Annotated in this window: 209 protein-coding genes, 1 tRNA gene, 1 pseudogene and 1 riboswitch (2 of these 212 only partly in view); of the genes and pseudogenes, 97 read left to right on the top strand and 114 right to left on the bottom strand. The window is 71.4% G+C overall.

Going from position 1 to position 228,066, the window contains the following annotated elements; all coding sequences use genetic code 11:
* On the bottom strand, positions 1-200 hold the beginning of the coding sequence (locus FHU34_RS30970) for a S1C family serine protease (RefSeq protein WP_208745240.1). 1,180 nt of this gene lie to the left of the window's left edge; the window shows 200 of its 1,380 coding nt (coding positions 1-200); the start codon lies at positions 198-200; its stop codon lies beyond the left edge, outside the window.
* Between the two features lie 299 nt (positions 201-499).
* On the opposite strand from FHU34_RS30970, the gene FHU34_RS30965 reads away from it, so the two are divergent.
* On the top strand, positions 500-1,069 hold the full coding sequence (locus FHU34_RS30965) for an O-methyltransferase (protein WP_145786483.1): 570 nt from the start codon (positions 500-502) through the stop codon (positions 1,067-1,069).
* Positions 1,070-1,081: 12 nt separating this feature from the next.
* On the opposite strand, the gene FHU34_RS30960 is transcribed toward FHU34_RS30965, so the two are convergent.
* Both FHU34_RS30960 and FHU34_RS30955 read right to left on the bottom strand, forming a co-directional pair.
* Positions 1,082-2,536 carry a leucyl aminopeptidase family protein gene (locus tag FHU34_RS30960; protein WP_145786163.1) on the bottom strand — a complete coding sequence of 485 codons (1,455 nt, stop codon included), beginning with the start codon at positions 2,534-2,536 and terminating at the stop codon, positions 1,082-1,084.
* A 148-nt stretch (positions 2,537-2,684) separates the two neighbouring features.
* Positions 2,685-2,852 (bottom strand): DUF3117 domain-containing protein, encoded by a 168-nt coding sequence (locus tag FHU34_RS30955; RefSeq protein WP_007455245.1) that lies wholly within the window; start codon positions 2,850-2,852, stop codon positions 2,685-2,687.
* 190 nt (positions 2,853-3,042) lie between these two features.
* Between FHU34_RS30955 and FHU34_RS30950 the strand changes: the two genes are divergently transcribed.
* Genes FHU34_RS30950 through FHU34_RS30935 form a run of 4 tightly spaced genes read left to right on the top strand, consistent with a single transcriptional unit; the run spans position 3,043 to position 7,271 of the window.
* A complete protein-coding gene (locus FHU34_RS30950; RefSeq protein ID WP_145786162.1) occupies positions 3,043-3,861 on the top strand; it encodes a PaaX family transcriptional regulator in 819 nt (272 codons plus the stop codon).
* 4 nt (positions 3,862-3,865) lie between these two features.
* Complete coding sequence (locus FHU34_RS30945; RefSeq protein WP_145786161.1) at positions 3,866-4,657, top strand: enoyl-CoA hydratase-related protein; 792 nt, start codon at positions 3,866-3,868, stop codon at positions 4,655-4,657.
* Positions 4,658-4,716: 59 nt separating this feature from the next.
* Positions 4,717-6,015: a DUF1800 domain-containing protein gene (locus FHU34_RS30940; protein ID WP_145786160.1), complete on the top strand. Its 1,299-nt coding sequence runs from the start codon at positions 4,717-4,719 to the stop codon at positions 6,013-6,015.
* Positions 6,016-6,029: 14 nt separating this feature from the next.
* Complete coding sequence (locus tag FHU34_RS30935; protein ID WP_145786159.1) at positions 6,030-7,271, top strand: DUF1501 domain-containing protein; 1,242 nt, start codon at positions 6,030-6,032, stop codon at positions 7,269-7,271.
* Between the two features lie 3 nt (positions 7,272-7,274).
* Here the strand turns inward: FHU34_RS30935 and FHU34_RS30930 are convergent, their stop codons facing one another.
* Together FHU34_RS30930 and FHU34_RS30925 are read right to left on the bottom strand one after the other, a co-directional pair.
* Positions 7,275-7,898, bottom strand: a complete 624-nt coding sequence (locus FHU34_RS30930) for a hypothetical protein (RefSeq protein WP_145786158.1) — start codon at positions 7,896-7,898, stop codon at positions 7,275-7,277.
* A gap of 13 nt (positions 7,899-7,911) precedes the next feature.
* Positions 7,912-8,493, bottom strand: coding sequence for a DNA-3-methyladenine glycosylase I (locus FHU34_RS30925; RefSeq protein WP_145786157.1), 582 nt, complete (start codon positions 8,491-8,493; stop codon positions 7,912-7,914).
* A 137-nt stretch (positions 8,494-8,630) separates the two neighbouring features.
* Between FHU34_RS30925 and FHU34_RS30920 the strand changes: the two genes are divergently transcribed.
* Positions 8,631-9,524 carry a sterol desaturase family protein gene (locus FHU34_RS30920; RefSeq protein ID WP_145786156.1) on the top strand — a complete coding sequence of 298 codons (894 nt, stop codon included), beginning with the start codon at positions 8,631-8,633 and terminating at the stop codon, positions 9,522-9,524.
* Here the strand turns inward: FHU34_RS30920 and FHU34_RS30915 are convergent.
* Positions 9,469-9,966 (bottom strand): SRPBCC family protein, encoded by a 498-nt coding sequence (locus FHU34_RS30915; protein ID WP_145786155.1) that lies wholly within the window; start codon positions 9,964-9,966, stop codon positions 9,469-9,471. The two genes, FHU34_RS30920 and FHU34_RS30915, sit on opposite strands and share 56 nt — an antisense overlap.
* Positions 9,963-10,580 (bottom strand): DivIVA domain-containing protein, encoded by a 618-nt coding sequence (locus FHU34_RS30910; RefSeq protein WP_145786154.1) that lies wholly within the window; start codon positions 10,578-10,580, stop codon positions 9,963-9,965. The genes FHU34_RS30915 and FHU34_RS30910 overlap by 4 nt, the downstream gene beginning before the upstream one ends.
* A 153-nt stretch (positions 10,581-10,733) precedes the next feature.
* Between FHU34_RS30910 and folP the strand changes: the two genes are divergently transcribed.
* Positions 10,734-11,603 (top strand): dihydropteroate synthase, encoded by an 870-nt coding sequence (folP, locus tag FHU34_RS30905; protein WP_145786153.1) that lies wholly within the window; start codon positions 10,734-10,736, stop codon positions 11,601-11,603.
* Between the two features lie 67 nt (positions 11,604-11,670).
* Here the strand turns inward: folP and ndhC are convergent, their stop codons facing one another.
* Positions 11,671-12,048 (bottom strand): NADH-quinone oxidoreductase subunit A, encoded by a 378-nt coding sequence (gene ndhC, locus FHU34_RS30900; protein WP_088986508.1) that lies wholly within the window; start codon positions 12,046-12,048, stop codon positions 11,671-11,673.
* Positions 12,049-12,178: 130 nt separating this feature from the next.
* On the opposite strand from ndhC, the gene FHU34_RS30895 reads away from it, so the two are divergent.
* The 3 genes from FHU34_RS30895 (at position 12,179) to FHU34_RS30885 (ending at position 16,750) form a co-directional block, all read left to right on the top strand.
* Positions 12,179-13,588 (top strand): hypothetical protein, encoded by a 1,410-nt coding sequence (locus tag FHU34_RS30895; protein WP_145786152.1) that lies wholly within the window; start codon positions 12,179-12,181, stop codon positions 13,586-13,588.
* A gap of 287 nt (positions 13,589-13,875) precedes the next feature.
* Positions 13,876-15,723 carry a 2-oxoacid:acceptor oxidoreductase subunit alpha gene (locus tag FHU34_RS30890; protein ID WP_145786151.1) on the top strand — a complete coding sequence of 616 codons (1,848 nt, stop codon included), beginning with the start codon at positions 13,876-13,878 and terminating at the stop codon, positions 15,721-15,723.
* Positions 15,716-16,750: a 2-oxoacid:ferredoxin oxidoreductase subunit beta gene (locus FHU34_RS30885; RefSeq protein ID WP_145786150.1), complete on the top strand. Its 1,035-nt coding sequence runs from the start codon at positions 15,716-15,718 to the stop codon at positions 16,748-16,750. Before FHU34_RS30890 ends, FHU34_RS30885 begins: the two co-directional genes overlap by 8 nt.
* Positions 16,751-16,819: 69 nt before the next feature.
* On the opposite strand, the gene FHU34_RS30880 is transcribed toward FHU34_RS30885, so the two are convergent.
* Positions 16,820-17,464, bottom strand: coding sequence for an FMN-dependent NADH-azoreductase (locus FHU34_RS30880; protein WP_244312062.1), 645 nt, complete (start codon positions 17,462-17,464; stop codon positions 16,820-16,822).
* Between the two features lie 82 nt (positions 17,465-17,546).
* Between FHU34_RS30880 and FHU34_RS30875 the strand changes: the two genes are divergently transcribed.
* Positions 17,547-18,026, top strand: a complete 480-nt coding sequence (locus FHU34_RS30875; RefSeq protein WP_145786148.1) for a MarR family winged helix-turn-helix transcriptional regulator — start codon at positions 17,547-17,549, stop codon at positions 18,024-18,026.
* Positions 18,027-18,072: 46 nt separating this feature from the next.
* On the opposite strand, the gene FHU34_RS30870 is transcribed toward FHU34_RS30875, so the two are convergent.
* Positions 18,073-19,086: a potassium channel family protein gene (locus FHU34_RS30870; protein WP_145786147.1), complete on the bottom strand. Its 1,014-nt coding sequence runs from the start codon at positions 19,084-19,086 to the stop codon at positions 18,073-18,075.
* Between the two features lie 176 nt (positions 19,087-19,262).
* Here FHU34_RS30870 and FHU34_RS30865 point away from each other — a divergent pair, with 176 nt between their 5' ends.
* Together FHU34_RS30865 and FHU34_RS30860 are read left to right on the top strand one after the other, a co-directional pair.
* Positions 19,263-19,850: a helix-turn-helix domain-containing protein gene (locus tag FHU34_RS30865; protein WP_145786146.1), complete on the top strand. Its 588-nt coding sequence runs from the start codon at positions 19,263-19,265 to the stop codon at positions 19,848-19,850.
* 136 nt (positions 19,851-19,986) lie between these two features.
* Positions 19,987-20,586 carry a ClpP family protease gene (locus tag FHU34_RS30860; RefSeq protein WP_167524988.1) on the top strand — a complete coding sequence of 200 codons (600 nt, stop codon included), beginning with the start codon at positions 19,987-19,989 and terminating at the stop codon, positions 20,584-20,586.
* 10 nt (positions 20,587-20,596) lie between these two features.
* Here the strand turns inward: FHU34_RS30860 and FHU34_RS30855 are convergent, their stop codons facing one another.
* The 3 genes from FHU34_RS30855 to FHU34_RS30845 are packed head-to-tail and all read right to left on the bottom strand — an operon-like array spanning position 20,597 to position 23,243.
* The gene (locus FHU34_RS30855; protein WP_145786145.1) at positions 20,597-21,256 is read right to left on the bottom strand and encodes a response regulator; all 660 of its coding nucleotides are present in this window, start codon (positions 21,254-21,256) and stop codon (positions 20,597-20,599) included.
* Positions 21,253-22,407 carry a sensor histidine kinase gene (locus FHU34_RS30850; protein ID WP_145786144.1) on the bottom strand — a complete coding sequence of 385 codons (1,155 nt, stop codon included), beginning with the start codon at positions 22,405-22,407 and terminating at the stop codon, positions 21,253-21,255. Before FHU34_RS30850 ends, FHU34_RS30855 begins: the two co-directional genes overlap by 4 nt.
* A complete protein-coding gene (locus FHU34_RS30845) occupies positions 22,407-23,243 on the bottom strand; it encodes a CPBP family intramembrane glutamic endopeptidase (RefSeq protein ID WP_145786143.1) in 837 nt (278 codons plus the stop codon). Before FHU34_RS30845 ends, FHU34_RS30850 begins: the two co-directional genes overlap by 1 nt.
* A 189-nt stretch (positions 23,244-23,432) precedes the next feature.
* On the opposite strand from FHU34_RS30845, the gene FHU34_RS30840 reads away from it, so the two are divergent.
* Both FHU34_RS30840 and FHU34_RS30835 read left to right on the top strand, forming a co-directional pair.
* A complete protein-coding gene (locus FHU34_RS30840) occupies positions 23,433-24,200 on the top strand; it encodes a hypothetical protein (RefSeq protein ID WP_145786142.1) in 768 nt (255 codons plus the stop codon).
* A 144-nt stretch (positions 24,201-24,344) separates the two neighbouring features.
* Positions 24,345-24,695: a DoxX family protein gene (locus FHU34_RS30835; protein ID WP_145786141.1), complete on the top strand. Its 351-nt coding sequence runs from the start codon at positions 24,345-24,347 to the stop codon at positions 24,693-24,695.
* Positions 24,696-24,733: 38 nt separating this feature from the next.
* Here FHU34_RS30835 and FHU34_RS30830 read toward each other — a convergent pair whose 3' ends face one another.
* From FHU34_RS30830 to FHU34_RS34325, 4 genes are all read right to left on the bottom strand, one after another.
* Positions 24,734-24,949, bottom strand: coding sequence for a hypothetical protein (locus FHU34_RS30830; protein ID WP_145786140.1), 216 nt, complete (start codon positions 24,947-24,949; stop codon positions 24,734-24,736).
* A gap of 21 nt (positions 24,950-24,970) precedes the next feature.
* Positions 24,971-25,043 (bottom strand) — tRNA-Arg (locus FHU34_RS30825).
* 472 nt (positions 25,044-25,515) lie between these two features.
* A complete protein-coding gene (locus FHU34_RS30815; protein ID WP_145786139.1) occupies positions 25,516-26,937 on the bottom strand; it encodes an FAD-dependent oxidoreductase in 1,422 nt (473 codons plus the stop codon).
* Positions 26,938-27,015: 78 nt separating this feature from the next.
* Entirely contained in the window at positions 27,016-27,228 is a 213-nt protein-coding gene (locus FHU34_RS34325) for a hypothetical protein (RefSeq protein ID WP_208745226.1), read from the bottom strand.
* An 87-nt stretch (positions 27,229-27,315) separates the two neighbouring features.
* Between FHU34_RS34325 and FHU34_RS30805 the strand changes: the two genes are divergently transcribed.
* From FHU34_RS30805 to FHU34_RS30760, 10 genes and pseudogenes are all read left to right on the top strand, one after another.
* Positions 27,316-27,690 carry an ArsR/SmtB family transcription factor gene (locus tag FHU34_RS30805; protein WP_145786138.1) on the top strand — a complete coding sequence of 125 codons (375 nt, stop codon included), beginning with the start codon at positions 27,316-27,318 and terminating at the stop codon, positions 27,688-27,690.
* A 144-nt stretch (positions 27,691-27,834) separates the two neighbouring features.
* Positions 27,835-28,530, top strand: coding sequence for an arsenate reductase/protein-tyrosine-phosphatase family protein (locus FHU34_RS30800; protein WP_145786137.1), 696 nt, complete (start codon positions 27,835-27,837; stop codon positions 28,528-28,530).
* Positions 28,523-29,185 (top strand): arsenate reductase ArsC, encoded by a 663-nt coding sequence (locus FHU34_RS33955; RefSeq protein WP_145786136.1) that lies wholly within the window; start codon positions 28,523-28,525, stop codon positions 29,183-29,185. The genes FHU34_RS30800 and FHU34_RS33955 overlap by 8 nt, the downstream gene beginning before the upstream one ends.
* Positions 29,186-29,237: 52 nt before the next feature.
* The gene (locus FHU34_RS30790) at positions 29,238-29,981 is read left to right on the top strand and encodes an aquaporin (protein ID WP_145786135.1); all 744 of its coding nucleotides are present in this window, start codon (positions 29,238-29,240) and stop codon (positions 29,979-29,981) included.
* Positions 29,978-30,166, top strand: a complete 189-nt coding sequence (locus FHU34_RS30785; RefSeq protein WP_145786134.1) for a hypothetical protein — start codon at positions 29,978-29,980, stop codon at positions 30,164-30,166. Before FHU34_RS30790 ends, FHU34_RS30785 begins: the two co-directional genes overlap by 4 nt.
* Positions 30,163-30,570, top strand: coding sequence for an arsenate reductase ArsC (locus FHU34_RS30780; protein ID WP_145786133.1), 408 nt, complete (start codon positions 30,163-30,165; stop codon positions 30,568-30,570). The genes FHU34_RS30785 and FHU34_RS30780 overlap by 4 nt, the downstream gene beginning before the upstream one ends.
* Positions 30,571-30,640: 70 nt before the next feature.
* Positions 30,641-30,904, top strand: a pseudogene (locus tag FHU34_RS30775) (NAD(P)/FAD-dependent oxidoreductase); the annotation flags it as partial.
* A 227-nt stretch (positions 30,905-31,131) separates the two neighbouring features.
* Positions 31,132-32,394: an ATP-binding protein gene (locus tag FHU34_RS30770; RefSeq protein WP_145786132.1), complete on the top strand. Its 1,263-nt coding sequence runs from the start codon at positions 31,132-31,134 to the stop codon at positions 32,392-32,394.
* 265 nt (positions 32,395-32,659) lie between these two features.
* Positions 32,660-33,490: a M23 family metallopeptidase gene (locus tag FHU34_RS30765; protein ID WP_145786131.1), complete on the top strand. Its 831-nt coding sequence runs from the start codon at positions 32,660-32,662 to the stop codon at positions 33,488-33,490.
* Between the two features lie 168 nt (positions 33,491-33,658).
* Entirely contained in the window at positions 33,659-35,278 is a 1,620-nt protein-coding gene (locus tag FHU34_RS30760) for a serine/threonine protein kinase (RefSeq protein ID WP_145786130.1), read from the top strand.
* Between the two features lie 32 nt (positions 35,279-35,310).
* Here FHU34_RS30760 and FHU34_RS30755 read toward each other — a convergent pair whose 3' ends face one another.
* Entirely contained in the window at positions 35,311-35,928 is a 618-nt protein-coding gene (locus FHU34_RS30755) for a TetR/AcrR family transcriptional regulator (RefSeq protein WP_244312061.1), read from the bottom strand.
* Between the two features lie 79 nt (positions 35,929-36,007).
* On the opposite strand from FHU34_RS30755, the gene FHU34_RS30750 reads away from it, so the two are divergent.
* Positions 36,008-36,436, top strand: coding sequence for a hypothetical protein (locus tag FHU34_RS30750; RefSeq protein ID WP_145786129.1), 429 nt, complete (start codon positions 36,008-36,010; stop codon positions 36,434-36,436).
* A 111-nt stretch (positions 36,437-36,547) separates the two neighbouring features.
* On the opposite strand, the gene FHU34_RS30745 is transcribed toward FHU34_RS30750, so the two are convergent.
* The 8 genes from FHU34_RS30745 to FHU34_RS30710 form a co-directional block, all read right to left on the bottom strand.
* Entirely contained in the window at positions 36,548-37,921 is a 1,374-nt protein-coding gene (locus FHU34_RS30745; RefSeq protein ID WP_145786128.1) for a glycoside hydrolase family 6 protein, read from the bottom strand.
* A 208-nt stretch (positions 37,922-38,129) separates the two neighbouring features.
* Complete coding sequence (locus FHU34_RS30740; protein WP_145786127.1) at positions 38,130-39,434, bottom strand: CE1 family esterase; 1,305 nt, start codon at positions 39,432-39,434, stop codon at positions 38,130-38,132.
* Between the two features lie 360 nt (positions 39,435-39,794).
* Positions 39,795-40,940 carry an alanine racemase gene (locus tag FHU34_RS30735; protein ID WP_145786126.1) on the bottom strand — a complete coding sequence of 382 codons (1,146 nt, stop codon included), beginning with the start codon at positions 40,938-40,940 and terminating at the stop codon, positions 39,795-39,797.
* Positions 40,937-42,535, bottom strand: coding sequence for an IucA/IucC family protein (locus FHU34_RS30730; protein ID WP_145786125.1), 1,599 nt, complete (start codon positions 42,533-42,535; stop codon positions 40,937-40,939). The genes FHU34_RS30735 and FHU34_RS30730 overlap by 4 nt, the downstream gene beginning before the upstream one ends.
* Positions 42,532-44,160: an IucA/IucC family protein gene (locus FHU34_RS30725; RefSeq protein ID WP_145786124.1), complete on the bottom strand. Its 1,629-nt coding sequence runs from the start codon at positions 44,158-44,160 to the stop codon at positions 42,532-42,534. The genes FHU34_RS30730 and FHU34_RS30725 overlap by 4 nt, the downstream gene beginning before the upstream one ends.
* The gene (locus FHU34_RS30720; RefSeq protein WP_145786123.1) at positions 44,157-45,326 is read right to left on the bottom strand and encodes an ATP-grasp domain-containing protein; all 1,170 of its coding nucleotides are present in this window, start codon (positions 45,324-45,326) and stop codon (positions 44,157-44,159) included. Before FHU34_RS30720 ends, FHU34_RS30725 begins: the two co-directional genes overlap by 4 nt.
* Before the next feature lie 28 nt (positions 45,327-45,354).
* A complete protein-coding gene (locus tag FHU34_RS30715) occupies positions 45,355-46,611 on the bottom strand; it encodes an MFS transporter (protein WP_145786122.1) in 1,257 nt (418 codons plus the stop codon).
* Positions 46,608-47,318, bottom strand: coding sequence for a siderophore-interacting protein (locus tag FHU34_RS30710; protein ID WP_145786121.1), 711 nt, complete (start codon positions 47,316-47,318; stop codon positions 46,608-46,610). Before FHU34_RS30710 ends, FHU34_RS30715 begins: the two co-directional genes overlap by 4 nt.
* A gap of 81 nt (positions 47,319-47,399) precedes the next feature.
* Between FHU34_RS30710 and FHU34_RS30705 the strand changes: the two genes are divergently transcribed.
* Positions 47,400-47,960, top strand: a complete 561-nt coding sequence (locus FHU34_RS30705) for a GNAT family N-acetyltransferase (RefSeq protein WP_145786120.1) — start codon at positions 47,400-47,402, stop codon at positions 47,958-47,960.
* Positions 47,961-47,978: 18 nt separating this feature from the next.
* On the opposite strand, the gene FHU34_RS30700 is transcribed toward FHU34_RS30705, so the two are convergent.
* The 3 genes from FHU34_RS30700 to FHU34_RS30690 are packed head-to-tail and all read right to left on the bottom strand — an operon-like array spanning position 47,979 to position 51,154.
* Positions 47,979-48,596: a hypothetical protein gene (locus FHU34_RS30700; protein WP_145786119.1), complete on the bottom strand. Its 618-nt coding sequence runs from the start codon at positions 48,594-48,596 to the stop codon at positions 47,979-47,981.
* On the bottom strand, positions 48,597-49,286 hold the full coding sequence (locus tag FHU34_RS30695; protein ID WP_244312060.1) for a DUF305 domain-containing protein: 690 nt from the start codon (positions 49,284-49,286) through the stop codon (positions 48,597-48,599). It lies immediately after the preceding gene.
* Complete coding sequence (locus FHU34_RS30690; RefSeq protein WP_145786118.1) at positions 49,283-51,154, bottom strand: sigma-70 family RNA polymerase sigma factor; 1,872 nt, start codon at positions 51,152-51,154, stop codon at positions 49,283-49,285. Before FHU34_RS30690 ends, FHU34_RS30695 begins: the two co-directional genes overlap by 4 nt.
* Before the next feature lie 373 nt (positions 51,155-51,527).
* Between FHU34_RS30690 and FHU34_RS30685 the strand changes: the two genes are divergently transcribed.
* A complete protein-coding gene (locus tag FHU34_RS30685) occupies positions 51,528-52,334 on the top strand; it encodes a SigB/SigF/SigG family RNA polymerase sigma factor (RefSeq protein ID WP_145786117.1) in 807 nt (268 codons plus the stop codon).
* A gap of 6 nt (positions 52,335-52,340) precedes the next feature.
* On the opposite strand, the gene FHU34_RS30680 is transcribed toward FHU34_RS30685, so the two are convergent.
* Together FHU34_RS30680 and FHU34_RS30675 are read right to left on the bottom strand one after the other, a co-directional pair.
* Complete coding sequence (locus FHU34_RS30680; protein WP_145786116.1) at positions 52,341-53,408, bottom strand: DUF2855 family protein; 1,068 nt, start codon at positions 53,406-53,408, stop codon at positions 52,341-52,343.
* Between the two features lie 68 nt (positions 53,409-53,476).
* A complete protein-coding gene (locus FHU34_RS30675) occupies positions 53,477-54,691 on the bottom strand; it encodes a PP2C family protein-serine/threonine phosphatase (protein ID WP_145786115.1) in 1,215 nt (404 codons plus the stop codon).
* A gap of 260 nt (positions 54,692-54,951) precedes the next feature.
* On the opposite strand from FHU34_RS30675, the gene FHU34_RS30670 reads away from it, so the two are divergent.
* A complete protein-coding gene (locus tag FHU34_RS30670; protein ID WP_244312059.1) occupies positions 54,952-55,959 on the top strand; it encodes an ice-binding family protein in 1,008 nt (335 codons plus the stop codon).
* Positions 55,960-56,015: 56 nt separating this feature from the next.
* On the opposite strand, the gene FHU34_RS30665 is transcribed toward FHU34_RS30670, so the two are convergent.
* The 5 genes from FHU34_RS30665 to FHU34_RS33170 form a co-directional block, all read right to left on the bottom strand.
* A complete protein-coding gene (locus FHU34_RS30665) occupies positions 56,016-57,506 on the bottom strand; it encodes a glycoside hydrolase family 130 protein (RefSeq protein WP_145786114.1) in 1,491 nt (496 codons plus the stop codon).
* Complete coding sequence (locus tag FHU34_RS30660; RefSeq protein ID WP_145786113.1) at positions 57,503-58,555, bottom strand: glycosyltransferase; 1,053 nt, start codon at positions 58,553-58,555, stop codon at positions 57,503-57,505. Before FHU34_RS30660 ends, FHU34_RS30665 begins: the two co-directional genes overlap by 4 nt.
* On the bottom strand, positions 58,552-59,688 hold the full coding sequence (locus tag FHU34_RS30655; RefSeq protein ID WP_145786112.1) for a glycosyltransferase: 1,137 nt from the start codon (positions 59,686-59,688) through the stop codon (positions 58,552-58,554). Before FHU34_RS30655 ends, FHU34_RS30660 begins: the two co-directional genes overlap by 4 nt.
* A gap of 104 nt (positions 59,689-59,792) precedes the next feature.
* The gene (locus tag FHU34_RS30650) at positions 59,793-60,797 is read right to left on the bottom strand and encodes a glycosyltransferase family 4 protein (protein ID WP_145786111.1); all 1,005 of its coding nucleotides are present in this window, start codon (positions 60,795-60,797) and stop codon (positions 59,793-59,795) included.
* Positions 60,794-60,967, bottom strand: coding sequence for a hypothetical protein (locus FHU34_RS33170; RefSeq protein WP_167524987.1), 174 nt, complete (start codon positions 60,965-60,967; stop codon positions 60,794-60,796). The genes FHU34_RS30650 and FHU34_RS33170 overlap by 4 nt, the downstream gene beginning before the upstream one ends.
* 453 nt (positions 60,968-61,420) lie before the next feature.
* Between FHU34_RS33170 and FHU34_RS30645 the strand changes: the two genes are divergently transcribed.
* Positions 61,421-62,602 (top strand): low temperature requirement protein A, encoded by a 1,182-nt coding sequence (locus tag FHU34_RS30645; RefSeq protein WP_145786110.1) that lies wholly within the window; start codon positions 61,421-61,423, stop codon positions 62,600-62,602.
* Between the two features lie 7 nt (positions 62,603-62,609).
* On the opposite strand, the gene FHU34_RS30640 is transcribed toward FHU34_RS30645, so the two are convergent.
* The 3 genes from FHU34_RS30640 to FHU34_RS30630 all read right to left on the bottom strand — a co-directional run bounded on the left by FHU34_RS30640 (position 62,610) and on the right by FHU34_RS30630 (position 65,239).
* The gene (locus tag FHU34_RS30640; RefSeq protein ID WP_145786109.1) at positions 62,610-63,641 is read right to left on the bottom strand and encodes a medium chain dehydrogenase/reductase family protein; all 1,032 of its coding nucleotides are present in this window, start codon (positions 63,639-63,641) and stop codon (positions 62,610-62,612) included.
* A 91-nt stretch (positions 63,642-63,732) separates the two neighbouring features.
* Positions 63,733-64,275, bottom strand: a complete 543-nt coding sequence (locus FHU34_RS30635) for a TetR/AcrR family transcriptional regulator (protein WP_145786108.1) — start codon at positions 64,273-64,275, stop codon at positions 63,733-63,735.
* 82 nt (positions 64,276-64,357) lie between these two features.
* Positions 64,358-65,239 (bottom strand): helix-turn-helix domain-containing protein, encoded by an 882-nt coding sequence (locus tag FHU34_RS30630; protein WP_145786107.1) that lies wholly within the window; start codon positions 65,237-65,239, stop codon positions 64,358-64,360.
* Between the two features lie 131 nt (positions 65,240-65,370).
* Here FHU34_RS30630 and FHU34_RS30625 point away from each other — a divergent pair, with 131 nt between their 5' ends.
* The gene (locus FHU34_RS30625) at positions 65,371-66,237 is read left to right on the top strand and encodes an oxidoreductase (protein ID WP_145786106.1); all 867 of its coding nucleotides are present in this window, start codon (positions 65,371-65,373) and stop codon (positions 66,235-66,237) included.
* A 6-nt stretch (positions 66,238-66,243) separates the two neighbouring features.
* Here FHU34_RS30625 and FHU34_RS30620 read toward each other — a convergent pair whose 3' ends face one another.
* Complete coding sequence (locus FHU34_RS30620) at positions 66,244-67,788, bottom strand: MFS transporter (RefSeq protein ID WP_244312058.1); 1,545 nt, start codon at positions 67,786-67,788, stop codon at positions 66,244-66,246.
* Positions 67,789-67,892: 104 nt separating this feature from the next.
* Between FHU34_RS30620 and FHU34_RS30615 the strand changes: the two genes are divergently transcribed.
* Both FHU34_RS30615 and FHU34_RS30610 read left to right on the top strand, forming a co-directional pair.
* Positions 67,893-68,372 (top strand): winged helix-turn-helix transcriptional regulator, encoded by a 480-nt coding sequence (locus tag FHU34_RS30615; RefSeq protein ID WP_145786105.1) that lies wholly within the window; start codon positions 67,893-67,895, stop codon positions 68,370-68,372.
* A 280-nt stretch (positions 68,373-68,652) separates the two neighbouring features.
* Positions 68,653-69,903: an HNH endonuclease signature motif containing protein gene (locus FHU34_RS30610; RefSeq protein ID WP_145786104.1), complete on the top strand. Its 1,251-nt coding sequence runs from the start codon at positions 68,653-68,655 to the stop codon at positions 69,901-69,903.
* A gap of 237 nt (positions 69,904-70,140) precedes the next feature.
* Here the strand turns inward: FHU34_RS30610 and FHU34_RS30605 are convergent, their stop codons facing one another.
* Positions 70,141-70,890, bottom strand: a complete 750-nt coding sequence (locus tag FHU34_RS30605) for a protein kinase family protein (RefSeq protein ID WP_145786477.1) — start codon at positions 70,888-70,890, stop codon at positions 70,141-70,143.
* 233 nt (positions 70,891-71,123) lie between these two features.
* Here FHU34_RS30605 and FHU34_RS30600 point away from each other — a divergent pair, with 233 nt between their 5' ends.
* The gene (locus FHU34_RS30600; protein ID WP_167524986.1) at positions 71,124-74,138 is read left to right on the top strand and encodes a S8 family serine peptidase; all 3,015 of its coding nucleotides are present in this window, start codon (positions 71,124-71,126) and stop codon (positions 74,136-74,138) included.
* Between the two features lie 100 nt (positions 74,139-74,238).
* Positions 74,239-76,665 carry an ATP-binding protein gene (locus FHU34_RS30595; RefSeq protein ID WP_145786102.1) on the top strand — a complete coding sequence of 809 codons (2,427 nt, stop codon included), beginning with the start codon at positions 74,239-74,241 and terminating at the stop codon, positions 76,663-76,665.
* Between the two features lie 118 nt (positions 76,666-76,783).
* Here the strand turns inward: FHU34_RS30595 and FHU34_RS30590 are convergent, their stop codons facing one another.
* Genes FHU34_RS30590 through FHU34_RS30570 form a run of 5 tightly spaced genes read right to left on the bottom strand, consistent with a single transcriptional unit; the run spans position 76,784 to position 84,214 of the window.
* Positions 76,784-79,057 carry a DUF8189 domain-containing protein gene (locus FHU34_RS30590; RefSeq protein ID WP_145786101.1) on the bottom strand — a complete coding sequence of 758 codons (2,274 nt, stop codon included), beginning with the start codon at positions 79,055-79,057 and terminating at the stop codon, positions 76,784-76,786.
* A gap of 46 nt (positions 79,058-79,103) precedes the next feature.
* Entirely contained in the window at positions 79,104-81,182 is a 2,079-nt protein-coding gene (locus FHU34_RS30585; RefSeq protein WP_145786100.1) for an alpha-galactosidase, read from the bottom strand.
* Complete coding sequence (locus FHU34_RS30580; RefSeq protein WP_145786099.1) at positions 81,179-82,000, bottom strand: carbohydrate ABC transporter permease; 822 nt, start codon at positions 81,998-82,000, stop codon at positions 81,179-81,181. Before FHU34_RS30580 ends, FHU34_RS30585 begins: the two co-directional genes overlap by 4 nt.
* The gene (locus FHU34_RS30575) at positions 82,000-82,917 is read right to left on the bottom strand and encodes a carbohydrate ABC transporter permease (RefSeq protein ID WP_145786098.1); all 918 of its coding nucleotides are present in this window, start codon (positions 82,915-82,917) and stop codon (positions 82,000-82,002) included. The genes FHU34_RS30580 and FHU34_RS30575 overlap by 1 nt, the downstream gene beginning before the upstream one ends.
* A 1-nt stretch (position 82,918) precedes the next feature.
* A complete protein-coding gene (locus FHU34_RS30570) occupies positions 82,919-84,214 on the bottom strand; it encodes an ABC transporter substrate-binding protein (protein ID WP_145786097.1) in 1,296 nt (431 codons plus the stop codon).
* A gap of 159 nt (positions 84,215-84,373) precedes the next feature.
* On the opposite strand from FHU34_RS30570, the gene FHU34_RS30565 reads away from it, so the two are divergent.
* From FHU34_RS30565 to FHU34_RS30530, 8 genes are all read left to right on the top strand, one after another.
* The gene (locus tag FHU34_RS30565) at positions 84,374-85,120 is read left to right on the top strand and encodes an SDR family NAD(P)-dependent oxidoreductase (RefSeq protein WP_145786096.1); all 747 of its coding nucleotides are present in this window, start codon (positions 84,374-84,376) and stop codon (positions 85,118-85,120) included.
* Positions 85,121-85,155: 35 nt separating this feature from the next.
* A complete protein-coding gene (locus tag FHU34_RS30560) occupies positions 85,156-85,866 on the top strand; it encodes a FadR/GntR family transcriptional regulator (protein WP_145786095.1) in 711 nt (236 codons plus the stop codon).
* Entirely contained in the window at positions 85,863-87,008 is a 1,146-nt protein-coding gene (gene dgoD / locus FHU34_RS30555) for a galactonate dehydratase (RefSeq protein WP_145786094.1), read from the top strand. Before FHU34_RS30560 ends, dgoD begins: the two co-directional genes overlap by 4 nt.
* Positions 87,005-87,841, top strand: coding sequence for a hypothetical protein (locus FHU34_RS30550; protein ID WP_425280594.1), 837 nt, complete (start codon positions 87,005-87,007; stop codon positions 87,839-87,841). Before dgoD ends, FHU34_RS30550 begins: the two co-directional genes overlap by 4 nt.
* An 11-nt stretch (positions 87,842-87,852) precedes the next feature.
* Positions 87,853-88,473: a bifunctional 4-hydroxy-2-oxoglutarate aldolase/2-dehydro-3-deoxy-phosphogluconate aldolase gene (locus FHU34_RS30545; protein WP_145786092.1), complete on the top strand. Its 621-nt coding sequence runs from the start codon at positions 87,853-87,855 to the stop codon at positions 88,471-88,473.
* Positions 88,470-89,411 carry a sugar kinase gene (locus FHU34_RS30540; RefSeq protein ID WP_145786091.1) on the top strand — a complete coding sequence of 314 codons (942 nt, stop codon included), beginning with the start codon at positions 88,470-88,472 and terminating at the stop codon, positions 89,409-89,411. The genes FHU34_RS30545 and FHU34_RS30540 overlap by 4 nt, the downstream gene beginning before the upstream one ends.
* Positions 89,412-89,472: 61 nt before the next feature.
* Entirely contained in the window at positions 89,473-90,354 is an 882-nt protein-coding gene (locus FHU34_RS30535; protein ID WP_145786090.1) for an SMP-30/gluconolactonase/LRE family protein, read from the top strand.
* Positions 90,355-90,495: 141 nt separating this feature from the next.
* Positions 90,496-91,599, top strand: a complete 1,104-nt coding sequence (locus tag FHU34_RS30530) for an L-dopachrome tautomerase-related protein (protein WP_145786089.1) — start codon at positions 90,496-90,498, stop codon at positions 91,597-91,599.
* 32 nt (positions 91,600-91,631) lie between these two features.
* Here FHU34_RS30530 and FHU34_RS30525 read toward each other — a convergent pair whose 3' ends face one another.
* Positions 91,632-92,387, bottom strand: coding sequence for a dienelactone hydrolase family protein (locus FHU34_RS30525; protein ID WP_145786088.1), 756 nt, complete (start codon positions 92,385-92,387; stop codon positions 91,632-91,634).
* A 163-nt stretch (positions 92,388-92,550) separates the two neighbouring features.
* Between FHU34_RS30525 and FHU34_RS30520 the strand changes: the two genes are divergently transcribed.
* The 3 genes from FHU34_RS30520 (at position 92,551) to FHU34_RS33465 (ending at position 93,904) form a co-directional block, all read left to right on the top strand.
* Positions 92,551-92,943, top strand: coding sequence for a hypothetical protein (locus FHU34_RS30520; RefSeq protein WP_145786087.1), 393 nt, complete (start codon positions 92,551-92,553; stop codon positions 92,941-92,943).
* Positions 92,940-93,443 (top strand): universal stress protein, encoded by a 504-nt coding sequence (locus FHU34_RS30515; RefSeq protein WP_145786086.1) that lies wholly within the window; start codon positions 92,940-92,942, stop codon positions 93,441-93,443. The genes FHU34_RS30520 and FHU34_RS30515 overlap by 4 nt, the downstream gene beginning before the upstream one ends.
* Before the next feature lie 74 nt (positions 93,444-93,517).
* A complete protein-coding gene (locus FHU34_RS33465; protein WP_208745225.1) occupies positions 93,518-93,904 on the top strand; it encodes an SAV_915 family protein in 387 nt (128 codons plus the stop codon).
* On the opposite strand, the gene FHU34_RS30505 is transcribed toward FHU34_RS33465, so the two are convergent.
* The 8 genes from FHU34_RS30505 to FHU34_RS30465 all read right to left on the bottom strand — a co-directional run bounded on the left by FHU34_RS30505 (position 93,805) and on the right by FHU34_RS30465 (position 105,528).
* A complete protein-coding gene (locus FHU34_RS30505; RefSeq protein WP_208745224.1) occupies positions 93,805-95,814 on the bottom strand; it encodes an FAD-dependent oxidoreductase in 2,010 nt (669 codons plus the stop codon). The genes FHU34_RS33465 and FHU34_RS30505 overlap by 100 nt on opposite strands.
* Positions 95,815-95,914: 100 nt before the next feature.
* Complete coding sequence (locus FHU34_RS30500) at positions 95,915-96,595, bottom strand: response regulator (protein ID WP_145786085.1); 681 nt, start codon at positions 96,593-96,595, stop codon at positions 95,915-95,917.
* Complete coding sequence (locus tag FHU34_RS30495; protein ID WP_145786084.1) at positions 96,592-99,141, bottom strand: sensor histidine kinase; 2,550 nt, start codon at positions 99,139-99,141, stop codon at positions 96,592-96,594. Before FHU34_RS30495 ends, FHU34_RS30500 begins: the two co-directional genes overlap by 4 nt.
* A gap of 72 nt (positions 99,142-99,213) precedes the next feature.
* Positions 99,214-100,095, bottom strand: coding sequence for a potassium-transporting ATPase subunit C (locus FHU34_RS30490; RefSeq protein ID WP_145786083.1), 882 nt, complete (start codon positions 100,093-100,095; stop codon positions 99,214-99,216).
* Positions 100,095-102,290, bottom strand: coding sequence for a potassium-transporting ATPase subunit KdpB (kdpB, locus tag FHU34_RS30485; protein WP_145786082.1), 2,196 nt, complete (start codon positions 102,288-102,290; stop codon positions 100,095-100,097). The genes FHU34_RS30490 and kdpB overlap by 1 nt, the downstream gene beginning before the upstream one ends.
* Positions 102,291-102,310: 20 nt before the next feature.
* Positions 102,311-103,966 carry a potassium-transporting ATPase subunit KdpA gene (kdpA, locus tag FHU34_RS30480; RefSeq protein WP_145786081.1) on the bottom strand — a complete coding sequence of 552 codons (1,656 nt, stop codon included), beginning with the start codon at positions 103,964-103,966 and terminating at the stop codon, positions 102,311-102,313.
* Positions 103,966-104,055 (bottom strand): K(+)-transporting ATPase subunit F, encoded by a 90-nt coding sequence (gene kdpF, locus FHU34_RS30475; protein WP_036390805.1) that lies wholly within the window; start codon positions 104,053-104,055, stop codon positions 103,966-103,968. The genes kdpA and kdpF overlap by 1 nt, the downstream gene beginning before the upstream one ends.
* A 432-nt stretch (positions 104,056-104,487) precedes the next feature.
* Entirely contained in the window at positions 104,488-105,528 is a 1,041-nt protein-coding gene (locus tag FHU34_RS30465) for a TRM11 family SAM-dependent methyltransferase (RefSeq protein WP_145786080.1), read from the bottom strand.
* Between the two features lie 72 nt (positions 105,529-105,600).
* Between FHU34_RS30465 and FHU34_RS30460 the strand changes: the two genes are divergently transcribed.
* Positions 105,601-106,506 (top strand): zf-HC2 domain-containing protein, encoded by a 906-nt coding sequence (locus FHU34_RS30460; RefSeq protein ID WP_145786079.1) that lies wholly within the window; start codon positions 105,601-105,603, stop codon positions 106,504-106,506.
* A 16-nt stretch (positions 106,507-106,522) separates the two neighbouring features.
* On the opposite strand, the gene FHU34_RS30455 is transcribed toward FHU34_RS30460, so the two are convergent.
* A complete protein-coding gene (locus FHU34_RS30455) occupies positions 106,523-107,161 on the bottom strand; it encodes a TetR/AcrR family transcriptional regulator (protein WP_145786078.1) in 639 nt (212 codons plus the stop codon).
* Positions 107,162-107,579: 418 nt separating this feature from the next.
* On the opposite strand from FHU34_RS30455, the gene FHU34_RS30450 reads away from it, so the two are divergent.
* The 7 genes from FHU34_RS30450 (at position 107,580) to FHU34_RS30420 (ending at position 116,521) form a co-directional block, all read left to right on the top strand.
* Positions 107,580-108,746, top strand: coding sequence for an acyl-CoA dehydrogenase family protein (locus FHU34_RS30450; RefSeq protein WP_145786077.1), 1,167 nt, complete (start codon positions 107,580-107,582; stop codon positions 108,744-108,746).
* Positions 108,736-109,950 (top strand): acetyl-CoA C-acetyltransferase, encoded by a 1,215-nt coding sequence (locus FHU34_RS30445; RefSeq protein WP_145786076.1) that lies wholly within the window; start codon positions 108,736-108,738, stop codon positions 109,948-109,950. Before FHU34_RS30450 ends, FHU34_RS30445 begins: the two co-directional genes overlap by 11 nt.
* Positions 109,951-109,964: 14 nt before the next feature.
* Complete coding sequence (locus FHU34_RS30440; protein WP_145786075.1) at positions 109,965-112,118, top strand: 3-hydroxyacyl-CoA dehydrogenase NAD-binding domain-containing protein; 2,154 nt, start codon at positions 109,965-109,967, stop codon at positions 112,116-112,118.
* Entirely contained in the window at positions 112,118-113,245 is a 1,128-nt protein-coding gene (locus FHU34_RS30435; protein WP_145786074.1) for a CaiB/BaiF CoA transferase family protein, read from the top strand. The genes FHU34_RS30440 and FHU34_RS30435 overlap by 1 nt, the downstream gene beginning before the upstream one ends.
* Before the next feature lie 220 nt (positions 113,246-113,465).
* The gene (locus FHU34_RS30430; RefSeq protein WP_145786073.1) at positions 113,466-114,743 is read left to right on the top strand and encodes a DUF2786 domain-containing protein; all 1,278 of its coding nucleotides are present in this window, start codon (positions 113,466-113,468) and stop codon (positions 114,741-114,743) included.
* 165 nt (positions 114,744-114,908) lie between these two features.
* Positions 114,909-115,265 (top strand): YciI family protein, encoded by a 357-nt coding sequence (locus FHU34_RS30425; RefSeq protein ID WP_244312079.1) that lies wholly within the window; start codon positions 114,909-114,911, stop codon positions 115,263-115,265.
* Positions 115,262-116,521, top strand: coding sequence for an RNA polymerase sigma factor (locus tag FHU34_RS30420; RefSeq protein ID WP_145786071.1), 1,260 nt, complete (start codon positions 115,262-115,264; stop codon positions 116,519-116,521). The genes FHU34_RS30425 and FHU34_RS30420 overlap by 4 nt, the downstream gene beginning before the upstream one ends.
* A 46-nt stretch (positions 116,522-116,567) precedes the next feature.
* Here the strand turns inward: FHU34_RS30420 and FHU34_RS30415 are convergent, their stop codons facing one another.
* The 7 genes from FHU34_RS30415 to FHU34_RS30385 all read right to left on the bottom strand — a co-directional run bounded on the left by FHU34_RS30415 (position 116,568) and on the right by FHU34_RS30385 (position 122,600).
* Positions 116,568-118,025: an alpha/beta hydrolase gene (locus tag FHU34_RS30415; RefSeq protein ID WP_145786070.1), complete on the bottom strand. Its 1,458-nt coding sequence runs from the start codon at positions 118,023-118,025 to the stop codon at positions 116,568-116,570.
* A 111-nt stretch (positions 118,026-118,136) separates the two neighbouring features.
* The gene (locus FHU34_RS30410) at positions 118,137-118,406 is read right to left on the bottom strand and encodes a hypothetical protein (RefSeq protein WP_145786069.1); all 270 of its coding nucleotides are present in this window, start codon (positions 118,404-118,406) and stop codon (positions 118,137-118,139) included.
* Entirely contained in the window at positions 118,403-118,750 is a 348-nt protein-coding gene (locus tag FHU34_RS30405; RefSeq protein ID WP_145786068.1) for an ArsR/SmtB family transcription factor, read from the bottom strand. The genes FHU34_RS30410 and FHU34_RS30405 overlap by 4 nt, the downstream gene beginning before the upstream one ends.
* A gap of 166 nt (positions 118,751-118,916) precedes the next feature.
* Positions 118,917-119,090, bottom strand: a complete 174-nt coding sequence (locus FHU34_RS30400) for a CsbD family protein (RefSeq protein WP_088986618.1) — start codon at positions 119,088-119,090, stop codon at positions 118,917-118,919.
* 74 nt (positions 119,091-119,164) lie between these two features.
* Complete coding sequence (locus FHU34_RS30395) at positions 119,165-121,420, bottom strand: heavy metal translocating P-type ATPase (RefSeq protein WP_145786067.1); 2,256 nt, start codon at positions 121,418-121,420, stop codon at positions 119,165-119,167.
* A 12-nt stretch (positions 121,421-121,432) separates the two neighbouring features.
* On the bottom strand, positions 121,433-122,377 hold the full coding sequence (locus FHU34_RS30390; protein WP_145786066.1) for a hypothetical protein: 945 nt from the start codon (positions 122,375-122,377) through the stop codon (positions 121,433-121,435).
* A gap of 13 nt (positions 122,378-122,390) precedes the next feature.
* The gene (locus FHU34_RS30385; RefSeq protein ID WP_145786065.1) at positions 122,391-122,600 is read right to left on the bottom strand and encodes a heavy-metal-associated domain-containing protein; all 210 of its coding nucleotides are present in this window, start codon (positions 122,598-122,600) and stop codon (positions 122,391-122,393) included.
* 89 nt (positions 122,601-122,689) lie between these two features.
* Between FHU34_RS30385 and FHU34_RS30380 the strand changes: the two genes are divergently transcribed.
* Entirely contained in the window at positions 122,690-122,986 is a 297-nt protein-coding gene (locus tag FHU34_RS30380) for a metal-sensitive transcriptional regulator (protein ID WP_088986622.1), read from the top strand.
* A gap of 5 nt (positions 122,987-122,991) precedes the next feature.
* Here the strand turns inward: FHU34_RS30380 and FHU34_RS30375 are convergent, their stop codons facing one another.
* Complete coding sequence (locus FHU34_RS30375) at positions 122,992-125,052, bottom strand: heavy metal translocating P-type ATPase (protein WP_145786064.1); 2,061 nt, start codon at positions 125,050-125,052, stop codon at positions 122,992-122,994.
* A gap of 310 nt (positions 125,053-125,362) precedes the next feature.
* On the opposite strand from FHU34_RS30375, the gene FHU34_RS30370 reads away from it, so the two are divergent.
* Positions 125,363-126,763 carry a YibE/F family protein gene (locus tag FHU34_RS30370; protein ID WP_145786063.1) on the top strand — a complete coding sequence of 467 codons (1,401 nt, stop codon included), beginning with the start codon at positions 125,363-125,365 and terminating at the stop codon, positions 126,761-126,763.
* A 166-nt stretch (positions 126,764-126,929) separates the two neighbouring features.
* A riboswitch (cyclic di-AMP (ydaO/yuaA leader) is annotated at positions 126,930-127,060 on the top strand.
* 4 nt (positions 127,061-127,064) lie between these two features.
* Positions 127,065-128,084 carry a coiled-coil domain-containing protein gene (locus tag FHU34_RS30365; RefSeq protein WP_145786062.1) on the top strand — a complete coding sequence of 340 codons (1,020 nt, stop codon included), beginning with the start codon at positions 127,065-127,067 and terminating at the stop codon, positions 128,082-128,084.
* Positions 128,085-128,173: 89 nt separating this feature from the next.
* Here FHU34_RS30365 and FHU34_RS30360 read toward each other — a convergent pair whose 3' ends face one another.
* Positions 128,174-128,887 carry a carbonic anhydrase gene (locus FHU34_RS30360; protein ID WP_145786061.1) on the bottom strand — a complete coding sequence of 238 codons (714 nt, stop codon included), beginning with the start codon at positions 128,885-128,887 and terminating at the stop codon, positions 128,174-128,176.
* Positions 128,888-129,083: 196 nt separating this feature from the next.
* Here FHU34_RS30360 and FHU34_RS30355 point away from each other — a divergent pair, with 196 nt between their 5' ends.
* Together FHU34_RS30355 and mycP are read left to right on the top strand one after the other, a co-directional pair.
* Positions 129,084-129,410 carry a helix-turn-helix transcriptional regulator gene (locus FHU34_RS30355; protein WP_145786060.1) on the top strand — a complete coding sequence of 109 codons (327 nt, stop codon included), beginning with the start codon at positions 129,084-129,086 and terminating at the stop codon, positions 129,408-129,410.
* A 50-nt stretch (positions 129,411-129,460) separates the two neighbouring features.
* Positions 129,461-130,693, top strand: coding sequence for a type VII secretion-associated serine protease mycosin (gene mycP, locus FHU34_RS30350; protein WP_244312057.1), 1,233 nt, complete (start codon positions 129,461-129,463; stop codon positions 130,691-130,693).
* An 87-nt stretch (positions 130,694-130,780) separates the two neighbouring features.
* On the opposite strand, the gene FHU34_RS30345 is transcribed toward mycP, so the two are convergent.
* The 3 genes from FHU34_RS30345 to eccCa form a co-directional block, all read right to left on the bottom strand.
* Complete coding sequence (locus tag FHU34_RS30345) at positions 130,781-131,059, bottom strand: WXG100 family type VII secretion target (protein ID WP_139583997.1); 279 nt, start codon at positions 131,057-131,059, stop codon at positions 130,781-130,783.
* Positions 131,060-131,084: 25 nt separating this feature from the next.
* Positions 131,085-131,393, bottom strand: coding sequence for a WXG100 family type VII secretion target (locus FHU34_RS30340; RefSeq protein ID WP_139583998.1), 309 nt, complete (start codon positions 131,391-131,393; stop codon positions 131,085-131,087).
* A gap of 172 nt (positions 131,394-131,565) precedes the next feature.
* Complete coding sequence (eccCa, locus tag FHU34_RS30335) at positions 131,566-135,531, bottom strand: type VII secretion protein EccCa (RefSeq protein WP_145786059.1); 3,966 nt, start codon at positions 135,529-135,531, stop codon at positions 131,566-131,568.
* Positions 135,532-135,697: 166 nt separating this feature from the next.
* On the opposite strand from eccCa, the gene eccD reads away from it, so the two are divergent.
* The gene (gene eccD, locus FHU34_RS30330; protein ID WP_145786058.1) at positions 135,698-137,095 is read left to right on the top strand and encodes a type VII secretion integral membrane protein EccD; all 1,398 of its coding nucleotides are present in this window, start codon (positions 135,698-135,700) and stop codon (positions 137,093-137,095) included.
* A 23-nt stretch (positions 137,096-137,118) separates the two neighbouring features.
* Here the strand turns inward: eccD and FHU34_RS30325 are convergent, their stop codons facing one another.
* A complete protein-coding gene (locus FHU34_RS30325; protein ID WP_145786057.1) occupies positions 137,119-138,300 on the bottom strand; it encodes a type VII secretion protein EccE in 1,182 nt (393 codons plus the stop codon).
* A gap of 160 nt (positions 138,301-138,460) precedes the next feature.
* On the opposite strand from FHU34_RS30325, the gene eccB reads away from it, so the two are divergent.
* The 8 genes from eccB to FHU34_RS30285 all read left to right on the top strand — a co-directional run bounded on the left by eccB (position 138,461) and on the right by FHU34_RS30285 (position 144,842).
* Positions 138,461-139,876 carry a type VII secretion protein EccB gene (gene eccB / locus FHU34_RS30320; RefSeq protein WP_145786056.1) on the top strand — a complete coding sequence of 472 codons (1,416 nt, stop codon included), beginning with the start codon at positions 138,461-138,463 and terminating at the stop codon, positions 139,874-139,876.
* A 105-nt stretch (positions 139,877-139,981) separates the two neighbouring features.
* Positions 139,982-140,350: a hypothetical protein gene (locus FHU34_RS30315; protein ID WP_145786055.1), complete on the top strand. Its 369-nt coding sequence runs from the start codon at positions 139,982-139,984 to the stop codon at positions 140,348-140,350.
* On the top strand, positions 140,343-141,626 hold the full coding sequence (locus FHU34_RS30310; protein ID WP_145786054.1) for a WXG100 family type VII secretion target: 1,284 nt from the start codon (positions 140,343-140,345) through the stop codon (positions 141,624-141,626). Before FHU34_RS30315 ends, FHU34_RS30310 begins: the two co-directional genes overlap by 8 nt.
* Positions 141,627-141,832: 206 nt before the next feature.
* Positions 141,833-142,189 (top strand): hypothetical protein, encoded by a 357-nt coding sequence (locus FHU34_RS30305; RefSeq protein ID WP_145786053.1) that lies wholly within the window; start codon positions 141,833-141,835, stop codon positions 142,187-142,189.
* 154 nt (positions 142,190-142,343) lie between these two features.
* A complete protein-coding gene (locus FHU34_RS30300) occupies positions 142,344-143,159 on the top strand; it encodes a hypothetical protein (protein ID WP_145786052.1) in 816 nt (271 codons plus the stop codon).
* Between the two features lie 33 nt (positions 143,160-143,192).
* Entirely contained in the window at positions 143,193-143,531 is a 339-nt protein-coding gene (locus tag FHU34_RS30295) for a YkvA family protein (protein WP_145786051.1), read from the top strand.
* A gap of 31 nt (positions 143,532-143,562) precedes the next feature.
* Positions 143,563-143,970, top strand: coding sequence for a pyridoxamine 5'-phosphate oxidase family protein (locus FHU34_RS30290; protein ID WP_145786050.1), 408 nt, complete (start codon positions 143,563-143,565; stop codon positions 143,968-143,970).
* Positions 143,971-144,197: 227 nt separating this feature from the next.
* Positions 144,198-144,842 (top strand): C39 family peptidase, encoded by a 645-nt coding sequence (locus FHU34_RS30285; protein ID WP_145786049.1) that lies wholly within the window; start codon positions 144,198-144,200, stop codon positions 144,840-144,842.
* A 12-nt stretch (positions 144,843-144,854) separates the two neighbouring features.
* On the opposite strand, the gene FHU34_RS30280 is transcribed toward FHU34_RS30285, so the two are convergent.
* The gene (locus FHU34_RS30280; protein ID WP_244312056.1) at positions 144,855-146,246 is read right to left on the bottom strand and encodes an FUSC family protein; all 1,392 of its coding nucleotides are present in this window, start codon (positions 146,244-146,246) and stop codon (positions 144,855-144,857) included.
* Between the two features lie 105 nt (positions 146,247-146,351).
* Here FHU34_RS30280 and FHU34_RS30275 point away from each other — a divergent pair, with 105 nt between their 5' ends.
* A complete protein-coding gene (locus FHU34_RS30275; protein ID WP_145786048.1) occupies positions 146,352-146,957 on the top strand; it encodes a hemerythrin domain-containing protein in 606 nt (201 codons plus the stop codon).
* A gap of 59 nt (positions 146,958-147,016) precedes the next feature.
* Here FHU34_RS30275 and FHU34_RS30270 read toward each other — a convergent pair whose 3' ends face one another.
* On the bottom strand, positions 147,017-147,187 hold the full coding sequence (locus FHU34_RS30270; protein ID WP_423436586.1) for an antitoxin: 171 nt from the start codon (positions 147,185-147,187) through the stop codon (positions 147,017-147,019).
* A 226-nt stretch (positions 147,188-147,413) separates the two neighbouring features.
* Here FHU34_RS30270 and FHU34_RS30265 point away from each other — a divergent pair, with 226 nt between their 5' ends.
* On the top strand, positions 147,414-148,517 hold the full coding sequence (locus FHU34_RS30265) for an AI-2E family transporter (protein ID WP_145786046.1): 1,104 nt from the start codon (positions 147,414-147,416) through the stop codon (positions 148,515-148,517).
* Here FHU34_RS30265 and FHU34_RS30260 read toward each other — a convergent pair whose 3' ends face one another.
* The gene (locus FHU34_RS30260) at positions 148,518-149,168 is read right to left on the bottom strand and encodes a dienelactone hydrolase family protein (RefSeq protein WP_145786045.1); all 651 of its coding nucleotides are present in this window, start codon (positions 149,166-149,168) and stop codon (positions 148,518-148,520) included.
* Positions 149,169-149,314: 146 nt separating this feature from the next.
* Between FHU34_RS30260 and FHU34_RS30255 the strand changes: the two genes are divergently transcribed.
* A complete protein-coding gene (locus FHU34_RS30255) occupies positions 149,315-149,494 on the top strand; it encodes a hypothetical protein (RefSeq protein WP_145786044.1) in 180 nt (59 codons plus the stop codon).
* A gap of 44 nt (positions 149,495-149,538) precedes the next feature.
* Here FHU34_RS30255 and FHU34_RS30250 read toward each other — a convergent pair whose 3' ends face one another.
* The 10 genes from FHU34_RS30250 to FHU34_RS30205 form a co-directional block, all read right to left on the bottom strand.
* Positions 149,539-151,911 carry a glycoside hydrolase family 65 protein gene (locus FHU34_RS30250; protein WP_145786043.1) on the bottom strand — a complete coding sequence of 791 codons (2,373 nt, stop codon included), beginning with the start codon at positions 151,909-151,911 and terminating at the stop codon, positions 149,539-149,541.
* Positions 151,908-152,711, bottom strand: a complete 804-nt coding sequence (locus FHU34_RS30245) for an HAD family hydrolase (RefSeq protein WP_145786042.1) — start codon at positions 152,709-152,711, stop codon at positions 151,908-151,910. The genes FHU34_RS30250 and FHU34_RS30245 overlap by 4 nt, the downstream gene beginning before the upstream one ends.
* 59 nt (positions 152,712-152,770) lie before the next feature.
* Complete coding sequence (locus tag FHU34_RS30240; protein WP_145786041.1) at positions 152,771-153,235, bottom strand: DUF4442 domain-containing protein; 465 nt, start codon at positions 153,233-153,235, stop codon at positions 152,771-152,773.
* Positions 153,236-153,299: 64 nt separating this feature from the next.
* Entirely contained in the window at positions 153,300-154,316 is a 1,017-nt protein-coding gene (locus FHU34_RS30235) for a hypothetical protein (RefSeq protein ID WP_145786040.1), read from the bottom strand.
* A 94-nt stretch (positions 154,317-154,410) separates the two neighbouring features.
* Positions 154,411-155,712, bottom strand: coding sequence for an ABC transporter ATP-binding protein (locus FHU34_RS30230; protein ID WP_145786039.1), 1,302 nt, complete (start codon positions 155,710-155,712; stop codon positions 154,411-154,413).
* Between the two features lie 120 nt (positions 155,713-155,832).
* Positions 155,833-158,043, bottom strand: a complete 2,211-nt coding sequence (locus tag FHU34_RS30225) for a bifunctional glycosyltransferase/CDP-glycerol:glycerophosphate glycerophosphotransferase (RefSeq protein ID WP_145786038.1) — start codon at positions 158,041-158,043, stop codon at positions 155,833-155,835.
* Between the two features lie 15 nt (positions 158,044-158,058).
* On the bottom strand, positions 158,059-160,020 hold the full coding sequence (locus FHU34_RS30220) for a DUF5941 domain-containing protein (protein ID WP_145786037.1): 1,962 nt from the start codon (positions 160,018-160,020) through the stop codon (positions 158,059-158,061).
* On the bottom strand, positions 160,017-160,763 hold the full coding sequence (locus FHU34_RS30215) for an ABC transporter ATP-binding protein (protein ID WP_145786036.1): 747 nt from the start codon (positions 160,761-160,763) through the stop codon (positions 160,017-160,019). Before FHU34_RS30215 ends, FHU34_RS30220 begins: the two co-directional genes overlap by 4 nt.
* A gap of 1 nt (position 160,764) precedes the next feature.
* Complete coding sequence (locus FHU34_RS30210; protein ID WP_145786035.1) at positions 160,765-161,592, bottom strand: ABC transporter permease; 828 nt, start codon at positions 161,590-161,592, stop codon at positions 160,765-160,767.
* Between the two features lie 71 nt (positions 161,593-161,663).
* Positions 161,664-163,034, bottom strand: a complete 1,371-nt coding sequence (locus tag FHU34_RS30205) for an L-serine ammonia-lyase (protein WP_145786034.1) — start codon at positions 163,032-163,034, stop codon at positions 161,664-161,666.
* 346 nt (positions 163,035-163,380) lie between these two features.
* On the opposite strand from FHU34_RS30205, the gene FHU34_RS30200 reads away from it, so the two are divergent.
* Positions 163,381-163,590, top strand: a complete 210-nt coding sequence (locus FHU34_RS30200) for a PspC domain-containing protein (protein ID WP_030329606.1) — start codon at positions 163,381-163,383, stop codon at positions 163,588-163,590.
* Between the two features lie 210 nt (positions 163,591-163,800).
* On the opposite strand, the gene FHU34_RS30195 is transcribed toward FHU34_RS30200, so the two are convergent.
* The 7 genes from FHU34_RS30195 to pdxH all read right to left on the bottom strand — a co-directional run bounded on the left by FHU34_RS30195 (position 163,801) and on the right by pdxH (position 169,885).
* Positions 163,801-164,613 carry a DUF4230 domain-containing protein gene (locus FHU34_RS30195; RefSeq protein ID WP_423436201.1) on the bottom strand — a complete coding sequence of 271 codons (813 nt, stop codon included), beginning with the start codon at positions 164,611-164,613 and terminating at the stop codon, positions 163,801-163,803.
* 96 nt (positions 164,614-164,709) lie between these two features.
* A complete protein-coding gene (locus FHU34_RS30190) occupies positions 164,710-165,873 on the bottom strand; it encodes an acyl-CoA dehydrogenase family protein (RefSeq protein WP_145786032.1) in 1,164 nt (387 codons plus the stop codon).
* 44 nt (positions 165,874-165,917) lie between these two features.
* The gene (locus FHU34_RS30185) at positions 165,918-166,223 is read right to left on the bottom strand and encodes a type II toxin-antitoxin system VapB family antitoxin (protein ID WP_145786031.1); all 306 of its coding nucleotides are present in this window, start codon (positions 166,221-166,223) and stop codon (positions 165,918-165,920) included.
* Positions 166,224-166,410: 187 nt separating this feature from the next.
* Positions 166,411-167,013, bottom strand: coding sequence for a nitroreductase family protein (locus tag FHU34_RS30180; RefSeq protein WP_145786030.1), 603 nt, complete (start codon positions 167,011-167,013; stop codon positions 166,411-166,413).
* Positions 167,013-167,942: an aldose 1-epimerase family protein gene (locus FHU34_RS30175; RefSeq protein WP_145786029.1), complete on the bottom strand. Its 930-nt coding sequence runs from the start codon at positions 167,940-167,942 to the stop codon at positions 167,013-167,015. Before FHU34_RS30175 ends, FHU34_RS30180 begins: the two co-directional genes overlap by 1 nt.
* Before the next feature lie 18 nt (positions 167,943-167,960).
* On the bottom strand, positions 167,961-169,259 hold the full coding sequence (locus FHU34_RS30170; RefSeq protein ID WP_145786028.1) for an MFS transporter: 1,299 nt from the start codon (positions 169,257-169,259) through the stop codon (positions 167,961-167,963).
* Complete coding sequence (gene pdxH / locus FHU34_RS30165) at positions 169,256-169,885, bottom strand: pyridoxamine 5'-phosphate oxidase (protein WP_145786473.1); 630 nt, start codon at positions 169,883-169,885, stop codon at positions 169,256-169,258. Before pdxH ends, FHU34_RS30170 begins: the two co-directional genes overlap by 4 nt.
* 279 nt (positions 169,886-170,164) lie before the next feature.
* Between pdxH and FHU34_RS30160 the strand changes: the two genes are divergently transcribed.
* The 3 genes from FHU34_RS30160 to sepH all read left to right on the top strand — a co-directional run bounded on the left by FHU34_RS30160 (position 170,165) and on the right by sepH (position 173,869).
* Positions 170,165-171,271: a citrate synthase 2 gene (locus FHU34_RS30160; protein WP_145786027.1), complete on the top strand. Its 1,107-nt coding sequence runs from the start codon at positions 170,165-170,167 to the stop codon at positions 171,269-171,271.
* A 202-nt stretch (positions 171,272-171,473) separates the two neighbouring features.
* Positions 171,474-172,601, top strand: a complete 1,128-nt coding sequence (gene serC / locus FHU34_RS30155) for a phosphoserine transaminase (protein WP_145786026.1) — start codon at positions 171,474-171,476, stop codon at positions 172,599-172,601.
* A gap of 185 nt (positions 172,602-172,786) precedes the next feature.
* Positions 172,787-173,869 carry a septation protein SepH gene (gene sepH / locus FHU34_RS30150; protein ID WP_145786025.1) on the top strand — a complete coding sequence of 361 codons (1,083 nt, stop codon included), beginning with the start codon at positions 172,787-172,789 and terminating at the stop codon, positions 173,867-173,869.
* 179 nt (positions 173,870-174,048) lie between these two features.
* Here sepH and thpR read toward each other — a convergent pair whose 3' ends face one another.
* The 5 genes from thpR to FHU34_RS30125 form a co-directional block, all read right to left on the bottom strand.
* A complete protein-coding gene (gene thpR / locus FHU34_RS30145) occupies positions 174,049-174,630 on the bottom strand; it encodes an RNA 2',3'-cyclic phosphodiesterase (RefSeq protein WP_145786024.1) in 582 nt (193 codons plus the stop codon).
* Positions 174,631-174,632: 2 nt separating this feature from the next.
* Positions 174,633-175,142 carry a hypothetical protein gene (locus tag FHU34_RS30140; protein WP_145786023.1) on the bottom strand — a complete coding sequence of 170 codons (510 nt, stop codon included), beginning with the start codon at positions 175,140-175,142 and terminating at the stop codon, positions 174,633-174,635.
* A gap of 102 nt (positions 175,143-175,244) precedes the next feature.
* Positions 175,245-176,528, bottom strand: coding sequence for an MFS transporter (locus tag FHU34_RS30135; protein ID WP_145786022.1), 1,284 nt, complete (start codon positions 176,526-176,528; stop codon positions 175,245-175,247).
* A 72-nt stretch (positions 176,529-176,600) separates the two neighbouring features.
* Positions 176,601-177,050, bottom strand: a complete 450-nt coding sequence (locus FHU34_RS30130) for a MarR family winged helix-turn-helix transcriptional regulator (RefSeq protein ID WP_197699303.1) — start codon at positions 177,048-177,050, stop codon at positions 176,601-176,603.
* Positions 177,051-177,165: 115 nt separating this feature from the next.
* Positions 177,166-178,644: an NCS2 family permease gene (locus FHU34_RS30125; RefSeq protein ID WP_145786021.1), complete on the bottom strand. Its 1,479-nt coding sequence runs from the start codon at positions 178,642-178,644 to the stop codon at positions 177,166-177,168.
* A gap of 88 nt (positions 178,645-178,732) precedes the next feature.
* Between FHU34_RS30125 and FHU34_RS30120 the strand changes: the two genes are divergently transcribed.
* Entirely contained in the window at positions 178,733-178,978 is a 246-nt protein-coding gene (locus FHU34_RS30120; RefSeq protein WP_145786020.1) for a DUF2530 domain-containing protein, read from the top strand.
* Positions 178,979-178,997: 19 nt separating this feature from the next.
* Here FHU34_RS30120 and FHU34_RS30115 read toward each other — a convergent pair whose 3' ends face one another.
* Positions 178,998-179,927 carry a DUF3027 domain-containing protein gene (locus FHU34_RS30115; RefSeq protein WP_208745223.1) on the bottom strand — a complete coding sequence of 310 codons (930 nt, stop codon included), beginning with the start codon at positions 179,925-179,927 and terminating at the stop codon, positions 178,998-179,000.
* On the opposite strand from FHU34_RS30115, the gene FHU34_RS30110 reads away from it, so the two are divergent.
* A complete protein-coding gene (locus FHU34_RS30110; protein ID WP_145786018.1) occupies positions 179,926-181,527 on the top strand; it encodes an MFS transporter in 1,602 nt (533 codons plus the stop codon). The two genes, FHU34_RS30115 and FHU34_RS30110, sit on opposite strands and share 2 nt — an antisense overlap.
* Positions 181,524-182,174, top strand: a complete 651-nt coding sequence (locus FHU34_RS30105; protein WP_145786017.1) for a futalosine hydrolase — start codon at positions 181,524-181,526, stop codon at positions 182,172-182,174. The genes FHU34_RS30110 and FHU34_RS30105 overlap by 4 nt, the downstream gene beginning before the upstream one ends.
* Positions 182,175-182,187: 13 nt before the next feature.
* On the opposite strand, the gene FHU34_RS30100 is transcribed toward FHU34_RS30105, so the two are convergent.
* Positions 182,188-183,051 (bottom strand): helix-turn-helix domain-containing protein, encoded by an 864-nt coding sequence (locus tag FHU34_RS30100; RefSeq protein ID WP_244312055.1) that lies wholly within the window; start codon positions 183,049-183,051, stop codon positions 182,188-182,190.
* A gap of 550 nt (positions 183,052-183,601) precedes the next feature.
* Between FHU34_RS30100 and FHU34_RS30095 the strand changes: the two genes are divergently transcribed.
* Entirely contained in the window at positions 183,602-184,432 is an 831-nt protein-coding gene (locus FHU34_RS30095) for a 1,4-dihydroxy-6-naphtoate synthase (RefSeq protein ID WP_145786015.1), read from the top strand.
* Here FHU34_RS30095 and FHU34_RS30090 read toward each other — a convergent pair.
* Both FHU34_RS30090 and FHU34_RS30085 read right to left on the bottom strand, forming a co-directional pair.
* Positions 184,393-184,779: a cold-shock protein gene (locus FHU34_RS30090; RefSeq protein ID WP_088986676.1), complete on the bottom strand. Its 387-nt coding sequence runs from the start codon at positions 184,777-184,779 to the stop codon at positions 184,393-184,395. The two genes, FHU34_RS30095 and FHU34_RS30090, sit on opposite strands and share 40 nt — an antisense overlap.
* Positions 184,780-184,806: 27 nt before the next feature.
* Positions 184,807-185,430 carry an HAD family hydrolase gene (locus FHU34_RS30085; RefSeq protein ID WP_145786014.1) on the bottom strand — a complete coding sequence of 208 codons (624 nt, stop codon included), beginning with the start codon at positions 185,428-185,430 and terminating at the stop codon, positions 184,807-184,809.
* A gap of 84 nt (positions 185,431-185,514) precedes the next feature.
* Between FHU34_RS30085 and FHU34_RS30080 the strand changes: the two genes are divergently transcribed.
* Positions 185,515-188,001, top strand: coding sequence for a helicase-associated domain-containing protein (locus tag FHU34_RS30080; RefSeq protein ID WP_145786013.1), 2,487 nt, complete (start codon positions 185,515-185,517; stop codon positions 187,999-188,001).
* 45 nt (positions 188,002-188,046) lie between these two features.
* On the opposite strand, the gene FHU34_RS30075 is transcribed toward FHU34_RS30080, so the two are convergent.
* The gene (locus FHU34_RS30075; RefSeq protein WP_145786012.1) at positions 188,047-188,283 is read right to left on the bottom strand and encodes a hypothetical protein; all 237 of its coding nucleotides are present in this window, start codon (positions 188,281-188,283) and stop codon (positions 188,047-188,049) included.
* Between the two features lie 97 nt (positions 188,284-188,380).
* Positions 188,381-189,259 (bottom strand): L,D-transpeptidase family protein, encoded by an 879-nt coding sequence (locus FHU34_RS30070; protein ID WP_145786011.1) that lies wholly within the window; start codon positions 189,257-189,259, stop codon positions 188,381-188,383.
* A 171-nt stretch (positions 189,260-189,430) separates the two neighbouring features.
* Between FHU34_RS30070 and FHU34_RS30065 the strand changes: the two genes are divergently transcribed.
* Positions 189,431-191,110, top strand: coding sequence for a DNA repair helicase XPB (locus tag FHU34_RS30065; protein WP_145786010.1), 1,680 nt, complete (start codon positions 189,431-189,433; stop codon positions 191,108-191,110).
* 220 nt (positions 191,111-191,330) lie between these two features.
* Entirely contained in the window at positions 191,331-191,978 is a 648-nt protein-coding gene (locus FHU34_RS30060) for a hypothetical protein (RefSeq protein ID WP_244312054.1), read from the top strand.
* A gap of 82 nt (positions 191,979-192,060) precedes the next feature.
* Here FHU34_RS30060 and FHU34_RS30055 read toward each other — a convergent pair whose 3' ends face one another.
* The gene (locus FHU34_RS30055; protein WP_145786009.1) at positions 192,061-192,633 is read right to left on the bottom strand and encodes a TetR/AcrR family transcriptional regulator; all 573 of its coding nucleotides are present in this window, start codon (positions 192,631-192,633) and stop codon (positions 192,061-192,063) included.
* A 76-nt stretch (positions 192,634-192,709) separates the two neighbouring features.
* Between FHU34_RS30055 and FHU34_RS30050 the strand changes: the two genes are divergently transcribed.
* Positions 192,710-193,093, top strand: coding sequence for a DUF4267 domain-containing protein (locus FHU34_RS30050; RefSeq protein ID WP_244312053.1), 384 nt, complete (start codon positions 192,710-192,712; stop codon positions 193,091-193,093).
* 83 nt (positions 193,094-193,176) lie between these two features.
* On the opposite strand, the gene FHU34_RS30045 is transcribed toward FHU34_RS30050, so the two are convergent.
* From FHU34_RS30045 to FHU34_RS30030, 4 genes are all read right to left on the bottom strand, one after another.
* The gene (locus FHU34_RS30045) at positions 193,177-195,774 is read right to left on the bottom strand and encodes a right-handed parallel beta-helix repeat-containing protein (protein WP_145786008.1); all 2,598 of its coding nucleotides are present in this window, start codon (positions 195,772-195,774) and stop codon (positions 193,177-193,179) included.
* Between the two features lie 108 nt (positions 195,775-195,882).
* Positions 195,883-196,479, bottom strand: a complete 597-nt coding sequence (locus FHU34_RS30040; RefSeq protein ID WP_145786007.1) for a hypothetical protein — start codon at positions 196,477-196,479, stop codon at positions 195,883-195,885.
* A gap of 406 nt (positions 196,480-196,885) precedes the next feature.
* Positions 196,886-201,817 (bottom strand): carbohydrate-binding protein, encoded by a 4,932-nt coding sequence (locus tag FHU34_RS34110; protein WP_145786006.1) that lies wholly within the window; start codon positions 201,815-201,817, stop codon positions 196,886-196,888.
* A 300-nt stretch (positions 201,818-202,117) separates the two neighbouring features.
* Entirely contained in the window at positions 202,118-202,870 is a 753-nt protein-coding gene (locus FHU34_RS30030; RefSeq protein WP_145786005.1) for a TIGR03089 family protein, read from the bottom strand.
* 145 nt (positions 202,871-203,015) lie between these two features.
* On the opposite strand from FHU34_RS30030, the gene FHU34_RS30025 reads away from it, so the two are divergent.
* Together FHU34_RS30025 and FHU34_RS30020 are read left to right on the top strand one after the other, a co-directional pair.
* Positions 203,016-204,119 carry a hypothetical protein gene (locus FHU34_RS30025; protein WP_208745222.1) on the top strand — a complete coding sequence of 368 codons (1,104 nt, stop codon included), beginning with the start codon at positions 203,016-203,018 and terminating at the stop codon, positions 204,117-204,119.
* Positions 204,112-204,843 (top strand): hypothetical protein, encoded by a 732-nt coding sequence (locus tag FHU34_RS30020; protein WP_145786004.1) that lies wholly within the window; start codon positions 204,112-204,114, stop codon positions 204,841-204,843. Before FHU34_RS30025 ends, FHU34_RS30020 begins: the two co-directional genes overlap by 8 nt.
* A 10-nt stretch (positions 204,844-204,853) precedes the next feature.
* Here FHU34_RS30020 and FHU34_RS30015 read toward each other — a convergent pair whose 3' ends face one another.
* The gene (locus FHU34_RS30015; protein ID WP_145786003.1) at positions 204,854-205,909 is read right to left on the bottom strand and encodes a hypothetical protein; all 1,056 of its coding nucleotides are present in this window, start codon (positions 205,907-205,909) and stop codon (positions 204,854-204,856) included.
* Positions 205,910-206,032: 123 nt separating this feature from the next.
* Here FHU34_RS30015 and FHU34_RS30010 point away from each other — a divergent pair, with 123 nt between their 5' ends.
* Positions 206,033-208,339 (top strand): esterase-like activity of phytase family protein, encoded by a 2,307-nt coding sequence (locus tag FHU34_RS30010; RefSeq protein ID WP_145786002.1) that lies wholly within the window; start codon positions 206,033-206,035, stop codon positions 208,337-208,339.
* Positions 208,340-208,650: 311 nt separating this feature from the next.
* On the opposite strand, the gene ligD (FHU34_RS30005) is transcribed toward FHU34_RS30010, so the two are convergent.
* Both ligD (FHU34_RS30005) and ligD (FHU34_RS30000) read right to left on the bottom strand, forming a co-directional pair.
* Positions 208,651-209,568, bottom strand: a complete 918-nt coding sequence (ligD, locus tag FHU34_RS30005) for a non-homologous end-joining DNA ligase (RefSeq protein WP_145786001.1) — start codon at positions 209,566-209,568, stop codon at positions 208,651-208,653.
* Positions 209,558-210,499: a non-homologous end-joining DNA ligase gene (gene ligD, locus FHU34_RS30000; RefSeq protein ID WP_145786000.1), complete on the bottom strand. Its 942-nt coding sequence runs from the start codon at positions 210,497-210,499 to the stop codon at positions 209,558-209,560. Before ligD (FHU34_RS30000) ends, ligD (FHU34_RS30005) begins: the two co-directional genes overlap by 11 nt.
* An 85-nt stretch (positions 210,500-210,584) precedes the next feature.
* On the opposite strand from ligD (FHU34_RS30000), the gene ku reads away from it, so the two are divergent.
* The 6 genes from ku to FHU34_RS29970 all read left to right on the top strand — a co-directional run bounded on the left by ku (position 210,585) and on the right by FHU34_RS29970 (position 215,888).
* The gene (ku, locus tag FHU34_RS29995) at positions 210,585-211,610 is read left to right on the top strand and encodes a non-homologous end joining protein Ku (protein WP_145785999.1); all 1,026 of its coding nucleotides are present in this window, start codon (positions 210,585-210,587) and stop codon (positions 211,608-211,610) included.
* A gap of 74 nt (positions 211,611-211,684) precedes the next feature.
* Positions 211,685-212,323 (top strand): DUF4241 domain-containing protein, encoded by a 639-nt coding sequence (locus tag FHU34_RS29990; protein WP_145785998.1) that lies wholly within the window; start codon positions 211,685-211,687, stop codon positions 212,321-212,323.
* Positions 212,324-212,468: 145 nt separating this feature from the next.
* Positions 212,469-213,146: an FKBP-type peptidyl-prolyl cis-trans isomerase gene (locus tag FHU34_RS29985; RefSeq protein ID WP_145785997.1), complete on the top strand. Its 678-nt coding sequence runs from the start codon at positions 212,469-212,471 to the stop codon at positions 213,144-213,146.
* A 189-nt stretch (positions 213,147-213,335) separates the two neighbouring features.
* The gene (locus tag FHU34_RS29980) at positions 213,336-214,163 is read left to right on the top strand and encodes an SCO6745 family protein (protein ID WP_145786470.1); all 828 of its coding nucleotides are present in this window, start codon (positions 213,336-213,338) and stop codon (positions 214,161-214,163) included.
* Positions 214,160-214,849 carry an HAD family hydrolase gene (locus FHU34_RS29975; RefSeq protein ID WP_425280600.1) on the top strand — a complete coding sequence of 230 codons (690 nt, stop codon included), beginning with the start codon at positions 214,160-214,162 and terminating at the stop codon, positions 214,847-214,849. The genes FHU34_RS29980 and FHU34_RS29975 overlap by 4 nt, the downstream gene beginning before the upstream one ends.
* Before the next feature lie 28 nt (positions 214,850-214,877).
* On the top strand, positions 214,878-215,888 hold the full coding sequence (locus FHU34_RS29970) for an NADPH:quinone reductase (protein ID WP_145785995.1): 1,011 nt from the start codon (positions 214,878-214,880) through the stop codon (positions 215,886-215,888).
* 187 nt (positions 215,889-216,075) lie between these two features.
* Here FHU34_RS29970 and FHU34_RS29965 read toward each other — a convergent pair whose 3' ends face one another.
* Positions 216,076-217,710, bottom strand: a complete 1,635-nt coding sequence (locus tag FHU34_RS29965) for a fatty acid--CoA ligase (RefSeq protein ID WP_208745238.1) — start codon at positions 217,708-217,710, stop codon at positions 216,076-216,078.
* A 71-nt stretch (positions 217,711-217,781) separates the two neighbouring features.
* Between FHU34_RS29965 and FHU34_RS29960 the strand changes: the two genes are divergently transcribed.
* Entirely contained in the window at positions 217,782-218,273 is a 492-nt protein-coding gene (locus FHU34_RS29960) for an NUDIX domain-containing protein (protein ID WP_145785993.1), read from the top strand.
* Positions 218,274-218,292: 19 nt separating this feature from the next.
* Here the strand turns inward: FHU34_RS29960 and FHU34_RS29955 are convergent, their stop codons facing one another.
* Entirely contained in the window at positions 218,293-219,327 is a 1,035-nt protein-coding gene (locus tag FHU34_RS29955) for an aldo/keto reductase (RefSeq protein WP_145785992.1), read from the bottom strand.
* Between the two features lie 125 nt (positions 219,328-219,452).
* Here FHU34_RS29955 and FHU34_RS29950 point away from each other — a divergent pair, with 125 nt between their 5' ends.
* On the top strand, positions 219,453-220,085 hold the full coding sequence (locus FHU34_RS29950) for a TetR/AcrR family transcriptional regulator (RefSeq protein ID WP_145785991.1): 633 nt from the start codon (positions 219,453-219,455) through the stop codon (positions 220,083-220,085).
* Between the two features lie 24 nt (positions 220,086-220,109).
* Here the strand turns inward: FHU34_RS29950 and FHU34_RS29945 are convergent, their stop codons facing one another.
* A complete protein-coding gene (locus FHU34_RS29945) occupies positions 220,110-221,219 on the bottom strand; it encodes an NAD(P)/FAD-dependent oxidoreductase (protein ID WP_145785990.1) in 1,110 nt (369 codons plus the stop codon).
* A 151-nt stretch (positions 221,220-221,370) separates the two neighbouring features.
* Here FHU34_RS29945 and FHU34_RS29940 point away from each other — a divergent pair, with 151 nt between their 5' ends.
* A complete protein-coding gene (locus FHU34_RS29940; protein ID WP_145785989.1) occupies positions 221,371-222,225 on the top strand; it encodes a helix-turn-helix transcriptional regulator in 855 nt (284 codons plus the stop codon).
* Positions 222,226-222,268: 43 nt separating this feature from the next.
* Here the strand turns inward: FHU34_RS29940 and FHU34_RS29935 are convergent, their stop codons facing one another.
* Together FHU34_RS29935 and FHU34_RS29930 are read right to left on the bottom strand one after the other, a co-directional pair.
* Positions 222,269-223,945, bottom strand: coding sequence for an MDR family MFS transporter (locus tag FHU34_RS29935; protein ID WP_145785988.1), 1,677 nt, complete (start codon positions 223,943-223,945; stop codon positions 222,269-222,271).
* A gap of 149 nt (positions 223,946-224,094) precedes the next feature.
* The gene (locus tag FHU34_RS29930) at positions 224,095-224,634 is read right to left on the bottom strand and encodes a type 1 glutamine amidotransferase domain-containing protein (RefSeq protein WP_145785987.1); all 540 of its coding nucleotides are present in this window, start codon (positions 224,632-224,634) and stop codon (positions 224,095-224,097) included.
* Between the two features lie 160 nt (positions 224,635-224,794).
* On the opposite strand from FHU34_RS29930, the gene rfaE2 reads away from it, so the two are divergent.
* Both rfaE2 and FHU34_RS29920 read left to right on the top strand, forming a co-directional pair.
* Positions 224,795-226,624 (top strand): D-glycero-beta-D-manno-heptose 1-phosphate adenylyltransferase, encoded by a 1,830-nt coding sequence (rfaE2, locus tag FHU34_RS29925; protein ID WP_145785986.1) that lies wholly within the window; start codon positions 224,795-224,797, stop codon positions 226,622-226,624.
* Positions 226,621-227,499 (top strand): glycosyltransferase family 2 protein, encoded by an 879-nt coding sequence (locus FHU34_RS29920; protein WP_145785985.1) that lies wholly within the window; start codon positions 226,621-226,623, stop codon positions 227,497-227,499. The genes rfaE2 and FHU34_RS29920 overlap by 4 nt, the downstream gene beginning before the upstream one ends.
* Positions 227,500-227,505: 6 nt before the next feature.
* Here the strand turns inward: FHU34_RS29920 and FHU34_RS29915 are convergent, their stop codons facing one another.
* Positions 227,506-228,066: the 3' portion of a glycosyltransferase family 9 protein gene (locus FHU34_RS29915; RefSeq protein WP_145785984.1), read on the bottom strand. It continues 549 nt past the right edge of the window; the window shows 561 of its 1,110 coding nt (coding positions 550-1,110); the start codon falls outside the window, past its right edge; its stop codon occupies positions 227,506-227,508.

Below are 228,066 nucleotides of genomic sequence, written 5' to 3'. Positions count from 1 at the left end.
TCCGACCACCAGGGCGACGCCCCGGCACCGGCCACCGGCGGATGCCCTGGCGCCGGCCCGCCTGGCGGCACGGTGGACGCGTTGCCCGCCTCAGGCGTGGTCGGCGGCCCGGCCGGAGGGTTCCCCGCCCCGGGCGGTCGCGCCGGAGTCTCACCGCCCCGGCGCCAGTCCCAGCCGTCGGTCACGTCGGTGCCTCCCAGTCCGTCCCCGGATCCCGCGCCGCGTCGCCCGGCCACGGGCCGGTTCGGTCGCGGCTGACGGGATACCGCCTCCAGGATTGCACGGATGTACGCGGTGGAGTCACCGGTTGCCCCGGTGATCGCGACAGGCGGAGGCGCGGCTGCGCTCCACGACGGTCGCCTCTACGCTCACAGTGCCAACCCGCCCCCGCACCACGCACCGCCCCCGGAGGTGCCCCATCGCCACGGTCGCCGGTTCCGGCAGTTCGACGGCCCAGGTTCAGCAGTTCGCCGAGTCGTACGTCACCGAGGATCTCGTTCTGCGCACCGCCCGCAGCCTGGCTCGGGAGGTGGGCCTCGACGCGGTCACCCCCGGTGCGGGTGCGGCACTGCGGCTGCTGGCCGCCGCCGGCAACGCGCGCGCCGTGGTCGAGATCGGCACCGGCACGGGGGTGAGCGGGGTCTGGTTGCTGCGCGGCATGCGCGCGGACGGGGTGCTCACCACCATCGACGTGGAGGTGGAGCACCAGCGGATCGCCCGACGGATCTTCGCCGAGGCGGGCTTCGCTGCGGGCCGCACGCGCATCATCACCGGGCGCGCGCTCGACGTGCTGCCCCGGCTCGCCGACGGTGCGTACGACCTGGTGTTCGTGGACGCGGAGGCGACCGGCTTCCACGCCTGTGTGGAGGCGGCGTTGCGGCTGCTGCGGCCTGGTGGCGTGCTAGCGCTCAACGGTGTGCTCGCCAGCGGCCGGATCGGTGACCCGGCCGCTCGGGACGCGGAGACGGTGACGGTCCGCGAGACCATCAAGGCGGTCCGGGAGTCGGAGCACTGGATTCCCGCGCTGCTCCCGGTCGGGCACGGGCTGCTCGCCGCTGTGAAGTGCTGAGCGCTGGCCTGGTCAGTCGACGCTGGCCAGCCAGCGCAGCAGCCACCGGACGCCCCAGCCGGTCGCGCCTCGGCTGACCTCGGCGTGGTCGCCGTCGGCCCAGGACGGGGCCGACATGTCCAGGTGCAGCCATCGGTCCCGTAGTTCGCCGGTGAACTCGCGCAGGTAGAGCGCGGCCAGCACCGAACCGGCACCCTGCGTCGGGGCGCTGTAGAGGTCGGCGATCTCGCTGCCCAGGTATTCCACGTAGTCGTTGTGCAGGGGCATCCGCCACGCCGACTCGCCGGCCGCCTCGGCTGCGGCCAGCACGTCCGCGGCCAGTTGGTCGTTCTCGCTGTACAGGGCGCCGGTGCGCTTGCCCAGGGCCACGGCGTTGGCGCCGGTGAGCGTGGCGAGGTCGAGCAGCAGGTCCGGCTTGAGCTGCTGCACCGCGTACGCCAACGCGTCGGCGAGGACCAGGCGGCCCTCGGCGTCGGAGTTGGTCGTCTCGCTCGTCGTGCCGCCGTAGTGCCGGATGACGTCGCCGGGCCGGAACGCCGCGCCGCTGACCATGTTCTCGGCGAGCGGGGCCAGCGTGGTGATCCGGACCGGCAGCCGCATCTCGGCGGCTCCCAGGGTGGCGGCGACGACCGCGGCCGCGCCCGCCATGTCCTTGCGCATCAGTTTCATCGCCGGCACCGGCTTGATCGAGATTCCGCCGGTGTCGAAGGTGATGCCCTTGCCGACCAGCACCACGTGGGTGCGTGCGTTGGCCGGGTGCCAGTCCAGCTCGACGAGCCGGGGGCCGGTGGCCGAGCCTCCGCCGACGGCGAGGATGCCACCGAAGCCCTCGGCGGCGAGTTCGGCCGGCCCACGGACCCGCAGTCGCAGGTCCGGAAGGTCGGCTGCTGCGGCGGCCACCTGGTCGGCGAACCACTGCGGGTTCTTCACCGAGGAGGGGGTGTTGGTCAGGTCACGGGCGAGATGGGTCATCGCCGCGGTGGTCCGGGCGGTCGCGATGGTGGTCTCGAACGTCGTCGGGTCGGCGAGCAGGAGGTCGACGCTGTCGAGCGTCGGTGCGGTGCCGGCCTCGGTCAAACGGAACCGGTACGGGGCGAGCAGCAGCCCCTCGGTGAACCCGCGGACTGCGGCCGGAGTCACTCCGACCGGGAGCGCGATGGTGATATGCGTCTCATCCGTGGCGGCGCGAGCCAGTGCGGCGCCGGCCGTGCGCCAGGCCGCCTCGCCACCGTCGCCGATGCCGAGCAGGAGCATCCGGCCGGGGGTACGACCAGGGCGCACCTGCGTGTGGATCTCGCCGGCCCGGCCGGTCAGTCGGGCCGCCGGCACCAGTGCGGCGGCCTCGTCGGCCGTGCCGTCCGGAGGCGTCGCCGCGGTCGGAACAAGTTCGGCCGAATCGGCGGCACCGACAGGCAGGACGAGGACGTCGAGCCGGTCGGGCTCGGCGATCAGACGGATGGCGAGCACGCGGGACCGTACCTCCAGGAGAGTTTCGCGGAGCGGGGCCGAACCCGCCTGCCCACGCCGATGAAGACCCTGAGCCACCGGTGGTACCGGTGGCTCAGGGTCAGAAAGAACGCTCCGGGCGGCCTGCGCCGCCCGGACCACTCCTTACTCAGCCGGCCGCTGCCTTCAACGCGTCACCAAGCGCGTTGGCCTCGTCGGGAGTCATCTCGACGACGAGCCGGCCACCGCCCTCCAGCGGGACCCGCATGACGATGCCCCGACCCTCCTTGGTGACTTCCAGCGGACCGTCGCCCGTCCGCGGCTTCATCGCCGCCATGTTGTCTCCCCTCAGACCTACACCAGGGTCGGTGGGTTGCCCCACAGCCACTTCGTCACGACCACCCGCAACGGTCACGGGGGCGTCGACCAACGATTTTCCCTGATGAACACCGCCGGACCCAAACCGGAGCAGCATTGATGTAACAGCATCTAGCTTATCTTGAGAAGGCCTGTCACAATGTGCGGTCATGCAGGCACGGTCGGCACTCTTCGACCTGTACGGCGACCACCTCCGTCCGAGGGGTGGCCGGGCACCGGTCGCTGCCCTGGTCAAGCTACTGGCACCGCTGGGAATCGCGCCGCCCGCCGTTCGCACCGCCGTGTCGCGGATGGTGCGCCAGGGCTGGCTCGAGCCTCTCCGGTTGGTCTCCGGACCGGGATATTCGATCACACCGAAAGCAGCCCGACGACTCGACGAGGCGGCCGCCCGGATCTACCGGACCGGCCGGGTCACCTGGGACGGCCGGTTCGATCTGCTGGTGTTGGAGGCCCCCGGCTCCCGACGGGACCGGCAGCGGCTCGCCTCCAATCTGAGCTTCCTCGGCTACGGCACGCTCGACGAGCAGACCTGGGTCGCCACCCGCCCCGCCGACGACGTGGACCTGCTCCTCGCCGAGGCCGGTATCCGGTTCGAGCGGTTCACCGCCGCGCACCACTCGGGCACCCCCGGCGCGATGGGCGTGGTCCGGCGCGCGTGGGACCTGACCGAGATCGGTCGCGCCTACGAGCAGTTCGTCGCGGACCAGCGCCCACTGCTCGCGGCGGTCACCGTGCGCAGCAGCGACGAGGAGGCGTACGCGACGCGGTTCCGACTCGTGCACGCGTGGCGTACGTTCCTCTTCCGGGACCCGCAACTGCCCCCGGCGCTGCTGCCCGAGCGCTGGCCCGGCACCGCCGCGGCCAGCTTCTTCGACCGGCACGCGGCACGTCTGCGTCCGGCCGCCGACCGGTACGTCGAACAGTGCCTCGACGCCGGCAACCGCCTCGTTCGACAGAAGGGTCGTTAGACACGTGACCGAGCCGCTGCTGGTCGACCGGACCGACGCCGTCGTCACCCTCACGCTGAACCGGCCGAAGGCGATGAACGCGCTCGACGTGCCGCTCAAGGAGGCGCTGCGCGACACCCTGGCGCAGTTGGAGACCGACCGGTCCTGCCGCGCGGTCGTGCTGGCCGGGGCGGGCGGGTCGTTCAGCGCCGGTCAGGACCTGCGCGAACACGTATCCACCCTGGAAAACTCCGCCAGCGACCCCCTGGCCACCGTGCGGGCGCACTACAACCCGATCGCCGCCCGGCTGGCCAACCTGCCCAAACCGGTGATCGCCGCGGTCCGTGGGATGGCCGCCGGGGCCGGCGCGTCGCTGGCGTTCCTGGCCGACATCCGCATCGGCGGTCCGACCACCAGTTTCCTGATGGCCTTCGCCAAGGTCGGCCTCGCCGCCGACACCGGCGCCTCCTGGACGCTGCCCCGACTGGTCGGCCACGCCAAGGCCGTGGAACTGCTGATGCTGGCCGAGCCGGTCCGCGCCGAGGAGGCCTGCCGGCTCGGGCTGCTCAACCGGCTGACGGACGACGACGAGCAGGTGTTGCCGGCAGCTCAGGAGTTGGCCGCCCGCCTCGCCGCCGGCCCCACCGTCGCATACGGGGCGATCAAGCGGCAGCTCTCCATCGCCGACGCCGGCACCCTCGCCGACGCCCTCGCGGCCGAGGCGCAGGCCCAGTCGATCTGCGGTGCCACCGCCGACCACCGGGCCTCCACGCTCGCCTTCGTCGGCAAGCAGAAACCGGTCTTCGAGGGACGCTGAACGCGATCCGGACGCCGCCCTTACCGTCCTCGAACACGAGCCGCCTAGCGTCGGCTGTCATGAGCGATCGTGAAGCGGTGGCGCACCTGCTGCGCCGGGCCACCTTCGGGCCGACCGCCGACGAGGTGGACGCGGCCGAGCGGGCCGGGCCGGCAGCGACGTTGGACCGCCTGCTCGACCCGGTACGGGCCGACCGGGGAGCGGCGGCCACACCACCGCCGACGCTGGCCCCGGACCCGTACGCCGCGCTGACCAAGGAATCCACCCGGGAGCAGCGGCAGAAGGCCAACGCGGAGCGCCGCGAGCAGCTCCAGCAGGTCACCGGATGGTGGCTGGACCGGATGGTGGCCGCCGAGGACGGGCTGACCGAGAAGCTGCTCTTCTTCTGGCACGGGCACTGGGCGACCAGCGCCCAGAAGGTCAAGTCCGCGCGGACGATGCTGGGCCAGTTGGACACACTGCGCCGCCACGGGCGAGGGCCGCTCGGCCCACTGGTCGCCGCGATGGTGCGCGACCCCGCCCTGATCATCTGGTTGGACGGGCAGAAGAACACCCGCAAGGCACCGAACGAGAACCTCGCCCGCGAGCTGATGGAGTTGTTCACCCTCGGCATCGGCAACTACACCGAGGCGGACGTGAAGGCCGGGGCGCGCGCCCTGACCGGCTGGGTGGTCGACCGGCGGACCGGAGTGGCCCGCTTCGAGGCCAAGCGACACGACCCCGGCGAGAAGACCATCCTCGGACAGAGCGGCCGGTTCGACGCCCCGGCGTACGCCGGGCTGCTCGCCACCCAACCCGCGGCGGCGACGTTCGTGGCCGGGCGGCTCTGGTTCCGCTATGCCGGCGCCGAGATCCCGGCGCCGGACGGTCTGGCCGGCGCGGACACCGTGGCGACGATGCGCGCGATCTTCTCCTCGCCGGCCTTCGCGCAGACCCGGGGCACGTTGGTCAAGCAGCCGGTGGAGTGGCTGGTGGGCGCGCTACGGCAGCTCGGCGTACGGCCCTCCGCCCTCCCGGAGCAGCAACGCCGACAACTGCTGGCCGGTCTGAACGCGCTGGACCAAGTGCCGCTGCGACCGCCCAGCGTGGGCGGCTGGCCGGCCGGCGCGGCCTGGTTGACCACCTCGTCGTTGCAGGCCCGGCTGCGGGCGGCCGGGATGCTCGCCGCCGCCACGGCGCCGACGGTGCTGGCCCGGCTGACCGCCGCACCGACCGCCGGCCGGCCGGACGCGTTGGCCCGACTGCTGGTGGTCGACGGCTGGGGCCCGCGTACCCGGGCCGCCCTCACGCCGCTGGCCGGCGAGCCCCGCAAGCTGCTGGCCGCCGGCCTGGTCAGCCCCGAATACACAGTCAGCTGAGCGGAGGAGTCGACATGGACACGGTGACCCGACGCAGGTTCCTGCTGACCAGTGGTGTGGTCGGCGCGGGTGCGCTGGCCGCCGGGGCCGGCGCGTACACGATGCGGGACCTGTTGGACACCAGCGGGGACCGCGATCCGCAGGCCCGCACGCTGGTGCTGGTGACCCTGTACGGCGGCAACGACGGGCTCAACACGGTCATCCCGTACGGAGACCCGGCCTACCGGGCGGCCCGCCCCGAGCTGGCGTACCCGGACGGGGAGGTGCGGCGACTGGACGACGACTTCGGCCTCAACCCGGCCCTGGAGGGTCTGCACCAGCGCTGGTCGAAGGGTGGGCTGGCGATCGTGCGCGGGGTCGGCTACCCGAAGCCGGACCGCAGCCACTTCCGGTCGATGGACATCTGGCACACCGCGCAGCCGGACCGGCCGGGCAACACTGGCTGGCTGGGGCGTTGGCTGGACCGGGCCGGCGGCGACCCCCGGCTGGCGGTCTCCTTCGAACCGGCGCTGCCACCGCTGCTGGCCGGGGCGCAGAGCGCCGGCGCCGCGGTGCCGGTGACCGACCGGAAGGCCGCCAAGGGGCTGCCAGCGCAGACGCTGACCGCGTTCGAAGCCGCCGAGCCGGGTGAGTCCGCCGCGCGAGCACGGGCCGCCGCCTGCTTCGCCGACCTGCGATCGGTGGACGAGATGATCCGTCAGGTCCGCGACTCCGACGACCCGGACCTGGCGGACCCGGACGGCGAGCAGGCCCCGGCGACCGCCACCGGCGGGGCGAAGACCCCGCTGGACGCGCAACTGGACCTGGTCGCGCAGTGCGTCGAGGCGGGGGTGTCCACCCGGGTCTTCTCGGTGTCGCTCGGCGGCTTCGACACTCACGCCGACGAGAAACAGTTGCAGGCTGTCCTGCTGGGTCAGCTGGACCGGGCGTTGACCGGCTTCGCCGACCGGATGAGTCGCACCGAGGCGGGGCGGAAGGTGGTGGTGGCGGTCTACTCCGAGTTCGGCCGCCGCGTCCGGGCCAACGCCTCCGACGGCACCGACCACGGCACCGCCTCCGACGTGCTCCTGCTCGGCGCGGGCGTACGCGGCGGCTGGCACGGGGCACCGCCGAGTCTCACCGACCTCGACGACGGCGATCTGAAGTTCACCACCGACTTCCGGGACGTCTACGCCACGTTGCTCGAACGCGTGCTGGACACCGACCCGGGCCCGGTCCTCGCCGACTGGAAGGGACGGCTGGACAAGCTCTTCTAGGGCCTAGTCGTCCTCTTCCGGGTCCTGGTTGGCCTCGGCACCCAGCACGAACGCCTGCATGGCCAGCTCGTCGCCGGCCGGCGACACGAAGGCGGGCAACTCACGCGGGCCCAGCTCCTGCACGTAGGACCAGAACAGGCGGACCGCTTCGGCCGGCGAACCGGCCTCGATCGGCAGGTCGAGGCTGACCAGCCAGGTGCGGCGTGCCGGTGGCGGCCCGAGCTGGTCGGCCAACGCCCGGAAGGCCGCCGGCTCCAGTGGGCTGACCGGCCCGTCGAGGGTCAGCAGGTCGGCCGGCACCGGCTCGTCGAAGGCCCGACGGGTGTACGCCACGACGAGCTCCGCCGGCTCGACTCCGGACTGCGGGTCGTCCGGGTCTTCCCGGTGACGGTGGGCCGTAGCGGCGACCCGGCCGAGCGCCACCAGCCGGGGCGGAGCGTCGACCAGCACCGCCACCTGGTCCCCCGGGCCCGGCCCGGCGACGTCGGCGAGACCGGTCAGCTCCAACGTGTCGTGGTGCACGAGCCGCTCGGCTTCGTACCGCTCGGCGGGCAGCAGCACGGCCCAGGTGCCCACCCCGTCGGCTCGGCCGGATCCGTCGGCCCGGTACGCGGTCTCGGTCGTCATGCCTGCCATCCCATCATGTCGCCGGTGGGAGGGTGACGTGACAGCCGACGATGTGATCGTCGACCATGCCGGTCGCCTGCATCAGGGCGTACGCCGTGGTCGGCCCGACGAACCGGAAACCGCGCTTCTTGAGGGCCTTGGCCATCGCCGTCGATTCGGCGGTGATCGGTGCGAGCTCGGCGAACGAGGCGGGGCGGGCCGGCCGGCGCTCCGGCGCGAAGGACCAGAGCAGCGCTGACAACCCCTCCGGCAGTTCCAGGGCGGCGCGGGCGTTGGCGATCGCCGCCTCGATCTTGGCCCGGTTGCGGACGATGCCGGCGTCGGCGAGCAGCCGGGTCACGTCGGCATCGTCGTATGCGGCCACGGTCGGGATGTGGAACTCGTCGAAGGCCAGCCGGAACGCCGGGCGTTTGCGCAGGATGGTCAACCAGGACAACCCGGACTGGAACGCCTCCAGCGTCATCCGCTCGTAGAGCGCGTCGTCGCCGTGCAGCGGCCGGCCCCACTCGGTGTCGTGGTAGACGGCGTAGTCGGGGGTGCTCGACCCCCACGCGCAGCGAGCCAGCCCGTCGGCGCCGATCACCAGGTCAGTCACCTCGTACACGCTAGGGCATCGCACCGACACCCCATTGCCACCTGCCGCTCGGCTGCCTATGGTGCTTGTTACCGACCGGTAAGTCGGGGTCGCCCAGCGGCGCGTCCCGACCGGCGACGGCGAGCGGAGGCCGCGCGATGAAGGAGTTCCCGGACGTCATCGCCTGGTCGATCCCGGCCTTCGTGCTGCTCATCGTGCTGGAGCGGGTCTCCTACCTGCTGCACCGCGACGACGACGAGGTCGGCTACGGCGGGGCCGACACCGCGACCAGCCTGGCGATGGGTCTGGGCAGCATCTTCACCGACCTGCTGTGGAAGGTGCCGATCGCCGCCGCGTACGCGCTGCTCTACGCGCTCACCCCGCTGCGGGTGGCCGAGATCTGGTGGACCTGGCCACTGATCCTGCTCGCGCAGGACTTCTTCTACTACTGGTCGCATCGCGGCCACCACGTGATCCGGATCCTCTGGGCCTCGCACGTGGTGCACCACTCGTCGGAGCGGTTCAACCTCTCCACCGCACTGCGCCAGCCGTGGACCGGGCTGACCAGTTGGGTCTTCTACATCCCGCTGATCCTGGCCGGCGTACACCCGGCGGTGGTCGCGTTCTGCGGCTCGGTCAACCTGCTCTACCAGTTCTGGATCCACACCGAGCGCATCGACCGGATGCCGCGCTGGTACGAGGCGGTGTTCAACACCCCGTCGCACCACCGGGTGCACCACGCCTCGCAGGGCGGCTACCTGGACCGCAACTTCGGCGGCATCCTGATCGTCTGGGACCGGCTCTTCGGCTCGTTCGCGCCGGAGCGGGAGCGCTGCGTGTACGGCCTCACCAAGAACGTGGGCAGCTACAACCCGGTCCGGGTGGCCTTCCACGAGTACGCCTCAATCGCCCGGGACCTCCGCGCCGCAGTGACGTGGCGGCATCGGGCGGGGTATCTCTTCCGAGCGCCGGGCTGGCAGCCGGCACCGGGTGTGGTCAGGGCAACCGGCCCTGCTCGACCAGACGGGCGAACCTCTTCAGCGCCTGGGTGAGGCCGATCTTGGAGCCGGGCCAGAGCAGCGGCCAGGCCACCCGACCGGCCCGGCCACCCGGCAGATGGAACCACTCGTGCCAGACCACCTGGGTGCGGGCCCGACCCAGCTGGGTGCAGCGCAGCACACCGGGGCCGCGCAGCAACTGACCGTGGTGCACCACGCCGATCTCGTACGGTTCGTCGACGCGTACCACTAGCATCTCGTCGCGCAGCGTCGCCCGGCCGAGCGCGGTCACCGCCTCGATCCGGCTGCCCTCGCGACCGTCGCCCTCGACCACCCGCACACGGGTGAACGGAATCCAGTCGGACTGGCGTTCCCAGGCGAGCAGCGCGGCGAAGACCTGCTCCGCCGGGGCGTCGACGATCACCGTGGCGGTCACCTCACCGGCACCGGGTTGGGCCGCCTCCCGAAGATCATCAACGCCTCCGGGCTCGGTCACGCCGTCTCCGACCGGACCACCGCGTCTCGCTGCCCGGCACCGTCGGCGGGCGCGCCGTCGGTCTGCTCACGATCTGCCGGCTCGCCGTCGGCCGATGCCACTGCCGGCGCCACGCCGTCGGAGTCCGCCGGCGACGAGGTGGCGGCGGGAAGCTCTGCCGCGCCGGCCGAGCCGACGGGCGCCGAGCCGGAGCCGGCGTCCCCGTCCAGCGGCACATCCTCGTCCGGCTTCGCCGCGTCCGCGTCCGTCACCTTGCTGGCGGACTGCTCGCGGGCCTGACGCAGCGCGTCGGCGTCGTCGGTGCGACCTTCACGCAATGCGGTGACCTCCGCCTCCAGCACGCCGATCAGCTCCGACTTGTAGCCGATGTCGTAGGCGGCGCGGCGCATCGCCTGATCGACCTGCGCCATCCGGTACCCGCGCAACCCGGTGTCGAAACGGACCGCCCCCACGTCGGATTCGCGTAGCGGTCGCGTGCCGGGCAACGCCACGGCCTGCGAATCCGGTTCGACGGCCACCAGGCCGGGATCACCGCCGCTGACCAGCACCGTCACGCCGAAGACGACCGCCGCGACAGTCAATGCCACGACCAGGAGGAGCAGAAGCTGACCCATGCACTGATCGTGGCATGGCAGCGGGCCGGGAGCGACCCCGCCACCCGTCCCGATCATGATCTGTGCCGACGCCCGCCCACAGTTCCCCTCCGACGACCGACTAGCGTCGGGTTCGGCCGCCGCGGCGACGGCGCGGACTCTCAGGAGGCGGGCATGGCGGGGGCGCTTCGGCTGGGTGGGCGCACATTCGCCCCTGGCGAGCTGATCGTGATGGCGATCATCAACCGGACGCCTGACTCGTTCTTCGACCGAGGCGCCACCTTCGCCGCCGACAACGCGCTGCGCGCGGTCGAGCGGGCTGTGGACGAGGGCGCGGCCATCATCGACATCGGCGGCGTCAAGGCCGGCCCGGGCGCGGACGTCGACGTCGCCGAGGAGATCCGCCGCACGGTGGACACCATCGCCGCCGTCCGGGCCGCGTTTCCGGACGTGGTGATCTCCATCGACACCTGGCGCGCCGAGGTGGCGACGGAGGCCGTGGCCGCCGGGGCCGACCTGCTCAACGACACCTGGTCGGGCGCCGACCCAGCGCTGGCCCGGGTGGCCGCGCAGACCGGCGCGGGGCTGGTCTGCTCGCACGCCGGCGGCCTGGTCCCGCGGACCAGACCGCACCGGGCGGCCTTCGACGACGTGGTCGCCGACGTGGTCGCGACGGTGACCGGGCTCGCCGAGCGCGCTGTCGCGGAGGGGGTACGCCCCGACGGGATCCTCGTCGACCCGGCACACGACTTCGGCAAGAACACCCGGCACTCCCTGGAGATCACCCGGCGGCTGGACGAGTTGACCACGACCGGCTGGCCGGTGCTGGTGGCGCTCTCCAACAAGGACTTCGTCGGTGAGACGTTGGACCTGCCGGTGGCCGAACGCCTGGAGGGGACGCTCGCCGCGACGGCGGTGTCGGCCTGGCTGGGCGCTCGGGTCTTCCGGGCTCACCAGGTCGGCCCGACACGTCGGGTGCTGGACATGGTGGCCTCGATCCGGGGTGACCGCCCGCCGGCGACGACTCGCCGGGGCCTGGCCTGACCGGTCGTCGCCGTAACCGACCGCGAACGGCCGGGCCGACCGGCACGATCGCCGGAGGTCGCGACGCTCAGGTCCAGCGGAGGATGTTCCTGCGCCAAGCGTAGAGGATGCCGAGCGCGAGCACCGCCACGAACACCGCCATCTCCACCACCGTCACCAGACCGAAGCCCGGCCGGTCGAAGACCACCGCCCAGGGGAAGAGGAACACCGCCTCGACCGCGAACAGCACGTACAGGTACGCGTAGACGTAGTAGCGGATCTGCATCTGCGCCCAGTCCGCGCCGACCGGGTCGAGCCCGCACTCGTAGCTGGCCCGCTTGCCGGGCGGATCGGCCGGACGAGCCGGACGTAACACCCGGTTGGCCGAGAACGCCGTAACGAAGAACAGGACGCTGGCGAGCAGTAAGAGCCCGAGCGTCGCGTACGAGCCCAGGTATCCGGTCACAGTTCGGGAGCCTACCGCCCGGCCGGAAGTGCCGTCCCAAACACGTTACGGATTTGTTTCCAGATGGGACTAGTGCACCAAGGCAACTGTTACCGAATACTGGACCCCCACCCATGGCACCGGAGGACAGATGGCCCGCCTGAAGGCATCGCCCGGTCTCCGGGCCGAGGGGCGGCGTACCGCACCCTGGCTGGCGACCGCGCTCGCGCTCGGCCTGCTCACGGCGCTCGCCGTGGGACCGGCCTGGGCCAACGCGGCGACGCCGGACCCGGTGGTGGCCACCGATCCGGTCAGCGAACCCGAGGCCACCACGTCCGAGGAGCCGCCCCCGACCGAGGGGCCGACCGATCCGGTGCCGACCGAACCGGCGCCGGAGACCACCGCTCCCGCTCCGGAGACGACCCCACCGGCACCGGCGACCACCGCCCCTGACCTGCCGCCGGCGCCGACCACCGCCGCGCCCGCTCCGGGCGGACCCACCACGGGAGCGCCTCCCGTGCCGCCGGTGCCTCCGGTCCGCCCGCCCGCCTCCGGTCCGGTGCCGCCGCCGAGTCCACTGGGAGTCCAGGTCACCACCCAGGACGTCACCCTCCGCGAGGCGTACTGGAACACGGCCAGCACGGCCACCACGTTGCAGGTCACCATCCACAACACCGGCACGACGGCGGAGCGGATCCGCCTCTCGTACCGGCTGCCGACCGGGCTGTCCGACGCCGGGACGAAGGGCTGCACCGACGCCGGTGCCGGCACGTACCACTGCGGGGCCTGGACAGCCGAGGCGGGCGCGCGCTTCAGCGCGCTGATCCGCCTGCGGGTCGACGGCGACGCGTGGAGGCAGATGCCGCTCGCCGGCTCCGTCCAGGTCGTCGCCGATGCGCCGGGGCTGCCCGGGGAGGCCTCCGACGACCAGGGCTTCGCCGTGCTCTTCCCGCCCGGTCCGCCGGTGCCCGGGATCGCTCTCGCGGCCGACGAGGTGACGTTCGACATCAGCGGCGCCGCCAGCACCCTCGCGCTCCGGTTGGGCAACACCGGGTCGGTGGACGCCGCCGGACGGGTGGAGGTCGTCCTGCCGGCCGGGGTGACAGTTCCGACTCCACCGGACGGCTGCGTGGTGGTCGACCCGACCCGGACCCGCTGCGACGCGGGCGTGGTGGCGGCGGGCAGGACCGCCGAGTTGCGGTTGCCGGTGGAGGCGACGCCGGAGGCCCAGCGGGAAGCGCCGTTGTCCGGCGCGGTGATCGGTCACCTCGACCCACGCAGTGGATCGACCCGCCAGGTGCAGATGAGCTTCCGGATCACCGCGGCGGCCGCTCTGGCCACACCGGTGGTCTCGCCGCCCGCGGCGACCGGCTCCCAGGGCGTACTCCCCGGGGGTGCTGCCGGCGACGGTGGCGGGGCATCCTCGGTGCAGCGCACCGCGATCATCCTGATCGTGGTCTCGGCGCTGCTGGTGGTGCTTGCCCTCGCGCTGGCCACCACCTCGCTGCGCCGCCGGCTCAACGGCCCGGCACCCGGGCCGGCGCCAGAACCGGTCGACTGATCGACGGGGTGGCCCCGGCCGGGCGGGACGGGGCCACCGAATCGATCCGGTGGTGATCTGAATTACGGCGGCCAGGGCGTAAGCCCGCAAACTCGGGCAATACTCCATCGAGTCTGGTCCCAGTCGGCGGACCTCCGGGGATTGTTAGGGCTCCCTTAGAAGTAGGCTCTGAGGTGAGGTACGACAACGGCCGGACCAGCCTGGGGCGGTGCGGTGAGACGTTGCGTCGAGGAGGTTCCGTGGCCGGGCAAGGCGAGAGCCCCGCAGTCGCGAACGAAGGTGGCACAGTGACCAAGCAGATCCGTCAACTCGACCGGGTGGTCATCCGGTTCGCCGGTGACTCCGGCGACGGCATGCAGTTGACCGGCGACCGGTTCACCTCGGAGACGGCGCAGCTCGGCAACGACATCTCCACGCTGCCAAACTTCCCCGCCGAGATCCGAGCCCCCGCCGGCACCCTGCCCGGCGTGTCGAGCTTCCAGGTGCACTTCGCCGACTACGACATCCTCACTCCGGGCGACGCGCCCAACGTGCTGGTGGCGATGAACCCGGCGGCCCTCAAGGCCAACCTGGCCGACCTGCCGCGCGGCGCGGACATCATCGTCAACACCGACGAGTTCACCAAGCGCAACCTCGCCAAGGTCGGCTACCAGACCAGCCCTCTGGACGACGAGTCGCTGGCCGGTTACGTCGTGCACCCGGTGGCGCTGACCTCGATGACTGTCGGTGCGCTCGCCTCGTTCGCGGTGTCCAAGAAGGACGCCGAGCGGTCGAAGAACATGTTCGCCCTCGGGTTGCTCTCCTGGATGTACTCCCGGCCCTACGAGTCGACGCTGCGCTTCCTGGAGCGCAAGTTCGCGTCCCGTCCGGAGCTGGTCGCGGCGAACGTCGCCGCCTTCAAGGCCGGTTGGAACTTCGGCGAGACCACCGAGGACTTCGCGGTCCGCTACGAGGTCAAGCCGGCCAAGATGAAGCCGGGCACGTACCGGAACATCACCGGCAACGCGGCGCTGTCGTTGGGGCTGGTCGCCGCCGGCGTCCGGTCCGGGCTGCCGGTCTTCCTCGGCGCGTACCCGATCACGCCCGCGTCGGACATCCTGCACGAGCTGAGCAAGCACAAGCGTTTCGGCGTCCTCACCGTGCAGGCCGAGGACGAGATCGCGGCGGTCGGCGCGGCGCTGGGCGCGTCGTACGGCGGTTCGCTCGGCGTGACCACCACCAGCGGCCCCGGCGTGGCCCTCAAGAGCGAGACGATCTCGCTGGCGGTGGCGCTGGAGCTGCCGCTGGTGATCGTGGACGTGCAGCGCGCCGGCCCGTCGACAGGCATGCCGACCAAGACCGAGCAGGCCGACCTCAACATGGCGCTGTTCGGTCGGCACGGCGAGGCGCCGGTAGCGGTCATTGCCCCCCGCTCACCGTCGGACTGCTTCTTCGCGGCGCTCGAGGCGGCCCGGATCGCTCTGACCTACCGCACGCCGGTGATCCTGCTGTCCGACAACTACGTCGCCAACGGCTCGGAGCCGTGGCTGCTGCCGGACGTGGAGTCGCTGCCCGACCTGCGGGTCGAGTTCGCCACCAAGCCCAACGGCGAGGACGGCACGACATTCCTGCCCTACCTGCGCGATCCGGAGACCCTGGCCCGTCCGTGGGCCATCCCCGGCACCCCGGGGCTGGAGCACCGGATCGGCGGTCTGGAGAAGGCCGACAAGACCGGGGACATCTCCTACGACCCGGCCAACCACGACTTCATGGTGCGCACCCGGGCCGCCCGGATCGAGACGATCCCGGTACCGGACATCGAGGTGGAGGACCCGGACGGCGACGCCCGGGTGCTGGTCCTCGGATGGGGCTCCACGTACGGGCCGATCGGCGCCGCCTGCCGCGGAGTACGCCAGCGCGGGCTGTCCATCGCCCAGGCGCACCTGCGGCACCTGGCCCCGATGCCGGCCAACCTCGGTGAGGTGCTGCGCTCGTACGACAAGGTGGTCATCCCGGAGATGAACCTGGGCCAGCTCGCCCACGTCATCCGGGCCCGCTACCTGGTCGACGCGATCAGCTACAACCAGGTCCGCGGCCTTCCGTTCACGGCCGCCGAGCTGGAGACGACGCTGGAAGAGGTCCTGAAGAATGTCTGAGCCCGTCGCCCTCAAGCTCACCGCCAAGGACTTCAAGTCCGACCAGGAGGTGCGCTGGTGCCCCGGCTGCGGTGACTACGCGATCCTGGCGGCCATCCAGCAGTTCATGCCGGAGCTGAACATCCCCCGGGAGCGCACCGTCTTCGTCTCGGGGATCGGTTGCTCGTCCCGCTTCCCGTACTACATGAACACGTACGGGATGCACTCGATCCACGGTCGGGCCCCGGCGATCGCGACCGGCCTGTCGGTGTCCCGGCCGGACCTGTCGGTCTGGGTGGTCACCGGCGACGGTGACGCGCTCTCCATCGGTGGCAACCACCTGATCCACGCGCTGCGGCGCAACGTCAACCTCAAGATCCTGCTGTTCAACAACCGGATCTACGGTCTGACCAAGGGTCAGTATTCTCCGACCTCCGAGGTCGGCAAGATCACCAAGTCGACCCCGGCCGGCTCGGCGGACGCGCCGTTCAACCCGCTCTCACTCGCGCTCGGCGCGGAGGCCAGCTTCGTCGGCCGGACCATCGACTCCGACCGCAAGCACCTGCAGTCGGTGCTGCGGGCCGCCGCCGAGCACGAGGGTTCGGCGTTCGTGGAGATCTACCAGAACTGCAACATCTTCAACGACGGGGCGTTCGAACAGCTGAAGGACCCGTCCACCCGGGACGACTACCTGATCCGCCTGGAGCACGGGCAGCCGATCACCTTCGGCGCCGACGGGCGGTTCTGCGTGGTGCACCCGCCGGGCGGCTTCGGCCTGGAGGTCCGGGAGACCAGCTCGGTCAGCCCGGAGGAGATCGTCGTCCACGACGCGACGGTGACCGACCCGGCGTACGCGTTCGCGCTGTCCCGGCTGCCCGGCTTGGACCTGCGCAACACCCCGATCGGGGTGTTCCGCTCGGTGGACCGGCCGTCCTACGACAGCGTGGTGCAGGGCCAGCTCGCGGCGGCCAAGGCGACAGTCACCGAGACACCCGAGCAGCAGCTCGCCGGCCTGCTGGGCAGCGGCGACACCTGGACGATCCTCTGATCAGTCGTTCATGACGAGAGCGGCCGTCCCCAGTCCGGGGGCGGCCGCTCTCGTCGTACCGGCGCTGCCTCAGCGCTGGGCGGAGGCCGGCAGCCAGAGGTTGTCGATCTCCTTCTCGGCCGCCGCGAGGCTCGCCTCGTGCAGCGGGATCAGCTCGGCCATCGCCGGCACCGACGGTGCCAGGGTCAGCTCGGCGCTGATGAACCGTGGCTGCATGCCGGTCATCGACAGGCCGTGCGGGAGCCACGGCTCAGCGTGGTCCCAGCCGTTTCGTGGGGTGCCCTCGCCGTAGCCGCCACCCCGGGTGGCCAGCACCACGAACTCGCGGTCGCCGAGCAGGCCCTGCTGGGTCGTCGGGTCGTAGGCCAACCCGGGCACGATCAGGTGGTCGACCCAGGACTTGACGCTGCTGGGCGCGCCGAAGTTGTAGAGCGGCAGCCCGAGCAGCACCACGTCGGCCTGCTTGACCTCGTCGACCAGCCGCTCGCTGAGCTCCCAGGACTCGCGCTGCGCCGGGCTGTGCTGGTCCGGGGGCGTCATCCGGGCCAGACCGCCATCCGCGTCCAGGTGCGGCAGCGGGTCCTTGCCCAGATCTCGGTAGGCCACCGTGCCGTCTGGGTGAGCCGCGCGCCAGTTGGCGACGGCGCGGGCGGTGAGCCTCCGGCTGACCGACCAGTCACCCCGAATGCTTGAGTCGATATGCAGCAAGTGCATTATTCCTCCTCCAAGGATCGTCTGTGCATCACCAACTATTTATAGCAGGCCGATGTTCCTGAGAGTCGGTAGACTGGGTCACATGTCCGCGCAGCCGCTCGACACCTCGGAGCACCGCTCGGGCGCACTCCTGGACCATCTGGCCCGGCGCATGCGGCTGCGATCGGAGTCGGTGCTGGCGCCGCTGGGGCTACGCCCCCGGCACCTGGTCGCGCTCACCGTGCTGCGCGCCGGTGGCGGCACCGGTCAACAGGCGCTCGCCACCATCCTGGAAATGGACAGCACCAACATCGTCGGGCTGCTCAACGACCTGGAGGCGAAGCAGCTGATCGAGCGGCGCCGCTCACCCGAGGACCGCCGCCGACACGTCGTCGAACTCACCGAAGACGGGGCGAAACGGCTCAGTGAGGCGGAATGCGCCCTCGCCGGCGCCGAGGACGAGGTGCTGGGGGCGCTGGGCCCCGACGAACGGGAGACGCTCTACGAGCTGCTCAGCCGGGCCTCCGCCGGCACGGCGGTCAACTGCACCGAGACGATCTGCGCCGGGGACGATTCACTCTGACGGCAGGCCGTTGAGGCCACCGCGACGCCAGAGCGGCAGATGACGATCAGGCGGTCGTGGCCGACTGGGGGCGGTCGTCGCGTACGTGCACCAGCATGTCGCCGGTCTCGATCACCGCGCCCGCGCGATCGGCCAGGGTGACCACCTTGCCCCGCCGCACCAGAGCGATCACCAGTGAGTCCAGCTCACGCGGCGAGCGGCCCACCTCGTCCCGCTCCGCCGAGCGCATCGCCAGTGCCATGCCCTGCCCAGGAGTGAGCAGGTCCTCCACAACGTCGATCAGCGGCGGAGCCGAGGTGGACAGACCGAGCAGCCGACCCGCGGTCGCCGAGGAGACGATCACGTGGTGCGCGCCGCTCTGCTTGAGCAGCGGGGCGTTCTCCGCTTCCCGCGCCGCCGCGATGATCCGGACCTGCCCGGCCGTGAGCTGTCGGACCGTCAACGCGACCAGGACCGAGGCGTCGTCGCTGTCGGTCGCGATGATCACGGCCTTCGCGTTCTTGACGTGCGCCTCGTTCAGCACCGACGAGCGGGTCGCCGAGCCCTCGATGGCCACCAGCCCGGCCGAGGTGGCCTGCCGCAGCGCGGTGGCGCTGCGCTCCACCACCACGATCCGCGAGCGGTCCAGACCGTTCTCCATCAGGGCGGAGACCGCGCTGCGCCCCTTGGTGCCGTAGCCGCAGATGATGACGTGGTCCTTCACGGCTCTCCTCCACCGCGACAGGCGACGGCCGGTCCGGTACTGCTCGGTCAAGACTTCCAGAGTGGTGCCGACCAGGATGATCAGGAAGATCACTCGGGCCGGGGTGATGAAGAGGACGTTCACCAGCCGAGCCGACGGCGCCGCCGGCGTGATGTCCCCGTACCCGGTGGTCGAGAGCGACACGACCGCGTAGTAGAAGCAGTCGAGCAGGGTGAGGCCGTCCTCGTTGACATCGCGGTAGCCGTCCCGGCCCAGGTAGACCGCGGCGACCACGGCGAAGACCAGGCCCAGGGCAGCGGCGAGCCGTAGGCTCAGCGCGCTCAGTGGGCCCCGACGTTGCGCGGGGAAATGGATCACCGTCGAACCTGCTCCCCCGCCGTCGCCTGCACGACCACAACATAGCGGGTACGACGCCAGCCGCACGTCCGGGTTGCTTCGGACGATACAGCGCGGGCCCGCATGGGTCGGCCCGGACGGCGGGGGACAGGCATGATGAGGGTGTTCCCGACGACGACCGCGAAAGTGAGGCCGGCATGTCGTTGCTGCGACGAGTCATCGGCGGAGTGTTGCGCCGACTACGCCAGAGCCAGGGCCGCACGTTGCGTGAGGTGGCCGCCGCCGCCGGGGTGTCGGTGCCCTACCTGTCCGAGGTGGAACGGGGGCGTAAGGAAGCCTCCTCGGAGGTCTTGGCCGCGATCTGCCGGGCGCTCGGCATCCAACTCTCCGACCTGCTCGAAGCGGCCCGCGACGACCTGCGCCGGGTCGAGCGTCGCATCCCCGCCGCGCCCCGGGCCGCTCTGGGCCGGCTGGAGCAGGTGCCCGCCCCACGCAACGAGACCGGCCCCGCACTCCGAATCGGCTTTCAGCGCGGTGGGGCGACGCCACCCGTGGCCGCCGCCGGTGCCCCCGCACGGCAGCCGGCCGGACCGGTGCTGCGGCTGGGCGGGCCGATCCTGCACGTCGGCGGTCCAACCGACCCCATCGGGTCGACCATTTCAGGAGCGGGGCTGCGAGTTCGACTGATCGCCTCCGCACCGGCTGGGCACCCCGGTCCGCGTACCTCCAAGATGCTGGCCTGCCGCCGGGCCCGGACGGGCCGGCGGCGGCTGACCCGGGCGTAGGCCGGCCGGGGTTCTGCCCTGGGCCGATCTGCCGCCGGCAGAATCCCTCGGCCGCGACCGCCGCCGGGCGCACGCTGGAGGAGCCGGTTCCCCGGGCGGTCCCGTCGCCCGCCGGCACGGTGGAGGGTGGCGGCACATGATCTGGTACGACGCGACCATGCGGGACGGCGGACAGCCGTCCTTCGGCGATCAGGTGTTCGAGCGGCTGCTGCGAGAGCGGATCGTGTTCCTCGGCACCGAGGTGACGGAGGAGTCGGCCAACCAGATCTGCGCGCAGATCCTGCTGCTCGCTGCGGAGGACGCCGACTCGGACATCTTCCTCTACATCAACTCGCCGGGCGGTTCGGTGAGCGCGGGGATGGCGGTCTACGACACGATGCGCTACGTCCGCAACGACGTGGCCACGCTGGCGCTCGGGTTCGCCGGCTCGATGGGGCAGTTTCTGCTCTGCGCGGGCGCGGCGGGCAAGCGGTACGCGCTGCCACACTCGCGGATCATGATGCATCAGCCCTCCGGAGGGATGGGCGGCACCGCCTCCGACATCACCATCCAGGCGGAGAACATGCTGCACGTGAAGCGAACGATGCAGGAACTGATCGCCCAACACAGTGGACGGATGCTCGACGAGATCCAGCGCGACTGGGACCGGGACCGATGGTTCACCGCCGAGCAGGCACGGGAGTACGGCCTCGTCGACCAGGTGCTCACCCGAGCCGAACAACTGCCTGCTGCCTGACGTCGGGCTCCTACGTCACCAGCCCCGCGCGGTAGGCGTAGACCACCGCCTGCACGCGGTCGCGCAGGTCGAGCTTGGTGAGAATGCGTGACACGTACGTCTTGACGGTCTCCTGGCTGATCACCAGCGTCGCGGCGATCTCGCTGTTGGACAAACCATCGGCGATCAGGCGCAACACCTCCAGCTCACGTGGGGTCAGCCCGACGTCGTCAGGCGTGCCCTCGGCGGGGCGGATCCGCGCCGCGTACCTGCCCACGAGCTGTCGGGTCACCTCGGGTGCCAGCAGCGCCGCACCGCTCGCGACGGTGCGGATACCGTGCAGCAGTTGGGTCGGCGGGGCGTCCTTCAGCAGGAAGCCGCTCGCTCCCGCGCGCAGCGCCTCGTACACGTACTCGTCGAGGTTGAACGTCGTGACCACGAGCACCTTGACGGGCTGGGCAACTCCGGCACCGGCCAGCAGGCGCGTCGCCTGGATGCCGTCGAGCACCGGCATCCGTACGTCCATCACGACCACGTCCGGATGCAGCCGCCTGGCGAGGTCGACCGCGGCACGCCCGTCGCCGCACTCACCCACCACCTCAAGGTCGGGCTGAGCGCCGATGATGGTCGCGAAGCCGGTGCGGATCAACGCCTGATCGTCGCAGACCAGCACCCGGATCGGCGTCGTCATGACGGGCCGCCGGTGGGGATGCGGGCACGCACGACGAAGCTGCCGTCCGCGTGCCGTCCCGCGCTGAACTCGCCACCGAGAACGCCAACCCGTTCGCGCAGACCCGCGAGACCACGTCCGCTCCCGCCGGGCCCCTCGGCGTACGAGCCCGAACCTTCCGTGCTGACCTGCACAGTTGTCTCCCTCTCGCCGTGGTGTACGTGAACAGTGGTGCGGCTGCCGTGCGCGTACTTGAGGGCGTTCGTCAGCGCCTCCTGCACCACGCGGTAGGCCGCCACCTCGGCACCGCCTGTCGTTTCCGCGGGGCTGCCGTCCTCGGTGAACTCCACCGGCTGACCCGCCTGCCGGGTCTGTGCCACGAGGGCGTGCAGCTCGCCCACGGCCGGCGTACGCGGATCAGCGCTGTGGTCGGGGTTGAGCAGGTCGAGCAGGTGCCGCAGATCGGTGATGGCCCGGCGGCCGGTGTCGGTGATGGCGGTCAGGGTCGTGTCGAGGCGCTCCGGGGCGGCGGTCAGGTAGCGGGCCGCCTCGGCCTGCACGACCATCGCCGTCACATGGTGGGTCACGATGTCGTGAAGTTCGCTGGCGATGCGGGTGCGTTCGGCGGCACGGGCGGTCACCGCGACATGGCGACGGCGTTCGGCTTCGACCGCCCGGGCCTCCCGCAACCACGCGCCGATGCCCCACGCGAGGACCAGCAACAGATAGAACGTGGCGAAGCCGAGCACGCCTTCGGTCGACCCCTGTCGGTCGAGAGTGACGGCCAGCGCCACGTATGCGGCGGAGCCCAGCACCATGGTGATACGTCGACGACGCTGCACGTGCGCCCCCGCGCTCAGCAGCGCGATGGCCAACGCGGAGCCCGCCACCGTGTGATAGGCGCGCAGCTGGTCGATCACGAACCCGACCGACACCAGGGCGAGGCAGAGGGCAGGCCAGCGTCGGCGGACAGCGAGCGGGAGGCACTCCAGGGCGATCACCGCGACGGTCAGCGCGTCGAAGGGACGCCCCGGCAGGTCGCCGAGCTGCGTACCGTGATCGCGTAGCGGCGGCACCACCGACGCGAGAGCGAGCAGAAGCGCCAACGGGAGATCCCGGACCGTGACGGGCCACCGCCGCCACGAGTCCGAGACCATCCGAAGGTCGATCATCAGGAAACCGTAACCGGCGCCGCCTGGGCGATGACCGCCTTGCGACGACGCGGGACGATGTGACCTCGGCGGTGGGCCAGCCACATGAACACCACGGTCAGCGCCACACCCGCCACCACCGTGTACAGGCTGCCCTCCGGCCCGAAGTCGCCGCCGGTGACCAGGGCCGGGCCCGACATCGAGGTGTCCAGCAGGCCCTCGGAGTCGCCGTTCCCGGAGACCACCACGCTGAAGATCCCGCCGGCGGCGAAGTTCCAACCGAAGTGCAGGCCGATCGGCACCCACAGGTTGCGGGTGGCGGCGTAGCAGGCCGCGAGCATGAACCCGGCCTCGACCGCGATGCAGATCGCACCCCACACGCTGGCGTCGGGGTTGAGCAGGTGCATCAGGCCGAACACCACGCCGGTGAGCACCAGCGCGATCCAGGTGCCCGTACGCTCCTCGACGATCCGGAACAGCACACCCCGGAACATCAACTCCTCGGTCACGGCGGCGGCGGCCATGAACCCGAGCAACGCCACCGCGCCGGTCACCGAGCCCAGTCCGTCGATGTCGTAGTCGGCAACGAAGGCAATGTTGACGATCACCGCCGCGAACATCGCGAACCCGATCAGGAGCCCTCGGGTGATCCGAGCGCCGGCCCCGGACCGCGCCAACTCGGTGACCGAGCGACGCTCGGTACGCCGTACCACCCACCCGTAGACGAGGACCGCGACCACGGCCGTCGACAGACCGAGGAGCAGGGTCAGCGCGTCGTTCCCCTCCACCGCGGCGATGGCCTGGCCACCGACGAAGGCGACCGCGGCAACGGCGACGAGCTGCTTCAACAGGCGCATGATGACTCCTTCAACGAGGTCCGCGGCGGTAGCGCCGCGGCCACGTCAAACGCTATGGAGCCGCTGGTCAGGAGTCGTCACCGCGCGGTGGACACTTGCGGGTAGCTCGCACGGGGGACAACGTCCTCTGTTCGCGCGGCGGCTGCCACGTGGGAAAATCGGTGGCGGTGGGCGGTTAGGGTCACGTCTATGCGTCGACTGATCCCAGCTGTTTCGATTGCCCTCGCCGCGACCCTCGTCGCCGGCTGTAACACCAACTCCGGCACCCCCGCGGCGTCAGGATCGTCCGCCGCGCCCAGTGCGTCCAAACTGGAGCCGGTGGCCGCCGTCAAGCAGGGCATGGACCGCAGCCTCGCCGGCACGCTCACCATGGACGCCTCGGTAAAGGCCGGCAACCAGTCGGTCACCGTCACCGGAAAGATGGACACTGCCGCCCGCACCCTCCAGGCCACCGGCAAGGCCCCGGAACCGATCGAGGCGCGGATCATCGGCGACACCGCCTACATCAAGTCGGACTCCGCCGACGGCGGGAAGCCGTGGATGAAGATCGACCTCACCAAGCTCAGGCCGAACAGCTCGCTGCGCCAGTCCTTCGACCTGAAGGCCCAGACCGGCCTCATCGGCGGCGTCGTGTCCGCGCAGGAGGTCGGCGGCGGCCGCTACACGGGTGTCGCCGACCTGGAGAAGGCCGCTGCCGCCGCCAGCACGGACGGCGGAATGCGCGCGGGCCTCGAGTCGACCGCCAAGCTGGCGAAGGACCCGAAGGCGATCCCGTTCGAGGCGACCGTCGACGCCGACGGCCGCCTGACCGCACTCTCCTACACGATCGCCACGAAGACCCTCGGTGATCTCGTCAGCGAGATGCGGATGAGCGACTTCGGCAAGCCCGTCACGGTGGAGGCACCGCCGGCCGGCGAGACCGAGGCCGCCTCCGCGGACATGTACAAGTTCCTCTGACGCGCCGGCACGTCCTCGGCGTCACCTGTCGAGCGTGGGCTGCGGGACTCCCGCAGCCCACGCTGTGCCTCAGGTCACAGCGTCACGCGTAACATCCCGCAGCCCCACCCCGTCCTTGAGGCAGACAGCCACAAGGGAGGGCACATGTTCGCCACGTACGTCACTGTCACCATCCTCGCCTCGGTCTTCACCGGCATCGCCGCCGTCACCTACCTGATGGGCCACGACTATCCGAAGGCCCAGGCGGACATGAAGCGGGTGCCGCACTCCTGGTTACCGAAGTTGGGGGCGGCGCTGGCCGCCGGCTCCCTGGGACTGCTGGCCGGCTTCGCCGTCCCACTCATCGGAACACTCGCCGCCGCCGGTCTCGTGCTGTACTTCGTCGGCGCGCTCGTCGCACACCTGCGGGTCGGCTCCCGCAAACTCGTGGGATGGGCGGTCTTCTTCGCCACCTCGATCGCCGCGCTGGCGGTGAACCTGGCCTACCACTGGTGACTCGGCGCAGGAAGCGCGGACGCGGCCAGAGGGTTCGGCTAGGCCGTATCCCAGCTGGAGCAAGCCGAGACCTCGTAGGGAATCGTCGCCAACACCTCGGCAGGCCCCTCCAACTTCCACACCCGGACGCAGCAGCCGCAGCCGCCGTCCTCTTCGGCGTAGGTCAGAGCGTCCCGGTTGGCGGTCAGCCACACCTCAGCCGCCTCGACCTCGCTCGGCTTGTCGACGGAAACCGCCATGGTCTGCCGGATCACAGCGAACACAGTACTTTGCGGTGCCCCCGGCAGGATTCGAACCTGCGACACACGGTTTAGGAAACCGATGCTCTATCCCCTGAGCTACGGGGGCGCGAGGGCCTAGTCTAGCGACCTGGGGGTTCACCTGGGGTGGCAGGGAGTGGCCCCCGTTCACCCACATTCCCCGCATCGCCGTTCTCCCAGCCCAGGACCACACCCGAAACACACGCAGCCATACCCACCGCTCCCGGGCATCAGGGTCTACGGCCACCAGGGCAGCGCCCGTTCAACCAGCCGGCCCGCGAGGCGGGAAAGTGGGTGGGCACCTCGATGCTCAGTCACCATCACGGCGGAACACACAAAGCCGTCCCCGCTTCCCGGCCCCGCGGGCACGGCAGTTCCAGCCTCACGCCGACGGAGGCGGTGAGGACGGAGGCGGTGAGCGCGCCGGTGACGGCGGTGGTGGACGCGCCGAAGCTGGCGGCCATCGGCGTGAGCAGGGGTAGGCGTAATAGAGGGTGCCGTAGCCGATGGTGGAGGTGACGGCGAGGGCGGCGACGATCCGCCAACCGTGGTGGTGGGCATCAGCTGCCGCAGCAGCCGCCGGCCTGCGTGTCGGCGGGTGCGGCGTCGAGGGTGACGAGGTTCAGCGGTGCGGCGAGCAGCCCGCCGGTGATGCCGGTGGCCAGCCCTCGTGACGTCGGCTCGGTGGCGGGTGCGGGTCCGCAGCAACTGTCGCCGGTGACGGAGTCATCGGGGTTGCTGTTGCAGACTCCGGTTTCCGGCAGGTCGAGCTGGACATCACGAGCCGCGGTCCAGTCGCCGGCGAGGGCGGCGACGACGGAGCGGACCTGCTCGTAGCCGGTGGCCATGAGGAACGTCGGCGCGCGGCCGTAGCTCTTCATGCCGACGGCGTAGTAGCCGACCTCGGGGTGGGCGAGCTCGTCCACACCGTGCGGGGGCACGGTGCCGCAGGAGTGCTCGTTCGGGTCGATCAGCGGCGCCAGGGCGCGGGTGGCGCCCATGACCGGGTCGAGGTCCAGGCGCAGCTCGGCGGCGATGGAGTGGTCGGGGCGGAAGCCGGTGGCCGCGACGATACGGTCCACAGTCAGCGACTCCTCGCTGCCGTCGCCGTGGCGCACCACGACGGTCACCCGGCCGTCGCTGCTCGGGGTGAGAGTGTGGACGGCGAAGCCGGTGAGCAGCCGGATCCGGCCGGCGTCCACGTGGGCGCGCAGCCGGGAGCCCAGCGCGCCACGGGCGGGGAGGGCGTCGGCGTCGCCGCCCCCGTAGGTGCGCGCCGGGGAGGCGGTGCGGATCGCCCACGTCACCTCGGTGCCGGGGTGTCCGGCGGCGAGATCGGCCAGCGAGAGCAGGGTGTTGGCGGCGGAGTGGCCGGCGCCGACGACGAGGGTGTGACGGCCGGCGAACCGGTCGCGGTCGACGCCGAGCACGTCGGGCAGCGCGTGCTCCAGGTACGCGGCGGCGTCGGTCTCGCCGTGAGCGGGCAGGCCGGAGGCGCCGAGGACGTTCGGGGTGCGCCAGGTGCCGGAGGCGTCGATGACGGCGCGGGCGAGCACCTCCTGGCCGTCGCTGAGGCGGACGAGGAACGGGGTGTCGTCCCGGCCGGTGGTGCGCAGCCGGTCCAGGCCGAGGCGGCTGATCGCCTCGACCCGGGCGCCGTAGCGCAGGTGCGGCTTGAGCTGCGGTAGCTCGGCGAGGGGCTGGAGGTACTGGGCGGCCAGTTCGGCGCCGGTGGGCAGGGCATCGGGGTCGGGGGCGACCCAGCCGGCGTCGTCGAGCAGCCGCCGGGCGGCGGGGTCGATGTCGTACCGCCACGGGGAGAACACCCGCACGTGGCCCCACTGGCGCACGGCCGCACCGGCGGTGTCACCGGCCTCGAGCACGAGGAACGGCAGGCCGCGCTCGTGCAGGTGCGCGGCGGCGGCCAGGCCGACGGGGCCGGCGCCGATCACCACGACCGGAAGGGTGTCCAGGGCGCTCATGAGGCAACTCTCCTCTGCGTTGATAACTGTCGAATCAGATATGTGGAAGGGGCCCCGAGCATCCGAAGCCAGAGGCGGTTAGGTGACGGTGGGGCTGCGGCGCTCGAGCAGGACCCGTGCGGCGTCGAAGTCCGCCCGGGCCGGCGCCGTGGTCTCAAAACTGGCGTTGCCTGCGTCGAGGCCCGCCTGGTAGATCGCCAGGGCGTCGCCGGCGTCCGTCGCGGCCATGGGTCGAACGGCGACACCCGCCCTGCCCACCGGGGCCGTCGGGCGGTCAGTCCCGGCAGTCATCCTGATCCTCCACCTCGCCGCAGCCTGTCTCGACGCCTGTCAAATCAGAGAGTTGCATGTTGATTAGAAGCCTGTCAACCTAGAGACATGTCTAAGCAGCCTGCGCCGCTCGTCGCCATCGACCTGAACGCGGCGACCTCCTGCTGCGCGCCGCTTGCACAGCGGCGGGTGCCACCGGAGGCGGCAGGGGCTCTCGCGGCGGCGTTCAAGGCGCTCGGCGACCCCGTGCGCCTGCAGTTGATGTCGATGATCGCCTCCGCCGGGGGCGGGGAGGCGTGCGTCTGCGACCTCACACCGGCGTTCGACCTGACCGGCCCGACGATCTCCCACCACCTCAGGACGCTGCGCGAAGCCGGCCTGGTCGACGCCGAACGGCGCGGCACCTGGGTCTACTACCGCGCCCGGCCGGGCGTCCTGCGCCAACTGGCGTCCCTGCTCGCCGTCAAGCCCACCGCCTCGTAGCATCGCGCCCGCTCTGGGCGGGCGGGCTCAGTCGGGGAAGCTCGAAACGCTCCGGTCCGCTGACGCCGCGCCCGCAGCATCCAGACGGCGCCTCTCGGGGGCGACTCTTTGCCAACCCCGATTAGCTCAGCTATGGTTGAGTCAATGGACGCTGAGCTTGATTCTCTGGCTGGGCGGGCGCGGATCCACGCCGCGCTCGGCGACCCGGCGCGGCTGGCGATCGTGGATGCGCTCACCCTCGGCGACGCGTCCCCCGGCGAGATCGCTCACACCCTCGACCTGCCCACCAACCTCGTCGCCCACCATGTCAAGGTCCTCACCGAAGCCGGCCTGGTAGTCAAGGGCCGCTCCGAGGGCGACAAGCGCCGCACCTACCTGCGGCTGCGGCCGGAGACCCTGGCCGCGCTGACCCCGCCGCCGCTGACCAGTGTCGGCCGGGTGGTGTTCGTGTGCACCCGCAACTCCGCCCGCTCGCAACTGGCCGCCGCGCTATGGCAGGACCGCACTCACAGCCCCGCCGCGTCGGCCGGCACGCAACCGGCCGCCCGGGTGCACCCCCGCGCCGTGGCCGTCGCCGGCCGGCACGGGCTGCGCCTGGATCCCACCGCCACCGCCCACGTCACCGACGTCGTCCGCGACGACGACCTGCTCATCGCCGTGTGCGACAACGCCCACGAAGACCTCACCGGGCCCCTCCGCCCCCGCCTGCACTGGTCCGTGCCCGACCCGGTCCGCGTCGACACCGACGAGGCGTTCGAGGCCGCCTTCGCCGACCTCGCCGCCCGCGTCGACCGGGTGGCCCCCGCCGTCACCACCGCCCCGGGATACCGCCATGACTGACACCAGCGCCCACCCCTACGAGGAGATCTCGATCGACCAGCAGCTTGCCCTGCGTACCGCCGCGACGCGGCTCGCGGAGGAGTTCGCCGGCGTGTACGCCGCCGAGACCATCGAGCGGTTCCTGCACTCCAGCTACGACCAGTTCGCCACCGCCAGCACCATCCCCCACTACCTGCCGCTGCTGGCTGAACGATTCGCCCGGCAGCGCCTGCAGGCCCTCGCCCGCGTCGAGGGCCACCACCGCGACGGCCGCCCCGTGGTGCTGTTCCTGTGCACCCACAACGCCGGCCGCTCCCAGATGGCCCTCGGGTTCTTCACTTACCTCGCTGGCGACCGGGCGGTCGCCTGGTCCGGCGGCAGCGAACCGGGCATCACGCTCATCCCCGCCGCGATCGCCGCCATGGCCGAACGCGGCATCGACATCAGCGAGGAGTTCCCCAAGCCCTGGACCGACGAGGTCGTGCGTGCCGCCGACGTCGTGGTCACCATGGGCTGCGGAGACGCCTGCCCGGTCTTCCCCGGCACCCGCTACGAGAACTGGGACCTCGACGACCCGGCCGGCCTCGACACCGCCGCCGTGCGGCCCATCCGCGACGAGGTCGAACGCCGGGTCCGCCGTCTCCTCGACGACCTGCACGTGCACGCCACCCGATAGCCAACCTGCCCGGAGCCTTCGGGACAGCAACACCATGGGAGACAACAGACTGATGACCATCACCCTGTGGCGGCGCCTGCTGGCCGAGTTCACCGGCACCGCCCTGCTGGTCACCGCCGTGGTCGGCTCCGGCATCATGGCCACCACCCTCTCCCCGGATGACGTCGGCCTGCAGCTGCTGGAGAACTCGATCGCCACCGCGTTCGCCCTCGCAGTGTTGATCATGATGTTCGGGCCGGTGTCCGGCGCGCACTTCAACCCGGTCGTCTCCGCCGCCGACTGGTTCCTCGGCCGCCGCGCAGGCACCGGCCTCACCCCTCGCGACCTTGGCGGCTACGTCGTGGCCCAGGTGCTGGGCGCGATCGTTGGATCGGTGCTGGCGAACCTGATGTTCGACCTCGCCGCCGTGGGCTTCTCCGGCAAGGACCGCGTCGCCGGGCACCTCTGGCTCGGTGAGGTCGTTGCCACCGCCGGCCTGATCCTGCTGGTCTTCGCCCTGGCCCGCTCCGGCCGCGCCCCCGCCGCGCCCGCCGCCGTCGGCGCCTACATCGGCGCCGCGTACTGGTTCACCTCGTCGACCTCGTTCGCCAACCCCGCCGTGACGATCGGCCGCGCGTTCACCGACACGTTCGCCGGCATCGCCCCGGCCTCCGTACCCGGCTTCGTCGTGGCGCAGGTCGTCGGCCTCGCCGTCGGTATCGGCCTGCTCGCCGCCCTCTACCCCGACGCCGGCGCCGCCGCCGAACGGGTCGTCGTCCCCACCGACGAGGACGCCACCGTCAACCACCGCTCATGACAGCACGCCCGCACGACACCAGCGCGGCTGAACCCTCGCCCAGCTTGTTCAACCGCCGCCACGACCCGGGCCGCTATCCGACGCTCGACCGCAACGACAACCCCGACCCTCACCTGTTCATCCACCTCAACGACGTGCTGGTCAACCGGCCCCGCGACTCGTACTGCATGGAAGGCACCTCATGAGCGACAAGCCCAGCGTCCTGTTCGTCTGCGTCCACAACGCCGGCCGCTCCCAGATGGCCGCCGGCTGGCTGCGCCACCTCGCCGGCGACACCGTCGAGGTCCGCTCCGCCGGCAGCGCCCCCGCCGAGACCGTCAACCCCGCCGCCGTGCAGGCCATGGCCGAGGCCGGCATCGACATCACCGACCAGACCCCCAAGCTCCTCGAGTACGAGACCGCCGAGTCGTCTGACGTGATCGTCACCATGGGCTGCGGCGACGCCTGCCCCGTCTTCCCGGGCAAGCGCTACGAGGACTGGAAGCTCGATGACCCGGCCGGCCAGGGCGTCGACGCCGTCCGCCCGATCCGCGACGACATCCGTACCCGGGTGGAGAAGCTCCTCGCCGAGCTGCGCCCCACCGCCTGACATCCCCTTGTTCGCCGCCCGCCGGACCACCCACCCAGCGGGCGGCTCGCCCCTGAGCAGGAGCCCTGTCATGCCTGACCCCCACCGCCTGATCATCATCGGTTCCGGGCCCGCCGGATACACCGCCGCCGTCTACGCCGCCCGCGCCAACCTCGCGCCCCTGGTCATCGAGGGCAGCCAGTCCGGCGGCGCGCTGATGACCACCACCGAGGTGGAGAACTTCCCCGGCTTCCCCGACGGCATCACCGGCCCCGAGCTGATGGACAACCTGCGCAAGCAGGCCGGCCGGTTCGGCGCCCAGTTCATCACCGACGACGTCACCCGCGCCGACCTCACCGCCCTCTGGCTGGCGCCCCGGCTCTGCCAGCGCTGGGAGGAAGCCTTTCCCGAACTCGCCGCCACGGTGAGCGACGCGGCGTAGTGGTGGACCCCCTTCACGAAAGCCCTGCCCATGTGGCCCGCAAATCGAACACCAGATGACCGCATAACGAACACACCTGGTCCCGCAAATCGAAAGCAAGGATCCCCGCAGGTCGAAAGTTTCGCCGTTATGATGACGCCGTGCCCACACCGCGTCTAATCCCCCGCCGCGCCGCCGTGCAGGTCAACGCTGCTCTGGCGGACACCCGCGTCGTCTTGATCAACGGGGCACGCCAAGCCGGCAAGAGCACCCTGGTCCGCCTCGTTGCCGGCGATCGTCTAGCCGAACGCCGCGATCTTGATCGGGCTCAGGACCGGGCGGCGGCGATCGCCGATCCCGTCGGGTTCGTGGACTCCTCCGAGCTCCTGGTCATCGACGAGATCCAGCGCGCTCCGGAACTCCTGTTGGCCATCAAGGCTGCGGTCGACGAGGACCCCCGTCCGGGCCGGTACCTGCTCACCGGCTCGTCTCGCCTCTTCGGCATGGTGGCTGCCCCGGACGCGCTGCCCGGCCGGATGGAGACCGTCGAACTCTGGCCGTTCTCCCAAGGCGAACTCGACGCAGCGCCGGACGGATTCGTCGACGCCGTCTTCGCGCTCGGCGCGGACCTGCGACACGAGTCGGACGTGACCCGATCCGACTACGCGGCCAGAATCGTGCGCGGCGGCCTACCCGAGGCCACCACCCGCACCGACCCACGCCGCCGCCAACGATTCCTCGACGCCTACGTCCAGGCGCTCATCGACCGCGACGTCCGCCAGCTGTCCGACATCCAGCACAAGGGCGAGCTCCGCAAGCTGGTCCGCCTCCTCTCGGCCAGATCCGCGAACATCATCGCCGCAAACTCCCTCGAATCCGCCCTCGGACTGAGCCGGCCGACGATCGCCCGCTACCTCCAAGCCCTGGAAGAGATCTTTCTGATCAAACGGATCCCCGGCTGGTCCCGCAACCTCGGCACTCGCGCCACCGCCGCGCCCAAGCTCATCTTTGTCGACTCGGGCATCGCCGCCAACGAGATCGCGACCGACGCCCGGGCACTGCTCCGCCCAGGCGCACCGTTCGGCCCACTGCTCGAATCATTTGTCCTGTCCGAGCTGTCCCGGCAGCTCACCTGGTCCGAGCAGTTCGTCGACCTGTCCCACTACCGCGACCAGAGCAGGTACGAAGTCGACGCGGTGCTCGAGAACAGGACTGGCCAGGTGGTCGGGATCGAAGTCAAAGCAGCCACCACCGTCGGGCCCGACGACTTCCGCGGGCTACGCCGACTCGCCGACCGCCTCGGCGACGATCTCATCGCCGGCATCGTCCTCTACACCGGAACCTCCACGCTCCCGTTCGGCGACAGACTCCGCGCCATGCCGGTCAGCGCCCTGTGGCAGGTTTCTGCCCCGGCAGCAGACTGACCTCCCCCGCAAGTCACTCCTCAGCCGGTCAGGGCCACCGAGGACCGAAGGGCATGATCTGCTGATCTTCAGCAAGCGATCGCAGCAAGACCTGGCAGTCCGCATGCCCACAGTCGGCGCCGCCACCGGCGACCAGTAGGCCCAACACCGCACGGTGGGTGTGGACAGGTTCAGCAGAGGCGGGAGCTCACGGGCGCTGGTCGCTGAGTGGAGGAGCCACCGGGAAGCCCTTGCCCTTCAACAGACGCGGCCTTAAATTTCATCGATGATCCTCAACGAGGAGCCTCGCCCTGACCCTCCCCGGAACGTCAGTCATGGCGGTCTGCGGCCCGAGGATCTCGGTGGCATCGCGTACCTGCGAGGGCTCTCGAGGCGGGGCTTCCTCACGAGCGCCGCGTTGGCGGCATCCGGGGTGTCGGCCGCCTTTGGCCTGCTGCCCGGCTCCGCGCAGGCTGCCGGCAGCTATCTGAGGCCGTGCGGAAATGTCCGGATCTCCAGCTCTTGGCAAGATCACCGGAACCGGACGCCTCCGTCGGGTGAGCCGGGCACCGACTATGCGGTCGGCACCGGCACCCCCGTCCTGGCCGCGGCGAACGGCACGGTCCGGTACGTGAAGACCGACACCTCCAACGCGACCGGACGTGTCGTGGGGATGGCCCACGACGACGGCAACTACACCCGCCACCTGCATCTGTCGTCGATCACCGTCTCGACCGGTCAACATGTGTCGCGGGGCCAGACGATCGCGTACTCCGGCGCCTCCGCGAACGGCAGCAACTCCGGCGTCGGACCGCATGTGCACACGAGTCTCTGGTTGAACACCGGCAGTCCGACGAATTTCCGCGCGACGGTGGATTTCGAAACCTACGTCGGAGACGTCACCAACCCGAACCCGCCCGACCAGGAGGTAGACGACGTGTTCATCGCGAACGTGAAGGGCAACTGGTACCTGGTGCTCCCCCAGGGCACCAGCAAGCCACGGGCAGTAGTCCTCGGCGGCGACAGCAACGCCGCCGCTTCCGGCATCCCCGTCCTGAACTTCACCTGGGACCCGTCGATCAACGCGCTCCGGGCTGCGGTCGACGGCATCGGCTGACCTGTTCGCCCACGCCGTTGCACAGGTCCGGTCCCGATCGCGAAGCGGACGGCATCGACGGCGCTTGGTGGACGGACGATAAGCTGCGGGCGGCGTCCGACTGACCTAAGGGGAACGGGTGATAGGCGGAACGGTTCCCGTGGTGGTCGCGGCCTGCGGGCATCTGGCGTGAACGACGGGTTGCGCCCCGGTGACCCAGCCCGCCTCGGCGGGTACGACGTCCTCGCCCGGCTCGGCGACGGTGGCATGGGCAGTGTCTTCCTGGCCCGCTCGCCGCAGGGACGGCGAGTGGCGGTCAAGGTCGTCCGTCCGGAACTCTCGCACGACGAGGAGTTCCGGGGTCGGTTCCGCAGCGAGGTGAACCGCGCGCGCCAGGTTCCGCCGTTCTGCACTGCCGAGGTTCTGGACGCCGACCCGGACCATGACCCGCCGTACCTGGTGGTGGAGTACGTCGAGGGCCCCAGTCTGGCCGAGGTGGTCCGGGAACAGGGACCGCTGGGAGCGGCGCAGCTGCACAGCATCGCGGTCGGGGTAGCTACCGCGCTGACCGCCATCCACGGTGCCGGGGTGATCCACCGGGACCTGAAGCCGGCGAACGTCCTGGTGGCACCCGGCGGGATCAAGGTCATCGACTTCGGCATCGCCCGAGCGTTCGAGGCGACGAGCCAGCACACCCGGACCAACCAGATGGTCGGGACCGTGTCGTACATGGCTCCGGAGCGGTTTGATACGGCGTCCGGCCGTCCGGTGGGCCCGGCTGCGGACATCTTCGCCTGGGGTGCCGTTGTCGCCCACGCCGCCACCGGCCGCAACCCGTTCGGGGGCGACTCCGCTACCGCCACCGCGATGCGGATTCTCACTCAGCCGCCGGACCTGACCGGGCTCGATGGACCGTTGCGGGAGTTGGTCTCCCGGGCGTTGGAGAAGGATCCCGCTGCTCGGCCCACGGCCCGGGAGTTGCTCGACGGGTTGTTGACCGCAGGGTATTCAGCGGGTGCTGGCGGGTCGGCCCAGATCCTGGGCGCGACGCCGATGGCGAGTGTGTCGCCCGCGGCCGGTACTGGCGGACAGGACCAGCGGTCGACGGGACCGGGTCTGGCAACTGCCGCTCGCGCAAGCTGGCGCCGGCGTGGCTGGTTCACCGTGCTGGGGGCGGCGGCCACGGTGATCGCGGTCCTGGTGTCCGTCTCCCTCTTCGCCCCGCAACTGTTGCAGGGGCGTTCCGGACCGGATCGTGCGGACAGCCCGGCGAACGGCAGCCCGCCAGCGAGCACACCGGCGGCCACCGTGTCCGCTGCCGCATCGGGTACGCCGACCGTGTCACCGTCGGCCAGCGTGGACCCCACCCGGGCCATGCTGACCGGTCAGCGGAGATTCCTGCTGCACGTCGTGGAGATCGACCGTGACCTGTCGCTGCCGTCTCACGGCGAGCTCGAAGTCGGCGACGGCACCGGTAAGGACGCGCTCTTCGTGCTCGAACCGGTCGGCGTCGACTACATGATCAAATCGGTGAACCCGGACATCGCCCACCGACCGTGCCTCGGCGTCAAGCTCGATGCGAAGGGGTACAAGTCACTGGTGGGAGCCGAGTGTTATGCGACCGCCGCAACTCTGTTCGGGATAGCCCGCGAGGGCAGGGACGACAAGGGACGCACGTCCTACTCCCTCATCAACGAGGAGCACGGCGTGGTGCAGTGGAGCCCCACCAAGAAAGAGATCTACGTGGAGTTTCTCGGCGACGCCCCCATCGACACCACGTTCAGCCTGGTCGACCGGGGCGCGGTCTGAATCGCGTCTGAGGCGTCCGGCCGGCCTCACCGTCAGCGCAACAGCGCCAACCGGTCGATGACGGAGTCGCGCAGGTCCGGTGGCCACGGGAACAACGGCGCCGCCACCTGGAGCTGGGCGAAGCCGTGCAACCCGACCCAGAGCGCCGTCGCGTCGCCGAAGGGGTCCGCGCTGGCCGACCCTCCCGCCGCAACGCAGTCGGCGAGCGTACGCCGGAAGATCTCGAAGGCTCCCATGCCGAGAACGGCGAGTTCGTCCGCCATGGCCGGGGCCCGATCGAGGGCCCGCCCGGCGTCCCAGACGGCACCGAACATCACCCGGTACTGGTGGGGTCGGCGTTCGGCGAAGCTCAGGTAGACCGCGCAGACAGCGCGCAGGCGCTCGACCGGATCCTCGTCATCAGGAGTGCCCAACTCCTGCTCCAGCACGTCGAACGCGCGTTGCGCGACGGCGAGCAGGATCGCGTCCAGGTCCGGGAAGTGCGGATAGATCGACGGCGCGGAGATGCCAGCCTGCCGGGCGACCCCCCGCAGGGTCAGGTTCTGCGGCGTGCTGCCCTCCAGGAGCTTCATGGCGGCGTCGACGATCTCGTCGCGCAGTTGAGCGCCTTCGCCGCGCTTGTTGCGGGGCCGTGTTCGCGGTGTGGTCACTCCCTGACTTTACATGCGTTAGGCCAGCATGTAAGTTAACGGCTGTAAGTTAACGGACGTTCTGATAGGAGGAGCTCTCATGACCGCAGTGACCGCTCATCGAATCGACACCGCCACCCCCATCCACCGCGCCGACCTCTTCGGTCGTGGCCTGGCGGCTCTCGCCTCCCTGGCCACCGGCGTCGCGTTCGTCAACGGCGTGCTGCTGACCATCAGTGCCAGTGACGATCGCCTGTTCATCGAAGGCTGGCGGGTCTCCAGCTTCGGCATCTTCGCCGCGCTCTTCGCCCTGCTCGCGGTCAGGCCACGCCAAACGGCCGGCGTCTGGGAGGTCGTGCTCGTCGGCAAGGGCGCTCTGGTCGTGTTTGGCGCGCTGATCGGAGACGTCCCCGAGGCACGCCTGTCGGCCATCATCGACTTCGGGCTCGTCGCCGTCGTCGCAGCTGCCTACGTGCTGTGTCGTGGCTGGTTGGCGTGGCGTCCCGCGACCACCTACCCCACCCGATGAAGGGGACGCCCATGCCCACCGCTTACGCGGGCGCATGGGCGCCCGCGTAAGCGGCAGCGGGCCCGGCACGGAGAACTCTCCTCCGCGCCGGGCCCGCCGCACCGGTTGGGGTCAGGCGGTCACGCAGGTGGCCGTCGTACCCGGGCCGGTGCCGGTGCCCTGGAAGCCGAAGTTGGTCGACTGCCGGCCGAGGACGCGTCCGTTGTAGCTCACGTTGCGGAACTGGACGGTTCCGCTGGTGCCGCTGGCCTGGGCGTTCCAGGTGCCGGTGACCGCGGTGCCGCTGGGCAGCACGACGGTCACGGTCCAGCCGCTGATATCCGACTTCCCGGCGGTGACCGTGACGCTCGCTGTGAAGCCTCCGGCCCACTGGTTGATCGCCACGTCCGCGTAGCAGCCGTCACCGGCCGGCGGCGTGGTGTTGGGGGGAGTGGTCGGTGGGGTCGTGGTCGGTGGGGTCGTGGTCGGCGGCGTGGTGGTCGGCGGTGCCGTGGTGGGCGGGTTGGGCGCGCCGTTGGCCAGGCTGAAGGCCAGGTCGGGCTGGAACGAACCGGCCGTGTAGCGGCAGCCGTCCGCCTCCCCCGGTGGCTTCACCCACAGGTACGCGTCGATGTTGGCGTCGCCGGTGTTCGTCGTCGGGTACTGCCCGATGCGTCGGTCGGTGTTGTCGTCGCCGCACCAGTCTCCGCTGGCACCCCCGTTGCGGCTGGTGTCGATGACCTGGCGCTTGCCCGAGATGCCCATGCCGTTGAGGGAGGAGATGACCGCCCGGCCGAAGTTCGCCTCGTTGGAGGTGGAGTTGTAGTTCGACACGTTGCTGAAGAAGCCGTCGGCGTACTGCACGCCGGCCGCCCGGAGCCGATTGGCCGTCTCACCCGCGCTGTTCCAGGTGGAGTGGCCGGCGTCGAGGTACACCTTGGCGTTGGGGTTGGCGGACTTGATGGTCCGGGTGGCCGTCGAGATCGCCTGGTTGCGCGCGGCGAGCTCACTGCTGTTCAGGCACGTCAGCAGGGCGAGCGAGTCGGTCTCCAGGATGATCAGGACAGTCTGGTTGCCGAGCCCTCTGGAGAAGTTGGACACCCACGTCTGATACTGGTTGAGGTCCGGTGCCCCACCCGCGCTGGCCCCGCCGCAGTCCCGGTTGGTGATCTCGTACACCGCCAGCACCGGGATCTGCTGTGCCGCGTTGGCGGCTCCGATGTGCTCGGAGACCTCGGCCTGCACCGTGGACGGGTTGAAGTTGGCGAACCACCGGGCCTGCGGTTGACTCGCGATCTTGTCGCGGATGACTGCGGCACGCGAGTCGCCGGGGTTGGCCGCGACCCAGCGGACGACTGCCGAACTCGGGTCGCGGTAGAGCGACCCGGACACCGTGCCGGCGGACGCGCCGCTGACCGCGAAGCAGACGCCCGCGGCGACGGTGCCCGCGATGGCCGCCACACTGATGGCCGCCGATCTGCTGCGGAGCGGGGAGAGGATAGCCACGACGTGTTTCCTCCTGATCACATTGACGTATCTAAGTTTGTGGGAGCGTTCCCATGGACGGTAGCGGAGGCGCGGGCCGCTGCCAAGGTGTGCAGACCTGTCGTTCCGACAGCGGCCGCGTTACCGGTCGCGGCTCGCGTACCTGCGCCGATCCCGCACCTGTGGGGCCCGGAGCCAGGCGGCTCCGGGCCCTCCTTCGTGCCCTCGGTCAGGAGCTGGTGCAGGTGACGTTGCTGGGTGCGGTGGCGCCGTTGCCGGTGGCGGTGAACCCGAAGGTGGTCGACGCGTTCGGACCCACTGCGCCGTTGTAGGGGGCGTTCCTGACGGTGACGCTGCCGGAGGTGCCCGTGTTGACGCCGCTCCACAGGCTGCTGATGGCCTGTCCGCTGGCCAGGGTCAGGCCCACGGTCCAGCCGTTCAGGGCCGCCGTGGAGTTGTTGGCCACTGTCACCTCAGCCTGGAAGCCGCCGGGCCAGGTGTTCAGCGTCCGGTAGGTGGCAGTGCAGGTGCCCGGTTCGCCGGTGGGCGGCGGGGTGGTGGGCGGCGGGGTCGTCGGCGGCGGGGTGGTCGGGGGCGGAGTGGTCGGGGGCGGAGTCGTCGGCGGGGTGGTCGACTCGAACTGGCTGAAGAACCTCCAGATCTCGCCCGAGGTCCACGTCCGGGAGTCGTTGGGGCTGCCCGACCCGTCGACCGGGCTGGGCGTGTGGTCGCCGTCGAACGCGGCCCACTGCACCGGGTACCCGGCTCGGCAGCCGGAGTAGGCGGTGGTGATGTGGGTGAGGCTGCCCCGACTCGGCTCGCGCGGGCTCTGCGCGGTGCAGCCGTTGTTCCGCACGAACGTGTCGCGCAGTTGCCGACCCTGCGAGATGTTCAGCACGCTGTCGAAGGTGCCGTGGATGCCGAAGTAGGCGACGGGCTGTGTCCCGCCGTTGCAGCCGCTGAGGTTGGCGCCGGATATGACGGTGACCGCGCGGATGACCGTGGGCCGGGCGCAGGCCACCGCGTAGCTCATGGCTCCGCCGTAGCTCCAGCCCAGGGCGAAGCGCTGGGTGGTGTCGACGCAGAGGTCGTTCTCGACCTGCCGGGAGATGTCGTCGAAGAGGGTCAGGTCCCGGCCGTTGGTGTTGGCCCAGCCGGCGTTGAGACCCTGCGGAGCGACGAAGATCGCGCTGTTGTTCGACAGTGGTTGCAGCCCGTAGTAGCCAGCCGAGGTGACGTTGTTCGCCGAACCGTTCAACCAGTGGAAGCCGAAGATCAGTCGGTAGGGGCGGTTTCTGTCGTACCCGTCCGGGATCCGCAGGTTGTAGGTACGACTCTGCCCGCTGCTCTGGATCGTGCGCGTGCCGCTGGTCAGCGTGGGGGCCTTGCCGCAGCCGGCGGTTGCCGCGAGGGTGCCGTTCGTCGAGGCCACCGCGGCCTCGCCGAGGCCACCGCTGAACGCTGCGCCGGTGGTGGCCGCGAGGAGAAGCGCCGCGACCGCGATGGATGGGAAGAGGTGCCTACGTTTGAGCATTGCTTGGCTCCTTGCCGGTGGGCGTCTGGTGCTCGTGACTCGGCAGCGGCACAGCGTGTGTGCGTCTGCCATCCGTCGGCGCCGGAGGGCCGCCCGTGGTGGGGCTTCGGAGCTGGGCGTGCGACCGGGCGGAATCGTCCGGCGATCAACCGCGGTCGCCTGGCGTCGACGGGGCCCGGACTGGTCACCGACCGGAAAGGTTGCGGGAGAGACGTGCCCTCGGCCTGTCTTCGCCGGCTGTTGAGGTGACCGGGAGCGTGCCCTTCACTCCCGGGTGAAAGATAGCATGTTATCGATAACAGGCGAGACGGACAGGGCTCGTGAGATGGGCTGCGGCAAGGGCGGGATGCCAGCGCGGGGTCACGAGCCGCGCGGTCGGGCCGCCCATTCCGCGGCCACCTCCTGCGGGTCGCCGTTCCGGAACAGCGGAGGCTCGTGCAGCAGGAAGTCTCGGTGGCTGATGTTCCAGGCGTACGCGCCGGCCATGCCGAAGGCCAGCACGTCACCCACGCCGATCGGCCCGGCGGTGGCCGACCGGGACAGCACGTCCTTCGGGGTGCAGAGCTGCCCGACGACGGTGACCGGTCCGCCGTCGGTACGCGGGCCGTCGACGTCGTGTCGCCGGTGCACGCTGAACGGCTGCGCGTGGCCCTTTGCCGCCGGTGTGCGCAGGTGGTGGGTCCCACCGGCCACCACCACGAACCATTCGCCGTAGGAGCGCTTCACGTCGACGACCTCGGTGAGGTACGCCCCGCAGTAGGCGGTGACCGACCGGCCCGGCTCGATGCGCAGCCGCACGTCCGGGTACGTGTCGAGGACGTCCGCCAGTGCCCGGCCGTAACCGAACCAGTCGAATCGGGCCTCCGGGTCGGCGTAGTCGACGGCCATGCCCCCGCCGACGTCGACCTCGTCGGCGCCGACCTCGGTGACGGCCCACCTGACGACGGCGGCGGCGACCGTGCCGGCGAGGGAAGCGTCCAGCCCGCTGGCCAGGTGGGCGTGGATTCCGCGTACGTCGATGCCGGCGGGCGGGCGGCGGGCGCACTCGATCGCGTCGGCGGGGTCCATGCCGAACGGGCTGGGTCCCCCGCCCATGACCAGGCTCGCGCCCGGGGCGTCGACCGGCAGGTTCACGCGCAGCAACACCTGAGCCGACCGGCCCGAGGCGGCGGCCAGCGCGCCGAGCCGCCGAAGCTCGGCGGGTGACTCGACGTGGATGCGGCGCACGTCGGCGGCGAGTGCGGCGGCGAGGTCCGCGTCGGTCTTGCCCGGCCCGGCGTACGCGGCGGGGGCCCGACCCGGTAGCAGCTCGGCCAGCCTCCGCAGCTCGCCACGGCTCGCAGCCTCGAACCCGTCGACGACCGGGGCGAGGGTACGCAGCACACCGGGATCCGGGTTGGCCTTGACCGCGTACAGCAACTCCACCTTCCGGGGCAGCGCCGCCCGGATGGCGCGGACCTGGGTGGCCAGCGCGTCGAGGTCGTGAACGTAGACGGGTCGCGTCATCGTGGCCCGCCCATCGGGTTCGGCACCGGCACGAAGGGCGCGGCCCGGTCCGCGTCACGCCGCCACCGGACCAGGAGGTTCGCCTTGGCGAGCAGCGGCTCCCCGTTCAGCAGCGCCCGCAGCTCGGGTGGATCGTCGAGGTCGGTCGCCACCGCGTCGAGGACGGTCCGTAGCTCCTGCCACAGCCGCCGTTCGATCCCGGGTCGCGCGTCGGCCAGGGCACCGCAGATGCCACCGAGGTGGTTCACGAACAGGCAGTAGACGATCCGACGACGGGCGTCCCGGGACCCGTAACGGACCTGCGGTGGGACACCGTCGGGCCAGCCGACCAGCCGGTCGGCGTCGAGCTTCACCCCCTCCAGGTCACGCAACAGCATGCGGACCGGGCGGCGGTCGCGGTCGAGAACGACGACCACGTTCTGCAGGTGCGCCTCGTGCACGACGCCGTGGCGAAGCCAGCACCGCAGCACCGCCGGCACCAGCAACCCGATGTACGCGCGCCACCAGTCCACCGGGTCCGGTGTCACCAGCGGCGTGGCGGCCAATGCCGCTGCCAGCATCGGGGTGTCCCCGGGGCGCAGGTGCGGGCGTAGGCCGGTGCGTAGGATCGTCCCGTACGCCTCGTCCGGGCCGGGAACGTCGACGGTGCGGTAGGCGGGTTCGGTGAGCAGCCCCACGCCGGCCGGCATCGGTACCCGTGCCAGCAGGTCGGTCAGCGCCACCGCCCCGGTGAGTTCGTAGCGCGCGTTCTTGCGCAGGCAGTTGGTGATCCGCACGTGCAGGCTGGTCTTGACGAACAGGTCGGCCGTCGGGGCGTAGAGAGTGCGGACGCTCGCCGTCGGTCGCACCGGCGTGCCGGCCTCGCCCAGGTCGCGCAGCCGCGGGTGCGTCGGCGGGAGCAGGGACAGCTGCCAGGGATGCACCGGCAGCACGCGGTGCCCGGCCGGGGGTCGCGGTGGGTCGAGAGCAGCCACGAGCGCGTCGAACGGCCCGGCGCCGACGACCAGATCGTCAGGTACGGCGAGCCAGTGCAGCCGGAACGACGTCCGCAGCTCCGGCGCGTACGCCCGCCAGCGCTCCCGGTCGCCGCTGCGCCACTTCGGCGTGGGGTGGTGCGGGTGGCCGAAGACCAGTGACTGTTCGGAGTCGACGTACGCGTCGATGGCGGGCTCGCCGGTGGGGTTCGGGTTCTCCGCCGGTCGGTCCGCCAGCAGCCGGGCGACGGTGTCCCGGCTGGCCTGGACCTGCTCCACGAACTCGTCGTTGACCAGGCCGGTACGGGTGGTGAGCTCGGCCGCGACCAGGCGCGCCAACCCGTCGGCGTCCAGGTCCGCCCACCGACCGCTGTCGGTCGTCCGCTGCACCAGGCCGACGTAGCGATGTGCCCCGAGTGGCGATTTCCGCGCGACCTCGCAGCGCACCGTGACGTCGAGGTTCGGCAGCAGGAGTTGCGCGGCACCGTCGACCACGGTGGGTGTGCCGTCCGGCGGGGCCAGCTCGCGGATCAGGCAGCCGAAGACGGCGTGCGCGGCGGCCAGGTCGGCGATCCGACCGGTGTCGGTGGCCGGCCGGGAGCGCAGCTGGGCGCCCGTCATCGTGTCTCCCGGAGGTAGTTCGGGCCGGTACGCAGGTAGTACTTGTTGATGTCGGCGCAGCCGAGCCGCTGTTTGGGCAGCAGGGTGCCGGCGGTGAGCATCGCCTTGATGGGCAGGTGGGCGGCCCGCAGGACCCGCTCGGTGAAGGTGCGCGCGGCGGGCCCGTCACCCCACCGGTCGCGGGCGGTGGCGAGCCGGGGTGCCAGCGCGTCGGCGGGTGACGGCACGGGCAGCCCTCGGGCCGCCAGCGCGAGCAGGGGCGCGGCGGCGGCCAGGTGCAGGGTGATGGTGATGAAGACGTCGGCCAACTCCTGCGGGTCGCGCGCCCACATCCGGTCGTCGTCGAGGGCGAGCCCGCCCGGGCCGCCGTGGCGCGCGTCGAGTCGGGCCCCGTCGTTGTCCTTGTAGAGCAGACCGACAGTGCCGTCGGGGTGCACCAGCAGGTGGATGTTCTGCGGGTGCGCCTCCAGGGCGATCCCGTGCCGCAGCCAGAGGTACACGTGCCAGTCGAGCAGCAGGTCCAGGTAGGACTCCAGCAGCGTCACCGGCCGCTCGGGGCTGATGCGTTCGAGGACCGTTCCGGCGACCGGGTCGACCGCGGCGAGGGCCGCGACCGGCACCACGTGCACGCCGGCCAGATCGCGGGGGAATCGGCGCAGGAGGAAGCTGCGCCGCTCGTCCCCGTCGACGTGCGCCCAGGTGCCCTCGTCGGCGTGCCGGATCCGTCCGGCGAAGGTGGGTTCGGCGTCGGCGATCCGGTCGAGCAGCGCGGCGACGGCAGCGCCGTCCGCGAGTGAGCCCGGGCGCAGCGTACGCCGGTTGCGCGCACCGAGGCTCGCGGTCGGCAGCGGCAACTTGAGATGCAGGTACGGGTCGTGGTCGAGCGCCACCGTCCGCATGGAGAGGGTGGGTCGTACGGTGATCGTCGGCAGGTCCGTCACCGGTAGCGCGTCGCGTGTCGCGGTGATCGGATGCACCGGCAACAGGACCTGGTCCCCGCTCTGCGCGCGCGGCCACCAGGACGGGAGTTCGCCGCTGAGCCGGACGTCCTCGGCGGGGGCGGCGTGCCACCGCAGCGTGAGACGCGGGGCGTGCTCCGGGGCGTACCGGAGCAGTTCGTCGTCGTCGAGGCCGTGCCGGCACCGGTCGGTGGGGTAGACCGGGTGGCCGTGGTGGGCGGCGAGCACGTCGTCCAGGAGCGCACCCGGCAGACCGGTCGGGGTGACCGCGCGTTCGGCGGCCACCTGGGCGAGCACCAGTGGCCGGTTGCGGGCGGCGAGCCGCCGGGCCCGCAGGTCGGCGCGACACTCGACGCCGAAGTCCCGCCAGCCGGCCTCAGCCTCGGGACTTTCGCTCGGGGCGAGCAACGTCAACAGCCCTTCCAGCGTGTCCACGCGGTGGGTTTCGCCGTCACCGTCGAGCAGCAGCACCAACGGCGCGGCACTGCGGAGGGCCTGCTGGAACCCGTCCGCCCGCACCGGAACGCACAGCAGGCCGGCGGGGTGCGGCACCTGCCACCAGTCGGGGCCGTCCGGTCGACCGGTGCTCAGCAGGCCGAGGTGATCCTCGCGCAGCAGGGCGTCGAGCACCCGGGCGAAGAGTTCACGCTCGCAGTCGTCGGTCACGCGACGATGGTCCACTGGAGGTCTCTGCGGAAGGCGGCCAGCGACTGCCGCACGGTGCCCTCGTCACTGCCGACGGCGTGCAGTACGGCGAGGTAGTCACGGTTCGTCCCGGTGTGGTCGGCGACGCGGCCCACCTCGCGCAGCGGATGGCAGGCCAGCCGGACGTCGCCGTCCACGGCCTCCACCCGCCCCGGCGCGGTGACCAGGCGGCCGGGACGGTCCGCGCAGACGTACTCGACCTGGGCGTACCTGTCGACGGTGGCGGGCAGGTCGAGGGCGCTCAACGGCTCACCGAGGTGCAGGCGGATGACGTGCTCGAACAACGGCACGTCGAACAGCTCGGCGAGGATCAGGTCCATCCGGTCGCCGATGAGCCGGTAGTTCACCTCGATCAGCCGGACCCGGCCTTCGGAGACGACGTACTCGGTGTGGCAGGCGCCGAAGCCCACCCCGAGCGCGTCGAGGCACGCCCGCAACCGGGTGCTCTCCCGCTCTGCCGGGGGCGACCAGGAGAGGCTCTCCTCGGTGAAGGTCGGCGGCGGCCCGAGGCCGGTACGCCAACCGCCCAGGGAGGCCAGCGCGTTGCCGTCGCCGAGGGTCTCGAAGGTCCGCAACTCGCCGGCGAGGTACTCCTCGACGATCAAGGCCACCTCCGGCCGACGGCCACGGATCTCGGTGACCCGGGCGACCAGCTCGGCAGGGTCGACGACCAGGTACGCGTCTTCGCTGGCCACCCCCGCGCGGGGCTTGACCACGGCCGGGAACATCCCGGCCGGCACCTCCGGCACGGCACCGGGATCGATGGTGACGGTGCGTACCAGGTCAAGCCCGGCAGCCGCGATCGCCCGGCGGGCCGCGGCCTTGTCCTTGCACAGACGGGCGGCGTCGGGGTCCTTGCCGGGCAGGCCGAGCTGTCGGGCGGCGATCGCGGTGGCCTCCTGGAGGTGGTCGCTATTGGACAGTAACGCCACCGGTCGGGTCGGCGCGGTCGCCGCGACCACCGCAGCCGGGTCGCGGACCGCGCAGGGCGCCACCGGCACGTCCGCCGGCCACTCGGCGGGCCGGTCGGTCAGCACGGTGGCCGAGAGCCCGAGCGCCGACGCCGCCGGGAGGAGCCCTTCCACGACGGCGTCGGTGGGGTTGAGCGCGGTCAGGTACAGCCGCAACGACGCCTCCGTCGGCCACCGACAGTGGTCACGCCACGGCCTTCACACCGTCCGCCGTTGGCTGCTCCGCCGAGTCGGGGGTGGCACCGGGAACGGGGGGAAACCTCCGCTGGTGGGCCAGGCCGAGGAGGACGCCGGCGACCACCAGCACGATGGCGGCGACCGCCACCGGCGGGTAGCCGACCCGGTCGGCGGCCGCGAGGCCGATGGACGCGGCCACGAACGAGCAGACCAGGCCGAACGACGACAGGACGGTGAAGTCGGTGCCGCCGGTGTCCGGGCGCGAGTAGTCCATGTTGACGGTGTAGAGCACCACGTTGGCGATCGTGTAGGCCACCATGAAGCAGCAGAGCGCGGCGACCGTCCCGCCCAACGGCGCGCGACCGTTCATCAGCGGCAGCAGGAGCAGCGTCGACACCGTGAGGGCCGCGCCTCCGACCACGAGGACGCCGCTGCGCCCGAACCGTCCGATGCCCAGACCGGCGACCAGACCAGCCGCGATGGCCGGCGCGCTGATCACCACCCCGGTGACGACGCCGATCCGGCCCAACGACCACCCGGCGTCGACCAGGGCGGGCGTCACCAGCGCGTACGCCATCCCCGCCCCGACGTAGACCAACGGCACCACACCGAACGTCCACCACCGGCAGCCCGGCTGGCCGAACACGGACAGCAACGCCCGGTAGGCGGTGCCGATCCTCGCCACCCGATCGGTGCGGGTTGGCTCCCGGAACCGCCACACCACCATCAGGCCGACCGCCGTCATCGCGGCCAGCAGGCCGATCGCCGGCACCCAGCCGAACCGGTCGTAGACCAGGACGCAGGCTCCGCCGCCGAGCAGGTTGCCGAGGTAGCTCGCGGCGACCTGGATTCCGTTACCGGTCCCCCGGCTCGACTCGGCGAGCATCCGGACCGCGACGGCGTCCACGGCGATGTCCTGCGTGGCGGAGAAGAAGACGTACGCGGCGCAGATCGCGACGATCGGGCCGAGCGCGTCGGCCGGGTCGGAGAACGGCAGCAGCGCCAGCAGAGCGAGCACCAGAGCGCTCTGGAGCACCAGCAACCAGGACCGGTAGTGACCCCGGTGCCGCGAACCGTACCGGTCCAGGATCGGTGCCCAGAGGAACTTGACGGGCCAGATCAGGCCGACGATCTGCAGCAGGGCCAGGGTGTCCAGCGAGGTGCCGCCGTCGCGCAGGATGGCGGTCAGACCGACGGTGATGAAGCCGACCCCGAGGTACTGCGTGACGTACAGCGCGGTCAGCGTGCCGAGCCGGCCCTTCATGCCGCTTTCCAGTAGCCGAGGGAGGTCACCCGGTCCTTGTCGACACCCAACGTCCGCCGGATGTGCCGGGTGATGCCACGGGTCGTGGCCGCCTCGCAGGCCACCCAGTAGTGCCCCTCGCCGCCGTTCGGCAGTGCCGCGCAGACCGTGTCGACGAGGTGTTGGCCCCCGTCGCGTCGAGGGACCCAGGTGACGTCGTGGTGCGCTCGGGCGCGCGGCGCGAGAGCCTTCTCGCCGTCGTGGGCGTACTCCAGCCAGACCGTCGCCGGGATGTCGGCGCCGGCGTCGAGCAGGCTGTTCACGGCGGGCAGGGACGCCGCGTCGCCGACGAGGTAGAGGTGCTCGGGCGCCGGGTCGGGCAGCTCGAACGCGCTGCCCTGGACTGTGGCGCTGATGGTGTCGCCGATCTGGGCGGTGGTGGCCCAGCGGGCGGCGCAGCCGTCGTGGATGGCGAATTCGAGTGTGAAGCGGCCGGTGACCGGGTCGGGGTCGACGAGCGTGTACGCCCGCTGGTGTGCCCGGCCGTCGTTGTCGAACCACAGCCGGATCCACATCGTCGGGTGCACCCCGCACGCCTCCAGCAGGCCGCCGCCGTCGAGCAGGAGCCGCTGGTAGTGACCATCGATCGACTCGGTGCCCAGCACGGTCAACCGAAAGTCCCGGCCGCCCATGGCCTTGAGGACCAGGGCCTCCCAGTTCCGTTTCACGCACCCCTCCAGGTAAGGTCATCCTTGGTTAGGGGAGGTTAACCTAAGTTACGTCCTGGAAGGAACAGAGGACAGCGCCCGATGACGTACCTGGAGAAAGTCGCCGGTCTCGGTGAGCTGTCATTGGTGACCGTGGACCCCGACCGCCACGCCGCACTCCTGCACGGCTGGGTGACCCTTCCCCGCAACTCGTTCTGGGGCATGGGGTCACACACAGTGGACGAGGTGCGCGAGATCTACGCCTTCGTGGACGGCCTGCCGACGCACCACGCGTACCTGATCATGGTCGACGCGGAGCCGGTCGGCCTCTTCCAAACCTATCAGCCCGAGGCGGACCCGGTCGGCGAGCGCTACCGCGTCCAGCCCGGCGACGTAGGCATGCACCTGCTGCTCAGCCCGGACCGACGCCTGGCCCGCGGCCTCACCAACGTCGTCGGCCCGGCCCTCGCCCGCTTCCTGTTCCGCGACCCGTCCGCCCAGCGGATCGTGGTCGAGCCGGACGTCCGCAACCACCTCGCGCTACGCCGACTGGAGATCGAGGGGTTCACCCTCGACTCGGAGATCGACATGCCCGACAAGCGCGCCCAGCTCGCGTTCCTGACGCGCGACCGGTTCGAGGCGAACCACCCCTCACCGGCCTGAGCACCCTGGCGGCGGGCGTCAGCTGTTGGCGCTCCAGAAGCCGATCAGAGTCGCGGTCCACCAGCCCACCTGGGAGACGGTGGCCGCGACGACACCAGCGAGCAGAGCCGACCAGGGCGGAGGGCCGTCCACGGCGGTGAGTCGATCCCGGACACGGCCGAGGAACAACCCGTTGACGCCCACCGCCAACACCGCGAGCAGCTTGACCCAGACCAGCCCGGACGACGTGTCCGGGCCCAGGGCCGCGCCGCTGACCAGGAGACCCACCAGGCCCAGCCAGATGAGCAGGTGTACGCCGCGTGCGGCGGTCAGCACACTGCCGAGCGACTCCCGGCGGAGCAGCCAGCGGAGACTGATCCAGTCCACCGTCAACACCGCGCCGAAGCCCACCACGAGGCAGGTCAGGTGGCAGAAGAGGGCGACCATCCGCCAACCCGGGGAGAGGCTGAGGTGCGGCGCGAGAAGGATGGCGAACAACCACCCGGCGGTCATCGTCAGGATCGAGGTGACGATCGCGGTCCGCCCGGCGGCGCGGCGATGACCACCACGCCACCGCGCGGCCGGCGACGCCTCGGCACGGTGGGCCGCCGGTGACACCCGGATCGGGGTACGGACGACGGCGTGCAGGTCAGACACTCAGTCGACCCGCGGAGCGCCGGGCTGGCCGTCCAGAGCGCTCAGCTCGGTGGCCCGTGCCTGCTGGATCCGGCCGGCGAGCGCCTTCAGCTCCGGGCTACCTCCGGCGGTCTGCTCGCCCCGGCACAACACCACTGTCTGCGCGAGGTGCGCCCGTAGCAGGGCAGCCGCCCGGGACGGCACCTCGGCGTCGGGGGTGGCTCGCAACTCGTCGAGACTGGCAGCGGTGACCATGCCGGGCATCTGGTGCCCCTCGTGGATGTTCAACTCCGGAACGTTGCCTGCGGCCAGGATCCCGCGCAGGTCCCGCAACTCGGCCTGGTGCGCCTGCCGGAGGTCGCCGAGGAGGGCCCGCAGTGACGGATCGGCCCCCGTGGGCCGGGTGTCGAGGTGGTCGATCAGCGCGAGCGCACCCTCGTTCATCGGGATCAGCAGTTGGATGAATGCGTCATCGGTGCCGTTGAGCACCACGGGCACGGTCGGCACGGCAGCGGGCGAGGCGGCCGCCGCCGACGGAACGGCGGCAGACCGGTCTGCCACTCGGTCGGAGCGGCCCCAACCCTGGCTGAGACCGACGGCCAGCGTCGTCGCGACCAGGGTGGCGACGACACCGACGATCCGCCAGACGCGGCCGTCGACCCCGGAGCGTCCGGCAGTGATCGGCGGCTCCACCGGCGCGGCCCCGCTCAACGGGCGGCCTGGAAGGCGCGGCCGACCGCTGTCGCCTGGGTCCCGCTGCTGAACAATCCGGACCGGTCCTTGTCCGTGGCCGGGAGGCCGAACCACGCGTAGCGCTGCACGTAGGAAAGTTGACCGAGCATGGCGGTGGCCGCCGTGAGGAAGGCAGCCTGCTGCTCCTGGCCGGGGAACTGCGCACCGCCGCCGTCGAAGCGGATCAGGGCGAACTCCGTCAGCCAGATCGGTTTGCGGTACCGCTGGTAGACGGCCTGGAGGTACTGCCGGAGTTGGTCGACCGCGGCGGCGGTGGCGAAGTCGGCACCGAACCAGTGCACGGTGATGAAGTCCACCCGGTGACCTCGGGCCTGGGCGCCGGTCATGAACCGGTCGAGCCAACCCTGCGGATCGGGCGCGCCGACGGCGACCGCCGGGCTGCCCAGTCTGCTGCCCGTCGCCATCAACTGTGGCCACAGGTCGAGCGCCTGCTCGACGGTCATGTTCGCCTGCTCGGGCATGTCCGGCTCGTTGAAGGTGAGCAGGTCCGGCCCCGCCGCCTTCGCCCTGGCCAGGTCGGGGGCGGTGACGTTCTCCGCACTGCGGATCATGGGCACGAACGTGACACCCTTCGGGGTGCTGATCCCCGGGTGCTGGGTGCCCCAGGTGTAGTACCAGCCGGCCTTCGAGGCTGCCAGCGCCTGACTGGCCCCGGCGAAGTTCCACACTCCGACGCCCTTGCGGGCGGAGCTGACCGCCGGGGCGACCGGGGCCTTCGACGAGGGCCGGGCGCTCGGCGACGGGGCGACGCTCGGCGGGGCGACGGCGGTCGGCGCCGCGGACGGCGGAGCGGCCCAGGAGGGTGCGGACGGATCGTCCGGCAGGATCACGACCGCCATGGTGATGGCCAGGACAGCCGCGGCCACACCTGCGGCCAGCGATGGGACGAGGCCACGGGGCCGGTTCATCGCGAGGTCGACGACGCTCGGCCCGCCGCCCGCGTCAGGGGGTGGGGTCGGCCCGGCACTGGGTGCGACTGTCGGACCCGGGGACCCGACGACCTGCGCGGCGGCGGTGGGTGCGGCCGTGCCCGGGAAGTGGGCGCTGAGGCCCGCCGGCAGCGGCAGCATCGGCAGGCCGGCGAGCAGCCGGTCGATCGGCAGCAGCGTGGAGCCGAGTTGCCCGCAGACCGCGCAGTCGCGGACGTGTCGGGCCAGTCGCTTGCGCCAGAGAGGGCTGGGCGTGCCGTCCCACTCGGCCGTCACGGCCTGCAGGTCCGGGCAGCCCGGTCGGGCACGCAGCGCGCGTACGACGCCGCGGGCGCTCTGGATCTGCTCCTTCATCCGGTGGATCCGCACCGCTACGTGTCCTGGTGACAGCCCGAGCGCGTCGGCGACCTCGTTGCGGGCGATCTCGCCGGTCTCCTCCAGCCACCACAGCGACAGCAACTCCTGGTCGTCAGGGTCGAGCCAACGGGTCGCCTCGGCGACCTCGCGTCGCTGGTCGGTGAGGCCGAGCCGGAGGATGGTCATGCCCGCGAAGTCGGAGGCGGGGTCGGGCACGTTGTGGATCGCGTCCAGCCCGGCGTCGCGGTTGAGCGCGACGCGTCGGCGCTGTTCCCAGTCGCGCACCTGGCGGATGGCGATCGCCACCAGCCACGATCGGTACGCCGCCGGGTCGTTGAGCGCGGGCAGGTACCGGATGACCCGTACCAACGTCTCCTGGACCACGTCGTCGACGTCGGCGTGACCGCGCAGCGCACGCCCGACGATGTTGTAGACCAGCGGCAGCGAGGCCGCGACGACGTCGTCGAGGGCGCGCTGGTCGCCCTGTCGGGCCGCGACGACCAACCCGGCATCGGGTAGTGCTCGACCGGCTGGCGACATCTGCGTCACTCCTCGTGTGCTCGTCCGCGCGGCGCCCACGCTGCGCGTTGACCGCCCTCAGGATCGGAGACTGGCAGCGTCGAGTCGGATTACAGAATTGTCGGGCCGCCGACGGGCCGATGGCCACCCAGGGCCGTGGGCAGCGGATCGAGCGGCATTGGTCCGTGTGGCATCGTACTTTCGGCTAGTAAATAGTCGGTCTTTCGGGTAGCGTTCACGCCATCAAGTGAACGACATGACGCGGTGGTGAGGCCCGTGATCGTGGCCTTACGACAGCGCACCCTCGCCCGTACGTGCGCCCCGGCGGCTGCCGGTTCGGAGATCTCTTCCGGTCGATCCGATCGCCGGGCGCCTCCGGAGAGGACCACCCCCAATGGCCAGCATCGTCGGAACAGCAACCAACACTCTCCTCCACCGGCGCAGCAGTGACCAGAGCCCGGACGACCTCCTGGCCATTCTGGCGGCGACTCCGGCCGACGACCCTCGCCGCCCAGCGCTACGGGACCGCGCCATCGAGGCATGGCTGCCGCTCGCCCGACACCTGGCCCGCCGCTACGCCGGGCGAGGCGCCGCCGACGAGGACCTGACCCAGACCGCGTCGGTCGGGCTCATCAAGGCCGTCGACAACTTCGACCACAACCGGGGCGTCGACTTCACCGGCTACGCCATTCCCACCATCATCGGCGAAATCAAGCGGTACTTCCGGGACCGCACCTGGGCGGTGCGCGTGCCCCGCCGCCTTCAGGAGCTACGCCTGTCGATCAGCGCGGCGAACAGCGTCCTCACCCAGACCCTCGGTCGTTCGCCGACCGTGGCCGATGTCGCGGCGTACCTGGGCCTGACCGAGGAGACAGTGCTGGAGGGTCTGGAGGGCGCGCGCGCCTACCGGGCCACATCGCTGTCCACTCCGATCGGGGACAACGGCAACCGGGAACTCGCCGACACCCTCGGCGGCGACGACCACGAGTTCGACCTCGTGGAGCTCCGGGTCGCCCTCGGCCCGGCCCTCGCCGCACTGCCGGAGCGCGAACGCGAGATCCTGAGCCTGCGCTTCCACGGAAACCTGACCCAGGCAGAGATCGCCGACCGGGTCGGTGTCTCGCAGATGCACGTCTCCCGACTGATCACCCGATCGTTGGCCACGCTGCGTCGCCACCTCTCCGACGACAGCGTTTCCTGAGATCGCTCAGAGCTGGACGACTCGACCCACCCGTGGCGGCGTACGGCCCGCGAGCACGTCGAGCCACGCCTCGCGGAGGGCCTCCGGACCCGCCCCCACCTGGACGTCGAGCCACCCGCCCACGACAGCGGTGAAACGTTGCCAGGCTTCGGTGAACCGTCTGTCGAGACCGCCGCGGCCCCAGTCCTGGCTGCGCTTGCGCATCTGGACCGGCGCGAAGAACACCTCCTCGGCGGCGTCGGCGTTCGGTGTCTGGTTGGTGAGCCCCACCGCGATGTCCCGGACGAGCCGGTCGCCGAGGTGCTGGCGCAAGGTGGCACGGGTCGAGGGCGCGCCGGACAGGTCGAGGTAGACGGTCGGGACGGCATCGACACCGTCGATGTCGTCGTACGAGACGACCTCGTCGTAGCAGCCCAGCGACCGGGTGAAGGCCAGGTTGCCGGGCGACGTGAGACCGACCAGGCGCGGTCCGCGACCGCGCAGCTCGAACGCGGCGGCGTACGCGGTCTTGCTCGACGCCGACGACACAAGCAGCGACTCGGCGCCGTAGAAGTCGTTGTCCACGACCTGGTCGGCCAGCATGAACGAGGTGAAGAACAGCGGCCGGAACAGGATCAGCAGGTCCTCCTGGTCCGGTTGGTACGCCGGGTCACCGCTCGTTGACCGGTACGCGTTGTACGGCGACGGCAACTCGGCCCGGTGCGGGCTCGCGTCGCGGAAGCCGGAGGTGTCCACCCGGTCGGGACGCACCAGCAGGTGACCCGCGGGCGGCAGGTATCCGTAGACCCGCTGCCCCACCTCGACGCCGGCAACCGTCGAGGCGACCACCTCGGCGAAACCCCAGAGCGGCGGCAGGCCCCACTGCGGCCCGAGCCCACGGGACGCCGGCGGGAAGAACTCCCAGTAGCGCATCGCGTCGCCGAGCACCGCGTAGGTCACGTTGTTGGCGGTGACTCCGACGCGATCCACCCGCAGCACGGCTTCGCCGTCGGCCGCGACCGGCGCGGCACCGTCGACGAGCGTGGTCTGCCCGAGGTCGTCACGCGTCACCGCGAAGGTCCATGAGTCGGCCATGAGGTGACGCTAGACACGACCACGAGGGGAGACAAGTGCACTGCGAGTGCAAAATCCCACTCGCTCGGTCAGGAGCGGTTCGCGGCCAGATCGCGCAGGTGCGCCAACGGCAGGTGCGGCGGCCGCCACTCCACGAAAAGAGCCGTCGCGTCGTCCTCGAGCGTGTCGTCCTGGTAACCGACGACGGCGCGTACCAGCCGACGCATCGTCTCCGGGCTGGGCAACTGGTCGTTCAGGGCCCGATTGACGAAGTCGACCAGCCGGTCCAGCCCGAACTGCTCCCCGTCGGCGCTGCGCGCATCGGTGATGCCGTCGGTGTAGCCGAGGATGCGGTCGCCCGGGTGCAGGTCCTCCACGTGCACCCTCGGGCGACGGGGAGAGAGGTGGCCCAGGCCGAGCGGCAGCGCGGTCGGCCCCGGAAGCTCGCGAATGGCCTTGCCGTCGCGCAACAGCATCGCGCCGGGGTGACCCGCGTTGATCATGCTCAGCCGGCCGGTCCGGCGATCCAACTCGGCGAGCAACCCGGTCGCGAAGAAGTTCGGGTGCTCGGATCGCACCCACCTGTCGATGCTGATCGCCGTGTCCACCAGGTCGAGGCCACTCCGGCGGGCGTTGCGGTACGCGCTGACGACGAGTGAGGCGATGGTGCTCGCCTTGATGCCGTGCCCGCACGTGTCGAAGAGTCCGACGCTGAGCACGTCGTCGTTCAGCGCGTAGTCGAAGATGTCGCCGCCGACGTCGTAACACGGTTCGAGGATGGCGGTGATCACCAGGTCGTCGGTCGCGAAGGTCAGCGGTGGGAGCAGGCCCCACACGATCTCGGCTGCTACCTGCATCGGGAGACGACGCCGCATCCGCTCGACCACGTCACCATAGAGCCGGCGGTTGACCAGGATCTGAGCGACGTTGACCGCCACCTCCCAGGCTGGGCTGTCCATCGTCTCGGTGGCGGCCTCCGGCGAGACGATCTCCAGCACACCCATCCGCTCGCACCCGAGCAGCAGGGGGACCCAGATCCGATCGGGGTTGTCGGGCGCGCGCTGGATGTCGAGGGTGGTGAAGGCCCGGCCGGCGAGGGTCGTCTCGACCGACTGCTCGGCTCGGACCAGGCCGCTGCCGAGCAGGGGCACGAGGAGAGACTGCGTGTAGTCGGCCAGATAGATCACGATCTCGCTGGCGTTGATGGCGGGAGCTGCCCGGGCTACCAGCTGGGACAGCTCGTCCGGCCCACCTCGGGGCGCGTTGAGCTGCAGCCAACGCACCACCTCGCCGACGTCACCCACGGCACCACCTCCCCTGCCTACAGGAGCACGTAGCGCAGGTGGTGAGGCTACCTCGCCGCGGCGCGTTGCCCGCGGGCCGATCGCCCACCCCCGGCCGGCCGTTGCTCGCGCACCTCAGCTGCCTCACCCATCTCACGAGTTCTGCAACCTTTGCGAGCTTGGTATGCAAAAGTCCGATTGAGCAACCCCTGTGTTCCGTGCGGCCGCACAACCGCCGCACAACTGGCGTCCGGTGAGATGCCTTCGCGAAAGGGCACGTAGTGACAACCAAACTGATCCGCCATCCGCGCCGCGCGCTACTGTCCGGACTGGCGGCCATCGCCGCCAGCAGCACAGCCGCCGCCGTACTGATCTTCAGTGGCACCGGCGCGAGCGCCGCCGAAGCACCGGTGGGCCTGGGAACGGCCGCGAACTTCTCGGTGCTGGCCGGCACGACCGTCACCAACACCGGGCCGAGCTTCCTCGCCCAAAGCCTCGGCGTCAGCCCCGGCAACACCGCGCCCGGGTTCCCGCCCGGAGTCGTGGCCGGTGAGATTCACCTCGGCGACGCCGTCGCCCTGCAGGCCAAGAACGACCTGACCACCGCCTACAACGACGCGGCCGGTCGGACCCCGTTCACCAACCTGCCCGCGGAACTGGGCGGATCCACACTGATCCCCGGGGTCTACCGGCTCGGCGCCGCGCAGCTGACCGGAGCCCTGACGCTCAACAGCCAGGGTGACCCGGCAGCGGTGTTCATCTTCCAGATCGAGTCCACCCTCATCACCGCGTCCAACAGCAGCGTGGTGTTCATCAACGGCGCCTCGCCCTGCAACGTCTACTGGCAGGTGGGCAGCTCGGCCACGCTCGGCACCGGCACCCGTTTCATGGGCAACATCCTGGCCCAGACCTCGATCACCATGAACACCGGCGCCACCCTCCAGGGCCGCGCCCTGGCACAGACCGGCGCTGTCACCCTCGACACCAACACCATCAACGCTCCCGTCTGCCTCCAGCCGACCGGGACGCCCACCCAGACCCCGACGGGCACACCGACGGGCCAGCCCACCGGCACTCCGACGGGCCAACCCACTGGGACACCGACGGGCCAGCCCACCGGCACACCGACCGGTCAGCCCACGGCACGACCGACCCGTACGACGCTGCCCGTCACCGGTGCCAGCGGCGGCAGCTCCCTGCTGCCCGTCCTGACCGGAATCGGTAGCGTCGCCATCGCCAGCGGCGGAGCCCTGCTGCTCCTCTACCGTCGCCGGAGGTTCGAGTCCTGACCGATGTGCCCCGGCGGCCGGTGACCAGCCGGCCGCCGGGGCAGCACCACCAACGGTCATCCACCACGCTCGCCCGATGGCGGAACCTCCACCATCGCGGCCAGGAGAGCAGGCACCGGCACCGTGGCGAAACCCACCCGGGCGTCACTCGCCCCGTAGGGCAACCACAGCTCGCCGTCGTGCACGAGCCCACCACAGGAGTAGACGACGTTGGGGACGTACCCGTCCCGGTCGTCCTCCTCAGGTGCCAGGAGCACGCCGGGTAGGTGCGCGACGATCCGCTCCGGTCGGTGCAGGTCGAGCAGGAGCGCGCCGATCGCGTACCGACGCATCGGACCGACACCGTGGGTCAGCACGAGCCAGCCGACGTCGGTCTCGATGGGAGATCCGCAGTTGCCGACCTGGATCAACTCCCAGCTCTCGGCCGGAGCGTGCAGCGGGACCGGGGCCTGCCAGCGGTTCTCGCCGTCCAGGGTGGTCAGGCCGATGGTTTCGCCGTCGGCGCGGCACAGCGCCAGGTGCCGGCCGCCGACGGTACGCGGGAACAGCGCGATCCCCTTGTTGCGAGCGCCCGGACCACGCATCGGAGTCATCTCGAAGCGGCGCAGGTCGTCGCTGACCAGAGTGCGGGTGGCGATGCTCCGGCCGTCGTAGGCGGTGTAGGTGGCCCGGTACACCGGCCCGGACTCGTCGACGAACCGGACGAACCGCGCGTCTTCCATGCCGTTGCTCTCCGCCGGGGAGGCTGGCCAGAGCACCCGTTGGTGCAGAGCCGTGTCGGCGGGGAAGGCCGTGGCGTAGCTACCGGCGTTGGTACGACGTAGTTGTTCGACGGTGCCCATCCCGGTGCTACGGGTGAGCAGATCGGACGGCAGTGCGCCCAGCACCCGCTCGAAGGTGGCCTCGTCGTATCGCTCGGGCAGGGCATCCAACACCGTGGCGGTGACCTCGTTGTCGCAGTCCTCCTCGGCCAGGCCGGCGACGAGCAGGTCCCGACGGTGCCGCACGCCCATCCGCTGCCCGACGACCAACGGGCCGGCCCGGTCGGCGACCGCGAGCTGTCGCCCGGGTCCGATCACCGCGGTGGCGAATCCGATGGACGACACGTGCCCTTCCCCGACCTGACGCAGGCTGACCGCGACGCGCAGCTGCCCGTCGCCGAGATCGGTCTGGTCCGGGTGGGCCACCATCGACGGGTTGCACAGGGCGGCGGCCTCGACCGCGTACTCGTGGCTGAAATAGGCGCCGACCAGCAGGCGGCTGGTCGGCGAGAGGTCTCCGGCCCGAGCGGCCCGGTGCCGGACCAGGTCGTAGTGGTGGTGGAACGTGCCGGCCAGGTCGCGGTGCCGGGCGCCGAACCGGTCGAACGTGTCCCGCAGCAGCCGGCCGGTCTCCTCGTCGTCGAGGTGCGCGACCCGGTCGATGAGCGCCCGCGCGCGGGTGCGGACGACCGCGGCGTCCTCACCGGGAACGAAGAGCTTGATGATGACCCGGCGTGGATCCGGGGTGAGGGTGACGTCCTGCCGGACGGCCAGACTCCGGGTCACGACCACCGCCGGGCGTGTTGCAGCGTGGAGATGAGCGCGAGGGTGGACTCGGCGCCCTGGTTGAGGTTGGGCCCGTGCGCGGTCAACCCGTCGTAGCCACCACCGGTCGCCGGATCCCACATCGGCGTGCCGAGGTCGTTGTCGCCGAGGAACCACCCCACCGCCTGCCGCACCCCGGCGTCCCACGCGGGATCCCCGGTGACTGTGGCCGCCGTGGCGCAGGCGTCGGCGAAGGCGGCGACCTCGATCGGCTGCTGGTCGTGGTGCAGCCGGACGGCACCGTGCCGCCAGCCGCGAGCGGGTACGACCGACAGCCGCCCGTCGCGGAGCTGGACGTCGCGCAGCCAGCTCAGCATCCGCAGCCCGTCGTCGAGGGGCGGGCCACCCTCGCGTAGCTGGCTGGCGGCGATGACCACCTCGGCGAGGGCGGCGTTCGCGTAGGTCAGCTCCTGCCGTGGCCACGGCCAGCGCGGGTCGGACCCGGCCCGGCCGACCGCGGCTGCCGCGTCCGCCAGCAGCGACGCCGCGGCGACGTGGCCCGGGTGGCGGCGGAGCACCTCGGCCGCGCCCAGACCGGCGAAGGCCATCGTGTGCGGCGCTTTGGCGCGTCGGCTGGCACCCCGGCTGAAGGCGACCAACGCCTCCTCCCGTACCCAGGGGGCGGGGCTACGGGCGATGGCCGTGCCCAGGCCCCACAGCGCCCGACCCCACCAGTCGCCCAGCCCTGGTTCGTCGGCCCAGCGCCGGTCGTGCCCGAGTCGGTTGCGGAACGCGCCGCCGGTGTCCTGAGCGTGGGTCAGGAACGCGAGGTAGCGCTCGGCGAGCCGGAGCAGCTCCTCGCTCGGTTCCGGCTCCCGGCTGACGACCACCAGGCCGCGGGCCACGTCGTCGGTGCAGTAGCCGTGCTCGCGGCGGACGATGGCGTGCCGGGCGTGCTCGAACAGACCGGTGTCGTCGCTCAGCCGGGCCAGGTGCGCGAAGCTCGGCGCGGGTGCCTTTACCCAGCGCCCACTCGTCGAGGTCCAGGGGCGTCCGGTGGTCGCGGTCATGCCGGCACGGCGCTGACGGCGGGTGAGCGGGCCTCGATGAGTCCTTCGGCGAGGGTGCTGTAGCGGGCCGCCACCGCAGGCCACCGCAGGTGCGCGGCCAACGGGCGGACCCGCCCGGCCAACCGGGCGGACAGACCCGGCTCGGTCAGGACCCGCCGGATCGCCTTCGCCAGCGCCGCCGGGTTCTGGTGGGGTACGACCAACCCTGGCCCACCGGTCAGCAGCTCGACGGCGTGCGGGAACGCCGTCGCCACGACGGGCACCCCGGCGGCCACCGCTTCGATGAGTACGCCGGAGGTGACCTGTTCGCGGGAGTCGTAGGGCAGGACGACCACGTCGGCGGAGCGGATCAACCGGCCCAGCGCCTCCTGGTCGTGGTAGACGTCCTGGTAGTCGACGGCGTGCGCGACGCCCAACTGGGCGCCGAGCTGGTGCAGCCCCGCCCGGTACGCCTCACCGTGGTGCTCGATCACCTTCGGGTGGGTCCGCCCGGCCACCGTGTAGGTGGGAGTCGGTTCCAGATCCTGCAACCGTGCGAGGGCCCGCAACGACCACTCGATGCCCTTGCCCGGCCCGAGCAGCCCCCAGGTCAGCAGGTGCGGACGGGTGCGCCGATCGACGGGCACACCGGCGAGCTCGGCGGCTCCGTGCGGGATGACCGTCACCTTGCCCGCCGGCACGGCGTACCCGACGAGCAGCCGGTCGCGGGCCGTGTCGGTCATCGTGACGACCGCGCCGGCGGTGGCCACGATCTGCTCCAGCAGGGACTTCTGCCGGGCGGAGGGCTGTCGGAGCACGGTGTGCAGGACCACGATGCTCGGCACGCTGAGCCGACGCAACAACGGCAGAACGTCCTCGCCGTCGGTGCCGGGGTAGATGCCGTACTCGTGCTGGACGATCGCCACGTCATACGCGTTCAGAGCGGCCGCCGCGTCCCGCCAGCCGGCTGGGGTACCCGCCGACCAGGTGTGCACGACCCCGGGCACGGGCCGTTGGTCGTCGCCCTGGCCGGCGACCCGGACGATGCCACCCGGTGTGCCGTCGGCGGTCAGCTGGGCCGCGAGGGCCGCGTTGAAGGTGGCCAGTCCGCACCGGGTCGGTGGGTGGGTACTGAGGAATCCATAGCTGGGCATGAGTGTCGGGCCTTCCGGTTGTCGGCCACCCCTGGAGTACGGGGGCGAGCCTCACGCGAGGCGGCGCACGCCGGCCAGCGTGTGTGACCGGCGGAACGGGTGGTTCAGCCGTGGACGAGCTGGTCGTAGACGGCGAGGTAGTCGGTGACCATCCGGTCCGCGCCGAAGCGCTTCCGCGCCTGCTCCCGGCACTCCACCCGATCGAGGCTGGTGGCCCGGGTGACCGCTTCGACAGCCTGGTCGACGGTGTGCACGAGGAAGCCCGTGACCCCCTCGTCGACGACCTCCGGCATGGACCCCCGCTGGTAGGCGACGACAGGTGTGCCACAGACCATCGATTCCACCACCGACAGCCCGAACGGTTCGTCGAAGGCGATCGGGTGCAGCAACGCGGTGCTGCCACCCAGCACCTCGGCGCGCCGACGCGGGCCCACCGACCCGAGGAAGACGACCTGGTCGCCGTCGATGTGCGGGGCCACCTCTTCGGCGAAGTACCGCTCGTCCTGCACGATCCCGCAGATGGTCAGTGGCCGGCCGGCACGGCGGGCGATCTCGATCGCGGTGTGGGTGCCCTTGTCCGGGTGGATCCGACCGAAGGCGGCCAGCCCGGAGCCGGCCTCGCTGGTGAACGGCAGTCCACCGACGTCGACTCCGTGGTAGACCGTGGCGACGTAGTCGAGTTCCGGTGCCCGATCGGCGTCGGAGATCGACACGTACGACGAGCGGGCTCGGGCGTAGGCGGGCAGGATCCCCGCGCCGGAGAAACCGTGCACTGTGGTCAGCAGCGGAGCACGGCAGTGCTCCGCGAACGCCAGGGGCAGCCAGTCCAGGTGACTGTGCACCAGGTCGTACTGCGCCGAGCGGGCCATCGCGTGGGAGACGTGCATCGCCTCCCACACCCGACCGTCCAGGTCCGGGTCGTCGGCGTACCCGCGTGGGCACACCCCGTCGAGCTGTGCGGAGGTGACGGAGTCCAGTGTCGCGAAGAGCGTCACGTCGACGCCCCGGCTGACCAGCCCCTCGGCGAGCAGGCCGGTCACCTGCTCCCACGGGCCGTAGTGGTGCGGGGGCGTACGCCAGGCGACCGGCCCGAGCAGCGCCACCCTCACGGAGAGGCCGCGTCAACGAGATCAGCTGGGTTGAGGTGCAGGGTGGCGAGCAGCCCGGAGTGCTTCGCCGGGTCCACGCGCTCCGGCAGCTCGCGCTCGACCCAGTCCGCTCGGGCCTGCTGGCCCCGGTCGCGAAGTGCGGTGATGATCCGGTCCCTGGCGATCCTCATTCGGTGCTCCCCTGGTAAAGGCGTTCCTGGTAAAGGCGTTCGAAACGATCGTTCGCACGGACGGTCGTGCGCACACGCGCAGGTCGGATCCGGACCACCGAATGTGGCGACCGCGATGACGGGCGAAACCCGACGGCCGGGACGTGGCCGGCAAGGGGCCGACACGGCCAGCAGGTCGCGGTGGCGGGAACGGCGATCGATAACGCCCCTGACGGGCTGGTGGCGACGGCGTCTGGCGGCCACCGGGGTCCCGGGCGACATGTCCACCGTACGCCCTCTCGACCTGCGGCTACACAAGCACCGCTGCCGGACCGACCAACGTCGGGCGCGTACCGGACGGTTCGGCCACCGTGCCGGCTGAGTCACCGGATGGAGGCCAGCCAGCAGCTTTGCCCTGGTTATGGTCGAAATATCACTAGGATCGAGGGGTCAGGGCAGGTAGGCGGGCAGCTGATGACGACCGACCAAGCGGTAGGGCTGGCCCGCGAGGATGAAGGGCCCCAACGGGCGACCCTGCTGGAACTCTTCCTCGACCTGGTCTTCGTTGCCGCACTCGCCCTGACATCACGAACCCTGGCCCAGCGTCTCGACTGGGTCGGGGTCTTCGAAACCGTGGTGCTGTTGATGGCCGTCTGGTGGGTCTGGGCGGCCAGCGCGCTGTCGACCGAACTCCACCACCCCGGTCGCCCCCCGATCTTCGCGATGACGCTGTGGGTGATGTTCGGGACGATCCTGATGGCGGGTGCGCTGCCCGGAGCCTTCGCAGGGCATGGCCTGATCTTCGCGGGCGCGTACGTGGCGATCCAGGTGGGGCGCGGTGCGTTCCTCGTCGCCGTGCCAAGCGGCCGCCTGGCGCAGCAACACTTCGGTCGGTTCATGTTCTGGTTCGCGGTGTCCGCGGTACCGTGGCTCGCCGGCGCCTTCGTGAGCGGTCCGGCGCGGGGCCTGTTGTGGACCGCCGCGCTCGTTGTCGACTACGCGGTTGCCTGGCTTCGTTACCCCACACCGAGGATCGGTCGTCTACCCGCACCCCGCTACGCCGTGGCTGCCGACCATCTGGCGGAGCGGTACCAGCAGATCTTCACGCTCGCCCTCGGCGACCTCATCCTCATCATCACCCTGACCTATGCCGCCCACGACCTGACCCTCGACCGGACGGCGGCACTCCTGGTCGGTTTCACCACGGCAGTGCTGCTGTGGCAGATCTACGTCCACCGCGCCGGGGCCCTGCTGAAAGCCGTCATCGAGGCGTCCCGGGACCCGGGCGGGTTCGTACGCTCCGCGCCCAACACCCACCTACTCATGGTGGCCGGCATCGTGGCCGCCTCCGCGGGCTTCGAAGCCGTCATCGCCCACCCCGCCGAGAGGGCGTCGCCGTGGTTGGTCGGCGTCCTTCTCGGCGGGCCTGCGTTGTTCCTGCTTGGACGTGCCCGGTTCGAGTACGAGGTGTTCAGTCGCGTCTCGCCGTCTCGACTGCTCGCGCTGCTCGTGTTGGCGGTCGCGGGCCCCGTCCTGGTGCTCACCCCGGCACTGGTGGCCGGCCTCGCAGCGACCCTGGTGCTCGCCGGGGTCGCCGTCGCCGACAGCATCCGGGCCCACGGGAACCCGCCCGAACCGCCGATGCCCTCGACGTAGTCGAGGATCAGGGCTCGAGCACCACCTTGCCGGCCCGACTGCGGGTTTCGGCGAACACCAGTGCGGTGGAGACCTCGCCGAGCGGGTAGCGGGCGGCGATCTGCGGCACGATCACTCCCTGCCGCAGCAGGTCGAGCACGATGCCGAGGTCGCCGCGCAGGCGACGCCGGAACGAGGCGCGTCGAGTGAGGTTGCCGGCCCAGAAGTTGTAGAAGCCGGCCCGGTGGCCGTTGGGCAGCGCGTTCCAGGTGTACAGGCGGGCCAGCAGCTTCACGAAGACCCACAGCACCGACTGCCCGGTGCCCACGGCGGCGGCGTTGCCGTAGACGACCAGCTTGCCGCCGGGGGCGAGCAGGCCGTACGAGGTGCGGACGCCGGGGCCGGCGACCGGGTCGAAGACGGCGTCGACGCCGCCCGGCGACAGCTCACGGACCCGTGCGGCCAGGTCCGGATCGCGGTAGTCGAGTGGTTCGACGCCGAGGTCGCGCAGGCCTGCGTGGTGCCGTGCGGCGGCGGTGCCGATGACCCGCAGGCCGAGGTGGCGGCCGAGTTGGACGAGCACGGTTCCGACGCCACCGTTCGCGCCGTGCACGAGGATGGTCTGCCCGGCCCGCAGGTCCGCGCCGCGCAGCATCTGCCAGGCGGTCACCCCGTTGACCACCACGGTCTCGGCCTCGGCGGGATCGAGGTCCGCCGGCACGGGGGTCAGGACGTCGACGTCGACGAGTGCGTGGGTGGCCCAGGCGCCGGTCTTGGTGACCGCCGCCACCCGGGTGCCGATCAGCGAGTCGTCACCGCCGGGGCCGACGGCCCGGACCGTGCCGACGAGGTCGTAGCCGGGCACGAACGGGAACTTCGGCTGGCCGGGGTAGAGGGCCCGGCGCATCTGCTGCTCGGCGAACGAGATGCCGGTGGCTTCGACCTGGACGAGGGCCTGCCCGCGTCCGGGTGCGGGCATGGCGCGTCGGTGCAGCTGGAGCCCGTCGGGCTCGACCACGCCGGGCAGCACCACTTCGGTGATCGTCGTGTCGGTGGTCATTGGTTTCTCCCTCTTGTTTGTAAGTGTGCACTCACACACTTGTGACGTCCGAAAAATGGACCGCCAGCGCGGCCCACTGTCGGGAGTCGGATCAGGGGTGGCGGATGCCGGCGGTCAGAGCGCGAGCCCACGGCTCGGGCACCTGCTCCAGACCGGCGGTCACGATCAGGTGGCAGAGCTGCCCGTACGCGAAGAACTGCTGCACCTGCGCGTCGCTGGCACCGGCCCGGTCCTGCACGAAGGTCGCGACTCGGCGGTAGCCGGCGCGGACCGCCTCGGCGATCTCCGGGATGTCCGTGACGGCCTGCGCCTGAACCTGGAAGAGCAGCAGATCGCGGTCGGCGATCAGCTCGGCGTAGGCACGGCCCATCGCGTCGAGCACCTCCTCCGGGCTGCCACCCGCGGCGCGCTCCGCCCCGGCCTCGATCGCCGTGGCGATCCGTTCGAAGCACGCACCGGCAGCCGCCACGAACAACCCGAGCTTGCCGGAGAAGAGCCGGAAGACGTACGCCTCGGAGATGCCCGCGGCGGCGGCCACGGCGGTGACCGGCGTGGCATGGAAGCCGGTGCGGGCGAACGCCGACACGGCGGCGTTCAGGACGGTGACCCGGCGGGCCTCGGCGGTCGATCGCATGTTTGTAAGTGTGCACTCACAAACAATGAATCGTCAAGCCCACCGCCCCAGACGACCCCGCGCCAACGCTGACCGGCGGCGCTCACTCCAGCGGGTAGAGACGGGCCGGATCGCCGGGCCGGAGGCTGTCCGGGACGTCGTCAGCAGTGCTGGCGGCGATCGAGCCGAGCAGAGCCAACGAGCGCGCCGACTCCGTGCCGGGCTCGGCGTGGTAGATCACCAGCAGCTGCCCGTCGGCGCCCGCTACCGCCAACTTGTCGCAGTACAGGTCGAGGTCACCCACCTCCGGATGGTGGAGTCGGCTGATGATGCCCTCGCGGCGACGCACCTCATGGCGTGCCCACAACCGGCGAAAGCAGTCGCTCTTGATCGACAGCTCCCCCACCAACGCGGCCAGCCGCGGGTCGTCCGCGTCTCCGGCCGAGTCGGCACGCATCTGCCCCACCACGCTCTGCATCGCCTGCCGCCAGTCCCGGAACAGGTCCCGCTCGGCCTCGTCCAGGAACACCGCGCGGAGCCGGTTGGCCCCCGGGGCGAGATTCGGCGACAGCGCCCTGGCCATCGGGTTCGAGGCCAGGATGTCGAGGTAGCGGTTCTGCACGAAGGCCGGCATGGAGAGCTGCCGCAGCAGGTGCAGGATGCTGGCCGGCACCCTCTCGACGGACGGCCGGGCCGCCCGGCGCGAACGCACCCGGGTCAACCCGATCATGTACGCGGTCGCCTCCGGATCCAACCCGAGCACCCCGGCGAGCGCATCGAGGACCTGCACCGAGGGGTGCCGTTCGCGTCCCTGCTCCAACCGCAGGTAGTAGTCGGCGCTGATGCCCGCCAGCATCGCCACCTCCTCGCGCCGCAGCCCCGGCACCCGGCGCAGACCCACGCCCGGACCGAGCCCGACATCCTCGGGTCGGATCTGCTCCCGACGGGCACGCAGGAAGTCGCCGAGCTGGTTGGTCGCGTCCATGTCCTCGACGGTAGGCCGCTTCGCCGACCGGTGACTGGTCGTGTCACTACCAGGAACAACTCGCCCTGCCGGCCGAACGGCTGCCGGCGCACAGTCGCAACTGACCACTGCGATGACGGATCGAGGACGACATGAGCGAGAACCTTCCCGGCGGCCCGCTGACCCTGGCCGACGGCCTCACCCTGAGCCGGATGGGTTACGGGGCGATGCAGTTGGCCGGCCCCGGGGTATTCGGCCCTCCCCGCGACCGCGACCAGGCGCTCGCGGTGCTCCGCGAGGCCGTCGACCTGGGGGTCCGGCACATCGACACGAGCGACTTCTACGGCCCGGTGGTGGTCAACGAGCTGATCCGGGAGGCGCTGCACCCGTACCCCGAAGATCTGCACCTGGTCACCAAGGTCGGCGCGCGGCGCGGCGACGACGGCTCCTGGATTCCCTCCCTGGAGCCGGCGGCCCTGAAGGCCCAGGTCCAGGAGAATCTCCGGCACCTCGGCCTGGAGGTCCTCGACGTGGTCAACCTGCGGGTCGGCATGTCGGAGAGCACCACTGACGCGCCCGTCGGTGAGCAGTTCGCCGCGCTCGCTGAGCTGCGGCAGCAGGGCCTGATCCGGCACCTCGGGCTCAGCGGCGTCACGCTGAACCAGCTCACCGAGGCCCAGGCCATCGCACCGGTGGTGACGGTGCAGAACCTCTACAACCTCGCCAACCGACAGGACGACGCCCTCGTCGACAGGTGCGCGGCGGAGAACATCGCGTTCGCCGCGTTCTTCCCGCTCGGTGGGTTCACGCCGTTGCAGTCCGACACGCTCGACGGCGTCGCCGCCCGAGTGGGTGCCTCGCCGCAGCAGGTCGCCCTGGCCTGGCTGCTCCAGCGCTCCCCCACCACCGTGCTGATCCCCGGCACGTCGAGCGTGGCGCACCTGCGGGAGAACGTCGCCGCAGCCGACCTGAAGCTGCCGGCCGACGCGATCGAGGAACTGGACGCAGTCGCCGCCTAGCCGGTTCTAGTGCTCGTGGGGCCGGTTGCGGATCACTGTGAGCGCGAGCACGGCGGTCACCAGGAAGACGATGCCGTTGATCCGCAGACCCGCCTGGACACCAGAGGTCAGCGCCTCGGCCAGCGCGGACCGGACCGGATCGGGCAGTGGCTGGTCGCCGGTGGCACCGGCGGCCACCGCCGCCTGGACGGCCGTCCGAGTCGGCTCACCCACCTGGTGGGCGGCGAGCCGGTCCGGGAGGTCGGCCAGCATCGTGGTGGTGAGCAGCGTCCCGAGCAGGGACGAGCCGATCACCGAGCCCACCTGACGGGCGGCGTTGACCGCGCCGGAGGCCATGCCCGCCTGGGCAGGCGCGACGCTCGCCAACGCCGCCGCCGTGGCCGGGGCCACCACCAGGGCACTGGCTGCGCCGAACAGCGCGAGCAGTGGCCAACGCTGGCCGAACGGGGTGGTCGGGCCCTGGGCGGCCAGCCCGAAGCTGGCCAGGGCACCGAGGACGAGGCCGGCGGTGAGGGGAGCCTTGAATCCGGTACGACGAATCAGCCGCCCCGCTCCGAAGGCCGCAGCCGCGTAGACGCCGAACAGCGCCAGCATCCGCCAGCCGGTGTCCAGCGGGCTGAGCGCCTGCGCGCGCTCGTGGAACAGGACCATCAGGATGGCCACGCCGGTGAAGCCGAACAACGACACCGCGGCGACGACCATGACGGCGCTGAACGAACCGGACCGGAACAGCCGAACGTCGAGCATCGGCGCGCTGGTGCGCAACTCGACCAGCACGAACCCGACGAGTGCGACAGCCGCCACCACCCAGGCGACAACCATCACCGGGCTGGTGTAGCCGTCCTTGCCACCCTGGATCATCGCGTAGACGGCGGCGGCTATGGCGACGGTGCCGAGCAGCAGGCCGGGTACGTCGAGTCGGGCAGCACTCGGCCGGGACTCCGCCACTCCGATGGCGGCGACGACGAGGGTGACCACACCCAGCACGATGGTCGACAGGTAGACGCTGTGCCACTGGTAGTGCTGTAGCAGCGCGCCGGCGATGAGCGGGCCGACCGCGAGCCCGACACCGGAAGCTGCGGACCACGCGGTGATGACCTCGGTGCGCCGGTGCGGGTCGGTGAAGGTCGCGCTCAGGATCGCGAGGCTATTGGGCAGGATCAGGGCCCCTCCGAGGCCGGCGACCAACTGCCCGACGATCACCCAGGCCGCGTTGGGGGCACCGGCCACCACGGCACCGCCAACGATCATGGCGATGACGCCGGCGCCGAACATGCGCCGGCGTCCGTAGCGATTGCCCAGCGTGGCGGCGGACAGCACCATGCTCGCCACGACCAGGGTGTAGGCGCTGGGGATCCAGATCACGGTGGTGGGGTCGATCCGAAGGTCACGCTGGATGGTCGTCAGGGCAGAGACGGTCGCGGTGATCTGCAGGAACGTGATCATCGCGCCCAGACACGTGGCGATCAGGGTCATCGCGCGAGAGCCGCCGAGCGACGGCCGCGCAGTGGCTGGCGCGGCTGCGGTCGGGGCCGTGGTGTTGGTGGTCACTGGCGTCCTCGATGCTGGTCGGGCTGACTTGCATCTGCATAAGCCAGCAGCGTCCCAGTGAAGCACCTGGCTAGCTTCGACGCAAGTCAGGTAGGCTGGACCACATGGAAGACCTACGAGACGATCGCGACTCCTGGTCGACTGCGAACTGCTCGGTGGCCCGGGCGATGGACATCGTGGGCAGCAGGTCGACCGTCCTGATCATGCGTGAGGCGCTGCTCGGCACACGCCGCTTCGACGACTTCGTCCGCCGGGTAGGCGTCGGCGAGCCCGCCATGGCCGCCCGCCTCAAGGAGATGGTCGCCGCCAAACTGCTCGAACGGATCCCCTACCGGGAGCCGGGGCAGCGCACCCGCCACGAGTACCAACTCACCCGCAAGGGCCGCGAACTCCTGCCCGTGATCACCGCACTGCGCAACTGGGGCGACACCTGGGCCGCCGACGAGGCCGGCCCGTCCGTCACCTCCACCCACCGCAACTGCGGAGAGCCGGTACGCGCAGTGCTCCGCTGCGCAGCCGGCCACGACGTGGAGAGCGGCGACATCGACATCAACGCCGGGCCGGGAGCGATCCGGCGCGCCTGACGGCTCCGGCTTGTTGCGGCCATCAGGGTGAGTGACACCCCCGGCCACCGATCCGGCGATCCCGCGCACGTGACCGCCGATCGACTTGCCTGCGCCCGTGGCGGCCGATCCGGCTATTAGCGCCCCCCGGGCGAGTCGGACGGCCTCCATGCCGCTGCCACCGCAGAGGCGCTGAGCAGGTCCCCATGGCGGTCGGTCGGGCGGCCGCCGTCTCGACCGCCGCCGCCGCGCATCGATCATGACGACTGAATTTGTCGTACACCTGTTCTAGTCTTTGGTCATGGTTGAGGAGTTGGCGCAGGCGGACGACGCGGTCGCTGCCTGCGTCGACACGGCCGCCTGGCCCCTCACCGAGCATGAGCTGATCGCCGCGCTCGACGCTGCGCACCGTCTTCAGCAACGCCTCGCCGCCGTCACCCTGACCCTGGTCCGCGAGATCGACGGCCGCGGCACCGCCCGCGCGCAGGGCGCCTCCACCACCGCGGTCTGGCTACGCGAACGACTGCGCATGACCGTTCCCGCCGCCCGCCGCCTGGTCGACCTCGCCACCGCCCTGGACACCGGCAACCCCGGCATCCGACAAGCGCTGGCTGATGGCGCCATCAACCTGGACCAGGCCCGCGTCATCGCCGACACGGCCACCACCGTGCAGACCACCGCCGATACCGAAACCGCCGGCAAGGCCGTCGGCGTGCTCGTCGACTGGGCCGCGCAGTTCGACCCCACCCTGCTGCGTCGGATGGGCACCCGCATCCTCGACCACGTCGCCCCCGACCTCGCCGACGCCGCCGCTGCCGCGGCCCTGGCCGCCGAGGACGCCCGCGCCACCCGCGACCGACACCTCACGCTGTCCGCGCAAACCGACGGGCGGCTGCGACTCAGCGGCACCCTCGACGCCGAGGCCGCCGGCCTGCTGCGCGCCGCCATCGACCCGCTGAGCGCACCCGCAGGCCCCGACGACACCCGCTGCGCCGGGCAACGCCGCCACGACGCCCTCGCCGACGTCTGCCGACTCGCCCTACGCACCGGCGACCTACCCGACAGCGGCGGCGACCCCGCCCAGATCGTCGTCACCACCAGCTACGACGGGCTGACCCGACAGCTCTCCGCCGGCGCGCTCGACATCGGTCTCCAGCTCACCCCCGACACCGTGCGCCGACTGGCCTGCGACGCCACCATCCTGCCCGCCGTCCTCGGCGGCGCAGGCCAGGTCCTCGACGTGGGTCGACAACGCCGACTCGTCACCGGCGCGCTACGTCGGGCTCTGGTGCTGCGCGACGGCGGCTGCGCGTTCCCCGGCTGCGACCGACCACCCCGCTGGTGCGCCGCCCACCACATCCACCACTGGGCTGACGGCGGGCCGACCAACCTCGACAACGCCGCGCTGCTCTGCGGTCATCACCATCGACACGTTCACCGGGGCGAGTGGACGGTGCGGCTCGGCGACGACGGCCACCCCGAGTTCGTGCCGCCGGCCTGGCTCGACCCCGAACAAATCCCGCGCCGCAACCACTACCACCGACGAACGTAAGCCGATCGGCGATCGCCGGAGCCTTGAGACCGGCGCGCAGCTCGGCCGGCCAGGGCAGCCCACGCGGTTGGTGGTAAAGTCCTCAGCCGCCCCGGCAAACTCTCCACTGGTCGGCGTGCTCGGTCCGGACACCCCACACCGCAACCAAACCACGAGCCAGTAGCGGAGCGGCTTCGGCACCATCGCCGTCAGGATGCCGCCGACCGCCAGGCGCCGCCGCCATGATGCTGCCCGTCTTCATGATGCTGCCGACCGCCAGGAGCGGACCAGCGCTGGCACGTCGGCGTATCGAGCGGTCGGCATCTCTCTGGTTGCCCGCTCCACGACCCGACGCTGCTCGCCGTTGCCCCGCCAGCCCTTCGCGGAGTCGAGAAGGTGGTGCAGGGTGCGGCCGAGCAGGTGCACTGTGGTCCGCTCGTCGATCACAGCGCCACGGGAGAACTCCTCCGGCGCCATGTAGCGGCGAGAGCCGGGAAGACGGTCAGCGTCGAGCACGAACGGCCCGGGCCGGTACTCGTCGAGGTCGATCAGGCGCATCCGTTCGCTCGAGAAGTCGTACAGGAAGCAGCCGTCGTAGAGGTCGACAGCGACGAACCCGGCGGCGCTGACGGCGAGGTGGGCGTCGAGGATCGCGTCGAGCGCCGCCTCCACCTGCGGCACTGGCAGTTGCTGGAATCGGGCCAGCCCTTCGCGGTCGGCACCGTGGGCTGTGGCGTGGTTCAGGACGTCGCCGTCGTACCAGGGGTAGACGAGTGTCGAGCCAGCCGGCCCGTAGGTTGTCTGCACTGGACGGACGATCGCCGGGTGGCGGACTGCGGCGTGCAACGCGCAGGCGCGGTCGAGGGACGCGCGGCTCGGCGCCGTGGTGGCCGTCTTGACGAACCAGCGCTGGCCCGCCTCTTCGACGCCGTAGGAGCGACACCCGGAGCCCTGGGCGTCGAAGACGACGAAGGCTGCCTCGATCGACGGCACGGACAACCAACGCATCGACACCGCGAATCAGCTCCCAAATGACGCGCAAAGTACCCGTTGTGTTACGAGCTTGTTTCCGACGTTACGGCCAGGTTACGGGTGCTTCTCGATGATCGTTACCGCTCCTAGGTTTCGGCCACCGTCATCAGTCGTGGCGGCCGGCACCGAACGTGGAGGCAAACGACGTGCCACAAACGAACGCACATCGGACCGGACGGGCCAGGCGCGGGGTCAGCATGCTGGCTGCCGTGGCGCTGACCGCAGCCGGCCTGACCAGTCTGCCCGGCAGCGCCGCCGCCGCACCGACGAGCAGCGGACCGACCGCCCGTTACCTCGTCCAACTCGACGAGGAGCCGCTGGCCACGTACACCGGCGGTGTTCCGGGTATCGCGGCGACCAAGCCCACCGACGGCGCGAAGCTGAACCGCACATCGGGCAGCGCCAAGGCGTACCGCGATCACCTGCGCCAGCAGCGCACGTCCGTGCTGGACCGCGTCGGCGTGCCGGCCGAGCGCACCCGCGTCACGATGGAGACGGCTTTCAACGGCTTCGCCGCCGACCTGACCGGGCCGCAGGCCGCCCGGCTGCGCGCCACCCGCGGTGTGCGGGCGGTGTACGAGAGCCGGAAGGTGCACGCCGCAACCTCGCACACCCCTGACTACCTGGGCCTGACCGGCAAGGGCGGGGTGTGGAAGAAGGAGTTCGGCGGGGACTCCCGCGCGGGCGAGGGCGTGATCATCGGAGTCATCGACAGCGGCTACTGGCCGGAGAGCGCGAGTTTCGCGCCCCTGCCCAGCCCTCGCCCCGACCAGGCGATCATCGACGCCAAGTGGAAGGGCACCTGCGACGTCGGTACCGAGGCACCTGTCACCTGCAACAACAAGGTGATCGGCGCCCGCTGGTACAACGACAGCGGCATCGCCGAGGCGTTCCCGGACGACTACTCCTCGCCCCGCGACCGCAACGGTCACGGCACCCACACCGCCAGCACCGCGGCCGGCATCCACGGCGTACGGGCGACGTCGGGCACCCAGGACCTCGGGATGATCTCCGGCATGGCGCCGGCTGCCCGGCTCGCGATCTACAAGGCGCTGTACGACAACGGTGCGGGTGGCGCGACCGGAACCGACATCGACATCGTGCACGCCATCGACGACGCGGTCGCCGACGGTGTCGACGTGATCAACTACTCGATCGGTGACGACACCGAGCAGTTCGGCGCTGTCGACGCGACGTTCTTCAACGCCGCCGCCGCCGGGGTGTTCGTCGCCGCCGCAGCGGGTAACTCCGGACCGTTCGCCAACACCGTCGACAACTCGACGCCCTGGCTGACCACTGTGGCCGCGAGCACCACCGACCGGCAGAACACCCGCAAGCTCACCCTCGGCAACGGCACGACCATCGCCGGCGTGGGCATGGGCGAGACCGGTGTCGGCCCGGCCCGACTGGTCTTCGCGAAGGACAGCGCGCTCGACCCCGACGGCGCCTACGGTGCCGGCCTCTGCGCCGATGACACGTTGGACCCGGCCAAGGTGAAGGGCGCCATCGTGCTCTGCGTACGCGGGGAGATCCCCCGTACCGACAAGAGCATCGAGGTGGCGCGGGCCGGCGGGGTCGGCATGGTGCTGTACAACGAGGAGCTGAACTCCCTCAACGCGGACGTGCAGACGGTGCCGACAGTGCACATCAACGAGGTCGACCTGGCCACTGTCACCGCGTACGTCGCCAAGGGCAACGCCACGGCCACCATCTCGCCGAGCAGGCTGGAGACCGTCGAGGCCCCCGCCGTCGCGGCGTTCTCCTCGGCGGGCCCGTCCAACCTGAACGCCGGTGAACTGCTCAAGCCGGACATCAGCGCGCCCGGTCAGGACATCGTCGCCGCGTTCTCCCCGTCCATCGGCGGGAACGACTTCGCGCTGGAGTCGGGCACCTCGATGGCGGCGCCGCACATCGCCGGTATCGCCGCGCTGCTGCTGGCCAAGCACCCCGGATGGTCGCCGGCCGCGGTCCGCTCGGCGCTGATGACCAGCGCCGTCGACAAGACCGACAAGGGCAACCCGATCAAGATCGGCACGTACGACGCGACCCCGCTGAACTACGGTGCCGGCCAGGTGGAGCCGGGCAGCGCCTTCGACCCGGGCCTGGTCTACGACTCCAACCAGCAGGACTGGATCAAGTACCTCTGCGGGGTGTCCGCCGACCGGGGCAGCGACTACGGGCTCGGCGACCTGGACGGCTGCGACACGATCGGCGCGATCGACACGGCGCAGCTCAACTACCCGTCCATCTCGCTGGGTCGGATGGTGGGCAAGCAGAGCGTGACCCGCACGGTCACCAACGTCAGCGACAAGACCAGCACCTACACCTCGTCGGTGCAGGCCCCGCCGGGCTACAAGGTCAAGGTCACGCCGGCGAAGATGCAGATCCGTCCCGGCCACAGCGCCCGCTTCACGGTGGAGGTCACCAACACCGGCGGCGCGTTCGACACCTGGGCCGACGGCTCGCTGACCTGGCGCGACCAGTTCAAGCACGAGGTACGCAGCCCGCTGGTCGTGCACAACTCCGGACTGGTGACCCCCGACGCCATCACCGGCAAGGGCACCTTCGGTAGCCTCCGGATCCCCGCCGAGGTCGGCTACAAGGGGCAGCTGATCTCCCAGGTCTCCGGCCTGACCTCGGGTACGAGCACCGCGGTGACCCTGAAGGGTGACGGGCCGAGCTGGGACTGGAGCACGTCGAACAACCTGCCGGTGCCGCTGCCCGCGTCGATCAGCAGGACCACCCTGCACGTACCGGCGGGCACTCGCAGCCCGGAGATCCACGTGACGTCGGCACGACCCACCTGCTCCCACATCGACTGGGAGGACGAGGAGGGCGTGATGGAGTGCACCGAGTTCAGCCTCAACGTCTACGACACGTCCGGGAAGTTCGTCACCGCCACGGCCAGCACCCGGATCGGCGCCAAGGTCAGCCTGCCGGACGGTGCCGGTGACTACATCGTGGTGGTCGAGCAGGAGTTCACCGAGAACATCAAGGACGGCGCCAACGCGTACACCATCACCAGTTACCTGCCGGGGGCACCCGGCACGTCCACCGGCCGGTTCACCATCGACCCGAAGCAGCGTTCCGTGCAACCGGGTGCGACGGCGAATCTGACAGTGCGCTGGTTCGGCCTCGCCCCGGGGCAGCGCTACGTCGGCGTGGTGGAGTTCCGCAACGGTGACGGCTCGCTGAAGACCGTGCCGGTCACCATCCAGTCCTGACCACCGCTCCCCCCACCCGGCGGATCGGCGTGTGACCCAGGTCACCGCCGGTCCGCCGGATCATCGGCGGCGACCGCAGAGGTGATCTGCTCGGCCCACGGTGATCGACGGCGACGATGACAAGACGCGGGGCGGCGGGGGCCCAACTCCCGTCCGCCCCGAACGTCTGCGTGGACCCGTCGAGTTCGTCGGCCGAGCGGCCGAGCTGGACCAGCTCCGCCGGCTCGTCGAAGCCCCACCGTGCCTGATCCTGCTGGAGGGTGAACCCGGGATCGGCAAGAGCCGGTTGGTCGCCGAATTGCTCAGCGGACTTCCCGGGCACCACGTGGTCGGCGAGTGCGACGACGTACCGGAACCCTTCCCGCTCGGCGTACTCCTGGACGCGATCGGCGGCAGCGCCGACCGGCTCGGTGCGGTGAGCCCGGTCGCCGGCGCCCTCGCGCCGCTGCTCCCCGAACTGGCCGACGTGCTGCCGGCCGCGCCGCCCCCGCTGACCGATCCGGCAGCCGAACGACACCGGCTGCTCCGGGCCGTCGCCGCGGTGCTCGCCGCGCTGAGCCCCGCCACGCTGCTCCTCGAGGACCTGCACTGGGCCGACCCGGCCACCTGCGAGTTCCTCGGCTACCTGGCCACCCACCCGGTGGACGGGCTGGCCGTGGTGCTGACCGCCCGCACGGCAGCGCCCGGAGGCGGTACGCCCATCCACGACGCGTTGGCCCGAACCCCACCGTGGAGCGTCACCCGGGTTTCGCTCGGTCCGCTGGACGCCGGCGACGTACACCGACTGGCCGCCCGCACCCTGCGGCTCGACGACCCTCCGCAGCAGCTCACCGCAACTCTGCTCGACCGGACCGCGGGCATCCCGTTCGTGGTGGAGGAGGTGCTGCGTACGCTCGCCGAGCGCGGCGGCGACCCGTTGGCGGACGACAGCGTCCCGTTCGTCCTGCGCGACGTGCTGCTCTGGCGGTTGCGGCCGCTCGACGAGGGCACCCGGGAGGTGCTCGGGGCCGCCGCGGTGCTGGGGATGGCACCGGACCAGCGCATTCTCGCCTCGGCCCTCAGCCTGGACCGGGTGACTGTCGGCTCGGCGTTGACCGCCGCCCATCGGGCGGGACTTCTGCACGACGGCGGGGACGGTCTGCGGTTCCGTCACGACCTGGCCCGACAGGTGGTGTACGACCTGGTTCCCCGGCCCAATCGGGAGTGGCTGCACCTGCGGGTCGCACGGGTGCTGGAACAGGAGTTACCGAGGCCTGTCGCGCAGCTGGCGCACCACTACCGGTTGGCCGGCAGCGGGGCCGACTTCGTCCGCAACGCCGAGGCTGCCGCCGACCTGGCCACCGAACGCGGCGACGACGCGACCGCCGCCAGCTTCCTGCTCCAGACGATGGACGTCGCCGAGCTTCCCCGACCGGTGCGGGTTCGGCTCGCCGCGAAGCTGGGCCGGTCCGCCATCGACGGGCTCAGCCAGGCGGAGGCGATCCCGGTGCTGGAGCGGCTGCTCGCCGACCGGCGGTTGCCGCCCGGAGCCCGGGGCGAGCTGGGCCTGGTGCTCGGGCGGATGCTGCGTCAACAGGGCGAGGCACTGCGGGGGTACACCGAGATCGAGCGGGCCGTGCCGTACCTGCGCGCACCGCGCCGCAAGGCCCCGGCGCTCGCGGTGCTGGCGGCCCCGGACACCGTCGTCGGCCGGCACGTCGACGACCACCTGGCCCGGTGTACGGAGGCGGAGAGCGCCGCGACGGCCAGCGGTGACCCGGCGGCGCACCTCGCGGTCCGTATCGCCCGCGCGTCGCTGCTGTTGGAGCTGGGCGACCCGGCGGCCTGGTCGATCATCACCGAGCTGCGCGCGTCCGCCGAGTTGGCCGATCGACCCAGGGAGCACGCCCGCGCCTGCCTGAACTGGGCGCAGGGCGCGTTGCACGCCGGGCATCCGGAGCAGGCCGAGGCGCTCCTGGCTGCCGGTCGGGCGTTGGTCGACGAGACCGGGTACGAGCGGCTGACCGCCCTGGTGGAGGCGACCGAGTTGTCGCTGAGCCGGGCCGCCGGGAGGTTCGACGGGCTGGCCGAGCGGCTCACCCGGCTGGTCACCACCGCCGAACGGATGCCGGTCACCCTGCTGGACGCGCGGGCCGAACTGGCCACCGTGCTGGCGCTCACCGCCGGGAGCGGCGACGACGTGGAGATTGCCGAGCGGGCGCTGCGGGAGGTGGTGGCGGACGCCCGTCGGGTGGGTGCGATCTGGCCGCTGGTGCAGGCACTCACGGCGTTGGCCCGGCTGACGCTGACCGACAGGCCGGACGAGGCCGTCCGGCACGCGGCCGACGCGCTGTCGCTGGTACGCGGGAAGGGCATCCTGGCGTGGGCCGCCGAGGCGGTGCTGGTGCTGGCCGAGGCGGCAGTCGCAGCAGGTGAACCGGCGCGCGCGGCAGACGCGGTCGCCGAGTTGGAGGCCGGGATCGTGGGCCGGGACGCGCCACTCGCCCTGGCGGCGCTACGCCGATGCCGGGAACTCGTCCCAGCCTGAACCGCGGATCCGGGCCCAGGACGGAGCCGGCAACCACACCGGGCCGGCCCCCACGCGGAGCCGGCCCGGCCTTGCGGGTGCGGTGGCGGGCCGCCGGTCGACGGCCCGCCACCGTGGATCAGAGGACGACCTGGTGTACGCGGTTGTCCACCCCGCGTACCGCCAGCCAGGCACTGCCGTTGGCACCGGCGGCGGCTCCGGGCGCACCCCGGAACGCGTCGGTGGCGAACTCACCACGTTGGAACCAGCCGCCCCAGGCGCCGTCGGTCAGGTTGCGCTGCCACAGCCGGTTGTCGGCGGCCAGCGAGAACAGGTAGACCCGGCCGGAGGTGGCGAGCAGGGTCGGACTGCCGTTGGTGGTGCCGCCCAGGTTGGTCCAGGCCGACCAGGTGGTGCCGGTACGGCTACTCCACCACACCTCGTCGGTGCGGCTACGGACCGCCACGTGCAGGACGCCGGCGTCGTCGACGACAGCGCTCGGCCGACCGTAGAAGGGCCGGTCGTCGGGGGCTCCGACGCCGGTCCAGCCGGTGCTCGGGGTACGCGACCAGAGCTTGCCGTCGGCACCACGCCCGACGAGCGTCCACTGGGTCGGGCTGGTCCAGGCCACCGTCGGCGCGTCGGTCAACGTGCCACCGAGGCTGCGCCACGGTCCCCACCTGCCGGCGGTGTAGCTGCGCTGCCAGGCCGCGTTGTCGGTGCCACGGACGAAGACGTCGAGTCGTCCACTGGCGGAGGCGTACGCGGCCGGCTGGCCGAGGATCCGCCCGCCGACCGGCCCGCCGAGCGAGGTCCAGTGCGTGCCCCACGTCGTACCGGTGCGGGTGTTGACGGCCAGCGCACCGGAAGCGTCGCGGACGAAGGCGGTGGCGTGCGTGTCGTCCACCCGGACCAGCGCCGGGCTGGCGCTCGCGGTGCCGCCGAGGTCGGCGCCGGCGACCTGGTCGGCGCCGGTCAGACGGAGCATGGCCACGCCGTGCGCCGGCACCTCGACGGTGTACGAGCCGGTGAACGGCTGGACTCCGGCGGTGCCGGGCTGGGCGTCCACGTCGGCGCGGGACCAGAGGTCACGGACGCGGACCGCGCCGCCGAGCGCGACGTCGGCGAAATTCACAGTGATCCGTTGGGCGGTGTCGTGCCGGTTGAGCAGCGCGACGGCCCGCTTGCCGGAGCCGTTCAGCACCTTGCTCCAGACCTGCGCGTCGGTGCCGGTGTCGGCGACCTTGACGCCCTGTCGGACCAGCGGGTCCTGGTCCACGGCGATGATCTCCGGGTTGGTCAACGCCGAGATCATCTCCTTCGGTAGGCCACGAGGGTCGGAGCCGATCACCAGCGGCGCGGCCATGATGGCCCACATGCCGAGCTGCGTCTTGGACTCGTCAAGGCTCAACTCGTACCCGCCGTCGGGCAGTGGGCGCATCGGCAGCAGGTAGTCCGGGTCGTTGTAGTGCCCCGGCCCGGTGGCCGCCGGGTGGTACGCGTTGACGTCCATGTTGCGCAGCACCCACGGGTACGCCCACTGCGGGGTCGGGTCCGTCAGCCCCACGTCGGTGTACGTGCGCCAGGAGTCGGCGATGGTGGGTGCGTACGTGTAGCTCCAGGTGGAGAGCTGTTCCGGGGTGTACGGGCCGCCACCCCAGTCGGAGCTGACCGGGTTGCAGATGTTGAGCAGCATCGGGCGCGGTGACTGGCGTACCGCCTCGGCAAGCTCACGGAAGGTGGCCTCCGGGTCGAGGCCGGCGGCGCGCCCACACAGCCAGTCGGCCTTGAGTGCGTCGAAGCCCCAGCCGGCGAACTGGGCGATGTCGGCCCGGTAGTGGCCGTTGCTGCCGAGCCCGCACTGCCCCGGCAGGTAGGGGCCGGCGTCGGTGTAGATGCCGGCCTTCATCCCCTTGCTGTGGATGTACGCGGCCAGCGCGGCCATCCCACCGGGGAAGCGGGCCGGGTCGGCGACGAGCTGGCCGGCCTCGTTGCGCGGGGTGGGCGCGGCCCAGTTGCCGTCGATCCAGACGTAGGTGTAGCCGGCGTCACGCAGGCCACTGTGGACAATGAAGTCGGTGACGGACCGTACTTCGGCCTCGGTGGGGTCGCCACCGAGACCGAAGTAGGTGTTCCAGCCCTGGTAGGGCGTCGGGGCGAGCCCGCTGTTGAAGTAGGCGGGCGCGCCCTGGTCCTCCGCTCCGGTGGCCGCTGGGGCGTGACCGGGACGGCCCGGCCCATGGCCGGCCGGCGGTGGACCGGCGGGCGAGGGGGCCGCCGGCGGTGGACCGGCGGGAGAGGAGCCGGCCTGCGGTGGGGCCGCCTGCGGTGGACCGGCCATCGCCGGCGTGGGGCTGACCAGGCCCAGGCCGAGCACGGCCAGGGTGGCGGTCAGCGGTCGGTTCAGGCGCATGGAGGTACTCCTGTCCCTCGGGGGTGGGGGTGGTGGTGCTCCGGCCTCAGTCGCGGGTCAGCACGATGAGGTCGGCGTCGTGGGTCGCGCTCCAGTGCACGGGCAGGCCGACGGTGGCGAGGTGGCTGCCGGAGTAGTGCCGATCGCCGTGCGAGTAACGCGCTGCCGGGTCGAGGCCGCGCAGCGGCAGCCGCACCGGACGGGACGGCAGCAGTCCGGCGCCGTCGAGGCGGCCGGTGTGCCAGGCCAGCACGACCACCCGGTTCTCGTCCGGCGCGGTGTACTGCACCGCACAGCGCGCCTGGTCGGGGCCACCGATCAGGTGCACCTCGCCGTGCGTGACGACGTCCCGGATCTCCTTGTAGCGGGCGATCCAGTCGGCCGCCTCGGCCCGCTCGTCGGGAGTCCAGGCGCGGATGTCCGCGCCGATGCCGAGCACACCGGCCATCGCGAGGACGAAGCGGAACGCGAGCGAGCGCGGTCGGCTGTCGAACAGGCCGGGCGCGTCGGTGACCCAGGAGCTGAGCAGGTGCGGTGCGTTGGCGTGCAGGAAGCCGTACTGGATGGCGAGCCGGTCCAGGGGCCCGGTGTTGTCGCTGGGCCAGAAGACGTCGGCTCGGGCGGCCATCGCCAGGTCGGTGCGCGCGCCACCGCCGGCACAGGCCTCGATCAGCACGCCGGGGTGGTCCCGGCGCAGTTGCTCGTAGATGCGGTGCAGGTTGGCGACGTGCGCGCCGTCCAGGTCGAGCGGAGCGATCCCGCCGGCACGACCGGGCTCGGTACGTGGCCGGTTGAAATCCCACTTCAGGTAGTCGATGTCGTACCGGCGGAGCAATCCGTCGACTGTGGAGTGCACGAACTCGGCGACCTCGGGCCGGCCCAGGTCGAGCAGGTACTGGTTGCGGACCGGGGTGAGGGGTCGACCGTCGACGGAGTAGACCCAGTCCGGGTGCTCGGCGTAGAGCGTCGACTTCGGGTTCACGCACTCCGGCTCGACCCAGAGCCCGAAGTTCAGCCCGAGTGCGCGCACGTCGGCGATGAACGCGTCGAACCCGGCCGGGAACTTCGCCGGGTCGGGCGTCCAGTCACCGAGCCCGGCGGTGTCGTCGTTGCGGCCGACGAACCAGCCGTCGTCCACCACGAACGTCTCCACGCCGAGCTCGGCGGCGATCCGGGCCAGCGCGAGCTGACTCTGCGCCTCGACGGCGAAGTAGGTGGCTTCCCAGGAGTTGTAGAGCACCGGGCGCGGGGTGAGCCGTTCACCGGCCAGCAACCGCTGGTGGGTGTGCCAGACGCGGGCCAGCCCGTCCAGGCCGTCCGGGCTGTACGCGCCGGTGACCACCGGCAGGGTCAGCGACTCGCCGGGGGGCAGCTCCAACGGGCCGTCGACCAGCTGGCGGCCGGCCCGGACCCGGGTCAGGCCGCCGGTGTCCCGCTCCGCGCTGATCTCCCAGGAGCCGGTCCACGCCAACCCCATCCCCCACGCCGAGCCGGCCGGGTCCGCGGTGTCCCGCACGGCCAGCCAGGGCACGTGCAGATGCCCGGGTACGCCCTGGGAGCTGCCGATGCTGAAGGTTCCGTGACCCAGCTCGACGTGGGAGAGCTGGAACTCCTGCTCCCACTGCCCCCACTGGTGGCTGAGCAACGCGCCGTGCGGCGTCGGTACGCAGAACCCACCCGATCCGGCCCGGACCACCCGCAGCGCGTCGGTGCCGTCGTTGGTCAGCTCGACCCACCGCTGCACCACGTCGGTGCCGGCGGGCACCCGGTAGTGCACAGTGGCGCGCAGCCCGGTGACCGCGTCGGCGAAGGCGACGGCCAGCTCCCGCTGGTCGGCGTCGATCCGCGCGTCGGTGTGGACGAAGCCCACCCGGCGCTGCCCGTTCGAGGTCTCGATCACCAGGTCGGCGCCGGTGAACGGTCGGTCGGCGTCGGTGGCGTACTCGATGGGGGCCGCGTCGCCGGCGGTGAGGAACGGCACCGGGCCGTCGTAGGCCACCGGCGACGGCCCGTCCGAGACGCCGTGCGGGCCCCACGCGACAAGCTCCAACCAGCGACCGTGCGCGGGCACTGTCACTGTGTACTCGGTGTGCGCCCCGCGCAGCGTCCACAGCTGCCCGGTCACTTGACCGCTCCCAGCGCCAGGCCGGAGACGAAGTGCCGCTGGAAACGCAGGAAGACCGCGACGGTGGGCACGGCCGCGATGACCGTACCGGCGGCGATGACGTTCCAGGACGAGACGAACTGCCCCTGGAGGGCGAGGAGCGCCGGTGTGACCGGCATGTTGTCGTCGGTACGCAGCACAGTGATCGCCCACAGCAGGTCGTTGAAGATCCAGGTGAAGGAGAGCGCACCCAGGGCGGCCAACGCGGGCCGGGTCAGCGGCAGCATCACCCGGGTGAAGATCTGCGCCGTGCCCGCGCCGTCGATGGTGGCCGCTTCCTGGATCTCGCCCGGCAGGTCCCGCATGAAGCCGTGCAGGACGAACGTGTAGAAGCCGAGCCCGAAACCGACCTGCACCGTGATCAGCGCCCAGAGCGTGTCGTACAGGCCGGTGAGCTCGCTGAACTTGGCCACCGGGATGAGCAGGATCTGTGGTGGCAGCAGGTTGCCGGCGAGCATCAGCAGCAGGATGGTCCGCCGGCCGGGGATCCGGAAGCGGCTCAGCGCGAACGCCGCCATCGCCGCCAGCCCCAGGCTCAGCGCCACCGACGGGATGGTGACCAGCATGCTGTTGATCAGCGCGCGCAGCTCACCGCCGTCGGTCCACGCCTGCCGGTAGGTGTCCAGGGTGAACGAGTGCGGCAGGCTGCCCACGCCGTGCGCGGCGATGTCGTCGAACGACCGGGTGGACATCACCACCACCCAGAGCACCGGCCCCAGCCAGAGCAGCGAGAGCAGGATCATGCCGGTGTGGAAGGCCCCGGTACGGAGCTTGTTCATCACGCTTCCTCCCGGAACGCGCGGACCAGGTAGCCGAGGATGACGGCCAGCGCGAGCACGAAGATCACGACGGCGATGGCGGAGGCGTAACCCAGCCGCAGGCTCTGGAACGCGGTCGAGTACATGTAGGTGCTGAGCAGCTCCGACGAGTGGTACGGGCCGCCCTTGGTCAGCGACCAGACGATGTCGAACGAGCGCAGCGAGTCGATCACGATGACCGACAGCACGACCGCATTGACCCCCTTGAGCTGGGGAATGGTGACGTGCCGCAGCCGCTGCCAGGAGTTGGCGCCGTCCATCCGGGCGGCCTCGTGCAGCGCCGGGTCGATGGCCTTGAGGCCGGCCAGGAACAGCACCATCACGTACCCGATCTGCCGCCACAGGGCGGGCAGGATCACCGCGTACAGCGCGGTCTGTGGATCGGCCAGCCAGGGCCGGATCAGGTGCTCCAGGCCGACGGCCCGCAGCAGCGTGTCGGCGATGCCGTCGGGCTGGTAGAAGACCCGCCAGACCAGCGCCGTCACCACCAGTGAGAACACCACAGGTGTGAACAGCGCGGCCCGGTAGAAGCCGACCCCGCGCCGCTCCTTCTGCAGGACCAGCGCCATGCCGAACCCGCCCAGCACGGAGAGGCCGCCGAAGAGCACCAGCCAGATCACCGTGTTGATCAGCGCGCCCCGGAAGGTGGCGTCACCGGCCAGCTCGACGTAGTTGTCCGCGCCGACGAAGGTCGGCGGCGACATCCCGTCCCAGCGGGTGAGCGAGAACCAGAAGCCCTGGAGCGCCGGCCAGAACACCCAAATGCTCTCGACCGCGAACGGCACGAGGACGAAGGCCACCAGCAGCGGCGACAGTCGAGCCGACCGTCGCCGCCGCCGGGTGGGGGTGACCGAAGTCGGGGAGATCGTTGCTGTCACGTCAGCCCTTGAAGACCTTCTCGGCGCCGGCCTGCCACTCCCGCAGGATCGCGTCGATCTGGTCCGGCTTGTCGATGAACTTGGTCAGCGCGGTGTCCGCGGTCGGCTGGAGCGCGTCGCTGGAATCCCGGTTGAAGAACTGGGTCAGCTCCTTGGCCTCGCCGAGCATCGCCTTGCCCTTGGCCACCAGCGGCGAGTCGGACGCCTTGGCCCTGGGGTTGGCCGGCAGCACGATGCCGGAGCTGGCCTTGACGTACGCCTCCTGGGCCTCGACCCCGGAGAGGTAGGTCAGCAGGGCCTTGGTGCCGGTCGGGTTGGCGGTCTTCGCGCTGGCGAAGAAGCCGTCCGTCGGAGCCTCCTCGGCCAGCGGCACCGCCGGGTCGATGATCGGGAACCGGAAGAAGTCCAGGTCACCGAGGGCGTCCTTCGGCGCGGCGTCGGCGAAGAACGTGCCGATCAGGAACATGCCGGTCTTGCCGGCCAGCAGGGCGGTGGTCGCCTCCTGGAACGGGTACGCCTTGCCCTTGGGGTCGAAGTAGGGCAGGGCCTCGCGCCAGCGGGTGAAGACCGCCTTGACCTTGGGGTCGTCGAAGCGCTGCTTGCCGGCGAGCAGCTCGCGGTGGAACGGCGCGCCGTTGATCCGGATGTTCAGGTAGTCGAACCAGGCCGAGGCCACCCACGGGGTGTCGCCGAGACCGATGCCGATCGGCGGGACGCCCTTGCTCTTCAGCGTCTCGCACAGCGCCAGGAAGTCCGCCCAGGTCTTCGGCTCCTGCACGCCCCACTTGGCGAAGTTCGACTTGCGGTAGAAGAAGCCCCACCAGTAGTTGTTCATCGGCACGAAGACCTGCTTGCCGCTGGCGGCGGTGGAGAGGGTGCGCAGCGACTCGGGGTAGTCGCCCAGCGACTTCCAGACGTCGGAGACGTCCAGCAACAGGTCCTTGCTGGCGTAGTCGTTGGCGACGGAGCCCGCGTACCAGGTGTAGAGGTCCGGCGGGTTGGCCGAGGTCAGGTAGGTGGGGAGCTGGGTCCGGAAGGTCTCCGAGGCGATCGTGTTGAGACTCGCCGTGCCCTTGCCCTGCGCGTTGAAGGTCTCGATCAGCTTCTCCATCGCGGCCTTGGCCTGCGGTGAGGAGAGGTTGGACTGGATGGTGACAGCGCCCGAGCCGCCGCTCGTCGTCGGCCCGCTGGCGGAACTGGCGCACGCGCTGAGGAACGAGCTGGCGCCGAGTGCACCCAGGCCGGCGAGCCCTAGGTGACCAAGGAATCGCCGGCGACCGGGGTCGAAGTCGCTCACGGAGGTATCCCTTCCTCTACGACACGTAGCGTCACCGCGCGATGTGTCGTCCATGTGAATGCTGTGACCAGAAGGTTGCATCGGCCGTTGCCGGCTGTCAAGATATCTTCGTAATTAATGATTAGATGAGATCAAGGCGAGAGTCAGGTGGATCAGCCTATGCGCCGGCTTGAAGGCAAGAACGCGCTGGTCACAGGCGCTATGGGTGGAATCGGAGCCGCTACCGCCCGGCGGCTGGCCGCCGAGGGAGCAGCCGTCGCGCTTCTCGACGTGCACGATCCGGCTCCGCTGGCCGACGAACTGACCGCCTCCGGCCACCGAGCACTGTCCGTAATGGGCAGTGTCAGCGAGGAGGACGACTGGGCAGCCGCGGTGTCGGCCGCCCGAGCGAACCTCGGCCCGATCGACATCCTGGTCAGCACCGCGTACGCCGTTCAGGTCGCCCCGGCGCACGAGACCAGCCGGCAGTCCTGGGACCACCAGCTCGGCGTCAGCCTCACCGGCTCCTTCCTCGGCGTCCGCGCCTGCCTGGACGACCTGCGGGCCCGCTCCGGCGCAGTGGTGCTGATCTCCTCGGTGCACGCGCTGGTCGGGCTGCCCGGCCGGCCCGCGTACGCCGCCGCCAAGGGAGGCCTGGTCGCGCTCGGCCGCCAGCTCGCCGTGGAGTACGGCCCACAGGTACGCGTCAACACGGTGCTGCCCGGGCCGATCCTCACCGCCGCCTGGGACGACGTCTCCGAAGAGGACCGTCGGCAGAGCGTCGCGGAGACCGTCGCGAAGCGCTTCGGCACCCCGGACGAGGTCGCCTCGACAGTCGCCTTCCTCGCCTCACCGGACGCCGCGTACATCACCGGCGCGAGCCTCGTGGTGGACGGTGGTTGGACAGCGGTGAAAGCCTCGGCCTGAGAGATCGATACCGACCAGCGAAAAGGCCAGGAGCATTGGCACAGTACGCCCGCCGCGGCATCCACGGACAGACCGTCGAAGCGATCGCCCGCCGCATCCTCACCGGTGAGATCCCCGCCGGCGCGACCCTGAACATCGTCGCGTTGCAGGAGGAGTTCGACGTCAGCCTCACGGCGCTCCGCGAGGCGCTGAAGGTCCTCTCCGCCAAGGGCATCGTGGATGCCCGGCAGAAGCGCGGCACCTTCGTCCGGCCCCGGTCCGACTGGAACCTGCTCGACGGTGACGTGATCCGCTGGCAGTTCGCCGAGGGCACCGACCAGCGGTTGCTCGACCAACTGCACGAGGTACGCGCCATCATCGAGCCGGCCGCCGCACGGCTGGCCGCGACCCGTGCGACCGAGGACGATCTGGCCGCCCTCGACCGGGCGCTGGCCGAGATGGCCGAGGCCAACGGCGATCCCACCGCCGCCATCGCCGCGGACCTCGCCTTCCACCGCGCGCTGCTCACCGCCACCCACAACGAGCTGCTGGAACGCATGGAGGTGGTGATGGAGACCGGGCTGGCCGAACGGGACCGGCTGGTGCACGGCGGCGCCCCGCACGACGACCCGGTGCCCAGCCACCGGGCTGTCGTCGACGCGCTGCGCAGCCGGGACGAGACGGCGGCCGAGGCCGCCATGCGTGAGTTGCTGGACAAGGCCGTCCGCGACGTCGAGAAGGCACGGGGACAGAGGGGCAGTCAGTGAAGATCGAGCGGATCGAGACCTTCCTCGTCGCACCACGGTGGCTGTTCTGCCGGGTGGAGACCGACGAGGGCCTGGTCGGGTGGGGCGAACCGGTGGTGGAGGGCCGCGCCGAGGTGGTGCGCAGCGCCGTCGAGGTGCTCTCCGAGTACCTGATCGGCGCGGACCCGCTGCGCATCGAGCAGCACTGGCAGATCCTCACCAAGGGCGGCTTCTACCGGGGCGGCCCGATCCTCTCCAGCGCCGTCGCCGGCCTGGACCAGGCGCTCTGGGACATCGCCGGGCAGGCGTACGGGGCACCGGTGCACGCCCTGCTCGGCGGCGCCGTCCGCGACCGGGTACGTGTCTACTCCTGGATCGGCGGAGACGAGCCCGACGAGATCGCCGACGCCGCCGCGGCACAGGTCGCCGCCGGCCTCACCGGGATCAAGATGAACGCGTCCGGGCGGCTGTCGGCCATCCCCACCTCCGCCGAGGTGGACGCCGTCGTCGGCCGGGTCGCCGCCGCCCGCGAGGTGCTCGGCCCCGACCGGGACATCGCGCTGGACTTCCACGGCCGGGCCGGGCTGGCCGCGGTACGCCGGATCCTGCCCGAGCTGACCCCCCTCCGTCCGTTCTTCGTGGAGGAGCCGGTCCTGCCCGACCAGGCCCACCACCTGCGCGACATCGTCGCCAGCACGCCCATCCCGGTGGCCACCGGCGAACGGCTCTACGGTCGCAACGAGTTCCTCGGCCCGTTGCAGGCCGGGGTCGCCGTGATCCAGCCGGACCTGTCGCACGCCGGCGGGATCTCCGAGGTACGCCGGATCGCCGCGCTGGCCGAGACGTACGGCGCGCTGCTCGCCCCGCACTGCCCGCTCGGCCCGATCTCCCTGGCCGCCAGCCTCCAGGTGGCCTTCGCGACGCCGAACTTCCTGATTCAGGAGCAGAGCATCGGCATCCACTACAACGTCGGCTCCGAACTGCTGGACTACGTGGTCGACCCGGAGCCGTTCCGGTTCGTCGACGGGCACATCGCCCGCTTCGACCGACCCGGATTGGGCATCACAGTGGACGAGGCGGCGGTTCGCAAGGCCGCCCAGACCCCGCACGCCTGGCGTAACCCGGTCTGGGAGCACGCCGACGGGTCGTTCGCGGAATGGTGACCGCCGCGACCGCGGTGCCGCTGCGTGCCGCGTACGACGCCGCGCACGGAGGCAGGTGGACCAGCCTGCGCGGCGGCGGCCGGGAGTGGCTGTGGCGCGGCCCGGAACCCGGCCGACACGAGGTACGCCCCGACGACGCGTTCGTGGACGCCGGCGGCCTGGAGGAGTGCCTGCCCACCGTGCGCGGACGACCCGACCACGGCGAGGTGTGGTCACGCCCCTGGCGCACCGCCGGCCCCGGCACGGCGGTCATCGAGCGTCCGACGTTCGTGCTGACCCGCCGGATCACCGACTCCGCCGGGGTGGTGGTGGCCGACTACCGGCTGGCCGCCGACCCCGGTCATCGGTTCGTCTGGGCCGCCCACGCCCTGCTCAATCTCTCCCCCTCAGCCCGCCTCGACGCGCCCGCCGGCACGCCGACCCGGCTGCACCCGGAGGCTGCCGCGTTGCTGCCGCCGGGCACCTGGCCCACCGACGCACCGTGGCTCGGCGGGGCGTGGCCGGCCCCTGCCGGGCTGACGCTCGACACGTTCGGCACGGACGACGGGACCGCGCTCGGAGCGGTGCTGCTCGACTGCCCCCGGGTCCAGGTGATCGACGGTGTCGACCGACTGACACTGGCACTGGAGTGCGCCGACCAGCCCCGCAGCACCGCGCTCTGGCGCAACCTCGGTGGCTGGCCAGAGACCGGCCCGTACCGCAGCATCGGTGTCGAGCCGATGCTCGGCGCCGCCTTCGACCTGGCCGACGCCGGCCCCACCGACGCGGCGGTCGTTCCCCCCGCCGGCGAGGTCGCCTGGCGGCTCACCATCTCCGCCCACCGCATCCCCTGAGGACACCCGTGATGAACCTGCTCGACGAGCTGCGTACCCACCGGTTGCTGGCCATCGTCCGCGGCCCGGACCCGGCGGCGGCGCTGACCGCCGTGCTCACAGTGGCCGAGAGCGGCGTCGCACTGGTCGAGGTCTCACTCACCAGCGCCGACGCGCTCGACGTCATCCGGCGCGCCCGGGCCGCCCTCGGACCCGACTACGCCCTGGGTGCGGGCACCGTGCTCAGCGCCGAGGACGCCCGCGCGGCGGCCGACGCGGGCGCCGGTTTCCTGGTCACCCCGGCGCTCGCGCCGAGCCTCGGCGAAGGCGGACGGCTCGGGCTGCCGGTGCTCGCCGGCGCGCTCACCCCCACCGAGGTGGTGCAGGCCAACAGCGGCGGGGCCACCGCGATCAAGCTCTTCCCGGCGTCCCTCGGTGGGCCTGACTACCTCGGCGCACTGCGCGACCCGTTCCCCGGCACCGCGTTCGTACCGGTCGGTGGGGTCGACGCGGAGGGCGCACGACGCTACCTGGACCGCGGAGCGCTCGCGGTCGGAGTCGGTTCCCCCCTGCTCGGCGACGCCGTCCGCGGCGGCGACCCGGCGGCGCTGCGCGAGCGCGCCGCTGCCTTCCTCGCGGCGGTGCGGCGATGACCGACGTGCTCACGCTCGGCGAGACGATGGCGGCGTTCCGCACCACCGGCCCACTGCGGCTGGGCGGCACCGCCGGAATCTCCGTCGCCGGGTCCGAGTCGAACGTGGCGATCGGGCTGGCCCGGCTCGGCCATCGGGCGGCCTGGGTCGGCGTCACCGGTGCCGACGAGCCCGGTGAGCTGGTCCGCCGTACGCTGCGCGCCGAGGGCGTCGACCTGAGCTGGTCCCGGGTCGACCCGACCGCCCCGACCGGGCTGATCCTCTTCGAGAACCGGGTCGCCGACATCAACCGGGTCACCTACCACCGCGCCGGGTCGGCCGGCTCCCGGCTGCGCCCGGCCGACGTGACCCAGGCATTCGACGCGCCCGGGTCGCCGCCCCGGCTGCTGCACGTCACGGGCATCACCTGCGCGCTCGGCGCCGAGCCGTACGAGGCGGTGGTGGAGGCCGTGCGACTAGCCCGTGCGGCCGGCAGCACCGTCTGCCTGGACGTCAACCACCGGCAGCGGCTCTGGTCGGTCGCCGAGGCCGCCACCGCGCTGCGGCCGCTGCTGCCCTCGATCGACCTGGTGGTCGCCTCCGACGACGAGCTGGCCGTGCTGACCGGCGCCTCCGACCCGGTCACGGCGTTGCTCTCCGCCGGGGTGGCCGAGGTCGTCGTCAAGCACGGTGCCGGCGGGGCGACCAGCCACAGCAGGGCCGGCGCGCTGCACCGTCCAGCTCGGACGGTGCCGGTGGTGGACACCGTCGGCGCGGGCGACGCCTTCGTGGCCGGGCTGCTCTCCGGGTGGCTCGACGGCGCCGACGCCCCGGCCCGACTGGACCGGGCCGTCACCACCGGGGCGTTCGCGGTGGCCACCAGGGGCGACTGGGAGGGCCTGCCCGACCGGGCGGAGCTGACGCTGCTGGACCACGAGCCGGGCGGTACGGTCCGCTGACCGGGTGACGGGCGGTCGGGCCTGCCCGACCGCCGCCCCGCAGATCGTTTGGAGGAGCGAGATGGAGCTAACCGAGCCGACCGTCTGGAGCACCGACCGGTTGGAGTTGGGCGAAGGGCTGCGCTGGGTCGACGACCGCCTGGTCCTCGTCGATCTGCTGGCCGGACGCCTGCTGGAAACCGACGGCGACGCCCCCGCCCCGCTGCGGGAGGTGCGCCGTCTCGACGTTCCGCTCGGCGCGGTCGCCCCGGTGGCCGGCCGGCCTGGTGACTGGCTGGCCGCCGCCGGAACCGGCCTCACACTGCTGCCCGCCACCGGCGACCCCCGACCGGTCGCCGACCTGGTCGCTGACGCACCCGAGCCCACCCGGATGAACGACGCGGTCGCCGACCCGCACGGCCACTTCTGGGCCGGCAGCATGACGTACGCGGCGGTCCCCGGCGAGGGCACGCTGTTCCGGCTCACCCCCGGCTCGGTACCGGTGCCCGCGGTGACCGGACTGACCATCCCGAACGGGCCGGCGTTCGACGCCACCGGCACCACCATGTACCTCGCCGACACGCCGCGCGGCGAGATCGACCGGTTCACCGTCGACCCCGCGACCGGGGCCCTGAGCGGGCGGGAGCCGTTCCTTCGGCTGCCCTCCGCCGACGGCGGCCCGGACGGCATGACCGTCGACGCCGCCGGTCACCTCTGGATCGCGCTGTGGGGCGGTTCGGCGGTACGCCGCTACCGGCCGGACGGGACCCTGGAGCAGGAGATCCGGCTGCCGGCGAAACAGCCGGCCGGAATCTGCCTGGGCGGCCCCGACCTGCGCCGACTCTTCATCGGCACCGCCCGGGTGGGGCTGACCACGCCCGGCCCGGAGGACGGGGCGCTGCTCGCGGTGGACGTCGCCGTCCCCGGCCTGCCCGCCGCCAGGGCCGCCGCACCGGTGGCCTGACCGAGACCCGGACCGGCCCGCCCTCCCGACTCCGCTGGCTGGCCACGCATACCGGACGTCCGGACGGGAAGAGCCAGCACAGGAGCGGGACATCCGGCGGATCGGCAGGGGGCGGGCGATGAGCACCGTGGGTTGGGCGTCATGAGTGGGCCGGTCGGCGACGAGCCGGTTGGCGAGTTGGAGCTGGTGCACACCTTCACCGGCCCGATGCCGACCGGGGTGAGCGTCTCGCACTCCGGTCGGATCTTCGTCAACTTCCCGAAGTGGGGCGACGAGGTGCCGGCCACCGTCGTCGAACTGCGCGACGGTCAGGAGGTGCCCTACCCCGACCAGGCGTGGAACGACCCGTCCGGCGACGACGACGCGGGTGCGTTCGTGTCGGTGCAGAGCATCGTGGTCGACCCGGCGGACCGGCTCTGGGTGCTGGACACCGGCAGCCCGATGTTCCAGCCCACCAAGCCGGGTGGCCCGAAACTGGTCCGGGTCGACCTGGAGACCGACACGGTCGCCCAGGTGATCACCTTCCCTGCGGACGTGGCGCTGCCGACGACGTACCTCAACGACGTCCGCTTCGACCTGCGCCGCGGCGAGTCCGGCGTCGCGTACATCACCGACTCGGCCGACTCCGGGCCGAACGGGATCATCGTGGTGGACCTGGCCAGCGGGGCGTCCTGGCGGCGGCTGCACGACCACCCGTCCACCAAGGCGGAGCCGTTGACGGCGTTCCGCCCGGTGGTCGAGGGCCGGCCGTTCCTCGAACGGCCGGCGGACGGGCCGCCGAAGCCGGTGGGGATGGGCTCCGACGGCATCGCGATCTCCGCCGACGGCAGCCGGCTCCACTACTGCCCGCTGGCGTCCCGACGCTGGTACAGCGTCTCCACCGAGGCGTTGGCCGACCCGGGCGTCACCCAGGAGGCGGCCGCCGCGACTGTTGTCGACGAGGGCGACAAGGGCACCGCGTCGGACGGGTTGGAGAGCGACGACGCGGGCCGGTTCTACCTCACCTCGTACGAGCACAACGCGGTGCTGCGCCGGCTGCCGGACGGCGAGTACGAGACGCTGGTCCACGATCCGCGGCTGCTCTGGCCGGACACCATGTCGGTGGCCACCGACGGGTACCTCTACGTCACCGCCAACCAGCTGCACCGGCAGCCGCAGTACCAGCGCGGTCAGGACCTGCGGCGCAAGCCGTACGCGCTGTTCCGCACCCGCATCGACGCCGGCCCGGTGCTGCTACGCCGCTGAGCCCGCGCCAGTCGCTGAGCCCGCGCCAGTCGTCAGGCGGCGGGCAGGGTGCGGTCCAGGAGGTCGAAGAGGGCGACCCAGTGACGCTCGGTGGCCTTCTCGTCGTACATCGGGGTGTCGGCCATGGTGAAACCGTGGTGGGCGCCCTCGTACACCTCGGAGCGGTAGCGCACCCCGGCGGCGTCGAGCGCCTTCTCCAGCGTGGCGATCTGCTCGGGTGTCATCGACTGGTCGGCGTCGGCGTGCCCGAAGTACACCTCGCCGGTGATCGAGCCGACGCCCAGGTGCGGGCTGTCCGGCGCGTCGGTGACGATCCGCCCGCCGTGGAAGCTGGCCACCGCCGCGATGCGGTCCGGGTGCGCCTCGATGGCCCGCAACGCGTTCGTGCCGCCCATGCAGTAACCGGTGATCGCGACCGGGCCCGAGCGGACGTCGTCCCGGGCGGCCAGGAAGTCCAGGTAGGCAGCGGTGTCCCGGCTGACCACCTCGGGGGTCAGTGCGCCGATCAGCGGCATGATCTGCTCGAACAGGGCGCCGCGCTGGTCCGGCTCACCGAGCCGGGACAGGTTGAACAGGGGTGCCCGGCCGGCCCGGTAGAACAGGTGGGGAGTCAGCACCAGGTAACCGCGCTCGGCGATCCGCTCCGCCATCTCCACCAGGCGGGGGCGCGGTCCGAAGGCGTCCATGAAGAGCAGCACCGCCGGGAACGGCCCGTCGCCGTCCGGTCGGGTCAGTGACGCGTCCGCGATCCCGTCGTCGGTCGGGATGTCCACCGTCGTCGTCTGCACCACGCCTCCTCGTACGCCGATCTTGGTCTGATCCGAACGCTACTCGCCGTGTCGGCGTGCCCGGTGGGCAGCCGCGTGAACGCGGCGTCAAGAAACGGCGGTGGCCCGTCGAAACGGCGTATCAGCGGGCGCTTCGCCGCCGTTCGGTGGTGACGATGGGCCCATGAGTCCTTGGCGGATGACACGCTGGGAACGCGGAGACCTGCCGCCCGGCACCGACAGCAACCCGGGTGAGCGCGCGACCAGCGCCGACGGGCCGCGGCGGCGGCACGAGGCGCTGGTCAGCGTGCGGCTCGGCCCGTCCGCGCCCGGCAGTCACCTGGTGGAGTACCTGCGGCACGAACCGTGCGCTGTCGACGCGTGGTGGATCGCCGCCGACGTCGACGCCGTGATCCGCCTCGCCGCCGACAGCATGACAGTGCTGCACCGCGCCGTGGCCGACCTGCGCCTTCGCGCAGGGGTGGAGGTGGCGGAGGCCAACTACATCCTCCGCGCGCTCGACCTGAGCGCGCCGGCGGACCCGCGTACCCCGGAGTGGGCGGGGTCCGCCGCATGAGTCGCGCAGCCGGTGCCCGCCGGATCGTGGTGGGAGTCGACAGGTCGTTCGCCGGGATGCAGGCGTTGCGCCGCGCGATGCAGCTGGCCCGCCGCGAGGGCGCGCAGGTGGACGCGGTCCGCGCGTGGGTCTTCGCCCCGACGTGGCGGCCCGGCACGCTGACCTGGCGGTGGCAGGACGAATGCGACCGCGCGGCAGTGGTCTACCTGCGCGGCGTGTTCGACGCGGCGCTCGGTGGGATCCCCCGGGACGTGACAGTGCGGCTGGTGGCTACCCAGGGGTACGCCGGGCAGGTGCTCGTCGACCACGCGTGCCGGGAGTCGGACCTACTGGTCGTCGGCAGCCCGCAACGCGGCCGGTTCGGCCGGTCCCGCGGCCACGTCACCCGGTACTGCGTGACCCACGCGGGCGTACCTGTCATCGCGGTGCCCGCGCCGTCCTGGGCGCGGGCCGCGACGATCCGCCGCTTCGCCCGCGACCTCGAACGATTCAGCCGATGACCGCCATCCCGGCGGCACGTGCGGAAAGGACAAAACCGACAATGGACGAGGGCCCGATAATCTACGCCGTTCCGGTGCGTGACCTGCCGGGACGGATGGTGCGGACGGTACGGACCGGTCGTTCGCCACAGGGGCAACGGGTGGGAATCGCCTTCACCCGGCCCGAGCTGCTGGTCACCGCGATGGGCACGGATCAGCCGTGGGAGGAGCTCTGCGAGTCGGCGCTGCGCGGCATGTTGCGTCCGCTCGGCATCGACGTGATCCAGGTCGACCCGTTGCTGGTGGCACCACCGCTGGCCCCGAGGACCGCCGCCCGCCCGAAGACCGCCGCCCGGCCCGAGACCGTTGCCCAACCGGCCGGTCAGGCGCGGACGAAGCGCACCGCATCGGCGATCACGTGGCCGTTGGTGTCCTCGGTACGGATCAGCACGCTCCCGTCGGTGCCCGCCGTGAACGGGTAGGTGCCCAGCGGCACCCACTGGCCCCCGGACTGCCGCTGGTCGACGGTCCGGGTGGTCAGCCCGCCGGAGTACGCGATGTCCACCGGCACGTTGCTCGCCCGGTTGGGGTCGGCGGTCCAGCGCAGGTGCACGGTCCACGATCCGGAGGTGGGCAGTGTCGGGCGGAACCGCAGTCGGTTGACGCCCTTGGCGGTGTTGCCGTCGTGCTCGTAGTCCGGGCCGTAGTAGCCGCCGATGCTGGTGCTGCGCAGCCACGTACCGGCCCGGGTGACTCCGCTGGCCGCCGCGTTGTCCAGGATCACCTCGCTCGTCGATCCCCATTCCAGCACCGCGCCGTCCTGACGCAGCCGCGTCTGGAGGGTGGGCACGGAGACGGCCTGCACGGCGACGTTCCCGGCGAGCGCCAGCGACGCGGCCGTGGCGGCGGCCTGCCCGAGGATCATGAACACCGGTTCCATCCGGATCGACCCGTACGCGATGTGGCTCGCCGACAGGCAGACCGGCACCAGCAGGTTGGCGCACTGCGCCTGGTGCGGCACGATCGCCCGGTAGCTCACCGGGTACGGCGCTGGCACGCTGATCTGCACGTCCCCCTCGTTGCGTACCTTCCCGTCGACCACCACCCGCTGACAGTTGTGCGAGTCCATCGTGTAGCTGGCCAGGCCCACCGAGTCGGCGGCGCGCACCCGGCCCCGGCAGTCGGCCTCGGTCATCACGTACGCGGAGACCATCCGGCGGGCCTCACGGATGTAGAGCAGCGGAGGCCAGCCACCGGTGCCGGTGAACTCGTCGACCGGCAGCCCCCACCGGGCGGTGGACTCACGCACCGACGCCGGCAGCCGTGCATCGTTGGCCAGGAACCACATCATCCCCTGCTGGTAGCTGCGGTGCTCGGCGATGATGCTCTCCCGTACGGCCCAACTCGCCGTCGGGTACGCGTGGTTGAAGCCAATGTGGTCGGTGGAGACCGCGCCGTTGTTGTTGGAGTCGGTCTTCCCACCGCCGATCGAGTGGGTGGTGAAGTACGGCCCGGTGTAGCCCGCCTGGATGTGGCGCAGCAGCAGCTCGTACCGGATCGGGTCGTAGCCGGACGGCCTGCCGAACGGGATCCGGTTGGCCGCCTGGGTGAGGCACATCCGGAAGCAGTACGCCTGGATCCGGTCGTCGCCGCTGCCCTGCGGGGCGAGCGGGGTGGCGGAGATGCCCGGCAGCAGACCACTCGCGGGCGAGCCGACCGTCACGTACGGGTCGACGGGGTAGACGAACTGGTGGGTGTTGCGGGACTGCACCCCGTTGATCGTCTCGCCGTAGGTGTCGTTGGACTCCCGCCCGACGGTGAACCCCACCCCGGCCATGGCCAGCAGGTCGCCCTCGTAGGTGGCGTCGACGAACACGCCGCCCCGGTAGACCGAGCCGTCCTCGGTGCGCAACTCGGTGATCCGGTTGCCGCTGCGGCCGAGGCTGGCCAGCCGGGCGTCAACGACCACCGGAACGTCGGCCTCGGCCAGCATCTCCGCGAAGACGGCGGTGGCGACGCGCGGTTCGAAGGTCATCCGCAGCGGGGACGTCGGCGTGAGGGTTCCGCCGTGGTACTTCACGTACACCCGGCGGTAGAACTCGGCGGCCAGCCCGCCGATGGACGCCTGGACCCCGGTGTCGGTGGCGCCGAGCCCGGCGGTGCTCAGCCCGCCGACGTGGCTGGTGGGCTCGACCACCACTGCGGTGTGGCCGAGTCGGCGCATGGTGATCGCGGCGGCCAGGCCTCCGGAGGTGGCGCCGTAGACGACCAGGTCGGCGGTGGTGACGGCGGCTCGGGCGGGACCGGCCCGGAACGGGTCGGAGAGACCGGCCAGGACGAGGCCGGCGCCGCCGGCGGTCAGCAGTCGACGGCGGGACAGGGGCACTGACACGGCGCACTCCCAGGGGGTAACCGGAGGGGACGGTTACAGAAGCACGCCGCTGCCGCTGCAAACAGAAATTCTTCAATCTCTGCCGGCGGGTGTCAACGGGTCAGGGGCGGTAGCGGTAGCCCATTCCCGGTTCGGTGATGAGGTGCCGGGGGCGGGCCGGGTCGTCCTCCAGCTTGCGCCGCAGCTGGGCCAGGTACTGCCGCAGGTAGTTGGTCTCGTTCTGGTACTCCGGCCCCCACACGTCCTGGAGGAGTTGACGCTGGCTGACCAGCTTGCCGGGGTGACGCAGCAGCTTCTCCAGCACGCTCCACTGGGTGGGGGTCAGCTTCACCTCCGTGCCGTCGTCGCGCCGCACACTGTGGTCGGCCAGGTCGACGGTGTGCTGGCCGATCCGCAGCGCCGGCACCGACTCGCTGGGCGCGCCGAGCCGGCGGGTGACGGCGCGGATGCGGGCCAGCAGCTCCTCCACGCCGAACGGCTTGGTGACGTAGTCGTCGGCGCCGGCGTCGAGCGCCGCTACCTTGTCCTCGCTGCCGGCCCGACCGGAGAGCACGATGATCGGCACGGCGGTCCATCCGCGCAGGCCGCGGATCACCTCCACGCCGTCGATGTCGGGCAGCCCGAGGTCGAGCACCACCAGGTCGGGTGGGTGGCTGGCGGCGGCCTTCAACGCGGCGGCCCCGGTCGCTGCGACGTCCACGTCGTACCGGCGGGCGCGCAGGTTGATCCGCAGGGCACGCAGGATCTGCGGTTCGTCGTCGACGACCAGGATGCGCGTCATTCCTGCGGCCCTTCCGAGCTGGCGGGCGCGGCGGGCAACCGCAGCACCATGGTGAGCCCACCGCCCGGGGTGGTCTCCGGGGTGATGCTGCCACCCATCGCCTCGGCCAGGCCCCGGGACAGGGCAAGACCGAGACCGACGCCCGTCTGGTTGTCCCGGTCGCCGAGGCGTTGGAACGGCAGGAAGACGTGCTCCCACTGGTCCTCCGGGATACCCGGACCCCGGTCGATCACCCGCAGCTCCACCTGGCCGGCGTGCGCGCTGGCGGTGATCGTCGGCGGCTGGTCCGGCGGGCTGTAGCGCAACGCGTTGGCGACGATGTTGACAAGCACACGTTCCAACAGGCCCGGGTCGGCGGTGGCGGCCGGCAGATCGGCCGGGATGTCAGTGCCGACAGTCGCGGCCGCCGGGCCAAGTTCGTCAAGCGCCAGGGGTACGGCGTCCTCCAGGCCGATCGCGGTCGCCGAGATGCCCAGCACGCCCGCCTGGAGCCGGCTCATGTCGAGCAGGTTGCCGACCAGCCGGGCGAGCCGGTCCAGGGACTCCTCGGCGGTCTCCAGCAGTTCCTCGCGGTCGGACTCGTCGAACTCGATGTCGTGGCTGCGTAGGCTGGTTACCGCCGCCTTCGCCGACGCCAGTGGCGTACGCAGGTCGTGGCTGACCGCCGCAAGCAGCGCGGTGCGCATCCGGTCGGCGGCGGCGAGGGGTCGGGCGGTGGCGGCCTCCTCGGCGAGCCGTTCCTGGCGTAGCGCGACGGCGGCCTGGGCGGCGAACGCCTCGACGATCCGCCGGTCGGCGGCCTCCAGCCGTCGGCCGCAGAGCACGACGGTGATCCGGTCGTCGACCGGGACGGTCGTCTCGCCGCTCTCCGGGGTGCAGGGCGCGTTCTCGCCGACGCTGGCCGCCACGTTCCAGGCGTGCTCCTCGCGGGCCCGCTCGGGGCGGCCCTCGGCTTCCTCGGCCAGCTCCAGCACGCTCACGGCGCGCAGCCCGAAGGTCTCCCGGAGCTGTTCGAGCAGGGCGGGCAGTGGGCGTTCACCGCGCAACACGCCGCCGGCGATGGCGGCGAGGGTCTGCGCGTCGGCGGCCGCCCGCGCGGCTTCCCGGGTACGCCGGGCGGCCACGTCGACGACCCAGCTGACCGCCAACGCCACAGCCACGAAGACGGCCAGGGCGAGCAGGTTGTCCGCCTCGGCGATGGTCAACGTGCGGAACGGCGGGGTGAAGAACCAGTTGAGCAGCAGCGAGCCGCCGAGCGCGGCGACCAGGGCCGGCCACACCCCACCGACCAGGGCGACCCCGACGACCCCGGCGAGGAACAGCAGGATGTCGTTGGTCAGGGTCAGGTCGGGCAGTGTCTTCAGCAGCACTGTGAGCAGCGGCATGCCCACCACCGCCAGGCCGAAGCCGAGCAGCCGCCGACGCCGGGACAGCGCCGCCGGCACGGCCGCCGCCCGACGGCCCTTGCCGGCCTGCTTGTGGGTGACCAGATGCACGTCGATCGCCCCGGAGAGCGCAGTGGTGGTCACCCCGACACCCCGGGCGAAAATCTGCGCGAAGCGACCTCGCCGGCTGGCGCCGAGGACCAGCTGGGTGGCGTTCACGCCCTGGGCGAAGTCGAGCAGCGCGGCCGGCACGTCGGTGCCGAGCACCTGGTGGTACGTGCCGCCCAGGCTCTCCACCAGCACCCGCTGGCGGGCCAGTTGGGCCGGGTCGGCCCCGGCCAGGCCGTCACTGCGGGCCACGTGCACGGCGAGCAGGTCGGCGCCCTTGCTGCGGGCGGCGACCCGGGCCGCCCGCCGGATCAACGTCTCGCCCTCCGGGCCGCCGGTCAGCGCCACCACGACGCGTTCCCGGGCCTCCCAGGTGGCCGCGATGCCCTGCTGGCTGCGGTAGCGGTCGAGCTGCTCGTCGACCTTGTCGGCCAGCCAGAGCAGCGCCAGCTCGCGCAGCGCGGTGAGGTTGCCGACCCGGAAGTAGTTGCCCAGCGCGGCGTCGATCTTGTCGGGTCGGTAGATGTTGCCGTGCGCCATCCGCCGACGCAGCGCCTCGGGGGTCATGTCGACAAGCTCGACCTGCTCGGCCGCGCGGACGATCTCGTCCGGCACGGTCTCCCGCTGGGTGGTGCCGGTGATCTGCGCGACCACGTCGTTGACCGACTCCAGGTGCTGCACGTTGACCGTGGACAGCACGTCGATCCCCGCGTCGAGCAGCTCCTGGACGTCCTGCCAGCGCTTGTCGTGGCGGGAACCGGGCACGTTGGTGTGCGCCAGCTCGTCCACCACCGCGATCTCCGGCCGGCGGGCCAGCACCGCGTCCAGGTCCATCTCGGTGAACTCGACGCCCCGGTACTCCATCGCCCGACGGGGCACCTGCTCCAGGTCGCCGAGCATCGCGGCGGTGTGCTGGCGACCGTGGGTCTCCACGAAGCCGATCACCACGTCGGTGCCGCGCGCGGCTCGCCGCTGCGCCTCCTCCAACATGGCGTACGTCTTGCCGACGCCCGGGGCGGCTCCGAGATAGATGCGCAGTTCTCCGCGTGGCACGGGGACCATCCTCCCTGGTCAGAGTGGCGGGCGGGGCGGTGCCGGTCGGCACGGCCCCGCCCGCGAGGGTGCTCAGCGCGCGGCGAACTGCTTGTCGAGGGCGAGGTTGAGTTCCAGCACGTTGACGCCGGGCTCACCCATGAACCCGAGCGCCCGCCCGTCGGTGTGCTCCCGCACCAGCTTGCGGACCGCCGCGGGGTCCGCGCCGCGCTCCCGCGCGACCCGGTTCACCTGCAGCTCGGCGTACGCCGGGCTGATCTGCGGGTCGAGGCCGCTGGCGCTGGCGGTGACCGCGTCGGCGGGCACCGCCGGGTCGGCCGGCGCGTCGCCCCGGATCGGGGTGACCACCCCACCGGCGGCCACGTAGTCCTCGCCGGGCTGGGCCAGCTCCACAGTGACCCCCTGGTACGAGCCGACGAACGGCGTCGCCGGGGCGGTCTGGTTGACGCTGACCACCCTGGTGACCGGGCCGGTGAGACCGTCGGCACGGAAGACCGCGAGCACGGCGCCCACCCCGTCGTCGGTGCAGTACGGGCGTCGCCCGTCGACGCCGTTCAGCTCGCCGACGGCCTTGCTGCGCCCGCACACCTGGGTGAGCAGGCTCTCGCTGGACTCCTCCGGGTCGGTGGCGATGGTGTCGACAACGCTCTCCGGGCCCAGGTTGCTGGCCGAGGTGGAGGTCGGGTCGTAGCCGTCGCCGGCGGCGGAGGGGCGGGACTGGAAGTAGCGGGCGACGGGGTTGCCGTCCGCGTCGGTGAAGGACTGGCCGATCAGCGAGCTTCCGACGGTGTTGCCGCCCACGGTGATCAGCGAGCCGTCGGCCTTGTGGTTGAGGCCGGGCAGTTGGCCGAGCGCTACCAGGGCCAGCGGGTAGACCAGGCCGAGCAGCACCGTGAAGACGAGTACGGCGCGCAGGGCGGCGAGGTGTTGGGCGATCCAGGTGGGTAGGCGCATCACGAAATCCCCGGGATGAACTGGATGAGCAGGTCGATGAGCTTGATCCCGATGAACGGCACGATGATGCCGCCCAGTCCGTACACCAGCAGGTTGCGGCTGAGCAGCTTCGACGCGGCGGCCGGCCGGTACCGCACGCCGCGCAGGGCGAGCGGGATCAGCGCGATGATCACCAGGGCGTTGAAGATGACGGCGGACAGGATCGCCGACTCCGGGCTTGCCAGCCGCATGATGTTCAGGGCGTCCAGGCTCGGGTAGAGGCCGGCGAACATGGCCGGGATGATCGCGAAGTACTTCGCGATGTCGTTGGAGATGCTGAACGTCGTCAGCGCACCCCTGGTGATCAGCAACTGCTTGCCGATCTCCACGATCTCGATCAGCTTGGTCGGGTCGGAGTCGAGGTCGACCATGTTGCCGGCCTCCTTGGCGGCCGACGTGCCGGTGTTCATGGCCACGCCGACGTCGGCCTGGGCGAGCGCCGGGGCGTCGTTGGTGCCGTCACCGGTCATCGCGACCAGCCGGCCGCCCTCCTGCTCCCGCTTGATTAGCGCGAGCTTGTCCTCCGGCGTCGCCTCGGCCAGGAAGTCGTCCACCCCGGCCTCGTCGGCGATGGCCTTCGCGGTACGCGGGTTGTCGCCGGTGATCATCACGGTGCGGATGCCCATCCGGCGCATCTCGTCGAACCGCTCGCGCATGCCGGACTTGACGACGTCCTTGAGGTGGATGACGCCAAGCGCGCGGGCGGGCTCACCGTCGACGTGCTCGGCGACCACGAGCGGGGTGCCGCCGGTGCCGCTGATCGCGTCCACGATCTCGCCGACCTGCTCGGTCGGGTGGCCGCCGTTCTCGCGTACCCACTTCATCACCGCTGCCGCGGCGCCCTTGCGGACCCGGCGGGCCGTGCCCACCGCGCCGCCGTCCACGCTGGCGTCCGGGGTGAGGTCGACGCCGCTCATCCGGGTCTGCGCGGTGAACGGTACGAAGGTGGCGTGCGGCATGACGCCGGGCTCGCGCTCGCGCAGCCCGAACTCGTTCTTCGCCAGGACGACCACCGAGCGCCCCTCCGGGGTCTCGTCGGCCAGGCTGGACAGCTGCGCGGCGTCGGCCACCGTCGCGGCGTCGACCCCCTCGACCGGTACGAACTCGGCGGCCTGCCGGTTGCCCAGCGTGATGGTGCCGGTCTTGTCGAGGAGCAGGGTGTTGACGTCGCCGGCCGCCTCGACGGCCCGGCCGCTCATGGCCAGGACATTGCGCTGGACGAGGCGGTCCATGCCGGCGATGCCGATGGCGGAGAGCAGTGCGCCGATGGTGGTGGGGATCAGGCAGACCAGCAGCGAGATCAGCACCACGCCGGTCACACCGGAGTCGGTGATCGCCCCGCTGTCCGGAGCGGCAGCCTGGTACGCCTTGGAGAAGATCGCCAACGGCTGAAGAGTCACCACGGCCAGCAGGAAGATGACGGTGAGCGCGGCGAGCAGGATGTTCAGCGCGATCTCGTTCGGCGTCTTCTGCCGGTTGGCACCCTCGACCAGGGCGATCATCCGGTCGATGAAGCTCTCTCCCGGCTTCTGGGTGATCTTCACGATGATCTGGTCGGAGAGCACCTTGGTGCCGCCGGTGACCGCGCTGCGGTCGCCGCCGGACTCGCGGATGACCGGAGCCGACTCGCCGGTGATCGCCGACTCGTCGACGCTGGCGATGCCCTCGACGATGTCCCCGTCGCCGGGGATGATGCCGCCCGCCTCGACGAGCACGATGTCGCCCTGCCGCAGCTCGGGCGCGGGCACCGCCTCGTCGCGGTAGGTGTTGGCGCGCGCGCCGGGCTTCCAGTCGATCAGCCGGGTGGCGATGGTGTCCTTCTTCGCCTGCCGCAGGGTCGCGGCCTGGGCCTTGCCCCGACCTTCGGCGACCGCCTCGGCCAGGTTGGCGAAGATCACGGTCAGCCAGAGCCAGATGGTGATCGCCCAGGCGAACACCGACGGGTCGGTCACCGCCAGGACGGTGGTGAAGGCGGCGCCGACCTCGACGATCAGCATCACCGGGTTACGCCAGAGCGTTGTCGGGTTGAGCTTGCGTACCGCGTCCGGCAGGGACCGGACCAGCTGCTTCGGGTCAAGCAGGCCCCCGCCGATCCGGTTGCCCTGGGTGGCCGGGGTGCCGGGGAGTTGCTCTGTCGGGGCGGACGTGACGGACATGTCCTCGTTCCTCATGATGGTCAGAGCCCCTCTGCCAGCGGGCCGAGCGCGAGCGCGGGCAGGAAGGTCAGCGCGACGAGGACCACAGTGACGCCGACGACCATGCCGATGAACAGCGGTCTGTGGGTCGGCAGGGTGCCCTCGGACGCGGGGGTGGGTGCCTGGCGGGCCAGCGAGCCGGCCAACGCGAGCACGAAGATGAGCGGCAGGAAACGGCCCAGCAGCATGCACAACCCGAGCGCGGTGTCCCACCAGGTGGTGTTGACAGTGATGCCGCCGAACGCGGAGCCGTTGTTGTTGCTGGCCGAGGTGAACGCGTACAGCACCTCGGAGAGGCCGTGCGGGCCGACGTTGAGCGCTGTCGAGTTGTTGCCGGTGGCGAACGCGGCCGCCGTACCGACAAGCACCAGGATCGGCGTGATCAGGAAGTACAGCGAGGCGAACTTGATCTCCCGCGAGCCGATCTTCTTGCCCAGGTACTCGGGAGTGCGGCCCACCATCAGGCCGGCCACGAAGACCGTGATCACCGCGAGGATGAGCAGGCCGTACAGCCCCGAACCGGTACCGCCCGGCGCGACCTCGCCGAGCATCATGTTGACCATGGTCATCATGCCGCCGAGCGAGGTGAACGAGTCGTGGAAGGAGTTCACCGCACCGGTCGAGGTGAGCGTGGTGGCGGCGGCGAAGGTGGCCGAGTTCGATACGTCGAACCGCACCTCCTTGCCCTCCAGCGCCGCGCCGACCGCCTGCGGCACCGTGCCGTGGCCGGTCAACTCGAAGATGTTGGTGATGGCGACGCTGGCGAACGCCAGGATGCCCATCACCGCGGCGATGGCGTAGCCCTGCCGGTTCTGCCCGACCATCCGGCCGAAGACCCGGGGCAGGCTGAACGGGATGAGGAAGATCAGGAAGATCTCCAGCCAGTTCGTCCAGGTGGTGGGGTTCTCGAACGGGTGCGCGCTGTTGACGTTGTAGAAGCCGCCACCGTTGGTGCCCAGCTCCTTGATCACTTCCTGGCTGGCGACCGGACCACCGGTGATGGTCTGGGTGCCGCCGGTCAGCGTGGTCACGTCGGTGCCGCCGGAGAGGTTCTGCACCGCCCCGCCGATCATCAACGCGATGGCGCCGAGCACGGCGATCGGCAGCAGGATCCGCAGCGTGACCCGGGTCAGGTCCACCCAGAAGTTGCCGAGCTGCCCGGTGCGGCTACGGGCGAAGCCGCGCACCAACGCGACCGCCACCGCGATGCCGACCGCCGCCGACACGAAGTTCTGCACGGCCAGACCGGCCATCTGCACCAGGTGACCCATAGTCGACTCACCCGAGTACGACTGCCAGTTGGTGTTGGTCACGAACGACACGGCCGTGTTCCACGCGCCGTGCGGCACCACCGGGTCGAACCCCAGGGACAGCCACAGGTGGTTCTGCACCCGCTGGAACAGGTACAGGAACAGGATCGAGACCGCGGAGAACGCCAGCACGCTGCGGGCGTACACACCCCAGGTCTGCTCGGCGGCCGGGTTGACCCCGACGAGTCGGTAGATGCCCCGCTCGACCCGCGACTGCCTGGTGCCGGAGACCGCCCGGAACATGTAGTCGCCGAACGGCTTGTAGACGGCGACGAGGGCCGCCACCAGCGCCAGCACGAAGATGACGCCCGCTGTTGTCATGGTCATCAGAAGCGCTCCGGGAACAGCAGGGCGAACACCAGGAACGCGCCCAGGACGATCGCGAGCACCAAACCGACGGCGTTGACCGCGTTCACAGCTTCTCCACCGCCCGGACCACCAGGGCGAGCGCTGCGAACAGCGCCACCGTCAGGACCACGAACACCACGTCAGACACGCTGACTCCTCATACCGGAAAGGTTCGTCGCGATCGCCTTCCGATCGCGCCGGGCAATCAAAGCCCCACCACCCGCCGGACGGCAGGGGTCATAACGCGACCATGACGGCGGCGAACCTTTTCTTGACGTGGTTTTCACACGCGCACCCTGAACAGGTGAAATGTGGCACAGAACCCCCCGCGGTCCGCGAGGTCAGGACCAGTTGTCCGCCCTTTGCTCTGCACCTGCGGTGGCGACGCTCACGGTCTGTAGCTGGTGCCGCCGCGGGTGCAGAGCAAAGGGCACGCGAGAGGCATGCGCGACCCGGAGGGGTGGCGCGGGGCGTGGCGGGAGCGGAGGTGCGAGGCCGGGTCAGGCCGGGCGGCGGGCCACCAGCACGTCTCGCATGATCGACTGGTCCACCCGGTGCCGCAGCGCGCGGTAGGGCTCGTCGTCGACCACTGTCAGGCCCGCGTCGGCCAGCGCCGCCGCGGCGTCGTCGCGGCTGGCGACGTGGGTGTTCCAGGAGATGCCGAGCGCACCGCCGGGGCGCAGCAACCGCGCCCAGACCGGCGCGGCGTCCGCGAGCAGCGCCAGCGGGTCACGCGACAAACCATGATCGGCGGTACGACTGCCGTGCTGTACGCCGTACGGCGCGTCGGCCACGACCAGGTCCACGGTCTCCGGGCGGAAGAACTCCGCCGACCGGGCGGTGTCCGCGTTCACCACGTCCAACAACTGCGTCTGGCCGGCCTTGTGCTCCTCGCGGGTCGGCGCCAACTCGATCCGCACCCGTCGGCCGACCACCTTGCGCTCCCGGCGCACCGGCCCCGACTCCAGCACCCGGTGCTTGAGCCGCTTCTGCTTCAGCCAGGTGGTGACGAACGCCCGGTACGCCTCGACGTCCTTCTGGTCGCGCTCGATCCCGGCGGCGTCGAACCCGTACATCAGCGCCTGGTTGAGCGTGGTGCCCCGGCCGCAGAGCGGGTCGAGTACCCGGAACCGCCGGCTGGTCATCTCGGTGGCCCAGTCCGAGGCGAGCAGTGTGACGTTGAGCAGCAGCTTGGTGAACTGCTCGTTGGTCTTGCCCGGGTACTTCTGGATGGTGAGCAGGTCGTCGTCGTAACGGTCCAGCCGGCTCCACTCGATCGGGCGCAGCAACTCGCCGACGATCTCGAACAGCGCGTACCCGGCGGAGAGATTGCCCAGGACGGCCAGGTCACGCTCGGTCAGCCCGTCGCCGGTGAACGTGACGTAGGACGCCCCACCGACGACCTCGGTGTCCAGGTCGCCGATCCGACCGTCGAGCGCCGAGCCGCCGAAGATCTCCAGCTCGGCCCGGGTGAGGTCGACGGCGGAGCGGGCGTACACCCGGTTGGTGGCGGGCAGGATCAGCAGGCCGTAGCGCGTCATGGTCCGGCGAGTATTCCACAACGGGTGACGGCCGCCGGGAACCGGAGCGGCTGTCGGAGCGACTACCGGTACATGGGGTGTGAGCAGTGGCGGGAGGTCCTGTCCGCGCAGTTGGACGGGGAGGAGACCGCGGCCGAACGGGCGGCGGCGCAGGGGCACCTTGACGGGTGTGCCGATTGCCGGGCCTGGTTCACGGCGGCGGCTGCGGTGACGCGTCGGGTTCGTACCCGTTTGGTCACCGACGTGCCCGACCGGACAGCGGCGATCCTGGCCGCCACCGCGGCGGCCCCGCCGCCCCGGCGGTCGTGGTGGCGGCGCCTGGGCGGGCGTGGCCCCCTGGTCGCCGGGCTACGCGCGGCACTCGGCCTGCTCGGCGCGGTGCAGTTGGTGCTCGGCCTGGCCCAGGTGGGCCGGGGCGCGACCGCCGACCACCTGCACCCGACCGGCCAACACCTGTGGCACGAGTCGGCCGCCTGGAACGTGGCGGTCGGTGCCGGCTTCCTCTTCGTGGCGGTACGCCGCACCCCGCCGGCGGGGCTCCTGCCGATGCTCAGCGCGTTCGTCGGCACGCTGCTGCTGCTCTCGGTCAACGACCTCGCCACCGGCTCGGTGGGCGGGGAGAGACTGGTCAGCCACGGCTTCCTGGTGGTCGGCTACCTGATCACCGTGCTGCTGTCCCGACCCGGACTGCGCCCCGGTGGGCCCGCGCCGCAGCGGCAGCCGACACCGTCACGTTGGCGGTTCGGCACCAACGAGGTGGAGCGTCCGCTGCGGGTGGTCCGCCCCGAGTCGTATCCGGCCCAGGCCGCCGACCGCTACGCCGCACCGGCGGCGCAGTTTGGGCCCGCAGCCCCGGCGGCGCAGCTCGGGCCAGCCGCCGCGGCGGCGCACGTCGGTGCGACCGCTCCGGCGGCTCGTGGCGGACGGGTCGGCAGGGCGGCTCGTGCCGGGCAGGCCGACGAGCGGCGCGCGGCCTGAGCTGGCCCGCTCAGGCCTACGGGCGGGCCGGGCCGCCGCCGGCGATGACCTGCGGGATGACCTGTTCGACGATGGTCAGCAGAGTGGTGGTCAGCAGGAGGTGTACCTGGTCGCGGGTCAGCGCGCCGCGCTGAAGCCACTCCCGGGCTGTCGACGTGGCCAGCCCGCCGTACGCCCGGACCATCCCGCGTAGGTCCTCGCGGTGCTGCGCCGCACCGGCCAGCCCGACGGCGACGAGCATGCGGTCCGCGGCGACCTCCTCAGCCTCGGCCAGCACCCGCTCCACGTCGGCGTCCCCGCCCATCCCCCGCGCGGTGACCGCCGCCAACCAGGACGTGCTGTGCCGGGACACCACGTCGAGGAACCAGGTGACGCTGGCGTCGACCCGGGTCCGGAGGTCCCCCTTTGGCAGCCGCTCCAGGGCCACCTCCGGAATGGTCACCATGACCCGGACGACCTCCAGGTAGAGGTCCTTCTTCGTGCCGAAGTAGTGGTTGACCAGGCCCCGGGCGACACCGGCCTCGCGGGCGACGTCGGTGGTCGACACGTCCGCGTACGGGCGCTCGCCGAACAACCGGACCGCGCAGGCCAGGATCTGGCCGCGCCGGGCGTCCGGCTCCAACCGGCGGCGACGGGGAGCCGTCTCGACACTCATCTGCCCGACCCTATCGGCAGCTCACCGCGTCGCCCTCGTGTCAGGCCCAACCGCACCTTGATCGGGTGCAGGGCTAATCGCCGGCTGGCGGCACCCGCACGAAGGCGACAGCGCCGAACTCGAACTCTGCCTGAGCGACGGCCTCCGCCTCCGTTGGGTGACAGGTGTCCGTCAACACTGCCCAGTCTCCGGTGCAGCCACGTCGGACGTATGGCCCGACTTCAAGGAAACGGAGTCGATCAAGGCGGGCAACCTCGCGCACCCCCTTGATCAAGTGATGAAAAGTAGTTCTGGCAACGGCTCCTGACCTACTTTTCATCACTTGATCTTGAGGCGGTGGGCCGAGGGCGGGCGGCACGGCGGGCGGCCACCCCATGGCTTATTGACATGCTGCCAACAGGGCGCGAGGGTGGTGCTCATGCCGACGCCCCCACTCGACGGTCCACCCTCGCCCTGGCGGCAGCCGGAGCACGACGACCTCGCCGACCTGGCCCGCACCTTCTTCACCAAGGAGGTGCTGCCGCACACCGAGCGCCTGCTGACGCAGGGCCACCCGGACCGCGAGCACTACCGGCGCGCCGGTGAGCTGGGGTTGCTCGGCCTGTCCGTCCCGGAGGAGTACGGCGGCGGGGGCGGCGGGTTCACCCACGAGGCCGTGATGCTGCACGAGCAGGCGTACACCGGGGAGAGCAGCCTCGGGCTGGCCGTACACAGTGGGATCGTCACCGGTTACCTGGCGGCGTACGGCAGCGAGGAGCAGAAGCGACGCTGGCTGCCCGGCCTGTGCAGCGGTGAACTGGTCGGGGCGATCGCGATGACCGAGCCGGACGGTGGCTCCGATCTTCAGGCGATGCGTACCCGGGCGGTCCGGGACGGTGACGACTACCTGGTCACCGGCGCGAAGACGTTCATCACCAACGGCAGCCTGGCCGATCTGATCATCGTGGCCGTGAAGACCGACCCCGAGCAGCGGGCGGCCGGTGTCTCGCTGCTCGTCTGCGAGGTGAGCGGTGACCCGGAGGGGTTCCGCCGGGGACGACTGCTGTCCAAGATCGGGCTGCACGCGAACGACACCGCGGAGCTGTTCTTCGACGAGTTCCGGGTGCCGGCGGCCAACCTGCTCGGGGGTGTCGAGGGGTTGGGCTTCGTCCAGCTCATGCAGCAGCTCCCGCAGGAACGGCTGGTCATCGGTGTCGGCGCGGTCGCGGCGATGGAGCGGGCCGTAGCGCTCACCGTCGCGTACGCCAAGGAACGCACCGCCTTCGGCAAGCCGCTGATGGGCCACCAGAACACCCGGATGGTGCTCGCGGAGTGCGCCACCCGTACCCGGGTCAGCCGGGTCTTCCTGGACGACTGCATCGTCCGGCACAGCCGCGGCGACCTGGACGTGGCCACCGCCGCGATGGCGAAGTCGTGGCTCACCGACGGGCAGTGCGAGGTTGTCGACAGGTGCCTGCAGATCTTCGGTGGCTACGGCTACACGACCGAATATCCGATCGCCCGGATGTACGCCGACGCCCGGGTGCAGAAGATCTACGGCGGCACCAACGAGATCATGAAGGAGCTGATCGCCCGTGCCCTCTGAGGCGTACGTCTTTGACGCGGTCCGCACCCCGCGCGGACGCGGCCGGGACACCGGCGCGCTGCACGGGGTCAAGCCGATCTCGCTGGTGGTCGGCCTGATCGACGCGTTGCGCGAGCGCAACCCCGGCCTGGACGTGGGCCGGTTGGAGGATCTTCTGCTCGGCATCGTCACCCCGGTGGGCGAGCAGGGCGGCGACCTGGCGCGGGCCGCCGCGCTGCTGGCGGGGTTACCCGACGAGGTGGGTGGGGTGCAGCTCAACCGGTTCTGCGCTTCCGGTTTGGAGGCGGTCAACTCCGCCGCCGCACGGATCCGCTCGGGCTGGGAGCACCTGCTGCTGGCCGGCGGGGTGGAGTCGATGTCCCGGGTGCCGATGGGCTCCGACGGTGCGGCCTGGGCGACCGACCCGCAGACCGCGCTGGCCACGTCGTTCGTGCCGCAGGGCGTCAGCGCCGACCTGATCGCGACCCTGGAGGGTTTCACCCGCGACGACGTGGACGGTTACGCGGTGCGGTCGCAGGAACGGGCCGCCAAGGCGTGGGCCGGCGGGCACTTCGCGCGTTCGGTGGTGCCGGTCCGCGACGGCAACGGGTTGGACATCCTCACCGTTGACGAGCACTTGCGCCCGGAGACGACCCGGGAGGCGTTGGCCCGGCTCACCCCGTCCTTCGCCACGATCGGCGAGGCGGCCGGCTTCGATGCGGTGGCGTTGCAGAAGTTCCACTGGCTGGAGGCGATCGAGCACGTCCACCACGCCGGCAACTCGTCCGGCATCGTGGACGGCGCGGCGCTGGTGCTGATCGGTTCCGAGCAGGTCGGCCGCGACCTCGGCCTCACGCCGCGCGCCCGGATCGTCGGCGCGGCGGTCACCGGGGCGGACCCGACGCTGATGTTGACCGGCCCGATCCCGGCCACCCACAAGGCGCTCGCCGCCGCCGGGCTGACAGTCGACGACATCGACCTGTTCGAGATCAACGAGGCGTTCGCGGCAGTGGTCCTCAAATATGTTCGTGACCTGGGCCTCGACCCGGACCGGGTGAACGTCAACGGCGGCGCGATCGCTCTCGGCCACCCGCTCGGCGCGACCGGAGCCATGCTGCTCGGCACCGCGTTGGACGAGTTGGAGCGCCGCGACCTGCGCCGCGCCGTGGTGACCCTCTGCATCGGCGGCGGCATGGGCGTCGCCACCGTTCTCGAGCGCTGCTGACCCGGAGGACGACAATGACCGACACCATCCGGTACGACCGCGGCGCCGACGGCATCGTCACGCTCACCCTGGACGACCCGACCCAGTCCGCGAACACCATGAACCGGGCGTACGCCGCGTCGATGAGCGCTGCCCTCGACCGGCTGGAGGCCGAGCCCGATCTCGTCGGGGTCATCGTGACCAGCGCGAAGTCGACGTTCTTCGCCGGCGGCGACCTGCCGGAGATGATCAGGGCCACCCGGGCTGACGCGCCAGCGCTGGCCGACCTGCTCGGCACCATCAAACGGGACCTACGCCGGCTGGAGACGCTGGGCCGACCGGTGGTCGCGGCGGTCAACGGATCCGCGCTCGGCGGCGGTCTGGAGATCACCCTCGCCTGCCACCACCGGATCGCGCTGGACGTGCCCGACAGTCGGCTCGGGTTGCCCGAGGTGACACTGGGTCTGCTGCCCGGGGCCGGCGGGGTCACCCGGACGGTACGGATGCTCGGCCTGGCCGGTGCGCTGACCACTGTGCTGCTCACCGGTCGGAGGATGCGACCGGCCGACGCCCTGGCCGCCGGGATCGTGGACGAGGTGGTCGCCACCGAGGCGGAGATGCTGGACCGGGCCCGTGCCTGGATCGCCGCCAACCCCCACCCGAAGCAGCCGTGGGACCGGCCGGACTACCGGATGCCCGGCGGCACCCCGGCCAGCCGCTCACTGGCCGCCCAGTTGCCCGCCTTCCCGGCCACCCTGCGCAAACAGCTCAAGGGCGCCCGGCTGCCCGCACCAGAGGCGATCCTGGCCACCGCCGTCGAAGGCGCACAGGTCGACGTGGACACCGCGCTCACCGTGGAGACCCGGCACCTGATCGGTCTGCTCACCGGGCAGGTCGCCAAGAACATGATCGGGGCGTTCTTCTTCGACCTGAAGGCCGTCAACGGCGGTGCGGCCCGACCGGCAGTGGACGTTGCAGCGGTGCGGCGGGTGGCGGTGCTCGGCGCGGGCATGATGGGCGCGGGCATCGCGTACTCCTGCGCCAGCGCCGGCATCGACGTGGTGGTCAAGGACGTCACGGCGGAGGCCGCCGGGCGGGCCCGGGAGCACGCCGAACTGTTGCTGGCCCGCCGGGTACGCAAGGGTCGGGCCACGGAGGCGGAAGCCCGCGCGGTGCTGGACCGGATCACCACCACCGACCAGGTGGACGCCCTCGCCGGCTGCGACGCGGTCATCGAGGCGGTCTTCGAGGACCCGGCGCTGAAGAAGGCCGTCTTCGCCGAGGTGCTGCCGGTGTTGGCACCCGGCGCGCTGATCGCCTCCAACACGTCCACCCTGCCGATCACCGGGCTGGCCGAGGGGGTGGACCGGCCGGCCGACTTCATCGGCATGCACTTCTTCTCGCCGGTGGACCGGATGCCACTGCTGGAGATCGTGGTCGGTGAGCGCACCGGCGACGCCGCGCTGGCCCGCGCGTTCGACCTGGGTCGACGGATCGGAAAGACCCCGATCGTGGTCAACGACGGTCGGGGCTTCTTCACCAGCCGCGTGATCGGCCAGTTCATGGACGAGGCGATCGGCATGGTCGCCGAGGGCGTCCCCGCCGCGTCGGTGGAGCAGGCCGCGTTGCAGGCCGGCTACCCGACTGGGCCGCTGGCGCTGGCCGACGAGGTGAGCCTCACCCTGATCCAGCGGATCCGCCGTCAGTTCGAGGCCGCCAGCGAGGAGTTCCTGCCGCTGCCGGCGCACCGGCTCGTGGACGAGCTGGTCGACGCGTACGACCGGCCGGGCCGTGCCGCCGGGCGCGGCTTCTACTCGTACGACGACGGCACCCGGGGCCGGTTGTGGCAGGGCCTCGCGGACCTGACCACCGACGCGGGAAGGGCGGTGCCGTTCACCGACCTCCAGGAGCGGATGCTCTTCGCCGAGGCACTCGACGCGCTGCGCTGCCTCGACGAGGGCGTGCTGCGTACCGAGACCGACGCCAACATCGGCTCGATCTTCGGCATCGGCTTCCCCGCGTGGACGGGAGGCGTGATCCGCTACGTCCGGCAGTACGCGGGCGGCCCGGCCGGCTTCGCGGCCCGCGCCACCGAGTTGGCCGACCGCTACGGCGACCGGTTCACGCCGCCCGCCGACCTGGTCGACCGGCTCGCCGCCCGCCCCGCCGAACCAGCTGGCGTCGCGTGATGGCAGCGCGCGGAGGGCCGCTGGCCGGGGTACGGGTCGTCGAACTCGCCAGCCTCGCGCCCGCGCCGTTCGGATGCATGGTGCTCGCCGACCTGGGCGCGGACGTGGTGCGGGTGGACCGGCCGGGCGCACCGGGAGCGGGCCGGCTGGCCGCGCCGACCGGCGGCCCGTTGCAGCGCGGTCGGCGGGTCACCGCGCTGGACCTGAAGACCCCGGACGGCGTGGCCGACCTGTTGCGTCTCACCGACCGGGCGGACGTGCTGGTCGAGGCGTACCGGCCGGGGGTGGCCGAGCGGCTCGGCTTCGGCCCGGAGGTGTGCCAGACCCGCAACCCCCGACTGGTGTACGCGCGGATGACCGGCTGGGGTCAGGACGGCCCGCTGGCCTCCCGAGCCGGGCACGACATCGACTACATCGCCGTCGCCGGGGCGTTGGAGCCGCTGGGGCGCGCGGGCGAGCGCCCGTACGCGCCGATGAACCTGCTCGGCGACTTCGGCGGGGGCGGCATGCTGCTCGCCGTCGGCGTGCTGGCCGCGCTGCTCGAACGGGAACGCTCCGGCGCCGGCCAGGTGGTCGACGCGGCGATGGTGGACGGCTCGGCCCTGCTCACCTCGTTCCTGCACGGGCTGCTCGGCACCGGCCTGTGGGCCGCACCGCGCGGGCGCAACATGTTCGACGGCGGGGCGCCCTTCTACGACACGTACGCCACCTCGGACGGTGGATTCATGGCCGTCGGCGCGATGGAACCCGCCTTCTACGCCGTACTCCTGGCCGGCCTCGACCTCGCCGACGATCCGGACCTGCCCGCGCAGTACGACCCGAGCGGCTGGGAGGAGCTGCGGCGACGGTTCACCGAGCGGTTCGCGGAGCGGACCCGGGACGAGTGGACGGCTGTCTTCGCCGACCTGGACGCCTGCGTCGCGCCAGTGCTCGCACCCGGCGAGGCGCACCGGCACCCGCACAACGCCGCGCGTGACACGTTCGTGGAGGTGGGTGGCGAGATCCAACCGGCACCGGCGCCGCGCTTCGACCGCACGCCGACTGACCGGCCAACCCCGGCACCCGACCCGGAGCAGGACGCCGTGGCGATCGACGAGATCTTGAACGGCTGGCCGCAGCACACCTGACCAGTCAGGTGGTTGCAGGCGTCCGCACAGGGCATTGATCAGCACGGGTTTGGTGAAACCGGGGTGTCCAGTCGAGTGGGATACCGCGACTTCCGGGAAGCCGTGTTGATCAAGAGGTCCGGACTGGTGACATCCCCGTTTCGTGACTCCCGGGCCACGGGCGGCATGATCATGGAGCCTGGAGGGGCAGCGACAGCCAGATCCCGAGAAGGAGGTGCCCGTGCCGGACGCGGACGAACTCGTCGCCAACGCGCTCGCGGCGGTGCGCGGCACTGACGTACGGCAGGCCGAACGGCAGCTGGACCAACTGATGGTCGGCACCGGCGCCGCGGACGGCACCACGGCGGTGGACGCCGCCCTGCTGCGTCGCCTGGTCCGTGGCCTGAGCCGGCTGTGGCCGCGCGGTTGGCAGCCCGTCGACGTGGACCGGATCACCAGTCGACGGCTCGACGCTCACGCGGCCCGGCTGGTCCGCGCCGCGATGGCCGCCCAACGGCGCGACCAGGCCGACCAGGTCCCGGCCTGGTGGGACGACCAGTTGCGCGAGCTGGTGGCCACCGAGGGTGCCGCCGACGGCAGCGTGTTGGCCGGCTGGGCCAGCCGGGAGGGTTTGGACCGGGCCGACGCGCTCCGCACTGCCGTGGACGCTCTCGCGCTTGTGGAGAGCCTGCCGCCGATCGCGGTGCTGCGCCCACCGCCGGGCACGACCGGCGCGGTGACCGCCCGACCGGCGGGAGCGGCCCGCAGCGGGTCACCGATGCTCGACCGGGTACGGGCGTTGCTGGCCAAGGCTGAGTCGACGACCTTCCCGGCCGAGGCGGAGGCGTTGACCGCCAAGGCGCAGGAGTTGATCGCCCGGCACAGCATCGACGAGGCGCTGCTGGCCGCCGGAGCGGAGCGCGGCGACCAGCCCGGCGGGGTACGCCTGAGCACCGATACCCCGTACGCGGGCGCGAAGGCGCTGCTGGTGCAGGAGGTGGCGGCGGCGAACCGGTGCGAGGCGGTCTGGTCCGACGATCTCGGCTTCACCACAGTGCTGGGTTGGCCAGCGGATCTGGTGGCGGTGGAGCTGCTCTACACGTCGCTGCTGGTCCAGGCCACGGCGGCGATGCTGCGTGGGCGGGCCGAGCGCCGGCCGGGGTCGGGGCGGCGGACGAAGGTCTGGGACGAGTCCTTCCTCAACGCGTTCGCGCTGCGGATCGGCGAGCGGCTGCGTACGGCCACCGAGGCGGCGACCGACGCGGCGGACCGGGCGGCGGCCGAGACGGCCGGGGCGGAACGGCTGTTGCCGGTGCTCGCGGCGCGGGGCGAGGCGGTCCGGGAGCGGCTGGACACGCTCTTCCCCGGCGTCACCCGGCATCGACTCAGCGTCCGGGACGCCGAGGGTTGGTCCTCCGGCACGTCGGCCGCCGACCGGGCGTCGTTGGACGTCGGCGGCGGGCGGAAGCCCCGGCAGGTGCCCGGTGGGCCCGACAGGCGCCCACCCGAGCGGCGCTGACCGCACCATCGCCGCCGGCTCGACCGGCGTGGGACCACCACCGGCGGAGATTTCTACGATTTTCTTCGCTGAGCCGTAGGGAACGGGGCGACGACTCCGACCCTCCGGTGAGCCGCGCCCCGACCGGGGTGCGACCGAGGCCTGAGGAGCACCGCTGTGAAGTACATGCTGCTGATCTGGAACCGGCCCGGCTTCACCGAGGAGCTGACCGAGCAGGACCGCACCGCCCTGTTCGGCGAGGTCGACGAGATCATGAAAGAGCTGACCGAGACCGGCGAGTTGGTCGACGGTCAGGCGTTGGCCAACCCGGCGCAGACGTTGACGGTCCGGCTCGTCGGCGGCAGCACGGAGGTCGTCGACGGGCCGTTCATGGAGAGCAAGGAGCAGTTCGCCGGTTACCTGACCGTCGACTGCGACAGCCCGCAGCGGGCCGCCGAGATCGCCGCCCTCTGGCCGGACGTGCGCTTCGGCGGTGCGATGGAGGTCCGCCCGATCATGGAGCAGGCCGGGACGGAAATGTGACCGACGACCGGACGGTCGAGGACCTGCTGCGCACGCTCGCGCCGCAGGTCCTCGGCCTGCTGGTCCGCCGACACGGCCAGTTCGACAGGTGCGAGGACGCGGTCCAGGAGGCGCTGCTCGCCGCCGCGATGCAGTGGCCCGGGCAGGGCGTACCGGACAATCCCCGCGCCTGGCTGCTCACCGTGGCCACCCGCCGGCTCACCGACGAGTGGCGCAGCGAGAGCGCCCGCCGGGACCGCGAGGTGGCGGTGGCGTTGCGGGAGCCGGCGTACGCCGGGGTGTCGCCGCCGGCCGACGAGGAGCCGGCGGTGCCGGAGGCCGACGACACCCTGACCCTGCTCTTCCTCTGCTGCCACCCGGCGCTGACCGGATCGGCGCAGGTGACGCTCACCCTGCGCGCGGTCGGTGGTCTCAGCACCGCCCAGATCGCCCGCGCGCACCTGGTGCCGGAGGCGACGATGAGCCAGCGGATCCGCCGCGCGAAGCAGCGGATCGAGGCCGCCGGCGCCCGGTTCGACATGCCCGCGCCGGGTGAGCGGGCGGAACGCCTGCGGACGGTGCTGCGGGTGCTCTACCTGATCTTCAACGAGGGGTACACCGCGTCCAGCGGGCCGGATCTGCACCGGGCCGACCTGACCGCCGAGGCGATCCGGCTGGCCCGCATCCTGCACGGGCTGCTGCCCGACGACGGTGAGGTGGCCGGTTTGCTGGCACTCATGCTGCTCACCGACGCGCACCGGGCGGCCCGACTCGGCGCGGACGGGGAGCTGGTGCCGCTGGCCGAGCAGGACCGCACCCGGTGGGACGCCGCCGCCATCGCGGAGGGGATCGCCCTGATCACGGAGGCGTTGACCTGGTCGCCGCCGGGCCCGTACCAGCTCCAGGCGGCGATCGCCGCTGTGCACGCTGAGGCGTCGACGGCGGCGGAGACGGACTGGCGGCAGATCGTCGCGCTCTACCGGCTGCTGGCCCGGATCGCCCCGAACCCGATGGTCACCCTCAACCAGGCGGTGGCGGTGGCCATGGTGGACGGGCCCCGCGCCGGGCTCGCTCTGCTCACCGCGCTGGATGCCGACGAGCGCACCGCCGGGCATCACCGGCTCGCCGCCGTACGGGCGCACCTGCTGGAGCTGGCCGGTGAGCCCGGTGCGGCGCGGGACGCGTACCTGGCGGCGGCACGCGGCACCACGAGCCTGCCCGAGCAGCGCTACCTGGAGTTGCGGGCCGCCCGCCTGACGGGACGACGCGCACCTTAGGTCTTCGGGGCGGCGCGGACGTGTGCGCGTTCGCCCTGCTTGCCGCTCAGACTTCGGGCTCGACGGCCGGGCAGCTGGCATCCCGGGCCGGCACCACCCGGTCGATCAGGTAGTCGTCGACGATCTGCTGCACGCACGGGCTGGTGGTGTAGCTGCCATGCCCCCACCCCTGGTAGGTGAGCAGCACGCCGTTTCGGCCCAACTGCCGGGCCACGTTACGAGCCCAGCCGTAGCCGCTCGCCGGGTCGTGCACTGTGGCGGCGATCAGCAGCGGCACGTCGGTGCGGACCCGCAACCGGTGCTGCGGGTTGGCTACCGGCGTCCGGGCGCCCAGGCAGGTGACCAGGGCAAAGAGCGCGGGCGGGTAGCGCAGGTCGGGCGCGAGCTGCCCGCTGCGGCGCACATGTCCGACGTACTCGCGGTAGTCGCGGACCGGCAGGTTCCAGTCCTGGCAGAAGACCGCGAAGGGGTACGGAGCCACGGCCTCATTCGACAGCGTGTCGACGCGCGGAGTGCCGGGGCCGTCCAGCCGGACGATCCACTCGGCGAGCCCTGGCCACCGCCACGTGTCGTAGAGCTGCTTGTGGGCGAGGCGGCTCAGCTCGAACGGGGCGAGCGCCGCGCCGGCCCGGTCCGGGTCGGTCAGCGTGCCCTGCTCCGCCCTTGAGTGCAGCCCGGCCCAGAGTGCCCGCACGTCATGATCGTGCAGGACACAGTCGGCGGAGCGGGCACACCAGGCCAGGAACTCGTCGAACGCGTCCTCGGCGGTGACGGCCTGGGTGTCCAGGAAGGCGCGGGTGTCGAGGCTGTGGTCCATGGCGGCCTCCAACACCATGGCCCGGACCCGGCCGGGGAACAGCTCGGCGTACCGCTGCCCGAGCAGGGTGCCGTACGAGCTGCCGTGGAAGGTGAGCTGGCGCTCGCCGAGCGCGGCACGGATCGCATCCAGGTCACGGGCGGCGCTTGTGGTGTCGACGTGGTCGTAGAGCGCCCCGGTGCGAGCCCGACAGTCGGCGCGCAGCAGCGCGTTGTTGGCCAGTGTGGCGTCGAAGTGAGCCTGGTCGGTGATCACCTGTGGTTGCCGGCCGAGCAGCTCCCGGGAACAGATCACCGGGTGGCTGCGTCCGGTGCCGCGCGGGTCGAAGCTGACGATGTCGAACCGGCGGCGCAGGTCTGCGCTGAACCGTGAGCTGCCGTCCACCACCCGGTCGACGCCGCTGTCGCCCGGTCCGCCGGGGCCGAAGACCAGCACACCTTCCCGAGCGGCCGGATCGGCGATCCGACGGGCCAACTCCAGCTCGAAGCGCTCACCCCGTGGTCGGTGCCAGTCCACCGGCAGCGACAGGGTGCCGCACTCGGCGGTGGCGTCCTTGGCACAGGGCCGCCAGTCGATCGTCGGGCCGGGTTGCGGTCGGGCGGCGGCGGGGGTCGCCGGGGTCAGGCCGGTGGCCGTGAGGGCCACTGCGACCGCCCAGCCGACGGCGGATTTGCGTACGCGCAGCATGAGGTGCTGTCCTCTCCTGGAAGGAGCGTTGCCGGTGAAACTCGCCCACTGGGCGAGGTGATGCTCTTCACCCGGGCCGTCGAGTAGCCGCTCGACGGCCCGGGGCCCGTGTCAGTCGACCTCGGTCAGGACCCGTTCGACACCGTTCATCCGGGTCTCCATCCCGCCCAGCCGAGCCTCCATCGCCGCGAGCAGCCGGGCGTTCTCCGCCTGGGCCCGAGCGGCCGTCTCGGCGAGCTGGCGGTAGTCGTCCGCGCGGGCCGCCTCGTACCGGGCCCGCCGGGTCTTGGCGAGTTGCACGACCGTCACCGTGAACACGCTGATGATCAGGGCGAAGATGCCGATCGCGCCGACCACCTCGGTCCAGTCGTGCTCGCTCATCGCTGCGCTCCTGGCTGCTCGGCCGAGTCGGGCACTGTCAGCGTCTCGGCCGCCGCCGCGATGACCTGGGGAGTGAGTGTGAGCACGAACGGCTCCACCTCGTAGTAGTTCATGGCCTTCCCGTCCTCCGACAACTCCAGGCGAGCGGTGACCAGCCCGGCCGCCGCCAGCTTCCGTAGGTGGACCTGCAACAACGCTCGGCTGATGCCCAGCTGCCGAGCCAGCCCGCTGACGTACGCGCGCTCGCGGGACAGCGCGGCGACGACCCGCAGCCGATGTGGGTTGGCCAGGGCGGCCAGCACCCGGACCAGGTCGTCGCCGGTCGGCGGTGCAGCGCTGCTCATAACAAGCCCTCGCACATGCAAAAAGAAGCTAGCAGGTACGGGCACGCGGCGGTGGGAAGCGGCCACGGAATCAGGGGGATCTCAGGGGCGGGCGGAAAACACCCGGACACACAGCACGCCGGGCCGGTGAAAGATCACCGACCCGGCGTGCGGAGTACGTCGTACGTCAGCTCTTGAAGGCGTCCTTGATCTTCTCGCCGGCCTGCTTGAGCTTGGCCGTCGACTGGTCAGCGCGACCCTCGGCCTCGAGCTGCTCGTTGTCGGTGGCCCGACCGGCGCCTTCCTTCAGCTTGCCGGCCGCGTCCTCGGTGGCGTTGTTGATCTTGTCGTCGAAACCCATTGCCAACCTCCATCGCAAGCGTCGCTACGACACCAGCAGTACCCCCGTCGTCACCGGTCCAACCATTACCGCCGTCACAGTCCGCGATCGACAGTGGCCGACCGGAACCGACGCAGTCGCAGACTGTTGGCCACCACGAAGACCGAGGACAGCGCCATGGTCGCGCCGGCGATCATCGGGTTGAGCAGTCCTGCGGCGGCCAGCGGCAGGGCCGCCACGTTGTAGCCGAAGGCCCAGAACAAGTTCCCGCGGATGATGCCGAGCGTGCGTCGGGACAATCGGATGGCGTCCACAGCGGCGTCCAGGTCACCCCGCACGAGAGTGAGGTCGGACGCCTCGATCGCCACGTCGGTGCCGGTGCCCATGGCCAACCCGAGGTCGGCCTGGGCCAGCGCCGGAGCGTCGTTGACCCCGTCACCGACCATCGCCACCGACCGTCCCTCGGCCTGGAGCCGCTTCACCACGTCGACCTTGCCAGCCGGCAACACCTCGGCGATCACCTCGTCGATGCCCACCTCGGCGGCGACCGCCCGGGCCACCGTGGTGTTGTCCCCGGTCAGCAGGACCGGGTTGAGCCCCAGCGCGCGTAGCCGGGCAACCGCCGACCGACTGGTCGGCCGAACCACGTCGGCGACCGCGAGCACACCCCGGGCCTGTCCGTCCCAGCCGGCCACGATCGCCGTCCGGCCGGCGGCCTCCGCCTCGCTGACCGCCCACTCGACCTCCGGCGGTACGTCGATCTGCCCCTCGCGCAGCAGGCGAGCTCGGCCGACCAGTACGACCCGCCCGTCCACGGTGCCGGTCACGCCCAACCCTTCGAGGTTGCGGAAACCGGTCACCGAAGGCAGCGCGCCGGCCTCGGCGGCACCCGCGGCGACCGCCCGGGCGATCGGGTGCTCGGAGGCGGCCTCCACCGCGCCGGCGAGCCGGAGCAACTCGGCCCGGTCCTCCCCACTCGCGGGCACCACGTCCACCAGTGACATCCGGCCGGTCGTGACAGTGCCGGTCTTGTCCAGCACCACGGTGTCCACCCGGCGGGTCGACTCCAGCACCTCCGGCCCCTTGATCAGCACACCGAGTTGGGCACCCCGACCGGTGCCGACCAGTAGGGCCGTCGGGGTGGCCAGGCCGAGCGCACAGGGGCAGGCGATGATCAGCACGGCCACGGCCGCGGTGAACGCGGCGGTCGGGCCGGCTCCGGTGCCGAGCCACCAGCCGAGGGTGCCGACGGAGAGCGTGATGACGATCGGCACGAAGACACCGGAGATCCGGTCCGCCAACCGTTGCACGGCCGCCTTGCCGCTCTGCGCCTGCTCGACCAGGTCGGCCATTCGGGCGAGCTGGGTGTCCGCACCGACCCGGGTCGCGGTGACGACCAGCCGCCCGCCCGCGTTGATGGTGGCACCGACGACGCCGTCCCCGGGGCCGACCTCGACCGGCACCGACTCACCGGTGAGCATGCTGGCGTCGACGGCGGAGGTGCCCTCGTCGACCACCCCGTCGGTGGCGATCTTCTCCCCGGGACGGACCACGAACCGGTCACCGACGGCGAGCCGGTCCACCGGGATCAGGGTCTCCACCCCATCCCGCAGCACCGCCACCTCGCGGGCGCCCAGTTCGAGCAGGGCACGCAGGGCCGCGCCGGCGGTGCGCTTGGACCGGGCCTCGAAGTAGCGCCCGGCCAGGATGAACACCGTCACCCCGGCGGCCGCCTCCAGGTAGATGTTGCCGGCGCCGTCGGTGCGGGTGATGTCGAAACGGAACGGGTGCGTCATCCCGGGCATGCCGGCGTCACCGAGGAACAACGCCCAGAGCGACCAGCCGAACGCGGCCAGCGTGCCGAGCGACACCAGGGTGTCCATCGTCGCCGCGCCGTGCCGCAGGTTGGTCCAGGCGGCCCGGTGGAACGGCAACCCGCCCCAGACCACCACCGGGGCGGCCAGGGTCAGCGACAGCCACTGCCAGTAGTCGAACTGCCAGGCCGGGACCATGGCCAGCAGCACCACCGGCACGCTCAGCGCCACCGAGACCCAGAGCCGGTTACGCGGACCCTTCAGCGGATCCACCGCCTGCTCCTCGGTCGGCGGGCTGGGCAGCGCAGCCGTGTAGCCGGTCTTCTGCACTGTCTCGATGAGGTCGTCCGGCGTGACGCCGTCGACGTACCGGACCGTCGCCTTCTCGGTGGCGTAGTTGACTGTGGCGCTCACGCCGTCCATCCGGTTGAGCTTCTTCTCGATCCGGGCGGCGCAGGCGGCGCAGGTCATCCCGCCGATCGCCAACTCGATCCGGTTGGGTGCCTCGGGTAGCTGTCTGCTGCTGGTGGTGGTCATCGTCTGGTCCCGTCAGTTGTGCCCGTGCCCGGGGGTGCCGTGGTCGGCGCCTCCGGTCGGCGCGGGTCCGCTCGGGCTGGGAACGACCCCGGTCGAGGTGCCGTCGGTGACGACTGTGAACTCGGCGGTGTGCACCGCCCCGCCGTGCCGGAAGTCGAGGTAGAGCCGGTAGCTGCCGGCCGACGGCACCTCGGCGAGGAAGGTGACCGCCGGGCCGGGCCGCGTCCGCCCGTCCCCCGGTGTCCCGTCCGGGTGTACGTGCAGGTACGCCAGATCACCTCGGCGTAGCGCCACCAGGTGCCCGTACGCGCCCAGGTAGGGCTCCAGGTCGGTGACCGGCTGACCGTCCCGACTCACGCTGAGGGTCAACTCTGACGTGCGGCCGGGCTGCGGAGCGCCGGTCAGGGTCACCGTGTAGCCGTCGACGGTGGTGCTGGTCGAGGGTGCCGGCAGTGGTCGTTCGGTCAGCTCGCCGGGGACTGTCACGTCCACACCGAGGGTCAGCGGCTCCGCCCCGGTCGGGGCGAAGTCGGCGAAGGCCCGCCACTGCCCGGCGCCGGCCAGCGGGGTGTCGACCCGCCAGGTGCCGTCCGGGGCCAACTCGGGGTGCACGTGGCGGAAGCCGGAGAGGTCCCGCCGGGCGACGATCAGGTGCATCCGCTTGTCGTGCGCCACGTCGTAGCGTGTCACCGGGCGTCCGTCCGGCCCGACGATCCGGAAGGCGAACTCGTCGGCCGGAGCGTCGACAGTTTCGAGGGTGTAGCCACGGTCGGAGACGAGCAGACCGCCGGGGAGGCGATCGGTGGTCCCGCCCGCGCCGGTCGCGGGAGCCGCGCCTTCGTCGTGCCGGCTCTCGGCCGCCGGGGCGCGGTCGACCACCCGACCGATCCCGTACGTGGTGCCGAAGACCGCCGCCAGGCCGACGGCGAACCCGGCCAACTTCGTCACGGTGCGCATGGCGGCCCTCCGATCACGCGTCGACGAGGTTGTAGCCGGCCTCGTCGACGGCGGCCCGGACGACCTCGGTGTCCAACGGCTGGTCGCTGTCGACGGTGACCCGGCCGGTGGCGAGGTCGACCTGGACGTCGTGCACGCCCGCGATGCCGCCGACCTCGGCGGTGACCGCGCTGACGCAGTGCCCACAGGTCATGCCCTGCACCTGGTACGTCGTGTTGACCATCAGAACGTCTCCTTACCGGTACGGGGTGGGGGTATCCCCACCGGAAGCGACCGTACCATACCCCCGGGGGGTAGGCTATCCTTGCCGGCATGACCACACCCGCCCCGATCCGGGGGTACACCGCCAGCAAGGACCAGCTGCTCGCGCGACTCCGCCGTGTCGAGGGGCAGGTCCGCGGCATCGAGAAGATGGTCGACGACGACCGTTACTGCATCGACGTACTCACCCAGATATCCGCGATCCAGGCCGCCCTCGACAAGGTGGCGCTCGGGCTGCTCGACGGGCACGCCCGGCACTGCATGCACGAAGGGGCGGCCGAGGGCCGGGCCGACGAGATGGCCACCGAGATGATGGCGGCGGTTGGCCGGCTGATGAAGCGCGGCTGACCCCCTCAGTCGCTGTCGAGACGGACCCGGCGGAGCAACTGCGCGTTGAGCGCCACCACGATGGTGGACGCGGACATCAACACCGCCGCCACCGCTGGGCTCAACGCCACACCGGCCCACGCCAGCACCCCCGCCGCCAGCGGCAGCGCCACCACGTTGTAGCCCGCCGCCCAGGCCAGGTTCTGACGCATCGTGCGGTACGACGCCCGGGACAGGCGGACCACGGCGCCCACCCCGCGCGGGTCCGACGACGCCAGCACCACTCCGGCGGACTCGATCGCCACGTCGGTGCCCGCGCCGATCGCGATGCCGACGTCCGCCCGGGCCAACGCCGGCGCGTCGTTCACCCCGTCGCCGACCATCGCCACCGTCAACCCCCGCCGTTGCAGGTCGGCCACCCGCTCGTCCTTCTCCGCCGGCAGCACCTCCGCGAAGACCTCGTCGACGCCGGGCCGGAAGCCGAGTTCGGCCGCGACCGCCTCCGCCACCGGGCGGGCGTCACCCGTGATCATGGCGATGGTCCGGACACCCTCGGCGCGCAGCTCGTCGACGGCCCGCCGGGCCTCCGGGCGCACCTCGTCGGTCAGCGCGAACGCGCCGAGCACGGCCTCCGGCAGCCGTACCAGGTGCAGCACCGCAGCGCCCCGAGCCGACCACCCGTCGGTCGCCGCCTCCAGCTCGTACGGGAGTGACAGACCCAGTTCCCGCAGCAGCGCCGCACCGCCCACGGCGTACTCCGTACCGTCGATTGTCGCCCGCACACCGCGGCCCGGCAGCGACCGGAACCCGGCGGCCGGGAGCGGGCCGGCAGACCCGGCCGCCGCCACGATCGCGCGGGCCAGCGGATGCTCGCTGTCCGACTCGACGCCCGCCGCGATCCGCAGCACCTCGTCCCGCTCGGTGCCCGGCACCGTCGCCACGTCGGTCACCACGTGTTCGCCCCGGGTCAGCGTGCCGGTCTTGTCGAAGAGCACCGCGCCCACGGTCCGCATCCGCTCCAACGCCAACCGGTCCTTCACCAGGATCCCGGACCGCGCGGCCAACGCGGTGGAGAGCGCGACGACGAGAGGAATGGCGAGACCGAGGGCGTGTGGGCAGGCGATCACCAGGACGGTGACCGCGCGGACCACCGCCTCGTCGGGTCGACCGAGCGCGGCCCAGACCAGCACGGTCAGCACGGCCGTGCCGGTGGCGACGTAGAACAGCGCGGCGGCGAACCGGTCGGCCAGCAGTTGGGCCCGCCCGCCGGAACCCTGGGCCTGCGCGACCATCCGCTGGATGCCGGCGAGCGCGGTCTGCTCACCCAGCGCCTCGACGCGTACCCGGATCGCCGAGTCGGTGGCCACCGTGCCGGCCACCACCCGGTCACCCGCGGACCGGGCGACCGGCCGTGACTCACCGGTGATCATCGACTCGTCCAACTCGGCGTCACCGTCGACGATGCGGCCATCCGCCGGCACCCGACCGCCCGGGCGGACCAGCACTACGTCACCGACCCGCAGGTCGGACACCGCCACCGCCTCGACCTGTCCGTCCGCCGCGACGCGCTCGGTCTCGTCCGGCAGCAGCGCGGCCAGCGCCGCGAGCGCTCCCCGGGCCTGCCCGATGGCCTTCATCTCCTGCCAGTGGCCGAGCAGCATGATGGTGACCAGGGCGGCCAACTCCCACCAGAAGTCCAGGTCGAAGGCGCCCACGCTGGTCGCCAGGGACGCGGCGTAGGCGACGGTGATCGCCATCGCGACCAGCAGCATCATCCCGGGCGCGCGGTCCCGCACCTCCCGCACCACACCCACGAGGAACGGCCAGCCGCCCCACCAGAACACCACCGAGCCGAGCACCGGGCCCACCCACGAGCGGCCGGGTACGTCCCAACCCAGGCCCAACTGATCCCACACCAGGTGGCTGGTCAGGACCACCGGGACCGTGAGAGCCAGACAGATCCAGAAGCGCCGACGGAACATCTCGGGATCGTGCCCGGCGTGCTTGTCGTGCCCGGCGTGCTTGTCGTGCTGCGGTGACGCGGCCGGGGCGTGCTGGCCGGGGTCGGGCGGTGACGGCACGGGCATGTCTCCACGATGCCGGTCCGGGAACCGCCACGCGGGCGGTTCCACCACCGACACTCCGTCACGACCTGCATCCCCCGACCGTGCTGGTTAGCATTTCCCACGATGACCCCCGGCAGACCGAGGCACGAACGGGCACCCGCGCCAGCGCGCGGTGGTGTCGCGGCTGGCCGGTCGGGTCCGACCCTACCGTCCGTGACCGAGCGGTCGTCAGCCGGCGAACCATCGCGTTCCCCCACCACGTTTCCGCAGTGACGGTGAACCGACCGGCCCACTGACACGTACCCCGCACCGGATCGTTGGGAGTCTCACCTTGGGTTCCGACCACGCCCGTCCCGCTCCGTCCGCCCCGCCCCGGGTGCGACGGATCCTCGTCATGACCGTGGTGCCTCTCTTCGTCGCCACCGTCATCGCGGCCGTGCTCCTCTGGCCGCGCGGCGGGTCACCACAGTCCGACGGCGGGGCGGACGTGCCGCGCTACAGCGGCACTGTGACCCGGGTGGTGATGGAGCCGTGCCCGCCGTCGCCGTCGAGCCCCGAGGGCACACCGCGCGTCGGCGACGGGCGCTGCGGCACTGTCGACGTCCGCGTGGACGACGGGCCGTCGGCCGGACAGCAGGTCGAGACGCCGGTGCCCGACGGGCCGGGCGCACCCCGGGTGGAGGTCGGCGACGAGGTCATCCTGGTCGAGCTGACCGACCCCACCGATCCCACCATCAGCAACTGGAACGTCGCCGAGCACCAGCGGGGCACCCCGATGCTGTGGTTGGCCGTCGTCTTCGCCGCCGCGATCGTCGCGTTCGGTCGGTGGCGGGGTCTCGCCGCGCTCGCCGGGCTGGCCGCCAGCTTCGCCATCCTGCTCACCTTCGTACTGCCGGGTATCGGCGCGGGGAAGTCACCCCTGCTGGTGGCGGTGGTCGGCGCCGCCCTGATCATGTTCGTGGTGCTCTACCTGACACACGGGGTCAGCGCACAGACCTCGGTAGCGGTGCTCGGCACCCTGGGCAGCCTGGTGTTGACCGGCGTGCTCGCCACCGTCGCCACCGCCGCGACCCACCTCACCGGCTTCGGCAGCGAGGAAGCCACCACCCTGTCGATGTTCCAGGGCGACGTGGACCTGCACGGCCTGCTGCTCGCCGGAATCATCATCGGATCGCTCGGGGTGCTCGACGACGTGACAGTCACCCAGGCGGCCACCGTCACCGAACTGGCGCACGCCAACCCCGGCCTGACCCGGTTGCAGCTGTACCGCGCGGCAACCCGGGTCGGTCGGGCGCACATCGCGTCCACTGTCAACACCATCGTGCTGGCGTACGCGGGCGCGTCGCTGCCGCTGTTGCTCCTGCTCACCGCGGACGCGCGGCCGATCGGGCAGATCCTCACCAGCGAGTTCCTCGCCCAGGAGATCGTCCGCAGCGCGGTCGCCACCCTCGGCCTGATCGCCGCCGTGCCGCTGACCACCGGACTGGCGGCGGTGGTGACCGCCGCCGGTCGCACCGACGCTCTGTCGCCCGCCGCCGGTCGCACCGACGCCACGTCGCCCGCCGACGCTTCCGCCCCGCGACCGCAGACGGACCGGGCGGAGGCACTGGCCGCACTGATCTCACCGCGAACGGGTCACCCCGACGAGTCGGACCCGACGCGGACTCCACCCCCATCTACCGCCGCCGACCGGTGGCCGGAGCCGAACAGGAGCACGGATACGACATGGTGACACTCCTCAGCGTGACCAGATCGGGCCTCCACCCTGAGAACCGCGTCACTGGTCACTCAACGCTATGGCGAAATGACACTTTTGGTCGGCATCCAGGCGTAGCTCACCCGGTCGACTCTCGGGTAACCTCGCTGCCGGTCACCGATGAAGGCGCGAAGCGGCGTCTGCGGTGCCACCGCCCAATCGCCAACCGGCGAGCCGGGGACCCAGGTACGTGGGGTGAATCCGCGTCAGCGGTAGGGGCCACTTCCGCCCCGAACCCGTCAGCTAACCCGGTCGGCGGTCGACGGAAGGGAACATTGTGACGGCACCCCTACGCCGCTGGTTGACACCCGTGGTGGCCGTGATCGCCGCACTCACCGTGCTCGCCGGGCCCCTCCCGGCCCACGCCGCCCCGACGACTCCCACCCCGTCCGGGCACGAGGAGGACGGCGAGCCAAAGCTGCTCACCGACGTCATCGAGCAGGCCAACCGCGACTACTCCGCCGCCAAGTCCCAACTGGACAAGTCCAAGAAGCGGCAGAGCGAGCTGACGCAGCAGGTCGATCGGGCCCGGGCCGACCTGGACGCGCTGGCCCCCCAGGTCGGGCAGATCGCCGCCCAGTCGTACCGGACCGGCCGGATCGGCGCGCTCGCGATGCTGCTGGAGAGCAAGGCTCCCGACGCGTTCGTCCAGCGGGCCTCGCTGCTCGACGAGATGAACATGGTCAACGAGAAGAAGCTCGCCGAGGTCAACGCGGTGAAGGCCCGCGCCGAGCAGGCCAAGCTACTTCTCGACGCGGAGGTCCGCGAGCAGCAGAAGCAGACCGCCCTGATGGCCAAGCGCAAGAGCGAGGCGGACAAGGCGCTCTCCCTCGTCGGCGGCAAGGGCTTCACCGGCGGCCTGGTCGACGCCACCTCGAAGGTCGCCAAGATCGGCCCGGGTCGCACCGCCGACGGTGACTGGAAGCCGCAGTCGTGCAGCGAGAAGGACCCGACCACGTCCGGCTGCGTCACGCCCCGCACGCTGCACGCGTACAAGGAGGTCAAGGCGGCCGGCTTCAACCGGTTCGTCGGCTGCTACCGCTCCGGTGGGCCGTGGGAGCACCCGAAGGGCCGCGCCTGCGACTGGTCGTTGCAGAAGAGCGGCTTCGCCCCGTGGCACAACGACGACACCCGGAAGTACGGCAACAACGTCGCCGCCTTCCTCATCCGTAACGCCGACCGGCTGGGCATCTACTACGTCATCTGGAACCGGCAGATCTGGTTCCCGGCGACCGGTTGGAGTTCGTACAGCGGGCCGTCGAACCACACCGACCACGTCCACATGTCGCTGCTCTGACCCGCAGGACATTCGTCGAGGGCCGTTCCGCGTCGCGCGGAGCGGCCCTCGTCTCGCGTCAGGCCCCGAAACGCGCGGCCCTCGTCGTGTCAGGCCGCGGCGGGCGCTGCCGGGTCGGCGTCGAGCGTCGTGAGGCCGGCCGGCACGGCGGCCACCGCGCGCACCTCTCCAGCGGCGAGCCGGTACGACACACCCACCACCGCGCACCGCCCCTGCGCCACCGCACCGGCCAGCACGGGCGACTGGCCGAGCAACGTCTCGACGGTCTGTGCGATGTGGACGTCGACGATGCCGTCGATGTCCTGCACACCCTCGGCCTCGGCCCGGCGCAGGCTGGGCAGCACGGCGTCGACCACCGCGGGCAGGTGCCCCGGCGGTCGGGTGCCGGTCGCGGCGGCCTCCCGGGCCGCCTGCACCGCGCCGCACGAGTCGTGACCGAGCACCACCACGAGCGGGGTACCGAGCACTGTCACCGCGTACTCCACGCTGCCGAGCACCTCCGGGCCGGCGGTGTGGCCGGCGGTCCGGACCACGAACAGGTCACCCAGCCCGCGGTCGAAGATGATCTCGGCGGCCAGCCGTGAGTCGGAGCAGCCGACGATCACCGCGAACGGGTGCTGCCCGTCGGCCACGGCGGCCCGGTGCCCGGCGTCCTGGTTGGGGTGGCGAGGAGCGCCGTCGACGAAGCGCCTGTTGCCGGCGACCAACTCGGTGTACGCCCGAGCCGGCTCGCTCGGCGCGGGTGCCCGGTCGGTGGTCCGCTGCGGCCCCGGCTGCCCACCGGTAGTTCCGGAATGACTCATCCCCGCACCTCGTCTCGATGCATCTGACCTGGTCAAACGGCTTCAGGTGGGCCTGCGGCGGGCGCTGGCTCGGGGTCCACCGTCACACGCACCGAAACACGCGTCAAGGGATGCGTGATATAGATTTCATACGTTGACCCCGAATCGACCCGTGGGCGACGCACCGAGGGCGGGCATCCGGAAAGGCGGTCACACGATGACGAACACGTCGACCGGCAGCGGGCGAAACTGGACATTCCTCACCAACCACGGTCACGTTCTGCTGGCCATCGCTCGCGACCCCACCGCCCGGCTGCGGGACGTCGCCGCCGAGGTCGGCGTGACCGAACGCGCCGCGCAGGCGATCGTCGCCGACCTGGAGGCGGACGGATACCTGCACCGCACCCGCGTCGGCAGGCGCAACGAATACACCCTGAACCCGGCCGGCCGGTTCCGGCACCCCGCCGAAGCCGACCGTCAGGTCGGCGCGCTGCTCGCACTGTTCGCCGAGACGCCCACCGCGGAGGTCAGCCCCCAGGCCTGACCATCGTCGCCGGGCCGTTGCCCGACCGAGCACAGCGGTAATCTCTGCGGGTGCGCGAATGCCCGCCGTCGAGCGCGACCCCCTCCTCCCGCCATGCCACCCGCGCGGTCCTCAGTGGAATGCTGGCGCTTCTGCTCGGCACCGGCCTGGTGGCACCCTCCCCGGCCACCGCCGCACCCCCCACCTGCGGTCCAGAGGGCGAGGAGGGCCTGGCACAGCCGCCGTGGGCGTTACGCCGACTGGAACCGGCCTCGGCGTGGCCGCTGTCCCGGGGCGCCGGAGTGACGGTGGCAGTGATCGACTCCGGGGTCTCCGCGACCCACCCGCTGCTCAGCGGCCAGGTGCTCGACGGTCGCGACTTCAACAACCTGCCGGCAAACAAGGGCCAGTGCGACCTCGTCGGGCACGGCACGATGATCGCCGGCATCATCGCCGGCCGGGAAGGCACCGGCGTCCCGTTCAGCGGCATCGCCCCGGCCGCCCGCATCCTCCCCATCCGGGTCCTGCCGGACCTCAAGGACACCAACGACCCGCAGCTTCCCGGGCAGATCGCCGCCGCGATCGACTGGGCGGTCGAGCAGGGCGCCGACGTGATCAACCTGTCCCTGACGACCATTCCCGGCCCGGAACTCACCGCCGCCGTCGAGCGGGCGCTGGCCAAGCAGGTGGTGCTCGTCGCAGCCGCCGGCAACCAGCAGGAGGGGCAGCAGAGTAGGCCGGGTTATCCGGCCGCGTACCCAGGGGTGCTGGCCGTCGGTGGGGTCAACGAGGAGGGTGGTCACGTCGGCACCTCGATCAGTGGTGACTACGTCGACATCGCCGCGCCGGGGCTGAACATCATCGGGCCGGCGCCGCGGGGGGCCGGCTACCGCGCCGAGCCGAACGGCGGCACGAGTTACGCCGCCGCGTACGTCTCGGGTGTGGCCGCGCTGGTCCGCGCGGCCTACCCCGACCTCACCCCGGAACAGATCGCTGAACGGCTGGAGCGCACCGCCGACAACCCGCCGGAAGGTCACAACGCCGACATCGGTTACGGCATGGTCAACCCGTACCGGGCGGTGTCGAGCCTTCTGGGCACCCGGACGAACCCGCCCGCCAGCGCGATCCCCGCGCCGATGGCACCGGACGACCCGCTGGGCTGGCAACGCACGGCCGCGATCTGGACGGCGCTGGTCGGCGGGCTGATCGCCGCGCTGCTGCTGATCGGGCGACCGATCGTCAGCCGGGGCCGCGAACGAGGTTGGCGCCCTGGCCGACGCACCGACGCGCCGACCGCCGGCTGACCCGCCGGGTCGGCAGCACCTCGCCGGGGCAGAAACAATGCGGCTCCGGCCCGGGTCGACCGGACCGGAGCCACACCAGCGGACTTCTCAGCTCCACACCTTCGAGTTGCTCATCTCGGTGGAGACGTAGTTCTCGCGGGCGATGCCGACAGCGCCGCCGATTTCGTTCAGGATCCGGTTGATGTCCCGGACCGCCGTGTCCCACTTGGCCTGGTGCTGCTCGTAGGCAACCCGGTCCTCGCCGTCCCAGTGCAGCTTGGACAGCATCGACCGCAGCGTGTCGAGCTTCTCGTCGATGGTCTTCGAGATGGCCTGCATCTGCTGGTTGCTGCTCTCGAGGACAGCGTAGTCAACTTTGATCGTCACGATTTCCTCCTCTGCTGCCTGCGGATCACGGGTTGAGAGCAGAGTGGAACTTGTCCAGCATCTGCTGCTGCTCTTCGTCGTTGACCTGGTGCGTCGTACCCGACTTGTCGAGCAGGTCGGCGATGCTGTCCATCGCCGTCAGCAGCTTGACGGTGTCCTCGTTCCAGCGCGTCATCAGCGACTGGAAGCCCGTGGACGCCTGGCCCTTCCACGCCATTGCCAGGTCGTCGACCACGTTCCACAGCTTCTTCAGCTCGCCGTCAACCTCGCTGCGCGTGGACCGCACGTCACTCGCGGCGGTATGCAGAGTCGCTGCTTCGACCTCGAACGCCATGCTTCACACCCCTCCGTCATCTTGTGGTGGCGGCTTCGCCGCACCCCTCCCCCGCGGCAAGGCAGCAACACCCCACCGACGGACACTCCAGTGAAGACCGTAGCGGAAGCCGACCAGCCCTCGCAGCCCTGACCACCGATGCCCGATGGATGGTGGTGAATCGGACCGCCGGTCACGCAGGCTCGGCCCACGCGGTCTGGATCAGCTGCTGGCCGTCGCGCCGGCGGACCAGGGTGCCTCGACCCGGTGGCTGTGGGCTCGGCCGCAGCGTCCCGAAGACGGCACCCTCCTCCCGGTTGCCGGACATCAGCAGGCCCGGGGAGTCCAACTCACGCAGCCGTTGCAGCACCGGCTCGTACAGCGCCCGGGACACCCCGCCGACCCGACGCGTGATGATCAGGTGCAGGCCGATGTCGCGCGCCTGGGGCAGCAACTCCTGTAGGGCGCTGAGCGGATTGCTGCCACCGGAGGCAACCAGGTCGTAGTCGTCGACCAGGATGTACAGGTCCGGACCCTTCCACCAACTGCGGTCACGCAGTTGGGCGGTGGTCACGTCCGGCCCGGGCAGCCGGTTGGACAACGCGCTGCGGATCGAGGCGAGCCCCTGCGCGAACGCCTGGTTGGACGGCGCGTAGTCCAGCAGGTGATCGCCCTCCACCGCACCCAGCAGACCACGCCGGTAGTCGGCGATCACCAGGCGGGCCTGCGCGGGCGTGTACCGCTCGGTGATGCCCCGGGCGATCAGTCGCAACAGGTTGGTCTTGCCGCACTCCGCGTCGCCGAAGACCGTCAGGTGCGGCTCGTTGACCAGATCCAGGTAGACCGGCGCCAGCGCCGACTCGTTGACGCCGATCGGCAGACCGGGCGCCGACCGGTCGATGATCCGGGCCAACTCGCCCACCGGCAGCCGGCGGGGCAGCAGCCGCACCTTCGGCGCCGGCCGACCCGGCCAGTTCGCCGCCACGTGCCCGGCCAGGGACACCGACGCCTCACTGAGGTCGTCGATGTCCCGGCGACCGTCGATCCGCGAGATCGCCGTGAGGAAGTGCAGCTTGTCCCGGGTCAGGCCGCGACCGGGCGACTTCTCCGGCACGTTCGTCGCCGCCCGGCGGTCGATCTCCGACTCGGACGCGTCACCCAGCCGCAACTCCAGCTTGGTGCCGAGCAGATCCCGCATGTTGATCCGGATCTCCGCCCACCGCACCGCCGTGAGCACCACGTGTACGCCGAAACCGAGGCCACGGTTGGCCAGCGTGGTGATGGTCTGCTCCAGCTCCTCGTACTCCTGGCGCAGCGTGTTCCAGCCGTCGACCACCAGGAACACGTCGCCGAAGGGGTCGTCGACGAACTCGCCGGCGGCCCGGCGACGGCGGTAGCTGGCCACCGAGTCGATGCCGTGCTGGGCGAAGCGGGTCTCCCGGTCGTCCAGGACGGCCACCACCTCGGCCACCGTCCGGCGTACCGCCTCGACGTCGCGTCGACCGGCCACCCCCGCCATGTGCGGGAGCCGCTCCAGGCTGCGCAGCGCGCCTCCGCCGAAGTCCAGGCAGAAGAACTGCACCTCGCGCGGGGTGTGCGTGAGAGCCAGCGAGGCGAGCAGCGTACGCAGCATGGTGCTCTTGCCACTCAGCGAACGGCCGACGATGACCACGTTGCCGCCGGCACCGGCCAGCTCGACCATCATCGGGTCACGGCGCTGCTCGTACGGGCGGTCCACCACACCGACCGGCACCGTCAACCTGCCCCGCCCGGGCCAGGACGCGGTGCACAACCCGTAGGTCGGGTCGACGGCCAGCGCGCCGAGCAGCTCGCCCAGACCCGGCGGATCGGCCAGCGGCGGCAGCCACACCTGATGGGCGGGGCGGCCCTTGCCCTTGAGCTGGTCGATCAGCACGTCGAGCATCGCCACAGCCTTGCCGTCGGCCGGTTGCTCCGGTTCGGGAGCGGCGGCCACCGGCATCTGCGGGAGCTGGGCCGGAACGAAGTCGAGGCCGTACGGCACGATCCGCCGCTGCACCAACGCCTGTGAGGCGCTTGCCTGCTGCCCCGGCGCCCGGTACGCCCCCGACACGTACGCGGCCCGGAACCGCAGCATCGTGCTGGTGTCGGTCTTCAGGTAGCCGTGACCGGGCGCGTTCGGCAGCTCGTACGCGTCCGGCACGCCGAGCACGATCCGGCTCTCCACGGCGGAGAAGGTACGCAGACCGATCCGGTAGGACAGGTGCGTGTCCAGACCACGCAGCTTGCCCTCTTCGAGTCGCTGGCTGGCCAGCAGCAGGTGCACGCCGAGCGACCGGCCCAGCCGGCCGATCATCACGAACAGGTCGATGAAGTCGGGCTTGGCGGCGAGCAGCTCGCTGAACTCGTCGCAGATGATCAGCAGACTGGGCATCGGGGCCAGCGGCTCACCGGCGGCACGGGCCTTCTCGTACTCGAAGCGCGAGACGTAGTTTCCGGCTGCCCGCAGCAACTCCTGCCGGCGCACCATCTCGCCGGCGAGCGCGTCCCGCATACGGTCGACGAGCGGCAGCTCGTCGGCCAGGTTGGTGATCACGGCGCTGGTGTGCGGCAGCGCCTCCAACGAGGCGAACGTCGCGCCGCCCTTGAAGTCCACCAGGACGAAGTTCAACTCCTCCGACGAGTGGGTGACCGCCAACGCGGCCACCACCGTTCGGAGCAACTCGCTCTTGCCGGACCCGGTGGCGCCGATCACCAGGCCGTGCGGGCCCATGCCCTCGTGCGCCGACTCCTTGAAGTCCAGTTCGACCACGTTGCCGTCCGGCCCGACGCCGAGCGGGATACGCAGCCGGTCCCGGTGGCCGCGCGGACGCCAGGTGTTCTGGACGTCCACCGTGGCGGCGTCACCCACACCGAGCAGGTCCGGTAGCTCCATGCTGCGGGCCAGCGGCTCCTCGTTGCTGGTCTGCTGCTGGGACAGCCGGTAGGGAGCGATCTGCCGGGCCAGCCCCTCGGCGGCCTCGGCGCTGAGCTGGTCAGGGCGACCCAACGGCGACGACGAGCTGCCCCGGACGAGGTCGAGCGAGCTGCCGTCGGCCACGTCGAGGCAGAGCAGCCAGCGACCGGCGTCGCGCGGCACCGTGCCGGACAGGTCGATCACGGTCGTGCCGAGCAACCCTGGGCCCACCAGCTGACAGGTCGGTGAGACCTCGCCACCGTCGATGACCACGACCAGGTGCGCGGCGGTGGTCAACGGCTTCGCCTCGGGTGCGAAGCGGGGTCGTGCGGCCAGTTCACCGGCGAGCGCGGCCTCGGCCTCGGCCAGGCTGGCGAAGACCAGTCGGCGCGCGCCGGCCGCGTCCGTACGGGCGCTGTGGTGGGCGTGTGGCAGCCACTTCACCCAGTCCCAGGACGACTGCCGGTCCGGCGCGGCGACCACCGCGACCACCAGGTCGTCCGGCGCATGGAAGGTGGCCAGTTGGCCGAGCGCCGCCCGGGTCAGGTTGAGCACCGGCTCGCGGTCGCCGCGCAGCACCACCCGGCTGAACGCGCGCACCGACAGCGCGGTCGGCAACTCGGGCACTGTGGAGTGTGCGCGGACGAACCGGCGAAGCGCGATGGCGCTCATCGGCTCCAGGTCCTCGACCGGTTTCGTCTCCGGCGGGACGATCTCGACCGCCAGTCGCTGCGGGCCGAGGGCGATCCGGGTCTCGCCGAAGTCGTCCTCGGTGATCCGCCGCTCCCAGAGCCGACGGGACGCGGCGATCGACCAGAGCGCGTCGGGCTCCGGGTGCCGCCAGGCCATCGCGGCCCGCTGCTGCTCGGCGGCACGCCTTGTGCGCTTACGCATCTGCGCCAGGTAGCGCATGTAGTCGCGGCGGTCGGCGTTCAACTCGGCCTTGTCCTTGCCACCGCTGTTGGCGAGTGAACCGATCGCCATGCCGAGCATCGAGACACCGAAGAGGCCGCCGGCGACGTACGTCATCATGCCGCCGCCCTTGCCGGCGTAGAGGAAGGCCATCGCACCGACCCCGCAGAACATCGGCAGGATCATGAGCAGTTGCCCCATGCCGCGAGGTGTCGGCTCGGGCAGCTCGGGCGGCGACTCCAGCAACACCTCACCGCGAGGTAGGGCCGGTCCCGGCTGACGCGGGAGCCGGCGGAACACCACCGTGCTCACGGCTGTCTCCTCCCCAGAAGCGGCCCTGATGACGTGCCGCCGCGGACCGGAGCCCGCGGGTGGGCATCGTACGTGCCCGCCATCGTAGGTAATCTGCCGTGGGCGCGGTGGACCCGGACCGCAGCATCGCGGCCAGCCGATCGCAGACGCACACCTGGAGGCCACTGTGGCGACGAAGACGGCGACCGGTGGACTGAGCCGGATCACCATCGTGGCTCCGCGTACCCGGATGGATCTGGCGCTGCCGTCGGACGTGCCGATTGCGGACCTGCTCCCCACCCTGCTGCGCTATGCCGGCGAGGACCTCGCCGACGAGGGCGCGCGGCACGGCGGCTGGGCTCTGTCCCGGTTGGGCGGTGCGCCGCTGGACGGCGGGCGCACTGCTGGGCAGCTCAGCATCCGCGACGGTGAGGTGCTCTACTTCAACCCCCGGTCCGCCGCCGCACCGGAGATCGTCTTCGACGATGTGGTGGATGCGGTGGCCACCGCCACCAACCAACGTCCCGGGGCCTGGCACGCCGGTGCGACCCGGTCCTTCGCTGTGGTCTTCGCGGCGGCGGCGTTCGGCGCCGGCGCACTCGCCGCGCTCTTCGCCGGCCCACCGCACCTGCCCGGCGCGGTGGCCGCCCTGCTGGTCGCGGTGGCGTTGCTGGTCGGCGCGGCGGTGCTGTCCAGGGCCGCCGGCGACAGTCAGACCGGTGCGGTGCTGGCCATCGTCGGCCTGACGCACGCCGCCACCGGCGGTCTGCTGCTGCTCGCCGGTGACCGGCCGCTTACCGAGTTGGCCAGCCCGCACGTGCTGGTGGCGGCGACCGCCGCGGTGGTCGCCGGTGCCGTCGCCGTGTTGGCTGTCGGTGACCGGTACCCGCTCTTCTTCGCCGCGATCGGGGTGGGGGCCGCGACCGGCCTCGGCGCTCTGCTCTGCCTGGTCTTCGGCCTCGACGCGCCGGCCTCCGCCGCGGTGGTGGCCGCTGTGGCGTTCGGTGTGGTGCCGGCGCTGCCGATGACGGCCTACCGGCTGGCGCGACTGCCGGTGCCGTCGATCCCGACCGGTCCGGAGGACCTGAAGACCGACACCGAGTCGGTAGACGGCAGGCACGTGCTCCAGCGGAGCGAGCGGGCGGACCAGTTCCTGACCGGTCTGTTGTGGACGATCGCGCTCCTGGTGCTGGGCGCGCAGATCGTGCTGGCTCTCGACGGTCGGCTGTCGGCGGTACTGCTGTGCCTGGTGCTGGCGCTGTTGTCGCTGCTGCGGGCCCGGCCGCTCCTGGGCCGCGCCCAGCGCACCCCGGTGCTGCTCGCCGGGACCGTGGGCCTGGGCCTGGCCGCCGCGGCCACCTTCACCGACGGGTCGCTGCCGGTCAAGCTCGGTCTGGTCCTCGGCGGTCTGGTGCTGGCCGCCGTGATCAGCCTGATCTACGGCCTGACCGTTGCCGGCAAACGCATCTCACCGGTCTGGGGCCGGCTTCTCGACATCGCCGAGATCCTGCTGATCATCGCGCTGGTCCCGCTCGCCTTCTGGGTGTGCGGGCTCTACGGCTGGATCGTCAACCTCCGGCCCTGACCACCCACCGCCGCCCTGCCGGGTTACTGCTGTCCCGAACGGGTGGAGGCCCCCAACGCCGCCGCGACCGGCGCGCTGGCGTAGATGCCCGGTCCGTGCTGACCGTCCACGGGCCGGGTGGACACGCCGGTCCGGTGCGCGACGTCACGGACCACCTTCAGCAGCGCCTCGACGTGACCGTCCATCGCGGCGATCCGGAGCAACGGCGCTGCCACACGGCCGTCCATCGACACCGCCGCGGCCACCGTGTGCGACGGCGCCGAGGTCGCCGTGATCGCGTCGACGAGCGGGCCGAGGGGCGCGTCCGTTCGGCCTCGCAGCGCCATGCACCGGTGGGTCCACCCGCCGCCGTGCAGCCCACGCCAGGTCTCCGTCGGCGCTTCCGGCCCCAGGTCCAGGCCGGCCGCCGAGACGATGGCGGCGCGCAACTCTTCCCGGCCCAACGGCCGGTGGGCCAGGCCCGCACCGGTCAGCGCCTTGCCGAGCCGACCGATGCCGGCAGCCAGGGTCCGGTGCACACCGGGCAGCCCGCCGCCCCGGCTCACCGCCTCGACCCGCGCGTCGCGAACGGTGAGGCGCAACGCCACCCAGACGGTCCGGTGCGCGGCCGGCGGCGCGCCGGGCGCCGGGTACCAGACCAGGGTGTGTGCGACGACCTGGGCCCGGGACACCGGGGCGCTGAAGTCGGCGAGTACGCGCAAAACCTGGTCCATCGTGGACGCCTGCACCGATCCGACCGTCGCGCCGCTGACGGACTGCAACGCGACCGCAGCGAACCACCCCTGGGCGTCCTGCCCGATGCCGAGCCGGGTGCCCCGATCGGTCAATTCGATGATGCTCAGCTCGGGGGCGAGAGTGGCCAAACGTGGGTCCGCCGCCGTGCCACCGGCCACCGCGGCCGACGCGCGCTCACCACGGCTCCGCAGCCGCCGCCGCAGCAGCAGGTCCTCGAACCACCAGCGGCCTCCCCGTCGGGCAAAGGTGGCCAGGAGGACGAGCACCGCCACGCCGCCCGCAACGGCGAGCAGCCAACTGGGCCCCGTCGACGCCGCCCAGACGCCGAGCACGCACAACTCCAGCACGACGAGCTGCCCGACCAGCACCGGGCCGACTCGCCCCCCACCGGGTCGGTCACTCGGCGGCGTCGAGCGGGTCGTGGACGGGTCCGTGGCCGCTCGGGCGGGTCGTGCCTGAACCTGCGTCATCGCTGACTGTCCCTCCTGCACGTACGGCTCTGCGCCGGGTCGGTCCGGCGTCGGCCACGAACGGTGGTCCCAAGGAACCCCGGTCGGCCCCTTATCGTAGGGAAGCCCGCGACGGCGCCCCGACCTGATCGTCGCGGATCCACCCTGCCGGAGGTAAGTCATGCGGACCCGCCGCGATCAGGTGCAGGCGTACCGCTTCGTCACCCGCCGGATCGTCTCCGCGTTGCTGTCGGGCGATCCGGAGACCACCAACCTGCCGATGCGAAGGCTCGGCATGGCTGTCTTCGGCAGTGTCATCACCGCGGCCGTCGTGCTCGGCGGGGTCGGAGCCTACGGTCAGCTCACCGGGAACACCGCGCCGCTGGAGGACCAGACCCTGGTCATCGAACGGGAGACCGGCGCGACGTACGTGTTCCTGGAGGGGCAGCTCCACCCGACGCTCAACTACGCCTCGGCGCGTCTGATCCTCGACCAGCCGGACGCGACGGTGCGGACGATGTCCCAGAGTTCCCTGCGGGACCGGCCACGCGGGCTCACCCTCGGCATCGTCGGCGCACCGGACGCGCTGCCGGACCGCAAGTCGCTGACCGGTCTGCCCTGGTCGGTCTGCGACGTGCCCGATCCGGTCGATCCGCAGCGCTCCCGCACCCGGGTGGTGATCGACCGGGCGTTGCCCGGGGGCGTCCCGCTGGGCGACCGGGCGGCGCTCGTCGTGGTGGACGACCAGCGTTACCTGGTCACCAACAACGTCCGACTCCAGGTGCTCGGCGGGGACCAGACGATCACGGCGCTGAAGATGGCCGACGCGGCGCCGCTCCGGGTCGGGCAGCAACTGCTCAACGCCGTGCCGGCCGGGCCGCCGCTGCGCAAACCGTCCCTGCCGGGCGAGGGCGAGTCCAGCACGCGGACCGTGGCCGACCGACCGGCCACCGTCGGTCAGGTGTTCAGCGCCGCCGGGCGGTACTACGTGCTCACCCGGGAGGGGCTCGCCTCGATCAGTGAGATCACCGCCCTGTTGATGGTCGGCGGCGGCGGTCGGATCACGGACATCACGCCGAACCAGGCTGGCGAGTTGTTCGTCGAGCAGCGGGTCGAGGAGGAGGGGCTGCCGAAGACGATGCCCAGCTTCTACCCGACCAACTCGGGTCAGACCGCGCTGTGCGCGACGTACCGGGCGAGCAGCACCGGCGGGCCGCCGACCACCACCCTGGAGGTCTTCGAACGGGCGCCGGCCGAGCTGACCGCTGCCAATCCGGGCCCGGTGCCGGTGCCACAGACCAGGCGGGACGCCGTACGGACCACCGAGGCGGTGCTGCTGCCCGGCGGCAAGGGCGTCATCGCGCAGGCCTCACCCGGTGCCGGGACCAGCGGTTCCGGCGCCGCCGGGTCGACGATCTACCTGATCAGCCCGCAGGGCATCCGGTACCCGCTCGGCTCGGCGGCGACGCTGGGGGTGCTCGGCTACGGCGGGGTCACTCCGCTGGCGGTGCCGGGCTCGCTGCTCTCGCTGATCCCGACCGGGCCCACCCTGAGCCGCGACGCCGCGATGTCGGTCTTCTCGCCCGAGGGGCAGTGATCGGGGCGGATGGCTGAGCAGCGATGACGGGTCGCCCCGCGTCGTAGCCGTGGACTAACCTGGATGTCGCTGACGGTTGTCAACCAGAACGACGGGGATGTTGCCATGACCGGGCGTACGGAAGTCGACCTGTTGTCCCTTGAGGACTTCCACCAGCACCTGGCTTCGCGGTTGAGTCAGGTGGAGTCGGTGCTGCGCAAGCTCAATACCGAAATGCAGTGCCGACCGCCGGCGCTCGGCACGTTCCTGGACGCCACCGACCAGGCGCGTCGCTACAGCGAGGTTCACCAGTCCTATGTCGACCAGGCCGAACGGGTCCGGCAGGCGGTGCTCGCGGCACAGCAGGCGACCAGCACGATCCTGACCAACTACCGCACCGCCGAGGCGCGTAACGCGGCCAACGCCACCGATGTCACAGCGGCGCTGAACGGTGTCGATCGGGCGTTCGAGCCGAAGGAGGACGGGCGTGTCTGATTACACCCAGCGCTACCAAGGCAACACCCACCAGCAGCTCTATGACGGCGTGATGGCCGGCCAGCCCGAGCAGATCGAGGGTGTGGCCGCCCAGTGGGCCGAGCTCAAGGGCATCCTGGACGGTCTCGGCCGAGAGTTGAACGGCGACCTGGAGAAGCTGAGCAACACCTGGACGGGTTCGGCGGGTCGGGAGTTCAACCGGCGGCTCAGCCTGATCGTCGCCCACTCCGACGCGTTGGGCGACGGGATGGCTGGCATCAAGCAGGGGCTGACCATGATGGCCGACCATCTACGGACCGCCCGCAAGCAGGCCGAAAGCCCGGAGGAGACCGACGACAACGACAAGGCGATCTCCGGCGCGGTCAAGGGTGCCACCACCTTCGGTCTGCCGGGCGCTGTGGTCATGGGCATCGTGGGCCACCAGCAGGACAAGGAAGAGCAGGAGAAGGCCCACCAGCGGATGGTGAACCTGGTGGCCGAGTTGGCTGGCGGCTACGAGATCTCCGCCTACGACCGGGTCGTCGATCCGCCCCTGCCACATCCGGACACCCCGGACACCGCCCGCAAGGACCCGACGTCCCCACAGGCTGTTCCGACGGTCGCCAAGGCGAACGCCGGGCCCAGCAGCACCGGCGTCAGCGCGCGTACCGGCGATGCGACCATCGCGGGGCCCGACCGCGCCGCCCAGCCGCCGGGCGTCGGTGACGCCTCGGTCCCCGGCCAACACGGCACGGGCACCGGTGGCGCGCCGGCCGTCGCGGGCGGTCCGATCGGCGCCGGCAGCGACTCCGATTCTCGGAGCACCTCGCTGGCCGGGGCTGACTCGCTGGTCGGTGGGGCGCTGGTCGCCGGTGGCGCTGCCGGGCTGGTCGGGCTGTCCGGGCCGAGCACGGCGACCCTCGCCGCCGGTTCCGGGCCCGGCCTGCTCTTCGGTGGGCAGGGCGGTGCGCCGGCCGGCGGAGTCCTCCGCACCGCGACGCTCGCCGGTTCGGGCAGCACGCCGACCACGTCGGCTCGTCCGGCCGGTGGGACCACCCCGGCAGAGAGCCGCGCCGCCAGCGGGATCGGGCGCAGCATCGACGGCCAGCGCGGCGGCCGGGCAGCCACGGCCGGCGGCAACAGCCGGCCGGGCGGAGGCAACTCCGGTGTGCTCGGCGGGCGGGGCCGACCTCAGGACGACGACTCCGACGAGCGGCTGACCTGGTTGACCGAGGACGAGATGGTGTGGCGCGACGGTGGCGACGCCGCGCCGCCGGTGCTCGGCAGCGGCCACTGATCACAGCCCGCCTGAAGGAGCGCCGTCGCCCCTGCAGGCGGGAGATGAACGACGGCTGTGCCCCCGACCGGACCCGATCCGGGCGGGGGCACAGCCGCTTTCGGACGAGGATCAGCACCCTCCACTGTGCTCAGGGTGGTGGTGGTCACGGCAGATCAGGCCGCCACCGTGCTGCGGCACACCGCGGTGGGCGATAGGTTGGTCGGGTGTCGTCCGCAGCCTGTGTCCGCCCAGCCCGGTGGGCTGTGCTGCGGTCGCTGCGCGAACTGACCCGACTGGCGGTCACCGCGCTGGTGCTGGCGGTCGGCCTCGGTGGCGCTCTCGCCGCGACGCCGCCGCCCACCCCGACGCAGCTGCGGCCGAGCGCCGTGAGCAGCCGGGTGCCAACGGTCCGCCCTGATGCGGGCCCGGCCACCGAGCGTGCCGGCCAGCCCGCCGCGCCGCCGACCGACGCGGTCGACACCGTCGCCGCACCCGTTGTGGTCGCGGAGGGCCCGCAGAACACGCCGGCCATCGATCCCGGCCGTGGCACTCCGGCGCGGCGCGGTCCGCCCGCCCGCTGATCCAGTTCCGGCGATTCCCGAGGCCCGGTTCCGGGTCGTCCGTCACGGCAACCGAGTCTCCGTCGACGGGACGACCCCATCACCTGGCTGACCGGCGCAGTCGGGCTCCTCCTGCCACCCGTCGATACCCGCCTTCGACCGCGAGGTGCTGATCATGCAGACCATCCTCTCCGCCGCCCTGCCCGACCTGTCCCGAGCCGCCGTCATCTGGCTGAGCCTGCTCGGGGTGGTCGGCGTCATCGTCTCCGCGCTTCTGCTGCGGCCCGGCCGACTCCGCATCGACCCGGGCGCCCGGATCCGCCGCGCGGCCATGCCGAGCCAACTCGAACAGGTGCAGGAGGAACGCGAGCAGAGCCGGTACGCGCAGGAGGTCGCTGTGGCCGCCGAGCGGGCGACCACCTCCGCCCAGCGCCGTCGGGCGGAGTGGGTGACCGCGCAGGAGTCGGTCGAGGCAGCCTGGCAGGCGTACGAGGCAGCCGAGGCGGCCGTGCGCCGGCTCGCCGCCGCGGCCGCGATGCCGCTGCCGCACACCGCCCGCACGCCAGCCGAGTACGTGGACCGCGAGCGCTACCTGCACCGTGCGGCGCTGAACGCGTACTGGCGGCGGGAACTGTCGGTGGAGCAGCTCAGCGAGGTGTTCGCGCACCGCGACGGCTGGGACCCGCGGCTGCACCCGGTTGAGCAGGAGCTGGTGCTGCAACGCGCGATCCGCGACAACCTGGCGGCCAGGCACGCCGCTGCTCGCGAGCAGGAGCAGGTCGCCTGGCGGGCTGCTGAGTTGGCCGTGGCGGCGGCCCGCAGTCTGCGCGAGGAGGCGCACGCCGCCACCGGACGACGGGTCGCGGATCCGTCGGTGTTGCCGCTCAGCGAGGTGGCCCGGTCGGCGGCCGAGCAGACCCGGGAGAACGTCGAGCAGACCCGGGAGAACAAGGTGACGGCGCGCGGTCGCGCGGCGGTGCCCGCGTTCTGAGCCACCTGCCGTCCGGTGCGTTAGCGTGACGGCATGTCCCGACAGGCGTGGGTCCTCGTGGTGATCGCCGGCATCCTGGCGATCGCCACACTCGCCGGCGCCGTGGTGCTGGCGGTGCGGGTGGTGCGTACGCGAAGGATGTTGACCGGGCTCGGCACGGGCGGAAAGGTCGCCTTCTACGGCGCGTTGATCTACACGATCTTCCCGGTCGACGTGCTTCCCGACCCGATCTACCTGGACGACATGGGTGTCCTGGCCGGCGCGCTGATCTACCTCACCCGGCTTGTGCACAAACGTCGGGCGGCCGGTCGACGCCTGCCCGGTCAGCCGGATGCCCTGCCGGAGGGGGACCGCGCACGTCGCGTGCCATGATCGGGGCCGGTGCGGCGGACAGGGGGCGGGCATGGTGGGCGGTCATCGACTGGACGTACACGATGAGCGGGTTGTCGCTTTCTGCGCGGAACGTCACCTTGCCACGCTGACCACTCTGCGGGCCGACGGTACCCCGCACGTCGTACCGGTCGGTGTGACCCTCGACCCGGCGGCCGGACTGGCCCGGGTCATCACCTCCGGCACGTCCAGCAAGGCCCGCCAGGTGGCCGCTGCGGGGCCGGCGGGAGCGGCGGTGGCGGTCTGCCACGTGGACGGCCGCCGTTGGCTGACCATCGAGGGCCGCGCGGTACTGCGGTCGGACCGGGCCTCCGTGGAGGAGGCGGAACGCCGCTACGCCAAGCGGTATCGCACCCCCCGTCCGAATCCCCAGCGGGTGGTCATCGAGATCACCGTGACCGGGTTGCTGGGGAGCCTCTGAACCACCGAGGGCCGGTGGAATCCCGCCCGGCCTCCTGCCGTTACACCTGATCGCGACGGCCGCATCACGCCGCCGGCGGAATGTCCGCCGGAGCAGGGCCGTTACGTCCCCGGTGCGCCAACGGCCGAACCCGCCGCTGGTCGCCCCCCGTGTTGAGCCGAGCGCCATTCCCGGTGCTGCGTCCTCCGCTGCGCGGAGACGTCAACCCCCCGAACGGAGACTCGACCATGAATCCGATCGTCCAGAAGAGCGGTTTGTCCGTTGCCGGCCTGCTGGTCGCCGGCGGTTGCGCCCTCGGCCCGGCGGTAGCCGCCCAGGCCGCCCCGGCTGCCCCCGCACAGACGTCGACGAGTCAGACCCAGCGGTCCGCCGAGCGGATCCTCGGCGTCGACTACCAGGCCCAGCCCAACTTCTACTACTGCGGTCCGGCCGCGACCCGGATCGCGCTGTCCGCCCAGGGCAAGGCGCTCTCCCAGGACGAGGTGGCCAAGCTACTCGGCACCACCGAGGCGGGTACCCCCTCGGCCCTGGACACCACCCGGGTGCTGAACGAGCTGACCGGCGGCAAGTATCGGACCACCGAGATCCGTGACTCCGTCGCCCGGCCCGACCAGGTCGAGCAGTTGCGTCGGGACGTACTGGCGGCGGTGGACGCCGGCCGGCCGGTGGTTGCCAACATCAAGGGCACGACCGTCGACACCGACGGCAACCCGCACTCGTACGAGGGCGGCCACTACCTGACCCTCGTCGGCTACCGGGACGGTGGCGACACCATCCGGGTCGCCGACCCGGCCGACCCGGCGCTGGGCGAGTACTGGGTGAGCCTCCCGAAGGTCGCCAACTGGATCGCCGAGCGCGGCTACTCCTCCTGACCTGGACGAGTTTCACCGGGCCGGTCTCTCCCTCGGGGGGAGGCCGGCCCGGCTCTCGTCTCGGGCACGGGAGGCGAGGTGCGCGCGGCGACGCGCTCGGATGGACCGTGCCGGCCGCAACCGGCGCAGTGTTCGCCGGGCCGGTGGGTGCAGCTCCGCCTCCCCGGCACCGGCGGCCCGACGCACGATCCGGTTGGCGTCGTCGGGTTCGTACCCGCAGGCCCGGAGCAGGTCGCTGGCTGCGGTCCGCAGTCCGGTGACGAGTGACTCGCCGAACGACCCGACCCCGCTCACCGCCGCACGCCCGGCCAGCTCGGCGCACTCCTCGATCAGCCGGCGGGTGGCCTGCGGGTCCTCGCCGACCCTGCACTCGGTACGCATCTCCGCGACCGCCCGGCCCAGCCGGCCGATCGCGTCCGGCAGCTCCGACGGGATGGGCTCGCCGTACTGCAATGCTGTCGACGACCAGCGGGCCAGGGCTCGGCTGTCGAGCAGCAGACGCTCCAGGTGGTCGGCGCTGCGGGCGTACCTGTGGAACTGCTGGCGGCGGTGCCAGCGGGCCGGAGCAATCGTCACCACCTCCTCCGCACCGCTCAGCGCGTCGTGCAGCCGACCCAGGTCGCTTTCGGTGTCCCGGAGCCGTCCCAGAACGCGAAGCGTCCCGTCGCCGTCACGTTCCCGTAGGGCCTGCGCCAACTCGGCGAGTTGGTCGCAGAGGACTTCGAAGATCGGCGCCGCGGCTCGGTCCAGCACCCGCATCGGGTTGATCGGCAGCAGCAGCGCGACCACCACCAGACCGACCGCTCCGCCGACGAGCGCGTCGAAGATCCGGGGCAACTCCAGACCACGGTCCATCGGGGCCAGCGTGGCGATCAGCACCGCGGTACCGCCGGCCTGACCGACCAGCGCGCCCCCCTTGCCGGCCACCAGCAGCGCGGCGGCGATGGCCAGCGCGACGACGACGCCGGTCTGCCACGGCCCCGAGCCGAGCAGGTACCGCAGGGTGTCCCCGATGACGATGCCCAGCGACACGCCACCCAGCAGTTCGAAGGTGCGTCGGGCCCGCTGCCCGATGGCGGTGGCGATCGTTCCGACGGCGGCGGCCGGGGCGAAGACGTGCGATCCGGGGCCGAGCAGATTCTTGGCGAGCAGAGCGGCGATCGCCGCGGCCAGCCCGGCCTGGACGGAGATCACCAGGGTGATCTCCCACTGCCGGGCCCGGATCCGGCCCGCCTGACCGCCCCGGTGCCGTACCCGTTCGACTGCCTGGCCGCTCCGCTCGGCAGCCTCGTCGAGACGCGACCGATCGCGGTCGGCGGGTGGGCGGTCGTCGGCCATGGCGGCGGTTACCCCGGCGGGGAGGGGGCAATCGTGCAGGTCCGGCACCACCCGTCCCCGGGGCACCACAGGCCTCCTCCAACGCATCGTCGTCTGTAGGTTTGTGCAGCCCCGTGGGGGTACCAGGGCCTCACACCTCCCACCGATCCGCAACCGGTAAGGGGCCGTGAGATGACCAACCCACAGACCACCGATGACCGTGACGTCGTCGACATCCTGGTCGCCGACCACCGTGCCGTCGAGGCGCTCTTCGTCGAGTTGGAGACCCGGCAGGGCGCCCTCGAACACCGCCGCCACCTCGCCGACGTGGTGATCGCCGAACTCGTCCGCCACTCGGTCGCGGAGGAGGCGTACGTCTATCCGATCGCTCGTAAGGCACTGCCCGACGGCGACGAGATCGCCGACCGCGAAGTCGCGGAGCACGCCGAGGCCGAACGGACCATGAAGGAGTTGGAGTCCGTCGAGCCGTCCGACCCCCGCTTCGACGAGTTGCTCGCCCACCTGACGAGCACGATCCGGGACCACGTGCGCGAGGAGGAGAACGAACTCTTTCCCCGGCTCCGCGCGGCGACGGCCCGGGAGGAACTGGTCGACGTCGCCGCCAAGGTGGAGGCGGTCAAGGAGATCGGTCCGACTCGGCCGCACCCGGGCTCACCCGACCACCCGCCGGCGAACAAGCTGCTCGCTCCCGGCATCGGCCTGGTCGACCGGCTGCGCGACGCGTTGAGCGGGCGTCCCACCTCAATGGACGAGCTGCGCGAGCGGCAGCAGCGCTGAGCCCGACAAGAGCGCCCCGGGCCGCCGACTGCACGGCGACCCGGGGCGCTTCCGGTGGGTCAACGGGTCTGGTCGCCCTGACCGGTACGCGCCTGAGCCTGGTCGACACCCTTGTCGATCTTGTCGGTGTACTTGCCGCCGGTGCGCTTGTCGGCCATGTCACCGGCCTTCTCCATGCCCTTGTCGACCTGCTCGTCGTGCTTGTTCGCGAAGTCCTTGGCCTTGTCCATGAAGTCACCCACGGCACTCCCCCTTCAGTCCGGCTCCACCAGTCGCGTTCCCTCGCGCCGGCGACGCAAACGCCGTCGTCCCGGACGCGGTAGGCGAACACCCACCGGGGGGTTACGAACCGGCGTACGATCCGCGCGGGCAGCGGCTGACGGGGAGCTCACGCGAAACGGGTGTCGGCGCACGACCGGCTGGGTACCGACCTCGCCGAGATCGAGGAGGACCGACATGGCGGCAGAGGAACCCGGAACCAGGACCGGCGACCCCGGCCCGCGGCAGAGTTGGGCGGCGCTGCCCTGGCTGGTCCGGACCGCGGTCTTGTGGAGCGCATGCCTGGTGGTGATCGTCGCCGGGCTGTACCTGCTGGGCAAGATCGCCATCCTGCTGGCACCGCTGGCCATCGCGCTGGCCGCCACCGTCTTCCTCACCGCACTGCTCGACCCGGTGCTGCTCCTGTTGCGTCGGCTGCGTCTGCCGGCGGCACTGGCCGCGCTGTGCACAGTGCTGTTGCTGCTCGGCATCCTGGTCGGTGTCGGTGCGTTGGTGTGGAACCTGACCGCGAGCCAGTTCGACCAGCTCAGTCAGGAGTTGACGCAGGGGGTCGAGCGCAGCCGTGACTTCGTGACGTCGACGCTGCCGGTCAGCGAAGCGCAGCTGGACCGGCTGGTCGACCAGGCCCGGGAAGGGTTGAGCGGCAGCTCGCCGGACCCGGTGTCGGGCGCCCGGACGGCCACCGAGGTGTTCGGTTCCGCGCTGCTCGCCCTGGTGCTGCTCTTCTTCCTGCTCAAGGACGGCCGGTCGATGTGGCACTGGGTGCTGTCACGGGTGTCCGGAGCGAACCAGTCGGTTGCGGCCGAGGCCGGCCGGGCCGGTTGGCAGACGTTGGGCGCGTACAGCCGGGGCACCATGCTGATCGCCGCGATCGACGCGATCGGCATCGGCCTGGCTCTGGTGGTGCTGCGGGTGCCGCTCGCCCTGCCGCTGGCACTGATCACCTTCCTCGGCGGGTTCGTGCCGATCATCGGGGCGACGGTGGCCGGCGCGGTGGCGGTGCTGGTGGCCCTGGCCGCGAACGGCCCCACCACCGCACTGCTCACCCTCGCCGCGGTGATCGCGGTGCAGCAGATCGAGGGCAACCTGCTGGAACCATTGGTCATGAAGAGGCAGGTACGACTGCACCCGGCGGTGATCCTGGTGGCGGTCACCGCCGGCACGCTGATCGCGGGGATCGCTGGCGCCTTCGTCAGCGTCCCGATCACCGCCGTGCTCTGGCGCGTCATCGACACCGTCCAGCAGCGCCGGTCTACCTCGGCCCTCGTGCCGACGGAGTGATCATCGGTTGAGGTGGGTGGTGAACCACGCGCCTGCCTGGTCGGCGACCTGCTCAAGGGTCCCGGGTTCCTCGAAGAGGTGAGTGGCGCCCGGGATCACCCGCAGCTCGCCGACCTCACCCAACTCGGCCAACGCCCGCTCGTTTAGCGTGATCACCTCCTCGTCCAGGCCACCGACCAGCAGCAACGTCGGGGTACGCACCTGGGCCAGCGCGTCCCCGGCCAGGTCCGGTCGACCGCCCCGGCTGACCACGGCACCCACCCGGTCCGCGCGGGACGACGCCGCGACAAGTGCGGCGGCGGCTCCCGTACTGGCCCCGAACAGACCGATCGACACGTCACCGGCGGGTCGTTCCACCGCCAACCAGTCGACGATCCCGGCCAGCCGGCTGGCCAGCAGCCCGATGTCGAACCGGAGTTCGGCGGTGCGCGCGTCCACCTCGTCCTCGGCCGGGGTGAGCAGGTCCACAAGTACCGTGCCGAGCCCTCGACCGTTCAGCGCACGGGCCACCGCCACGTTGCGGGGGCTGTGTCGGGAGCTGCCGCTGCCGTGCGCGAAGAGGACGACACCGGCCGGCTGGGCTGGCAGCATCAGGTCAGCGGGCAGGTCCGCGTCCCCGACTGGAATGGTCACCGCTGCCTGTTCGTCCATGCCCCACCTCCGCGTGATCGCCTACCGCCCGGTTACCCCGCCGGCCGCGCCGCACGCCGCGTTTGCCCGGTGGGGCGTCGGGTACGCGACGGGCGACCGCAGACCGTGTCGGCGCAACCGCGCCCCGACGGATCGCGAGGATCGTCATGGCCAAGCAGCAGATCTCCGAGCAGCAGCAGAAGACCGAGCGGGCACGGCGGGAACAGGACGCCGAGCGCGACCAGGACTTCGGGGACCAGGCCGCTTCGGCGCGGCTGCCCGACGATCCCAAGGCGGCGGCGCCCCGGGACGCGATCGGGCGCCCGTCAACCGGCGAGCCGGTCTGACAAACGGTGCGAGGCGGTCGGGGCGGAATGATCCGCCCCGACCGTCACTGTTCGGGCTCGGGCAGCCGCAGCAGCGGAGACCGGCCGGGTGGCTGCTCGGGCGGCGGGCCGGACGGCTCAGCCGGGGGCACCGGCACCGTCACCGGCTCGTCACAGGTCACCCGCAGTAGTTGATCGTGGTGACGCAGCTCCACCACGTCGTCCGGGCCACCGTGACGCAGCGAGTACGTCGTCTGGTGCGGCCGGACATCCACCCGCAGCGCCAGGCCCCGCCACTGCAGGGAGAACTCCAACCTGTTGAGTCGGCTGGAGAGCCGGGGCGCGAAGGACAGCTCGCCGTCGTGGTCGCGCAGGCCGCCGAACCCACCGACCAGGGCGAGCCACGCGCCGGCCAACGACGCCATGTGCACGCCGTCGCGGGTGTTCTCGTTGAGGTCGTGCAGGTCCATCAGCGCTGCCTCGCGCAGGTAGGTGTGCGCCAACTCCGGGTGGCCCACCTCGGCCGCGAGCACCGCCTGGGTGCACGCCGACAACGACGAGTCGCGGACGGTACGGCGCTCGTAGTAGAGGAAGTTGCGCACCTTCTGCTCGGGGGTGAACGCGTCCCCCCGCCAGTGCATCGCGAGGACCAGGTCGGCCTGCTTGACCACCTGTTTGCGGTACAGCTCGAAGTACGGGTAGTGCAGCAGCAGGGGATACTTCTCCGCCGGCGTGTGCGTGAAGTCCCACTCCTGGAGCCGGGTGAAGCCCTCCACCTGCTGGTGGACGTCGAGCTCCTCGTCGTACGGGACGTGCATGGACATCGCGGCGTCCCGCCAGCTCGCGGCCTCCTCGTCGGTGACCCCGAGGTGGTACGCCTCGTCCCGGTAGCGCATCACCACCTCGGCGGCGGTGAGCAGGTTCCGTTGCGCCATCAGGTTGGTGTAGACGTTGTCGTTCTTCACGGCGGTGTACTCGTCCGGGCCGGTGACACCGTCGATGTGGAACTGCCCGTGCCGGTCGTGGTGGCCGATCGAGCGCCACAGCCGGGCGGTCTCCACCAGCAGTTCCAGGCCGATCTCCCGCTCCAACTGGGTGTCCCCGGTGACCATCACGTAGCGGCGCATGGCGTCGGCGATGTCGGCGGCGATGTGGAAGGCCGCAGTGCCGGCCGGCCAGTATCCGGACGATTCCGGCCCCTCGATGGTCCGCCAGGGAAAGGCCGCGCCCCTGAGGTTGAGCGTCTCGGCACGCTCCTTCGCCGAGTCCAACGTGCTGTACCGCCACTGCAACGCGCTGCGCACCGCGCTCGGCTGGGTGTAGGTGAGCACCGGCAGGACGAACATCTCGGTGTCCCAGAACGCGTGCCCGTCGTAACCGGGACCGGTCAATCCCTTCGCCGAGATCGGCCGTTGCTCCGCCCGCGCTCCGGCCTGGAGCACGTGGAAGAGACCGAACCGGACCGCCTGCTGCACCTCGGGGTCGCCCTCGACCAGCACGTCGGACGCGTCCCAGAACTCGTCGAGGTAGTTGCGCTGCTCCCGGTGGAGGCCGTCCCACCCGTCGAGCCGGGCGCCGGCCAGCGCCGCGCCGACCTGGTCGCGCAGCGCGGGTAGCGAGCGCCGACTCGACCAGCCGTACGTCAGGTACTTGATCACCCGCAGCTTCTCACCGGGCTTGAGCACGCAGGCGATCGTGGTGCGTACCCAGTCCTGGTAACCCTCCGACTCGATGGTGGTGCGGTCCGGGCCGTGCACCTCGTGCTCCATCGCGGCGGCGACCCGCAGCCCGGAGACCTTGGTGCGGTGGATCAACTGCCCGCCGTCCGGGGTGGTCAGCTCCTCCTCGGCCTGCAGGGGCGACTCCAGCACCGCTGCGACCCGGGGGTCCTTGCTCTGCGCCGGCAGTGACTCGTTGGCCACCAGCTCGGACTGCACGATCAGCCGCAGTGGGCCGTCGACGGCCTCCACCTCGTAGCTGATGGCGGCGACCGACCGCTGGGTGAACGAGACCAGGCGGGTGCTGCGGACCTTGACCTCCCGACCGGCCGGCGAACGCCAGTGCAGCTCCCGGTGCAGAGTGCCGGCCCGCAGGTCGAGGACCCGCTCGTGGGACAGCAACTCCCCGTAGCGCACGTCCAGCGGCTCGTCGTCGACGAGCAGTCGGAGCAGTTTGCCGTTGGTGACGTTGACGATCGTCTGCCCGGACTCGGGGAAGCCGTAGCCCGCCTCCGCGTAGGGCAGCGGGCGCAGCTCGTAGAACGAGTTGAGGTAGGTGCCGGGCAGGCCGTGCGGCTCACCCTCGTCCAGGTTGCCCCGTAGACCGACGTGCCCGTTGGAGAGCGCGAAGACCGACTCGGACTGGGCCAGCACGTCCATGTCCAGCCGGGTCTCCCGGACGTGCCACGGCTCGACCGGATAGGCCCGCTCCCGGATCACGCGGAACCTCGTTCGCCGGCGGGCTGGTGGGTGGCGGTGCGGGCCGGCGACGGCGGGTCTGCGGCGGCGAGCAGGTCGGCAAGGTCCTTCACCACGACGTCGGCGCCGTGCGCCAGCAACTCGTCGGCCTGCCCGACCCGGTCGACGCCGACCACGTAGCCGAAGCCACCGGCGCGGCCGGCGGCCACCCCGGAGAGCGCGTCCTCGAAGACGGCGGCGTGTGTCGGATCGACGCCGAGCAGCCTGGCCCCGGCGAGGAAGGTGTCGGGGTGCGGTTTGCCGCGCAACGACTGGGCGCGGGCGACCAGCCCGTCGACCCGGGCCTCCAGCAGCGGTTCCAGCCCGGCGGCGGCGACCACCTCACCGCCGTTGGCGCTCGCGGTCACCACGGCCCGGCGCAGCCCTGCTTCGCTCGCGGCCTTGAGGTAGTGCACCGAGCCCGGGTAGACCTCGACGCCGGAGGTGCGCAGGCGCTGCAACAACAGGACGTTCTTGCGGTTGCCCACGCCGTTGACGGTGTCGGCGTCCGGCGGGTCGTCCGGGCTGCCCTCGGGCAGCACGATCCCCCGGGAGGCGAGGAACGACCGGACGCCGTCGGCGCGGGGTCGTCCGTCGACGTAGCGGTTGTAGTCCGGGCCCGGGTCGAACGGTTGGAACGGTTCGCCGGAGCGGGTGGCCCGCTGTTGGAGGAACTCGTCGAACGTCTGCTTCCACGCGGCGTTGTGGACGCGGGCGGTCTGCGTCAGCACACCGTCCAGATCGAAGAGACAGGCGGTCACGTGAGCAGGTAGGCCCAGCACGGTACGAATCTATCCACCCTGCTGGGCCCGCAAACCAGTTTCGCCTGGCCCGGCTCGGTTCAGTTCGGCCGTAGCGTCCAGATCACGGTCATCGCCGAGGTCGGCTTGCCGTCCTCGGTCGCGATCTCCACCTCCACGGGGAACTCCGGCCGCTGGCCGGACTCCAGTTCCTCGATCACCTCGAGCGCCGGCCGGCCCAGGCGCGCGGTGGCCAGCACCGCGCCCATGGCGAGCTTGCGGTAGGCGATGTCAGCCCGGACGGCGAGCGGCACGGCCCGGTCGAGCAGCTGCCCGAAGGCGGCCATGACGACCGCGCCGGAGGCCGTCTCACCGAGGGTGAACATGGCACCGGCGTGGGGGCCGCCGATGTGGTTGTGGGTGGCTGGCGAGTCGGGCAGCCGGACGACTGCCCGCACCCCGCCCTCCGCCTCGGGCGCCACCTCGACGAACTCGAGGCCGAGCGTACGGGCGAAGGGCACCGCTTGCAGCATGCCGGCCGCCACCTGGCGGGAGTCGATGGTCATGGCCTGACGCTACTCGCCGGTAATCAGGGCAGCAACCAGCGGTTTTCCCGGTGACGGCAGGTCGTCAGAGGTTGGCGATCGTGCGCAGGATCTCCGCGTAGAAGTTGCCGTCGATGCTGCGGAAGAAGGAGAAATCCTGGCCCGGGTCACCGAAGAACGGGCGCAGCGTCCACGCCAGCTGGGTGCCGACGAAGCCGAAGAGCAGGATCCAGATGTAGAGCAGGGTCATGCTCGCCGGCCGCTGGGTCGGCTCGCCGCGCCGCACCGGCGGCCGCTCCCACGGGCGCTGCACCGGCCCGTAGCCGGGTGGCACCATGCCGGGCGGGAACGCGGCGACGGCCGGTTGTCCGCTCGGCTGCGCCGGAACCGGCGGGGTCGCCGCGGCACCGTTCGAGGTCGACCCGGCCGCCGCGGCTCCGGCCGGCACGGCTCCGGCCGGCACGGCCACCGGCTCGGCAGCCTGAACGGTGACCGGTGCCGCAGTCGGGGCCGGGTCGGCCGGCACGGCTGCGGGCACGGCCTGGGCCGGGACGTTGACCTGGGCGTACGCGTCGGCCTGGGTCCTGGTGGCCTCCGGCGCGAGCAGGCCGTGGTCGTTGAGCACCTGCATCCCGCCGGTCAGGAAGCGCAGCCCGACCAGCGCCGACAGGGTCAGGATCGCCACGTTGAGCAGCTTGAAGAACCCGTAGTCGGGTGCGGTGATCAGGAAGAAGAGGCTGATCGGCGCGAACGCCACAGCGAGCATCGAGGTGACCGTGATCGCCACCATCACCAGCGCCAACGACTGCCGCACCGAGAGCCGGGCGCCGAAGACCAGGTTGAACAGGTAGAGCGTGGGCAGGCAGATGGCAAGCGTGACCAGGAACAGCAGTGGCAGCTTCAGCGCCGAGGTCAGCGCCATCAGCGGGCTGTGGAAGGCCCCCAGCACCGCCCCGTAGCAGGCCAGCGCGATGGCGGAGCTGGCGAGCATCCGCCCGGTCAGCGCGTTGAGGTCACCCTCGGCCACGATCTGCTGCCAGATGCCCGCGCGATCCCGCAGGATGCGCTCGATGACGAGCGGACTGGGACGGTCACCCGACACGGATGCACCCCTCTCGGTGGTCTTGCACTGTGGACTGGGTGCGCAGACGGTAGGACATCGGGTGGCTGGCCCGCCACCCCGTCACGGCGAGTCGTCAGCGCCAACCCACGTCGATTCGGGCGCCGCGCTCGTCGAAGAAGTGCAGCGCGTCCATTCGGACCGAGACGGCGAGCGGGTGACCGGCGCTGACCGCCGGATACGGCGCCAGCCGCACCGCCAACTCCGCCGGGCGACGGTGGTGCCGGCCCGGGTCGGGGAGCACGCTGGTCTGGGCGCCGCCGCCAACCGCGGGTGCCTGCGATTCCACCGGCTTGCCGGTGAGCCGCTGCATCACCGATCCGAACCGGCGCAGACCACGCTGGCCGACCGGTGGCGGGTCGAGCGGTGCGCCCATCTCGTCGACCATGATCGCGGTCGCGCCGATGTCGAGGAACGCCAACGACTCGTGCCCGTGGTGCTCCAGGTAGCGGATCCGCCCCCGCAGCACGTCGCCGGGGCTGTCCGGGGAGACCGGAGTGAGCGCCTCGGCCCGCATGCCGACCACGATCCGCTCACCGTGGTAGTGCGCCACCGCCCTACTGCGGATGTCGTTCCAGGGCAGGTAGAGCGACTGCTCCCCGAGGTTCAGCGTGACGTACCGGTCGAGGTGGACGTAGACCGACGCCTCCAACAGGTTCATCCGCGGGCTGCCCAGGAAGGCGGCAACGTAGAGCGTCGCCGGCCGCCCGTACACCTGCGTGGGTGTGCCCACGTCCTGGAGCACGCCCCGGCGCATGATCGCCACCCGGTCGGCCATGGTGAGCGCCTCGGCCTGGTCGTGGGTGACGTAGACGGTGGTGACGCCCAGCTCCCGGGTCAGGCCCGAGATCTCCGCGCGCAGCTCCGCGCGGAGACCGCTGTCCAGATTCGAGAGCGGCTCGTCCATGAGGAACAGACCGGGCCGCCGGACGATCGCCCGGCCCATCGCCACCCGCTGCCGTTGGCCGCCGGAGAGCTGACCCGGCTTGCGGGCCAGCACGTCACCGATGCCCAGGGCACTCGCCACGTCGCTGACCCGCTCGCCCCTCGGCTCCGGCTCGACCCCGGCCAACCGCAGCGGAAAGGCGATGTTGTCGCCGACGGTCATGTGGGGGTAGAGCGCGAAGTCCTGGAAGACCATGGCGATCTTGCGTTCCCGTGGAGGCAGGTCGTTCGCCAACTCCCCGTCGAGCATGACCGCGCCCTGGGTCGGGTCCTCCAAGCCGGCAATCATCCGCAGCACAGTCGACTTGCCGCAGCCGGACGGCCCGAGGAGCACCATGAACTCGCCGTCGTTCACATCGAGATTGATGCTGTCGACGGCCAGTGTGCCGTCCCTGAAGACCTTGCTGACATCCTTGAGCGTGACGGTGCTCACCGTCGTCCCCCCCAGCTAGTCCCTGCCGACCCAGAGACTGTGACCAGGATCATTCGATTCGCACATCGGGTAAACGTCTCATGTTTGGTTGATGACGCTGCTATTACACGACACAAGCGATCAACAGGGCGAAGAACGCCCGCTCGGCTCCCCCAGGAAAACCTGACGCACCACCCGTTCCGCCGCATGCCCGTCGTCCAATGTGCAGAACCGGCTTCGAAAATGCTCGCGGGCCTTGTTCGCCGCGTCCGAGCGCACCTCGCCGCTGCGGAACACATCGACCAGGTCTCCGAAGGTGGTGGCCACCGCGCCGGGCGGCTCGGCCGTCACGTCGAAGTAGACCCCCCGAGCCAACCGGTACGCCTCCCAGTCCGGGGCGTAGAGCACGATCGGCCGGTCGAGTACCGCGTAGTCGAACATCGCCGACGAATAGTCGGTTACCAACACGTCGGCGACCAAATAGAGATCCTCCACCCGCTGATAACCGCTGACGTCGCGAACCCGTTCCCAGTCCACCGGCCGGCCGGGACGCCGGTCCCGGTCGTGGAAGTAGTGGCTGCGCATCAGCAACCGACCGGAGTCACCCAACGCCCGCACGAACCGGTCCGGGTCGAACGGCGGCCGGTAGCCGGGGAGGTGTTCACGGTGCGTCGGGGCGTACAGCACGACCTGCTCGTCGGGACCGACGCCGAACTCGGCGCGCAGTCGGCGGACCTCCTCCGGGCCGGCCGTGACCAGGCGGTCGTTGCGTGGGTAGCCCACCTCCAACGTCGTGTACGTGGCCGGGTACGCCCGGTCCCACATCTGCGTGGAGAAGCTGTTCGCGCTGACGCTGTAGTCCCAGCGGTCCACCCGGCGCAACAGCCCGGCGAAGTCCATCCGGCCCGCGCCGATCGGGTAGCGCTGCTGGTCCAGGCCCATTACCTTGACCGGGGTGCCGTGGTGGGTCTGCAGGTGCACCTGCTCGGGTCGCTTGCGCACGAAATCCGGGAAGTTGACGTTGTTGACCAGCCACCGGGCGCGGGCGAGCGCCCGGTAGTACGCGGGCGTGCCGGCCACCACGTACTCCACCCCGGCCGGCACGGTGTCCACCCGGTCCCGGCGCACGATCCACACCCCGCGCACACCCGGCGCCAACCGGCGGGCGACCTCGTAGATCGCCGCCGGGTTGCAGGAGTATCCGCGGTACCAGTACGCCGCGTACACCGCGAGCGTCGGATCGACCGGGCGGCGCAACTCGGCCCGGTAGTACTCACGCAGCAGCCCGTCGCGGGTCAGCCGGGCACCGCGTCGCGCGACCGGGCCGACCCGCCGTCGGGCGGTACGGGCCTGCCTGCGGGCGACGTCGCGGGCCCGACTGGCGGTCCGCAACGCGCTAAACGTGCGCCAACGGCCGGAGGCGACGAGCCGGTGCTTGATCCCCTCCACCCCGTCCGGCACCGGATAGCCGCCGGGCGGCAGCCACCGTTCGTAGTCGGCGGTGATCTGCGCGAAGAACGCCGGACGCAACTCCGGTGCGATCCGCTGGCCGTTGCCGAGCACTGTCAGGTAGTGCCAGATCATCCGCTCGAAGACCGCCGGCCGCAGGGAGTCCGTCGCCGGCCCCCACTCGTCCATCAGGTGGAAGACCCGATGCCACTGTGGGAAGACCTCGAAATGGCGGTCACCGCGGGTCCGGGTGATCGCGCCGGCGCGGCGTTGCCGGTAGTTGACGCACACCCGGTCGAGTACGCCGATCCGCTGCGCCGCCATCAGCACCGGGTAGCTGAACGAGACGTCCTCGTACCAGCCGGGGGCGAAGCGCAGGCCCAGGTCGACCAGGAACTCCCGGCGGACCAGGCGGTTCCACGCGGTGTGCAGCAGGTGCATCGCCTCCGGCCGGTCCCGCAGCCGGAAGGTCTCCGGGCCGGGCGACTCCGGAAACACCTCGGCCATCGCGCTGCGGGTGGCGGTGTCGTTCCAGTGGGTGCGCACGTGGTCGACCAGCAGCACGTCCGGGCGGGTCGCCCGCAACCGCTCGGCGACCTCAGTCAGGCACTCCGGGGTCAACCAGTCGTCGCCGTCGAGGAACCACACGTACTCGCCGGCGGCCCGGTCCAACCCGATGTTGCGTGCTGGACCGAGGCCGACGTTCTCCGGCAGCCGAACCGAACGGACCCGCCGGTCGCGGGCCGCGTACTCGTCGATGATGTCGCCGCTGGCGTCCGGCGAGCAGTCGTCGACGGCGATCACCTCGATGTCCGTCTCCGGCTGGCCGAGCACGGAGTCCAGGCACTCACGCAGGTATCCCTGCACGCGGAAGGCCGGCACCACGAAGCTGATCAGGGTCATCCGGCCGTCCCTCCGTCAGTGCGGCGCGGCACCTCCAGCGCCCACCGGCGTAACCGACGCCCGCGCGCTACGGGCCGGTCGCACGAACCAGGCCAGGACGACGCTCACCACGAAAACCACGAGAAGGTACGCACCGAGTGTAGCCAGACCGCTACCCGCCACGCCGACAATCGCCGTCAGGGCCAGCAGCGCCGAGCGCCCCTCCCAGCCCAGCGTGGCCGCGTGCAACGGCGGTGCCGCCTGCCGCTTCTCCAGCCGGGCGGTCAGGTCGTAGTGATGCACGGTGAGCACGAAGACGTACCCGAAGATCAGCCAACCCGGCACTCCGCCGACCACCCCGACCGCGATGGCGAACAGGTACTCGGCGGCCCGCAACGCCGCGGGGACCAGCCAGTCCAGCGGACCGTTGTGCGCGGCGCCCGCACCCAGGCCACCGACCAGTAGCACCAGCAGCGCCACCGGCACCGCCCAGCGCAGCCCGTCCGGCGTGTCCGTCAGCAGCGCCGCGACCAGCAGCACCGCCGGGCCGAGCGCGGCGATCACCGCCAGGGTGAGCGGCCCCATCGGGCGGACCACCGGCAGCCAACGGGCCAACGGGCCGTCGTCGCGGTGCAGGGTGGTGTCGACCGTGTCCAGCACCGGCACCCACATCCAGCGGGCCCGCAACGTGCGCAGCGCCCCGGTGTACGCGAACGCCAGCACACCCCACACCAGCACCGCGATCAGGCTGACCAGCGGGTTGAACAGCGCCACGGTCAACGCGATCAGCGCCCACCGCTCGCCGATCGGGAAGACCACGGTCCGCTTCAGCCAGTACGACAACGACCCGGTGTCGGCCTGCACCCGGGTCGACGCCGCGTTGAGCCGGTCACCGATCCCGCCGCTGGCACCCGTGGTAACCCGGGGTCGGCGGGCCGCCTCGTCGTGCAGCACCCCGTACCAGGTGTCGGTCATGTGCCGGACGGTCTGCAACGTCATCGCGGCGATGGCGAGGGCCCAGCCGTTGCCCAACCCGGCGTGGCTGACCCCGAAGCCGAGCCCGGCGTAGACCAGGTACTCCTTGGCCCGGTCCGCCATCGTGTCCAGCCAGCCACCCCAGGCGCTGAAGTTCCGGGTGTACCGGGCCAACTGGCCGTCCACGCAGTCCAGCACGAAGCCGAGGTAGAGCAGCACCGCGCCACCGACCAGCGCGGGCCGCCCACCGACCCCGAACAGCACCGCCGCGGCCAGCGCGAACAGTACCGAGATCGCCGTCACCCCGGTCGGGGTGAGCCGCAGCCGGGCCGCCAACCGAACCAGGTACGGGGACCAGGTGCTGACGAAGTAGGTGGAGAAGAAGTCGTCCTTCTCCTTCACCGACAGCCGCAGCTCGGCCCGGTCCTCGTTCACAGCCGTCACCGCCGCCTCGGCAGCGGTCAGCTCGTCAGCACTCTCGACCCGGCGGGCGACGAGCAGGCGTACCCGCTGGGCGAAGATCAGGGTGCCGAGCGCCGCGAGACCCGCGAAGAGCCGGTCCACGGCGGGCCCGGGGCCACTCGCCGCGGCCCGGGCGGCGGCGGCGAGGGTCGGCAGGTCGTCCACGCCGACCCGCAGCGCGCCGCCGAACACGCCTGTCGCGTCCCCGTCGAGGGTGTCCAGCGCGCCGGCGTCGACCACCTGGCCGCGTTCCTCCCGCACGGCCGCGCGACCGGGGACCGGTGGGTCGCCGAGCACCAGCGCCACAGTGGGCCCCACCGGGCTGGTGGCCAGGTGCCGCAGTACGGCGGTGTGCGCCACCAGGTCGGTGCCGGTGACCAGCACCGGGGCGGTGGCGCCGGCGACCAGCGCGGTCACCTCGTCGAGGGTGGCCGCGAAGCGCACGTCGTCCGCCCCGGCCTGGCGCAGCTGGACGGCCAGGCGGTCGGCCAGGGGCTCACCGGCCGCGGTGGTCAGGCCCGCCGCCGACGACCCGGCGGCGAGCACGATCGCGAGCGTCATTGCTGGACCGCGGCGTGGTACGCGTCGAGCGCCTCGGCGATGGTGCCGTCGAGCGTCAACCGGCCCGCGTCGAGGTACAACCCCCGACGACAGAACCGGGTCAGGTCCTTCTCGTTGTGTGACACCAACACCAGCGTGCGCCCCTCCCCGAGCAGACGATCAATCGTCGCGTAACACTTCTTGCGGAACTCCGCGTCGCCGACCGCGGTCACCTCGTCCATCAGCAGGATCGGGTGCGGCAGGTGCGAGATGATCGCGAATCCGAGCCGCACCTTCATGCCCGACGAGTAGTGCCGCACCGACGTGTCGATGGCCCGTTCCACCTGCTCACCGGCGAACTCGACGATCTCGTCGAAGTGCCGCTTCAGGTAGCCCGTCGACAGTCCGTGCAGCCCACCGACCAGGTGCAGGTTCTCCCGGCCGGTCAGGTCGTTCGAGAAACCGGCGGACAACTCCAGCAACGGCGCCACCGCGCCGTGCACCCGGATGTCGCCCTCGTCCGGGATGAGCACCCCGGCGATCAGCCGCAGCAGGGTGCTCTTGCCGGTGCCGTTGCGGCCGATCACCCCGACGGTCTCGCCGGGCTCGACGGTGAACGACACGTCCCGCAGCGGCCAGAACTGGCCGGGCAGCGCACCCCGCGCCCCCCGGTGGATGAACAACTCCCGCAGCCGCAGTTGACGGCGACGGTTACGGACGAACCGGATGCCCAGCCCGTCGGCCTCGATGATCGGGGCGGCCACGTCACAGCTCCTTGAGCACGGCGGGCTCCAACCGACGGAACGACCACCAGCCGGCGGTCAGCACCAGCAGGCTGCCGACGACAGTGGTGGCGAGCAGCCGGGCGTCCGGGAACTCGTCCGGATACCAGATCGCGTGGTGCAGTTGGAAGATCCCGACCAGCGGGTTCAGCTCGTACGCCACCTTCAACCAGTCGGGCAGGCTGGACTCCCGGACCAGGCTGAGCGGGTAGATGATCGGCGTGGCGTAGAAGAGCACCCGAATGATCAACCGCATCAACCGCTCGACGTCGCGCATCAGCACGTTCCACGCGGACAGCAGCAGGGCCAGCCCGGTCAGCAGGACGGCCTGGACCAGCACCGCCAGCGGGAGGGAGAGCAACGACCAACCGGGGTGGATCCGACCGTGCGCCGCGTAGATCACCGCGATCGCGATCAGGATCGGCAGGCCGGCCGCGTACTCGGCGAACCGGCCGGTGACCCGGCCGATCGGGAAGACCTGACGCGGCACGTTCATCGTGGTGATCAGCCGGGACTGGCCGGTCAGCGCGTTGGTCGCCTCACTCAGCGCGGAACTGGTCCACATCCACGCGAAGATTCCGGTGATCAGGAACAACGGGTACGACTCGGCGGCCTCGCCGAGGTGCCGCCCGGTGTCGCGGGAGTAGAGCACCCCGAACACGAACCAGTAGATCGCGCCCATGCCGAGCGGCTCGATCAACGACCAGAAGTAGCCCAGCACCGACTGCTGGTACTTGACCGCCAGGTCCCGTCTGACCAGGATGCGCAGCGAGTTGCGGTGCGACCACAGGGCCGCGACGCCAGAGGTCACCGCAGCCTCCCGCCTCCTGAAACGGACGCCAGGTTAGCAGTCGGTGAACGAATGCCCCGAATCGACCGGGCTCAGCACTCGATCACGTTGACGGCCAGACCGCCACGCGCCGTCTCCTTGTACTTGACCTTCATGTCGGCGCCCGTCTCCCGCATGGTCTTGATGACCTTGTCCAGCGACACCTTGTGCACACCGTCGCCGCGCAGCGCCAGCCGGGCGGCCGTGATCGCCTTGATGCTAGCCACCGCGTTCCGCTCGATGCAGGGGATCTGCACCAGGCCACCCACCGGGTCACAGGTCAACCCGAGGTTGTGTTCCATCCCGATCTCGGCCGCGTTCTCCACCTGCTCCGGGGTGCCGCCGAGCGCCTCGGCCAGCCCCGCCGCCGCCATCGAGCACGCCGAACCGACCTCACCCTGACAGCCGACCTCCGCGCCGGAGATCGAGGCGTTCTCCTTGAACAACACACCGATCGCGCCGGCCGTCAGCAGGAACCGCACCACGCCGTCGTCATCGGCGTTGTCGACGAAGCGGCTGTAGTAGTGCAGCACCGCCGGGATGATCCCGGCCGCGCCGTTCGTCGGCGCGGTGACCACCCGGCCGCCCGCGGCGTTCTCCTCGTTGACCGCGAGCGCGAACAGCGTCACCCAGTCCATCGCGTGCAGCGGGTCGGGCGTGCCGGCGTCCGCCTCCAGGCCGCGCCGCAGCTCCGCCGCGCGCCGCCGGACCTTCAACCCGCCGGGGAGTACGCCGTCGCGCTCGCAACCGCGCTGCACGCACTCCTGCATCACCCGCCAGATCTCCAACAGGCCCGCCCGGATGTCCGCCTCGCTGCGCCAGGAACGCTCGTTGGCCAGCATCACCTCGCTGATCGACAGGCCGGTGCGGGACGTGACGTCGAGCAGCTGCGCCCCGGTCAGGAACGGGTACCGCACCTGCGTGCTGTCCGGCTTGATCCGGTCCGCGCCCGCCGCCGCCTCATCCACCACGAAACCGCCACCGACGGAGTAGTAGGTGCGGCTGCGCAACACAGCCCCCGCACCGTCGTACGCCACGAAGGTCATCCCGTTCGGGTGGTACGGCAGCGACCGTCGGCGGTGCAGCGTCAGATCTCGGTCCGGGTCGAAGTCGATCTCGTGCGCGCCGAGGATGCTGATCCGCCGCTCGGCCCGGATCCGCTCGACCCGAGGACCGACGGTGTCCGTGTCGACAGTCTCCGGCGACTCGCCGGCCAACCCGAGCAGCACCGCCGGACCGCTGCCGTGGCCGTGCCCGGTGGCCCCGAGCGAGCCGAACAACTCGGCCTGCACCCGCGCGACGTCACTGATCAACCCGTCGGCCTTGAGCCCGCCGACGAACGTACGCGCCGCCCGCATCGGCCCCACGGTGTGCGAACTGGACGGCCCGATACCGACGCTGAAGAGGTCGAAAACACTGATCATGGCTGCGCTTCCTCGCCGTCGTCCCGGCGTACGGAACCGGCCGGGTCGTGGCCGCCGGTAGGCGGCCCCGTTCGTGACCGCCCGGGGTGTGGGTTGCGGCCACCCGGGGTGTGGATGGCCGATCTGCCAGCCTACCCGCCCAGCTCACGGCCCACCCGACCACTGGACGTGAACACTCGGAGCGCGCTGGTGCACGGCTCGGAGAGGCGTCAGGAAGGGGTCATCGGGGTACAGCACCTACGGGTCCACGGGTTGCCGCTCCTCCTCGCGACCGAGGGCGAGCTGGTCATCCCCTTCTACCGTGGATTGCAGACGCGGCGTACCGCCGCAGAGTGGGAGTACGACGATGAGTCGCAAACTGGTCCGGCCCCGCGAGGGGCGCATGCTCGCCGGTGTCTGCGCTGGCCTCGGTCGACGGTTCGGCATGTCCGCGGGGATGGTCCGGCTGCTGTTCCTGCTGTCCCTGCTGCTGCCCGGCACGCAGGTGATCGTCTACCTGATCCTCTGGGTGCTCATGCCGAACGAGGACCGCTACCTGGCCTCCACCGGACACTGACCCGCCCCGCACACCCGCTCCGAGGCCGGACGAGGCAGCAACTTCGGCGAAGTTGCTGCCTCCCGGCCGCCCGAGGCACCAACATCCCTGATGTTGCGCGAATCGGGGCGCGAAGGCGCGAGGGGCGACGGCGTGGGAGCAACGTGCGGAAGCGCCCGCACCGACGACAGTCGGTGCGGGCGCTTCGCCGTACGGGGGGGGTCGAGCAGGTCAGGGAGCGATGTAGGTGACCGTGATCTGCTGGTAGCCGAGGGAGCGGAGCAGCCCCTCCAGCATCTTGCGGGTGTTCTCCTCGGCTCGGGCGGAGAGACCACTGTCGCGGGCGGCGGCGGTGATCCGTTCCTCGGCGAGCTTGTAGACCTGCTGCTGCCGGTTGGGGTCGTTGCCGACCAGGTCACCGAGCCGGTTGAGCAGACCACGCTGCTCCGCGAAGACGTAGCTCTTGTCCATGTCGAGGTTGGTCTCGCCGAGCTGCGGCGCCGGCAGCTTGATCTCGACGGACTTGCCGTCGGCCGACTGGACGATGGCCCCGTCACCGATCTTGGTGAAGTCGACGTAGGCCTCGACGCTGCCGGCCCCGACGAACAGGGTGCGCTCGTTGAGCAGGAAGTCGGGGACGTTGCGCCGGTCGTTCTGGGTGTCGACCACCACCTGGAAGTTGCCCTCCGCGGCCACGTAGCGGCTGAGATCCTGGATCGACTTCAGCAGCGGTGGCTGGCTGCGGTCGGTCTGCTCCTTGGCGAACGGGTTACGGAACTCCGGCAGGAAGCCGGTCGCCTGGATGCCGAGCAGCACCACCACGGCCAGCGCGGCGGCACCGAGCAGCAGGAGCAGGCCTCGGGCCGCCCCACCACCGCCGCCAGGCGGCGGGCTGTCGGGGCCGCCATAGCCTCCGGAGCCGTCGCCCGGTGTGTCAATGGTCGGCTCGGGTGTCGCGGCCGACCGCTCCTTGAGGTTGTCGCCGGTCGGGTAACCGGGGAACTCCCTCGTGGGCTCGTTGGTGCCAGCGTCGCGGGCCATCACGCTCACCGTCCTTGTCAGACACGTCGTCTGTCAATGACGGTACGGCCCCCGTGCGACAGTCGCGCGTCGAGCGCCCGGAAAGCACAAACGGGCAGGTCAGGCGAACGCCGAGAGCCCGGTGAGCCGCTGTCCCACGACCAGTTGGTGGATCTCGGACGTGCCCTCGTACGTCAGCACGCTCTCCAGGTTGTTGGCGTGCCGCATGATCGGGTATTCGCCGGAGACGCCGTTGGCGCCGAGGATGGTGCGGCACTGCCGCGCGATGGCCAGGGCCTCCCGCACGTTGTTCAACTTGCCCACGCTGACCTGGTCGGGCCGCAGCCGGTGGGCGTCGGCGAGCCGACCCAGGTGCAGGGCGAGGAGTTGCCCCTTCACCAGCTCGACGGCCATGTCGGCGAGCTTGGCCTGGGTGAGCTGGAACCCGGCGAGCGGACGGCCGAACTGGGTGCGGGTGCCCGCGTACGCCAGTGTGGTTTCCAGACAGTCGCGGGCGGCGCCGACCGCGCCCCAGACGATGCCGTACCTGGCCTCGGTGAGGCAGCTCAGCGGCGCCTTGAGCCCGCTCGCCTCGGGCAGTCGGGCGTCCGCCGGGAGCCGGACGTCGTCGAGCGCGATCTCGCCGGTGACCGACGCGCGCAGCGACATCTTCCGGCGGATCTCCCGGGCCGTGACACCGGGCGTGTCCATGGGTACGGCGAAGCCGCGCACTCCCTCGTCGGTGCGCGCCCAGATCACCGCGACGTCGGCGATCGGCGCGTTGGTGATCCACATCTTGGCACCGGTGAGCACCCAGTCGTCGCCGTCGCGGCGGGCCCGGGTGGTCATCGAGGCGGGGTCGGAGCCGTGGTCCGGCTCGGTCAGACCGAAACAGCCGATCGCCTCGCCGGTGGCCATCGACGGCAGCCAGCGTTGCTTCTGCTCCTCGCTGCCGTAGCGCCAGATGGCGTACATGGCGAGCGAACCCTGCACCGAGACCAGCGAGCGGAGGCCGGAGTCGCCGGCCTCCAGTTCCTGGCAGGCCAGCCCGTACGCGACGGCGGAGGCACCCGCGCAGCCGTAGCCGGTGAGGTGCATGCCGAGCAGGCCGAGTTTGCCGAACTCCCGGGCCAGTTCGCGGGCCGGCACCTGGCCCTGCTCGTACCAGTCTGCGACGTGCGGGCGCACCCGGTCGTCGACGAGCTGGCGGACGACGTCGCGGATCTGCCGCTCTTCGTCGGTGAGCGACGGGTCCAGGTCGAGCAGGTCCAGCGGAGCGGTCATGGACGCCACCTTAACGAAGGCTCAGCGCGCGACAGAAGGGCTCGTCACTCGATCGACTCGGAGAGCACCAGCACCCGGGCGTGGATCTGGTTGCGCTGCTGGAGGGCGGCGCGCAGCGCGCGGTGCAGTCCGTCCTCCAGGTAGAGCCCACCGTTCCACTGCACCACGTGCGGGAAGAGGTCACCGTAGAAGGTGGAGTCCTCGGCGAGCAGCTTGTCGAGCGCCAACTCGCGCTTGGTGGTGATCATCTGGTCCAGGCGCAGTGGCCGGGGCGGAATCTCCGCCCACTGCTTGAGCGTCAGATTGTGCTCCGGATAGGGACGCCCGTCCCGGACCGCTCTGAAGATCACGACGGCACGCTCCCCTCCCCGTGGCCGGGCCGACCGACGGCGCCGAGCCGGGCCGCGGCGGGCACCGCGCGGCGCGGCACCGATGACCGTGCCAGCCTAGCCGCCCACCGCACGCTGCGTTTCGCTCCCTGATGTCAGTTTCACTACCGGTCGTCCGATCCTCAAGCGGACAAACGGGACGGCGCGCTCAGCTCCACCGGCCGCGCCGCACCACCTCGTCCATCGGACGACGTCCCCGACGCAGCGACGGTGACCTATGGTCGGCCGCTCGGTAACCGATTGTGACGGCACCGACGGGTTGGTACTCCTCCGGCACGCCGAACGCGTGCCGGTAGGTGGCCAATCGCTGCGGCGGAATGCCGAAGAAACAGGCCCCCAACCCCTCGTCCACGGCGGTGAGCAGCATCAGCAGCGCCGCGAAGCCGGTGTCCACGTGCCAGTACGGCACCGGCCAGCGGTCCACGGACTGGTCCGTCCACCCCTTGTCCGGCTCCGCGTACCGCCGCAGGTAGGCCGACTCGTTGGCGTGCGGCACCACGATCAGCGGCGCCCGGCGCATGCCGGCCAGCCAGCGTTCCCGCCCACCGCCGTCGGGTGTGGTGGCGGCCCAGAACCGCTCCCGGTCGGCGGGCTCCTCCAGGACCAGGAAGCCCCAGCCCTGAGCGAAGCCGGCCGACGGTGCCCGGACCGCGTGGTCGAGCAGCCGGTTCACCACGTCGGGCGGGACCGGGCGGTCCGGGTCGTAGTTGCGCACCATCCGCCGACGCCGGACGACCTCGGCGAACTCCATCAGGCCCCGGGCCGGATGCCCCAGGCACCCCGCCAGGTCGTACCGGGCTTGAGAGTGAGCAGGTCCCGGCCCGAACGGAACGCGTCCGGCGGGCAGGTCATCGGCTCGATCGCCACCGAGCGGCGGTGCCGGTCACCGACGAGGGCGTCCCCGGTGAACACCTGCCACCAGCCGAACTCCGCGTCCGCCCAGATGCTGACCCCCGCCGAACCGTCCGGCGCGGCCAGGCTCACCGACGAGCCGCCGTCGGGGTCGCGGATCACCTCACCGAAGCAGAGATCCAGCTCGGCGGCACCGATCCGGCGCGGGCTGGTCCAGTCGTACTCCGTCCCGGCCACCGGTGTCACGCCGACCGGCAGCAACCGGCCGTCCACCAGCATTCGGGTACGGGTCGGCAGCCGCATGACCAGGTCGTCGACCGCGACCCCCGGCAGTTGCAGGTACGGGTGCACGGAGAAGCCGAACGGCGCGGCCTCCTCGCCGGTGTTGGTCACCTCGTGCTCGACGCGCAGCCCGTCCGCGCCGACGCTCCAACGGCTGAGCAGCCGCAGCGGCCACGGGTAACCGGGCTGCGGCGGAAGGTCGTAGCCGACGGTCACGGCGTCCTCGGACTGCTCCAGCAGACGCCACGGCACCCAGTTGACCAGGCCGTGGATGGCCACGTGCCGCTCCGGCTCGGTCAGCGGCAGCTGGTGCGTCCGCTCGCCGAACGCGTAGCGGCCGTCGCGGATCCGGTTCGGCCACGGCGCCAGCACCTGTCCGGCGCAGCCCGGGCTGACCTCGTCGGTCCGGTACCCGTCGACCAGGTCGACGCCGTCGTGCCGGTACGTCCGGAGCCCGCCGCCCACCTCCACGATGACGGCCTCGTGGCCGGCGGCGGAGATGGTCCACTGGGCGCCGGAGAACGGGCGCTGATCGGGGCTTTCCATGTCGGCGACCCTAACCGGTCAGGTTCGGTCGCCGCTCGACGCCGTCACCGCCCGGTAGCGCAGCAACGCCGGGAACGCGACAGCGAGCACCACCACGAGCACCGCCGAGGCGAGCCCGCCGGCCACCCAGGCCACCCCGCCGCCGAAACCGGCGGCCATCGTGCCGGCCCGCAGGTCGCCCAGGCGTGGGCCACCCGCCACCACCACCGTGTTGACGCCCTGGAGTCGGCCGCGCATCCGGTCCGGGGCGTAGACCAGCAGCATCGACTGGCGTAGCACCGCGCTGATCAGGTCGGCGGCACCGGCCACGGCGAGCAGGAGCACCATCAGCCAGAGCTGGTGGGCGAGACCGGCCGCGGCGATCGCCAGGCCCCAGCCGACCACCGCGAGCACCAGACCGACGCCCTGCCGGCGGAGTCGGCCGATCCAGCCGGAGGTCAGCCCACCGATCATCGAGCCGATCGCGATGGCGCTGTAGAGCAGGCCGACCGACCCTCCGCCGCCGAACCGTTCGTGGGCGATCTCCGGGAAGAGCGCCCGCGGCATGGCGAGGATCATCGCGATCAGGTCCACGCCGAAGGACAGCAGCAGGACGGGTGTGCTGGCCAGGTAACGGAATCCGTCGACGACGCTGGCCAGACCGGCCCGGCGGACCTGACCGTCCTCGGTCGGCTCGGGCGGCAGCTTGGGCAGTCGCAGCGCGGCCCAGAGCATCGCTGTGAACAGCACAGCGTCCAGCCCGTACGCGATCGGCAGGACCACGGCGGTGTCCGGCGACGCGGAGAGGATCAGGCCGGCGGCGAGCGGCCCGGCCACCGAGGCGGCGGTGAACGTCGTGTAGTTCAGGGTGGTGGCGGACGCCACCAGGTCCTCCGGCACCAGGCGGGGCAGCATCGCGCTGCGGGCCGGCGAACTGATCGCGAACGCCACCGACTGCACCGCCATCAGCGCCAACAGCAGCACCGGGCTGCCCACGTCCAGCACCGCCTGGAGCAGCAGTCCGAGAGTGGATGCCCAAAGCAACAATGAGCCACCGAGCAGGACGGCACGTCGGTCGCGGGCGTCGGCGACCGCGCCGCCCCAGAGCCCGAAGACCAGCAGCGGTACGAAGGCCGCCACGCCCAGCAGACCCACCCAGAACGAGTCCCGGGTCAGGGCGTACATCTCCACCGGCACCGCGACGGCGGTGAACTGGAAACCGAACATCGCCACTGTGTTGCCGAGCCACAGCCGCCGGTACGCGGGCACGCGCAGCGGCCGTACGTCGATCGCCCAGCGGCGCGCTCCGCGCGGCCGAGCCTCCTGCACACCCGTCACGGCGCCAACCGCTCGACGACCCAGCCACCCTCGTCGAGGCGGCGGAAGCGGAGCCGGTCGTGCAACCGGCCGGACCGGCCCTGCCAGAACTCCACCGACTCGGGGTGCACCCGCAAACCGCCCCAGTGCGGCGGGGTCGGGATCTCCGCCGCGCCGGCGAACCGCTCGGTCACCTCCCGGTAGCGCTCCTCCAGCACCGACCGACCCGACACCACCTGGGACTGTGGGCTGGCCCAGGCGCCCAGTTGGGAGCCGCGCGGCCGGCTGGCGAAGTACGCCTCGCTCGTCGCGCGGTCGACCGGGGCGACCCGCCCGGCGACCACCACCTGACGCTGCATGGGAAACCACGGAAAGACCAGGCTGGCGTACGGGTTGGTGGACGCCTCGACGCCCTTGCGCGACAGGTGGTTGGTGAAGAAGACGAAGCCCTCCGGGTCGTACCCCTTCAGCAGCACCGTCCGGCCGCTCGGCCGGCCCGCCGGGTCTGCGGTGCCCACCACCATCGCGTTCGGTTCGGGCAGCCCGAAGGCCACCGCGTCGGCGAACCAGCTGTCGAACTGGCCGTGCCAGTCGGTGGCCAGGTCAGCCTCGGTCAGGCCCAGGTCTGCGGCGTACTCGTTACGCATCGCAGCCGGGGCGGGTGTGTCACCCGTCACGTCCCCACTCCTTCTCGGCGCGCTCGCCGGCACCCTCCCGCGCTGGCCAGCCCGCACTGCCCAGTCTCACCGAGCGAAGCGGAGATTGCGCGCCCGAGGATGTCGCGTGCAGCACAGTCGCAGCGGGTCGCGTATCCCTTACTCAGCAGGCAGTATGTTGCGAACACATCCCTGAGGGTCGCCTAAGGCGCTCGGCCGACCAGGCCGGATGAGCTGTTCGGGCGCACCGACCAGATCCAGGAGAGCGACATGGCCGATTTCAAACCCGGGCTGGAGGGCGTCGTCGCCTTCGAGACCGAGATCGCCGAACCTGACCGCGAGGGTGGCGCGCTGCGCTATCGCGGGGTCGACATCGAGGATCTGATCGGCCAGGTGTCGTTCGGCAACGTGTGGGCGCTGCTGGTCGACGGCCGGTTCGGGCCGGGCCTGCCGCCGGCGGAGCCGTTCCCGGTGCCGGTGCACTCCGGTGACATCCGCGTCGACGTGCAGTCCGCGGTCGCCATGCTGGCCCCGTACTGGGGGCTCAACCAGCTGTTGGACATCTCCGACGAGCAGGCCCGCGAGGATCTGGCCCGGGTCTCGGTGACCGCGCTCTCCTTCGTCGCCCAGTCCGCCCGGGGCCTCGGCCTGCCGGCGGTGCCGCAGAAGGAGATCGACAAGGCGCAGACCATCGTCGAGCGGTTCATGAAGCGCTGGCGCGGCGAACCCGACCCGCGGCACGTGAAGGCCGTCGACGCGTACTTCATCTCGGCCGCCGAGCACGGCCTGAACGCGTCCACCTTCACCGCTCGCATCGTCGCCTCGACCGGTGCGGACGCGGCCGCCTGTATCTCCTCCGGCATCGGCGCCCTCTCCGGTCCGCTGCACGGTGGCGCCCCGTCCCGGGTGCTCAGCATGCTGGAGGCGGTGGAGCGCAGCGGCGACGCGGAGGGCTACGTCAAGGGCGTACTCGATCGCGGCGAGCGGTTGATGGGCTTCGGCCACCGCGTCTACCGGGCCGAGGACCCGCGCGCCCGCGTGCTCCGGCGCACCGCCAAGGAGTTGGGCGCGCCGCGCTTCGAGATCGCCGAGGCGCTGGAGAAGGCCGCCCTCGCCGAGTTGCAGGCCCGCCGCCCGGACCGGGTGCTGGCCACCAACGTCGAGTTCTGGTCGGCCGTGGTGCTGGACTTCGCCGAGGTGCCGGCGCACATGTTCACCTCGATGTTCACCTGCGCACGGATGGGCGGCTGGAGCGCGCACATCCTGGAGCAGAAGCGCCTCCAGCGGCTGGTGCGCCCGTCCGCCCGCTACGTCGGCCCGGAGACCCGCAAGCCGTCCGACGTCGAGGGTTGGGGCGCGATCCCGCACGGCGTCTGAGCTGCTTACCGGGGCCCCGGCCCGACGTTCGGCGTCGGGTCGGGGCCTCTGCGCGTCGCGCCCCGGTCGGGCACGACGGTGTGGCGAAGGCCTCAGACCTGCCCACAGGGGCCCGGCTTCCACCGATGGGTCCGGGTGCGAGGATGGGGGCCGGCAGTGTCGCCGGGCCCGCCCTCGCCCTTGTGGAAGGATCTTGAAGACCGTGGCTGACGCACCGACCATCCGGATTCCCGATGACATCAAGCCCGCCGACGGACGTTTCGGCTGCGGCCCGTCCAAGGTCCGTCCCGCGGCGGTGTCCGCGCTGGCCGAGGTCGCGACCAGTTACCTGGGCACCTCGCACCGGCAGAAGACGGTCCGTGACCAGGTGGCCCGGCTGCGCTCCGGCATCGCCGAGTTCTTCTCGCTGCCCGAGGGCTACGAGGTCGTGATCGGCAACGGCGGCACCACCGCGTTCTGGGAGGTCGCCACCTTCGGCCTGATCCGCGACCGGGCCCAGTTCGCCAGCTTCGGCGAGTTCGGCGCCAAGTTCGCCAAGTCGGTGAAGGACGCGCCGTTCCTGGGCGAGCCGACCGTTCGCAAGGCCGACGCGGGCAGCGCGCCGACCCTGGTCGCCGAGTCCGGCGTGGACGCGTACGCGACGCCGCAGAATGAGACCTCGACCGGTGTGGCGGTCCCGATCAGCCGGGTGGCCGGCGCGGACGAGGGCGCGTTGCTGCTGGTCGACGCGACCTCCGGCGCGGGTGGCCTGGAGGTCAACGTCGGTGAGACCGACGTCTACTACTTCGCCCCGCAGAAGTGCTTCGGCTCCGACGGTGGCCTCTGGTTGGCCCTGATGTCGCCGGCCGCGCTGGACCGGGCCGCCGAGATCAAGGCGTCCGGGCGCTACATCCCCGCCTTCCTCGACCTGGTCACCGCGATCGACAACTCGCGGCTGGAGCAGACCTACAACACCCCGGCGCTGGCCACCATCTTCCTGGCGGCCGAGCAGACCGACTGGATGAACGCGCAGGGCGGCCTTTCCTGGGCGGCGAAGCGCACCGCCGAGAGCGCCGCCACGGTGTACGGCTGGGCGGAACGTTCCACGGTGGCCACCCCGTTCGTGACCGACCCGGCACTGCGCTCCAACGTGGTCGCCACGATCGACTTCGCCGACGGGGTGGACGCCACGGCCATCGCGAAGGCGCTGCGCGCCAACGGCATCGTGGACACCGAGCCGTACCGCAAGCTCGGGCGCAACCAGCTCCGGGTGGCGCTGTTCCCGGCCGTCGAGCCGGCCGATGTCGAGGCGCTGACCGCGTCCATCGACTACGTGGTCGAGCGACTCTGAGCTTCGTCACGGTCGGTGTCCGTCGGGGCCTCCACGGACACCGACCGTGATCATCGCCGCAGCTCAGTCACGACATGCGGGGTGTCGCTTCCCCCACCCCGAGGCAGATGCGCGTACGGTGGTCGGAGACGCCTGGGTGGCCGACTCGTGGCGTGCGGCCAGCGAAGCGGGACGGAGGCAACGCAATGCGCCCAGTACGCTTCGTCGCCCTCTCCGAGGACGGCCATGCCCTGGTTCTCGCCGACGAGGTCGGGCGGTTGCTCGCGCTGCCGATCGACGAACGGATCTCCGGCGCGCTGCACGCCGAGCCGGGCGCGCCGCCGCTCGTGGTGGCGCCGACGGCGGCCGACCCGACTCCCTCACTGTCCCCTCGGGACATCCAGGCCCGCATCCGCTCCGGTGAATCCGCCGAGGATGTGGCCCGGATCGCCGGCGTGCCGGTCGACCGGGTGCTGCGATACGCCGGTCCGGTGTTGCAGGAGCGGGCGATGCTCGCGCAGCACGCCCGCCGCACCCGCCTCAAGGGAGCGGAGAAGCCCACCCCGCTCGCCGAGGTGGTCAACGGTCGGTTGAGCCAGCACGGCATCGACACCGAGAAGATCTCCTGGGACGCGTACCGGCGTGACGACGGCACCTGGCGGATCATCGCCACCTGGCCGTCCGGCAAGGCCACCGCGCAGGCCATCTGGGATCTGGACAAGACCCGGCAGTCGGTGGCCCCGCACGACGACATGGCGCAATACCTGTGCGCCGAGCGGCCCACGCCGATCCTCGGCCAGGAGCCCGCACCGGAGCGGGGCGGGCACGCCCTGCCCGGTCCGTCGCGTGGTGAGCCGAGCCGTGGCGGGCACGGGTTGCCGGCAGCGTCCGAGCACCCGCGTCCCGGTCGGGATCCGATCCGTGCAGGCCGCGACGCGCTGCTCGCCTCACTGGACCGTCCACTCGGCGCCTCGTCCGGCCGTGGTCTGGAGCCGCGTACTCCGGCTGCTCTCGCCGGGTCGGACGCGCCTCGGCAGCGGCCGGTCGGCGGGGGCGCTGCCGCGCTGCTCGGCGGCGGCCAGGGGTCGGCCTTCGACGACGACTCGGACGCACCCAAGGAGGTGCCGGCCGTGCCGTCGCTGGCGGTGCTGCGGCCTCGCCGGACGGGCGCCGCGGCGGCTGCCGGCGGCGGCGAGTCCACCGACGCGAACGGCAAGCCGCGTAAGCGGTTGCCCAGCTGGGACGACGTTCTCTTCGGCAGCGGCCCGGCGGCGCGCGAGTCCTCCTGACGCTTCGCGTTGACGGGTGGTGGTTCACCACCCGTCAACGCGAGACGTCGAACGGCCCAGAGCCAGAGTGCGAGGGGCAGCGGGGCCGTGATCGGCTCGGCTTCGCGGAGACCGGGCTGTCGACGCGAGCAGGAGGCCTCGATTTCCGAGAACCCGAGGGGATCACGACCTCGGGGCGGTCAGAGCGGCCAGGCGGCGAGCCGTTCGTAGCGTGATGGCCGCGAGTCGAGGTGGCTGCGCATCAGCAGCAGCTCGGCTGCCGGCCATTCCGGGCCCTGGTAGTCGTCGAGATCGGCCCGGTCGGCCTCGATGTCGGCCAGGTCCATCCGATCATTGGGCCGGGCGATGGTCAGGTGCGGGCGGAACGACTTCTCGTCGTACGGCAGCCCGGCGTGCCGCAGCCGGGACCGGATCAGCCGGGCCAGCGCATGCAGGGCTTCGACCTCGCCCCGAAGGCCCACCCAGAGCGCAGTGGACCGACCCTGGCCGAACCGACCACCGCCGCCGAGACTCAGCCGGGGCGCGGCGTTGCGGTCGTCCCGGAACGACTCCGCGGCCAGCCCGAGCGCGCTCTCCACCTCGACCAGCCGGGCAGCCTCGACGTCACCGAGGAAGGCCAGCGTGACATGGAGGTGGGCCGGTTCGGCGAGCCGGACGTTGACACCGGCGGCGGCCGCGCTGGCTACCCGTAGGCGGGTGACCCGCGCGCTCAGGTGGTCGACCGACTCGGGACGGGGGTAGACCGCGACGAAGAGCCGCACGCTCAGCGGTGCCGCTGCCAGTGCCCGGCCCTCGCCGCCGGCAGGCTCAGCCCGGCGGCGTGCAGCACACCCTCCACCCGGACCCGCTCGATCTCCTGGTCGACGCCGTCCAACTCGCCGAGGTGCTCGGTGATGTCGAGGGCTCGGCAGGCGAGGCGAAGACGATCGTCGTACGCCTGGAGCAGCGCGCCGTGCCAGACCATCGGTCGGCCGGGGACCCCGAGCCGCTGGCCGCCCAGACGCCGCAGGTCGGCGGCGAGCTGTTCCAGGGGACGACGGTCGGGGCTGTCGAAGGCGCTGAGGTCGATGTCCCGGGTCAACGCGTCCGCCTCGATGGCCCGGTCGAGGCGCGCGATCGTCCGTTTCTCCCGCCGCCGCTCACGCCACTCGGACCAGCCGCAGACCATCCGGTCGATGATCTCGTCGTAGCAGAAGAGCAGGGCGAATGCCGCCGGAAGACTGGCCACGGCGAGGAGCGCCAGGGCCAGCATCAGCGCGCGCTCGACTCCCACACATCGACGCTAAGCCCCATCGTGCCCCCTCGCCAGCGGTTTGCGCGCATCCGCGCCATCCGCAGAAGACGGCGCGGATGGCGCGGAAGCGCTTCGGACCGGTCAGCAGTCGGTGGACGTGACGTAGAAGCGGGGCATCGGCAGCACCCGGAAGCGCAGCCGGGCACCGGAGTGGCGCAGCTGCCAGGTGAGCGCGATCAGGGCGGTGGCCAGCGAGATCAGCCCGCCCATCCAGATACTGGCGCCAGCGCCGAAGTGCTCCGCGACCCAGCCGATCAACGGCGCGCCGACCGGGTTGGTTCCCAGGAACACCAGCACCCACAGGGCCATCACCCGGCCCCGGAAGGCCGCGTCCACGCCCATCTGGATGCGCTGGTTGGCGGCCTGGGCGAAGAAGACCATGCAGAAGCCGGTCGGCACCAGCAGTGCCACCACCAGCCAGTACGTCGACGCGAGGCCGACCAGGGTGCCGAAGCTGGCGCAGGCGATCGCCGCACCGAGCACCAACCAGACCGACGGGCGACTACGCCGGCCGGTGCCGCTCAGCGCGCCGCCGAGGGCACCGACGGCCAGGGCGGTGCTGAACAGGCCGAAGGAGGCAGCGCCGGTGTGGAACACCGTCTTGGCCAGCGCGGCCAGGGTGAGCTGGAAGTTGAACAGCGACATGCCGATCACCGACATCATCGCCATCGGCATCAGCAGGTCGGGGCGCCGCCACACGTACCGCAGACCGTCGACGACCCGTGCGGACGCCCGCTCGTCGCGCGGCAACAGGGCGTCGCGGTGCAGGTCGGCCGTCCGCATGCGGACCACGTTGACCAGGGGCGCGATCGAGCTGAGGGCGGTGAACAGGAACACCGGCCCCACGTCGAACGCGGCGATGGCCAGGCCGGCGACGGCCGGGCCGACGATCCGGGCGGAGTTGAACACGGCGGCGTTCAGCGACAGCGCGTTGGGCAGCAGAGACGTGCCGACGAGTTCGGAGACGAACGCCTGACGGACCGGGGTCTCGACGGCGTTGGCAGTGCCGAGCAGCGCGGCGAAGGCGAAGACGTGCCAGAGCTGCACCAGATCGGTGAGGACCAGCACGGACATGCCGAGCGCCAGCACGGTCCAGAAGGTGTTGGCGGCGAAGAGCAGCACCCGCTTGTCGTACCGGTCGGCGAGCCTGCCGGAGAGCAGGGTGAGCAGCAGCACCGGGGTGAACTGACACGCGGTGACCACGCCGAGCGCGGTCGCCGAGTTGTCGGAGAGCTCGAGGACGAGCCAGTCCTGGGCGATGAACATCATCCAGACGCCGATCAGTTTGATCAGCTGCCCGGACGCGAAGAGGCGGTAGTTGCGGACCTGTAGGGACTGGAACATCGTGCTCAGCTTGGCCTGCACTCTTGGTGCGCCTCCTCCGGACGTACGCGTCATCGACAGGTGACGGCACGGACCCGGTGGCGCGGGCGCGGCTCAGGCGCGAGCGAGCTGCTGGAGAATCTGGGCGGCCCTCTGCAGGGTCTCCCGTTCGTCCTCGTCGAGCGCGGCCAGCCGGTGGGCCAGCCATTCGTCGCGGGCCCGCTCGAACTGGTCGAGCACGGCCTGCCCCCCTTCGGTCGCCGCGAGGATGACCTGCCGGCCGTCGGTCGGGTGGGGTGTCCGCCGCACGAGGCCGCGGTCCTCCAACTTCCCGACGATCTTGGTCATCGTCGGTGGCTGCACCCGCTCGACGTCGGCCAGTTCCCTGGGCGTCAGCGCGCCCGCCAGCCGCAGGCTGGTGAGCGCGGAGACCTGGGTGACTGTGAGGTCGCCGACCGGTCGGGCCTGGCGGACCCGCCGGTTGAGTCGGGTGATCGCATCACGCAACTGGGGAGCCAGTCGCGCCGGTGGCACGCGTTCCGCCGTCACCGTCCGCTCCATCACGTTAGTTAGCTTAACTAATGAGCCTGGCTAACGACATCTCATATGACCAGGCTCACGAGGACATTGGTGCAGTTCCGGGCGAGGAATCCTGTTCGACTCCCCGCCCGGACGACCGTCAGAGCACCAGGGACTCGATCGGCCCGCGCAGGAAGTACAGCACGAACAACGCGGCCACCCCGTACAGCAGCGGGTGGATCTCGCGGGCCTTACCCTTCGCCAACTTGACCACCACGAAGGTGATCAGGCCGGCGCCGATCCCGTTCGAGATCGAGTAGGTGAACGGCATCAACACGATGGTGAGGAACGCCGGAATCGCGATCTCGTAGTCGGACCAGTCGATCGTCCGCACCGCGGTCATCATCAGGAAACCGACCACCACCAGGGCCGTCGATGCCGCCTCGAACGGCACGATCACCACCAGCGGCGCCAGGAACATCGCCAGCAGGAACAGCACGCCGGTGACCAGGTTCGCCACACCGGTCCGGGCACCCTCCGCGACACCGGCGGCACTCTCGATGTACGACGTGTTGCTGGACGTGCTGGCCGCACCACCGGCCGCCGCGGCGATCGAGTCGACGAGCAGGATCTCCTTGGCCCGCGGCGGGGTGCCCTTCTCGTCGAGCAGGCCACCCTCCTGGCCGACGGCCACCATCGTGCCCATGGTGTCGAAGAAGTCCGTGATCAGCAGCGTGAAGACGAACATCAGCACGACCACCCAGCCGGCCCGACCCCACGAGTCGAGCACGTTGAACTTGCCGAGCAGCGACAGGTCGGGCAGGTCCACCACCGTCTTCGGCAACTCCGGCACGTTCAGCGACCAACCCTTCGGGTTGGGTTGACCGTTGACGAACGACGGGCCGATGTTGCCGATCGCCTCCACGATCACCGCCAGCACCGTCGAGGCGAGGATGCCGATCAGGATCGCGCCCCGCACCCGACGGACCACCAGCACCAGGGTGATCAGCAGACCCACCACGAAGACCAGCATCGGCCAGCTCACCAGCTTGCCGCCGATGCCCAGACCGACCGGGACGGTGGTGTTGGCGTCGTCCGGGATCCGCCGGACGAACCCGGCGTCGACCAGGCCGATGATGGTCAGGAACAGACCGATGCCGACGCCGATCGCGGTCTTCATCTGGGTCGGCACCGCGCGGAACACAGCGGTCCGCAAACCGGTCAACACCAGCACCGCGATGATCACACCCTCGATCACCACCAGGCCCATCGCGTCGGCCCAGGTCATCTCGGGGGCGATCTCGTACGCCACCAGCGCGTTCACGCCCAGACCAGCGGCGAGCGCCAACGGGAACCGGCCGACGACACCCATCAGGATCGTCATCAGACCGGCGACCAGCGCGGTAGCGGCAGCCAGCGCGGGAATCGGGAGGGTCTTGCCGTCACCGTCGACGGCACCACCCAGGATCAGCGGGTTGAGCACCACGATGTACGCCATCGTGAAGAAGGTCGCCAGGCCACCGCGTACCTCGCGGCTCATCGTCGAGCCACGGGCGGAAATCTCGAAGAACCGGTCGAAGCCGTTACGCGGTTGAGCGGGGTTGGGAGGTGTGCCGTTCTCGGGCGGCGCTACTGCCATCGGGTCCTCGCAGGTGATCTTCCGGTTGTCGCGCGCATCGTCCCAGATCAGCGACGGGCAGGGGAAGTCAGTCGCGTACGCTTGCCGAATGCCGAACGAGCAGCCACCGCGGCCCGCACCGCTGGACCCGCCGATGGTGCCGTTCGCCCTCGCCGGGTTGATCGCGTGGGCGGTGGCCGGGCTGGTCCTGCTGATCTTCTTCCGGGGTTGGCTGACCGACAACGGTCACCAGAACTGGCTCTGGACCTGCCTCGCCGGTTTCCTGTGGGGCTTCCCGGGGCTCGCCGTCATGATGCGGCACGACGCCAACCGACGCCGACGCCGCGCGAGCTGAGCCCGGCCGCCGCGAACGGTCAGGGGTGCCCGTACGGCTCCGCCGGCTCGGCGTTCTCCACCGAGCCCGGGGCACGGCTGACCGACATGGCCTCCACCGCGCTGTCGTCGTACACCGTGGGTAGTTCTTCGACGGCGGTCTCGGCCGCCTCGATGAGCGTCTCGGAGTGCGCGCCGCAACCGTGGTCGGCGCTCACCACCCGGCCGTCGTCCGGGGCGAAGAAGTTGCCGCACGCACCGAAGGCCTGCCGCATCGCACCGGCCAGCGGCAGGTAGAAACCGCAGCTGCCGCAACGGGCAGCGGCCGGCGCGGCCGTGGAGATCGGAGCGTCGGGGCCGTGGTCGCCGTCGTACCAGCGCTGCGCTGCCTCGATGCGGCCCTCGCGGGAGAACACCCGCGCCCGCCCGAGGCCCAACTCCCACGCGGTCTCCTCGACCGCCGGATCGTCGGAGAGCAGGTAACCGGGGACCAACCGGTCGTCGTCCGGCGAAGTCGGCAGCAGATCGCCCGGACCCAGGTCGCCCGGCTTGAGACGCTCCTGCCAGGGCAGCCAGCCGGGCGCGAGCAGCGCGTCGGGCCCGGGAAGCAGCACCGTCTCGCAGATGGTCACCGTCTTGCTGCGCGACACGCGGGTGACGGTGACCGCCCACCGCCAACCCCGGTAGCCAGCGAGGCGGCATTCGAAGTAATGGGTGACCAGCCGTTCACCTTCGGCAACAACCTGCAGGTGGTCGCCAACATCGTCGGCGTCGACCTCGGTGATGCCAGCACGAGCCACCTCGACGGCGGCGGCGCAGACCTGGTCGAGACGGGCGGCACGGGTGGAGGCGGGCCTGGTCACCTCACCATTGTTCCCCATGCGCCCCGCAGGGGTGACAGGGACTCCCGGGGAACCTTTCCCCGCAGTGGTGCGGCGTACCTGGATCAGATGGGCGAGGATGGTGCACATGCCGTCGTACTCCCGCTCCGAGCGATCCCTCCTCGGGCGGACGGTCGGCACCGGCATTCGCGCCGTTCGCCTGCTGTTCCGCGGTTCGGTGGGCAGCGGCCGCTGGGTGACCCGCCGCGCCGGTCGGGCCCGGGCCCGGGGCGCCGGCGGCGAGGTCGGCATGGTGCGCCTGTTCGACCTGCACGCGCTCTCCTGCGCCGGCGACACCCTGATCGCCATCGGCCTGGCCGGGACGATCTTCTTCAACGTGCCGCTGGGCGAGGCCCGCAGCAAGGTCGCGCTCTACCTGCTGGTGACCATGGTGCCGTTCGCCATGCTCGCCCCCGTGGTGGGCCCACTGCTGGACCACTTCCGGCACGGCCGGCGGTACGCGCTGGCCGCGACGATGCTGGGCCGCGCGTTCCTGGCCTGGTTGATCTCCGACTACATCCATGGATTCGGGCTCTATCCGGCCGCGTTCGGGGTGCTCGCGCTGTCCCGGGCGTACGGCGTGGCCAGGTCCGCGGCCGTGCCCCGGTTGCTGCCGGAGGGCCTCGGCCTGTCCCAGGTGGGAGCCCGGGCCAGTGTCTACGGCACGGTCGCGGGCGCGCTTGTCGCTCCGATCGGGCTGGCCGCGTTCTGGTTCGGGCCGCAGTGGCCGCTGCGCGTCGCGTCGGTGATCTTCCTGGTCGGCATGGTGATCTCCCTGCGCCTGCCGCCGAAGGCCGACTCGGAGCCACCGGAGCGGGTCCCCCGGCCACTCCGCGCGCTGGGCAGACACCGTGGCGACCGACCCCTGGGCCGAGGTCGCCCGGCCGGCCGCCTGGTGATCGCCACGCTGATCGGCTCCGCGACGCTCCGCGCGGTGTACGGCTTCCTCCTGCTCTTCCTCGCCTTCGCGATCAAGAAGGGCGACCTGACCACAGTGGTGTTCGGCCGGGATCTGGGCGCCGAGTGGGCATTGGGGGCGGTCGGCGGCGCGCTCGCGGTCGGCACGTTCCTGGCCACCGCCATCGGCACCCGTCTGCGCATCCACCGGCCGGCCGCCATCCAGTCCAGCAGCATGATCATCGTGGCTGGTGTGGCGGTGCTCGCCGTCATCCAGTTCTCGCTGGTGATGGTCGCCCTGCTCTGCCTGGTCGCGGCCCTGGTCAGCGGGATATCGAAGCTGGCCGTGGACGCCTCGATCCAGGAGCGCATCCCGGAGCGACTGCGGGCGAGTTCCTTCGCCCATTCGGAGACGGTGCTGATGCTCGCCTTCGTCGCCGGCGGAGGGCTGGGGCTGGTTCCGTTCAACGGTCGGATGGGCATCGCGGTGGCCGCCGGGGTCGGCGTCCTGGCCGCGATCCGGGGTGTCCTGGTCGCTGCCCGCCTGCGGGGCGAGAAGCTGGCCGGCCGGCCGCTCGGTGACGACGAGCTGACCGAGGACGAGCCGGCCGACGAGCCCGCGGATGTCGCGCCCACCTCGCCGGCCCCGACCCAGGCCAGCTCGCCACGGTACGACGACCCGAGCCTGGCTCCTCCCGGCTACCACATCTACCGTCCGTCCTCCGCGGTCGGCGGCCCGGGTGGCGGGGCGGACGACGAGACCCGCCGCGAATCCCCCGGCTCGGTCTCGTGACCGGTCTGCTGGTGGTGACGGCGGTCCCCGCCGAGGCGGAAGCGGTCCGCGCCGGCCTGACCGACCACACCGTGACCGTCACGCCGGTCGGCGTGGGCCCGGCCGTCGCCGGTGCCGCCACCGCCCGGCTGCTGGCGCTGGCCGAGGCCGCCGGCCGCCCGTACCGTGCGGTGATCAGCGCCGGCGTCGCCGGCGGCTTCACCGGGCGGGCCGAGGTCGGCGACACAGTGCTCGGCACCGCCAGCATCGCCGCCGATCTGGGCGCCGAGTCACCGGACGGGTTCATCCCCGTCGACGAGCTGGGCATGCCGCCGGCGATGCTGGGCGTCGGCGGCGTGGTGCCGGCCGATCCGAGCCTGCTGGCGGCACTGCGGGCCGCACTCCCGGCGGCCACGACCGGGCCGGTGCTCACCGTCAGCACCGTCACCGGCACCGAAGCCAGCACCCGGGAGCTACGCCGAAGGCATCCGCAGGCGGTCGCCGAGGCCATGGAGGGGTACGGGGTGGCGGTCGCCGCCGCCCTGGCCGGGGTGCCCTTCGCCGAGTTGCGCACCATCTCCAACCCGATCGGCCCGCGCGACCGAGACGCCTGGCGGCTGCGCGAAGCCCTCGCCGCACTGACCACGGCAGCGCCAGCGCTGCGCTGAGCCAGCCGCCGACTCACTTGTAGCTCTGCCGCCCCGGACGGCCCAAGCGCAGCGCGGCGGGCCGGCGGGCCTCGATCTCGAAGCCGCACGCCAATAGCAGGTCGATGCCTGCACCCTCGGCAAGCGCGGCCACGTCCTCGACACCCGCCTCACGCATGCCGGCGAGCAGAGCCGTGACCAGCCGACGCCCGAGCCCCAGCCGCCGGTACCGAGGGTCGACGAGCACGCCGTCGAGCACCATCTCGCGCTCCGCCATACCGGGGTGCCATTCCCCGTGCTCAAGGTGGGGACTCCGCTCATGTGCCCGGAGTTCCCCGACCGACTGCCCGTCGGGCAACTCGGCGATGTACCGCCAGCAGGTGGCCGGCAGATCGCCGACGAGCCGGCGGACCTGGGCCGTCCGACGAACCTCATCGCCCCACCGCCGGTTGTCGCGGTAACGCCGGTTCAGCTCGTACGCGGCCGGTGGCAGCGGAAGTGGATATCGCTCGGGCGGCAGCCTGTACCACTCCGCCCACCAGGCACCCGGCCAGTCCCGAGGCTCGTCCACTGGCCAGACGTCCAGGTGAGCCGGGTACCGCCGCCCGGCTTCGTCCCGCATCTCGTCGTGCGGGACCGGCGTCGGCTCGGTGACGGCGAGGGCCGTCGGCACGCCGACGGCCACCTCCCCACCCGCTGCCGTGACCAGACGCTCCACCGTCCGGAAGCGGGGATCGGCAGCGCGCCCCGACTCGATCCGGGCCAGCGTCGGCTGCGGCACCCCGGACCTCTCAGCCAACTCCCGTTGACTGAGATCAGCGCGACGGCGCAGAGCTCGGAGAGCTCGGCCGAGGTCAGCCTCGCCGGTTCCATCTGGGCAGTCGGTCGCCTCTGTCACAGGTCGATGCTCCCGGCTGATCGAGGCTCTATCAACAGCCATGTCAGGGCTGTGGATAACCCTGTGGAAAAGCTCTCGGGCCGGTGGATGGCACCTCCCAACGCCCCTTTGGAGCTGAATCGTTTGCGGCATCACCGCGCCGACCCTCATCTCCAGGACCGTGCTGCCCCAAGACCGCCCAGCCTGGGCGCGGTCAGCGGCACCGCCCGCCACGACACGGACGAGGCCCGACCCGGCGCGGTCCGGCACGGCGAGGTCCGGCGCGGCGAGGTCCGGCGCGGCCCGGCGCGGCGCGGCGCGGGCGAGGCTCGACCGGCGCGGCATTCTCCGGAACAGCCCCGCCCGATGCGATTCGTTTACGACATCAGCTCCAAAGGACGCCTGAGGCACGCGCCCCGCTGGCGTCGTCGACCGCCTTCGCCTCCGATCCGACCCGCCGGCCCGACCCGACCCGCCCGGCCAGGCCAGGCCAGGCCTCCGAGCTGTCACGGATCACAGTGGGCGGGGTGGGCACGGGCCTCAGGGCGGGGGCAGGGCTAACGTGAGGGGCGTGGCGCTCTCCCTGGCGATCTCGCCCTGCCCCAACGACACGTTCGTCTTCCACGCGCTGGTGCACGGGCAGGTCCCCGGCGCACCGCCGGTCGAGGTGACTTACGCGGACGTGGACGTCACCAACACGGCGGCCGAGCGGGGCGCCTTCGACCTGGTCAAGGTCAGTTTCGCGGCGCTGCCCTGGCTGCTCGACGACTACCACCTGCTGCCCTGCGGTGGCGCGCTCGGTCGTGGCTGCGGCCCGCTGGTGCTGACCAGGGGCGACCGCACCGACCTGTCCGGCGCCACGGTGGCGGTGCCGGGCGACCGGACCACCGCGTACCTGCTGTTCCGGCTCTGGTCGGCCGGGCAGCCGCCAGCCCGGATCGAGGTGGTCCCGTTCCACGAGATCATGCCGGGCGTCGCGGCTGGGCGTTACGACGCTGGGCTGGTCATCCACGAGGCCCGGTTCACCTACCACCGACACGGCCTGAGCGCGCTCGTCGACCTCGGCGAGTGGTGGGAGGCCGACACCGGCCTGCCCATTCCACTCGGTGCGATCCTGGCCCGACGCGGCGCCGTCGACCCGGAGGCCGCAGCCGGCTGGGTCCGCGAGTCCGTCCGGCAGGCGTGGGCCGACCCGGCCGCCAGCCGGGAGTACGTGTTGGCGCACGCCCAGGAGATGGAACTCGACGTCGTGGACCGGCACATCGGCCTCTACGTCAACGAGTTCACCGCGGACCTGGGTGAGGCCGGTTTCGCCGCGGTGGCGGCACTGCTCGACCGCGCCGCCACCGCCGGCCTGGTGCCTCAGACCTCCAGCTCGCGCGCCACCGCGTGGACCAGCTGAGCGATCTTCTGCGCGGTCTTCTTGTCCGGGTACCGACCCCGGCGCAGGTCGGGCTGGACCTTGGCCTCCAGCACCTTGATCATGTCTTCGACCAGGCCGTGCAGCTCCTCAGCCGGTCGACGGCGCAACTCCGCCATCGACGGCGGCGCGTCCAGCAGCTTGACTCCCATGGCCTGCGCGCCCCGACGGCTGTCCACCACGCTGAAGTCGACCCGTTGGCCACCCTTGAGGTCGGTGACACCCGCCGGCAACGCCCCCTTGGGCAGGAACACGTCCCCGCCCTCGTCACTCGTGACGAAGCCGTATCCCTTGGCCGTGTCGTACCACTTCACTCGACCCGTAGGCACCTGAAAACCCCTGCTTCACTTGAGCCGCTACTGCTCCAAGGCTAGCTGGATCATGCCGTCGAGTGCCGCTGGGAATTCGGTGAGCCGATCCAGCACCACTTCCGCCCCGGCCGAGCGCAGCTCATCCCGCGAGCACGGGCCGGTCGCGACCCCGATCCCGGGCACCCCGGCCGCTGCCGCCGCCACCATGTCCGCGACATGGTCGCCGACGTAGTGGGTGGCGCCGTGCTCGCGTAGGGCGGTCGCCTTCTGCTCGGCGAACAGGTCGCCGGCCAACTCGTCGACCTCGAGACCGAGGTGGTCCAGGTGCAACCGGGCCAGCCGGCCGATCTTGGACGTGACGACCAGCACCCGCCCACCCCGCGCACGGATCGCCTCGATGGACTCCCGCGCGCCGGGCAGCAGGAGCGTCGGGGTGATCGCGTACGCCGGGTACAGCTCGCGGTACACGAGCACGGCCGATTCGACCTGCTCCGGTGGGAACCAGTGCGCGATCTCGGTACGCAGCGGCGGCCCGAGGCGGGACACCGCCAGCTCGGCGTCGATCGGCACGCCGGTCTTCGCGGTCAGCGCGCGGTACGCCGCGGCGATCCCGGGGCGGGAGTCGACCAGGGTCATGTCGAGATCGAATCCGACGGTCAGTGCGGGCATGCCGAAAAACGTACCCGGCGACTCCCGTCCGGCCGAACGTCCGAGGGGCGCGGAGGCCCGCTGCCGGGCTAGCGTGGAAAGACGATGACCACCTCACTCGCCGACCACCTGCGGTCGCTGCCCGACGAGTCACTGGCCGCGCTCCTCCAGCTGCGGCCCGATCTCGTCGTGCCCGTGCCAGCCGACGTCTCCGCCCTGGCCATCCGGGCCCAGTCCCGGGTCTCGGTGGCGCGTGCGCTGGACGGGCTGGACCAGTTCACCCTCCAGATCCTCGACGCCGCCCGCCTCACCCGGAACCCGGACGACGGCACCACGGCCGCCGACGCCGTCCTGGCCATGGCGACCTCCGGGCCGCACCCGCCGGCTCCGACGGCCGTCCGGGCCGCCGTGGGTCGGCTGCGCGCGCTCTTTCTGCTGTACGGCCCCGAGCACGCGCTGGAGGTGGTGCCCGCCGTCGACGAAGTCGCCCCGTACCCCGCTGGGCTCGGCCGGCCCGCCGCGGAGCTGGACCCGCGCACGGCCGTGCTCTGCGCGGACCCGGCGAAACTGCGCCGGACGCTGCTCGCCGCCCCGCCGTCGGCTCGGGCGATCCTGGACCGCCTGGCTGCCGGCCCGCCGGTGGGCAGTGTGCCTCCGGGCGCGTTGCAGGCGCCACCGCTCGGCGCGGAGGACCCGGTGCTCTCCGACCCGACCAACGGTGGTGCCCCGGCCGGCTCCCCGGTGCGTTGGCTCGTCGACAACCGGCTGCTGGTCCCCGTGACGACCGGCTCGTCGACGGCCAGCGGCACGGTGGAGCTGCCCCGCGAGGTCGGGTTGCTGCTGCGCCGCGACAGTGGCCCGCTCGGCCCGCTGCGCACCAGCCCACCGCCGGTTGCCGGCGCGCCCCGTGAACCGAAGGCCGTCGACTCGGCCGGCGCCGGGCAGACGATGGAGGTGGTCCGGAACACCGAAGGGCTGCTGGAGCAGCTGGCCGACGAACCAGCGCCGGTGCTGCGCTCGGGCGGCATCGGCGTACGGGACCTGCGGCGGCTGGCGCGTACCGCCGGGTTGGACGAACCGACGACCGCGCTGCTGCTGGAGGTGGCGTACGCGGCGGGGCTCCTCGGCGAGTTGGAGATGCCGGGCGCGGCCTCCGGCCGGTACGGGGCCGATCAGCAGGTGCTGCCGACCGGCGGGTACGAGGTGTGGCGGGCCGCCTCGCTGGCCCAACGCTGGGAGCAGTTGGCCCGGGCCTGGCTGACCATGACCCGGCAGGTGGGGCTGGTCGGCCGCCGGGACGACCGGGACCGGCCGATCGCCGCACTCTCCTCCGAGGCCGAACGGGCGAGTGTCCCCGGCACCCGGCGGGCCGTGCTCGGCGTGCTCGCCGACCTGGAGCCGGCTACCGCGCCCACCCCCGACGAGGTGCAGGACCTGCTCGACTGGCGGGCGCCACGACGCAGCCGGGGCCGGGACACCGCGCACCGGGAGGTGCTGGCCGAGGCCGCGCAGTTGGGTGTCACAGGTCTGGGTGCGCTCACGTCCTACGGTCGGCTGCTGCTGGGTGACCTGAGCTCGACCGACGAGCGGGGCGGCGAGGATCCGCTGGGCGTGCACGCGGACGTCGAGAGCGGCGACCCGTCGAGTGCCGCCAGGGCGTTGGACGCGCTGCTGCCCGCACCGGTCGACCACTTCCTGGTGCAGGCCGACCTGACAGTGGTGGTGCCCGGCCCGCCCGAACCGGCGCTCGCCGTCGAGTTGGAGGCGATGACCGAACTCGAGTCGGCCGGTGGGGCCAGCGTGCACCGGGTCACCACGTCGAGCGTGCGACGGGCGCTGGATTCCGGCTACACGGCCGACGACCTGCACGACGTGTTCCGGCGGCGGTCGCGTACCCCGGTGCCCCAGGGCCTCACCTACCTGGTGGACGACGTGGCCCGTAAGCACGGCGGGCTGCGGGTCGGTCTGGCCGGGGCGTACCTGCGCAGCGATGACGAGACCCTGCTCAGCGAGGTGCTGGCGGACCGTCGGCTGGAGTCGTTGGCGCTGCGTCGGCTCGCGCCGACAGTGCTGTGCACGCAGTACCAGGTGGGCCGGTTGCTGGGTGCGCTGCGCGACGCCGGGTACGCTCCGGTGCAGGAGGACGGCACCGGCAGCACGGTGCTGGCCCGACCGCGGATCCGCAGGGCCCCGGCGCGGGTGTCGGTGACCACCCGGACGCTCGACCCGTTGTCCACCCCGAAGCTGCCCATGCCACGGCTGCTCGGTGTGGTGGAGCACATCCGCAGGGGTGAGGCGGCGGCGCGGGCGGCCCGACGGGCGCCGGCGGTGGTGCGTGGCGGTGCGGCGGGGCTGGGTGGCGGCCCGGTGCCGGCACACACGCACAGCGAGGCCCTGGCGGTGCTCCAGCAGGCGGTGCGGGACAAGGCGCTGGTCTGGGTCGGTTACGTCGACGCTCACGGGGCGACCGCGTCCCGCCTGGTCAAGCCGGTCTCGATCGGCGCTGGCTACCTGCGCGCCGAGGACGAACGGACCGAGATGCTGCATACGTTCGCGCTGCACCGGATCACCGCGGCGGTGCTGGCGGACTGACCGGTTCGGGTCGGCTGACCGGCAGCGCCACCGGGGCGCTGTCGGTCAGCGGCGGCTGCGGCGGACGGTGCCGACCACCGAGATGATCAGAAGTAGCGCGAAGCCGGCGCCGGCGGACTCCCCGACCGAGTCGACGAAGCCCTGCCGCAGCACCAGCCATCCGAAGAGGAACCACCCGAGGAGGAGTGCCGCCGCGACGGCGTACGCGATCACCGTCGCTCGGGACACCTCGTCGGGTGGTGCCTGCTCATGTTCCGCGATCACGTCACGGTCGACCGTCATACCCAGCCTCCCCGCCCGGTCCGGCCCTGGACTCCCAGGGTGACACTCGTTGGACCGGTCGGACAGGGGTTAAACCCCCGATTCGCGGCCGTGTCGGTCAGGTGCCGGGACGGCGGCCGATCAGCACCACCCGGGTGCCGACCTTTCCCAGTTCCCACATCCGGACCGCGTCGACGTGCAGAAGGTTGACGCAGCCGTGCGAGCCGATGGACTTGTCGTGCAGGTAGGTGGTGGTCTCGTGGAAGCCCATCCCCTGGGTGAAGTGCTGCCAGTACGGCAGCCACACCTCGTACGGGTCGGACCACTCCTTGGGATTGCGGAAGTTGACGGTGAACGTGCCGGACGGGGTGCGGTAGCCGGACATGCCGGTGCGGGTCACCGTCGGCTCCATGATCACCTTGCCGCCTCGGACCGCCCAGACGGTCTGCCGGGTCAGGTCGACGCAGAACGTGGTGCCGGTGCCGGCCTTGCACCGGCTCGGATCGGTGGTGGCGAGGCGCTGGGCCACGTCGAGGGTGGTCGGTCCGGCGCGACCCTCGACGGGGCGAATGCCGTACCTCTTCTGGAACTTCTTGATCGCGGCGCAGTCCGCGGCGGACTGCCGGCCGTCCACGGTGACCGTGCCGAACCCGCCCAACCGGGCCAGGTAGGTCTCCACCTGGCGCTGGTGCTGGCCCTGCGGGCAGCCGGCGACTGTCGGCGTACCCGTGCTGGGGGTTGGTTTGGGTGTGGCGGTGCGGGTGGGTTTCGGCTTGGGCTTGGGTGTGGCGGAGGTGGGTGCGACCGGCGTGGGCCGGTCGCGCTGGTCCGGCCCGGGCGCGCCGCTCGCCCCCGTTGCCTTTTCCGCCGCACCGGCTGGGGCGGCTCCCCCGCCACCACTCCCACCGGCCTGCGGATCGAACGTGCACGCACCGGAACCGACCAGCACGACCACCAGCAGGGCAACCAGCCGGGAAGTGTTGCAGACACGCTTCATGGCACCTCCCCAGAGATTCGCCCATTTGCTAGACGTTCGTGAGTGCCGTCACGGTTGCACCTGGTGAGCAACTTTCTTTGGACATCCCGCCCCGTGCAACACTGGATGGTCGGCCATCTGCGGGTATGCGACCCGCCAGGGCCGAAGACCGACCGAGGAGAGGACGCTGGCGTGAGCGGTGGACCACTGATCGTGCAGTCGGACAAGACCCTGCTGCTGGAGATCGACCACCCCGACGCGCAGGCGTGCCGGATGGCGATCGCGCCCTTCGCCGAGTTGGAGCGCTCGCCGGAGCACGTGCACACGTACCGGCTGACGCCGCTGGGTCTGTGGAACGCCCGCGCGGCGGGGCACGACGCCGAGGGTGTGGTCGACTCGCTGCTGAAGTACTCCCGCTACCCGGTGCCGCACGCGCTGCTGGTGGACGTGGCCGAGACGATGGACCGGTACGGCCGGCTCCAGCTCGCCAACGACCCGGCGCACGGGTTGGTGCTGCGCGCGCTCGACCGGCTGGTGCTGATCGAGGTGGCCAAGAGCAAGAAGCTCGCCGGCATGCTCGGCGACAAGATCGACGACGACACCATCCGGGTGCACCCGTCCGAGCGTGGCCGGCTCAAGCAGGCGTTGCTCAAGCTGGGCTGGCCGGCGGAGGACCTGGCCGGCTACGTCGACGGTGAGGCGCACCCGATCGAGCTGGCCGAGGCCGGCAAGGACGGGCGCAAGCCGTGGACGCTGCGGTCGTACCAGCGGGAGGCCGTGGAGGCGTTTTGGGCCGGCGGGTCGGGTGTCGTGGTGCTGCCCTGCGGCGCCGGCAAGACCCTGGTCGGCGCGGCGGCGATGGCCGAGGCGAAGGCGACGACGCTGATCCTGGTCACCAACACGGTCGCCGGCCGGCAGTGGAAGCGGGAGCTGATCGCCCGCACGTCGCTGACCGAGGAGGAGATCGGCGAGTACTCCGGCGAGCGCAAGGAGATCCGCCCGGTCACCATCGCCACGTACCAGGTGCTCACCTCGCGTCGCGGTGGCGCGTTCACCCACCTGGACCTGTTCGGTGCCCGCGACTGGGGCCTGGTCGTCTACGACGAGGTGCACCTGCTGCCCGCGCCGATCTTCCGCTTCACGGCGGACCTCCAGGCCCGCCGTCGGCTGGGCCTGACGGCGACTCTGGTACGCGAGGACGGCCGCGAGGGTGACGTGTTCAGCCTCATCGGCCCGAAGCGGTACGACGCGCCGTGGAAGGACATCGAGTCGCAGGGCTGGATCGCCCCGGCCGAGTGCACCGAGGTACGGGTGACCCTGACCGACGCGGAGCGGATGTCGTACGCGACGGCCGAGGCCGAGGAGCGTTACCGGATGGCGGCTACCGCCCGCACGAAGCTGCCGGTGGTCAAGGCGCTGGTCGATCGGCACCCGGAGGATCAGGTGCTGGTGATCGGGGCGTACATCGACCAGTTGCACCAGCTCGGCGAATACCTCGACGCGCCGATCATCCAGGGTTCGACCACGAACAAGGAGCGGGAGCGGCTGTTCGACGCGTTCCGGTCCGGCGAACTGCGGACGTTGGTGATCTCCAAGGTCGGCAACTTCTCCATCGACCTGCCCGAGGCGGCGGTGGCGATCCAGGTGTCCGGGACGTTCGGGTCACGCCAGGAGGAGGCGCAGCGGTTGGGGCGGGTGCTCCGGCCGAAGGCCGACGGCCGACAGGCGCACTTCTACACGGTGGTGTCCCGGGACACGATCGACACCGAGTACGCGGCACACCGGCAGCGCTTCCTCGCCGAGCAGGGATACGCGTACACGATCGTCGACGCCGACGACGTCCTCGGCCCACCCCTGCCGACCGTCGACTGACGCGCGCGCGAGGTTGATCGACTCGGTTTTCAGGAAGTCGCGGTGTCCGAGGCGCTCTGATACCCCGACTTCCTGGAACCCGAGTCGATCTGTGGGTTGGGCGCGGGCGCGGCCCGGGGACGTGGTGTCTCTCGCACTCGCTATCGAGCTGATGTCGTAAACGAATCGGCCGGATCCGGGGCGCGGCCAATCCTGGCCATCGCATGGTTCACTGTCGGGCATGTCGTGGCGAAGGACCCGATCGTCCCTGGTGGTCATCGTGACAGCCGCCGTGGTGGTGGCAGGAATGGCCGCCTGGCGGTGGACCCACAACCACCCGCCGTACGGTCCGGAAGCCTTGGCCATCACCTCCTCGCTCAGCCTCGTCAGCTACGCGGAGGCGCAGGCGGCTCTCGGCGAGAGGATCCGCCCGCCGCTGGCCTCCGACGAACGCGACCAACTGGTGCTGGGCCGGGTCGCCTGGCAGCCGCCTCCCGAGCCACTCGATGGCGGCTACCTCGCGGTGTTCCTCATCGACAAGCGCACCAACCGCAAGCCGGGCGACTTCGTCGCCTCCGGTCCGCAGGACGTCGTCAGCCTCGGCAGCGCCGGCGTCGAGAACAGGATCGCCGAACGCTATGCCTGGCTACGGGGTGCGGGCGACGTCAAGGTCGGAGACGACGAGTGGCGGAGCAACGGCAACAGACTTGCCGTGTACGACGAGACGGCCTCGCCACTGACATTCGTCGCGCTTTTTCCGTACGTCGCTGATGCTGCCCGGAAGCCGACGGTAGCCACCGCGCCGGTTGGGATGTCCGACCTGCTGTTGGCTCTGGTCTACCTGGGGCCGAACGGGCAGGTCTACTGGGCGCAACGGCTCCAGGGCTGAGTGATCCAGGCAACGGGGAAGACCTGAACCGGACCATGACGCAAAGCCGACGAGCCGGGTCATTCGGCGTGCGCGGCAACGCTCACCGGGAGAAGCGGTCCACCAGCACCGCCAACCGCCGGTCGTGGTCGGTGCGGCGAAGCCTGCCGCTGCGCATCAGCGTGACCAGACCGTGCAGGCCGCTCCAGAACGTCTCGGTGAACGTCTCCAGGTCACCGTCGCCGGCGAACGGGCGCACCGTCTCGGCCAACTCGGCGAAGCCGCGGGCGAGGTCGGTCGGGACGTCCTGGCTGGCGAACGGTAGATCGACGATGAGGGTGAACATCGCGTCGTAGATCGCCGGCCGTTGCTCGGCGAAGTCGGTGTACGCAGCCGCGACGTCGGCGACCGCCTGGCGCGGATCGGCGGCCGACATCCGGGCCGAGGCCAGCGCTACGGCCAGTTCGGCGAAGCCCTCGACGGCGACCGCCGCCATGATGGCGTCCTTGCCCTTGAAGTGGCTGTAGAGGACGGGCTGGCTGTACTCGATCTCGCCGGCGAGCCGCCGGGTGGTCACGGCGTCCCAGCCCTCCGCCAACGCCAGGTCGCGTGCCGTGGCGATGATCGCCTGTTCCCGTTCAGCCCGCTCGCGCTCCCGGCGTGCCTGTGTCGACATGACAGCAACCCTAGCACCGCTAGCGTTGCTGTCCTTGCTCTGCTAGCGTCGCTCTCATATCTAGCATCGCTAGGAAATGGAGAAGATCATGCTGGCACCCCTCGCCTACGGGCTCGCCGTCGTCCTCAGCCTCTTCGTCGTCTTCATCGGAGCGCGGTTCCTGCTGGTGCCGCAGGCCGCAGCCGCCGGGTACGGGGTTCCGGCCCGACCGGACGGCGACACCGCCTACCTGACGGTCAAGGGACTGAAGGACCTGACCTTCGGGCTCCTCGGCCTCGCCCTGATCGCCTTCACCACCGCCGACGCGGTCGCGTGGTACATGCTGATCGTCGCGCTCGTCCCGCTGGGTGACACCCTGATCGTGCTGCGCAACGGCGGGACGAGGGCCGTCGCCTTCGGCATCCACTTCGCGACGGCCGTTGTCGTCCTCCTGAACGCCGCGCTGCTGTTCGCTCTGTGACCCACTCCGACGCCGGGCTCGTCCCGTTCGGACACATCGGCAGTGGCCGCGCCCCGACGAGGGCGCGGCCACTGCCGGGACGGTCAGTACTGCGGGGTGACGAAGATGCCCGCCTGGTCGGCGACCACGTGGGCGGTGCCCGAGCTGCTGTTGTAGAGGTTCAATCCGCCCTTGGTCCCCACGATGGCGAGGTTCGACGATGTCTCGCCCGCCACGAAGTTGAGGTTCGACACCGCCGGACGCGCCTCGGCGCCCGGATGCGCGATGAGGAAACCGGAGCTGGCCGGCGCGGTGACGGTAAGGTTCGCAACCACGGCGGCGGCCGTCACGCAGCAGGCCAGGTTGTCGACGTACGGGCTGACGTTCACCGACTCCCAGGGCTGAAGGGGCTTCGCGCCTCCCCGGTTGGGCAGGCCCGTGGCGTCCCGGCTGTCGGCGATCCGCAGCGGCCCGTTCGGAACGTAGCTGAGCTGTCCGTCCACCCCGAAGTATCCGGCCAGGTCCGCGATCACGTGGACGCTGCCGGAGCTCTGGTTGTGGATGTTCGCCTTGAGGTCGGTCACCGGCACGATCACCAGGTTCGGGATGGTCTGGCCGGCGACGAAGTTCAGGTTCGACGCGGTTGGCACGGGCGAGCCGTACGGGAAGACCTTCAATACGCCGCTGGTCGTCGGCGCGGTGACGGTGACGTTGAGGACGACGGCCGTCGCGCCCGGCGAGACCTTCCGGTCCAGGTTGAGCGTGCGCGTGCTGTTCGGCGGGAGCGCGCCGCCGTCGGTGCGGGTGTCCAGGACCCGCGTCAACGGCTGGGTGGCGAATCCGTCGCCGGCCTCCGCGTACCAGCCCTGGAGGTCGGCGACCACGTGCACCGTGCCGCCGCTGCTGTTGCGAATCCTGATCTTCCCGTTGCTCATCGGCACGGTCACCAGGTTCGGCACCGTCTCTCCCGCAACGAAGTTGACGTTCGAGGCGGTCGGCGCGTTCGTGCCGTCCGGGTAGACGGTCAGGAACCCGGCGGTCGTCGGCTGGGTCGCTGTCACGTTCAGCACCAGGGCGCTGATGTCCGCCGCCGGCACGCCGCCGATGCTGTCGACAGGCACCACCACCTCGGACTTCGGCGGCACGGGGGTGCTGGTACCAACGCCGACCGCGGACCGGGTGTCCAGGAGCCGCTGTGGCGCCACCGCCGTGTAGTGCGCCCCGAGCACCGTGCAGCTCGGGGCGCTGGCACTGGCGGACCGGAAGCCGGTCGTGCTCCAGTGCACCTGCACACAGGCGCTACCCGCCCGACGGAACCGGTGGTTCTCGTTGAGCGACGGCGTGCCGCCCCGCCAGAGCGGGGAGTCACCGTACTGGTAGGCGAAGGATCCGATCGGCCCGTCGGTCGTCCACTGGGTCGAGGCGCTGGCGCGGAGCGTGGTGTCCAGGGGGCCGGCGCCGATCGTCCGGTGCAGGCGCTCGACCCGGAGGGTGGTCGGCCCAAGCCGCTCAACTGCCCCCCGGTCGTGGTAGCCGTTACCCGTGCCCGTGTTCGCCCACGTCGGGTCGTCGGCGTGGGCGTTGCCCATCAGGTCGGTGGCCAGCACCCCGGGTGCGTTCGCGTCGGCGGAGTCGATGGCCGGGGAGCTCTGCTTCAGCGCGATGTAGCCGCGGTCCTCGAACCTGGGGTCGAGCAGCGGGTCGGCGACGATGTCGAACCCGCCCTGCCCGGTGGCCGCCTGGAAGTCCCCGAGCGTCCGGTACGTGGTCGCGCCCCAGCGGTAGAGGGCCCAGCCGGTGGTCGGATCGATCAGGTTGTGGTGGACGGTCGTCTGCGGAACCTCCACCGGGAGGACCATGATCGCCGTCTTCACCGTCGGTTCGCCCTCGCACAGCCTCTGGTCCGGCAAGGGCTTGACGATGTTGTTGGCGACAGTGACACCGGGCGAGGCGACGAGCGTGATGCCTGGAGCGCACCCGGCCTGGATGGTGTTGTTGGTGACGGTGGACCCCGGCGCCCGGGTCAGATACATACCGCCGTTCGGAATCTGGTTGGCGACGACCCTGGTGGCCGTCGAGTCCGCCTCGACGACGAGTGCGGTCGTGCCGGGTGAGTGCAGGAAGTTCCGACTGATGGTCACGTCGGCCGAGCCACCAGTGACCTTGATCAGCTCTGAGCTGGCATGGGTGACTGACGTGCCGTCGATGGTGACCCGGGACGAGCCGTCGACGACGACCGGCACCACGTCGCGGCCGTAGATGGCGAAGCCCTCGACGACGACGTCGTGCACCTGGCGCAGTGTGAAGACCGATCCGATGCCGGTGTCCGCGCCGTACCTGCCCACCCGGACGACGCCGTCCCGGGTGTTGGCTGCCTTGAAGGTGATCGGAGCCGCTGCGGTGCCCGATCGGGTGACCGTGACACTCTCCGGGTAGAGCCCCGGCTGCACCAACACGGTCTGACCGGGCTGCACGACGGCCGCGGCCGCGGAGATGGTGCAGAACGGCGACTCGGCCTTGCCGTCGCCGTTGGGTACGCAGTCCGTCTCGCTGACGAAGAGCTCCGAACCGGTGGACGTTGGCGCCGCCGAGGCGGAGGAGGGCGCCGGAGCCGCGGTGGCAGCGGGAATCACCGGCCCGACCAGAGTCGCGGCACCGACCAGTGGCACGAGCGCGAGCAGGGAGCGAGCGGCTCTCTTCATGAATGCCCCACGATTGATCAAGGATGATGTGCCGCGGCAGCCTACCCCGCTCAGGGCGTGCCCGAGGCCCCCTCGACCACCGGCCACCTGCCGATCAGGCGGGCCGTGTCAGGACGTCGGGGGTGGGCAGCGGTCGGGGAGGGTCACCTGGCCGGGGCGGTGGTCGAAGCTGTCCATCGTGAACCACTCGTCCAGCTCGGGATCGAAGAGGTTCTGGAGGCCGAACTGGAGCACCTGCCACCACCGGGTCGGGTCGCGCTGGTCGACGTAGATGTCACCGAGCGCGAGCGGGAACCGGAAGAACTCCCCCGGCACTGTGGAGCCGCCGACGACCCCGACCCGCCAGTGGTCGACGTGCCGGTCCTTGTCCCCCTGAAGGATCTCCGGCCCGACGAAACGGGACGTCTTCAGCTTGTCGTTGAAGATCTGCCGGTTGAAGAACCCCGGGATCTTGCTGCACTCGCGCGGCGGGAACAGCGGGATGTTCGGCCACTTGTAGGTGAGCGTGTAGAGCGTGTTCTCGTAGATCAGGTTGGTGAACCAGATCGGATGCTCCGGGCCGCCGGCGATCATCTGACTGTTGCCGTCGCGGCCCTGCCAGGTGAACGGCACGTCGATGCCGAGGTCGCGCACGATGTACCGGCCGGTGCCCTGGAAGTCCGCCGGCAACTGCGGCGGGCGCGGCTCGGTCGGCACAGGGGTCACGTCGCCGTCCTCATGGGCCGCGCGGGGCGGCGGGGCCGCCGCCGGGCCAGGCGCGACCACCCCGAGGGCGAACAACGCACCGGCCACCATCGAAACCACAGCCCGACGTGTACGCCTCGACGCCATCTGCCCTCCGCCGTTGTCGAAAGTGGCCGGCGGGTCGGCCGCACCTGCCTTCGGCGAAGCGTAGGAGCAAGGAAGACGTGAAAGCCGGTGGAACGGACGGCCTCCACCGGAAGGGTGACGCACCCGCGGAGCCCTGATCGACTCCGTTTGCTGAAAGTCGCGGTATCCGAGGCATGTTGATACCGCGACTTCCGGAAAACCGAGTCGATCAAGGCGCGGGGCTGGAGCGGGAGCCGGCCCGGGACCGATGGGGTCCCGGGCCGGCGTCACGCGAACCTGATTACGTGATCAGCTTCCAGGGGCCGTTCTTGTCACCGGGCTCCTGGCCGCGCGTCCACCACCTGGCCTCGTACACGTGGCCCTTGAAGGACACCCGGTCACCCGCGTTGTAGACCTTCGTGAGCGTCCAGGCCGCCGGGCTGTTGTCCGGCGGGGTGGGCGCAATCTCCTCCCAGGAGCCGTTGCGGTCGCCCGGCTTCTGGTTGCGCGTGTACCACTGGGCCCGCCACTTCTTGCCGTCGTACATGGCGACGTCACCAGAGTTGAAGATCCGCGACGCGGTCCAGATCGAGGTGCCGTCCTCGGTCATGGCGAGTTCCTGCCACGCACCATTCGGGTCGGCGCCCGGCTTCTGGTTCTTCGTGTACCAGGAGGCCCGGAAGACCCGCCCCTGGTAGGTGGCCCGGTCCCCGTCGTTGTAGACCGTCGACGGGTTCCACTCCGCCGGCAGGTTCACCGTCACTGTGGCGCTGGCCTCGACCGGGGTGAGGTGGTCGCTGCCCGGGTACGACGCGGTCAGGTTGTGCTGACCGCCCGCGAGGCCCACCGGAAGGGTGAACGTCGCAGCCCCGTTCGTCAGCGTGGCCGAACCACGAACTGTCGTACCCTCGCGCAGCTCCACCGCCCCGGTGACCGGCGTGCTGCCGGCCGCGACCTTGACGGTCACCGTCGCCGCGGTGCCCCAGGTGGTCGGGGCTGCGGTGACGGTCATCGTCGGGACCTGCTTGGCGGTACGGAACACGGCCGGCTGGGCCACCGCCTCACCGCCGTCGGCGCTCTTCGCGGACACGATCCAGCCGTACGAGGTGCCCGGCAGAAGCTTGCCCCAGGTCGTCGTGGCGACCCCGTTCGATGTCACCTCGTCGGTCCCGATCGTGCCGGACGGCACGTACGCGGCGAGCGAGTCGGTGGTGAACGACGTCTTACGGGTGCTGAGGTCCACCGGCAGGGTCAGGTTGTCCTCCGAGCCGTTGTAGCGCGGCTTGGTCTGGCTGCCGTCCTGACGGATGTCGTACTCGGTCGCCCCGAAGTTCTTCAGGAACGGCGAGTACGTGTCGATGTGCATTTCGGCCCGGTCCACGTCGAACTGGAGCAGGCGCAGGAAGCTCGCGCCGAACTGCAACCGGTCGGTGGCCTTGTGGTCCGGCTTGCCGTCCCCGTTGACGTCGACGGTCCCGTCCGCGGCGACCTGCTTCGGCCACAGCTCCCCGGCAGTGACCGTGTAGAACTGGTAGTCCGCCAGCAGCTCGACGACGTCGTGGCTGACCGTGACGCCGATCTTCGACTTCAGGTTGGTGCCGACGCCGTGCTCGTGACCGGCGAGGACCAGGAAGACGTTCGCGTTGGTCTCCACGACCTGCTTGAACAGCGGCGAGCCGTCCGGCGCGGAGAAGTCCGCCCCGCGCCCGTCGGGGTTGGCCGACGGCTTCAGATAGTCGTGGGAGAGCAGGATCCCGTTGCGGTCCTTGTACCGCTTGAAGATCGAGTCAGCCCACTTGGCCTCGGCCGGCGTCACCCCGTACGACAGGCCGACCGCGACGAAGTCCAGTCCACCGGCGGAGAACAGCAGGTAGTTGTTCTGGTTGTCGGTGCCGGGCGTGACGGAGCCGTCGGCGTTGGTCACCTCGTCCCACGCGTGGTATTCGGTGCCCTTCGGCCAGGACTTCGCCGTGCCGTAGTACCTGTCGGCGCTGAAGGTCCGACTGAACCGGGAGGTCGGGCCGGTCTCCGCGCCCAACTGGTCGTCGTGGTTGCCGGCGATGACCTGGTTGACGACGCCGTTGTCGTCGAGGATCTTTTGGAAGCCGGAGGCGACGGCGAGTTCCTTTTCCACCTGCTCGTGCAGGCCGGGCCGCTTCAGCGAACCGTCCGGGTTCTTCGCCAGCGGGTCGTAGTAGTCGTTCTCGATGATGTCGCCCGTGTGGGCCGTGTACGCGATCTTGCGACTGTCCGCGTTGTCGGCGATCCACTGCATCTGGTCGCGGTACGCGGCCGACCAGATCGCCTGCTCCTCGACCGTCTCGACGTCCGAGGGTTCGGCGTGGCCGTCGAAGTCGTCGTACGTGCCGCCGGCCGCACCCTCGGTGATGTACTGGGTGTCGGTGAAGTGCGCCAGCGAGAAGTCGTACGACGCGGGGTCCTCGAAGCGGTCCTTGTCGTTCTGCGCCGTGGAGTCGCGCGGGGACAGGTCGTCGGCGAACGGGTCCTCACCGGTGACCAGCACGTGGACGACGCCACCGTCGCGGTAAGCGGCCTCCACCTGCGCGGTCAGGACGGTGTCCTGCCCGGCCTGGCCACGGGAACTGGTCAGCACGACCCACTTCTTCGTGGCCGGGTTCCAGACCCGCAGCGCCACGATCCGGGCCGGGTCGATGCTGCCCGACCAGCGCAGCGTCGGCTCCTGCCTGGCCGCCGCCAGCGGCAGGTCGTACCGCTGGAAGACGACCCCACGGCCGGACGCGCTGTCGACAGTCGCGCCGTCGAGCGGACGCAGCGAGGTGACGTCCACGGACGTGTCGTGCTGGACGTCGAGCGCGGTCGGCACGTCGGCCGCCTCACCCTGGTAACCAGCGGTCGGCAGGACCACGTCGGCCTTGGTGAAGGTGGCGGTCAGACCGACACCCTCCGCTCCGGGGATCCGGGCGGACAGCTCGGCGGAGAGCGGGTCGGTGCCCTTGACCGTCGAGTTCAGCTCCGTCGGGACGTCCGGGATGCTGGCGCTGCTGAACCGCACCTCACGGGTGGCGGTGTTGCCGAGCGCGTCGGTCGCCGTCACCGCGATGGTGTGCTCCCCGGCGGGCAGGCCGTGGCCGATCTGGTCACCCTGCTTGACGGCCGCGCCGTCCAGCGTGAGGACCGGCGTACCGGCCAACCCGGTGGCGTCCTTGATCCGGACGTCGAGCGCAACCGTCGACGTCAGCCGCTGCCCGGCAGCCGGGACGCTGCTCTCGATCTCCGGGGCGGTGTTGTCGCTGGTGAAGCGCCGCGTCGAGGTCTTGTCCCCGACGACCGCCTTGATGGTGTGCGCGCCGTCCGCGATCGTCGTCGTGTCGACGTCCGCGCGCTTGCCCAACGCCGGCAACGCCGAGCCGTCCGGCGCGGTGACGTCGAACATGACCATCCTGGTCAGCACCCCGTTGAAGCTGTTGCCACAGGTGCCGTCACCGAGATACGTGGTCACCTGGGAACCGGCCGGGTAGCTGGCCGAACCGATGGTAACCGTCGTCTGCGCGATCGACCGGGTCAGCTGCGTCGCCTTCGCGTCGGTCGGAAGCAACTGGAAGTCCCGCAGCGTGAAGTCGTCGAAGTTGTCGCAGCCGCCCGGCTTGGCGCTGCCGCGGTCGTTGCCCGCCACGACCTCGACGGCGTTGACACCCGGCACCAGCCACTCGTTCGGGAAGCTGAGGTCGGCGACCTCCTTCTCCCACATCCCGATCTCCAGCGGAATGCCGTTGATCAGCACCTTGTTGCCGTACCCGTTGTCGCTGCCGTTGCCGCCGACGAACACCTTCAGGTGCGCGTCGCCCCCGCTGCCGAGGGTGTCGACGGTGCGCGTCGTCGGCGCGCCCTCGACGGTGAAGTGCAGCTCGGCCTCCTTGTTGGGCCCGCAGGTGCCGTCGCCCAACGCCAGCGAGGCGGCTGTCGTCTCCGCCTTCGTCACTGTCGTGCCGCTGGTGGTGACGACGAACGTGCTGCCGGCCGTCACAGTGCCCGCCGTGCTCAGGGTGAGGCTCGTCGCGGCCCGGGTGAGCTTGAAGTCGTCATGGTTGGCGCAGGTCGCCCCGCTCACCGTGCCGTTGTAGTCGCCGGTGCGGACCTCGACGACGTTGTCCCCGAGGTGCAGGAAACGGGTCGGGAACGCCAGCTTGACGTCCTCCGCGCCGGTCGCGCCGTAGTCGCCACCGAGGTCGACCCGGTGGCCGTTGACCAGCACGTAGTTCTGGTACCGCGCCTCGATGGAGTTGCCGGCCTCGACGGTGAGGCCGAGGGTGGCGGTGCCGGCGGCCAGCGTCTCCGCGTTCTCGGCGGGCTTGTCGTCGATCGCCAGCGACTCGACGTGCTCCCTGCCGCCGCTGGGCAGCGCCGCGATCACCGGTCGGGTTCCGCGTACGCGGGCACCGTCGGCGGGGGTGACCGCCGCCGCGCCGGCCGGGGAATTGTTGACGTCCACGGTCACCGACGTCTTCGCTCCGGAGACCGTGGTGGCGCTGACGGTGTGCGTACCGTTGGTGAGCCTGGTCGTGTCGAGGTCGGTACGCAGGCCGGAGGTGCTGCCCGGCTCACCGGAGATGACGAAGGTCAGGTCCTGGTTGAGCAGCTTCGCGGAGCTGCCACAGGTGCCGTCCCCGAAGCTGTAGCTGAACAGGTTCTGCTCGCCGTCGGCGACCACACCGAGCAGGCTGAGGCTGATGCTGCTCAGCGCGTAGTCGTCGTAGTTGGGGCAGCGACCGCCCTCGCCGTTCGGCAACTCCTCGTAGCCGACAGCGGTCTTGGTGGTCGTGTCGACCCAGTTCGCTCCGGCGTGGACGGTGACGGTGTTCGCGCCGACGCGCAGCCAGTCGCCCGGGAAGTCGAGGGTGCCGACCTGCCCACCGGGGATGTCCGGAAGGTAGACCCGGTCAGCCTCGGCGGTGTGGCCGTTGACGGTGACGTAGTTGCGGTAGCGGGCCTCGGTGCCGTTGCCACCCATCTCGAAGGCGAAGTGGGCGGTGCCGGCGGTCCGGTCGGCGTCGATCTTGTCGCCGTCGACGGCGAGCGTGGTGACCGAGTCGTTCTCGGTGACCGGCTCGACGACGACGGGGACCTTACCCTCGACGTTCTGCCCGCTGTTCAGGTTGATCAGCGGGGCGTTGCCGCTGGTCGGGGTCGCTTGCGCCCCGGCGAGGGTGGGGTTGAGGGTGGTCGCCGGTCCGGCGACCAGAAGGAGCGCCACGGCGGACAGGAGTCCGCGTGTTCTCTTCCTTCGCGCACGTCTCTCGTGCGTCATGGCGGGGTTTCTCCTTGGTGGACAGATCACTTGATCGCCACCGGCGTGCGGAATGACCCACCACGGCACTGCGGGGCCGCGAGCGGTCGAGGACATGCCAGCGCCACGGTCCACAGGTGCGGTGGCACGCCGGCGGCGCGGCCGTTGGATGACCCTGCCGGCTCTGAGCGAACGTCCCAGCCAAGCCTGATGAGGGGCGGGCGCTGTACGGGTGAACAGTTAGTTGATCAACAGCGCCGGACTAGCTCAGAGGACGCGGGTCACCCGTTCGGCGGCGACGATCGCGTCCCGCTGTGCCGGGTCGAGGTTGGCGCTGATGACCACTGACGCGCCGACGGAGAGCGGCGCGAGCAACCACTTCAGCGGCTGCTCGGTCTCGGCCGCGTCGACCAGCAGTCGATCGCCGGCGCGCAGGTCCAGCATCGTGGCGAACTCCTGGGCGAGCGCACCCCACTGGCCGTAGGTGGTGCCGTCCGCGGTGGCCGGGTCCGACGGGTGGATGACGCTGTGGTCGGGCGTGGTGTCCGGGTGACGGAGCACCTCGGCGGACCAGTCCAGCCAGCCCAACGGCACGTCGGCGAGGTGACCCGGGCCGGTGCCGACGAGGTAGCGGTGCGTCGCGTCCGGCACGTCCTCCAGCCAGTCGTCCTGCCGCTCCGGCGTCACGAGGACCGCGTCGAACGGCCGGTCACCGCCCGCTTCGAGGACCGCCAGGCCCGCCGTGGCGCGCGGTCGGAACGACACCGCCAGGCCGCTGGCCCACGCGCCCAACAACACCGCTGCGGTACGCCAGTGCGGCGGCAGCAGCACCGCTACGCGGCTGCCGGGGCCGAGCCCGCAGCCGTCCCGCAGCAGGCCGGCGCTGCGCGCAGCCCAGGAACCGACCTGCTGGGCGGTCAGGTCGACGCGCTCACCGGTCGCCTCGTCGCGGTAGCTCAGCATCGGGCGCTGGGCGTCGGCGGGCGGGACCGACAGGTCGGCCGTGGCGGTTGGTTGCATGTCTGCACGCTCCCCGGGTCGAGGTCGGCACCACAGTACTCAACGACTTTGGTCGCTCCTGTCGTCGGCCGATGGCCGTATCGGTTGGCCGGCTGGCCCGGGCACGGTACGGATGACATCCCGGAAGCCCTGCCGAGGAGCCCCCATGCCGGCCGAGCCTGACCCCGCCGACTTCACAGTGCCGGCCGAACCCGTCGTAACCCGCCGCGCCACCACCCTTCCGCTGCGGCGCAGGCTCCCGCCGGTGGTCGCGTTGCTGCTGCTCGCGCCCTGGGCGGCCGAGTGCTCGTGGGGTGGCTTCGCCATTGACGACTTCCTCCCGGTGCTGATCTTCCTGGGTCCGATGTACGGCGGCGCGGCGATCCTGATCCGGGAGACCGCCCGGCACCTCGGCGCGGGCTGGCCGACGATAGTGCTGCTCGCCGCCGCGTTCGGGGTACTCCAGGCCGGGCTGGTCGACCAGTCGCTGTTCAACCCCGACTTCCTCGACGACACCCAGTACGCCGACACCCGGGCCGCCGCCGAGGCGACGCTGGTGCCGGGGCTCGAATTCAGCCTCCGGCAGGCCTTCGACTACGTGGGCAACCACATCGTGCTGACGATCTGCGCGCCGATCGTGTTGATCGAGTCGTTCCTCGGGGCGGACCGCCGGCTCCGGCCATGGCTGGGCCGGCCCGGGCTCGTCGTGGTGGGCGTGCTCTACCTGCTCGGCAGTCTGCTGATCTTCTCCGACAGCAGCGGACGGAAGGACTTCCTAGCGAGTCCACTCCAACTGGCCTTCGCCGGTGTGGTGGTCCTCGCCCTCGTAGCGACGGCCCTAGTGCCCCGCTGGCGTCGCCCCGGGCCGCGCCGCGCACGCCGGGTGCCGCATCCGCTGTGGGTGGGCCTGCTGGTCGTCCTCGTCCGCTTCGGCACCGACCTCACGCCGGGCTGGGCGGGGGTGGCCATCGCGCTGGCGCTCTCGGCTGCCGCCGGAGGGCTGATCGCCTACTGGGCGGCGCGCAGCGGTTGGGGCCAGCGACACGTGCTCGCCGCCGGCTCGGCGAGCCTGGTCAGCGCCGCCGCGTTCGCGTACCTCGTGCCGCCGTACTCCCCGGCGAGCCCGGCGGCAGCCCTGGCCGGTGACATCGCGGTCACCGTCATGACCGTGGCCCTGGTCGGCGGCGCCTGGTGGCGATCCAGTGAGGGCAGGCGGACGGCGACTACACTCGCGGCCACACCGCTTTCGAGGGAGCCGCGCAGTGGGTGAACTGCTGTCCACGGTGGTGCAGGTCATCAGCTCGTACGTCACCAGGCTGCTGGACCGACGGGCGGTGTCCCAGGATGCGAAGGTCGGCGCCGATCTGCTGGACGTGATCCTCACGCTTCAGGAGCTGTGCCTGAACGGCGAGCGCCTCCTGACCCTGGCCGACACACTGATCTCCAGCGGCGAGTCCCGCGCCGACGACCAGTCGGAGTTCACCGCCCTCCTGCACCGGCAGTCCGCGCTGATCAACCAGCTTCGAAGGAGTATCGACGGCTCCCGGGCGCTGCTCGCCACCGTCGACGTGGACTTCGCGTTCGCGATGGCACCCTTCCTCGACGGCAAGTCAGGGTTGCTGACCCGCTGGCAGCAACAGGCCGCCCTCAGTCAGTTCTCCACCACGACGTTGTTCTTCCTGCCCGCCGAGGCCGTCACCCGGGTGGTGGCCGACAGCCCGGCCGCGTCCACGGCAACCACGCTCGACCGCAACCGGACGGACTTCGTGTTGGTGGTGGCGAACGAGGTGCGCAACGCGCGCCGGAGCGAGGTCCCGGACATCCGAGCGGTCGCCGACGACAAGCGCGAAGCAGTGCTCCGGGAGGTGGAGCACGCCCGCTCCGAGATCGAGACCGCCCGGGTGCTGTGTGGGCGACTGCTCACGGCGACTCAGGAGGCCATCGGCGCCGATGCCACCGCCCAGCTCCGGCGGACCTTGACGGGCCGGGGCTGACGGCGCTGACTCAGGAACGGTCCCAGTCGTAGCCGGCGCGGGCGAACGCCACACTGCCGTCACCGCTGACGGAGGCCTTCAGAGAGAGCAGCCCCAAGGCCCGGGTGAAACCTTCGATGTTGGAGCGGAGGCGCGAGAAGAGTCCGCTGCCCTTCAGCTCGTCGGCGATGCGGATCTCGTCGAGTGACGCGGACCGCGTGGTGAAGGACAGCCGCAACTCGATCAGCGCCTGGAAGACCCCGGACGGCGCGATACGCATCGAGACCGCTCCACCGCCCTCGATGTAGAGCGACACCTCAATCCTCGCCTCCGGCAGGTCCGCCGCCAGCACCTCGCACACCTGGCGTGGTGTCAGCTTCATCCACTGTCGCCAGGCGGCAAGGAAGTGGTCGTCAGCCCGGGTGACCGTCAGTACCGGTTCCATCGCCCGCAGGTCGGCCACCGTCAACGCCTCGATGGCCGGTCGCTCCCCGGCTCGGGCCTCCTCGTACGACGCCAGTGGCACTCCCGCCTCCAGCAGGAGCCGGTCCCAGTACGGATCGGGCCAGAACGGCCCGGCCAGGAATTCGCCCACGTGGCACCACAGCTCGTGCCAGAGCCGAACGGCACGTAGCGGCCGCAGGCCGAGGCGCAGGGCACCGACGATGGCGCACCGGTGCACCAACAGCGTCGCGGTGAGGGCGAACAGGTTCACGTCCGGGCGGTCGGCCCCATCCAGCGCCCGGACGGATTCGCGCTCCAGGTCGGTATACGTGACCATCTCCGGCGCGTCGGTGATCCGGACCGGAATCTGGGTGTCCAGCAGCGAGTTGACGTCGGGTGGCACCCACCCCAGGTTGTCGTTCAGCAGCACCAGGCGTACCTCATGGTCCTGCTGCCGCGCCTGGAGCTGGAGGTACGGATCCCCGGTCGGCAGCACACCGTGCTTCAGCCAAGTCACCGCCTCGGCGTGCAGGCGCAGGCTCTCGCCGATCGCGGGCACCGTGACGACCAGGGCGGGGCCACCGGTCACCACCTTCAACGCCGGAATCTTACTCAGAGCATCGACAATCTCACTCTGCCGCATGGTCGCACTGTAGCGGCCGGCACCTCGTGGCTGCGCGCTTCGCCAGCTGTTCACGTCGGCGCAAGCTGATGCTCCCCGACAGGTGTCAGCCTCCGTGCGGGTACGACCTAACGGAGGAAGTCCTTGACACTCAGAAGAGCATTCACCGCGCTCACCGCCGCCGGTGTCGCCGCCGCCAGCCTGACCGGGGCCACCCCCGCGTCGGCCGGCGGACACCACCACCCGGGCGCGTCACTCGCCTTCGACCGGGTCGCCACGTACCCGGTGTTCCAGAACCGCCCGACCGGTGAGGACCCGGCGACCGCGACCGTTGCCGAGATCTCCGCGGTCAGCGAGGACGGCCGCACCCTGGTCCACACCGACGCGCTGGCCAAGCGGATCGGTTTCCTGGACATCTCCCGGGCCGACCGGCCGCGCGGCCTCGGCACGCTCTCCCTGGCGCAGCTCGGCGACGCCGAGGACGAGCCGACCTCGGTCGCCGTGGTCGGGAAGTACGTGCTGGTGGTGGTGAACACCAGCAGCAGCTTCACCGAACCGTCCGGTCGGCTCGACGTGATCGAGCTGGCCAGCCGCAAGCGGGTGGCCAGCTTCGACCTGGGCGGCCAGCCCGACTCGATCGCGATCAGCGCTGACAAGCGGTACGCCGCGATAGCCATCGAGAACGAGCGCGACGAGGAGGCCACCCCACCCGGCGGCGAGGAGGGCGACCTGCCCCAGGCACCCGCCGGTTTCGTGCAGATCGTCGACCTGACCGGGAAGGCCCCGGCCGGGTGGCGGCTGCGCCCGGTCGCGCTGACCGGCGCCGATGGCAGCGCGTTGCCCGCGCTGGTCCAGGCGGGCCTCGCCGCACCCACCGACCCGGAGCCGGAGTACGTCTCGATCAACAGCCGCAACCAGCTGGCGGTGACGCTCCAGGAGAACAACGGCGTCGTCCTCGTCGACCTACCCACCGGCCGGATCACGAAGGTGTTCAGCGCGGGCACCGCCACGATCAGTGGGATCGACACCAAGAAGGACGGTGTCATCGACCTGACCGGCAGCATCACCGACGTGCCGCGCGAGCCGGACGCGGTGGCCTGGATCGACGACCGGTACCTCGCCACCGCCAACGAGGGTGACTGGCACGGCGGCACCCGCGGCTGGTCCGTCTTCGACAGCCGCAGCGGCCGGGTTGCCTGGGACGCCGGCACTACCTTCGAGCGGCTCGCCGTCACGTACGGGCTGCACAACGAGGACCGGGCCGGCAAGAAGGGCACCGAGCCGGAGGGCGTGGCGGTCGCCGAGTACGACGGCGTGCGGTACGCGTTCGTCGGCTCGGAACGCAGCAACTTCGTCGCCGTGTACGACCTGGGCAACCCCACCCGGCCGGTGTTCAAGCAGGTCCTGCCGACCACCAACGGGCCGGAGGGGCTGCTGCCGATCCCGTCGCGCGGGCTGCTCGCGGTCTCCAGCGAGGAGGACGACGCGTCGGTGAACGTCCGGGCGTCGGTGTCGCTCTTCCAGCTCGGTGAGGGCACGCCGACGTTCCCGAGCATCGTGTCCGGCACCGATCGGGGCGGCGCACCGATCGGTTGGGGCGCGCTCGGCGCGTTGAGCGCGGCACCGGGCAAGCGGGACCAGCTCTACAGCGTCACCGACGCGGCGTACACCCAGACCCGCATCCTCACCATCGACGCGAAGCGGACGCCTGCCGTGATCACCGGTGCGCTGCCGGTGAGGGACGCGGCCGGAGCACCCGTCGGGTACGACGCGGAGGGCGTCTTCGCCCGCCCGCAGGGTGGCTTCTGGCTCGCCGTCGAGGGCGCCAAGGGCGCGGAGAACAAGCTGGTCCGGCTCGACGCGGCCGGGGTGACCCGGCAGACCGTCGCGCTGCCCGCCGAGGTCGCCGCGGGTCTCGGTAAGCAGGGCCTGGAGGGCGTCACGGCGACCACCGACCGGCAGAGCCGGGAGATCGTCTGGGTGGCCGTGCAGCGGGAGCTGAGCACCGACCCGGTCGGCGTCGTCCGGCTCGGCCGGTACGACGTCACGGCAAGCACCTGGAGCTGGTTCGGCTACCAGTTGGGCGCCACCACAGTGCCCGGCGACTGGATGGGCCTGTCCGAGATCACCGTGGTCGGCGACCGGTTGGCGGTCATCGAGCGGGACAAGCTGAACGGCCCAGCCGCCACGGTCAAGCGGATCTACACGGTGCCGCTGCCGGGCGCGGCGATGACCGGCCCGCTGACGGTGCTGCCGAAGACGCTCGCCGTCGACGTGCTGCCCGCGATGCGCGCCACCAACGGCTGGACCCAGGAGAAGCTCGAGGGTCTGACCGTGGCCGGCAACGGCGAGGTGTACGCGATCACCGACAACGACGCGGTGCAGGACGCCACCGGCGAGACGGTGCTCCTGCGGCTCGGCTCCAGCCGAAAGGTCTTCGGCCGCAACTGACCCACCGCCAGTCCCCAACGGCCGGTGTCCACCCTGATGGTGGGCGCCGGCCGATCACATCAGGTGATCTCGGCACGGGGGCGCACCGCCCACCTCAGAGCCTTTGCTTTGCTTACCTATGTGCGACGCGCACGCTCCGCGAGGGGGCTTCCACCCCTCGACAGCGCGGCCCGCCATTGATGCCCCAGGTCAAAGCGGTGTCGCTCATAGGTATGCAGAGCAAAGGCGGCGGGTGACCCGGGCGGGACACCGCGGTCCGTAACACTCTGTTGCTGGTATCACCCATGGGCCATCTAGGCGTTCGTCGTCACCTAGCGTGAGACTGGCAACTCCGTGCCGCCGTCGAGCAGGGGCGCGAGCAGGTCGTCGTACTCCTCGACCCGGGCCAGGACCTCGGCGGCGGTGAACTGCCGGACGGCGGGCTTCCGGCCGCGGGCGCCGGCCTCCACCTCGTCCCACGTCAGCGGCGTCGACACCGACGGCACCGACTGGGCCCGCAGAGAGTACGGCGCCACCGTCGTCTTAGCCGCGTTGTTCTGGCTCCAGTCGATGAAGACCTTGCCCGGTCGGAGGTTCTTCGCCATCTTCGACACGATCAGCTTCGGGTGGGCCTTCTCCAACTCCTGGGCGATCCGTCGGGCGTAGTCGGAGACGAGATCGGACGACTGGGTGCCCGCGATCGGGCAGCAGAGCTGCATGCCCTTCTTGCCGGAGGTCTTCGGGTACGACTCGATCCCGTCGTCCGCGAGCCGGTCCCGCATCAGCACCGCCACCGGGCAGCACTCGGCGAGCCCGGCCGGCGGCCCCGGGTCCAGGTCGACGACCATCATGTCCGGGTGTTCGCCGACCTTCCACTGCGGTGTGTGCAGCTCCAACGCGGCCAGGTTGGCCAACCACACCAGCGTGGGCAGGTCGTCGGCGACCACGTAGTCGATGGTCTCCCGGCCCTTCGTCGACCCGGGTGCGGGCAGGTTCTCCACGCGCACCCAGTCCGGGGTCGCGGCCGGCGTGTTCTTCTCGAAGAACGACTTGTCGTCCACCCCGTTGGGGAAGCGGATCCGGGTCACCGGCCGGTCCCGCAGGTGCGGCAGCAGCACCGGGGAGATCCGGGTGTAGTAGTCGATCACCTCACCCTTGGTGAAGCCTGCCGCCGGGTAGAGCACCTTGTCCAGGTTGGACAGCTCCAGCGGGCGGCCCTCGACGTCCACCCGTAGCCGCTCAGCCGGCATCGTCGACCTCCTCCGGAGGTTTGTCCGGGCGCAACCGCAGCACCCGGGGGAAGCGCAGCCGACCGTCGGGGGTGCGTTGGCCGTACTTCACCTCCACCACCACCCGGGGTTCTACCCAGATGGCTCCCCGGGCATCCTCGCGCGGCACGCCGGGCGCGAACGGCGACGCGCCGGACCGCAGCGGCTCCAACTCGGCGAGGAGCTGCCGCTCGATGGCCGCGCCGATTCCGCCGCCGACCCGACCCCGGTAGATCAACCTGCCGTCCGGGCCGGGCACACCGACCAGCAGTCCGCCGATCCGGCGCGCGCCCGGTCGCCAGCCGCCGACGACGAAGTCACCGGTCACCTCCAGCTTGACCTTCACCCAGTCCGGTGAGCGCACCCCCGGGCGGTAGACGGCACCGACCCGCTTGGCCATCACGCCCTCCAGGCCGTGCTCACCGGCCGCCTCGTAGGTGGCCGGGCCGTCGGCGAACATCGGCGGCACCGCCCACCGGGGGCCGCCGAGCGCGAGCGAGTCCAGGGCCTCCCGACGGCGCTCGTACGACCAGCCGGTCAGGTCGTCGCCGTTGAGCCGCAGCAGGTCGAAGATCATGTACGTCACCGGCATCACCGCCGCCAGCCGGGCCGCCTTGTTGCGGTCCCGCACGTGCATCCGCTCGGCCAGCGCGGTGAACGACGGCTGCCCGCCCTCGCCGAGCAGCACCACCTCGCCGTCGAGCAGCGCGTCGTCGACCTGCTCGGGCAGGGTGGCCAGCTCCGGGTACGCGGCGGTGATCTCCACGCCGGAACGGGCATACAGGTGCTGACCACCGCCTGCGATGTCGGCGAGCGCGCGGACCCCGTCCCACTTGAACTCGTACGCCCAGCCGTCACCCGCCGGGAGCGGCCCGGTCATCGCGAGCATCGGCTTGAGCGGCGCGCCGGGCACGACCCGACTGTAGTAGCAGGCCGAACACCTCGCGTCCGGTTCTTTCGGATGCGAGCATGGTCGATACCGGGGAAGGGAGCGCAGGATGCGTGCCATCTGGAAGGGAGCCGTGTCGTTCGGGCTCGTCTCGATCGGGGTGAAGCTCTACTCCGCGACCGAGGAGAAGGACATTCGGTTCCACCAGGTGCACCGCGAGGACGGCGGTCGGATCCGATACAAGCGCACCTGCTCGGTCTGCGGCGAGGAGGTCACCTACGACGACATCGCCAAGGGCTATGACATCGGTGGCGGCGAGATGGTGATCCTCACCGACGAGGACTTCGCCGACCTGCCGCTGACTAGTTCCCGCGCGATCGACGTGCTGGAGTTCGTACCGGCCGAGCAGGTCGACCCGATCCTCTACAACAAGGCGTACTTCCTGGAGCCGGAGGGCGCGGCGACCAAGCCGTACGTGCTGCTACGCGACGCGCTGATCGACTCGGAGCGGGTGGCCATCGTCAAGGTGGCGCTGCGCCAACGGGAACAGCTGGCCACGCTGCGGGTCCGTGAGGGTGTGTTGCTGCTCAACACGATGCTCTGGCCGGACGAGATCCGTACCCCGGACTTCGGTTTCCTCGACGAGGACCTCAAGGTGCGCCCGCCGGAGCTGGCGATGGCCAGCTCACTGATCGACTCGATGACCGGTGAGTTCGAGCCGGACGTCTTCACCGACGACTACCGGGCCGCGTTGCAGGAAGTCATCGACGCCAAGGTGGAGGGTCGGGAGGTCGTCCAGCCGGAGGAGGTCGAGGAGGCGCCGGCCGCCGCGGTGGACCTGATGGCCGCGTTGAAGGCGTCGGTGGAGCGTGCCAAGGCGGCCCGCGGCGAGCAACCCGCCCGTGGCGGCGGCGGCGGCGAGCCGACGCCCATCTCGTCGGCCCGGTCCGCCCAGAAGGCGGCCGAGAAGAAGGCCGCCAAGGCCCCCGCGAAGAAGACCACGGCGAAGAAGACAGCCGAGAAGAAGACGGCCGAGCCGGCGAAGAAGACAGCCGCCAAGAAGACGCCAGCGAAGAAGACGGAGCCGGCGAAGAAGACGGCCGCCCGCAAGACCGCACCCCGCAAGAGCGCCTGACCGGTACGGCAACGGCGGCGGTGTCCGCCGGGCCGGGTACGCTCCGCCGGCCGCTGGCCACCGGAGGAGCCCCCATGCCGTACACCCCTGATCTGGACCGGTTGTTGACGCCCGGAGCCCGCTTCACCGACCAGCACGGCGCGTACCTGATCGAGGCCCACCCGGTGGACGACGTCGTGCTGCCGACCGGTCGGGTGGTCGGGTGTGACCCGCTGGTCTGCCCGGAGGCCGAGCCGTTCACAGTGACAGTGCCGCCGGGGCGGTATCCCGCCCGCGCCTGGGTGGCAGTGGTGCTCCGCGAGGACGCCGAGGTGGACCGGCGGGTCGCCGCGTTCGAGCTGATCGTCTCCGCCGAGCCGACCACCAGCTGGGAACCGGCCGTCGCGGGCGACCAGGACGTGGCCGCGCTCGGCGCTGACGACTACTTCGGGTACGGGGTGGACGCCGGCGTCGGCACCCTCGCCGATCCGACGGCGCTCGCCGCCCTGGAGGGCTGGGACGAGGACCGGATCGAAGAGGTCTTCATCCCTGACGAACTGCCCGCGTCCCCGGTGCCGGGTCTGATCACCGCTGTCCTGGACGAGGCCAGCGGTGCCAACGTCGTCACCGTGGCCACCGGCTGGGGCGACGGCTGCTACGGCACCTGGATCGGTCGTACCGCCGACGGACGGGTCACCTCGTTCGTGACCGACTTCATGGTCGTACCGGAATAGCGCCCGGGAAGGTCCCGGAACTGCCTCGCTGGGCGATCCGAGGCGTCCGCGGCGGGCACGGTGGGCCGCGGTGCGGGTACCGTGTGCGTCGGCTTTCCCCCCGGCACCGGGTGCCGGCCACACTTCGCAGCAGGGAGTCGACGACGTGAGCGAGCGGACGCAGCAGAAGGGTCCGGACCAGAGCCCGGCGACCAAGTCGGGGCGCCGGTTGGCCGCCCAGTTGGCGGCGAAGAAGGCAGCCGACGCGAAGCGACGTCGCCAGGCGTGGGCGGGCGGCCTCGCCGGCGTCGCGGTGATGGCGCTGCTGATCGGCGGTTTCGTGTGGATCGACGCGAAACGGAGCGACGACAAGCCCGCCAACCAGGCCGGCGCGACCCCGTCCGCCTCTGCTCCGGCCCCCGACGCCCCCGGTGCTCCGCCCGCCCCGCAGCTCCCCGAGGGGGCCGACCCGGCCCTGGGCACCAAGCCGACGGTGACGCCGGGCACCGGTGACCTCAAGAAGCTCACTGTCACCCCGCTGATCAAGGGCACCGGCCCGGCCGTGCAGAAGGGCCAGAACATCACCACCAACTACGTGGGGGTGTTCTACAAGGACGGCAAGGAGTTCGACTCCTCCTGGAAGGGCGGGCAGCCGGCCACCTTCCCGATCGGCGTGGGTCAGGTCATCCCCGGTTGGGACCAGGGCCTGGTCGGCGTGACCGTGGGCAGCCGGGTGCAGCTGGATATCCCGGGCGAGTTGGCGTACGGCAACGACGAGGCCAACGCCGGCGGACGCCCGACCGGTCCGCTGCGCTTCGTGGTGGACGTTCTCGCCGCCCAGTGACCTGACCGAATCGCCCCGGTTGTCCACGGATCGCGATGGAGTTGTTCACATGGGGCTTCCGGCCCGTCACCCACCGGCAGTAGGTTCGGCGTCACCCCGGGCGGTTCGCCGCCCGGGGTGAGCATCCGTAACCGGGACGCGGAGGTGCGTGTGACGGCGCTGGACGAGGCTGGACGGACGGCCCGCGTGATGTGGGCGCACTTCGAGCCGGTGCACGCGGTCACCTACCTTCACCCCCGGGCCCGTGCCGCATACGAGGCGGTCGGGTTGCGCGGCTACTGGCGGGGCTACTTCGCCGGCCGGGCCGCGCCGCTGGGCGCGACCGAGGCGGCGCCGGTGGTCGCCGCCTTCTTCAACTTCGCGCCGCCGATGGTCGCCCGGGCGCTGCCTGCGGTGTGGCGGTTGGCCACCCCGCAGGAGGCGCTCCGCGCCCGCCTGACCGGCGCGGTGCAGGCGCTCGCCGAGCTGACCTACGAGCTGCCGGAGTCGCACCTGGCCGAGGCCGCCGACCTGCTGGAGCGGGCCGCCTCGGCGGTGGAGACCGCCGGCCGGGTGCTCGGCGCGGCCAACGCGGCGCTGCCGGTCGGGGAGTACCCGCTGGCCCGGCTCTGGCAGGCCGCCACGACGCTGCGCGAGCACCGGGGGGACGGGCACGTGGCGGCGCTGGTGGCCGCCGGGCTGGACCCGGTCGAGACGTTGGCCGGGCGGGTCGCTCTGGACGGCTCGCCGCCGCAGTACCTGCTGGGGCGGGGCTGGTCCGAGGAGCAGTGGAAGGCCGCCCGCGAGCGGCTCACCCAGCGGGGCTGGCTGACCGGGGACGGCGCGGCAACCGAGCACGCCCGGGCCGAGTTCCAGGCCGTCGAGGACGCCACCGACAGGGCCGCCGCGCACCCGTGGCGGGCACTCGGCCCGGACGACACGAATCGGCTCCGGGAGCTGTTGGAGCCGATCGCCAGGTCCGGCCACACGCTGCTCCCCGAGGGCAGCCCGCTCGGCCTGCCCGCGCTGCCCGGCTGACCGGGCACCCGCCGGTCGGGCAGGATGGTGCCGTGACGGATGCGGTGGTCTTCGACCTGGACGGCGTGATCGTGGATTCCGAGCCGGTGTGGGAGGAGGTCCGCCGGGCGTACGTGGCGGCGCACGGCGGGACGTGGCAGCCGGACACGCAACGTCGCCTGATGGGGATGAGCACCGGCGAGTGGGCCCACTATCTCAGCGGTGAGCTGGGCGTCGACCGCACCGCCGAGCAGGTCGCCGCCGAGGTCGTCGAGGAGATGACCCGGCGCTACCGGGACCACGTACCTCTCATCGACGGCGCCGACCAGATCGTCCGCCGGCTCGCCGGGCGCTGGCCGCTGGGGTTGGCCAGCTCGTCACCGACCCGGCTGATCGAGGCGGCGCTGGCCGCCACCGGCCTGACCGACGCGTTCGGCGCGACCCTCTCCACCGAGCAGACCGAGCGGGGCAAGCCCGCGCCGGACGTGTACCTGAGCGTCGCGGGACGCCTCGGCGTCGACCCGGCCCGCTGCGCGGCCGTGGAGGACTCGTCCAACGGGGTGCGCTCGGCGGCCGCGGCGGGCATGCGGGTGGTGGCGGTGCCCCATGGTTCGTACCCTCTCGACCCGGACGCCGCCCGGCTGGCCACCGTGACGCTGGGCGCGATCGGTGAGCTGACCCCGGAGCTGGTGGAGGGCCTGGGTTGACCCGGGCCGGGCGGGGTAGAGACCACGAATGAAGGCCATCGTGTACGAGCGGACCGGCGACCCTTCGGTGCTGGAGCTGGTCGACCGGCCGGTGCCGGAGCCGGCTGCGGGCGAGGTGCTGGTCCGGATGGCGGTCTCGGGGGTCAATCCGACGGACTGGAAGTCCCGCCGCAACTCCGCACCGGACGGGTGGCAGATTCCCGGGCAGGACGGCGCGGGGGTGGTGGAGGCCGTCGGCGAGGGGGTCGACCCCGACCTGATCGGTGAGCGCGTCTGGATCTGGGAGGCGGCCTGGCAGCGGCCGTGGGGCACCTCGGCGGAGTACACGCTGGTGCCGGTCCGGCAGGCGGTACGCCTCGGCGACGCCCCGTTCGAGCTGGGGGCGGCCCTGGGTATCCCGTTCCTCACCGCGCACCGCTGTCTGACCGCCGGCGAGTTCATGCCGGACACGCTGCGCGCCGGCGCGTTGGCGGACCACACAGTGCTGGTGCAGGGCGGGGCGGGCGCGGTCGGCAACGCCGCTATCCAGCTCGCCCGCTGGGCCGACGCCACTGTCGTCGCGACGGTGAGCAGTGCGGAGAAGGCGCAGCTCGCGGCGGCGGCCGGCGCCTCGCACGTGATCAACTACCGGGAGCAGGACGTGGTCGAGGAGGTCCGCCGGATCGCCCCCGACGGGGTCCACACGATCGTGGAGGTCGCCCCGGCCCGGAACGCGGCGGTGGACGTGCAGGTGCTGCGGCACGGCGGCGCGGTCTGCATGTACGCGGACAACGGCGGGAGTGAGGTGAGCATCCCGATCCGGGCGATGATGGCGCCGAACGCCCGCTGGCAGTTCGTGCTGGTCTACACCGAGCCGAAGGCGGCCAAGGCGCAGGGTGTGAAGGACGTGGCCGCGGCGGCCAGCCAGGGCGCGCTCCGGGTCGGCGCAGAGGCTGGCCTGCCTCTGCACTACTACCCGCTGGCCGAGACGTCGGCGGCGCACCAGGCGGTGGAGGACTCGACGGTGGGCAAGGTGCTGGTGACCACCAGCGACGCCTGATCGGGTCGCGGACCACCCGATTTCTCCGTCATCAGGACAGAAGCGAAGAACTTTCGCAACAATGACGGTGCGGGTCATCCGCGTGGAACGGGCGGCCCCGGCGCGGTGCGAACGCCGGGGCCGCCCCCTGGGGAGGGATCTTCAGGAGTTGCCCCTGCCCCAACAGGCGACAGTGCCTGGGAAAACGTTACGGGGCTGTCAGCTCCCGGACAGTCAGCTCACCCTCGGCGTACCGCGAACGGACGACCTTCTTGTCGAACTTGCCCACGCTGGTCTTCGGCACCGCGTCGATGAACGCCCAGCGCTCGGGCAGTTGCCAACGCGCCACCGAGTCGGCCAGGAAGTCCCGCAGCTCCTCGGCGGTCACCGAGGCACCCTCCCGAACCACGACGGTGGCCAGCGGTCGCTCGTCCCACCGCTCGTCCGGCACGCCCACCACGCACGCCTCCAGCACCGCCGGGTGGGCCATCAGGGCGTTCTCCAGCTCCACCGACGAGATCCACTCACCTCCGGACTTGATCACGTCCTTGGCGCGGTCGGTCAGCGTGATGTAGCCGTCCGGCGAGAGGGAGCCCACGTCCCCGGTACGCAGCCAGCCGTCGCGGAACTTCTCCACGTCCGGGGCATCCTCACCGACGTACCGTGCGGTCACCCACGGCCCACGGACCTCCAGCTCGCCCACGGCCGTGCCGTCGGCGGGCAGCGCCTCGCCCGACGGCCCGACGATCCGCGCCTGCACACCCGCCGGCACCCGCCCCTGCGTGTAGCGGTAACGCCAGGCCTGCTCCCCGGACACCCCGGCGGGTGGACGCGAGACCGACCCCAGCGGTGACATCTCGGTCATGCCCCAGGCATGGATGACGTCGATCCCGTGCCGCTCGTCGAACGCGTGCATCAGCGCCGGCGGGCAGGCCGAGCCGCCGACGATCACCTCGGTGAGCGAGGAGGTGTCCACGTCGTGGCCGTCCAGGTAGGCCAGCAGATCCGTCCAGATGGTCGGCACCGCGCCGGCCAGGGTGGGCCGCTCGGCGGCGATCATCGCGGCGATCGGCGCGGCCTGGAGGAACCGGTCCGGCATGATCAGCGACGCGCCGGAGAGGAAGGCCGCGTACGGCAGACCCCAGGACATGGCGTGGAACATCGGCACGATGGCCAACTCCCGGTCGGTCGGCCCGAGACCGAAGCCCTCCGGCATGCAGACCTGCAACGAGTGCAGGTAGATCGAGCGGTGCGAGTAGGCCACGCCCTTCGGGTTGCCGGTGGTGCCCGAGGTGTAGCAGAGCGCCGCGGCGTCGCGCTCGTCCACCTCGGGCCAGTCGTACACCTCGGGCCGGTCGGCGAGGAGCGCGTCCCAGTGGTGCACAGTGATCCGGTCGCCGGCTGCCGCCACCAGCGGCGCCGGGTCACCACCGCCGACCACGACGACGTGCCGCACCGTGGTCAGCTCGCCGATCACCCGGGCCAGCAGCGGGATGAGCGTGGTGTCGACGAGCACCACCCGGTCCTCGGCGTGGTTGGCGATGTAGACGACCTGGTCGGGGAAGAGCCTGATGTTGAGCGTGTGCAGCACCGCGCCCATGCTCGGCACCGCGAAGTAGGCGACCAGGTGCTCGTTGTTGTTCCACATGAAGGTGGCGACTCGCTCGTCACCTGTCACGCCGCACTCGTCACGCAGCGCGTGCGCCAGCCGGGCGGCGGAGCGGCCCACCTCGGCGTACGTCATCCGGCGGGGTTCGGCACCGGTCCAGGTCACCACCTCGGCCGTGCCGTGCACTCCTGCGCCGTGATCGAGGATCCGGGAGACCTGGAGAGGGGCGTCCATCATCGTGCTACGCATGGGTAACAAGTTAGTGTCGCCGGTCACACGTTGGGAACCCCCGTAAGTTGTCGCAGGTGAGCATCTCCTGGGCCGACTCGTACGTAGGGCAGTTACGCGCAATCGCCGGGGACCGGACGCTGATGTTCGTCGGCGCCCGTGCCGTGGTCAGCGACAACGCCGGACGCATCCTGCTGATCCAGCGCTCGGACAACGGCCAGTGGGCCATGCCGGCCGGCGCGATGGAGCTGGGCGAGTCGATCGCCGACTGCGCCGTCCGGGAGGTCCGCGAGGAGACCGGGCTGCGTGCGTTGCGGGTCTGCGCGTTCGCCCTCTACACCGGGCCGGACCGGACCAGCACCAACATGTACGGGCACACGTACCAGGTCTTCACGACGGCGTTCAAGGTGGAGGAGTGGGACGGGCAACTGGCCCGGGTCACCGACGAGACGACCGACGCGGGCTTCTTCGCCCGGGACCGGTTCCCCACCCCGCTCTCCACCTCGGTCCTGGAGACCCTGGCCGACCTGGACGTCTTCGAGCAGACGAACCGGCTGATCCTCAAGTAGGCCGGGCCCCCGGGTCGCCCTACTGCGGATGGCGCAGCCCGGCGAAGAACCCCTCCTGGATCCAGTTCGGGTACGAGACCGGCAGCTTGGTGGCCTCGTCCAGCTCGGTGAGATCCTGCTCGGTCAGGGTGAGGTCCGAGGCGGCGATGTTGTCCACCAACTGGTCCAGCTTGCGGGCGCCGACAATCACGCTGGTCACGGCCGGTCGGGTCAGCAGCCAGGCGACCGCGACCCGGGCCGGGCTGACGTCGTGCCGCTCGGCGACGCCCTTGAGCACGTCGACCACCCCGAAGGCGTGCTCCCTGTCGAACGGCGTGAAGCTGGTGTAACCGGGCTGGGCGCTGCGCGCGCCGCTGTCGGCGACGGTGCCGTCCCGGCCGACCTTTCCGGAGAGGAAACCACCGGCGAGCGGGCTCCACACGGTCAGGCCGACGTTCGCGTCCAGCGCCATCGGCACCACGTCGCGCTCGACGTCCCGACCCAGCAGGGAGTAGTACTCCTGCACGGAGACGAAGCCGGCCAACTTCTCCCGAGCGGAGATGCCCAGCGCCTTGGAGATCTGCCAGGCGGCGAAGTTGGCGCAGCCGATGTAGCGGACCTTGCCCTGCCGGACCGCGTCGTCCAGCGCGCGCAGCATCTCCTCCATCGGGGTGACCTGGTCGAAGTTGTGGATCTGGTACAGGTCGATGTGATCGGTGCCCAGCCGGCGCAGGCTGTCCTCCAGGTTCTGCATGATGTGCAGCCGGGAGGTGCCCACGTCGTTCGGGCCAGGGCCCGTCCGGGAGTGCACCTTGGTCGCCAGCACGACGTCGCGACGTCGCTTGCCGAGCGCCTGGCCGAGCAGTTCCTCGCTCTCGCCGTCGCTGTAGCCGTCCGCGGTGTCGACGAAGTTGACGCCCGCGTCCAGCGCCGTGTCGACCATCCGCTGCGCCTCGGGCAGCGCCAGCCCACCGAGGGTGCCCCAGAGCGGGTGCCCAGCGCCGCCGAAGGTCATCGCGCCGAGCGAGATCTCCGAGACGTACACCCCGGTGTTGCCCAACAGCCGGTACTTCACGTGTGTTGCTCCTCGTGGTGGGTCGGAGGCCGAGGTCAGCCGCCTCACGGTCACTATGTCGGACACTGTGTCCGGCAGCGAGCGTACGTCGCCGACCCAACCCCCGGCCACCTAGGATTCCGGCTATGCCCTCGATCACCCGCCGCCGCCCGCGCAACCCCGATGGTCGGGCTGCCGTCGAGGCACGGGTACTGGCGGCCACCGAGCGCCTCCTGCGGGAGGGGACCCGATTCACCGACCTCGGGGTGCAGCGGATCGCCGCCGAGGCCGGGGTCGCGCGGTCGACCTTCTACACCCACTTCCGGGACAAGAGCGAACTGCTCATGCGCCTCGCCGGCACCATGCGGGAGAGCTCCTTCGAGCGCACCGGCGGCTGGGATCCCGGTGGACCCGGTGACCCGCTGGCACGGTTGACCGAGGTCTTCGCCGACGTGATCCGGATTTACCGGACATACGCTCCGGTTCTGGCAGCAGTCAGCGAGGTCGCCGCGTACGACGAGGTGGTCCGGGAGTACTGGGCGGCAGGGCTGGAGCAGTTCGTGGCGCGCACCGTGGACGCGCTCCGCGCCGAGCAGGAGGCCGGGCGCACCCCCGCCGACCTCGACGTGGTGGCCGCCAGCCGGCTGATCGTGGTCGGCGGCGACCGCTTCCTTGCCGACCACGTCAGCACGACCACTGCCGACCCCGACACCGACGCGGCAGCCGCCCGGGAGTTGGCCGCGACCTGGTGGTACGGCGCCTACCGCCGCCCCGCGTGACGCTTCCACCAACTGTCGGGTCGCTCAGGCGGCGGTGGGCCCAAACTGTTCGGTGAAGCGGCCGGTGAACAGGTCGGTGCCCTTGTACTCGGCGACGGTCGCGGCAGGGACGACTGCCACACCGTCGGGCGTGGGCATCTGACCGACACCGAAACGCGGCCCGAGCGGGAGCAGGATCATGGGATCGGGCATGGGTCGGTAGGTGGCAGTGGCCCGCTCGCCACGCACCTGCGCGGTGATGTTCTGCGCCACGACCTCGGCGTGCTGCAACGCGTACGCCGCCAGCTTGTCCTCAGCCAGATCGGTGAGGTCACCGATCGCGTAGACGTGGTCGAAGATTCCGTCGGGGCCACGCACGTTGAGTGTGTCGGTGACGGCGACCCGCCCCTGCGGGTTGAGCGTCGTCAGCCCGCCATCGACGAGGTAGCCGCTGTTGGTCCGCAGACCAAAGGCACGGAACCAGATGTCGGCGGTGATCTCGTCGCCGCCGGTGGTGGTGGTCGTGAAGGTGGCGACCCGATTGGCCTCGGTCGTCAACGGAGCAGTCAGCCTGGTGCCCAGCCGCACGTCGATGCCCAGCTCGTCGAGCTGCCGGTGCAGGTCGTCGCGCATCTCCGACGTGAAGCCCGGCACCAGCTGCTCGGCCGGATCCACGAGGGTCACGTGCTTGTCCGGCCAGGCGTCCTTGATCTCACCGGCCAACTCCAACCCGACCGGCCCGGCGCCGAGGATCAGGACCCGCTCGGCACCGGCCAACTCCTTGTTGGTCTGACGCAGGTCCTCAAGCGCCGCCTCGACGGAATCTGCGTCGACCCGGGCCGGGTAGGCGTAACTGGAGCCGGTTGCCAGCACCAGGTAGTCCGCTGCGACACGCTGACCTGAGGCCAGGGTGACGCCGCCGGAATCCACCGAGACAGCTCGGTCCCGGATCACAGTGCCCCGGGTGAGCACCGTGTCGAAGGGAAAGAACATGTTGCCGGCCCAGTCGGGCCGGGCCAACGCCCGCAGCGATGCCGCGACGTTGACGAACGCGTCCCGAGGATCGATGAGGACGACGTCGGCCACCGCCTCCAGCGCCTTGGCGACCGCCGTACCCCCGTAACCGCCACCGATGACCGCGACCGTACGACTCATGACTCAGCTCCAACCGACCAGGGTTTCGCGCTCGACCGCTGTCGAGCGCCTTTCCCCACGGTCGTCAGCCGGCAGGACACCAGGGAGACCGGACTGAAGCTGGTAGTGGCAGGGACACCATCCGGCCCGCAGCCGTTGCTACGTTCGGACGATGAGCGACAACGAGCTCGGGTTGTTCCTGCGTGTCCACCGGGAAGCGGTGACGCCGGCCGAGGTGGGGCTGCCCGCCGGGCCGCGCCGGCGCGCGCCGGGGCTCCGCCGCTCCGAGGTGGCGGCCCTCGCCGACGTCAGCGTGGAGTACGTCACCAGGCTCGAACAGGGCCGCGACCGCCGGCCGTCCCCGCAGGTGCTCGCCGCGCTCGCCACCGCACTACGGATGAACCGGAACGAACGTATTCACCTGCACCGCCTCACCAAGGCGGCCGATCCCGGCTACAACTGCCGGGGCCACGTCACCCCCACCGCCGAGGTACGTCCGACCGTGCGGGCGCTGCTCGGCCGCCTGGAACCGACGTCGGCGGTGCTGCTCAACCAGCTCAGCGACATCGTCGCCCACACCAACGGTTACGAACGTCTGATGAGACCGATCGGGTTGCTGGACGCGGCACAGCCCAACCTCGCCCGGTTCGTCCTCACCGACGCCCGGGCGCGCAGCGCGTACCCCGACTGGGACCACCTGGCCGACGAGCAGGTCGCCGCCCTCAAGCAGGGCCCGTTCCGGGCCTACCCGCCGATGGCCGCGCTGGCGGACGAGCTGACCATCACGGCGGGTGACGCCTTCACCCGGCGCGTCGAGACAGTGCCCAGCCTGCCGAAGGCCAACGGCATCCTCCGCCTCGCCCATCCCGAGGCAGGCATGCTCCGCCTCGCGTACGAGACCCTCGAACTCCCCGCGGACGACGACCAGCGCCTGATCGTGTACCTGCCCGCCGACGCGACGACCTCCGCCGCGCTCGACCGCCTCGACAGCCAACACCCGCAACCGCTGCGCCTCGTGGCCGGATGACACCGACCGTCCCGGAGGAGTCCGGGACGGTCGGTCGACGCGCTCAGATCATCGTCTGGGACTTGGCCTCCATGTCGGCGGCGGCCTCCTCCTTGGACTCGCGGGTCAGCGGCTTGCCGCCCGGGGCCGGCGCCTCACCGCCGAGCGGGTCGGCGCCGCCGGTGGCGCCCTGCGGACCGGCGCCCCTCAGCTGCGTGTTGGGCAGCGTCAGCGTGACCACCACCGCCAGGATCGCGATCACACCGGCGGTCAGGAAGACCATGTCCAACGCGTCGACGAAAGCTCCCTGGATGGCCGCGCGCACCGGCCCCGGCAGGGCCAGGATGGTCGCCGGATCGTTGATCGAGATGTTGGAGCCGCCACTCGCCGCCACGGCGGCCTGCTCCTGCGGCGGGAGCTGCGCGATCGCGCCGGGCAGCCGGTCCGCGAGCCCGCTGGTCAGCCGGGACGAGAGCACCGTGCCGAGGATCGCCACCCCGAACGAACCACCCAGCGACCGGAAGAACGTGGCCGACGAGGTCCCGGCCCCCAGGTCACGCACGGACACCGCGTTCTGCACGGCCAGGATCAGCGACTGCATGCACAGACCCAGCCCGACGCCGATCACCACCATGAACCCGAAGGCCACCCAGAGCGAGGTGGTCACCTCCAGGCGGGTGAACAGGAACATGCCGACCAGGAGGGTCACCGAACCGGCAACCGGGAACCACTTGTACCGGCCGATCCGGGTCATCGCGCGACCGGTCAGGATCGAGGTGATGATGATGCCGGCCATCATCGGCAGCATCAGCAGACCACTGCGGGTCGGCGAGGCGCCCTTGACGATCTGCAGGTACAGCGGGATGAAGATGATCGAGCCGAACATCACCAGACCGATGATGAGCAGCGCCGAGTTGGCCAGGGCGAAGGTGGCGCTGCGGAACAGCCGCAGCGGCAGGATCGGCTCGGCGACCCGGGCCTCCTGGAGGACGAAGAGCACCCCCAGCACCGCACCGACGACGAACAGACTGATGATCACGCCGGAGCCCCAGGCGTACTCGTTGCCGCCCCAGCTCAGCGCGAGCAGCAGCGCACTCACCCCGGCGACCAGCAGGCCGGCACCGAGCCAGTCGATCGAGTGGTCCCGGCGTTCGAACGGGATCAACCGCATCACGTGGTAGCAGACCACGATGGCCAGGATCGCCAGCGGCACGTTGATGTAGAAGATCCACCGCCAGTCGGTCTCCGCGAAGTACCCACCGACCAGCGGCCCGGCCACCGACGAGATTCCGAAGACGGCACCGAACAGACCCTGGTAGCGCCCGCGCTCCCGGGGGGACACCACGTCCGAGATGATGGTGAACGCGAGCGTCAGCAGACCACCCGCGCCGAGGCCCTGGATGCCCCGGGTGATGATCAGCTGGGTCATGTTCTGGGACAAGCCGGCCAGCAACGAACCGACCAGGAACGTGCCGATCGAGAAGAGGAAGACCGGTCTGCGCCCGTACAGGTCGGCCATCTTGCCGTACAACGGGGTCGACGCGGTCGAGGCGAGCAGGTACGCGGTCACGACCCACGAGTAGTGGTTGATCCCGCCCAACTCGCCCACGATGGTCGGCAGGGCCGTGCCGACGATGGTCTGGTCGAGCGCGGCCAACAGCATGCCGGTCATCAGACCGACCATGAGCAGTCGGATCTGCTGACGGTTCAGCACCGGCGCGTCAGAGGCTTCGGTGGTCATGTGCCCTTCTATCCCGACAGCCAGAGAACATGCCGGCATCCCCCAAAAAACCCCCGCCCCCTAAGTTGATCATGAAGTTATCGCCCTGACACGCTGCCCCGGGCCAGGTGGCAATAACCTCATGATCAACGGGCGAAAGAGGGTTGGGGTCAGGCGGCGAAGGTTTGGGTGATCTTCTGGCAGAAGGCGGGGAGGTCGTCGGGGTTGCGGCTGCTGGTCAGGTTGCCGTCGGTCACGCACTCCTCGTCCACCCAGGTCGCGCCCGCGTTGGTCAGGTCGGTACGCAGGGTGGGCCAGGAGGTGATCCGGCGACCACGCACCACGTCCGCCTCGATGAGCGTCCACGGGCCGTGGCAGATCACCCCGACGGGCTTGCCCGCGTCGAAGAACGCCTTCACGAACCGCACCGCATCCGGGTCGCCCCGCAGGAAGTCCGGGTTCGCCACCCCACCGGGCAGCACCAGCGCGTCGTAGCCGGCGGCGTCCGCCTTGTCCGCTGTCACGTCCACGTCGTACGTCTTGGACTGGTCCAGGTGGTTGAAGGACTGGATGGTGCCGGGCTTCAGCGAGACCAGCTCGACCGTCGCGCCGGCGTTCTCGACCGCCTCGCGCGGCTGGACGTACTCGACCTCCTCGACGCCGTCGGTGGCCAGGAAGGCGATCCGCTTGCCGTTCAATGCCGCTGTCATGTCGGTACATCTCCTTTCCGGGGGTACCTCAATCCCCTTCCCAGCCCGCAACGCCCGAAACAGAACCGACCGGTGACGAACCACCGAAAGGCGTACGACCAGCGGCCGGACCGACCGGAACGCAGGTTTGGCCAGGGGGGCGGTGGGGACCCGGGGAGGCATGGCAGGAGCAGCAGCGGAACAGCGCCGGCTCGCCACCGTCGTGGAGAGCTGGCTCGGACGCCCGGTCCTGATCGTCGGTGACGCCATGTTGGACGAATGGCGGTTCGCCGACTCCGACCGACTCTGCCGGGAGGCACCAGCTCCGGTCCTGACCCTGCGCAGACGGATCTCCGCAGCCGGTGGTGCCGCGAACACCGCGGTCAACGTCGCCGCGCTGGGCGGCCGGGCGGTGCTGGTGGCACCGGTCGGCGCCGACGTGGCCGGCGACGAACTGCACGACTGTCTGGACCGCGCCGGCGTCTGGGACCGCACTGTCGACCAGCCGGGACGACCCACCCCGGTCAAGCGGCGGATGCTGGCCGGTAACCAGATCCTGCTGCGCGAGGACTCCGGCGACCCGGACGACGCCCTCGACCCGGAGGGCGTGAGCCGGCTGCTCACCGCGCTGGCCTGCGCCACCGAGGAGCTGCGCGCCGCCGCCGGCGGGGAGGCGCCGACCCTGGTGGTCTGCGACTACGGCCTGGGTGCGCTGCCCGCGCCGGTCCGCGCGTGGCTGGTCGAACAACGCGAGCGGTACGCCACTGTCGCGCTGGACGCCCACGACCTGGCCGACTGGCGGGGGCTCGCGCCGACAGTCGTCACTCCCAGCTTCGCCGAGGCGACCCGGCTGCTGGCCCGTGCCGGCGCTACGACCCGGCCGACGGGCGGGACGGAACTGCACCTGAAACACCCGGACATCGACCCGGCCGACGGGCCCTCCGAGATGACAGTGGGCGCGGCCCCGGGCGGGGTACGTGCCGACGACGCCGCCGAACGCACCACCGACCGCCCCGGCCCGGTCGGTGAGCCGATCCGAGGCGAGGGCCGGGTGGCACTCACCGGCGACGGGCTCAGCGTCACCGGCACCGGCGTCACGGTGAACACCCGGGCCGGGGAGGGCGTCGACCGGGCCGTACTGGCCGAGTCGCGGCTGGCCGAGTTGCGCGCGCACACCGGAGCTGACGTGGTCGCGGTGACCCTGGACACCGAGGGTGCTGTCGTCGGCGGTGCCGACGGGGCGCCACGACGCAGCCACAGCACCCCGGTTCCGGCCAGCCACGCCGTGGGCGCGGGGGACGCGTACCTGGCGGCGATGACGTTGGCCCTGGCCGCCGACGCGCCGCTGCCCACCGCCGCCCAGCTCGCCCAGTTGGCGGCCACCATCACCGTCTCCGACACCGGCACCTGCGTGTGCCGGCGGGAGGACCTGCTCACCGCGCTCGACCAACCGACCGGGACCACGGACCGCTCGGCGCTGGTCGGCACCGACGAGTTGGACGCGATCGTCGCCGAGTACCGCGAGGCGGGACGGTCGGTGGTGTTCACCAACGGCTGCTTCGACGTGCTGCATCGCGGCCACGTGCGCTACCTGGAACAGGCCCGCGCCCTGGGCGACCTGCTCATCGTGGCCGTCAACTCGGACGGCAGCGTACGACGGCTGAAGGGCCCGGACCGCCCGGTCAACCCGGTCGAGGACCGGGGCGCCCTGCTCGCTGCCCTGGCCTGTGTGGACCACGTCGTGGTCTTCGAGGAGGACTCGCCCGCCGCGCTGATCGAGGCGGTCCGGCCGGACGTCTACGTCAAGGGCGGCGACTACCCGCCGGAGCTGGTCCCGGAAGCCCCGCTGGTGCGTCGTCTTGGCGGACAGGTGCGCACCCTCGGGTACGTGCCGGACCGGTCCACCTCCGCGATCATCGAGCGGATCCGGACGCACAGTCAGGACCCGGCTCCGCGCGCCACGGACCGGGTGCCCGATGAGTCGCTGAGCACCCGCACCCAGGCGTCGTGAACCGCCCCCTCGACCTCGGCGCCCCGGAGGAGTTCCGCGCCGACCGGCTGCTCGACGTGCTGATTCCGACCCGGAACCGGCCCGCCGAGTTGGCTGTCACCCTGGCCGGGCTCGCCGCCCAGGACGGGGTACCCGGCTTCGGGGTGGTGGTCAGCGACCAGTCCGACGGGGAGCCCGCGTACGCGCACCCCGCCGCGGCCACCATGGTCCGCGCGCTGCGCCAACGGGGTCACCCGGTGCTGCTGACCCGTCGGCTGCCCCGCCGGGGGTTGGCCGAACATCGGGCGTACCTGCTCGCCACCTCGGCCGCCCGGTACGTCCTCAACCTCGACGACGACATCTGGTTGGAGCCGGGGGCGGTGCACCGGCTGGTCACGGCGATCGGTGAGCTGGGCTGCGGGTTCGTCGGCAACGGCGTGCACGGGCTGTCGTACACCGACGACGTGCGGCCGGAGTCGCACGGGCACTACGAGGAGTGGATCGGCCCTCCGACGCCGGAGCGGATCCGCCCGGACACCCCGGAGTGGAACCGCGCCCGGATCCACTCGGCGGCCAACCTCCTGCACGTCACCGAGCAGTTGGCGCTGCCGCCGGGCGCGTGGCGGGCGTACAAGGTCTCCTGGATCGGCGGGTGTGTGCTCTACGACCGGGCCAGGCTCGTCGACGTCGGCGGTTTCGACTTCTGGCGTCGGGTGCAGGAGAAACACCAGGGTGAGGACGTGGCCGCGCAGCTCGCGGTGCTGGCCCGGTACGGCGGGGCGGGCATCCTGCCCAGCGGCGCGTACCACCTGGAGTCTCCGACCACCGTCACCGACCGGGACGTCGAGGCGTGGGAGGTGGTCCTCGCCGAGGAGGACACCCCCCAGCCGGCCTGATCGCCGTCACTCGGCGCTGAGCAGCTCCCGGGCCGCTTCGAGCACCTCGACCACCGGAACGTCCGCCACGAACGAGTCCCGGTGTGGGCACTCGCCGTCGCCGGGGCGGTGCGGGTAGATGCCCGGTGTGCAGTCCACCCCGCAGACCGGGCAGTGCACAGTCCAGGAACAGATCGGCCGGTGCCGACCCCGCAGCGGGTTCGCCGTGTTGATCAGGTTGCCGACCCAGAAGATGCCCACCGTGGACGTGCCCACCGCGGCGGCCACGTGCAGCGGGCCGGTGTCGTTGGAGACGACCAACGCGCAGTCGGCGTAACAGCCCAGCAAGCCGCCGAGGCTGAGCGTCCCGACCTGCGGCCGGACCGGAACCCCGGCCGCCGCGACGACCCGGTCCACCACGTCCTGCTCGGAGGGCGTACCCGTGACCAGCACCTCGTAGCCGTCACCATGCAGCTCACGGGCCACCTCGGCGAAGCGCTCGGCGGGCCAGCGGCGGCGGGTGTCGCTGGCTCCGGGGTGCAGCGCCACCCGCTGTCGGTTCGCCGGCCCGAGCACCTGGGCCGCTTC

It is taken from the genome of Micromonospora taraxaci (assembly GCF_007830095.1).
Taxonomy (GTDB): domain Bacteria; phylum Actinomycetota; class Actinomycetes; order Mycobacteriales; family Micromonosporaceae; genus Micromonospora; species Micromonospora taraxaci.
This window is presented reverse-complemented; position numbering and strand designations above follow the sequence as displayed.

Coding starts and splice junctions, on each gene's coding strand:
- FHU34_RS30315 (WP_145786055.1), top strand. CDS start 139,982: ATGACCGGGCGTACGGAAGTCGACCTGTTGTCCCTTGAGGACTTCCAC.
- FHU34_RS30410 (WP_145786069.1), bottom strand. CDS start 118,406: ATGAGCGAGCACGACTGGACCGAGGTGGTCGGCGCGATCGGCATCTTC.
- FHU34_RS29935 (WP_145785988.1), bottom strand. CDS start 223,945: ATGACCACCGAAGCCTCTGACGCGCCGGTGCTGAACCGTCAGCAGATC.
- FHU34_RS30705 (WP_145786120.1), top strand. CDS start 47,400: ATGACGTACCTGGAGAAAGTCGCCGGTCTCGGTGAGCTGTCATTGGTG.
- FHU34_RS30685 (WP_145786117.1), top strand. CDS start 51,528: ATGGCCAGCATCGTCGGAACAGCAACCAACACTCTCCTCCACCGGCGC.
- FHU34_RS30450 (WP_145786077.1), top strand. CDS start 107,580: ATGCCGACGCCCCCACTCGACGGTCCACCCTCGCCCTGGCGGCAGCCG.
- FHU34_RS30860 (WP_167524988.1), top strand. CDS start 19,987: ATGATCTGGTACGACGCGACCATGCGGGACGGCGGACAGCCGTCCTTC.
- FHU34_RS30265 (WP_145786046.1), top strand. CDS start 147,414: ATGGCGGCAGAGGAACCCGGAACCAGGACCGGCGACCCCGGCCCGCGG.
- FHU34_RS30690 (WP_145786118.1), bottom strand. CDS start 51,154: ATGTCGCCAGCCGGTCGAGCACTACCCGATGCCGGGTTGGTCGTCGCG.
- FHU34_RS30255 (WP_145786044.1), top strand. CDS start 149,315: ATGGCCAAGCAGCAGATCTCCGAGCAGCAGCAGAAGACCGAGCGGGCA.
- FHU34_RS30270 (WP_423436586.1), bottom strand. CDS start 147,187: ATGGACAAGGCCAAGGACTTCGCGAACAAGCACGACGAGCAGGTCGAC.
- FHU34_RS29970 (WP_145785995.1), top strand. CDS start 214,878: ATGAAGGCCATCGTGTACGAGCGGACCGGCGACCCTTCGGTGCTGGAG.
- FHU34_RS30200 (WP_030329606.1), top strand. CDS start 163,381: ATGAGTCGCAAACTGGTCCGGCCCCGCGAGGGGCGCATGCTCGCCGGT.
- FHU34_RS30920 (WP_145786156.1), top strand. CDS start 8,631: ATGAAGGAGTTCCCGGACGTCATCGCCTGGTCGATCCCGGCCTTCGTG.
- FHU34_RS30045 (WP_145786008.1), bottom strand. CDS start 195,774: ATGAAGAGAGCCGCTCGCTCCCTGCTCGCGCTCGTGCCACTGGTCGGT.
- FHU34_RS30325 (WP_145786057.1), bottom strand. CDS start 138,300: ATGACGCAGGTTCAGGCACGACCCGCCCGAGCGGCCACGGACCCGTCC.
- FHU34_RS30455 (WP_145786078.1), bottom strand. CDS start 107,161: ATGAGTGTCGAGACGGCTCCCCGTCGCCGCCGGTTGGAGCCGGACGCC.
- FHU34_RS33170 (WP_167524987.1), bottom strand. CDS start 60,967: ATGAGGATCGCCAGGGACCGGATCATCACCGCACTTCGCGACCGGGGC.
- FHU34_RS30180 (WP_145786030.1), bottom strand. CDS start 167,013: ATGGAGTTCGCCGAGGTCGTCCGGCGTCGGCGGATGGTGCGCAACTAC.
- FHU34_RS33955 (WP_145786136.1), top strand. CDS start 28,523: ATGACTGACACCAGCGCCCACCCCTACGAGGAGATCTCGATCGACCAG.
- FHU34_RS29950 (WP_145785991.1), top strand. CDS start 219,453: ATGCCCTCGATCACCCGCCGCCGCCCGCGCAACCCCGATGGTCGGGCT.
- FHU34_RS30220 (WP_145786037.1), bottom strand. CDS start 160,020: ATGACGCTCGCGATCGTGCTCGCCGCCGGGTCGTCGGCGGCGGGCCTG.
- FHU34_RS30605 (WP_145786477.1), bottom strand. CDS start 70,890: ATGCGTTGGTTGTCCGTGCCGTCGATCGAGGCAGCCTTCGTCGTCTTC.
- FHU34_RS30380 (WP_088986622.1), top strand. CDS start 122,690: ATGACCACACCCGCCCCGATCCGGGGGTACACCGCCAGCAAGGACCAG.
- FHU34_RS30535 (WP_145786090.1), top strand. CDS start 89,473: ATGGAGCTAACCGAGCCGACCGTCTGGAGCACCGACCGGTTGGAGTTG.
- FHU34_RS29945 (WP_145785990.1), bottom strand. CDS start 221,219: ATGAGTCGTACGGTCGCGGTCATCGGTGGCGGTTACGGGGGTACGGCG.
- kdpB (WP_145786082.1), bottom strand. CDS start 102,290: ATGTCCGTCACGTCCGCCCCGACAGAGCAACTCCCCGGCACCCCGGCC.
- FHU34_RS30190 (WP_145786032.1), bottom strand. CDS start 165,873: ATGACCGCTCCGCTGGACCTGCTCGACCTGGACCCGTCGCTCACCGAC.
- FHU34_RS30930 (WP_145786158.1), bottom strand. CDS start 7,898: ATGACGACCGAGACCGCGTACCGGGCCGACGGATCCGGCCGAGCCGAC.
- FHU34_RS30340 (WP_139583998.1), bottom strand. CDS start 131,393: ATGGCGTTCGAGGTCGAAGCAGCGACTCTGCATACCGCCGCGAGTGAC.
- FHU34_RS30160 (WP_145786027.1), top strand. CDS start 170,165: ATGGCCGATTTCAAACCCGGGCTGGAGGGCGTCGTCGCCTTCGAGACC.
- FHU34_RS30645 (WP_145786110.1), top strand. CDS start 61,421: ATGACGACCGACCAAGCGGTAGGGCTGGCCCGCGAGGATGAAGGGCCC.
- FHU34_RS30895 (WP_145786152.1), top strand. CDS start 12,179: ATGGCCCGCCTGAAGGCATCGCCCGGTCTCCGGGCCGAGGGGCGGCGT.
- FHU34_RS30405 (WP_145786068.1), bottom strand. CDS start 118,750: ATGAGCAGCGCTGCACCGCCGACCGGCGACGACCTGGTCCGGGTGCTG.
- FHU34_RS30735 (WP_145786126.1), bottom strand. CDS start 40,940: ATGACGCGACCCGTCTACGTTCACGACCTCGACGCGCTGGCCACCCAG.
- FHU34_RS30110 (WP_145786018.1), top strand. CDS start 179,926: ATGCCGTCGTACTCCCGCTCCGAGCGATCCCTCCTCGGGCGGACGGTC.
- FHU34_RS30590 (WP_145786101.1), bottom strand. CDS start 79,057: ATGCGCCTGAACCGACCGCTGACCGCCACCCTGGCCGTGCTCGGCCTG.
- FHU34_RS30805 (WP_145786138.1), top strand. CDS start 27,316: ATGTCTAAGCAGCCTGCGCCGCTCGTCGCCATCGACCTGAACGCGGCG.
- FHU34_RS30655 (WP_145786112.1), bottom strand. CDS start 59,688: ATGCCCAGCTATGGATTCCTCAGTACCCACCCACCGACCCGGTGCGGA.
- FHU34_RS30845 (WP_145786143.1), bottom strand. CDS start 23,243: ATGCGCCTGTTGAAGCAGCTCGTCGCCGTTGCCGCGGTCGCCTTCGTC.
- FHU34_RS30225 (WP_145786038.1), bottom strand. CDS start 158,043: ATGACCCTGATCAGCTTCGTGGTGCCGGCCTTCCGCGTGCAGGGATAC.
- FHU34_RS30290 (WP_145786050.1), top strand. CDS start 143,563: ATGGTGGGCGGTCATCGACTGGACGTACACGATGAGCGGGTTGTCGCT.
- folP (WP_145786153.1), top strand. CDS start 10,734: ATGGCGGGGGCGCTTCGGCTGGGTGGGCGCACATTCGCCCCTGGCGAG.
- FHU34_RS30640 (WP_145786109.1), bottom strand. CDS start 63,641: ATGACCACCGACACGACGATCACCGAAGTGGTGCTGCCCGGCGTGGTC.
- FHU34_RS30240 (WP_145786041.1), bottom strand. CDS start 153,235: ATGACCATCGACTCCCGCCAGGTGGCGGCCGGCATGCTGCAAGCGGTG.
- FHU34_RS30425 (WP_244312079.1), top strand. CDS start 114,909: ATGCTGCTGATCTGGAACCGGCCCGGCTTCACCGAGGAGCTGACCGAG.
- FHU34_RS30385 (WP_145786065.1), bottom strand. CDS start 122,600: ATGGTCAACACGACGTACCAGGTGCAGGGCATGACCTGTGGGCACTGC.
- FHU34_RS30205 (WP_145786034.1), bottom strand. CDS start 163,034: ATGATCAGTGTTTTCGACCTCTTCAGCGTCGGTATCGGGCCGTCCAGT.
- FHU34_RS30465 (WP_145786080.1), bottom strand. CDS start 105,528: ATGACGCGCTACGGCCTGCTGATCCTGCCCGCCACCAACCGGGTGTAC.
- FHU34_RS30955 (WP_007455245.1), bottom strand. CDS start 2,852: ATGGCGGCGATGAAGCCGCGGACGGGCGACGGTCCGCTGGAAGTCACC.
- FHU34_RS30300 (WP_145786052.1), top strand. CDS start 142,344: ATGCAGACCATCCTCTCCGCCGCCCTGCCCGACCTGTCCCGAGCCGCC.
- FHU34_RS30075 (WP_145786012.1), bottom strand. CDS start 188,283: ATGACGGTCGACCGTGACGTGATCGCGGAACATGAGCAGGCACCACCC.
- FHU34_RS30055 (WP_145786009.1), bottom strand. CDS start 192,633: ATGTCGACACAGGCACGCCGGGAGCGCGAGCGGGCTGAACGGGAACAG.
- FHU34_RS30015 (WP_145786003.1), bottom strand. CDS start 205,909: ATGCGGCAGAGTGAGATTGTCGATGCTCTGAGTAAGATTCCGGCGTTG.
- FHU34_RS30780 (WP_145786133.1), top strand. CDS start 30,163: ATGAGCGACAAGCCCAGCGTCCTGTTCGTCTGCGTCCACAACGCCGGC.
- FHU34_RS30630 (WP_145786107.1), bottom strand. CDS start 65,239: ATGGACGCGACCAACCAGCTCGGCGACTTCCTGCGTGCCCGTCGGGAG.
- FHU34_RS30785 (WP_145786134.1), top strand. CDS start 29,978: ATGACAGCACGCCCGCACGACACCAGCGCGGCTGAACCCTCGCCCAGC.
- rfaE2 (WP_145785986.1), top strand. CDS start 224,795: ATGGCAGGAGCAGCAGCGGAACAGCGCCGGCTCGCCACCGTCGTGGAG.
- FHU34_RS30260 (WP_145786045.1), bottom strand. CDS start 149,168: ATGGACGAACAGGCAGCGGTGACCATTCCAGTCGGGGACGCGGACCTG.
- FHU34_RS30750 (WP_145786129.1), top strand. CDS start 36,008: ATGACCGCAGTGACCGCTCATCGAATCGACACCGCCACCCCCATCCAC.
- FHU34_RS29940 (WP_145785989.1), top strand. CDS start 221,371: ATGAGCGACAACGAGCTCGGGTTGTTCCTGCGTGTCCACCGGGAAGCG.
- FHU34_RS30275 (WP_145786048.1), top strand. CDS start 146,352: ATGACCAACCCACAGACCACCGATGACCGTGACGTCGTCGACATCCTG.
- FHU34_RS30680 (WP_145786116.1), bottom strand. CDS start 53,408: ATGGCCGACTCATGGACCTTCGCGGTGACGCGTGACGACCTCGGGCAG.
- FHU34_RS30580 (WP_145786099.1), bottom strand. CDS start 82,000: ATGAACAAGCTCCGTACCGGGGCCTTCCACACCGGCATGATCCTGCTC.
- FHU34_RS30025 (WP_208745222.1), top strand. CDS start 203,016: ATGCCGGCCGAGCCTGACCCCGCCGACTTCACAGTGCCGGCCGAACCC.
- FHU34_RS30115 (WP_208745223.1), bottom strand. CDS start 179,927: ATGTGCACCATCCTCGCCCATCTGATCCAGGTACGCCGCACCACTGCG.
- FHU34_RS30935 (WP_145786159.1), top strand. CDS start 6,030: ATGGACACGGTGACCCGACGCAGGTTCCTGCTGACCAGTGGTGTGGTC.
- FHU34_RS30910 (WP_145786154.1), bottom strand. CDS start 10,580: ATGGGTCAGCTTCTGCTCCTCCTGGTCGTGGCATTGACTGTCGCGGCG.
- FHU34_RS30790 (WP_145786135.1), top strand. CDS start 29,238: ATGACCATCACCCTGTGGCGGCGCCTGCTGGCCGAGTTCACCGGCACC.
- FHU34_RS30515 (WP_145786086.1), top strand. CDS start 92,940: ATGAGTCGCGCAGCCGGTGCCCGCCGGATCGTGGTGGGAGTCGACAGG.
- FHU34_RS30175 (WP_145786029.1), bottom strand. CDS start 167,942: ATGGAAAGCCCCGATCAGCGCCCGTTCTCCGGCGCCCAGTGGACCATC.
- FHU34_RS30070 (WP_145786011.1), bottom strand. CDS start 189,259: ATGAAGCGTGTCTGCAACACTTCCCGGCTGGTTGCCCTGCTGGTGGTC.
- FHU34_RS30080 (WP_145786013.1), top strand. CDS start 185,515: ATGACCACCTCACTCGCCGACCACCTGCGGTCGCTGCCCGACGAGTCA.
- FHU34_RS30610 (WP_145786104.1), top strand. CDS start 68,653: ATGGTTGAGGAGTTGGCGCAGGCGGACGACGCGGTCGCTGCCTGCGTC.
- FHU34_RS30060 (WP_244312054.1), top strand. CDS start 191,331: ATGTCGTGGCGAAGGACCCGATCGTCCCTGGTGGTCATCGTGACAGCC.
- FHU34_RS30295 (WP_145786051.1), top strand. CDS start 143,193: ATGTCCCGACAGGCGTGGGTCCTCGTGGTGATCGCCGGCATCCTGGCG.
- FHU34_RS30615 (WP_145786105.1), top strand. CDS start 67,893: ATGGAAGACCTACGAGACGATCGCGACTCCTGGTCGACTGCGAACTGC.
- FHU34_RS30125 (WP_145786021.1), bottom strand. CDS start 178,644: ATGGCAGTAGCGCCGCCCGAGAACGGCACACCTCCCAACCCCGCTCAA.
- ku (WP_145785999.1), top strand. CDS start 210,585: ATGCGTGCCATCTGGAAGGGAGCCGTGTCGTTCGGGCTCGTCTCGATC.
- FHU34_RS30460 (WP_145786079.1), top strand. CDS start 105,601: ATGGGGTGTGAGCAGTGGCGGGAGGTCCTGTCCGCGCAGTTGGACGGG.
- FHU34_RS30500 (WP_145786085.1), bottom strand. CDS start 96,595: ATGACGCGCATCCTGGTCGTCGACGACGAACCGCAGATCCTGCGTGCC.
- sepH (WP_145786025.1), top strand. CDS start 172,787: ATGCGCCCAGTACGCTTCGTCGCCCTCTCCGAGGACGGCCATGCCCTG.
- FHU34_RS30660 (WP_145786113.1), bottom strand. CDS start 58,555: ATGACCGCGACCACCGGACGCCCCTGGACCTCGACGAGTGGGCGCTGG.
- FHU34_RS30940 (WP_145786160.1), top strand. CDS start 4,717: ATGAGCGATCGTGAAGCGGTGGCGCACCTGCTGCGCCGGGCCACCTTC.
- FHU34_RS30885 (WP_145786150.1), top strand. CDS start 15,716: ATGTCTGAGCCCGTCGCCCTCAAGCTCACCGCCAAGGACTTCAAGTCC.
- FHU34_RS30400 (WP_088986618.1), bottom strand. CDS start 119,090: ATGGGTTTCGACGACAAGATCAACAACGCCACCGAGGACGCGGCCGGC.
- FHU34_RS30490 (WP_145786083.1), bottom strand. CDS start 100,095: ATGCGCCTACCCACCTGGATCGCCCAACACCTCGCCGCCCTGCGCGCC.
- FHU34_RS30440 (WP_145786075.1), top strand. CDS start 109,965: ATGACCGACACCATCCGGTACGACCGCGGCGCCGACGGCATCGTCACG.
- FHU34_RS29990 (WP_145785998.1), top strand. CDS start 211,685: ATGCCGTACACCCCTGATCTGGACCGGTTGTTGACGCCCGGAGCCCGC.
- FHU34_RS30395 (WP_145786067.1), bottom strand. CDS start 121,420: ATGACCACCACCAGCAGCAGACAGCTACCCGAGGCACCCAACCGGATC.
- ligD (WP_145786001.1), bottom strand. CDS start 209,568: ATGCCGGCTGAGCGGCTACGGGTGGACGTCGAGGGCCGCCCGCTGGAG.
- FHU34_RS30030 (WP_145786005.1), bottom strand. CDS start 202,870: ATGCAACCAACCGCCACGGCCGACCTGTCGGTCCCGCCCGCCGACGCC.
- FHU34_RS34325 (WP_208745226.1), bottom strand. CDS start 27,228: ATGACTGCCGGGACTGACCGCCCGACGGCCCCGGTGGGCAGGGCGGGT.
- FHU34_RS30360 (WP_145786061.1), bottom strand. CDS start 128,887: ATGAGTCATTCCGGAACTACCGGTGGGCAGCCGGGGCCGCAGCGGACC.
- FHU34_RS30625 (WP_145786106.1), top strand. CDS start 65,371: ATGAGCGAGAACCTTCCCGGCGGCCCGCTGACCCTGGCCGACGGCCTC.
- FHU34_RS29980 (WP_145786470.1), top strand. CDS start 213,336: ATGTGGGCGCACTTCGAGCCGGTGCACGCGGTCACCTACCTTCACCCC.
- FHU34_RS29965 (WP_208745238.1), bottom strand. CDS start 217,710: ATGGACGCCCCTCTCCAGGTCTCCCGGATCCTCGATCACGGCGCAGGA.
- FHU34_RS30850 (WP_145786144.1), bottom strand. CDS start 22,407: ATGATCGACCTTCGGATGGTCTCGGACTCGTGGCGGCGGTGGCCCGTC.
- FHU34_RS30800 (WP_145786137.1), top strand. CDS start 27,835: ATGGACGCTGAGCTTGATTCTCTGGCTGGGCGGGCGCGGATCCACGCC.
- FHU34_RS30740 (WP_145786127.1), bottom strand. CDS start 39,434: ATGCTCAAACGTAGGCACCTCTTCCCATCCATCGCGGTCGCGGCGCTT.
- FHU34_RS30375 (WP_145786064.1), bottom strand. CDS start 125,052: ATGCCCGTGCCGTCACCGCCCGACCCCGGCCAGCACGCCCCGGCCGCG.
- FHU34_RS30635 (WP_145786108.1), bottom strand. CDS start 64,275: ATGCGATCGACCGCCGAGGCCCGCCGGGTCACCGTCCTGAACGCCGCC.
- FHU34_RS30565 (WP_145786096.1), top strand. CDS start 84,374: ATGCGCCGGCTTGAAGGCAAGAACGCGCTGGTCACAGGCGCTATGGGT.
- FHU34_RS30865 (WP_145786146.1), top strand. CDS start 19,263: ATGTCGTTGCTGCGACGAGTCATCGGCGGAGTGTTGCGCCGACTACGC.
- pdxH (WP_145786473.1), bottom strand. CDS start 169,885: ATGCGTAACGAGTACGCCGCAGACCTGGGCCTGACCGAGGCTGACCTG.
- FHU34_RS30765 (WP_145786131.1), top strand. CDS start 32,660: ATGATCCTCAACGAGGAGCCTCGCCCTGACCCTCCCCGGAACGTCAGT.
- FHU34_RS30120 (WP_145786020.1), top strand. CDS start 178,733: ATGCCGAACGAGCAGCCACCGCGGCCCGCACCGCTGGACCCGCCGATG.
- FHU34_RS30520 (WP_145786087.1), top strand. CDS start 92,551: ATGAGTCCTTGGCGGATGACACGCTGGGAACGCGGAGACCTGCCGCCC.
- FHU34_RS30880 (WP_244312062.1), bottom strand. CDS start 17,464: ATGCACTTGCTGCATATCGACTCAAGCATTCGGGGTGACTGGTCGGTC.
- FHU34_RS30730 (WP_145786125.1), bottom strand. CDS start 42,535: ATGACGGGCGCCCAGCTGCGCTCCCGGCCGGCCACCGACACCGGTCGG.
- FHU34_RS30435 (WP_145786074.1), top strand. CDS start 112,118: ATGGCAGCGCGCGGAGGGCCGCTGGCCGGGGTACGGGTCGTCGAACTC.
- FHU34_RS30835 (WP_145786141.1), top strand. CDS start 24,345: ATGTTCGCCACGTACGTCACTGTCACCATCCTCGCCTCGGTCTTCACC.
- FHU34_RS30355 (WP_145786060.1), top strand. CDS start 129,084: ATGACGAACACGTCGACCGGCAGCGGGCGAAACTGGACATTCCTCACC.
- FHU34_RS30840 (WP_145786142.1), top strand. CDS start 23,433: ATGCGTCGACTGATCCCAGCTGTTTCGATTGCCCTCGCCGCGACCCTC.
- FHU34_RS30855 (WP_145786145.1), bottom strand. CDS start 21,256: ATGACGACGCCGATCCGGGTGCTGGTCTGCGACGATCAGGCGTTGATC.
- kdpA (WP_145786081.1), bottom strand. CDS start 103,966: ATGACCATGACAACAGCGGGCGTCATCTTCGTGCTGGCGCTGGTGGCG.
- FHU34_RS30530 (WP_145786089.1), top strand. CDS start 90,496: ATGAGTGGGCCGGTCGGCGACGAGCCGGTTGGCGAGTTGGAGCTGGTG.
- FHU34_RS30085 (WP_145786014.1), bottom strand. CDS start 185,430: ATGCCCGCACTGACCGTCGGATTCGATCTCGACATGACCCTGGTCGAC.
- FHU34_RS30950 (WP_145786162.1), top strand. CDS start 3,043: ATGCAGGCACGGTCGGCACTCTTCGACCTGTACGGCGACCACCTCCGT.
- FHU34_RS30875 (WP_145786148.1), top strand. CDS start 17,547: ATGTCCGCGCAGCCGCTCGACACCTCGGAGCACCGCTCGGGCGCACTC.
- FHU34_RS30540 (WP_145786091.1), top strand. CDS start 88,470: ATGACCGACGTGCTCACGCTCGGCGAGACGATGGCGGCGTTCCGCACC.
- FHU34_RS30050 (WP_244312053.1), top strand. CDS start 192,710: ATGGAGAAGATCATGCTGGCACCCCTCGCCTACGGGCTCGCCGTCGTC.
- FHU34_RS30285 (WP_145786049.1), top strand. CDS start 144,198: ATGAATCCGATCGTCCAGAAGAGCGGTTTGTCCGTTGCCGGCCTGCTG.
- FHU34_RS30545 (WP_145786092.1), top strand. CDS start 87,853: ATGAACCTGCTCGACGAGCTGCGTACCCACCGGTTGCTGGCCATCGTC.
- FHU34_RS30415 (WP_145786070.1), bottom strand. CDS start 118,025: ATGCTGCGCGTACGCAAATCCGCCGTCGGCTGGGCGGTCGCAGTGGCC.
- eccB (WP_145786056.1), top strand. CDS start 138,461: ATGCGGACCCGCCGCGATCAGGTGCAGGCGTACCGCTTCGTCACCCGC.
- FHU34_RS30390 (WP_145786066.1), bottom strand. CDS start 122,377: ATGCGCACCGTGACGAAGTTGGCCGGGTTCGCCGTCGGCCTGGCGGCG.
- FHU34_RS30715 (WP_145786122.1), bottom strand. CDS start 46,611: ATGAAGGGCCGGCTCGGCACGCTGACCGCGCTGTACGTCACGCAGTAC.
- FHU34_RS30815 (WP_145786139.1), bottom strand. CDS start 26,937: ATGAGCGCCCTGGACACCCTTCCGGTCGTGGTGATCGGCGCCGGCCCC.
- FHU34_RS29930 (WP_145785987.1), bottom strand. CDS start 224,634: ATGACAGCGGCATTGAACGGCAAGCGGATCGCCTTCCTGGCCACCGAC.